The 216109-nt window shown below is 63.9% G+C and carries 200 protein-coding genes, 1 tRNA gene and 1 pseudogene; 111 read left to right on the forward strand and 91 right to left on the reverse strand.

Features of this window, described 5'->3' with window-relative positions:
• The 4 genes and pseudogenes from AC1Y2B_RS03405 to AC1Y2B_RS03420 all read right to left on the reverse strand — a co-directional run.
• A pseudogene (locus AC1Y2B_RS03405) lies at positions 1–263 on the reverse strand (2,3-bisphosphoglycerate-independent phosphoglycerate mutase); the annotation flags it as partial.
• Between the two features lie 113 nt (positions 264–376).
• Positions 377–847, reverse strand: coding sequence for a 23S rRNA (pseudouridine(1915)-N(3))-methyltransferase RlmH (rlmH, locus tag AC1Y2B_RS03410; RefSeq protein WP_482251652.1), 471 nt, complete (start codon positions 845–847; stop codon positions 377–379).
• 16 nt (positions 848–863) lie between these two features.
• Positions 864–1367 carry a ribosome silencing factor gene (gene rsfS / locus AC1Y2B_RS03415; RefSeq protein ID WP_482251653.1) on the reverse strand — a complete coding sequence of 168 codons (504 nt, stop codon included), beginning with the start codon at positions 1365–1367 and terminating at the stop codon, positions 864–866.
• 75 nt (positions 1368–1442) lie between these two features.
• Positions 1443–2078, reverse strand: a complete 636-nt coding sequence (locus AC1Y2B_RS03420; RefSeq protein WP_482251654.1) for an SOUL family heme-binding protein — start codon at positions 2076–2078, stop codon at positions 1443–1445.
• A gap of 193 nt (positions 2079–2271) precedes the next feature.
• Between AC1Y2B_RS03420 and AC1Y2B_RS03425 the strand changes: the two genes are divergently transcribed.
• The 5 genes from AC1Y2B_RS03425 (at position 2272) to AC1Y2B_RS03445 (ending at position 6852) form a co-directional block, all read left to right on the forward strand.
• Positions 2272–2412: a hypothetical protein gene (locus AC1Y2B_RS03425; protein WP_482251655.1), complete on the forward strand. Its 141-nt coding sequence runs from the start codon at positions 2272–2274 to the stop codon at positions 2410–2412.
• Positions 2413–2620: 208 nt separating this feature from the next.
• Positions 2621–4039, forward strand: coding sequence for a 3-isopropylmalate dehydratase large subunit (leuC, locus tag AC1Y2B_RS03430; protein WP_482251656.1), 1419 nt, complete (start codon positions 2621–2623; stop codon positions 4037–4039).
• A gap of 12 nt (positions 4040–4051) precedes the next feature.
• Complete coding sequence (gene leuD / locus AC1Y2B_RS03435; protein WP_482251657.1) at positions 4052–4657, forward strand: 3-isopropylmalate dehydratase small subunit; 606 nt, start codon at positions 4052–4054, stop codon at positions 4655–4657.
• Positions 4658–4966: 309 nt separating this feature from the next.
• A complete protein-coding gene (locus tag AC1Y2B_RS03440; protein WP_482251658.1) occupies positions 4967–5779 on the forward strand; it encodes a hypothetical protein in 813 nt (270 codons plus the stop codon).
• Between the two features lie 5 nt (positions 5780–5784).
• Positions 5785–6852 (forward strand): endonuclease/exonuclease/phosphatase family protein, encoded by a 1068-nt coding sequence (locus AC1Y2B_RS03445; RefSeq protein WP_482251659.1) that lies wholly within the window; start codon positions 5785–5787, stop codon positions 6850–6852.
• Here AC1Y2B_RS03445 and AC1Y2B_RS03450 read toward each other — a convergent pair.
• Positions 6816–7724 (reverse strand): NAD-dependent epimerase/dehydratase family protein, encoded by a 909-nt coding sequence (locus tag AC1Y2B_RS03450; RefSeq protein ID WP_482251660.1) that lies wholly within the window; start codon positions 7722–7724, stop codon positions 6816–6818. The two genes, AC1Y2B_RS03445 and AC1Y2B_RS03450, sit on opposite strands and share 37 nt — an antisense overlap.
• Before the next feature lie 90 nt (positions 7725–7814).
• Here AC1Y2B_RS03450 and AC1Y2B_RS03455 point away from each other — a divergent pair, with 90 nt between their 5' ends.
• From AC1Y2B_RS03455 to AC1Y2B_RS03475, 5 genes are all read left to right on the forward strand, one after another.
• Positions 7815–8720 (forward strand): LysR family transcriptional regulator, encoded by a 906-nt coding sequence (locus AC1Y2B_RS03455; protein WP_482251661.1) that lies wholly within the window; start codon positions 7815–7817, stop codon positions 8718–8720.
• Between the two features lie 53 nt (positions 8721–8773).
• Positions 8774–9880: a 3-isopropylmalate dehydrogenase gene (gene leuB / locus AC1Y2B_RS03460; protein ID WP_482251662.1), complete on the forward strand. Its 1107-nt coding sequence runs from the start codon at positions 8774–8776 to the stop codon at positions 9878–9880.
• Positions 9881–9984: 104 nt separating this feature from the next.
• Positions 9985–10926, forward strand: a complete 942-nt coding sequence (locus AC1Y2B_RS03465) for a DMT family transporter (RefSeq protein WP_482251663.1) — start codon at positions 9985–9987, stop codon at positions 10924–10926.
• Between the two features lie 81 nt (positions 10927–11007).
• Positions 11008–12000 (forward strand): DMT family transporter, encoded by a 993-nt coding sequence (locus tag AC1Y2B_RS03470; protein WP_482251664.1) that lies wholly within the window; start codon positions 11008–11010, stop codon positions 11998–12000.
• A gap of 79 nt (positions 12001–12079) precedes the next feature.
• A tRNA-Pro gene (locus tag AC1Y2B_RS03475) sits at positions 12080–12156 on the forward strand.
• 100 nt (positions 12157–12256) lie between these two features.
• Here the strand turns inward: AC1Y2B_RS03475 and glpK are convergent.
• The gene (gene glpK, locus AC1Y2B_RS03480; RefSeq protein WP_482251665.1) at positions 12257–13732 is read right to left on the reverse strand and encodes a glycerol kinase GlpK; all 1476 of its coding nucleotides are present in this window, start codon (positions 13730–13732) and stop codon (positions 12257–12259) included.
• Positions 13733–13912: 180 nt separating this feature from the next.
• Here glpK and AC1Y2B_RS03485 point away from each other — a divergent pair, with 180 nt between their 5' ends.
• Positions 13913–14671: a DeoR/GlpR family DNA-binding transcription regulator gene (locus AC1Y2B_RS03485; protein WP_482251846.1), complete on the forward strand. Its 759-nt coding sequence runs from the start codon at positions 13913–13915 to the stop codon at positions 14669–14671.
• 41 nt (positions 14672–14712) lie between these two features.
• On the opposite strand, the gene AC1Y2B_RS03490 is transcribed toward AC1Y2B_RS03485, so the two are convergent.
• The 10 genes from AC1Y2B_RS03490 to mnmC2 form a co-directional block, all read right to left on the reverse strand.
• Positions 14713–15621 (reverse strand): ornithine cyclodeaminase family protein, encoded by a 909-nt coding sequence (locus AC1Y2B_RS03490; protein ID WP_482251666.1) that lies wholly within the window; start codon positions 15619–15621, stop codon positions 14713–14715.
• Entirely contained in the window at positions 15618–16238 is a 621-nt protein-coding gene (locus tag AC1Y2B_RS03495) for an HAD family hydrolase (protein WP_482251667.1), read from the reverse strand. Before AC1Y2B_RS03495 ends, AC1Y2B_RS03490 begins: the two co-directional genes overlap by 4 nt.
• Complete coding sequence (locus AC1Y2B_RS03500; RefSeq protein WP_482251668.1) at positions 16235–17218, reverse strand: DMT family transporter; 984 nt, start codon at positions 17216–17218, stop codon at positions 16235–16237. The genes AC1Y2B_RS03495 and AC1Y2B_RS03500 overlap by 4 nt, the downstream gene beginning before the upstream one ends.
• Before the next feature lie 258 nt (positions 17219–17476).
• Positions 17477–17917, reverse strand: coding sequence for a YaiI/YqxD family protein (locus AC1Y2B_RS03505; protein WP_482251669.1), 441 nt, complete (start codon positions 17915–17917; stop codon positions 17477–17479).
• Positions 17914–18723 (reverse strand): S-formylglutathione hydrolase, encoded by an 810-nt coding sequence (gene fghA / locus AC1Y2B_RS03510; protein ID WP_482251670.1) that lies wholly within the window; start codon positions 18721–18723, stop codon positions 17914–17916. Before fghA ends, AC1Y2B_RS03505 begins: the two co-directional genes overlap by 4 nt.
• Positions 18724–18817: 94 nt before the next feature.
• Positions 18818–19510: a nitroreductase family protein gene (locus AC1Y2B_RS03515; RefSeq protein ID WP_482251671.1), complete on the reverse strand. Its 693-nt coding sequence runs from the start codon at positions 19508–19510 to the stop codon at positions 18818–18820.
• Position 19511: 1 nt separating this feature from the next.
• On the reverse strand, positions 19512–20489 hold the full coding sequence (mbfA, locus tag AC1Y2B_RS03520; RefSeq protein WP_482251672.1) for an iron exporter MbfA: 978 nt from the start codon (positions 20487–20489) through the stop codon (positions 19512–19514).
• A gap of 57 nt (positions 20490–20546) precedes the next feature.
• Positions 20547–21416: a DMT family transporter gene (locus AC1Y2B_RS03525; protein ID WP_482251673.1), complete on the reverse strand. Its 870-nt coding sequence runs from the start codon at positions 21414–21416 to the stop codon at positions 20547–20549.
• A complete protein-coding gene (locus AC1Y2B_RS03530; protein WP_482251674.1) occupies positions 21413–22279 on the reverse strand; it encodes a DMT family transporter in 867 nt (288 codons plus the stop codon). The genes AC1Y2B_RS03525 and AC1Y2B_RS03530 overlap by 4 nt, the downstream gene beginning before the upstream one ends.
• Entirely contained in the window at positions 22276–22941 is a 666-nt protein-coding gene (gene mnmC2 / locus AC1Y2B_RS03535) for a tRNA (5-methylaminomethyl-2-thiouridine)(34)-methyltransferase MnmC2 (protein ID WP_482251675.1), read from the reverse strand. The genes AC1Y2B_RS03530 and mnmC2 overlap by 4 nt, the downstream gene beginning before the upstream one ends.
• A gap of 45 nt (positions 22942–22986) precedes the next feature.
• Between mnmC2 and AC1Y2B_RS03540 the strand changes: the two genes are divergently transcribed.
• Positions 22987–24027 (forward strand): NAD(P)/FAD-dependent oxidoreductase, encoded by a 1041-nt coding sequence (locus AC1Y2B_RS03540; protein ID WP_482251676.1) that lies wholly within the window; start codon positions 22987–22989, stop codon positions 24025–24027.
• Here AC1Y2B_RS03540 and AC1Y2B_RS03545 read toward each other — a convergent pair.
• The 3 genes from AC1Y2B_RS03545 to AC1Y2B_RS03555 all read right to left on the reverse strand — a co-directional run bounded on the left by AC1Y2B_RS03545 (position 24024) and on the right by AC1Y2B_RS03555 (position 27372).
• Positions 24024–25040, reverse strand: a complete 1017-nt coding sequence (locus AC1Y2B_RS03545) for an NAD-dependent epimerase/dehydratase family protein (protein WP_482251677.1) — start codon at positions 25038–25040, stop codon at positions 24024–24026. The two genes, AC1Y2B_RS03540 and AC1Y2B_RS03545, sit on opposite strands and share 4 nt — an antisense overlap.
• A 45-nt stretch (positions 25041–25085) precedes the next feature.
• Positions 25086–26750, reverse strand: a complete 1665-nt coding sequence (locus AC1Y2B_RS03550) for an acyl-CoA dehydrogenase family protein (protein ID WP_482251678.1) — start codon at positions 26748–26750, stop codon at positions 25086–25088.
• Positions 26751–26856: 106 nt separating this feature from the next.
• Positions 26857–27372 carry a hypothetical protein gene (locus AC1Y2B_RS03555; RefSeq protein ID WP_482251679.1) on the reverse strand — a complete coding sequence of 172 codons (516 nt, stop codon included), beginning with the start codon at positions 27370–27372 and terminating at the stop codon, positions 26857–26859.
• A gap of 112 nt (positions 27373–27484) precedes the next feature.
• Here AC1Y2B_RS03555 and AC1Y2B_RS03560 point away from each other — a divergent pair, with 112 nt between their 5' ends.
• Positions 27485–28243 carry a sulfite exporter TauE/SafE family protein gene (locus tag AC1Y2B_RS03560; RefSeq protein WP_482251680.1) on the forward strand — a complete coding sequence of 253 codons (759 nt, stop codon included), beginning with the start codon at positions 27485–27487 and terminating at the stop codon, positions 28241–28243.
• Here the strand turns inward: AC1Y2B_RS03560 and AC1Y2B_RS03565 are convergent.
• A complete protein-coding gene (locus AC1Y2B_RS03565; protein ID WP_482251681.1) occupies positions 28240–29835 on the reverse strand; it encodes a phosphoenolpyruvate carboxykinase in 1596 nt (531 codons plus the stop codon). The two genes, AC1Y2B_RS03560 and AC1Y2B_RS03565, sit on opposite strands and share 4 nt — an antisense overlap.
• Positions 29836–30189: 354 nt before the next feature.
• On the opposite strand from AC1Y2B_RS03565, the gene AC1Y2B_RS03570 reads away from it, so the two are divergent.
• From AC1Y2B_RS03570 to AC1Y2B_RS03600, 7 genes are read left to right on the forward strand one after another with little or no spacing between them, the layout of a single operon-like run.
• Positions 30190–30891, forward strand: a complete 702-nt coding sequence (locus AC1Y2B_RS03570; RefSeq protein ID WP_482251682.1) for a response regulator — start codon at positions 30190–30192, stop codon at positions 30889–30891.
• A 20-nt stretch (positions 30892–30911) separates the two neighbouring features.
• Complete coding sequence (locus AC1Y2B_RS03575; protein ID WP_482251847.1) at positions 30912–32603, forward strand: sensor N-terminal transmembrane domain-containing protein; 1692 nt, start codon at positions 30912–30914, stop codon at positions 32601–32603.
• Positions 32600–33019, forward strand: coding sequence for an HPr kinase/phosphorylase (locus AC1Y2B_RS03580; protein ID WP_482251683.1), 420 nt, complete (start codon positions 32600–32602; stop codon positions 33017–33019). The genes AC1Y2B_RS03575 and AC1Y2B_RS03580 overlap by 4 nt, the downstream gene beginning before the upstream one ends.
• A gap of 22 nt (positions 33020–33041) precedes the next feature.
• On the forward strand, positions 33042–33974 hold the full coding sequence (rapZ, locus tag AC1Y2B_RS03585; protein ID WP_482251684.1) for an RNase adapter RapZ: 933 nt from the start codon (positions 33042–33044) through the stop codon (positions 33972–33974).
• Positions 33971–34369, forward strand: coding sequence for a PTS sugar transporter subunit IIA (locus tag AC1Y2B_RS03590; RefSeq protein WP_482251685.1), 399 nt, complete (start codon positions 33971–33973; stop codon positions 34367–34369). The genes rapZ and AC1Y2B_RS03590 overlap by 4 nt, the downstream gene beginning before the upstream one ends.
• Before the next feature lies 1 nt (position 34370).
• A complete protein-coding gene (locus tag AC1Y2B_RS03595; RefSeq protein WP_482251686.1) occupies positions 34371–34640 on the forward strand; it encodes an HPr family phosphocarrier protein in 270 nt (89 codons plus the stop codon).
• Between the two features lie 38 nt (positions 34641–34678).
• Entirely contained in the window at positions 34679–35554 is an 876-nt protein-coding gene (locus AC1Y2B_RS03600) for a lysophospholipid acyltransferase family protein (protein WP_482251848.1), read from the forward strand.
• A gap of 39 nt (positions 35555–35593) precedes the next feature.
• Here AC1Y2B_RS03600 and smc read toward each other — a convergent pair whose 3' ends face one another.
• Positions 35594–39049, reverse strand: a complete 3456-nt coding sequence (gene smc / locus AC1Y2B_RS03605; RefSeq protein ID WP_482251687.1) for a chromosome segregation protein SMC — start codon at positions 39047–39049, stop codon at positions 35594–35596.
• A 145-nt stretch (positions 39050–39194) separates the two neighbouring features.
• Between smc and AC1Y2B_RS03610 the strand changes: the two genes are divergently transcribed.
• Both AC1Y2B_RS03610 and AC1Y2B_RS03615 read left to right on the forward strand, forming a co-directional pair.
• Positions 39195–39677, forward strand: a complete 483-nt coding sequence (locus AC1Y2B_RS03610) for a GFA family protein (protein ID WP_482251688.1) — start codon at positions 39195–39197, stop codon at positions 39675–39677.
• Positions 39625–39894: a GNAT family N-acetyltransferase gene (locus AC1Y2B_RS03615; RefSeq protein ID WP_482251689.1), complete on the forward strand. Its 270-nt coding sequence runs from the start codon at positions 39625–39627 to the stop codon at positions 39892–39894. Before AC1Y2B_RS03610 ends, AC1Y2B_RS03615 begins: the two co-directional genes overlap by 53 nt.
• A 174-nt stretch (positions 39895–40068) precedes the next feature.
• Here AC1Y2B_RS03615 and AC1Y2B_RS03620 read toward each other — a convergent pair whose 3' ends face one another.
• From AC1Y2B_RS03620 to AC1Y2B_RS03645, 6 genes are all read right to left on the reverse strand, one after another.
• The gene (locus tag AC1Y2B_RS03620) at positions 40069–40857 is read right to left on the reverse strand and encodes an FAD binding domain-containing protein (protein WP_482251690.1); all 789 of its coding nucleotides are present in this window, start codon (positions 40855–40857) and stop codon (positions 40069–40071) included.
• A gap of 11 nt (positions 40858–40868) precedes the next feature.
• Positions 40869–43244 carry a xanthine dehydrogenase family protein molybdopterin-binding subunit gene (locus tag AC1Y2B_RS03625; RefSeq protein WP_482251691.1) on the reverse strand — a complete coding sequence of 792 codons (2376 nt, stop codon included), beginning with the start codon at positions 43242–43244 and terminating at the stop codon, positions 40869–40871.
• 12 nt (positions 43245–43256) lie between these two features.
• The gene (locus AC1Y2B_RS03630; protein WP_482251692.1) at positions 43257–43742 is read right to left on the reverse strand and encodes a (2Fe-2S)-binding protein; all 486 of its coding nucleotides are present in this window, start codon (positions 43740–43742) and stop codon (positions 43257–43259) included.
• A gap of 43 nt (positions 43743–43785) precedes the next feature.
• Positions 43786–44325, reverse strand: a complete 540-nt coding sequence (locus tag AC1Y2B_RS03635) for an SRPBCC family protein (RefSeq protein WP_482251693.1) — start codon at positions 44323–44325, stop codon at positions 43786–43788.
• A 173-nt stretch (positions 44326–44498) separates the two neighbouring features.
• Positions 44499–44915, reverse strand: a complete 417-nt coding sequence (locus AC1Y2B_RS03640) for a DUF4864 domain-containing protein (RefSeq protein ID WP_482251694.1) — start codon at positions 44913–44915, stop codon at positions 44499–44501.
• 170 nt (positions 44916–45085) lie between these two features.
• On the reverse strand, positions 45086–46666 hold the full coding sequence (locus AC1Y2B_RS03645) for a lysine--tRNA ligase (protein ID WP_482251695.1): 1581 nt from the start codon (positions 46664–46666) through the stop codon (positions 45086–45088).
• 105 nt (positions 46667–46771) lie between these two features.
• Here AC1Y2B_RS03645 and AC1Y2B_RS03650 point away from each other — a divergent pair, with 105 nt between their 5' ends.
• Positions 46772–47197 carry a tellurite resistance TerB family protein gene (locus AC1Y2B_RS03650; RefSeq protein ID WP_482251696.1) on the forward strand — a complete coding sequence of 142 codons (426 nt, stop codon included), beginning with the start codon at positions 46772–46774 and terminating at the stop codon, positions 47195–47197.
• A gap of 35 nt (positions 47198–47232) precedes the next feature.
• Here AC1Y2B_RS03650 and dacB read toward each other — a convergent pair whose 3' ends face one another.
• The 3 genes from dacB to AC1Y2B_RS03665 all read right to left on the reverse strand — a co-directional run bounded on the left by dacB (position 47233) and on the right by AC1Y2B_RS03665 (position 50398).
• Positions 47233–48720 (reverse strand): D-alanyl-D-alanine carboxypeptidase/D-alanyl-D-alanine endopeptidase, encoded by a 1488-nt coding sequence (dacB, locus tag AC1Y2B_RS03655; RefSeq protein ID WP_482251697.1) that lies wholly within the window; start codon positions 48718–48720, stop codon positions 47233–47235.
• Positions 48721–48781: 61 nt separating this feature from the next.
• Positions 48782–49786 (reverse strand): aromatic ring-hydroxylating oxygenase subunit alpha, encoded by a 1005-nt coding sequence (locus tag AC1Y2B_RS03660; RefSeq protein ID WP_482251698.1) that lies wholly within the window; start codon positions 49784–49786, stop codon positions 48782–48784.
• Positions 49787–50398, reverse strand: coding sequence for a nicotinate-nucleotide adenylyltransferase (locus tag AC1Y2B_RS03665; protein WP_482251699.1), 612 nt, complete (start codon positions 50396–50398; stop codon positions 49787–49789). It abuts the gene before it with no gap.
• 139 nt (positions 50399–50537) lie between these two features.
• Between AC1Y2B_RS03665 and AC1Y2B_RS03670 the strand changes: the two genes are divergently transcribed.
• The 3 genes from AC1Y2B_RS03670 to AC1Y2B_RS03680 all read left to right on the forward strand — a co-directional run bounded on the left by AC1Y2B_RS03670 (position 50538) and on the right by AC1Y2B_RS03680 (position 53014).
• The gene (locus AC1Y2B_RS03670; RefSeq protein WP_482251700.1) at positions 50538–51011 is read left to right on the forward strand and encodes a GNAT family N-acetyltransferase; all 474 of its coding nucleotides are present in this window, start codon (positions 50538–50540) and stop codon (positions 51009–51011) included.
• Positions 51012–51087: 76 nt separating this feature from the next.
• Positions 51088–52743, forward strand: coding sequence for an energy-dependent translational throttle protein EttA (gene ettA, locus AC1Y2B_RS03675; RefSeq protein ID WP_482251701.1), 1656 nt, complete (start codon positions 51088–51090; stop codon positions 52741–52743).
• Positions 52744–52789: 46 nt separating this feature from the next.
• Positions 52790–53014: a hypothetical protein gene (locus AC1Y2B_RS03680; RefSeq protein WP_482251702.1), complete on the forward strand. Its 225-nt coding sequence runs from the start codon at positions 52790–52792 to the stop codon at positions 53012–53014.
• A gap of 84 nt (positions 53015–53098) precedes the next feature.
• Here AC1Y2B_RS03680 and AC1Y2B_RS03685 read toward each other — a convergent pair whose 3' ends face one another.
• The 3 genes from AC1Y2B_RS03685 to AC1Y2B_RS03695 form a co-directional block, all read right to left on the reverse strand.
• Positions 53099–53272 (reverse strand): CsbD family protein, encoded by a 174-nt coding sequence (locus tag AC1Y2B_RS03685; RefSeq protein WP_482251703.1) that lies wholly within the window; start codon positions 53270–53272, stop codon positions 53099–53101.
• A gap of 402 nt (positions 53273–53674) precedes the next feature.
• On the reverse strand, positions 53675–54025 hold the full coding sequence (locus tag AC1Y2B_RS03690; RefSeq protein WP_482251704.1) for a COG4315 family predicted lipoprotein: 351 nt from the start codon (positions 54023–54025) through the stop codon (positions 53675–53677).
• A 229-nt stretch (positions 54026–54254) separates the two neighbouring features.
• Positions 54255–54668, reverse strand: coding sequence for a universal stress protein (locus tag AC1Y2B_RS03695; protein ID WP_482251705.1), 414 nt, complete (start codon positions 54666–54668; stop codon positions 54255–54257).
• A 317-nt stretch (positions 54669–54985) separates the two neighbouring features.
• Between AC1Y2B_RS03695 and AC1Y2B_RS03700 the strand changes: the two genes are divergently transcribed.
• Complete coding sequence (locus AC1Y2B_RS03700; protein WP_482251849.1) at positions 54986–55192, forward strand: cold-shock protein; 207 nt, start codon at positions 54986–54988, stop codon at positions 55190–55192.
• Positions 55193–55245: 53 nt separating this feature from the next.
• Here AC1Y2B_RS03700 and AC1Y2B_RS03705 read toward each other — a convergent pair whose 3' ends face one another.
• Positions 55246–55695: a hypothetical protein gene (locus tag AC1Y2B_RS03705; RefSeq protein ID WP_482251706.1), complete on the reverse strand. Its 450-nt coding sequence runs from the start codon at positions 55693–55695 to the stop codon at positions 55246–55248.
• Between the two features lie 168 nt (positions 55696–55863).
• On the opposite strand from AC1Y2B_RS03705, the gene AC1Y2B_RS03710 reads away from it, so the two are divergent.
• On the forward strand, positions 55864–56787 hold the full coding sequence (locus AC1Y2B_RS03710) for an alpha/beta hydrolase (RefSeq protein ID WP_482251707.1): 924 nt from the start codon (positions 55864–55866) through the stop codon (positions 56785–56787).
• On the forward strand, positions 56784–57530 hold the full coding sequence (locus tag AC1Y2B_RS03715) for a class II aldolase and adducin N-terminal domain-containing protein (protein ID WP_482251708.1): 747 nt from the start codon (positions 56784–56786) through the stop codon (positions 57528–57530). The genes AC1Y2B_RS03710 and AC1Y2B_RS03715 overlap by 4 nt, the downstream gene beginning before the upstream one ends.
• Positions 57531–57584: 54 nt before the next feature.
• Here the strand turns inward: AC1Y2B_RS03715 and AC1Y2B_RS03720 are convergent, their stop codons facing one another.
• The 6 genes from AC1Y2B_RS03720 to AC1Y2B_RS03745 form a co-directional block, all read right to left on the reverse strand.
• Positions 57585–58418: an alkaline phosphatase family protein gene (locus tag AC1Y2B_RS03720; RefSeq protein ID WP_482251709.1), complete on the reverse strand. Its 834-nt coding sequence runs from the start codon at positions 58416–58418 to the stop codon at positions 57585–57587.
• Entirely contained in the window at positions 58419–60050 is a 1632-nt protein-coding gene (locus AC1Y2B_RS03725) for an ABC transporter ATP-binding protein (protein WP_482251710.1), read from the reverse strand.
• Positions 60043–60858, reverse strand: a complete 816-nt coding sequence (locus AC1Y2B_RS03730) for an ABC transporter permease (protein ID WP_482251711.1) — start codon at positions 60856–60858, stop codon at positions 60043–60045. Before AC1Y2B_RS03730 ends, AC1Y2B_RS03725 begins: the two co-directional genes overlap by 8 nt.
• The gene (locus AC1Y2B_RS03735; RefSeq protein ID WP_482251712.1) at positions 60855–61811 is read right to left on the reverse strand and encodes an ABC transporter permease; all 957 of its coding nucleotides are present in this window, start codon (positions 61809–61811) and stop codon (positions 60855–60857) included. The genes AC1Y2B_RS03730 and AC1Y2B_RS03735 overlap by 4 nt, the downstream gene beginning before the upstream one ends.
• Before the next feature lie 22 nt (positions 61812–61833).
• The gene (locus AC1Y2B_RS03740; protein ID WP_482251713.1) at positions 61834–63423 is read right to left on the reverse strand and encodes an ABC transporter substrate-binding protein; all 1590 of its coding nucleotides are present in this window, start codon (positions 63421–63423) and stop codon (positions 61834–61836) included.
• 141 nt (positions 63424–63564) lie between these two features.
• A complete protein-coding gene (locus AC1Y2B_RS03745; protein WP_482251714.1) occupies positions 63565–65604 on the reverse strand; it encodes a CocE/NonD family hydrolase in 2040 nt (679 codons plus the stop codon).
• A gap of 172 nt (positions 65605–65776) precedes the next feature.
• On the opposite strand from AC1Y2B_RS03745, the gene betC reads away from it, so the two are divergent.
• Positions 65777–67282 carry a choline-sulfatase gene (gene betC, locus AC1Y2B_RS03750; protein ID WP_482251715.1) on the forward strand — a complete coding sequence of 502 codons (1506 nt, stop codon included), beginning with the start codon at positions 65777–65779 and terminating at the stop codon, positions 67280–67282.
• Positions 67283–67457: 175 nt separating this feature from the next.
• Here betC and AC1Y2B_RS03755 read toward each other — a convergent pair whose 3' ends face one another.
• Positions 67458–68684, reverse strand: a complete 1227-nt coding sequence (locus AC1Y2B_RS03755; RefSeq protein ID WP_482251716.1) for an ROK family transcriptional regulator — start codon at positions 68682–68684, stop codon at positions 67458–67460.
• 30 nt (positions 68685–68714) lie between these two features.
• Positions 68715–69158, reverse strand: coding sequence for an RbsD/FucU family protein (locus tag AC1Y2B_RS03760; protein ID WP_482251717.1), 444 nt, complete (start codon positions 69156–69158; stop codon positions 68715–68717).
• A gap of 229 nt (positions 69159–69387) precedes the next feature.
• On the opposite strand from AC1Y2B_RS03760, the gene AC1Y2B_RS03765 reads away from it, so the two are divergent.
• From AC1Y2B_RS03765 to AC1Y2B_RS03780, 4 genes are all read left to right on the forward strand, one after another.
• A complete protein-coding gene (locus AC1Y2B_RS03765; protein WP_482251718.1) occupies positions 69388–70395 on the forward strand; it encodes a substrate-binding domain-containing protein in 1008 nt (335 codons plus the stop codon).
• Positions 70396–70508: 113 nt separating this feature from the next.
• Positions 70509–71588, forward strand: coding sequence for an ABC transporter permease (locus tag AC1Y2B_RS03770; RefSeq protein WP_482251719.1), 1080 nt, complete (start codon positions 70509–70511; stop codon positions 71586–71588).
• Between the two features lie 11 nt (positions 71589–71599).
• Positions 71600–72376, forward strand: coding sequence for an ATP-binding cassette domain-containing protein (locus AC1Y2B_RS03775; protein ID WP_482251850.1), 777 nt, complete (start codon positions 71600–71602; stop codon positions 72374–72376).
• On the forward strand, positions 72373–72984 hold the full coding sequence (locus AC1Y2B_RS03780) for a nucleoside/nucleotide kinase family protein (protein WP_482251720.1): 612 nt from the start codon (positions 72373–72375) through the stop codon (positions 72982–72984). Before AC1Y2B_RS03775 ends, AC1Y2B_RS03780 begins: the two co-directional genes overlap by 4 nt.
• Here the strand turns inward: AC1Y2B_RS03780 and AC1Y2B_RS03785 are convergent.
• Positions 72981–73919 carry a DMT family transporter gene (locus tag AC1Y2B_RS03785; RefSeq protein ID WP_482251721.1) on the reverse strand — a complete coding sequence of 313 codons (939 nt, stop codon included), beginning with the start codon at positions 73917–73919 and terminating at the stop codon, positions 72981–72983. The genes AC1Y2B_RS03780 and AC1Y2B_RS03785 overlap by 4 nt on opposite strands.
• A gap of 96 nt (positions 73920–74015) precedes the next feature.
• Here AC1Y2B_RS03785 and ade point away from each other — a divergent pair, with 96 nt between their 5' ends.
• The 12 genes from ade to AC1Y2B_RS03845 all read left to right on the forward strand — a co-directional run bounded on the left by ade (position 74016) and on the right by AC1Y2B_RS03845 (position 89016).
• Entirely contained in the window at positions 74016–75728 is a 1713-nt protein-coding gene (gene ade, locus AC1Y2B_RS03790) for an adenine deaminase (RefSeq protein ID WP_482251722.1), read from the forward strand.
• A gap of 261 nt (positions 75729–75989) precedes the next feature.
• Entirely contained in the window at positions 75990–77039 is a 1050-nt protein-coding gene (locus AC1Y2B_RS03795; RefSeq protein ID WP_482251723.1) for a saccharopine dehydrogenase, read from the forward strand.
• A gap of 10 nt (positions 77040–77049) precedes the next feature.
• Positions 77050–78192, forward strand: coding sequence for a saccharopine dehydrogenase family protein (locus AC1Y2B_RS03800; protein WP_482251724.1), 1143 nt, complete (start codon positions 77050–77052; stop codon positions 78190–78192).
• Between the two features lie 99 nt (positions 78193–78291).
• Positions 78292–80025, forward strand: a complete 1734-nt coding sequence (locus AC1Y2B_RS03805; protein ID WP_482251725.1) for a heparinase II/III family protein — start codon at positions 78292–78294, stop codon at positions 80023–80025.
• Between the two features lie 20 nt (positions 80026–80045).
• Complete coding sequence (gene purH / locus AC1Y2B_RS03810) at positions 80046–81632, forward strand: bifunctional phosphoribosylaminoimidazolecarboxamide formyltransferase/IMP cyclohydrolase (protein ID WP_482251726.1); 1587 nt, start codon at positions 80046–80048, stop codon at positions 81630–81632.
• 1 nt (position 81633) lies between these two features.
• On the forward strand, positions 81634–82158 hold the full coding sequence (lspA, locus tag AC1Y2B_RS03815; RefSeq protein ID WP_482251727.1) for a signal peptidase II: 525 nt from the start codon (positions 81634–81636) through the stop codon (positions 82156–82158).
• A 70-nt stretch (positions 82159–82228) separates the two neighbouring features.
• Complete coding sequence (locus tag AC1Y2B_RS03820; protein ID WP_482251728.1) at positions 82229–82744, forward strand: DUF3035 domain-containing protein; 516 nt, start codon at positions 82229–82231, stop codon at positions 82742–82744.
• Between the two features lie 83 nt (positions 82745–82827).
• On the forward strand, positions 82828–84177 hold the full coding sequence (locus AC1Y2B_RS03825) for a M16 family metallopeptidase (RefSeq protein WP_482251729.1): 1350 nt from the start codon (positions 82828–82830) through the stop codon (positions 84175–84177).
• The gene (locus tag AC1Y2B_RS03830) at positions 84174–85499 is read left to right on the forward strand and encodes a M16 family metallopeptidase (RefSeq protein ID WP_482251730.1); all 1326 of its coding nucleotides are present in this window, start codon (positions 84174–84176) and stop codon (positions 85497–85499) included. The genes AC1Y2B_RS03825 and AC1Y2B_RS03830 overlap by 4 nt, the downstream gene beginning before the upstream one ends.
• A gap of 45 nt (positions 85500–85544) precedes the next feature.
• Positions 85545–87371: a DNA mismatch repair endonuclease MutL gene (mutL, locus tag AC1Y2B_RS03835; RefSeq protein ID WP_482251731.1), complete on the forward strand. Its 1827-nt coding sequence runs from the start codon at positions 85545–85547 to the stop codon at positions 87369–87371.
• Complete coding sequence (locus AC1Y2B_RS03840) at positions 87368–88504, forward strand: DNA recombination protein RmuC (protein WP_482251732.1); 1137 nt, start codon at positions 87368–87370, stop codon at positions 88502–88504. The genes mutL and AC1Y2B_RS03840 overlap by 4 nt, the downstream gene beginning before the upstream one ends.
• Positions 88501–89016: a HutD/Ves family protein gene (locus AC1Y2B_RS03845; RefSeq protein WP_482251733.1), complete on the forward strand. Its 516-nt coding sequence runs from the start codon at positions 88501–88503 to the stop codon at positions 89014–89016. Before AC1Y2B_RS03840 ends, AC1Y2B_RS03845 begins: the two co-directional genes overlap by 4 nt.
• Here AC1Y2B_RS03845 and AC1Y2B_RS03850 read toward each other — a convergent pair.
• Positions 89007–89975: an aldo/keto reductase gene (locus tag AC1Y2B_RS03850; RefSeq protein ID WP_482251734.1), complete on the reverse strand. Its 969-nt coding sequence runs from the start codon at positions 89973–89975 to the stop codon at positions 89007–89009. The two genes, AC1Y2B_RS03845 and AC1Y2B_RS03850, sit on opposite strands and share 10 nt — an antisense overlap.
• 8 nt (positions 89976–89983) lie before the next feature.
• Positions 89984–90688: a purine-nucleoside phosphorylase gene (gene deoD, locus AC1Y2B_RS03855; protein WP_482251735.1), complete on the reverse strand. Its 705-nt coding sequence runs from the start codon at positions 90686–90688 to the stop codon at positions 89984–89986.
• A gap of 124 nt (positions 90689–90812) precedes the next feature.
• On the opposite strand from deoD, the gene AC1Y2B_RS03860 reads away from it, so the two are divergent.
• Complete coding sequence (locus AC1Y2B_RS03860; RefSeq protein ID WP_482251736.1) at positions 90813–93236, forward strand: beta-glucosidase family protein; 2424 nt, start codon at positions 90813–90815, stop codon at positions 93234–93236.
• Positions 93237–93268: 32 nt separating this feature from the next.
• Here the strand turns inward: AC1Y2B_RS03860 and AC1Y2B_RS03865 are convergent, their stop codons facing one another.
• Positions 93269–93637, reverse strand: a complete 369-nt coding sequence (locus AC1Y2B_RS03865) for a DUF6455 family protein (protein ID WP_482251737.1) — start codon at positions 93635–93637, stop codon at positions 93269–93271.
• Positions 93638–93731: 94 nt separating this feature from the next.
• The gene (locus AC1Y2B_RS03870) at positions 93732–95714 is read right to left on the reverse strand and encodes a methylmalonyl-CoA mutase family protein (protein ID WP_482251738.1); all 1983 of its coding nucleotides are present in this window, start codon (positions 95712–95714) and stop codon (positions 93732–93734) included.
• A 125-nt stretch (positions 95715–95839) separates the two neighbouring features.
• Here AC1Y2B_RS03870 and AC1Y2B_RS03875 point away from each other — a divergent pair, with 125 nt between their 5' ends.
• From AC1Y2B_RS03875 to AC1Y2B_RS03900, 6 genes are all read left to right on the forward strand, one after another.
• The gene (locus AC1Y2B_RS03875) at positions 95840–97189 is read left to right on the forward strand and encodes a 1-acyl-sn-glycerol-3-phosphate acyltransferase (protein ID WP_482251739.1); all 1350 of its coding nucleotides are present in this window, start codon (positions 95840–95842) and stop codon (positions 97187–97189) included.
• A 106-nt stretch (positions 97190–97295) separates the two neighbouring features.
• Positions 97296–97628: a hypothetical protein gene (locus AC1Y2B_RS03880; RefSeq protein WP_482251740.1), complete on the forward strand. Its 333-nt coding sequence runs from the start codon at positions 97296–97298 to the stop codon at positions 97626–97628.
• Between the two features lie 134 nt (positions 97629–97762).
• Positions 97763–99049, forward strand: a complete 1287-nt coding sequence (ccrA, locus tag AC1Y2B_RS03885) for a crotonyl-CoA carboxylase/reductase (protein WP_482251741.1) — start codon at positions 97763–97765, stop codon at positions 99047–99049.
• 114 nt (positions 99050–99163) lie between these two features.
• Entirely contained in the window at positions 99164–99343 is a 180-nt protein-coding gene (locus tag AC1Y2B_RS03890) for a hypothetical protein (protein ID WP_482251742.1), read from the forward strand.
• Between the two features lie 40 nt (positions 99344–99383).
• Entirely contained in the window at positions 99384–100928 is a 1545-nt protein-coding gene (locus AC1Y2B_RS03895) for an ATP-dependent DNA helicase (protein ID WP_482251743.1), read from the forward strand.
• Between the two features lie 22 nt (positions 100929–100950).
• Complete coding sequence (locus AC1Y2B_RS03900; RefSeq protein WP_482251744.1) at positions 100951–101187, forward strand: Lrp/AsnC family transcriptional regulator; 237 nt, start codon at positions 100951–100953, stop codon at positions 101185–101187.
• On the opposite strand, the gene AC1Y2B_RS03905 is transcribed toward AC1Y2B_RS03900, so the two are convergent.
• Genes AC1Y2B_RS03905 through AC1Y2B_RS03915 form a run of 3 tightly spaced genes read right to left on the reverse strand, consistent with a single transcriptional unit; the run spans position 101188 to position 103116 of the window.
• Positions 101188–101661: a hypothetical protein gene (locus tag AC1Y2B_RS03905; RefSeq protein WP_482251745.1), complete on the reverse strand. Its 474-nt coding sequence runs from the start codon at positions 101659–101661 to the stop codon at positions 101188–101190. It lies immediately after the preceding gene.
• A gap of 58 nt (positions 101662–101719) precedes the next feature.
• Entirely contained in the window at positions 101720–102781 is a 1062-nt protein-coding gene (locus AC1Y2B_RS03910; protein ID WP_482251746.1) for a quinone-dependent dihydroorotate dehydrogenase, read from the reverse strand.
• On the reverse strand, positions 102778–103116 hold the full coding sequence (locus AC1Y2B_RS03915; RefSeq protein ID WP_482251747.1) for a DUF952 domain-containing protein: 339 nt from the start codon (positions 103114–103116) through the stop codon (positions 102778–102780). Before AC1Y2B_RS03915 ends, AC1Y2B_RS03910 begins: the two co-directional genes overlap by 4 nt.
• Positions 103117–103272: 156 nt before the next feature.
• On the opposite strand from AC1Y2B_RS03915, the gene AC1Y2B_RS03920 reads away from it, so the two are divergent.
• On the forward strand, positions 103273–104772 hold the full coding sequence (locus tag AC1Y2B_RS03920; protein WP_482251748.1) for a bifunctional metallophosphatase/5'-nucleotidase: 1500 nt from the start codon (positions 103273–103275) through the stop codon (positions 104770–104772).
• A 24-nt stretch (positions 104773–104796) separates the two neighbouring features.
• Here the strand turns inward: AC1Y2B_RS03920 and AC1Y2B_RS03925 are convergent, their stop codons facing one another.
• The 3 genes from AC1Y2B_RS03925 to AC1Y2B_RS03935 form a co-directional block, all read right to left on the reverse strand.
• Positions 104797–105807 (reverse strand): hypothetical protein, encoded by a 1011-nt coding sequence (locus AC1Y2B_RS03925; RefSeq protein ID WP_482251749.1) that lies wholly within the window; start codon positions 105805–105807, stop codon positions 104797–104799.
• 110 nt (positions 105808–105917) lie between these two features.
• Positions 105918–106697, reverse strand: coding sequence for a sulfotransferase family 2 domain-containing protein (locus AC1Y2B_RS03930; RefSeq protein ID WP_482251750.1), 780 nt, complete (start codon positions 106695–106697; stop codon positions 105918–105920).
• A 58-nt stretch (positions 106698–106755) separates the two neighbouring features.
• On the reverse strand, positions 106756–107712 hold the full coding sequence (locus AC1Y2B_RS03935) for a glycosyltransferase family 2 protein (RefSeq protein ID WP_482251751.1): 957 nt from the start codon (positions 107710–107712) through the stop codon (positions 106756–106758).
• A gap of 302 nt (positions 107713–108014) precedes the next feature.
• Here AC1Y2B_RS03935 and AC1Y2B_RS03940 point away from each other — a divergent pair, with 302 nt between their 5' ends.
• From AC1Y2B_RS03940 to AC1Y2B_RS04025, 18 genes are all read left to right on the forward strand, one after another.
• A complete protein-coding gene (locus tag AC1Y2B_RS03940; protein WP_482251752.1) occupies positions 108015–110024 on the forward strand; it encodes a calcium-binding protein in 2010 nt (669 codons plus the stop codon).
• A 287-nt stretch (positions 110025–110311) separates the two neighbouring features.
• Entirely contained in the window at positions 110312–111487 is a 1176-nt protein-coding gene (locus tag AC1Y2B_RS03945) for an acetylornithine transaminase (protein WP_482251753.1), read from the forward strand.
• A 147-nt stretch (positions 111488–111634) separates the two neighbouring features.
• Positions 111635–112561: an ornithine carbamoyltransferase gene (gene argF, locus AC1Y2B_RS03950; protein ID WP_482251754.1), complete on the forward strand. Its 927-nt coding sequence runs from the start codon at positions 111635–111637 to the stop codon at positions 112559–112561.
• 203 nt (positions 112562–112764) lie between these two features.
• The gene (locus tag AC1Y2B_RS03955; RefSeq protein ID WP_482251755.1) at positions 112765–113253 is read left to right on the forward strand and encodes a DUF1993 domain-containing protein; all 489 of its coding nucleotides are present in this window, start codon (positions 112765–112767) and stop codon (positions 113251–113253) included.
• 17 nt (positions 113254–113270) lie between these two features.
• Entirely contained in the window at positions 113271–113837 is a 567-nt protein-coding gene (locus tag AC1Y2B_RS03960) for a cysteine hydrolase family protein (RefSeq protein ID WP_482251756.1), read from the forward strand.
• Positions 113834–114460, forward strand: coding sequence for a hypothetical protein (locus AC1Y2B_RS03965; protein WP_482251757.1), 627 nt, complete (start codon positions 113834–113836; stop codon positions 114458–114460). Before AC1Y2B_RS03960 ends, AC1Y2B_RS03965 begins: the two co-directional genes overlap by 4 nt.
• Before the next feature lie 61 nt (positions 114461–114521).
• Positions 114522–115181, forward strand: coding sequence for a PAS domain-containing protein (locus AC1Y2B_RS03970; RefSeq protein WP_482251758.1), 660 nt, complete (start codon positions 114522–114524; stop codon positions 115179–115181).
• A 17-nt stretch (positions 115182–115198) separates the two neighbouring features.
• The gene (ybgC, locus tag AC1Y2B_RS03975) at positions 115199–115588 is read left to right on the forward strand and encodes a tol-pal system-associated acyl-CoA thioesterase (RefSeq protein WP_482251759.1); all 390 of its coding nucleotides are present in this window, start codon (positions 115199–115201) and stop codon (positions 115586–115588) included.
• Positions 115589–115764: 176 nt separating this feature from the next.
• A complete protein-coding gene (gene tolQ, locus AC1Y2B_RS03980) occupies positions 115765–116460 on the forward strand; it encodes a protein TolQ (protein ID WP_482251760.1) in 696 nt (231 codons plus the stop codon).
• Positions 116461–116463: 3 nt separating this feature from the next.
• Positions 116464–116937 (forward strand): protein TolR, encoded by a 474-nt coding sequence (gene tolR, locus AC1Y2B_RS03985; RefSeq protein WP_482251761.1) that lies wholly within the window; start codon positions 116464–116466, stop codon positions 116935–116937.
• A 9-nt stretch (positions 116938–116946) separates the two neighbouring features.
• Positions 116947–118338, forward strand: a complete 1392-nt coding sequence (locus AC1Y2B_RS03990) for a hypothetical protein (protein WP_482251762.1) — start codon at positions 116947–116949, stop codon at positions 118336–118338.
• A 35-nt stretch (positions 118339–118373) separates the two neighbouring features.
• Positions 118374–119708, forward strand: a complete 1335-nt coding sequence (tolB, locus tag AC1Y2B_RS03995) for a Tol-Pal system beta propeller repeat protein TolB (RefSeq protein ID WP_482251763.1) — start codon at positions 118374–118376, stop codon at positions 119706–119708.
• A gap of 81 nt (positions 119709–119789) precedes the next feature.
• Positions 119790–120365 (forward strand): peptidoglycan-associated lipoprotein Pal, encoded by a 576-nt coding sequence (gene pal, locus AC1Y2B_RS04000; protein WP_482251764.1) that lies wholly within the window; start codon positions 119790–119792, stop codon positions 120363–120365.
• Positions 120366–120369: 4 nt separating this feature from the next.
• Positions 120370–121347, forward strand: a complete 978-nt coding sequence (locus AC1Y2B_RS04005) for a tetratricopeptide repeat protein (RefSeq protein ID WP_482251765.1) — start codon at positions 120370–120372, stop codon at positions 121345–121347.
• Positions 121344–122561 carry a tRNA lysidine(34) synthetase TilS gene (tilS, locus tag AC1Y2B_RS04010; RefSeq protein ID WP_482251766.1) on the forward strand — a complete coding sequence of 406 codons (1218 nt, stop codon included), beginning with the start codon at positions 121344–121346 and terminating at the stop codon, positions 122559–122561. The genes AC1Y2B_RS04005 and tilS overlap by 4 nt, the downstream gene beginning before the upstream one ends.
• Positions 122562–122639: 78 nt before the next feature.
• Positions 122640–124538: an ATP-dependent zinc metalloprotease FtsH gene (ftsH, locus tag AC1Y2B_RS04015; RefSeq protein WP_482251767.1), complete on the forward strand. Its 1899-nt coding sequence runs from the start codon at positions 122640–122642 to the stop codon at positions 124536–124538.
• Complete coding sequence (locus AC1Y2B_RS04020) at positions 124535–125311, forward strand: methyltransferase domain-containing protein (RefSeq protein ID WP_482251768.1); 777 nt, start codon at positions 124535–124537, stop codon at positions 125309–125311. Before ftsH ends, AC1Y2B_RS04020 begins: the two co-directional genes overlap by 4 nt.
• A 3-nt stretch (positions 125312–125314) precedes the next feature.
• Complete coding sequence (locus AC1Y2B_RS04025; RefSeq protein ID WP_482251769.1) at positions 125315–125914, forward strand: MOSC domain-containing protein; 600 nt, start codon at positions 125315–125317, stop codon at positions 125912–125914.
• Here the strand turns inward: AC1Y2B_RS04025 and AC1Y2B_RS04030 are convergent.
• A complete protein-coding gene (locus tag AC1Y2B_RS04030; protein WP_482251770.1) occupies positions 125911–127170 on the reverse strand; it encodes a calcium-binding protein in 1260 nt (419 codons plus the stop codon). The genes AC1Y2B_RS04025 and AC1Y2B_RS04030 overlap by 4 nt on opposite strands.
• Positions 127171–127416: 246 nt before the next feature.
• Here AC1Y2B_RS04030 and AC1Y2B_RS04035 point away from each other — a divergent pair, with 246 nt between their 5' ends.
• The 3 genes from AC1Y2B_RS04035 to folD all read left to right on the forward strand — a co-directional run bounded on the left by AC1Y2B_RS04035 (position 127417) and on the right by folD (position 130940).
• A complete protein-coding gene (locus tag AC1Y2B_RS04035) occupies positions 127417–129093 on the forward strand; it encodes a formate--tetrahydrofolate ligase (RefSeq protein WP_482251771.1) in 1677 nt (558 codons plus the stop codon).
• Positions 129094–129159: 66 nt separating this feature from the next.
• Entirely contained in the window at positions 129160–130038 is an 879-nt protein-coding gene (locus tag AC1Y2B_RS04040) for a bifunctional 5,10-methylenetetrahydrofolate dehydrogenase/5,10-methenyltetrahydrofolate cyclohydrolase (RefSeq protein WP_482251772.1), read from the forward strand.
• Between the two features lie 11 nt (positions 130039–130049).
• Entirely contained in the window at positions 130050–130940 is an 891-nt protein-coding gene (gene folD, locus AC1Y2B_RS04045) for a bifunctional methylenetetrahydrofolate dehydrogenase/methenyltetrahydrofolate cyclohydrolase FolD (RefSeq protein ID WP_482251773.1), read from the forward strand.
• 47 nt (positions 130941–130987) lie between these two features.
• On the opposite strand, the gene pdeM is transcribed toward folD, so the two are convergent.
• The 4 genes from pdeM to AC1Y2B_RS04065 all read right to left on the reverse strand — a co-directional run bounded on the left by pdeM (position 130988) and on the right by AC1Y2B_RS04065 (position 135404).
• On the reverse strand, positions 130988–131629 hold the full coding sequence (gene pdeM, locus AC1Y2B_RS04050) for a ligase-associated DNA damage response endonuclease PdeM (protein ID WP_482251774.1): 642 nt from the start codon (positions 131627–131629) through the stop codon (positions 130988–130990).
• 75 nt (positions 131630–131704) lie between these two features.
• Entirely contained in the window at positions 131705–134083 is a 2379-nt protein-coding gene (locus AC1Y2B_RS04055) for a ligase-associated DNA damage response DEXH box helicase (RefSeq protein ID WP_482251775.1), read from the reverse strand.
• Between the two features lie 182 nt (positions 134084–134265).
• Positions 134266–134646 carry a DUF1801 domain-containing protein gene (locus AC1Y2B_RS04060; RefSeq protein ID WP_482251776.1) on the reverse strand — a complete coding sequence of 127 codons (381 nt, stop codon included), beginning with the start codon at positions 134644–134646 and terminating at the stop codon, positions 134266–134268.
• 89 nt (positions 134647–134735) lie between these two features.
• A complete protein-coding gene (locus AC1Y2B_RS04065; RefSeq protein ID WP_482251777.1) occupies positions 134736–135404 on the reverse strand; it encodes a DUF6946 family protein in 669 nt (222 codons plus the stop codon).
• 168 nt (positions 135405–135572) lie between these two features.
• Between AC1Y2B_RS04065 and AC1Y2B_RS04070 the strand changes: the two genes are divergently transcribed.
• From AC1Y2B_RS04070 to AC1Y2B_RS04085, 4 genes are all read left to right on the forward strand, one after another.
• Complete coding sequence (locus tag AC1Y2B_RS04070; protein ID WP_482251778.1) at positions 135573–136385, forward strand: TIGR00282 family metallophosphoesterase; 813 nt, start codon at positions 135573–135575, stop codon at positions 136383–136385.
• A complete protein-coding gene (locus AC1Y2B_RS04075) occupies positions 136382–137263 on the forward strand; it encodes a DMT family transporter (protein WP_482251779.1) in 882 nt (293 codons plus the stop codon). Before AC1Y2B_RS04070 ends, AC1Y2B_RS04075 begins: the two co-directional genes overlap by 4 nt.
• 81 nt (positions 137264–137344) lie before the next feature.
• Complete coding sequence (locus tag AC1Y2B_RS04080; RefSeq protein WP_482251780.1) at positions 137345–138085, forward strand: YebC/PmpR family DNA-binding transcriptional regulator; 741 nt, start codon at positions 137345–137347, stop codon at positions 138083–138085.
• 76 nt (positions 138086–138161) lie between these two features.
• Positions 138162–139088, forward strand: a complete 927-nt coding sequence (locus AC1Y2B_RS04085; protein ID WP_482251781.1) for a lysophospholipid acyltransferase family protein — start codon at positions 138162–138164, stop codon at positions 139086–139088.
• Here AC1Y2B_RS04085 and AC1Y2B_RS04090 read toward each other — a convergent pair whose 3' ends face one another.
• A complete protein-coding gene (locus tag AC1Y2B_RS04090) occupies positions 139089–139952 on the reverse strand; it encodes a LysR family transcriptional regulator ArgP (RefSeq protein ID WP_482251782.1) in 864 nt (287 codons plus the stop codon).
• Between the two features lie 86 nt (positions 139953–140038).
• Between AC1Y2B_RS04090 and AC1Y2B_RS04095 the strand changes: the two genes are divergently transcribed.
• The 3 genes from AC1Y2B_RS04095 to AC1Y2B_RS04105 all read left to right on the forward strand — a co-directional run bounded on the left by AC1Y2B_RS04095 (position 140039) and on the right by AC1Y2B_RS04105 (position 146597).
• Positions 140039–140641, forward strand: a complete 603-nt coding sequence (locus AC1Y2B_RS04095) for a LysE/ArgO family amino acid transporter (protein WP_482251783.1) — start codon at positions 140039–140041, stop codon at positions 140639–140641.
• Positions 140642–140858: 217 nt separating this feature from the next.
• Positions 140859–145166 carry a DUF2793 domain-containing protein gene (locus AC1Y2B_RS04100; protein WP_482251784.1) on the forward strand — a complete coding sequence of 1436 codons (4308 nt, stop codon included), beginning with the start codon at positions 140859–140861 and terminating at the stop codon, positions 145164–145166.
• Between the two features lie 126 nt (positions 145167–145292).
• A complete protein-coding gene (locus AC1Y2B_RS04105) occupies positions 145293–146597 on the forward strand; it encodes a UDP-glucose dehydrogenase family protein (protein ID WP_482251785.1) in 1305 nt (434 codons plus the stop codon).
• 20 nt (positions 146598–146617) lie between these two features.
• Here the strand turns inward: AC1Y2B_RS04105 and AC1Y2B_RS04110 are convergent, their stop codons facing one another.
• Positions 146618–147448 carry an ABC transporter permease gene (locus tag AC1Y2B_RS04110; RefSeq protein WP_482251786.1) on the reverse strand — a complete coding sequence of 277 codons (831 nt, stop codon included), beginning with the start codon at positions 147446–147448 and terminating at the stop codon, positions 146618–146620.
• A gap of 227 nt (positions 147449–147675) precedes the next feature.
• On the opposite strand from AC1Y2B_RS04110, the gene AC1Y2B_RS04115 reads away from it, so the two are divergent.
• The 3 genes from AC1Y2B_RS04115 (at position 147676) to galE (ending at position 151215) form a co-directional block, all read left to right on the forward strand.
• Positions 147676–149409, forward strand: coding sequence for a KpsE/RkpR family capsule polysaccharide export protein (locus AC1Y2B_RS04115; protein ID WP_482251787.1), 1734 nt, complete (start codon positions 147676–147678; stop codon positions 149407–149409).
• 12 nt (positions 149410–149421) lie between these two features.
• The gene (locus AC1Y2B_RS04120) at positions 149422–150114 is read left to right on the forward strand and encodes an ABC transporter ATP-binding protein (RefSeq protein WP_482251788.1); all 693 of its coding nucleotides are present in this window, start codon (positions 149422–149424) and stop codon (positions 150112–150114) included.
• A gap of 120 nt (positions 150115–150234) precedes the next feature.
• On the forward strand, positions 150235–151215 hold the full coding sequence (galE, locus tag AC1Y2B_RS04125) for a UDP-glucose 4-epimerase GalE (RefSeq protein ID WP_482251789.1): 981 nt from the start codon (positions 150235–150237) through the stop codon (positions 151213–151215).
• Here the strand turns inward: galE and AC1Y2B_RS04130 are convergent, their stop codons facing one another.
• Complete coding sequence (locus AC1Y2B_RS04130) at positions 151216–151986, reverse strand: nitrilase-related carbon-nitrogen hydrolase (RefSeq protein WP_482251790.1); 771 nt, start codon at positions 151984–151986, stop codon at positions 151216–151218.
• A gap of 85 nt (positions 151987–152071) precedes the next feature.
• Between AC1Y2B_RS04130 and AC1Y2B_RS04135 the strand changes: the two genes are divergently transcribed.
• From AC1Y2B_RS04135 to AC1Y2B_RS04155, 5 genes are all read left to right on the forward strand, one after another.
• Positions 152072–152941, forward strand: coding sequence for a LysR family transcriptional regulator (locus tag AC1Y2B_RS04135; RefSeq protein WP_482251791.1), 870 nt, complete (start codon positions 152072–152074; stop codon positions 152939–152941).
• 100 nt (positions 152942–153041) lie between these two features.
• Positions 153042–153458, forward strand: a complete 417-nt coding sequence (locus AC1Y2B_RS04140) for a DoxX family protein (protein WP_482251792.1) — start codon at positions 153042–153044, stop codon at positions 153456–153458.
• Between the two features lie 57 nt (positions 153459–153515).
• Positions 153516–154322: a VOC family protein gene (locus AC1Y2B_RS04145; protein ID WP_482251793.1), complete on the forward strand. Its 807-nt coding sequence runs from the start codon at positions 153516–153518 to the stop codon at positions 154320–154322.
• A 1-nt stretch (position 154323) separates the two neighbouring features.
• Complete coding sequence (locus tag AC1Y2B_RS04150) at positions 154324–155262, forward strand: glutathione S-transferase family protein (RefSeq protein WP_482251794.1); 939 nt, start codon at positions 154324–154326, stop codon at positions 155260–155262.
• 2 nt (positions 155263–155264) lie between these two features.
• Positions 155265–155843, forward strand: a complete 579-nt coding sequence (locus AC1Y2B_RS04155; protein WP_482251795.1) for an alpha/beta hydrolase — start codon at positions 155265–155267, stop codon at positions 155841–155843.
• Here AC1Y2B_RS04155 and AC1Y2B_RS04160 read toward each other — a convergent pair.
• From AC1Y2B_RS04160 to AC1Y2B_RS04190, 7 genes are all read right to left on the reverse strand, one after another.
• Complete coding sequence (locus AC1Y2B_RS04160) at positions 155840–157867, reverse strand: putative bifunctional diguanylate cyclase/phosphodiesterase (protein WP_482251796.1); 2028 nt, start codon at positions 157865–157867, stop codon at positions 155840–155842. The genes AC1Y2B_RS04155 and AC1Y2B_RS04160 overlap by 4 nt on opposite strands.
• A gap of 165 nt (positions 157868–158032) precedes the next feature.
• On the reverse strand, positions 158033–158890 hold the full coding sequence (locus AC1Y2B_RS04165) for a PfkB family carbohydrate kinase (protein ID WP_482251797.1): 858 nt from the start codon (positions 158888–158890) through the stop codon (positions 158033–158035).
• 7 nt (positions 158891–158897) lie between these two features.
• Positions 158898–159752: a MurR/RpiR family transcriptional regulator gene (locus tag AC1Y2B_RS04170; RefSeq protein ID WP_482251798.1), complete on the reverse strand. Its 855-nt coding sequence runs from the start codon at positions 159750–159752 to the stop codon at positions 158898–158900.
• A gap of 2 nt (positions 159753–159754) precedes the next feature.
• Entirely contained in the window at positions 159755–160708 is a 954-nt protein-coding gene (locus AC1Y2B_RS04175) for an ABC transporter permease (RefSeq protein WP_482251799.1), read from the reverse strand.
• Positions 160709–160715: 7 nt separating this feature from the next.
• The gene (locus AC1Y2B_RS04180) at positions 160716–162194 is read right to left on the reverse strand and encodes a sugar ABC transporter ATP-binding protein (RefSeq protein WP_482251800.1); all 1479 of its coding nucleotides are present in this window, start codon (positions 162192–162194) and stop codon (positions 160716–160718) included.
• Between the two features lie 67 nt (positions 162195–162261).
• The gene (locus AC1Y2B_RS04185) at positions 162262–163305 is read right to left on the reverse strand and encodes a sugar ABC transporter substrate-binding protein (protein ID WP_482251801.1); all 1044 of its coding nucleotides are present in this window, start codon (positions 163303–163305) and stop codon (positions 162262–162264) included.
• Between the two features lie 45 nt (positions 163306–163350).
• Complete coding sequence (locus AC1Y2B_RS04190) at positions 163351–164346, reverse strand: sugar phosphate isomerase/epimerase family protein (protein ID WP_482251802.1); 996 nt, start codon at positions 164344–164346, stop codon at positions 163351–163353.
• 245 nt (positions 164347–164591) lie between these two features.
• Here AC1Y2B_RS04190 and AC1Y2B_RS04195 point away from each other — a divergent pair, with 245 nt between their 5' ends.
• From AC1Y2B_RS04195 to AC1Y2B_RS04220, 6 genes are all read left to right on the forward strand, one after another.
• Positions 164592–165377 (forward strand): transporter substrate-binding domain-containing protein, encoded by a 786-nt coding sequence (locus tag AC1Y2B_RS04195; protein ID WP_482251803.1) that lies wholly within the window; start codon positions 164592–164594, stop codon positions 165375–165377.
• Between the two features lies 1 nt (position 165378).
• Positions 165379–166167: an amino acid ABC transporter permease gene (locus tag AC1Y2B_RS04200; protein ID WP_482251804.1), complete on the forward strand. Its 789-nt coding sequence runs from the start codon at positions 165379–165381 to the stop codon at positions 166165–166167.
• A gap of 85 nt (positions 166168–166252) precedes the next feature.
• Positions 166253–168271 (forward strand): M3 family metallopeptidase, encoded by a 2019-nt coding sequence (locus tag AC1Y2B_RS04205; protein ID WP_482251805.1) that lies wholly within the window; start codon positions 166253–166255, stop codon positions 168269–168271.
• Positions 168272–168328: 57 nt separating this feature from the next.
• Positions 168329–169933 carry a fatty acid--CoA ligase gene (locus AC1Y2B_RS04210; RefSeq protein WP_482251806.1) on the forward strand — a complete coding sequence of 535 codons (1605 nt, stop codon included), beginning with the start codon at positions 168329–168331 and terminating at the stop codon, positions 169931–169933.
• Between the two features lie 126 nt (positions 169934–170059).
• Entirely contained in the window at positions 170060–171052 is a 993-nt protein-coding gene (locus AC1Y2B_RS04215) for an MDR family oxidoreductase (protein WP_482251807.1), read from the forward strand.
• On the forward strand, positions 171049–171966 hold the full coding sequence (locus AC1Y2B_RS04220) for a sugar kinase (RefSeq protein WP_482251808.1): 918 nt from the start codon (positions 171049–171051) through the stop codon (positions 171964–171966). Before AC1Y2B_RS04215 ends, AC1Y2B_RS04220 begins: the two co-directional genes overlap by 4 nt.
• 57 nt (positions 171967–172023) lie before the next feature.
• Here AC1Y2B_RS04220 and cysN read toward each other — a convergent pair whose 3' ends face one another.
• Genes cysN through AC1Y2B_RS04245 form a run of 5 tightly spaced genes read right to left on the reverse strand, consistent with a single transcriptional unit; the run spans position 172024 to position 177446 of the window.
• Positions 172024–173937 (reverse strand): sulfate adenylyltransferase subunit CysN, encoded by a 1914-nt coding sequence (gene cysN, locus AC1Y2B_RS04225; RefSeq protein ID WP_482251809.1) that lies wholly within the window; start codon positions 173935–173937, stop codon positions 172024–172026.
• Positions 173938–174870, reverse strand: a complete 933-nt coding sequence (gene cysD, locus AC1Y2B_RS04230; RefSeq protein WP_482251810.1) for a sulfate adenylyltransferase subunit CysD — start codon at positions 174868–174870, stop codon at positions 173938–173940.
• A gap of 2 nt (positions 174871–174872) precedes the next feature.
• Positions 174873–175079: a hypothetical protein gene (locus tag AC1Y2B_RS04235; protein WP_482251811.1), complete on the reverse strand. Its 207-nt coding sequence runs from the start codon at positions 175077–175079 to the stop codon at positions 174873–174875.
• A gap of 2 nt (positions 175080–175081) precedes the next feature.
• A complete protein-coding gene (locus tag AC1Y2B_RS04240) occupies positions 175082–175948 on the reverse strand; it encodes a YjjW family glycine radical enzyme activase (protein ID WP_482251812.1) in 867 nt (288 codons plus the stop codon).
• Positions 175920–177446: a YjjI family glycine radical enzyme gene (locus AC1Y2B_RS04245; RefSeq protein ID WP_482251813.1), complete on the reverse strand. Its 1527-nt coding sequence runs from the start codon at positions 177444–177446 to the stop codon at positions 175920–175922. Before AC1Y2B_RS04245 ends, AC1Y2B_RS04240 begins: the two co-directional genes overlap by 29 nt.
• A 233-nt stretch (positions 177447–177679) precedes the next feature.
• On the opposite strand from AC1Y2B_RS04245, the gene AC1Y2B_RS04250 reads away from it, so the two are divergent.
• The 3 genes from AC1Y2B_RS04250 (at position 177680) to pnp (ending at position 183331) form a co-directional block, all read left to right on the forward strand.
• A complete protein-coding gene (locus AC1Y2B_RS04250) occupies positions 177680–180538 on the forward strand; it encodes a beta strand repeat-containing protein (protein WP_482251814.1) in 2859 nt (952 codons plus the stop codon).
• A 199-nt stretch (positions 180539–180737) separates the two neighbouring features.
• Positions 180738–181007, forward strand: coding sequence for a 30S ribosomal protein S15 (rpsO, locus tag AC1Y2B_RS04255; RefSeq protein WP_482251815.1), 270 nt, complete (start codon positions 180738–180740; stop codon positions 181005–181007).
• Positions 181008–181189: 182 nt separating this feature from the next.
• Positions 181190–183331: a polyribonucleotide nucleotidyltransferase gene (pnp, locus tag AC1Y2B_RS04260; RefSeq protein WP_482251816.1), complete on the forward strand. Its 2142-nt coding sequence runs from the start codon at positions 181190–181192 to the stop codon at positions 183329–183331.
• Positions 183332–183388: 57 nt separating this feature from the next.
• Here pnp and AC1Y2B_RS04265 read toward each other — a convergent pair whose 3' ends face one another.
• Positions 183389–183742, reverse strand: coding sequence for a hypothetical protein (locus tag AC1Y2B_RS04265; RefSeq protein WP_482251817.1), 354 nt, complete (start codon positions 183740–183742; stop codon positions 183389–183391).
• A gap of 233 nt (positions 183743–183975) precedes the next feature.
• On the opposite strand from AC1Y2B_RS04265, the gene AC1Y2B_RS04270 reads away from it, so the two are divergent.
• Both AC1Y2B_RS04270 and AC1Y2B_RS04275 read left to right on the forward strand, forming a co-directional pair.
• The gene (locus AC1Y2B_RS04270; protein WP_482251818.1) at positions 183976–185274 is read left to right on the forward strand and encodes a D-amino acid dehydrogenase; all 1299 of its coding nucleotides are present in this window, start codon (positions 183976–183978) and stop codon (positions 185272–185274) included.
• 63 nt (positions 185275–185337) lie between these two features.
• On the forward strand, positions 185338–186642 hold the full coding sequence (locus tag AC1Y2B_RS04275) for a CorA family divalent cation transporter (RefSeq protein ID WP_482251819.1): 1305 nt from the start codon (positions 185338–185340) through the stop codon (positions 186640–186642).
• A 31-nt stretch (positions 186643–186673) separates the two neighbouring features.
• On the opposite strand, the gene AC1Y2B_RS04280 is transcribed toward AC1Y2B_RS04275, so the two are convergent.
• The gene (locus AC1Y2B_RS04280) at positions 186674–187330 is read right to left on the reverse strand and encodes a peroxiredoxin (RefSeq protein ID WP_482251820.1); all 657 of its coding nucleotides are present in this window, start codon (positions 187328–187330) and stop codon (positions 186674–186676) included.
• A gap of 234 nt (positions 187331–187564) precedes the next feature.
• On the opposite strand from AC1Y2B_RS04280, the gene AC1Y2B_RS04285 reads away from it, so the two are divergent.
• Together AC1Y2B_RS04285 and AC1Y2B_RS04290 are read left to right on the forward strand one after the other, a co-directional pair.
• Complete coding sequence (locus tag AC1Y2B_RS04285; protein WP_482251821.1) at positions 187565–189022, forward strand: aldehyde dehydrogenase family protein; 1458 nt, start codon at positions 187565–187567, stop codon at positions 189020–189022.
• Between the two features lie 168 nt (positions 189023–189190).
• Positions 189191–191167, forward strand: a complete 1977-nt coding sequence (locus AC1Y2B_RS04290; protein ID WP_482251822.1) for an oxidoreductase — start codon at positions 189191–189193, stop codon at positions 191165–191167.
• On the opposite strand, the gene AC1Y2B_RS04295 is transcribed toward AC1Y2B_RS04290, so the two are convergent.
• From AC1Y2B_RS04295 to hspQ, 9 genes are all read right to left on the reverse strand, one after another.
• Entirely contained in the window at positions 191164–192789 is a 1626-nt protein-coding gene (locus tag AC1Y2B_RS04295) for an FMN-binding glutamate synthase family protein (protein WP_482251823.1), read from the reverse strand. The two genes, AC1Y2B_RS04290 and AC1Y2B_RS04295, sit on opposite strands and share 4 nt — an antisense overlap.
• 104 nt (positions 192790–192893) lie before the next feature.
• Positions 192894–193541, reverse strand: coding sequence for a pseudouridine synthase (locus AC1Y2B_RS04300; RefSeq protein WP_482251824.1), 648 nt, complete (start codon positions 193539–193541; stop codon positions 192894–192896).
• A complete protein-coding gene (locus tag AC1Y2B_RS04305; protein WP_482251825.1) occupies positions 193538–194434 on the reverse strand; it encodes a homocysteine S-methyltransferase family protein in 897 nt (298 codons plus the stop codon). Before AC1Y2B_RS04305 ends, AC1Y2B_RS04300 begins: the two co-directional genes overlap by 4 nt.
• 44 nt (positions 194435–194478) lie before the next feature.
• The gene (locus AC1Y2B_RS04310) at positions 194479–195225 is read right to left on the reverse strand and encodes a GFA family protein (RefSeq protein WP_482251826.1); all 747 of its coding nucleotides are present in this window, start codon (positions 195223–195225) and stop codon (positions 194479–194481) included.
• Positions 195225–195692 (reverse strand): GAF domain-containing protein, encoded by a 468-nt coding sequence (locus tag AC1Y2B_RS04315; protein WP_482251827.1) that lies wholly within the window; start codon positions 195690–195692, stop codon positions 195225–195227. The genes AC1Y2B_RS04310 and AC1Y2B_RS04315 overlap by 1 nt, the downstream gene beginning before the upstream one ends.
• Position 195693: 1 nt before the next feature.
• Positions 195694–197265: a gamma-glutamyltransferase family protein gene (locus tag AC1Y2B_RS04320; RefSeq protein ID WP_482251828.1), complete on the reverse strand. Its 1572-nt coding sequence runs from the start codon at positions 197263–197265 to the stop codon at positions 195694–195696.
• Positions 197266–197479: 214 nt separating this feature from the next.
• Positions 197480–197950 carry an ATP-binding protein gene (locus AC1Y2B_RS04325; RefSeq protein WP_482251829.1) on the reverse strand — a complete coding sequence of 157 codons (471 nt, stop codon included), beginning with the start codon at positions 197948–197950 and terminating at the stop codon, positions 197480–197482.
• Positions 197940–198275 carry an STAS domain-containing protein gene (locus tag AC1Y2B_RS04330; RefSeq protein WP_482251830.1) on the reverse strand — a complete coding sequence of 112 codons (336 nt, stop codon included), beginning with the start codon at positions 198273–198275 and terminating at the stop codon, positions 197940–197942. The genes AC1Y2B_RS04325 and AC1Y2B_RS04330 overlap by 11 nt, the downstream gene beginning before the upstream one ends.
• 68 nt (positions 198276–198343) lie before the next feature.
• On the reverse strand, positions 198344–198670 hold the full coding sequence (gene hspQ, locus AC1Y2B_RS04335) for a heat shock protein HspQ (RefSeq protein WP_482251851.1): 327 nt from the start codon (positions 198668–198670) through the stop codon (positions 198344–198346).
• Between the two features lie 233 nt (positions 198671–198903).
• On the opposite strand from hspQ, the gene AC1Y2B_RS04340 reads away from it, so the two are divergent.
• The gene (locus tag AC1Y2B_RS04340; RefSeq protein ID WP_482251831.1) at positions 198904–199485 is read left to right on the forward strand and encodes a transglycosylase SLT domain-containing protein; all 582 of its coding nucleotides are present in this window, start codon (positions 198904–198906) and stop codon (positions 199483–199485) included.
• Here AC1Y2B_RS04340 and AC1Y2B_RS04345 read toward each other — a convergent pair.
• Positions 199482–200111 carry a LolA family protein gene (locus AC1Y2B_RS04345; protein ID WP_482251832.1) on the reverse strand — a complete coding sequence of 210 codons (630 nt, stop codon included), beginning with the start codon at positions 200109–200111 and terminating at the stop codon, positions 199482–199484. The genes AC1Y2B_RS04340 and AC1Y2B_RS04345 overlap by 4 nt on opposite strands.
• Before the next feature lie 103 nt (positions 200112–200214).
• Positions 200215–201222 carry a lysine-2,3-aminomutase-like protein gene (locus AC1Y2B_RS04350; RefSeq protein WP_482251833.1) on the reverse strand — a complete coding sequence of 336 codons (1008 nt, stop codon included), beginning with the start codon at positions 201220–201222 and terminating at the stop codon, positions 200215–200217.
• A 123-nt stretch (positions 201223–201345) separates the two neighbouring features.
• Here AC1Y2B_RS04350 and AC1Y2B_RS04355 point away from each other — a divergent pair, with 123 nt between their 5' ends.
• Positions 201346–202542, forward strand: coding sequence for a lytic murein transglycosylase (locus AC1Y2B_RS04355; protein WP_482251834.1), 1197 nt, complete (start codon positions 201346–201348; stop codon positions 202540–202542).
• Between the two features lie 93 nt (positions 202543–202635).
• Entirely contained in the window at positions 202636–203133 is a 498-nt protein-coding gene (locus tag AC1Y2B_RS04360; protein ID WP_482251835.1) for a BrnA antitoxin family protein, read from the forward strand.
• Between the two features lie 327 nt (positions 203134–203460).
• Here the strand turns inward: AC1Y2B_RS04360 and AC1Y2B_RS04365 are convergent, their stop codons facing one another.
• The 4 genes from AC1Y2B_RS04365 to AC1Y2B_RS04380 all read right to left on the reverse strand — a co-directional run bounded on the left by AC1Y2B_RS04365 (position 203461) and on the right by AC1Y2B_RS04380 (position 210196).
• Positions 203461–204375 carry a restriction endonuclease gene (locus AC1Y2B_RS04365; RefSeq protein WP_482251836.1) on the reverse strand — a complete coding sequence of 305 codons (915 nt, stop codon included), beginning with the start codon at positions 204373–204375 and terminating at the stop codon, positions 203461–203463.
• A gap of 3 nt (positions 204376–204378) precedes the next feature.
• The gene (locus tag AC1Y2B_RS04370) at positions 204379–207438 is read right to left on the reverse strand and encodes a DNA translocase FtsK (RefSeq protein ID WP_482251837.1); all 3060 of its coding nucleotides are present in this window, start codon (positions 207436–207438) and stop codon (positions 204379–204381) included.
• Between the two features lie 9 nt (positions 207439–207447).
• Positions 207448–208638, reverse strand: coding sequence for an aminotransferase class I/II-fold pyridoxal phosphate-dependent enzyme (locus AC1Y2B_RS04375; protein ID WP_482251838.1), 1191 nt, complete (start codon positions 208636–208638; stop codon positions 207448–207450).
• Positions 208639–208864: 226 nt separating this feature from the next.
• Positions 208865–210196 (reverse strand): amidase, encoded by a 1332-nt coding sequence (locus AC1Y2B_RS04380; protein ID WP_482251839.1) that lies wholly within the window; start codon positions 210194–210196, stop codon positions 208865–208867.
• A 247-nt stretch (positions 210197–210443) separates the two neighbouring features.
• Here AC1Y2B_RS04380 and AC1Y2B_RS04385 point away from each other — a divergent pair, with 247 nt between their 5' ends.
• The 4 genes from AC1Y2B_RS04385 (at position 210444) to AC1Y2B_RS04400 (ending at position 214936) form a co-directional block, all read left to right on the forward strand.
• Complete coding sequence (locus AC1Y2B_RS04385; RefSeq protein WP_482251840.1) at positions 210444–211649, forward strand: UbiH/UbiF/VisC/COQ6 family ubiquinone biosynthesis hydroxylase; 1206 nt, start codon at positions 210444–210446, stop codon at positions 211647–211649.
• Between the two features lie 163 nt (positions 211650–211812).
• Positions 211813–213606 carry an aspartate--tRNA ligase gene (gene aspS, locus AC1Y2B_RS04390; RefSeq protein WP_482251841.1) on the forward strand — a complete coding sequence of 598 codons (1794 nt, stop codon included), beginning with the start codon at positions 211813–211815 and terminating at the stop codon, positions 213604–213606.
• An 88-nt stretch (positions 213607–213694) separates the two neighbouring features.
• The gene (locus AC1Y2B_RS04395) at positions 213695–214180 is read left to right on the forward strand and encodes a DUF1993 family protein (protein WP_482251842.1); all 486 of its coding nucleotides are present in this window, start codon (positions 213695–213697) and stop codon (positions 214178–214180) included.
• Positions 214181–214225: 45 nt separating this feature from the next.
• Positions 214226–214936 carry a GNAT family N-acetyltransferase gene (locus tag AC1Y2B_RS04400; protein ID WP_482251843.1) on the forward strand — a complete coding sequence of 237 codons (711 nt, stop codon included), beginning with the start codon at positions 214226–214228 and terminating at the stop codon, positions 214934–214936.
• A 112-nt stretch (positions 214937–215048) separates the two neighbouring features.
• Here AC1Y2B_RS04400 and AC1Y2B_RS04405 read toward each other — a convergent pair whose 3' ends face one another.
• The gene (locus AC1Y2B_RS04405; protein WP_482251844.1) at positions 215049–215315 is read right to left on the reverse strand and encodes a DUF167 domain-containing protein; all 267 of its coding nucleotides are present in this window, start codon (positions 215313–215315) and stop codon (positions 215049–215051) included.
• 132 nt (positions 215316–215447) lie between these two features.
• Between AC1Y2B_RS04405 and AC1Y2B_RS04410 the strand changes: the two genes are divergently transcribed.
• Positions 215448–216032: a nitroreductase family protein gene (locus tag AC1Y2B_RS04410; RefSeq protein ID WP_482251845.1), complete on the forward strand. Its 585-nt coding sequence runs from the start codon at positions 215448–215450 to the stop codon at positions 216030–216032.
• Positions 216033–216109 lie beyond the last annotated feature (77 nt).

The raw sequence follows: 216109 nt of genomic DNA on the forward strand, positions 1-216109 counted from the left end.
TCGATCGCCAGATCAATCGCGCCCAGATCCATCGCCACGATCCGCCCGGCACCGATGTTGGTATGCCCAACCTCGGAATTCCCCATCTGCCCCGTCGGCAACCCGACCTGAGGCCCGAAGGTCGTCAGTGTCGAATGCGGGCACTCTGCCCAGATCCGGTTGAAATTCGGCACTTTTGCCTGCGCAGGGGCCGAAACCGCCGGATTGGCGCCGATCCCCCAGCCATCCAGAATGCACAGAACAACGGGCTTTTTTGCGGTCATGGGTCAGGCCTTTCGCAGGGTCCCCCTGCTTTTACGTGGCAAAATCGGGTGCCGCAACACTCTGCGCACCGCGGGCAGGCTCATGGGGTTTTTCGCAGAAAAATCGGCGCAGATCATGCCCGATGATAGGGTCCGCCGCCCAAAATCGTTGCCGCGCGGTACAACTGCTCCGCCAGCATCACCCGCACCAGCATATGTGGCCAGACCATCGCGCCAAAACTGACCGAGGCATCCGCCTTGGCCCGCAGCGACGGGTCAATCCCGTCCGCTCCGCCAATTACGAACGCCACATCCTGCCGCCCGCCATCGCGCCACTTCGCCAGCATCCCGGCAAACTCCGGCGACGACATCACCTTGCCGCGTTCATCCAGCGTCACCAGAACCGCGCCCGAGGGCACCGCCCGCGCCAGAAGCTCGGCTTCCGCGCCCATGCCAAGGTTCTTCTTGTCCTCGACCTCATGTTGCAAAACCGGGCCAAGCCCCAAGGGCCGCCCGGTTCTGTCAAATCGCAAGACATAGTCATCCACCAGATCGCGTTCCGGGCCAGCTCTCAGCCGCCCCACAGCAATCAGATGCACCCGCATTCAGCCCGCCTTCGACTTAAACAGCGGCATCCGTGTCGGTCCGATGCGCTGCCGAGGGCATCCACATCTTTTCCAACTGATAGAACTCGCGCACTTCGGGGCGGAAGACGTGGATGATCACGTCGCTGCCGTCGATCAGAACCCAATCGCCGGTTTCCTTGCCTTCCATCTTCGCGCCCATCCGGAATTTTTCCTTCAGACGGTCCGACAGCTTGTCGGAAATCGAGGCAACCTGCCGCGAAGACCGGCCACAGCAGATCACCATGTAATCCGCCACATCCGAGCGCCCGCGCAGATCGATCTGCACGACATCTTCAGCCTTGTCATCGTCCAGCGAGGCCAGAACCTCGGCCAGCACCTGTTCGGCTGTGTAATCCAGTGATGCGGCAGCGGCATGGCGCTCGGGCCGCGGCCCGACCGGCAAGCCGGTCGCAGGGTCAGAATGAGACAGGACAACGTCCTCCAAGGAAGCGCGCCGATCAGACCCCGGCGCAAGGTTTGGCTCCAGCTTATCAGTCAAGGCATGAAACCTCAATGAACGCCCGGGCCAACAGGCAAGCGTGCGCGTTTAACGGCGAATCGCCCGACACGCAAGCTATTGCACGACGAAGGCCACCTCGTTGCGGCGGTTCCACGGCAGCGTCCACGGCGGATCGTAGAAATAGTAGAACGGCCCCGCCGTCACCTTCAACCCTTGCCCCCGCGCCCAGGACCGCAACTCGCCCTCGTGCGAGGCCAGAACGCCCTCACCCGCCAAGCCCGAGAATCGCACCACCACCTGCCGGTTGCCGGGCAAGGGCACAAAGCGGATGTGATCGTCCTTGGGCTTGGGCAGCGTCGCCAGCGTGAACTCCGCCGGCATCATGAATTGCACCAGCCAGTTGCCATCCCGCGCCATCTGCGTGACCGGCGTGGTCATCGCAATCGTCTCGCCCGGCACCTGTGTCACCGGCGTGGTCATTGCCACCTTCGCCCCGCCCTCGTTGGCGCCGAAGATATAGCCCGCCAGCACCCGGAACCCCGCATTGATCGCCGCGCTGCGCGAGCCGGTCACCGTCACCTCTGCCATGATCCGCGGCGCATAATCGCGCACTTCCACCGCGCCATCGACCTTTTCCACTGTATATTTCGGCGTTTCGGTCGATTTGTAGGTGTCAGCCATGGCGCTCTCCTCTGCCGCAAGTCCGGCAACACCGAGGGCCAGAACCGCAAGCAGGTGTTTGATCTTCATGATGGGCCTCCTGCGGCCAATATGGCGCGGCCCGCCGCCTCTGCCACCACTTGCGTCAGGCGGTGGCAAGCAATGGCCTATGCACTCATATTACAAGCCATGCAACTGCTGCATGACGCCCCGCCCGCCTTGGCCCTTCTCCCGCCCGCCGCAACGCAGCATATTGCCGACAGGGAGGCAAAAGGAGACCACCATGACCCTGTTCCGCACCCTGTTCCCCCGTCGCCCAAGCCGCCATGAGGCGGAATTGGCCTATCTGAACCAAGCCGTCAGCCGCTACGACCTTGAACAACGCGAGCGTGACATCGACCACGGCAAATTCGCACGGCTCTGACCGCTTCCTTGAGTGTTTGCTTGCGAGACTGCCCGGAACCGCGTAAAAGCCGCGCCATGATCCGGTTTTTCGACATCGCCGACCACGACCGCCTGCCATGGCGGTTCCAGCGCGCCCCGCGCTCCGTGCTCGCGCGCGCCTGATCGGCTGTCCCGGGCTTCAGGCCCCAAATCCGCTTTCCCGCATTCCCAACACCCAAGGATGAGCCATGACCGCTCGCACGCTCTACGACAAAATCTGGGACGACCATCTGGTGGATCAGGCCGAAGACGGCACCTGTCTGCTCTATATCGACCGCCATCTGGTGCACGAAGTCACCAGCCCGCAGGCCTTCGAAGGGCTGCGCATGACCGGCCGCAAGGTCCGCGCCCCGCAAAAGACCATCGCCGTTCCGGACCACAACGTGCCCACCACGCTGGACCGCGCCAACGCCGCGACGATGACCGAGGATTCGCGCATCCAGGTCGCAGCGCTGGACAAGAACGCCAAGGATTTCGGCATCAACTACTATCCGGTGTCTGACGTCCGCCAAGGCATCGTCCACATCGTCGGCCCCGAACAAGGCTGGACCCTGCCCGGCATGACCGTCGTCTGCGGCGACAGCCACACCGCCACCCATGGCGCCTTCGGTTCGCTGGCGCATGGCATCGGCACCTCGGAAGTCGAACACGTTCTGGCGACGCAAACGCTGATCCAGCGCAAGGCCAAGAACTTCAAGGTGGAAATCACCGGAAGCCTGCGCCCCGGCGTCACCGCCAAGGACATCACCCTGTCCGTCATCGGCGCCACCGGCACCGCCGGCGGCACCGGCTATGTCATCGAATACTGTGGCCAAGCCATCCGTGACCTGTCGATGGAAGGCCGCATGACCGTCTGCAACATGGCGATCGAGGGCGGCGCCCGCGCCGGCCTGATCGCCCCGGACGAGAAGACCTACGCCTACTGCATGGGCCGCCCGCACGCCCCGAAAGGCGCTGCGTGGGAGGCTGCCGTCGCCTACTGGAAGACCCTCTTCTCGGACGAGGGCGCCCATTGGGACAAGGTCATCACCCTGAAAGGCGAAGACATCGCCCCGGTCGTCACCTGGGGCACCTCGCCCGAGGATGTTCTGCCGATCACCGGCGTGGTGCCGAACCCGTCGGACTTCACCGGCGGCAAGGTTGACGCCGTGCAGCGCAGCTTGGACTACATGGGCCTCGTCCCGGGTCAGAAGCTGTCGGACATCAAGATCGACACCGTCTTCATCGGCTCCTGCACCAATGGCCGCATCGAAGACCTGCGGGCCGCTGCGGCGATCCTGAAGGGCAAGAAGAAGAAAGACGGCATCCGCGCGATGGTGGTGCCGGGTTCGGGTCTGGTCCGCGCACAAGCCGAAGAAGAGGGGCTGGCCCAGATCTTCCTCGATGCCGGTTTCGAATGGCGTCTGGCCGGCTGCTCCATGTGCCTCGCCATGAACCCCGACCAGCTCTCGCCCGGTGAGCGGTGCGCCGCCACCTCCAACCGCAACTTCGAAGGCCGTCAGGGTCGTGGAGGCCGCACGCACCTGCTGTCCCCCGCCATGGCAGCCGCCGCCGCGATCACCGGTCACCTGACCGATGTGCGCGAACTGATGACAAGCCAAGTGTAAGGAACCGGACAGATGGAAAAATTCACCAAACTGACCGGCATCGCGGCCCCCATGGCCTTGGTCAACATCGACACCGACATGATCATCCCCAAGCAGTTCCTGAAAACCATCGCCCGCACCGGCCTTGGCAAGAACCTGTTTGACGAGATGCGCTACAATCTCGACGGATCGGAAATCCCGGAGTTCGTCCTGAACCAACCCGCCTACCGCAAGGCCGAGATCCTGATCGCCGGCGATAACTTCGGCTGCGGCTCGTCCCGTGAACACGCCCCGTGGGCGCTCTTGGACTTCGGCATCCGCTGCGTTGTGTCCACCAGCTTTGCCGACATCTTCTACAACAACTGCTTCAAGAACGGCATCCTGCCGATCGTGATGCCGCAGGACGTGGTCGATGCGCTGATGGACGACGCCAAGAAGGGTGCGAACGCCCGTCAAACCGTGGATCTGGAAGCGCAAACCGTCACCACCTCGGATGGCCGCGTCTTCCCGTTCGAGGTCGACAGCCACCGCAAGCACTGCCTGATCAACGGGCTCGATGACATCGGGCTGACCATGGTCAAAGCCAGCGCCATTGACACCTTCGAGAAATCGGCCGCGGCACTGCGTCCCTGGGCCTGACAGATTAGCGTCTGAAAACCCAATAACCACAACATCTTGCGCGGGGCGGGGGCATTGCCCTCGCCCCGCCTTTTTCTTGGCTTAAAATTGATTCAATCCTGCAACACCTAAACCCTCAATCTGCCACGTCTGTCTGGCTTAGTGCTGTCAACTGTTGCGGGGCTGCAGGAAAGAAGGCACAATTTGGGCAAGATTGAGGCAATCCGCCACAATATGTGGGGCGTCGCTGGAACAAGGGTTTGGCAAAGCACCAAATCCGTCTGGCAAAGGGGTGCAGGCGAAGTGATAACGCGGCTTTCAGGCGCGGCGATGCGGGCTGTTCTGGTGATGTTGGTCATTGCCACGCCCACCGTTCTTTTGGCCGATCCGCGGGCCGACAGTCAGCAGATGGTGGCGCTTGTGGCGCTGTTCCTCGGCGCGCTGACCTTTGTCGAATACAACTCCGTCTATCCCGGCCTGGTCGAGTTCCGCGACGCACCGCCCTTCAACCGCATCCGCTTCATGATGCTGTTCGCCACCGTCTTCTGCCTGTCCGCGATCGAGCGGGGCCGCAGCCATCCCTCCACCCTGACCGAATTGATCCACGCCGTGGGCGCCCTGATCGGCATCTCGATGGATTTCCCCTACAGCCCGGTGCGGCTGGCCACCCTGATGATGGCCTCCTCCGCCACCGAGGCGCAGGTTGGCGCGGTCCGCACGGCGGCGGGCATGTCCTATCTCATCTCGCTGATTTCGCTGGGGGTGTTCGTGATCATGATGCGCATGGGCGCTTGGCCGCGCCGGGATCGCCCCTTTAACGTCTGGGTCAATCTGCCTACATTCGACCCAACCTCAGGGGGTGATGTCGTAGCCCGACTCAATCGGGACGCGCGCGTCAACATCGCCCTTGGGTTCCTGTTGCCCTTCGTGACCCCCGCGGTCGTGGAGATTGCCTCGGTGGGGTTTCAGCCGCTTGCCTTGACCACACCGCAAACCCTGATCTGGACGATGACAGCATGGTCGTTTCTTCCTGCCAGTCTTTTCATGCGGGGCATCGCCATGGGACGCGTGTCAGACATGATTCTGGCCCGGCGTCTGGCAGGTGGTGGCACCGATCCGGACGGGCAATACGCCCCGGTCTGAGGCTTTTGCTCCTCTGTCTTGCCCTGCTGCCGGCCGCAGCCGTTTCCCGCGACCTGACCTTGGCGACGTACAACGTCGCCATGTCCCATGCCGGGCCCGGCATCACCCTGCAACACCTGACCCAAGCCGATGACCCGCAGGTCGAGGCGGACATCACCGTGATCGCCCGGTTGAATGCCGATGTCCTGCTGCTGACCGGGATCGACTATGATCAACAGGGGCTGGCCTTGGCCGCCCTGCAACAGCGTCTGGCCAAGATCGGCGTGGTCTACAGCGATGCCCTTGCCCTGCGTCCCAACACCGGCATCCCGACCTGGCTTGACCTCAACCATGATGGCGCCCTCAGCGGCCCGCGCGATGCGCAGGCCTATGGCCGCTTTGCCGGGCAGGACGGCATGGCACTTTTGTCGCGCCTGCCGATCGACCGTGACCATATCGTCGATCTGACCGACCTGCTGTGGAAAGACCTGCCCAACGCCGACCTGCCGCCCGACATGACACCCGAGGCGGCGCGCCTGCAGCGCCTGTCCTCTGCCGGCCACTATGTCGTGCCATTGACCTATGCATCAGGGCGGAGCCTGACCCTCATGGTCTGGTACGCCACCCCGCCGATGTTTGACGGCCCCGAAGATCGCAACGGCCGCCGCAATGCCGATGAAACCGCCCTGTGGCTGGACCTGCTGCACGGCACCCTGCCGCAGGGCAAGTCCGGCTTTTATCCCGCCCCCAAGCCGCCCTATGTCCTGATGGGCCTGCCCAACATCGACCCCGTCGATGGCGATGGCAAACACGCGGCGCTGCGCAGCCTGCTGACCTCGGGCCTTGTGCAGGACCCTGCGCCCAAGGGCAGCTCGGGCCGCGTCGACAAGGGCCGGCAGGGCGACCCGGCGCTGGACACCGCCCTCGTCGGCAAGGACAACACCGGCCTGCGCCTGGACATGATCCTGCCCTCGCCAGACATCCCGGTCACCGCCGCCGGGGTCATGTGGCCCGCCGACAGCGACCCCTTCGCCGCCACCCTCACCCTCGCCAGCCATCACCGCCCGGTCTGGCTCAAGCTGACCCTGCCCTGAGCCGGCATCAGTTCAGCGATCTCCGCGCGCAGCACGGCATCCAGCGGGGTGGCCCGGAACTCTGGCAAGACCTTCGCCAAGGGCGCAGGGTCCAGCTGATGCGGGTGGTCATAAAGATACCGCATCTCGCGCAGCTCTCGCGCCAGCTCCCAGAAAGGTGCCAGCAGCGTCATCTGCCACCAGCCGAACCGCGTGATCCGCAAGCTTTGCCCGGTCAACCGCTCCAGATGGGCCTTCAGATCGGCCATCGACAGGGTGTAACCCGCATAAGGCATGTCGGTGAAGGCCGGCAATGCCGCCCGCTTTTCCGCCAAGGCCACCGCAATCCGCGCCATGTCGGGCAGATAGGCATAGGCCCGCGTGACCTCCGGCGCCGCCATGCTGACGATCCTGCCCTTGGCCAGCCCCTTCAGCGTCATGAAACTCCAGAAGCTTTGCGGCGCGTCCGGCGCCACAAAGTCCCCGCCCCGCACCAGGATGACCTGCACACCCCGCGCGCTGGCCGCCCGATAGGCCGCCTCCATCGCCACCCGGATCGCCCCCTTCTTCGAGGCCGGAACCTGCCGCGTGTCCGGCCCCCAAAGCCCCGGCTCCGTGCCATAGACATAGACATTGCCCGGTACGATCACCGTCGCCCCTGACGCCTCTGCCGCCGCAAGCACCTGCCGGGTCAGCGCCGGGATCAGGTTCGCCCAGTCATGATACTTCGGCGGATTGAGCCCGTTGACGATCACATCGACGCCCTGCGCCGCAGCCGCCATATCCGTGCCGCGCTGATACCGCCGCACCTCCCAGCCCGCGGCGGCAAAGGCCCGCGCCGCATGGCCGCCAAACAATCCGTTGGCACCCAGAACCAGAACCACCTTGCCCATGATCATCTCCATCCTTGCTTGCCGGTAAAATGCGCCCTAAGCCCGCGCATGGCCATTGCCGAAATCCAAGGATCGGCTATTCATAATTGAATGGATAATCTGGATTGGACCCTCTACCGCTCCTTCCTCGCCGTGGCGGAAACCGGCTCGTTGTCCGCCGCCGCCCGCAGCCTTGCGCTCAGCCAGCCCACCCTTGGCCGCCATATCGCCGAACTGGAAGCCGCGCTGTCCACGCAGCTTTTCACCCGCCAGGCCAAGGGCCTGACCCCGACCGAGGCCGCCCTGTCCCTGATCCCAGCCGCCGCCACCATGCGCGAGGCGGCAGCCCAACTGGCCCTCCGCGCTGCCGGTCAGGAACACTCCCTCACCGGCACCGTCCGCCTCACCGCCAGCCGGGTCGTCTCCTGCTACCTGCTGCCGCCCATGCTCGCCCGCCTGCGACAGGCCGAACCGGGGATCGAGATCGAACTTGTCCCCACCGACTCCACCGAAAACCTTTTGTTCCGCGAGGCGGACATTGCCCTGCGCATGTATCGCCCGACCCAGAACGACGTCGTCACCCGCCACCTGACGGACCTGCCCATGGCGCTCTACGGTGCGAAAACCTACCTCGACCGCCATGGCCGCCCGCAATCGTTGCAGGACCTGCAAGACGCCCATCTCATCGGTCTTGACCGGTCGGACCTGATGCTGCGGATGATGGCCGCCCTCGGCCAGCCCCGCCGGCGCGAGGATTTTCCCCTGCGCTGCGATGATCAGATCGTCTACTGGGCCCTCGTCCGCGCCGGATGTGGCCTTGGTGCCGCCCAAACCGTCATCGGTGACGCCGATCCCACGGTGGAACGCATCGCGCCCTTCCTGCCGCTTCCCGCCCTGCCAGTCTGGCTGACCGCACCCGAGGCGCTGCGCCAGAACCCCCGCATCCGCCGGGTGATGGCGCATCTGGCCGCCGAATTCCGCGCCCTGCAAAAGGACGTCGGGCCCAAGTCAGCTTGACCCCGCGCCCCCCACCCGCTAGGCCAACCCCGACCATTCAACAGGAGCCCGCCATGGCCAATCCCTCAATCCTCATCCTCGCCGGTGACGGCATCGGCCCGGAAGTCATGGCCGAAGTCAAAAAGATCATCACCTGGTTCGACGCCAAGCGCGGCATCACCTTCGATGTGTCCGAAGACCTCGTCGGCGGCTGCGCCTATGACGCGCATGGCACGCCCCTGACCGATGCCACGATGGCCAAGGCGCAGGACGCCGATTGCGTTCTGCTCGGCGCCGTGGGCGGCCCGAAATACGACAAGCTGGATTTCTCGGTGAAGCCGGAACGCGGCCTCCTCCGCCTGCGCAAAGAGATGGACCTTTTCTCCAACCTGCGCCCCGCCCAGTGCTTTGACGCGCTGGCCGACTTCTCCTCGCTGAAAAAGGATGTCGTCGCCGGCCTTGACATCATGATCGTGCGCGAACTGACCTCGGGCGTCTATTTCGGCGAACCGCGCGGCATCTTCATGGAAGGCAATGAACGCGTCGGCATCAACACCCAACGCTACACCGAATCCGAGATCGCCCGCGTCGCCCGTTCGGCTTTCGAACTGGCCCGCAAGCGCAACAACAAGGTCTGCTCGATGGAGAAGGCCAACGTCATGGAATCCGGCATCCTGTGGCGCGATGTCGTGCAGGAAATCCACGACAAGGAATATCCCGACGTCCAACTGTCGCACATGTACGCCGACGCGGGCGCCATGCAGCTTTGCCGCTGGCCCAAGCAGTTCGACGTCATCGTGACCGACAACCTGTTCGGTGACCTTCTGTCCGACATGGCCGCCATGCTGACCGGCTCCTTGGGCATGCTGCCCTCCGCCTCGCTCGGCCTGCCGCAAGCCAATGGCCGCCCGAAGGCGCTCTATGAACCCGTCCACGGTTCCGCCCCCGACATCGCCGGTCAGGGCAAGGCCAACCCGATCGCCTGCATCCTGTCCTTCGCCATGGCCCTGCGCTACTCCTTCGATCTGGGGGCCGAAGCGACCCGCGTCGAGAAGGCCGTGGAAAAGGTCCTCGCCGATGGCGTGCGCACCGCGGACCTGATGGGCCCGCAAGGCGGCACCCCGGTGTCCACCAGCCAGATGGGCGACGCCGTGATCGCCGCCCTCGACGCCAGCCTGTAAGAAAGTCGGACCTTCCCACGCGGCGGGTCAGATTTTCAGAAAAAACGACGCGTCCGTGACGGTCACGGGCGCGTTTTGTTTACATATGGCCTGCATAAGGCAGCATGACCATTTCCCCCACCCCCTTGCGCGGCGCTCTGCTGTCGCTGGCGTCATTCTGCGCCTATGCCTGCTCTGACGTGTCGATCAAGGCACTGGGGCAAGACCTCAACTCGTTTCAGGTGATGTTCTTTTCCGCCTGCTGCACCTTGCCCTTCGTGCTCGGCCAGATCTTCTGGATGGACCGTCGCGCCAGCCTGAAACCCGCCCTGCCGAAGCTGACCGCCCTGCGCGTGCTGATCACGCTCTTCGGCAGCGCCTTTGTCACCTATACCTTCACCCACCTGCCCCTGGCGCAATGCTACGCCATCTTCTTCACCATGCCTCTGATGATCACCCTCCTCGCCTGGCCCCTGCTCGGAGAGCCGATTGATCCGCTGCGGGGCCTGATCATCCTGCTGGGCTTTGGCGGCGTGCTGATCGCCCTGCAGCCCGGCACCACCCATTTCCAGCTGGCCCACCTGACCGCGATCTGCGGCGCCACCACCGGGGCGCTGAACTCGCTGATCCTGCGCAAGATCGGCCATCGGGAAAAGGCGGGCGTCATCCTCCTTTACCCCGTCATTTTCCAGATGCTCGGCGCCGGCCTCCTCCTGACGGGGTGGAGCCTGCTTGGCCCCGTCTTGCTGGCCCGCCTCGGCCCGGATGTCTTCACCCCCTTCGTCTGGCACACGCTGTCCTGGCATGACTGGCAGGTCGGCGTGCAGATGGGGGCCCTGGGCACGATCGGCGGGCTTTTCATCATCGCCGCCTACCGCACCGCCCCTGCCATCGTCGTAGCCCCCATGCAATACAGCCAGATCATGTGGTCCAGCGCCCTCGGCCTGATCTTCTGGGGAGAGCGGCCCTCCCTCACCACCGCGCTTGGCATCGGCGTCATCATCGCCGCCGGCATGATGCTTCTCTACGCCGCAGGCCGCAGACAGGCCGGCAAATCCCTCGCCTGACGGGTTTTGCCCTTGAACTCCCCCCGGTTTGGTTGGACTTAAGCGTCAGTCCCTCCGCCATCCCCCATCGTCAGGTCAGTCATGTCGGCCCGTCCATCCAACACCCGCGGAGCCCTCCTGGCGCTTTTGTCCTTTGGCATTTACGCCACCTCCGATGCCATCGTGAAATACATGGGCGCCAGCTACAGCCCGTTTCAGAACATCTTCTTCTCCGGCCTCTTCGGCTTCCCCCTCGTCGCCCTCCTGCTGATGAGCGACCGGTCCGAGGGCAACCTGATCCCGCGTCAGCCCGCCATGACCTTCCTGCGCTCGGGCCTCGTCGTGCTGGGCGCCATCTGCGGCTTTTACGCCTTCGCCAAACTGCCCCTGTCCGAGGCCTATCCGATCTTCTTCTCCTCGCCCCTGCTGATCACCCTCTTCGCCATTCCCATGCTGGGCGAGAAGGTCGGCCTGCACCGCGGCATTGCCATCGTCGTCGGTCTCTTCGGCGTCATCGTCGTTCTGCGCCCCGGTCAGGCGCATTTCGGCATGGGACATCTGGCCGCCATCGCCGCTTCGGTGATCTTCGCCGTCAACTCCGTCCTCTTGCGCAAGACCGGCCAGACAGAGCGGTCCGTGGTCATCATGCTCTACCCGATGATCGCCAACACCGTGGTCTCGGGTCTGGCGCTGCCCTTCGTCTACCAACCCCTGCCGCTCACCGACCTTGGCCTTCTGGCCGCCATGTCGAGCCTTGGCTTTGTCGCGGGCCTGTTCAACATTGCCGCCTACCGCCGCGCGCAGGCTGCCATCATCGCGCCCATGCAATACAGCCAGATCATCTGGGCCTCGATCTACGGCGCGCTGATCTTCCACGAAAGCAATGACATGGGCACGGTGATCGGCACCGCCATCATCATCGCCTCCGGCATCTACATCGTCCTGCGCGAGGGGACACCCGCCGTCTCCGCCACCAAACCCGTCACCGAAACGCGCTCGGAATTCGACCTTGGCCTGCAACCCCGCTCCTCCTCCTGGCTCAAGTTCTTCGACAGCCACAGCGCCAAATCGCCTGAGCCGACCGATCCCTCCTGACCGATCACAGATTCCGGCCGCGAACCGCGCGCGCCCCCTTGCAAACCCCCACGCCACGCGGTAACTCCCCGCCCACGGTCGGAGCGTAGCGCAGTCTGGTAGCGCACCTGCTTCGGGAGCAGGGGGTCGGAGGTTCGAATCCTCTCGCTCCGACCAATTTCCCGAATTCCCCATCAGCCAAACGCGCATCAGATTTTTCGTCGAAAAATCGTGCCTTCCGCCTTGGCCCAGATTTTTCGTCGAAAAATCGACCCCTTCAAAACGCCATCGTCGCCGCGACCGCCCGCTTCCAGCGGGTGTATTTCGCATCCGCCTCGCCCCGGGACATCGCCGGTTCAAAGCGGCGGTCCAGCGCCCAGCCCTTGGCGAAGTCCGCAGGCTCCGGGCACAGGCCGCGCCCAAGACCGGCCAGATAGGCCGCCCCCAGGGCCGTCGTTTCGGTGATCACCGGCCGGTCCACCGGCGCACCGGTCACATCGGCCAGAAACTGCATCGCAAAGGCGCTTGCCGTCATTCCGCCATCAACCCGCAGCACGCCGCCCGCCGCACCCTGCCAATCCGCCCGCATCGCCTCCAGCAGATCCCGGGTCTGGAACCCCACGCTTTCCAAGGCCGCCCGCGCCATCTCGGCCGGACCGGAATTGCGTGTCAGCCCAAAGACCGCGCCCCGGCTTTCCGGCTGCCAATAAGGCGCGCCCAGCCCAGTGAAGGCCGGGACCAGCACCACGCCCTGTGCGTCATCCGCCGCCTCGGCCAGCGCTTGCGTCTCGCTTGCCGCCGTGATGATCTTCAACCCGTCGCGCAACCACTGCACCACCGCGCCCGCAATGAAGATCGACCCCTCCAGCGCATAGGTCGTCTGCCCGCGCAGCCGGTAGGCAATCGTCGTCAGCATCCGGTGCCCCGAGGCGACCCGCGCCCCCCCCGTGTTCAGCAGCGCAAAACACCCCGTGCCATAGGTGCTTTTCATCATTCCCGGCTGAAAGCACGCCTGCCCCACCGTCGCCGCCTGCTGATCGCCCGCCACCCCGGCAATCGGGATCGAGGCGCCGAAAATCGCCGGCTCGGTCATCCCGAAGTCGGCCGCGCAATCGCGCACCTCCGGCAACACCGCCATCGGTATCCCCAAAGCCGCGCAGATCTCGGCGTCCCAGGCATTCTTGCCGATGTCATACAGCATGGTCCGTGCCGCATTGGTGGCATCGGTGGCATGCACCCGGCCCCCGGTCAGCCGCCAGATCAGGAAACTGTCCACCGTGCCAAAGGCCAGCTTGCCCGCCCGGGCCCGGTCCATCGCCCCCGGCACATGATCCAGCACCCACTTCACCTTGGTGGCCGAGAAATAGGGGTCCAACAGCAGCCCGGTCCGCGCCGTCACCACCGGCTCCAGCCCCTCGGCCCGCAGCGTGTCGCACAGGCCTGCGGTCCGCCGATCCTGCCAGACAATCGCCCGATGCACCGGCACGCCCGTCTCGCGGTCCCACAGCAGCACCGTCTCGCGCTGGTTGGTGATGCCAATCGCCGCCGGGGTCACCCCGGCCCGCGCCAGCGCCTCCCGCGCGGTCTCCACCACGGTCCGCCACAGGTCCTCGGGGTCATGCTCCACCCAGCCCGGTGCCGGATAATGCTGCGCAAACTCGCGCTGCGCGCTGGCCACCACCCGCAGCCCGCCATCAAACACGATCGCCCGCGACGAGGTGGTGCCTTGGTCGATGGCAAGAATATGGGTCATCTGCGCCTCCTCCGGTTTGCCGCAAATTGGCAGAGAAATCTGCGCTCCGGAAGTCACCATCGCCAAGCCGCAGCCTGCCGCATCGGGCGGGAAAAGGAATAAAAGTCAGTGACAATTGACAGATCACATGTCAAATCCAACCCGGTATTGAGTGACCATGTGATCAAAGGGGACATGGGTTTGGTATTAAGCTTTCGGCAGAACGAGATTTTAGAGATTGCCCGCAGCGAAGGCCGTGTCAGCGTCGATCAGCTGTCCCGGAAATTCGCGGTCACCCTGCAAACCATCCGGCGCGACCTGTCTGATCTGGCCGATGCCGGCTTCATGGACCGGGTTCATGGCGGGGCCATCCTGCGCACCGGTGTCGCCAACCAGGGCTACGAACAGCGCCGCCGCACCAATGATGCCGCCAAGGCCGCCATCGCCCGCGCCTGTGCCGCCCAGATCCCCAACAACTGCTCGATCATCCTCAACCTTGGCACCACAACCGAAGCGGTCGCCCGCGAACTGCTGCGCCACTCCGCCATCACCGTCATCACCAACAACATGAACGTCGCCAACACCCTGATGGCCAACGCCGCCTGCGAGGTGGTTCTGGCCGGCGGGTCGCTGCGCCGCTCGGACGGTGGTCTGGTCGGAGAGTTGACGACCCAGTTCTTCAGCCAGTTCAAAGTCGATTACGCCGTGATCGGCTGCTCGGCCATCGACGCCGATGGCGACCTGCTGGATTTCGATCTGGCAGAAGTGCGGGTGTCCAAGGCCATCATCGCCCAATCGCGCCAGACCTTTCTGGTGGCCGACCAGTCGAAATTCCAACGCTCGGCCCCGGCGCGTCTGGCCTCGCTGGGCGATCTGTCCGGCTTCTTCACCGATGCGCCCCTTGCCCCCGCGCTCGCCAGCAAATGCCGCGCGTGGGGCACCAAGGTCCACCTGGCCTGACGTTGCCTTTGCCCAGCCGCCGCCTTTGCCCAGCCGCCGCCTCACCGAGCCCGCCACCGCTCCAGCACATAGGCCGCCGTCATCAGATCCAGATGCGCCCCGCCGCCGTTCTTGGCGATGGTGATCTCGTCATCGCGCGTGCGCCGATACAGGTCCGGCTCGTAGAACTCCGCCCGCACATCGGCCTCCGTGATCGCGCCCGAGGCCAAAGGATCCATCAACTCGCCAATATGATGCAGCGTCGTGGCCCGCGCATCGACAAAGACCGAGGCGCGCTGCATCGCCCGGTCATCCACCTCCCGCATCCTTGGGTTATAGGCCCCGATCAGGTCCAGATGCTGCCCCGGTTGCAGCCACGCGCCCTTGACCACCGGCGCGCTGGCCATCGTCGCGGTGCAGATGACATCCGCCGCCTTCACCGCCGCTTCCAGATCCTCCGCCACCCGCAGGCCCGGCACCTCCGCCGCCATCTTCGCAGCCCCGGCGGCAGATCGGTTCCACACCGTGAACTCCGCCTCCGGCCACAGGCTGCCATAGGCCTCGATCATCGACCGCGCCACCGTCCCGGCCCCCACCAGAAGGAACCTGCGCGACTCCTTGCGCGCCAGCTTGCTGGCCGAAAACAGACTGTCGCCCGCCGTCTTCCACTTGGTCACCAGATGAAAGTCGATGAAGGCCTTGGGCAAGCCCGTCACATCGTCAAACAGCGCCACAACCCCGTTGACCGTAGGCAAGCCTGCCGCGACGTTGCCCGGCACCACCGTCGCCACCTTGACCAAGGACCCCAGCCCGGTGATCCACGCCGCCCGGTCCAGCATCACATCCTTGTCGCGGTATAAGAACAGGTCGGCAATCTCGGCCCGGGGCAGGCGATGCCCCGCCTCAAAGGCCGCCGTCAACCCGGCCCAGCTCATCAGCGCCTCAGCCTCACGCCCAACGATCTCGATCATAGCCCCGCTTCCCCTTCCGTCAGCAGCCCCTCGGCCACCAACCGCCGCGCCCAGCCGTCCCAGCCGGTGAAATGATGCACCTGCCAGCCACGTGCCGCCGCCGCCTGAATGTTGTCCGCCCGGTCATCGGCAAAGATCAACCGCTCGGGCGCAATCCCGCAATCCTCTTCCACCATCTGGTAAATCCGTGGGTTCGGCTTGATCACCCCCATCCGCCCCGAGACATATTCCCGGTCAAACTCGCTGAGGAAATCCAGCAAGGGCACCGCCGCCGCATAGGAATTCACCCCGAAATTCGTCAGCGCAAACACCGGGATCCCCTTCCGGCGCAACGCCCGCAGCAAGGCAATCGACCCCTCGATCCGGGGCGAGGCCAACTCGATCCAGCGGTCATGCCACATCCGCACTTCAGGCCCCCACGCCGGGTGCCGATCGGCCCAGTCATAAATCGTCTCGCGAAACAGCGCACCCTCGTCGATGTCATCGTTCATCTTGTGCAGATCGACCTCGGCAAACAGCGCCCGCCGCCGGTCTTCGCCAATCACCCGGTCGTAAAACGCTTCCGGCTGCCAGCGTGTCAACACGTTGCCAATGTCGAAAATCACCGCCTCGATCATGCCTTCCGCCTCACCGTTTCGCGCATCAGCGTATAAAGCCCCGCCCCGATGATCAGCGCAATGCCGACCCAGCCCTGCAGATCGGGGAATGTCCCAAAGAACAACAGCCCCCAGGTCACCGCCAACGGCATCGAGGTATATTCAAACGGTGCCACCAGCGCCGCCTCGTTCATCCGGTAAGCCTGGCTCATCAACAGCCCGCCAATCGCCACCGACACGCCTGTGCCCAGAAAGTAGATCCATTCCCCCACCGGCGGCATCACCCAAGGCCGGAACAGGAACGCCAGCGACGCATCCGAAGACCCCGCCAGATGCCCGTCCCCCACGAAAAACCCCATGATCGACGAGACGACGATAAACGCCACCTGCGTGTAGAAGTTGATGGTGACCGAACTTTCCGTCTCGCGAAACAGCCGCGTGATCGTCTGCGTCGTGGCATAACACAGCGCCGAGATCAGCACCAAGATCGCCGCCCAGCGAAACTGCCCCTCCGGCCGCAGCATCACCACCACGCCGATCAGCCCCACCACCACCGCGCCCCAGCGATGCCAGCCCACCTTCTCGCGCAGCACCAGCACCGAAAGCATCGTCAACAACAGCGGTGCCACAAAGCCAATCGCCGCCGCATCCGCCAAGGGCAGCGCCGCCAGCCCCAGAAAATACGTCGCGTTCGAGATCATCACGATGCTGGCCCGCATCGCATGCATCCAGGGCCGTTTCGTCGCCCAGATCCGCCGCTGCCCTGACACCGCGGCAAAGCCGATGATGAAGGCAATCCCCACGAAGGCCCGCACCAGAATGACCTGATGCAGCGCATAGGCCTCCGACAACTGCTTGATGCACAGATCGTTCAGCGAAAACACCGCTGACCCGCCCATCGCCGCCGCAATCCCCAACAGCACGTGCCGCGAGGCCCGCGGCACCACCGGCGTCTCCGCCACACCATCGCCCGAGGGCCCAAGGGAAACATCCTGCGTCATGCCCGAACCCTAGCAGCGCCGCCCCTCCCGATTCTGCCCCAGATGCGACACGTCAGGTCGTGGCGTGCCCCGGGTCTGCGTGTCCAAAACCACCCGAACCCGGGCGTTGCGTTAACCCAAGCGCCCGGCACGCTTTGTAGCTACAGAAAAATGACGCAAACCCGACCCATAAAATACGCAAACCCGACAGGTCTAAACCCCGGATTTTCCAGCTTTAACCAAAGAATCCGTCCCGATTTGCCCCGCAGCACAGGCCCCTCACTTCGCCCGCAACACCCGGTCCAGCACATCCAGAAACCGTGACCGATCCGCCTTGCCAAACAGCTTGCCGCCGCCCTGCCGGAACGGATCAGCGGCCCGCAAATCCGCCATCAGATCCCGCGTCGCCAGCACCATGCCGATGTTGGCGCGGTTCAACTCCTCGCCATTGTGCTTCAAAACCCGCGCCCCGGCCTCCACGCAACGGGCCGCCAAGGGAATATCCCCCGTCACCACCACATCTCCCGGCCCACAGGCCTCGGCAATCCACTTGTCCGCCTCATCCGGCCCTTGGGCGACAAAAACGCTTTCCACCAATGGGTTAGCCGAGGGCCGGATGCCCCCGTTCGACACCAGCACCATCCGCACCCGCAGCCGCGTGGCGACCCGCTCGGCCTCTTCCTTCACTGGACAGGCATCAGCGTCGATATACAGCGTCATGCCTTCAGCGCCTTGGCATGGAAGGCCACATGCTCTTCCATGAAGGTCGAAACGAAGAAATACGAATGATCATACCCCGCCTGCCGCCGCACCACCGCGCCCGCGGCCTCCAACGCCTCCGGCTTCAGCAGCGCCAGAAATTTGTCATCGCTGCCCTGATCCACCAGCAGCGGCCAAGGAACCCCTTGTTTTCCCATGAGAATCGATGCGTCGTGCACCCTCCATACAGTCTCATCCGCCCCCAGATAGGCGCCAAACTGCTTCCTCCCCCAATCCGACCCGCTCGGATTGCAGATCGGCGCAAAGGCCGAAACCGACCGGAACCGTTCCGGAAACCCCAAAGCCACCGTCAGCGCCCCATGCCCACCCATCGAGTGCCCGGTGATCCCCTGCCGCGCCACATCCACCGGGAACTCGGCAAACACCAAATCTGGCAATTCCTTGGTCACATAAGACCACATCTTGAAATGCGGCGCCCAGGGCGCCTCGGTCGCGTCGACATAAAACCCGGCACCCTTGCCCAGATCATAGGCCGCATCATCCGCCGCCTCGCCCCTTGGCGAGGTGTCCGGAAACACCAGCGCAATCCCCTCGCGCGCCGCCCAGCCCTGCGCCCCGGCCTTGACCATCGCGTTCTCATGCGTGCAGGTCAGCCCCGACAGATACCACAAGACCGGCACCGGCCCACCCGCGGCCTGCGGCGGCAGATAAATCCCGAAGGTCATCTCGCACTGACAGGCCGCGGACAAATGCGCCACCACCAGCTGGCGCCCGCCGAAAGCCTTGTTTTCAGACACTATTTTCATCGTCTCGTCTTTCATTTGTTCCTAAATATCCCGGGGGGTGCGGGGGGCTGGCCCCCCGCTCTTGGTGTGAAGCAGGGCGCTGACCCCAGGCTCCCTACCGGAACACCGTGCAGATCCTCTCCAGCGATTTCTTCCGTTTGGCGACTGCCGGCACCGTGGCATCCTCGGACGGATACCCCACCGGCAGGATCATCAAGGCCTTCTCACTCGAAGGCCGCCCGCACATTTCGCCAAGGAATTTCATTGGGTTAGGCGTGTGCTCCAGACATGTCAGTCCGGCATGATGGATCGCCGCAATCAAGAACCCCACCGCAATCCCGACGCTTTCGGGCACGTAATAGTTCTTGTAGCGGACCCCATCCTCCGTCTCGCCCCAGCGCTGCGCGAAGACCACGATCAGCCAAGGCGCCTCGGTCAGATGCGGCTTCGACACGCCTGTCCCAATCGGCTCCAGCGCCGCCAACCACTCGTCGCCAGCCCCACCGGCATAGAACTCCCGCTCTTCTTCCTCCGCAGCAGCCCTGATCCGCGCCTTCATCTCGGGGTTGGAAATCGCCGCAAAGAACCAAGGCTGGTGGTTCGCCCCTGAGGGCGCACTACCGGCAGCCGCAATGCAGGTGGTGATCAGCGCCTCTGGCACCGTGCGCCCCGAATATTGCCGGACGGAGTGGCGCTTCTTCATCTGCGCCAGAAAGGCCTCAGCGGCGGCCAAAGCCTCGGCTGCCGGCATCTGCACGCGGTCGGGCAGGGGGATCGGCTGATAGCTGACCTCGCCCTTGCGGTACATCTCAGCCCCCTCCGATCAATGCGCCTGCCGCAAAGACCAAAGCCCCGCCAAGGACAACTTGCAAGGCCGCGCGCAGGAAGGGCGTCTCCATGTAGCGGTTTTGAATCCAGGCGATGGCCCACAGCTCGAAGAACACCACCACCATGGCGACGATGGTCGCAGTCCAGAAATCGGGCAACAGATAGGGCAGGGCGTGGCCCAAACCCCCAAATGCAGTCATCATCCCACTCGCCAACCCACGCTTCCACGGGCTGCCGCGCCCCGACAGCACGCCGTCGTCATGTGCGGCTTCGGTGAAACCCATGGAAATCCCGGCCCCCACCGCCGCTGCCGTACCGACCAGCAGCGTGGTGTGGCTGTTGGTCGTGGCAAAGGCCGTCGCAAAGATCGGCGCGAGGGTGGAGACCGAGCCATCCATCAGCCCCGCCAACCCCGGCTGCACCCAGGTCAGGATGAACTGCCGCCGTTCGCCCGCGTCTTCCTGCGCCCGCGCATCGCCCGAAAGGTATTTCGCTTCAAGACCTTCCGCCGATTTCTCATGCCCCGCTTCCGCCGCTGCAAGGTCGCCCAGCAGCTTGCGGGTGGCGGCGTCGGTGGTGCGCGCGGCGGCGGTCAGATAGAACTTCTCGGCCTGGGCCTCCATCCCCGAAGCTTCCGAGCGGATCGTCTCCAGCGACAGGTTCTGCGTCAGCCAAACCGGCCGGCGCGCATAGAAGCCCGCCACATGTTCCCGCCGGATCAAGGGGATAACCTCGCCAAAGCGCAGGCGGTGGAGGGTGATCAGCGCCTGACGGTGGCCGTCTTCCTCGACCGCCATTTCGTCAAACACCGTGGCCGAGGCGGGATATTCCTCGCGCAGCATCTGGGCATAGCTGCGATAGATCCGGGCGTCGTCCTCTTCGGACGAGATCGCGAGGGCCAGCACCTCCTGCTCGGTCAGGTCAGAGAAACGGCGGCGCTGGGTGAAGCTGGAGATCATGCGGAGGCCCTCTTTGGAATCGTTCTAATATGCCTGAACCAAGGGGAAAGAAAACCCCTAACCCCGTCCCGTCCGCCTTTGCCGCCAAAGCGTGAACAGACCCGCCAAGACGACGATGGTTGACCCAAGGATCACCGCAGGCCGCAAGGTTTCGCCATAAAAACAGAGCCCTAGAATGGCGATCCAGACCAGTTGCAGATAGGCGAAGGGCTGCACGTCAGCCGCCTCGGCCAGATCATAGGCGCGGATCATGCACCAGTGTCCGGCGGCGGACATCACGCACAGCAGCGCCATGAAGCCCCAATCCATCGGCGCAAAGCTTTGCCAAACTGGCAAACCCACGACGGACATGGCAAGGGCACCGACAATTCCGGTCCAGAAGAAGCTCACCTCCGCCCCGTCCTGCCGCGCCGCCTTGCGGGTCAAAAGCCCATAAAGCGCGAACATGACAGAGGCGGCCAAGGGCATGACCGACCAGAAGGAAAACACCGACACCCCGGGTCGCAGCATCACCAGAATGCCCAGAAAGCCCACGCCAATCGCCAGCCAGCGCCGCCAACCGACGCGCTCGCTCAGGATCGGGCCGGACAGGGCGGCGACCCACAACGGATAGGCTGTCAGCAGCGCATGGCTTTCGATCAGCCCCAGCTTGGCAAAGGCCAGCCCGGTCATCGAGATCTGGGTGACCAGCAAGAGCCCACGCACCACATGCAGGGGTTTTTGCCGGGTGCCCAGCATCCGCCCCAAGTCGCCCCGGCGGCCATGGCGAACCACAACCAGCGCCGCGATGAACCAGAAGCGGAACATCACCACCATCTGCACCGGATACTGCGTCGTCAGATGCCGCGTCAGCCCGTCCTGCAATGCGAAGATCAGCGTGGTCAGCACCATCATGCCAATGCCGCGTCGGGTGTTCTGTTCGGTCACGCCTTGGCCTCTTTGCGGGCGACTGTCAGCGCGTAAAGCCCTGCCAGAACCACCAGAACCGCCCCGATGACGACTTCAAGGTGCAAGGCCTCGCCATAGACGGAAATCCCGATCACGGTGACGAAAACGATCTGCAAATAGGCGAAGGGCTGCACGACCGAGGCTTCCGCCGCCTCATAAGTCTTTTGCAACAACCAGTTGGACAGGACCGAAATGCCGGCATAGGCCATCAGATACACCCAGTCGAGTGGTGCCACACTCTGCCAGTGCGGCAGGCCGATCACCGTTGTCAGAACCACTCCGATGATTGGCGGCCAGAAGAAGGCGGCGAAAAAAGGCTCGTCCCGCGTGGTCAGGCGGGTCAGTACCGAATACAGCGCGAACATGAAGGCCGAGGCCAGCGGCAGCAGCGCCGCCCAGGTGAAGACACCCGCCCCGGGCCGCAGGATCACCAGCACGCCAACGCAGCCAAAAGCCACCGCCAGCCACCGCTTCACACTCATCCGCTCCCCCAGGATCGGGCCGGACATTGCGACCACGAACAAGGGGCAGATGGTGAAGATCGCAAGGCTCTGGATCAGGCCGATCAGGGTGTAAGCATACACCATGACACAGATTTCCGCCACCAGCAGCACGGCGCGCAGCACGTGCCACGGCAGTCGCCGTGACTTGATCGCCGCAAACCCCTCGGGTCGGCGCAGCGCCAACAGCAGCACGAAGGCCCCGAACACCCAATAGCGCACCATGACGACCATCTGGGTGTTGTAGGTCTCGGCCAGATGGCGCGAGAAGCCATCCTGCAGCGAGAAGCTGAAGACGGCGGCGATCATCAGCCAGATGCCCCGGGTCGCATTGCGGCTCATGCCAGAACTCCGCAGCTCATGTGGCGCTTGGTGCCAAAGCCAGGCGCGCGGGTGACGGTAAAGCCTGCCGCCGTCAGGGCGCGGCGCACATGGCCAGCGGCGGTATAGGTGGCGAAGGTGCCTTGCAGGGCCGTGTGGCGGGCGACCTCGGCCATCAGGTCCGCACCCCAAAGCTCGGGGTTCTTGGCGGGGGAAAACCCGTCAAGATACCAGGCATCGGCCTTGCCCTGCCACTGTGGCAAAGCGTGCCGCGCATCGGCCTCGATCACGGTAACCTCAATCTCGCCAAAGGGAAATTGGCGCAATCCCCGGGCCCAGGCCTGAACCAGCGGGCCTGACACGGCAGCCACCTCTGGGAAGGCGGCGTGGCTGCGGGCCATCTCTTCGGCGGTGATCGGGAAGGCCTCGAAGGTGGTGTAGCGCAGGGCCATCTCCGGGGACATAAGCCGCGTCGCCAGCAGATTCAGCCCGGTGCCAAAGCCCAGTTCGGCAATCTGGAACCCCGGGATCAGCCGGTCTGGCAGGCCATTCCCGGTCAGGAACACATGCCGCGTCTCGGCCAGCCCGCCAACGATCGAGAAATAGGGGTCGTCGAAACGGCGCGAAACGGGGATGCCACCATCCCGCCACTCCAGCCCTTCGGTCTGTTCTCCGCCCGCCATTTGCATTAGCCCTTTTGGCGCGGACCATGAGCAAGGGCAGTCGGAATGACAAGAGTTGATCTGACAGTACGGGGCGGCGGCATCTTCGGCCTGTCCGTCGCTTGGGAGGCCGTTCAGCGGGGTGCACGCGTGCGGGTGATCGAGCGCGCCGCGATCGGCGCCGGGGCCAGTGGCGGGCTGGTCGGCGCCCTGACGCCCCACACGCCCGAGGGCTGGAACCCGGTGAAGGCCTTCCAACTCGCCAGCTTGCTGGGTGCGGACCGCTGGTGGGGGGCGGTGGACGCCGTATCGGGCCTGTCGTCGGGCTATGCCCGCATCGGTCGCCTGCAACCCCTTGCCGATGCCGCCGCACTGGCCTTGGCCGAGACCCGCGCGACGCAAGCCGCAACCCTTTGGCAGGGAAGGGCTTTGTGGCAGATCGTTCCGGCATCCGGAGTGCCATGGCAGCCCGCCTCGCCGACCAGCCTCTTGATCCACGACACGCTCTCTGCGCGCCTCGACCCCCGTCAGGCCCTCGCCTCGCTGGAGGCGGCACTGCGCGCGAAGGGCGTTGAGGTTGTGATGGGCGATGGTCCCGAGGCGGGCATGGTGGTCTGGGCCACCGGTGCCGCCGGGTTGGACATGTTGACGGCAGACCTGGGCCACAAGGCGGGGCAGGGGGTGAAGGGGCAGGCGGTCTCCGTCCATCTGCCGGGATATGAAAGCCAGCCGCAGCTTTTCATCGACGGCCTGCACATCGTACCCCATGCCGATGGCACCATCGCCATCGGCTCCACCACGGAAAACCAGTGGACCCATCTGGACACCGACGCGCAGTCCGACGCTTTGCTGGAACGTGCCCGCACCGCCCTGCCGCTGCTGCGTCACGCACCCGAGGTGGCGCGCTGGGCCGGTCTGCGTCCGCGCGCCGCCAGCCGGGGACCGCTGCTGGGGCCTTGGCCGGGCCGTTCAGGGCAATTCATCGCCAATGGCGGCTTCAAGATCGGCTTCGGCGTGGCTGCCGAGGCCGCCCGGTTGCTGTGCGATCTGATGCTGGAAGGGCGTGACGCAATCCCGCCGGAATTCCTGCCGCCACACCGCCGCTAAACCGCCTTGTGCGCGATCAACCACTCGGCACTGGCCCGCAAGGCGTCAGCGGGCTCAATGAAGCGCATGCCCATCTCGCGACGGGCCCGGGCGTTGGACACTTCGGTGATCCGCCCGACCGAGGGCAGGATCGCCCGCACCGCCGGATCAAACAGCGCCAAGACCCGCAACGCCAGAAGCGGAGCCGCCCGGGTGGCGATCCTTCGGCTTGGAAACGCTGTCTTCAACACCAGTCCCATATCGGGCATCGTCATGGTCCCCGCCGCCGCCAGAAAGCGCTTTCCCGCTGTCTCGGGCTGCAAAGCCGCGCGCAAATGCATCTCGGCCACGTCGCGGACATCCACGCAGACAAAACCGATCATCGGCAGCATCGGATCACGGCCCCGCAACAGGCGCCGCACGACAGAGATCGAGCTGCCAAACTGCGCATCCAGCGGCGGACCCAGCACGAAGCCGGGGTTGATGCAGGTCAGCGCCATGTCCGGGGCCTCTTGTGCCACGAAGTCCCAGGCCGCCTTTTCCGCGAGGGTCTTTGACATCGCATAGGCGGAAGTGCCGGGCGCTTGCAGGTCGCACCAATCCGCCTCGTCCTGAATGCCATGGCGGCTTTCATTGAGGACCGCCACAGTCGAAGAGGTCACCACCGCCCGCCGGATCCCCGCCGCATGGGCCGCCCGAAGCGCGCGCAACGTGCCATCGACGGCCGGGCGCACCAGATCTGCGGGATCCTTGGGCTGGGCAATCGGAAAAGGCGAGGCGGTGTGGACCAGCACTTGCGCCCCCATCGCCGCCTCTGCCCATCCTGCGTCAGAGGTCAGGTCTGCCACGGCAAAAGACAGTTGCGCCAAGGCCTTTTCGGACAGGTGCGGCACAAGGGCAGCGCGAACCTCTGCGGCGCGGTCCAAAGATCGCAAGGTGCCGCGCACCGCCCAACCTGCCTGCAGGAAGCGCAGGGCAATGTGCTTGGCGATAAAACCCGACACTCCGGTGATCAGCGCAACCTGTTTTTCCATGCCAGCCCCCTTGCCCTTGCCTGACAGGTAATGCGGCAGGGGGCCTCAGTCCAGCAGGCGGCGCGCAATCACCTGCGCCTGAATTTCGGCGGCACCTTCGAAGATCGACAGGATCCGGGCATCGCACAGCAGGCGGCTGGCAAGGTATTCCTGCGCAAATCCGTTGCCGCCATGGATCTGCACCCCGTTGTCGGCACAGGCCCAGGCCACCCGCGCCGCCAGCAGCTTGGCCATGCCGGCTTCCAGATCGCAGCGCTTGCCCGCGTCCTTCTCGCGCGCGGCATGGTAGGTGATCTGGCGTGACAGGGCAATTTCCACCGCCATCATCGCCAGCTTGGCGGCCACGCGGGGGAATTCGATCAGCGGTTTGCCAAACTGGATTCGGTCAGTGGCATAGCGCATCGCGGTTTCCAGTGCGGCCTGCGCCACGCCAATGGCACGGGCCGCGGTCTGGATGCGGGCACTTTCAAACGTCTGCATCAGCTGCTTGAAACCTTGGCCGGTGACGCCGCCCAAAAGGTTGCCGCCCTTCACCGCAAAGCCGTCGAAGGCCAGTTCGTATTCCTTCATGCCGCGATAGCCAAGAACCTTGATCTCTCCGCCGGTCATGCCCGTCGTTGGGAAGGGCTCCGCCTCGGTCCCGGGAGTCTTTTCCGCCAGGAACATCGATAGCCCGCGGTAGTCCTTGGTGTCGGGATCGGTCCGCGCCATCAGCATCATGACATGGGCGCGCGAGGCGTGGGTGATCCAGGTCTTGTTGCCCGTGATGCGCCAATCCTCACCCTCGCGCACCGCGCGTGTGCGCAACGCGCCAAGATCAGACCCGGTGTTCGGTTCGGTAAACACTGCCGTCGGCAGGATTTCGGCACGCGCCAGCTTGGGCAGCCAGTCCGCCTTCTGCGCCTCGGTGCCGCCACACAGGATCAGTTCCGCCGCAATCTCGCTGCGGGTGCCGAGCGAGCCGACACCGATATAGCCGCGCGACAGTTCCTCTGACACCACCACCATCGCTGATTTTGGAAGACCAAATCCCCCATGCGCCTCAGGGATCGTCAGGCCAAAGACGCCCATGTCGGCCAGCTTGCTGATCACCTCCATCGGGATCAACTCGTCCTTCAGGTGCCATTGGTGGGCGAAAGGGATCACCTCTTCATCGGCAAAACGGCGGAATTGGTCGCGGATCATCTCCAATTCCTCATCCAGACCCGAGGCGCCGAAGGTCGAGGCGCCGTTCTGCGCCCGCATCAAGGCCACCAGCCGCGCCTTAGCCGCATCGCCCGCGCCAAGGATCAGCGCCTGCGCTTCCGCCCCCGGCGCATAGGGTGCAATCCCAAGGTCGGACGCGCGGGCCACCTCGTTCTGGCTCATCGCGATGCCGCCGGCGATCTGCGCCAGATATTCGCCAAAACCGATCTGCAGGATCAGGCCCTCGACCTCGCCAAACTTGGCCTCGGCCTCCAGCCCCTGCGCCCAGGCCCGCAACTGGGTCAACGCCTGCACATAGGTCGCCAGCCACGCCAGCCCATGCGCGGCGTACTGATGCACCTCAAGCGCCTCGGACGAGACTTTGCCTGCCACCGTCACCCGATCCGCCAAGGCCGCCCGGGCGCGGCCAAGATGCGCCTGCACGTCTGCCAGCGCGGGTTCTGTCAGGCGGATCAGGCCCTGCAACAGCGGGGTCTTGGGCAGGTCTTGTCCATCATGCGGCATGGCACCCTCACGGATTCTGCGGTTGCGAAGGGGATAACGGCTTTGAATCCGCAGCGCAATAATAATTCAACAGTCATGTGTCAGGTGAATTATTCTGTCGCAATGGCTACGAGGTTGGCGCCCGGCATCGCGCCACAAGGTCAGGTTCGGCATCGCCTGGCACGATCTGGAACTCCACCCGGTACAACCGGCTGTCACCATCCCACGCCTCAAACGTCCAGACGCCGGGAACCAGTTCGCTGTCGACGTCAAAGGAGAAAAAGTTGGTCGATTCGACCCCGCCGCTGAACTGCGAGACATAGACATCGGGCGTGCTGCGCCCCGGCCGCCGGGTCAGCAGGCGAATTCCGGTCAGATCATGGCCCGGCACGACGGCGACACCAAAGGCCATGCCCAGCACGGCAGGGGCCACCTGCCCCTCGCCGATCACCACAAGGCTTTCGTCGGGGATTTCGATGAACCCGGCTTCGGTATCCGGCGCCGGCTCTTCATGGCGGTTCAGCGGGGTGCACAGGACCACGGCGCGCAACGCGGTCAGTTCAGAGGAATGGCTGGGCGGGGCCACCTGTGCCTGCGCCGCGCAAGCCAGCATCCCGACCAAAGAATACAGCAAGAACCGCATCGCAAATGCCCCGATCTTTCCCAACCATCGCAGCACGGAAAACCCGGTTTGGCAACGGTCCAGCCTAGGCTTTGTGGCAGCGTTCAGCTAGGAACCCGGCGTGGAGTTCTTCATGGCAGGCCTTTCCGCCCCGGCCTTCTGGGCTGCGATGGCGATTACCCTTGTCGCGGGCTTCGTGAAGGGGGCTGTCGGATTTGCCATGCCGATGATCATGGTGGGGGCGTTTTCGTCCTTTCTGCCGCCAGAGTTGGCGCTGGCAGGCCTGATCGTGCCGACCTTCATCACCAACCTGTCGCAGGCCCTTCGGCAGGGTGCAGGCCCCGCCCTCGACACAATGCGGACCTACTGGCGCATTCTGGTGGCGACGATCCTGTTCATCGTGATCTCGGCGGCGTTCGTGCATGTCATCCCGCAAAAGTTGTTCCTGCTGCTGCTGGGCGTGCCGATCACTGCCTTTGCCCTCTTGCAACTCTCCGGTCGCAACCTGGTGCTGAAGTTGGAACACCGAACCCGGGCCGAGTGGATTCTGGGGGCGATTGGCGGGCTTTATGGCGGGGTTTCCGGCATCTGGGGGCCGCCCTTGCTGGTGTACCTGCTGTCGATCCACGCCGACAAGCGCGAGACGGTGCGGGTGCAGGGCGTCGTTTTCCTGATCGGCGCCTTCGTGCTTTTGCTTGCCCATATCCACACCGGCGTCCTGAACGCCTCGACCGGGGCTTTTTCGGTCGCGTTGACGGTGCCGGCCCAGATCGGGCAGATCGCCGGGACATGGCTTCAGGACCGGCTGGACCAGTCGAGGTTCCGGCGCTGGACGCAGGGACTGTTGGTGCTGACGGGCCTCAATCTGGCCCGTCAGGCCCTTGGACTTTAGATCGCGCAGGCGCGCACGTCCTCGTCGATATGCGGCAGGTATTGCGCGAAGTTGGCCGCGAACATGCCCGCCAGTTTCCGCGCCTGCGCATCATATTCCGCAGCCGAACCCCAGGTGCGGCGTGGGTCCAGAAGCGCGTCCTCCACCCCCGGCACCGAAACCGGCACGTCAAAGCCGAAATTGGGATCCTTGCGGAAGGTCGCATTGGCCAGCGAGCCATCCAGCGCCGCCGCCAGCAGGGCCCGCGTCGCCTTGATCGGCATCCGCTTGCCGGTGCCATAGGCGCCGCCGGTCCAGCCGGTGTTCACCAGCCAGCACGAGGCGCCGAACTTGGCGATCTTGTCCTCCAGCAGCTTGCCGTAGACCTCGGGCCGCCGCGGCATGAAGGGCGCGCCAAAGCAGGTCGAGAAGGTCGGCTGCGGTTCCGTCACACCCCGCTCGGTCCCCGCCACCTTCGAGGTGAAGCCCGACAGGAAGTGATACATCGCCTGCGCCGGGGTCAGCCTTGCAATCGGTGGCAGCACGCCAAACGCATCACAGGTCAGCATGACCACATGTTTCGGATGCCCACCCAGCCCGTTGGCCGACGCGTTGGAGATATAGTCCAGCGGATAGGCGCAGCGGGTGTTTGCGGTCAGGCTGTCATCGGCGAAGTCAATTTCCAGCGTTTCGGGGTCATAGACCATATTCTCCACCACGGTCGCAAAGCGGTGGGTGGTGGCATAGATTTCCGGCTCCGCCTCGGGCGACAGGTTGATGGTCTTGGCATAGCAGCCGCCTTCGAAGTTGAAGGTACCACGGTCCGACCAACCGTGTTCGTCATCGCCAATCAGAATGCGCGAGGGATCGGCCGACAGAGTGGTTTTCCCCGTGCCCGACAGGCCGAAAAACACGGCCGTGTCGACCGGATTGCCGATGGCATGGTTGGCGCTGCAATGCATCGCCATGACACCTTTTTCCGGCAGCAGATAGTTCAGCAGGGTGAAGACCGCCTTCTTGTTCTCACCCGCGTAAGCGGTGTTGGCGATCAGGATCAGCTTGGCGTCGAAGTTCAGCGCAATGACCGTCTCGGTCCGGCAGCCGTGCCGGGCGGGGTCCGCCTTGAAGGAGGGGCAGTTGATCACGGTCCAGTCCGGGCTGAAGGTGTCCAGTTCCGCCACCGCCGGCCGCCGCAGCAAATGCCGGATGAACAGACCGTGCCATGCCAGTTCCGTCACCATCCGCACATCCACCCGGTGGATCGGATCGGCGCCGGCATAAAGGTCCTGCACGTGGTAATCGCGCCCCTTCATGTGCGCCAGCATGTCGGCATAAAGCCGGTCAAAGGCCGCAACCGTCATCGGCGCGTTGTTCTCCCACCAGATTGCGCCTTCAACCGAGGGCGTGCGCACCACGAACTTGTCCTTGGGCGAGCGTCCGGTGTACTGCCCCGTCTCGCACAGAAAGGCCCCGCCGAGGCCCAGCTTGCCCTCGCCTCGGACCACTGCCGCCTCCACCAAGGCGGGCTCAATCAGATTGTAATAAACGGTGCCAAGCCCCGAAATACCCTGATCTTCCAGCCGCATGGCCGGGTTCACGCGCCCAATCGACATTCTGCAAGCTCCCATCACCGCCCGGAAGCGGCTTCCCAGATTTCAACCCCGACGGCCGGGCCAACAGCCGTCCCACCGAACCCGGGCCAACAGATTCAATGTGGAATCGCTATAACATGCAGATTCCAAAGGGGAAAAGCGGTCATTTCGATCGTTAGCGCAACCAACGTCAGGTTAGCGCAACCAAATCGATCATCTGCAAGCTACTGCGGCAAATTAGTCATTTCTTGGCAATTTCAGGCGCTGATGGAGTCTCAGCAGGGTAGTGATTCGCACTTAGGAGTTGATTCCCTTCGGGGAACAACAGATCATGTGGTATAAATAAGGCAGACCGAGCAGATAAGGATAGCCGATATGGCAAGGATCGCCCTTGTGGACGACGACAGGAACATCCTGACGTCTGTCTCAATGACATTGGAAGCTGAAGGTTTTGAAGTCGAAACGTTCAATGACGGCCAATCCGCACTGGATGCCTTCAACCGGCGCATGCCTGATATGGCTGTGCTGGATATCAAGATGCCCCGGATGGATGGAATGGATCTGCTGCAGCGCCTGCGGACCAAGACCTCGATGCCGGTGATCTTCCTGACCTCCAAGGATGATGAGATCGACGAGGTTCTGGGTCTGCGGATGGGCGCGGATGATTATGTGAAAAAACCCTTCAGCCAGCGCCTGCTGGTGGAACGCATCCGCGCTCTGCTGCGCCGTCAGGACGCGATCCAGACCGGCGAAGTCGCCGTGACCGAAGAAACCAAGATCATGGAGCGGGGGAACCTGCGGATGGACCCGCTGCGCCATTCGGTGTCGTGGAAGGGCTTGGATGTGTCCCTGACCGTGACCGAATTCATGCTGCTTCAAGCCCTTGCCCAGCGGCCCGGCTTCGTGAAAAGCCGCGATCAATTGATGGATGTGGCCTATGACGATCAGGTCTACGTCGATGACCGCACGATCGACAGCCACATCAAGCGCCTGCGCAAGAAAATGCGCGCGGTCGATGACAGCTTCTCAGCCATCGAAACGCTGTATGGCATTGGCTACCGTTACAACGAAGAATGACCGCAATACCCCAAGTCAGCATGGCGCAGAAGCGCGACTCCAAAGCCTCGGACCGCTCGGGCGAGTTGCTGTTGGGCGAGGATTGGGTCTCGCCGGACAGCATCGAACCCTCTCTCCGCGACGGGCGGCGGCGGCGGGGTCTGGTGTCGCTGAACCATTCGCCGCTGGCGCGCAAGATTATTGTGTTCAACCTGATGGCGCTGGTCATTCTGGTCGCCGGCGTCCTGTTCATGAACCCGTTCCGCGACAGCCTGGTGAACCAGCGGGAACAGGGGCTGGTCAACGAAGCCACCCTGATTGCCAATGTGGTGGAAGCCGGTCTGCCGGCCGATGGTCTGGTGCACGGCGCGGACAAGGATACCCTGTCGCACCGGCTGCAAGACGCCACAATCGGGCCGGGGGTTGAGGTCTATCTTTTTGATCCGGATGGCAATCTTCTGGCGCGGTCGGTCGGTGCCCCACGGGCGGAAACCACAACCGGCCGCCGCTCCACCATGATCACCGATTTTCTCAACATGATCTGGGACGGGATTTCGGGCATCCTCAGCGGCAATCCGGCGAACAAGCCCAAGGTTTCGGGCGAGGAGATGACCCGCAAGCTGTTCCCGCAGGCCAAGGCCGGCGGAACCACGGTCAATACCGGGCAGGGGCCAGAGGGTGGTGCGCAGTTCTCGGTTGCCACGCCGGTGATCCGCAACGGTGTCGTGCTGGGTGTTGTCGGCGTCTCGTCGGCTGAGGGCGAGATTGACCGCCTTGTGCGCTATGAACGCGAACAGATCCTGCAGATGTTCGTGATCGCGCTCTTGGTGTCGATCGGCCTCAGCCTGGTGCTGGCCTCGACCATTGCCAATCCGCTGTCGGATCTGGCGGCGGCGGCGGAAATCGGGCGTGACCGCGACAGTCGCGCCATGGCACCCGGCCGGGTCCGCATCCCTGACCTGTCGGCACGGCCGGATGAAATCGGCCGCCTGTCGATTGCAATGCGCGGCATGGTGACAGCACTGTATGACCGGATCGACGCCAACGAACAGTTTGCCGCTGACGTCAGCCATGAAATCAAGAACCCTCTGGCCTCCCTGCGCTCTGCCGTAGGTTCGATGCGGATGGTCAAGAAGGAAGAACACCGCGAGAAGCTGCTGGATGTCATCGAACATGACGTGCGCAGGCTTGACCGGCTGGTCAGCGACATCTCCAACGCCTCACGGCTCGACAGCGAACTGGTCAAGGAAGAGGAAGAAGAGTTCAACCTTCTGAAAACCCTTGTAAACCTGACAGAATACCTTGGCCAGCAGGCGCGGGAAAAAGGGGTGGAGTTCATCACCGACTTCCCCAGCGAACCCATCCGCATCAACGGGCTTGAAGCGCGTCTGGCGCAGGTCTTCGTGAATCTGATCACCAACGCGATCTCGTTCTGCGAAAACGGCGATGCGGTGCGGGTCTGGGCGCGGCGGCGGGAAAACCGCGTGCTGGTGGTGATCGAGGACACCGGGCCGGGCATTCCGGAACAGGCTTTGACCAAGATTTTCAAGCGCTTCTATTCGGAACGGCCGAAAAGCGATTTCGGCAACCACTCCGGCCTTGGTCTGGCGATCTCCAAACAGATCATCGAGGCGCATGGCGGCGTGATCTGGGCCGAGAACATCCGCCCGACCCAGGCTGACGTCACGTCCGAACCCTTGGGGGCTCGCTTTGTTGTGGGTCTGCCGGTGTGACACCCGCCGTTCTGCATGCCAGCTGCGTCGCGTGCGACGGGCGCGGCCTGTTGATTCTGGGGCCGTCCGGCGCAGGGAAATCGGGTTTGGCATTGCAGCTGATCGCGCTGGGCGCCACCCTTGTTGCGGATGACCGAACCGAAATCTGGGTGGACGGCTCCAGCCTGATGGCCCGCTCCCCCGCTAGCATCGTCGGCCTGATTGAAGCGCGCGGCGTTGGCATCCTGCGCCTTTCTGCGCTGCCAAGCGCCGAGATCACGCTGGTCGTCGACCTCGCCCAGACCGAAACCGATCGCTTGCCGCCCCGTCGTCATGTCAACCTACTCGGAATTGAACGTGACCTTGTGTTTGCAGGCAGCCATTCCCATTTTCCTGCCGCGATTATGTGCTATCTAAAGAATTCGCGTTTCGACTGATCCCCTGACCAACCCGCAAAGCATGACCGGCACCGTCGACACTCTCCCCTCGCACCATCTGGTTTTGGTCACGGGGCCTTCGGGCGCTGGGCGGTCGACGACCTTCCATGCACTGGAGGATCTGGGCTACGAGGTGATCGACAACCTGCCGCTTAGCTTCGTGCCGCGTCTCTTGGATGGCCCGCCGCTGGACCGCCCGATTGCGCTGGGTCTGGATGTGCGCAACCGGGATTTCAGCGCCGCCACCGCCATTGAATTGATCGACACCCTGACCCGCGATCCCCGGGTAACGCTGGACGTGCTCTACCTGGATTGCGCACCGTCGGTTCTGGTCAGCCGCTTCAGCCAGACCCGCCGCCGCCACCCGCTGACCGAAGTGGCAACCGCTGCCGAAGGGGTGGAGCGTGAGATTGACCTGCTGGCACCGATCCGGGTGCGCGCCGACCACCTGATCGACACCTCCGACCTGTCGCCACATGACCTCAAGGCCGAGATCGTGGATTGGTTTGGGCAGGGCCAGGCGTCCCGTCTGGCCGTGTCGGTGCAAAGTTTCAGCTACAAGCGCGGTTTGCCGCGGGGTGTGGACATGGTGTTTGACTGCCGATTCTTGGCGAATCCCTACTGGGTGCCCGATTTGCGCGAGCGTGATGGCCGTGATGCCGCGGTTGCGGCGCATGTCGAATCTGACCCGAATTTCGCCGGGTTCTTCTTAAGGTTGCAGGAAATGGTGCTGATGTTGCTGCCCGCACAACTGCAAGAGGGTAAAGCGCATCTGACCATCGGCTTTGGCTGTACCGGCGGGCAACACCGTTCTGTTGCAGTTGCAGAAAAGTTGGCCAAGGTCCTTGCGGAAGCGGGCTGGCAGGTGTCAAAACGTCACCGGGAACTGGAACGGCGCGGAACTTCGCCGGCGCCGGACGGGATCAGTGGCGAAACAGGGGTAGGTCGCGGGTGATCGGAGTCGTCATCGTAGCGCATGGCGGATTGGCCCGAGAGTATCTCTCGGCCGTTGAACATGTCGTGGGCAAACAGTCGGACATGCAGGCCATCTCGATCGAGGATGACTGCGACCGCATCAAGAAACAGGCCGAGATTTGCGATGCGGCCAATGCCGTGGACCATGGCGGCGGTGTCGTGGTGGTGACGGACATGTTCGGCGGCTCGCCCTCGAACCTGTCGCTGCTGGCCTGCACGGCGGGATCCGAGCGGCGCATCATCTATGGCGCAAATCTGCCGATGCTGATCAAGCTGGCCAAGTCGCGGGCGATGTCGGTCAACGATGCGGTGGCGGCGGCCCTGGATGCCGGGCGCAAATATATCAACAGCCTGGATCTTGGGGGCGGTGCGTGACGTGGCCCAATTGATCCTGAAGATCATCAACGAAAAGGGCCTGCACGCCCGCGCCTCGGCCCGCTTTGTCGAGGTGGTCGAGGAATTCGACGCCACGGCTCAGGTCACCCGCGACGGCATGTCCGTGTCGGGCGACAGCATCATGGGGCTTTTGATGTTGGCAGCCTCGCGCGGAACCACTATTGAGGTGGAAACCAGCGGACCACAGGCCGAGGCGCTTGCGGTGGCGCTGACGGCGCTGGTGGCTGACCGCTTCGGCGAAGACCGCTAAAGCGCCTTGCAAAGGAAGGCAGTCGCTTCGTGAGCCAGTTGCAAGACACCAAACGCGTGGCTTCTCCCGCTGCTCAGCGCCCTGCGGTGGCCAAGAAATATGACATGCGGCGGTTGTCCTATGCGGGCACCTTCACCAATCCCTTCAAGGTCTACACCATCCGCGCGCTGGAATGGGCGACCGCCAAGGTCAAGCTTCTGTCGATGATCCGCAGCTTCGAACGGTCGGGCGCGCCGGTCGGCGTGGCCTTCTGGTCCAAGGCGATCCGCCACATGGGCATCCGCATCGACACCCCACCCGAGGAAATCGCCCGCATCCCCGCCACGGGCCCGGTCGTCGTTGTGGCCAACCATCCGCACGGGCTGGTCGATGGCATGATCATGGCCGAACTGGTCAGCCGGGTGCGCGGCGATTTCCGCATCCTGACCCGCAGCCTGCTGACCGGGATTCCGGAAATCGAAGAGTTCATGATCCCGGTGCCCTTCCCGCATGAGGAGCATTCGCGGGAGCTGGGTCTGCAGATGCGCGATCTGACCATGGCGCATCTGGCCAATGATGGCCTCGTGATCCTGTTCCCCGCCGGCCGTGTTGCCGCGTCCGAAACCTGGTTCGGCCCGGCGATCGAGGCGGAGTGGAACGTCTTCACCCACAAGATGATCTCGAAATCCGGCGCTACCGTCGTGCCGATCCATTTCACCGGCCAGAACTCACGCGCCTATCAAATCGCCAACAAACTGGCGGCGACGCTGCGGCAGGGCCTGCTGCTGTATGAAATCAAGCGCTCCCTCTTCAAACCACAGCGCCCCTATGTCGGCATGCCGATCCCGGCCTCTGAACTGGACAAGTGGAAAGGCAACCCGCGCGGCTTCCTGGCCTGGCTGCGAGAGCATACCTTGGCCTTGGGGCCCAGGTAGGAGGGGCAATCTGCCCAGCCAACCAGAAGGCAGGGCTGTTCAAGCCACCAGCGCTTCGGCCCGTTTCAGATCCACGCTGACCAATTGGCTGACGCCCTGTTCCGCCATGGTCACGCCGAACAGCCGGTCCATCCGGCTCATCGTCACCGCGTGATGGGTGATGACCAGAAACCGCGTCTCGGTCCGCCGCCGCATCTCGTCCATCAGGTCGCAGAATCGGGTGACGTTGGCATCGTCCAACGGCGCATCCACCTCGTCCAGCACGCAGATCGGTGCCGGATTGGCCAGAAAGACGCCGAAGATCAGCGCCAGCGCCGTCAATGTCTGCTCGCCACCCGACAGCAAAGACAGCGTTGACAACCGCTTGCCCGGCGGTTGGCACATGATCTCCAGCCCGGCTTCCAGCGGATCATCGCTTTCCACCATCACCAGCCGAGCCTCCCCGCCCCCGAACAAATGCGTGAACAAGGTGGCGAAGTTGGCATTGACCTGCTCGAACGCGGTCAGCAGACGCTCGCGCCCCTCGCGGTTCAGCCCGGCAATCCCCGCCCGCAACTTCTTGATCGCCTCTTCCAGATCGACCTTCTCGGCCACCAGCGCGTCATGTTCGGCGGACACGGTCTTCGCATCCTCCTCCGCACGCAGGTTCACCGCGCCCAAAGCCTCGCGCTGGCGTTTCAGGCGGCCCACATCCGTCTCCAAAGCCTCGGCGTCCGGCATCCGGTCCGGGTCCAGCCCCAGCGTGTCCAGCAGGTGATCCGGCGTGGTCCCCAGCTCCTCGGAAATTCGATCCGCCGCCAGGGCCGAGGCTTGTCGCGCCGCCTCCTGCAGCGCTTCGGCCCGTGCCCGCGCTTCCCGCGCCTCGCCCGCCGCTCGTTCTGCCTCCCGCTCGGCCTCCTGCGCCTTGCGCAGGGTGCCCTCGGCCTCCGCCAAGGCGTCTGCCGCCGTACGGCGCCGCAGATCGGCGGTCCCGATGGCTTCGATCAGGTCCTCGCGCCGCTCGGCAATTTCCTCGGGCACGGCCATGGCCTCGGACAGTTCGTCCTCTGCCTCCTGCCGCCGGCCGGTCAGTTCGGCCATCCGCTTGCCCGCCGTCTCCAGCCGGTGCCGCCAGCCGGACAATTCCTTGGTCGCCTCTTGCTTGCGGCGCAGCCGCGCCTCGCCCTCGCGCCGCACCTCATCATGGGCGGCGCGGCGGGTCATCATGGCAATCCGCGCGCCTTCCACGGCCACGCGCATATCCTCCACCACGGCCCGCGCTGCCGCCAGATCGCCCAGATCCTCAAGCCCCGCCACCGCCTCCTCCAGCCGGTCCCGGGCCGAGGCTGCATCATCGGAATACCGCGCCACCGCCGCCTGCGCGCTTTCCAGCCGCCCCTCGGCGATCGACCGCTCCCCGTCAGACCGCGAGGCTGCCCGGTTCGCCTCGGTGACCCGCCCATCGGCTGCCCGCCGCGCCTCGCGTGCCAGCTGATCGGCGCGGGACAGGTCGGCCAAACGGCTGTGCAACGCGTCATGCGCCTGCGCTGCACCTTCCGCCTTGGCCGCCACCTCCTCCAGATCGCGCTTGAGCTGAACCAGCCGGTTCAACTGCCGCAGCCGCGCCGCCGCCGCACTCGGCGCATCGTCGGCGGCAGAGCGGAACCCGTCCCACCGCCACAGATCGCCCTCAAGGCTGACAATGCGCTGTCCCGGCCGCAGCAACGTCTGCACCCGCGGCCCGTCCTGCGCCGACACCAGTCCAACCTGCGACAAGCGCCGCGCCAGCACCGCAGGGGCACCGACATGGCTGGCCAAGGGGGCGGCGCCCTCTGGCAAGGGCTGGGCCGGATCAAACACCTCCAGCCGCACCCAGCCCGAGCGCGCCGCACCCTCCACTTCCGCCGCGCGCAAATCATCCGCAAAGGCCGCGCCCAAGGCCGCTTCGAACCCCGGTTCAACCTCCAGCTGATCCAGCAGTTGCGTGCCGGCTTGCGCCTCGCGCTGCACCAGCCGCGCGAGGGCGGCCACTTCGGCGCGCAGCGCGTTGGCCTCTCCCTCGGCACCGGACCGCACCGCCCGGGCTTCCGCCTCGCGGGTCTGGGTGTCGGCGCGCGCCTCCTCGGCCCGGACCAAAGCCTCTTCTGCCGCCTCGGCCATCGCCAAAGCCGCCTCCTGGGCCTCCGCCGCCGCCTCTGCGGCGTCAACGGCGCGCTCCACCGCCGCCCGCGCCTCCTCGACCGAGGCCGCCGCCCGCGCGGCTTCCGCCTCTGACCGCTCCACCGCCTTGCGATTGTCCGCCACCAGGCGCTCGGCCGATTGGTGGCGCGCCGCCAGCCGCGCCGCGTCTTCGGTGGCCTGCGTCAGATCACCCTCGCGCCCGCCCAGTTCCGCCGCGGCCGCCCGCGCCAGTTCGGCGGCATCCGACAGCCGTTCCTCCTGCCCGTCGCTGGCCCGCAGCAGCTGGTCAACCTCCCAGTCCAGCCGCTCGATCATCTCAGACGCGTCGCGGTTCAATGACTGCTCGCGCTCGCCATCGCGGCCCATCTGCAGGATTCGCGCCTTCAACGTCTCGATCGCCGCCAAGGCGCGGCTTTCCTCGGCCCCCAAAGCATCGCGCTGCAAGGTCAGGCGCTGCAGGATGGCCGAGGCCACCGCCTCCTCCTCGCGCCGGGGGGGCAGGGCGGCCTCTGCCGCTTCACGTCCCTTGCCCGCCGCCCGCGCGGCCAATTCCGCCTGCGCCGTCCCCGACAGCCGCTGGCGCAACCCAAACTCCGCCTCGGCCCGCGCCACCTCTGCCTCGCGCCAGCGCCGGTACAACAGCATCCCTTCGGCCCGCCGCAATTCCACGCCAATCTCGCGATAGCGCGCCGCCTGCCGCGCCTGCCGTGTCAAGGTTGCCAGTTGCTGGGCCAACCCCTCCAGCACATCATCGACCCGCAACAGGTTCTGCTCCGCCGCTGTCAGCCGCAACTCCGCCTCGTGCCGCCGCTGGTACAGGCCGGAAATCCCCGCCGCCTCTTCCAGAATCATCCGCCGTGCCTTGGGCTTGGCATTGATCAGTTCCGTAATCTGCCCCTGCCGCACCAACGCCGGAGAATGCGAGCCCGTCGAGGCATCGGCGAACAGCATCTGCACATCGCGCGCCCGCACGTCCTTGGCATTGGCCTTGTAGGCCGACCCCGCCTCCCGCGTGATCCGCCGCACCACTTCAATGGTATCGGCATCGTTAAATCCTGCGGGCGCCAGCCGGTCCTGATTGTCGATGATCAGGCTGACTTCCGCGAAATGCCGCGCGCCCCGCCCGCCAGAGCCGTTGAAGATCACGTCCTCCATGCCGCCGCCGCGCATCGCCGAGGGGCGGTTTTCCCCCATCACCCAGCGCAGCGCCTCCAGCAGGTTCGACTTGCCGCAGCCATTGGGGCCGACAACACCGGTCAGCCCCTCCATGATCATCAGATCGGTGGGATCGACAAAGCTCTTGAAACCGTTGAGGCGCAGCCGCGTCAGGCGCATGGGTCCCTCGCTTCCCCTAAGCCGCCATTTTCGCCAAGTCTCGGGTCAAGTCAACCAAGCCGCCCCGCCTATGGCGGGCATGCGCGGGCTTATCCCCAATATCTTGCGCTTGACCAAGGGGCCACGGCCGCGCCATCCTCGTCCCATGACCCAGTTCGCCCTCCCCTTCTCGGGACGCTGCCTGTGCGGTGCGGTGCGCTACACCTGCGACGCCCGACCCTTGTGGCAAAGCCTTTGTCACTGCGAAAGTTGCCGCCGGGCAACCTCTTCGCCCTCCACCGCCTTCTTCGGTGTGGCCAACGGCCACTGGCGCTGGACCGGGCAAACCCCCGCCGCCTATGCCTCCAGCCCCGGTGTGCAGCGCGACTTCTGCCCGCAATGCGGCAGCCCGATGGCCTTCCGCAGCACCCGCTTCCCCGGCGAGGTCCATTTCTACGCCGCCTCCCTTGACGATCCGGCCCAATACGCCCCGCAAGATCAGGTCTTCGTGTCCGAGGCGCTGCCTTGGGTCCACATCGCCCCCGACGTCCCCCACCGCGCCCGCGGCGCCTATGACTGGCCCGCCCGCCGCCTGCATGATCCTGACACCGCAGCCGGACCACCTCTACCTCGGCAAACTCGCCGTTGACCCGGCCCAACAGGGCAGGGGTCTCGCCCGCCGCCTGATCACCCATGCCGAGCACCGCGCCCGCAGCCTGGGCCTTGCCGCACTGCGCCTCGAAACCCGCGTCGAACTGACCGAGAATCACGCCTTCTTCCAGCACCTGGGCTTTCACGAAATCGCCCGCACCGCCCACACGGGGTTCCCCCAGCCGACCTCCATCACCTTTTCCAGGCCCGTCTGACCGCTTGCTCCTTGCCAAATACTCCACGGAGAGGTCCGGAGGGGTGTGAAACCCCTCCGGGGCCTGCCAAGGGGGCAACCCTGGCCGCCCGCGGAATTTTCGTAGAAAATTCGGGCCCCGGACAGCAAAACGCCCGAGGGTTTCCCCCCGGGCGCTGCCCTGATCTCAACCCTGTCAGCAGGCCGAAACCGCCCGCCCGGTCATCACCTTGACCAGATTGGCGCGGTACGCTGCCGTGCCGTGCAGGTCGTGGATCATGTCGGTCGCGTCGACCTTCAACCCTGCCAGCGCCGCTGCCGAGAAACTGGCCGTCAAGGCCGCCTCGGCCTCGGTCCAACGGAACACGCCGTTGTTCGACGCTCCGGTGATCGCCACCCGCACCGAGCCATCCGCCGCCTGCGCGACAAAGGCCCCGGTCAGCGCGAAACGGCTGGCCGGTTGGTTGAACTTGGCATAGGCCGACCGCTTCGGGATCGGGAATTCCACCGCCGTCACGATCTCGCCCTCTTCCAGCGCGGTGGCGAACATGCCTTGGAAGTAGTCATCCGCCGCAATCCGCCGCTTGGACGTGATCACGGTGGCACCAGACGCCAGCACGGCCGAGGGATAGCACGCCGCCGGGTCGTTGTTGGCGATCGAGCCGCCAATCGTGCCCCGGTTGCGCACCGCCGGGTCGCCGATGCCCCCGGCCAGTGCGGCCAGGCCCGGAAACACCGCAGCCGCCTCGCGGGCCACCACGGCATGGGGCGTCGCCGCCCCAACCCACAGCGTCGATCCGTTGACCTTGACGCCCTTCATCTCGGCAATCCCGGTCAGGCTGACCAGAACCTCCGGCGTCGCCAGCCGTTGCTTCATCGTAGGTGTCAGGGTCTGCCCGCCCGACAGGGCCTGCGCCCCCTCGGCCGACAGGGCTTTGACCGCTTCAGCGACGCTGACAGGTTTCACAAACTCGAAGTTTTGCATCTGATCCTCCCTCAGGCGTTCATCGCCGCCCAAACGCGCGACGGCGTCAGGGGCATGTCAATATGGGCAACCTTGCGGCCCGCCCGGTTCAGAGCATCCAGCACCGCGTTGACCACCGCCGGAGGCGAGCCAATCGCCCCCGCCTCGCCGCAGCCCTTCACGCCCAGCTTGTTGTGGCTGCACGGCGTGATGCAGGAATGGTCGACCGTGATGAAGGGCGCATCGTCGGCGCGCGGCATGGTGTAATCCATGTAGCTGCCCGACAGAAGTTGGCCGTTTTCATCATAGACGCCGTGTTCCAGCAGGGCCTGACCGATGCCTTGCACGACACCGCCATGCACCTGACCGCGCACGACCATCGGGTTCATCACGTTGCCGAAGTCATCCGCACAGGTAAAGGCCAGCACGTCCACCTTGCCGGTGTCTGCATCAACCTCGACCTCGCAAAGGTACGCCCCAGCCGGATAGGTAAAGTTGGCGGGGTCGTAGAACGCGGTTTCTTCCAGACCCGGCTCCAGCGTCGCCAGCGGATAGTTGTGCGGCACGTAGGCCGAGAAGGCGATCTCGCCAAAGGTCTTCGAACGGTTGGTCCCCGACACGGCAAACACGCCATCGGTGAAGATAATCTCCGCCTCGGTCGCTTCCAGCATATGCGCGGCAATCTTCTTGCCCTTCGCAATCACCTTGTCCGCCGCATTGGCCATCGCCTGCCCGCAAACTGCCAGCGAACGAGACCCATAAGACCCCATCCCGAACGGGATCTTCGCGGTATCCCCGTGGACGATATCCACCGATGACATCGGAATCCCGAACATCTCCGAGATGATCTGCGCAAACACCGTCTCATGGCTTTGACCATGGCTGTGGGCGCCCACCATCACCGACACGTTGCCAGTGGGGTTCACCCGCACCGTCGCCGCATCGTACAGACCGACCCGAGACCCCAAAATCCCGACCAGGTTCGACGGCGCAATCCCGCAAGCCTCGATCCAGGTTGAAAGCCCCAGACCGCGCAGCTTGCCCTTCTTGGCGCTTTCAGCCCGGCGCTTCTCAAACCCGGCCACGTCGGCCAGTTCAATCGCCTTGTCCAGCGTGGCGTGGTAATTGCCCACGTCATAGGCCAGCCCAACCGGCGTCGTGTAGGGGAACATGTCGGTGGTGATGAAGTTCTTCCGGCGCACCTCGAACGGGTCAAGACCCAGTTCCCGGCACATCTGGTCGACGACACGCTCCAGCGAATAGGTCGCTTCCGGGCGTCCTGCGCCGCGGTACGCATCGACCGGCGCGGTATTGGTGAAGACCGTCTTCACGTTCACATAGACATTGGGCACCTTGTAGGGGCCGGCCATCAGCGTCCCGTGCAGGAAGGTCGGCGTCACGGTCGAGAAGTTCGACAGATACGCCCCCACGTTGGCCAGTGTCTCGGTCCGGAAGGCAATGAAGGTGCCGTCAAGTTCCGTCGCCAGCTCGATCTTCGTCACATGGTCGCGGCCATGCGCATCCGACAGGAAGCTTTCGGACCGTTCCGCCACCCATTTCACCGGCTTCTTCAGCTTCTTGGCGGCTGCCAGAACCAAGGCCTCTTCGCCGTAGTGATAGATCTTGGAGCCGAAACCGCCGCCCACATCGGGCGCCACGACCTGCAGCTTGTTCTCCGGAATCCCCAGCACAAACGCGGCAACCAGCAACCGCGTCAGGTGCGGGTTCTGGCTGGTCGTGGTCAGCTTGTAGTCACCCGTGCCCGGATTGAACTCGCCGATCGACGCCCGAGGCTCCATCGCGTTCGGGATCAACCGGTTGTTGATCAGTTCCAGCGTGGTGACATGCGGAGCAGCCTTGATCGCCGCATCCACCTTGGCGCGGTTGTCCTCGATCCAGCCCCAGTCAAAGCACTGGTTGTCGGCGATCTCGTCATGCACGCGGTTGGTGGTGTCCGCCAAAGCCGCCGCCATGTCGATGATGGCCGGCAGTTCTTCGAAGTCCGAAGCATCCGCCAAGGCCTGCGCCGCATCCTTGGCTTCCATATAAGATTGCGCGATCACGGCGGCGTAAGCGTCGCCCACATGCCGCACCTTGCCATGCGCCAGCACCGGGCGCTTGGGCTCTTTCATCGGCGAGCCATCGCGCGAGCCGATGAACCAGCCCGCGGGGTTGCCGCCCACGTCCTTGAAATCCTCGCCGGTGAAGACGGCCAGCACGCCCGGCATGCCTTCTGCCGCAGCCACGCCCACCGACTTGATCCGTGCATGCGCCATCGTGCTGCGAACAAAGACCGCATAGGCCTGTCCATGCACGTCTATGTCATGCGTGTAATTCCCCGCGCCCGTCAGGAAGCGGATGTCCTCGGTCCGTTTGACCTCAGCGCCAATCCCGTGATCTTTCGCCATATCCGTCCCCCCTTATTCGGCTGCGACGGCTGCGACGTCCTGCCCGGAGGCAGCCATCACGGCCTTGACGATGTTGTGATAGCCGGTGCAACGGCAGATGTTGCCCTCCAGCCCGTGGCGCACTTCGGCTTCCGACGGCTTGGGATTGCCCGCCAGCAGGGCTGCCGTAGACATCACCATGCCCGGCGTGCAGAAGCCGCATTGCAGGCCGTGGTGATCCTGAAACGCCTGCTGGATCACGCCCAGACTGCCATCGGCATTCGCCATGCCCTCGATCGTGGTCACCTTGGATCCCGCCACGTCCTGCGCAAAGACCGAGCAGCTTTTCACCGCCACCCCGTCGACATGCACGACACAGGCGCCGCATTGCGAGGTGTCGCAGCCGATATGGGTGCCGGTCAGGCTAAGCCCCTCGCGCAGAAAGGCGGACAGAAGCGTGCGCCCCTCGGTCTCGGCCGAGACGGTCTTGCCGTTCACGGTCATCGTCGTTTTGGTCATCGTTTCCTCCCTGAAACTTTTTTCAGTCCAGCATCTCGACGGTTCAGCCGATCAGACGGCGGAACCAGCCCTTTTTCGGTGCGTCTTCCGCACCCTCGGCCGAGCCTTCGGCCGGGGCGGTTTCTTCTGCGGGGGCCTCGGCCGGGCCCTCGATGGCGGTCTGGAAGCGGTTGAAAAACTCCTCCGCCAGGTTCTTGGCAAAGCCGTCAATGATGCGGCTGCCCAGTTGCGCGATCTTGCCGCCAACGCTGGCATCGACGTCATAGGTCAGCCTGGTGCCGCCGTCCTGCGGCGCCATCGTCACAAAAGCGCCGCCCTTGGCAAAGCCCGCAACGCCGCCCTTGCCCTCGCCCGTGATGCGCAGCGACGTGCCCTCCACGATGTCCGACAGCGTCACCGTGCCGGTGAACCGCGCCTTGACCGGGCCAACCTTCTGGACAACGACCGCCTCAAAGCCATCCGTCGGGTTTCCTGTCAGGCTTTCGCAGCCCGGCACGCAGGCCCGCAGCACGTCCGCATTCAACACCGCAGCCCAGACCGTCGCAGGATCTGCGTTGATATGCCGTTCCTCGGCAAGCTTCATGAAACCCCTCCCTGGGCGTCCTGTGCCTATGGCCCCACCCTTGACGCGGAATCATTCCGTTGCGTCAAAGGGTCAGGTTCAGACATATCCTTGCCCGATGGGGAGGAACCTGTCGACAGGATTGACAGCCACCTGTCGCAAATCTGAGACACATCCGCGCAGATTGTGCAGGCTCAGGCGCCGACGTCAGGGGCCTGCTGCATTTGCACCGCGTTGATCAGCCAACCATCAGGGCCTTCAACCATCTGATAATCCATCAGAAAACTCTGCCCCTTGCCATCGGTGACCCGAACCCGCTGCCACCAGGCCCCGCCGATGAAACGCAGGTCCTGCATTTCAACCTGGGCAGGGTGCCAGACCATCGGATAGCCCTCGCGCACCATCTTGCCGAAGTTTTCCGGCGTGCCGAACAGGTCGTGAATGGTGGGCGAGGCATAGGTGAACGCCTTGGCGAAATCATCCGCCTGAAACGCCTCAATCTGGGCGCGGATCGTGTCTTGAATGGGCGTGCCCTGATTGGGCGCGTCCTGCGCTTGCGCGCGTGCGGCAGACAGCACAAGGAGGATGCAAACCATGAAGATGCGCAGCATGACGGCCTCCGATGAGGGGTGTATCGCCATGATACGCAAGAACCGGCCCGACAGTTTCATCCTCGTCGCAATTATTTTGCAGCCGGGGCGCGCTCGGCGGACCCGGCTGGGGGGCATTCTGCCCCCCAGACCCCCCTGAGGATATTTGGAGAAGGCGAGGGGAAAGAAGGTCAGGCGGCCAGGTCGCCCGCCAGCGCCTTGTCGATCAGGCCAATGGTTTCGGGCACACCGTAGAGGGCGATGAACCCCCCGAAGCGCGGGCCTTCACTGGCGCCCATCAGCACCTCGTACAATGCCTTGAACCAGTCGCGCAGTGGGTCGAATGCGTGGTCCTTGCCGACCGCGTAACAGGCGTTCTGCAGGGTTTCCTCATCGGCGTGACCTTCCCAGGCGGCCAGCCGCGCGCGCAGGTCCAGAATGGCGGCGCGTTCCCTTTCGGTGGGCAGGCGGTAGGTGCGGTTGGGTGCAATCTTGTCGTTGAAGTAGCGCAGCGCGAAGCCTGCTGCCGCATCCAGATCGGGGTGGGTGTCCGGGCTGGCATCGGGGGCGTATTTCCGGATGAACCCCCACAGCCCGGCCGCATCCTTGGCCCCCGCCACCGAGGCCAGGTTCAACAGCATGGCGAAGCTGACCACCATCTTCGACGCGGGCACCTTGCCGCCGTGGATGTGGAACACCGGGTTGTTCAGCTGCTGGTCCAGATCCTGCGTCGGATAGGCCTTCAGCTGCTGGTGGTATTCATCCACCGCCTTCGGGATCACATCCCACCACATCCGCTTGGCCGTCTTGGGCTTGAGATACATGAAATACGACAGGCTCTCGGTCGAGGCATAGGTCAGCCACTCGTCAATCGTCAGTCCGTTGCCCTTGGATTTCGAGATCTTCTGGCCCTGTTCATCCAGGAACAGCTCATAGGTCATGTGGTTGGGCTTCTTGCCGCCCAAGGCCTCGCAAATCCCGTCATAGATCGGCGTGTTGGTCGAGTGGTCCTTGCCATACATCTCGAAATCCACATCCAGCGCCGCCCAACGGGCGCCGAAGTCGGGCTTCCACTGCAGCTTCACATGGCCGCCGGTGACCGGCAGGGTCCATTCGCGGCCATCCTCGTCGTCGAAGGTGATCGTGCCATCCTTGGCGTTCACCTCCTTCATCGGCACATACATCACGCGCTTGGTCACAGGATGGATCGGCAGGAAGCAGGAATAGGTCTGCTGGCGTTCTTCGCGCAAGCTGGCCAGCATGATCGCCATGATCGCGTCATAGCGTTCGGCGCAGCGCAGCAGAACCTCGTCGAACTGGCCGGATCTATAGAATTCGGTCGCCGAGATGAATTCGTACTCGAACCCGAAGGTATCCAGGAAGCGGCGCAGCATGGCGTTGTTGTGGGCGCCAAAGCTGTCGAACTCGCCGTAAGGGTCGGGCACCGTGGTCAGGGGCTGCTGCATGTGCTGACGCAGCATCTCTTGCTGGGGCACGTTCTCGGGCACCTTGCGCATCCCGTCCACGTCATCCGAGAAGCAGATCAGCCGCGTCGGAATGTCCGAGATCACCTCGAAGGCGCGGCGGATCATCGTAGTCCGGGCCACCTCGCCAAACGTGCCGATATGCGGCAGGCCTGACGGGCCATAACCCGTCTCGAACAGGACATAGCCCTTCTCGGGGGCCTTGTGCTCGTAGCGTTTCAGCAAAGCCCGGGCCTCTTCGAAGGGCCAGGCTTTCGACTTCAACGCGGCGTCACGCAAGGCGCTCATGGGCGGATCCTCCAACAGGGGGCCTGTGCGCCCCGAACCCCCGTCCTCTATTGCCGCCCCGGTCCGACGTCAATATTGTCAGGGCTTACCCCGAAAGGAAGACCCATGCCAGACAGCCTGCCCGCCTCGATGTCCGCCCCCGATGCGCTGATTGCGGTGATGATCGCCGTCTCCGCCTCGGACGAGCAGATGCGCACGACGGAACTGGTGGCCATCCAGCGCATCGTCTACCACCTGCCGGTGTTTGCCGGCTATGACAACGACCGCATCCGGGTGATCGCCCAGACGGTGTTCGACCTCTTCGAAGAGGAAGACGGCCTCGCCGCCCTGTTCGGCCTGATCCGCGATGCCTTGCCCGAACGGATGCACGAAACCGCCTATGCGCTGGCCTGTGACGTGGCCTCCGCCGACGGTACCCTGCACGAGGTGGAGCTGCGCATGCTCGAAGAGGTCCGCGAAGAGCTGCAGATCGACCGCCTGCACGCCGCCGCCATCGAATGGGGCGCCCGCGTGCGCCACCTGCGGCCCTGAGGCGCCCGTAGGGTGGGGTTTTACCCCACCCTGCCTCACACCATGCCGGCCCAGCGGCTCAGCAGCGCGCCCTGCATGCCGCGCGCCCGGCCGACCCAGCCCCGTTCCCCCGGTGGCTTCTCGCGCTCGGCCACTGGCACCGCCTCGCGCCGCGCCGGATCGGCCGAGAAGATCGCGAAGGCCAGATCGCGCCCCGAGGGCGGCTCGATGAACCCCACAAGCCCCGAGACGAAGTTCAGCGTCCCGCTTTTTGCAAACACCCGCACGGCGCCGCCCTTGCCGGCCTGACCCTCTTCGCGCCGCACGCCGATCTCCTTCAGGATGCTGCGCAGACCGGCGCCCGAGGGCTGCTTCTCTCCCGCCATGATCGCCCGCATCATGCCGCCCGGCGTCACCCGCGATGCAGCGCCCAGCCCCGAGTGGTCGACGAACTGCGCCTGCAGCCCCAGGGCGTCCTGCGCCCAGGCCTGCATGGCCGCCGCCGAGTCGCGCAGCGCCGGCGCGCCGGATGACGACAGCCCCACGGTCTCGGCCGTGATGTTGGTGGAAAACTTCAGCATCTCGCGCAGGACGCCGTCCAGATGCCCGCTGGGCCAGGTCAGCAACGGTGTTGCATTGGCCGGCAGCGTGGTGATCATCTGCGCCTTGGGCAGCACGATGCCCTGCGCGCCGCACAGGGTGACGAACACCTCCGTCACATAGGCCGCGACATGGCGCACCGGCAACCAGCGGCTGCCCGCCCGCGCCAGCGAGGCCCTTGCCACCGTCCAGCTTTCGCCCATCGCATCGGAATAGGTGAACAGGGGCAGATCCGCCTCCGCAATCGCGGCCGTGATGCCCTGAACCGGCGGCACAAAGCGCCCGCCCCGCGCGGTCATCTGCAAGGTGGCGCCGCCCTTGGTCCATTCCAGATTGACCCGGTTGAAGTTCAACGACAGGCCCGACAACCCCGGATCGTAATCCACCTGAATGGGCTGCTCCTCGGTGATCCGGTCGAACGAGGGCAGGGCCCCCGCATAGACCAGGAAGTTCCCGTTCACCTGCTTCAACCCGCCGCGCGCCAGCGCCGCCACCATGTCGCCCAGCCGGTCGGTGTCCAGCGTCGGATCGCCGCCGCCCGCCAGAATCAGGTCGCCGTCCAGCCGTCCCCCCGTGACCGGACCGGTTGCCAGCACCCGTGTGTTGAACACCGCGTCCGCCCCCAGATGGTCCAGCGCGTAAAGCGAGGTGATGGTCTTGGCCACGCTGGCCGGCGGCACCTGCACATCCGCATTGAAGCTTTCCAGCACCTTGCCCGTCGCCACCTCGGCCACGCAGAACCCGGTCACCCCGGTCAGGTTCGCCGCCGCCACCAGATCCTGCGGATCGCGCGCAACCGGCGCAGCGGCGGCCTTGTGCGGAACGGCAGCCTTGTGCGAAACGGCGGGCGCCTTGGCCTTGCGGGTCTTGCCCAGGGCCGGCGCCGCAAGGGCTGAAGCCAGCCCGCCCAACATCCCGCGCCGTGTCCAATCGTTCAAAGTCATCGCCGTCTCCTGCATCTTGCGCGCCAGAGTTATCCTGTTCCCGCGCCCGCAAGCAACTGGGTCACAGCCCCAGAACGCTGGCCACCTTGCCCTGAAAATAGGCCACGCCCCGCTCGTGGCGCGGTGACAGCGGACCCGGAGAATAGGCCCCCGTGGCATAATTCTTCTGGGTTTCGACGCAGACTTCAAAATCCTCCCGCACCACGCCCAAGGTGCCCTGAATGGTGCGCTCCCGCTCGGCCGCATGGGCGTCAGAGGTGTCGGCGAAGTAGAAGTTGTAAATCAACTCGGTCCGGTTCTCGTCGATCGGGTTGATCCGGCTGGTGTTCATCCCCCCGGAAAACAAGGATAAAGTCCAATTCGGCCACATCCACAGCCATTTGCCCCGATACCACAACCCATCCTTCGGCGGTGCCGTCATCCGCACCAGCCCGTCATGCGCCGAGGTCTCGAAAGCGTCGAAGTCAATCGCCGCGTGGAACGCCGGATGGATACCGGGGATATGCAGCCCCTCCACAAAGTTATCGGTGTAAATCTTCCAGTTGGCGTCAAACACCATGCGCTCGGTCCGCACCGGGACATAGCTTTCGATCGGCTCCTCCGCCAATTCCGCCACCGTGTCGCCCAACTGCGCGTGCAGTGCACACGCAGGTTTGATCGCCACAAAGACCAGCCCGCGCCACGTGTCGATGCTGATCGGCTCCAGCGGCCAATCCTTCATGTCAAAGCCCGGCTCCTCGCCGTACCAAGGCGCCTTCAGCAACTCCCCCGCGTCCGAGAATTGCCACTGGTGATAGGGGCAGCGGATCGGCCCGCAGGTCCCCTCGCCCTCGGGCAGCAACCGCGCCCCGCGATGGCGGCAGACATTGCGAAACGCCCGCAGCACCCCGTCGTTGGACCGGACCGCAAACACCTTCATCCCGGCAATCTCGGTCGCCACATAAGACCGCCGCTCGGCCAGCTTGGCCACCGGCCCCAAAAGCTGCCACGAGGTGGCAAACAGCTTCTCGCGTTCGGCCAGAAACACCTCGCGCGTCACATAGACCTTCGGATCAATGTTCAGCATTCATTTCCCCTTCCGCACCCGCCACTCGCCCCTTGCCCGGATCGCACTCGACGACGCCGCATGCAGCGGCATGTTCACAAAACACCACGCCGGCGGCGCCCTGTCCCCCAAGCCCTCGGCCCTCGCGACCTCGGAACTGCGAAACGCCCGCGCCGCCACCGACATCCGTGCCGCCAGCCCCGCCCCCGGTCGCGCCATCACCGCAACCGGTACCCGCGCCATGATATCGCGCCAAGACCGCCAGCGATGGAACTGCACCAGATTGTCCGCCCCCATCAGCCAGACGAACTTCACCCCCGGATACAGCGCCTGCAACTTCCGAATGGTATCAATCGTGGCCCGCGTCCCCAACCGCGCCTCAAGGTCGCTGACCACGACCCGAGGATCATCCCCCAGCATCGCCCGCGCCCGTTCGATCCGCGCCGCCATCGGCGCCGGCTGCCGCGCCTTCAGCGGGTTGCCCGGCGACACCAGCCACCACACCCGGTCCAGCCCAATCCGCCGCAACGCCTCCCGCGTGATGTGCACATGCCCCTCATGCGCCGGGTCAAACGACCCGCCCAACAGGCCCACAACCATGCCCCGATACGCTGGCGGAAAGCCCTGAACCATCCTGAAGCCTGCCCCCCTGCTTTTGCCCCATGTTTCAGGGGCTTGCTTGCAGGGTCAAGGTGAAATGCAAGCAAGCCCCTGGCTTGCCTTTGCATGGCCTCTGGCTAGTCTTGGCGCGACCCCAGACCGAAAGCCCGCGATGTCGTCCGCCTCCCCCATCACGATCCGATCCGCAGACCCCGACGATCCCGCCGCCCTCTGGTGCTTGCGGCACTACTTCGACCTGCTGGCCTTCAAGATTGACGCCGTGACGGCAGAGCTTTTCCCCCTGCCAGACCCCCATGCCGACACGTACCGCCCGCCGCAAGGCCAGTTCCTGATCGCCTGGCGTGACACCAAGGCGCTTGGCTGCGTCTCCCTCCGCCCGCTGCACGCCACCACGGCCGAGGTCAAGCGCCTGTGGGTCGCCCCCCATGCCCGCGGCCAAGGCCTCGCCCGCCGCCTGATGGCCGCGATCGAATCCCAGGCCCGCACCTTGGGCTACACCCACCTCAAACTCGACACCAACGCCGCCCTGACCGAAGCCATCGCCCTCTACCAAAGCGCCGGCTGGCAGAAAACCGCCCCCTATTCCGGCTTTCCCTCGACCCATTGGTTCGCCAAGGCCCTGTAACCGTTGCAGCGCTGGCCCCTTGTCGCTACATACGCGCCAAACCTTCTTTCCCCAAGACCTCCCCCGGAGCACGCACATGGCCAACTATCAATACGTCTATCACATGGACAACGTCTCCAAGGCCTACCCGGGCGGCAAGAAGTGCTTCGAGAATATCAAGCTGAACTTCCTGCCCGGCGTGAAGATCGGTGTGGTGGGCATCAACGGTTCCGGCAAATCCACCCTGCTGCGCATCATGGCGGGCATCGACAAGGATTTCACCGGTGACGCCTGGGCCGCCAAGGGCGCCCGCGTCGGCTATCTGGCGCAGGAACCGGTGCTGGACCCGACCCTGAACGTGCGCGACAACGTGAAACTCGGCTGCGCGTCCAAGGTTGCCAAGCTCGACCGCTACAACGAACTGGCGATGAACTATTCCGACGACACTGCCGACGAAATGTCCCGGCTGCAGGATGAGATTGACGCCGAAAACCTCTGGGACCTCGACTCCCAGATTGACGTCGCGATGGAAGCCCTGCGCTGCCCGCCCGATGACGCCGATGTGGAATCCCTCTCCGGTGGCGAACGCCGCCGCGTGGCGCTTTGCCAACTGCTGCTCGACGCCCCCGACATGCTTCTCCTCGACGAACCGACCAACCACCTCGACGCCGAATCCATCGCTTGGCTGCAACAGCACCTGATCGACTACAAGGGCACCATCCTCGTCGTCACCCACGACCGCTATTTCCTTGACGACATCACCGGCTGGATTCTGGAACTCGACCGCGGCCGCGGCATCCCCTACGAAGGCAACTACACCGCCTGGCTGGAACAAAAGGCCAAACGCGCTGCCCAAGAAGCGCGCGAGGACAAGTCCAAGCAAAAGGCGATGGAGAAGGAACTGGAATGGATCCGCGCCGGCGCCCGCGCCCGTCAGGCCAAGCAGAAGGCCCGTATCTCCAAGTATAACGAGATGGCAACCCAGACCGTCCGTGAACGCTCCACCTCCGCGCAGATCATCATCCCGAACGGCGAACGCCTCGGCGGCAAGGTGATCGACGTCGTCGGCCTGAAGAAACACATGGGCGACCGTCTGCTGATCGAAAACCTGTCCTTCACCGTGCCCCCGGGCGCCATCGTCGGCGTCATCGGCCCGAACGGCGCCGGCAAATCCACCCTGTTCCGCATGATCACCGGGCAAGAGCAACCGGACGAGGGCACCATCACGCTGGGCACCACTGTCCAACTCGCCTACGTCGACCAATCGCGCGATGCTTTGGCCCCCAACAAAACCGTCTGGGAGGAAGTCTCCGGCGGCGCCGAAGTCATCAAACTCGGTGATTTCGACATGAACTCCCGCGCCTATTGCGGCGCCTTCAACTTCAAGGGCACCGACCAGCAGAAGAAAGTGGGCCTCTTGTCCGGCGGTGAACGCAACCGCGTCCACATGGCCAAGCTGTTGAAATCCGGCGGCAACGTCCTCCTCCTCGACGAACCGACCAACGACCTTGACGTCGAAACCCTGCAAGCCTTGGAAGCCGCCATCGAAGATTTCGCCGGCTGCGCCGTGATCATCAGCCACGACCGCTTCTTCCTCGACCGCCTCTGCACCCACATCCTCGCCTTCGAAGGCGACGCCCATGTGGAATGGTTCGAAGGCAACTTCGAGGCGTACGAGGCGGACAAGGTCCGCCGCCTCGGCCCGGACAGCATCGAGCCGACCCGGGTGAAGTATAAGAAATTCACGAGATAAGGGAAAAGGGCGGGGCGACCCCGCCCTTTGCGCTTCGAAGGGTACAATGGCCTGGGAAGAGCATTTCAATACCCGCCGCTGGGGCAGGGTCTCTGACGCCGTCCTCGTGCTGCGCCTGACCTGCCTGATCCCCGCTTGGATCTTCGGGTTGCTTCAGGTCTGGAAAATCGGCGTAGTCCCGCTCGCAATCGGGGCGTTGAGCGGGACATTCATGTGCGGCGTCCAGGTCATGCGCTGGGGCTCCAAGATGCTCGACGACAGCCAGCCATAGGGTGCGTGCTCGCACGCACCGCAACGCCGGCGAAAAGGTGCGTGACATCACGCACCCTACCGTAGGTTTGGGCCTGCCCCGCTCCTACTTCCCCTTCACCGCATCCTTGATGCCGCCGACGGCGTTCTGCACTTTGCCTTCAACCTTCTGCGCCTGACCCTCGGCTTGCAGCTTGCTGTCCCCAATCACCTTGCCGACGGCCACCTTGGCCTTGCCCGCCACAACCTTGGCCGAGCCTGCGATCCGGTCCTTGTCCATCTGTCATCTCCCATCGCACGGTGTGTGCCGGATCAGACTACGCCCTGGCCATGCCCTTGCGCCAATTCAGGTTAGCGTTCCGCGGGCCCACCGCAGTGGGGCGGAACCGTTTTCGCCCGCGCGGCGTTGTCCTGCCGCACCAAAAGGAGGTCCCCATGAAAGGCATCATCGCCTGGCTGCTCGGCGTTCCGCTGATCGTCATCATCGCGCTTTACGTCTTTCACATCTTCTGAGACGGCAGCGGGCGTTGCGTTAACCGCAAGGTGCGGCACGGTCTGTAGCTACGCAAACCCGACGCAAACCTGACGGGAAACCGACGCAAAAAAGACGGGGCGAAACGGCTGAAGTCCCTAGTTAACCACGGAAATTCCGCCGATTCGCCCCGTTGCGCTCAGGTCTTCATCATTCCTTAATCACGTGCCACACGCCGCCCATGCCATCGCCGTTGACATCGCCCGGCTTCTTGTCGCCGGCGAAATAATACATCGGCTTGCCGTCATAGGCCCATTGCTTGGTGCCGTCGGTGCGGTCGACCGAGGTCCAGCCCTCGGTCAGCTTGTCGTCGGCCTTGCCCAGATAGGGCGGCCATTTGGTGGCGCAGGCGTCATAGCAGGCCGACACGCCGCCCTTGTCTTTGTCGAAGATATACAAGGTGTTACCCTTGGCATCCATGATCATCCCCGCCATCGCGGCCAGGGTCGAGCCCAAAAGCGCGGTGGCAAACAGCGTGGTCAGCAGCGTCATGCGAGTCATCAAATTTTCCCCCCGGCGGAAAAACGCTCCGCCGCAGCGTGGCGGGATCAACCGGTCAGGCCCCGGTCTCGCCAAGGACAGCGCCCCAAGCGGCGCCTGTCGGGCCAAGGGTACCGGATCGGGCGGGGTATTGATCCAGACCTTAGTCTGACGACCTTGTCACGATGTCGCGATGACAAAGGGGCCGGCCCAAAGGCCAGCTCCGAAGGATCAACGTGATATCAATGACTTAGCGCGCAATGGTGACAGAGCAGTGCGCCCGTCCCGCCACATCGGCGGCAACCGACCCCAAGACCAGACGGGACAATCCGCGCTTGTCGCCGGTGCCCATGACGATGTGATCGACCTTGTTCATCTCGGAATAGGCGACGATCCCGGTGGCGGCCTCGCGGTCAATCACGATCGCGGTGCCGGCAGGGGTAACGCCCTTGGCCTTGGCAATCGCCGTGCCATCGTCGAGAATCTTCTGGGCGTCGGCGTCGCTCCAATGGTGGATCAAGGGACCACGGCCGCCGCCATGGGCGACATTCACCACGCACAGCAGCAATTCGGCCCCATATTTGGTGGCCAGATCCGCACCAACATCTACGGCATGGGCAGCATGGTCGGTCCCGTCGATCGGACACAGAATCCGGTGGGTCATGGTCTTCATCCTTCGCTTGAGCGGCCCTTGGGCCCTGCCACAACCTGCCTCAAATTTGGGCAACCGGCCTTGACTTGGGTCAATCCCCGCGTTGACCCACGTCAAGCAGGCGCCGTGGCCCTGTGCGGGAAGGTTCCGCTCCCGAAGGCGGTTCAGGATTTTTCTTGATTTGAGGCCCGCTTGCCCTCATATGAATCCCCGCGACGTTATCTCTATCGACCTGTCTGCCACCAAATTCGGCCACAGCATTCGATCCAAAGCTGACGGGGCCGGGCCGCCGCAATTACGCGGGCGGCAAAATGACAGGAGTGTTCACGATGGCCAAGGGCACCGTGAAATGGTTCAATGAAACCAAAGGCTACGGCTTTATCGCCCCTGAGGGCGGCAAGAAGGACGTGTTTGTGCACATCACCGCGCTGGAGCGCGCTGGTCTGCGCGGGCTGAAGGACGGTCAGGCTGTCAGCTTCGACATCGAAGCCGGCCGCGATGGCCGCGAATCTGCCACCAACATCTCGCTGGCCTGATCTGGCCGGCTGACGCAAAGGGCGCGTGCCGGTCCGGTGCGCGCCCTTCTCATTCAAGCCGCCAGATAGGCAAGCCTTTCCTGCAAGGCATGTTCAAAGCCTACCCGCAGCGACAGCAGCGACAAGGGGGCCCGCAGTTCCGTCGGGGCCATGCGGTCTTCCGGGAAGCTTTGCACGACGCAGTCCTTTGAGACCAGAATCACGGGGATACGCCCCTGAACCTGCGCCATCATCTTGACCGCCCGGCGCCCGCCTTCCAGACCATCGGGGATCGTGTTGTCGCAGTTCAAGACCAGCATGCCGTAGCCGATCGGATCATCGATCACTTCCGACAGGGCGGTGAAAAGCTCGTCGATGACCTCAACCCTCGCGCCAAGGCTGGCCAAACGCCGCGCCACGGCGCCATTCGCACCGTCCGCACAACACAAAAGCACGCGCACGCCGAAGCCTGCCGGGATCGCATCGTGGTCATTGAAGGAATGGATCGCGTTCATGGTGGTCACTTTCTGTTTCCATAGCAGCGGTCTAGCAACCCGATGGGGCAGCAATGAGGGCGAAGTTGGGCAGGATTGGTGCGCGCCTGCCTTGGGCTTGCCCTGTTGTCTCTCGGTCGGGTTTGCGCCAAAGTTGCCGGGCGCAGGCCAGACGCGCGGGGCCACCCCGGAGGTGCCATGGATTATACGACCCTGATCGACGCGCCGACCTGGGCCTTCATCAAGGCCAGCGAGGACGCCTATCCCCCCGATGCCGCTGGACTTTCAATCGCGCAGCAACGCGCCATTTACGACGCGATGTGCCGCAGCTTCCACCGCGGATACCCGGTCGGTGTCATGGCCGAGGATCGTCCGATCGCTGGTGTCCCCTGCCGGGTCTTCGCCGGGGCAGCGCCGGTGGTCCTGTATCTGCACGGCGGCGGGTTTGTGGTGGGCGGATTGCAAAGCCATGACGACGTCTGCGCCGAGATCCGCGCCGCCACTGGCCTGACCGTGGTCTGCGCCGACTACCGCCTGTCACCCGAACACCTGCACCCGGCCGCTCTGGATGACGCACTGGCGGTGGCCCGGATCTTGGCGGCGGATGGTCCGATCCTGCTGGCCGGCGACAGCGCAGGCGGCAACCTGTGCGCCGCCTGCGCCCATGTCTTGCGCGACGCGCCCGCCGTGCGCGTGCTGGGTCAGGTGCTGATCTATCCCGGCTTGGGCGGAAATATTAACGCGGGCAGCTACTTGGCCCATGCCAATGCCCCGATGCTGACCCGTGACGATGTGCTGTTTTATGCGGGCATCCGGCACGCTGGCACGGCTCCGGCGGCAGATCCCACCGTCTCGCCCCTGCAGGACACCAGCTTCGCCAATCTGCCACCCACGGTCACCTTCGGCGCCGCCTGTGATCCCTTGTGCGATGATGCCGGGGCCTATGCCCAAGCGATCCGCGCCGCCGGTGGCCGGGCTGTCAGCTTTCTCGAGCCCGGCCTCGTTCACGGCTATCTGCGCGCCCGCCACACCGTGCCCCGCGCCAAGGCCAGCTTTGCCCGCATCACAACCGCCCTGTCCGCCCTCGCTCAGGGGGACTGGCCTTTCGGAGACGCCCCATGAACCAACACGCCAACCTGACCCACTGGACCGAACGCACCGACATGGCCGCAGCCTTCCGCTGGACGGTGAAACTGAACCTGCACGAGGCGGTGGCCAATCACTTCTCCCTCGCCGTCAACCCCGAGGGCACGCGGTTCCTGATCAACCCGAACGGCCGCCATTTCAGCCGGATCACCGCCTCGTCCCTGGTGGAAATCGACGCCAACGACCCCAAGACGATGGAGCGCCCGGATGCGCCCGACCCCACCGCCTGGGGTCTGCACGGCTCGATCCACCGCGCCTTGCCGCATGCGCGCTGCGTGATGCATGTCCATTCGATGCACGCCACGGTTCTGGCCAGCCTTGCCGACAGCACCCTGCCGCCGATCGACCAGAACTCTGCGATGTTCTTCAACCGCCATGTCGTCGACGGTCACTACGGCGGCATGGCCTTTGGCGACGAGGGTGCACGCTGTGCCCAGATGCTGAAAGACCCGAAAATCACCACGATGATCATGGGCAACCACGGCGTGCTGATCATCGGGCAAACCGTGGCCGAAACCTTCAATCGCCTGACCTATTTCGAACGGGCGGCCGAGACCTATATCCGCGCCCTGCAAACCGGCCGTCCGCTGCGGGTTCTGTCAGATGACGTGGCCGAGAAAACCGCGCAGGAATGGGAAGCCTATCCCGGTTTTGCCAACTTTCACCTTGCCGAGATCAAGGCGATCCTCGACGAAGAGGGCGCGACCTACGCCCGATGACGATTTTTCGTACGAAAAATCACCTCACGAATTTTCGTACGAAAATTCTTGTCGTCAGACTGACAGGAACCCCGGGGCCTTCATCGTCTCCGGCACCCTCACCCCCAACCGAGCGAGGATCGTCGGCGCCAGCGCCAGCTGATCGAGCACCACATCCTTGCCGGGCCCCTCTGCCGTGCCAAAGTAATACAGCGCAAACTCGCGCTGCAATTCGGTGGTGCCGCCATGATGTCCGCGCGCATCCTGCCCGTGGTCGGCGGTCACGATGACCTCATAGCCACCGGCGCGCCACCGGGCGAGGAAACCCGCCAAAGCCTCGTCCATCCGGTAGCAGGCGTCGTCCATCTGCTCGCAGTCGTGGTAGAAGCGATGGCCCAGGCTGTCCAGCGTGCAGGTATGCAAGATGCCGTAATCAATGCCTTTTCTCTCGCATAACATGGTCAGCGTGGCGAACAGATCGACATCCGCGGGCGTCATCTGATTGTAGCTGCTATCCCCGGTCATGGTGTGGAAGCGGCCATGGGTGATCGGGCCACCCGGCTCGTCATATTCCATGTCTTCCACCAGATCGAAGGGATACCGGTTGAAGAACTCCGACCAAAAGCTGTGGGTCACCGCCCCCGTCTTCAGCCCGGCCTTGGTGGCTTCGGAAAACACATCCGGAAACTCCAGACGCCGCCGCGTGACATTGCCCCAGATGCCATGCACCTGCGGCGCAAGCCCGGTGTGGATCGAGGCATAGCAGGTGCCCGAGGTCGAGGGCAGAACCGAGCGCATCTTCCACACCCGTGCCTCGCCGGATGCCACCCAACCTTCGAGATTGCCGAACAATCGACGCCAGTTGGCGTAGGGGACCCCGTCCAGAATGATCAGCAGAAGCTTCGCCATTCAGTTCCCTGCGCTTTCCATCTTGCGGCTCTTCAGCACGCCCTCCAGCCAGCCCAGCTTCATCTCGGGAACCGAGGACAAGAGAAGATCGGTGTAATCATCAAATGGCGGGGCCAGCACATCGGACTTCTGGCCATACCGCACGACCTCGCCACGATACATCACGGCGATCTTGTCGGCGATGGCTTTGACAGTCGCAAGGTCGTGGGTGATGAACAGATAGGCCACACCCTCCATGGCCTGCAGGTTCAACAAAAGCTTCAGGATCCCATCCGCCACCAGCGGGTCCAGGGCGCTGGTCACCTCATCGCAAATGATCAGCTTGGGCTTGGCTGCCAGCGTCCGGGCAATGCAGACCCGCTGCTTTTGTCCGCCCGAGAGTTCCGCCGGGTAGCGGTTTTCAAACCCCTTGCCCATCTCGATCTCTTCCAGAAGCGCCTGCACGCGGGCGCGCTTGGCCTCGCCTTTCAGGCCGAAATAGAACTCCAGCGGCCGCCCGATGATGGTACCGACCGTCTGCCGAGGGTTCATCGCGGTGTCGGCCATCTGGTAGATCATCTGCACCTCGCGCAGATCGTCCTTGCTGCGGTTGGCGAGATCGGACGACAATTGCCGCCCGGCAAAGGTGATCTGGCCAGCCGAGGCGGGCAGAAGCCCGGTGATCACCCGCGCCAGCGTCGACTTGCCCGACCCACTTTCGCCAACGATGGCAAGGGTTTGCCCTGCCGCCACATCGACATTCACATTCTTCAGAACGTCAAAGTTGGTGCCCCTGTAGCGCGCCGTCACCCCTTCGACCCGCAGAACAGGCTCCGCAGGCGCCTTCTCGGTATGGTCAATGCTGCGCACCGAGACCAGCGCCTGCGTATAGGCCTGCGCGGGCGCATTGATGATCCGGTCGGTGGAGCCGTATTCCACCGTTTTGCCGTGCCGCAGCACCATGATGTCATCGGCGACCTGCGCCACCACGGCAAGGTCATGGGTGATGTAGATGGCGGCGACGCCGGTGTCATGGATCGCCTCCTTGATCGCAGCCAGCACGTCGATTTGCGTGGTCACGTCCAAAGCGGTCGTGGGTTCGTCGAAGATCACGAGGTCAGGCTTGGGGCACAAGGCCATCGCCGTCATCGCCCGCTGCAACTGCCCGCCGCTGACTTGGTGCGGATAGCGGCGACCAAAACCCTCGGGGTTGGGCAGGCCCAGCTTGCGGAACAATTCCACCGCCCGCGCCTCGGCCTCGGGCCGTGACATGACCTTGTGCAGCAGGGCCGTTTCGATCACCTGCTCCATCAGCCGTTTGGCTGGGTTGAAGGCGGCAGCGGCGGATTGGGCGACATAAGTCACCTCTTTGCCCCGAAGCGCCCGCAAACCCTGCGCATCGGCCGTGCGGATGTCGCGCCCGTTCAGCAGCACCTGCCCGCCCGTCAACCGCACGCCGCCCCGGCCATATGACATGGCGGCCAGACCGATGGTCGACTTGCCCGCACCCGACTCGCCGATCAGCCCCAACACGCGGCCCTTCTGCAGCGAGACCGACACGTCATCGACCAGCACCAGATGCTTGGGCTTTTCACCGGGAGGATAGGCCGTCGCCTCGATCCGCAGGCCCTTGATCTCCAGCAAATCAGCCACCGCGACCTCCTTTGAGGCTCGATGTCCTCGACAGCACCCAGTCCGCCACCAGGTTGACCGAGATTGCCAACACGGCAATGGCCAAGGCGGGCATCAGGGCCGCTGCCTTTCCATAGACCAGACCATCCTTGTTCTCCCGCACCATTCCGCCCCAGTCCGACAGCGGGGGCTGGATGCCAAGGCCCAGGAACGACAACGTCGAGATGAACAGCACCGCAAAGATGAAGCGCATGCCGAACTCGGCCACCAAGGGCGACATCGCATTGGGCAGGATCTCGCGGAAGATGATCCAGCCCTGCCGCTCGCCGCGCAGTCTGGCGGCCTCGACAAAATCCATCACCGCGATGTCCGCCGCCACCGCCCGGCTGAGCCGGAACACCCGCGTCGAATCCAGCACGCCCATCACCAGGATCAGCACGGTCAGGTTCAACGGCAGCACCGACAGCACCACCAAGGCCACGATCAGCGAGGGCACCGCCATCATCAGATCGACCAGCCGCGACAGGCCCGTGTCGATCCAGCCGCCGCGCGTTGCGGCAAGGAACCCAAAGAAGGCCCCCATCCCGAAGCTCAGCAACGACGACACCAGCGCCACGAAGATCGTCACCGACCCGCCGTAGATCAGCCGGGACAGGATGTCGCGGCCGATCGTGTCGGTGCCCAGCCAGAACTTCGCCGACGGTCCCTCCCACACACCGCCCACGGCGGCATCAATCGGATAGGGCGCGATCCACGGCGCACAAACGGCGGCCAGCACGAAAGCCCCGGTCACCACGATCCCGATCAGGGCTGACAGCGGTATTTTCATTTCGGATGCCTCAGCCGCGGGTTGGCGATGATGCCGACAAGGTCAGCCAGGATGTTCAGCCCGATATAGACCGCAGCGAAGATGATCCCGACCGCCTGCACCACCGGCAGGTCTCGCTTGGCGACGTGATCCACCAGATACTGACCCAGCGCGTTATAGGAAAAAACCACCTCCACCACGACCACACCCACCACCAGATAGGCCAGGTTGATCACCACAACCGAGATGATCGGCGCAATCGCATTGGGCAGGGCATGGCGCCAAATCACCTGCATCGGCGACAGGCCTTTCAATTCCGCCGTCTCGATATAGGCCGATTGCATGACGTTCAGGATCGCTGCCCGCGTCATCCGCATCATATGGGCCAGAACCACCATCACCAGCACGATCACCGGCAGCGCCACCGCCTTCAGTTGCGCAAAGAACCCCATGCCGGGAAACACCATCGAGACGGGCTGAAAGATCGGAATGACTTGTGTCAGCAGGAAGATCACGAAATAGGCCGCCACGAACTCCGGCAGGGAAATCGTCGCCAGTGTGACGCCAGAGATCAGCTTGTCGGGCCACCGTCCGTTATATCGCGCGGCCAGCAGCCCCAATCCAATCGCCAAGGGCACCGAAATGACCCCGGCGCAGACGGCCAGAAACAGCGTATTGCCCAGCCGCTGGCCAATGGCATGGGCGATGTCCTGCTTGTTGGTCAGGGCCTTGCCCAGATCGCCCTGCAAGGCATGCCCCAGCCAGGTGAAATACCTTTGCCAGGCCGGCTCATTCAGCCCCAAAGACTCTCGCAGGTTCGCCAAGGCCTCCGGCGTCGCCGATTGGCCGAGGATCGCCTGCGCGGTGTCACCCGGCAGCATCTCGACCCCCAGAAAGATCACGACTGACACGGCAAGCAACAATATCAGGCCCAGCGCAATGCGCTGGACCACGAGTTTGAACAGGGGATGCATGAGGGCTCCTATAAATGGGGCCTCAGGCGTTCAGCCAGCACATGCTCAGCGCCTTGCCGTCCATCAGCGTGCCCGCCGGGTTGGCCACCCAGCCGCCCACTTCCTTGCGGCGACCTTCCACCCAGTCGTTGAACATGGGGCAGATCAGACCGCCGGTGTCGCGCACGATGTTGGCCAGCTCGCTGTACATCTTCTTGCGCTTGTCCTGATCCAGTTCCCCCCGGGCCGCGATCAGCACCTCGTCGAAGTGCTTGTCGACGAACTTGGTGTCGTTCCAATCCGCGGTCGAGAGGTAGGCGGTGGAATACATCTGATCCTGCACCGGACGCCCACCCCAATAGCTGGCGCAGAACGGCGCCACGTTCCACACGTTGGTCCAATAGCCGTCATCGGGCTCCAGCTTGACCTGCAGCGGAATGCCCGCCGCATTGGCCGAGGCCTGGAACAGTTGCGCCGCTTCGACCGCCCCCGGGAAAGCGCCCGGTGCGACCTGCAGGATCAAGGGAGAGCCGTCATGCCCCGACTTCTTGTAAGCCGCCGCCGCCGCCGCCGCATCGTATTCCCGCTGCGGGATCGAGTCGTCAAACAGCGGATAGGCCGCGTCAATCGGAAAGTCGTTGCCAACCGATCCCATGCCGCCCAGGATTTTGTCGACCATTTCCTTGCGGTTGATCGCCAGTTTCAAGGCCATCCGCAGGTCGTTGTTGTCATAGGGCGCCTTGTTGCACTCCATGATGAAGACGTAATGCCCCGGACCTGCGGCGCGTTCGATCACCACATTGCTGTCGCCCTTCAGCATTTCCACGATCTTGGGGTCGATCCGGGTCATGATGTGGATCTGACCGGCCTGAATGGCTGCGGTGCGTGCGGTGTTGTCGTTGATCGACAGCACTTCCACCTGATCGGCAAAGCCCCGGTTGCTGTCCCAATAGTTGGCATGCTTTTCAAAGGCGGTACGCACGCCCGGCTCATTCTCCGTGATCTTGTAAGGACCCGAGCCGATGCCCGCCGCCGGATTGTCGACACCGCCACCGGGCTGGATGATCAGGTGATAGTCGGCCATCAGGAAGGGCAGGTCGGCGTTGGCCGCGTTCAGCGTCAACGTGACCATGTCACCTTCGGCCTTCATCTCCTTGATGCCCTTGACCAGACCCAAGGCGCCCGACTGCGACTTTTCATCAGTATGGCGCTTCAGCGTGGCGATCACGTCATCGGCCGTCAGCGTGGCGCCGTTGTGGAATTCCACGCCCTTGCGAATCTTGAACTTCCACTCTGTCGCGTCCTTGTTGGACGAGATGTCCTCGGCCACCCGCAGTTCAACCTTGCCCTTCAGTCCAGCATCGACCAGCGTCTCCCCCCAGGTGGAGTTGATCATGAACGGCACGTCGGACGCGGCCAGCGCCGGGTCCAGAGAGTCGGTCGACTGCCCGCCCTGCACACCCGCCCGCAGCACGCCGCCCTTGACCGGCGTATCAGCATGGGCCGCCGTCGAAAGCATCGCCCCCGCCATCGCGGTCGACACGCCAAGGGCCCCGGCCCGGCCCACGAATTCCCGACGGTTCATCTTGCCGGCCGCGGTGAGGCTCAGCAGGTGGTTCAGTTCACTGGACATCTTCTTCTCCCTGTTTCGCTTCCCGGGTCCCCGGGTTTTTCTTGATTGCTGAATCAATAAAACGTGATTCTCCATTTGGACCAAGGACTATTTTCTCAGGCCCTTGCCGCACTCCCCGTCCCTGGCCAGACCGACCCAAGCTCAGACAAACCGGCGCTCGACGCTGTCATCCCAGACACGTTCAAAGACCACACGGTCTCCCTGCCAGGCGGTCAGTCTGGCAGTCATGCGCAGTTCGTCGGCCGAACATGTCATCTCCGCCTCCGCCTTGGTCCGCACGGCCCAAGTCCCGCGCGACAGTCGCTGTTCCCAGACATGCACCGCCCGGGCCGAAGTCGGATCGTTGGCGGCAATTTCCCACAGTTCGGACAACGTCTCGTCAGTGACCAGCCCGTGGTCCAAGTTCTCCAGATCGCCGGTGTCATCTTCGACGATCAGCCGATGCACGCCTGTCAGCAGGTCCGTTTCGATCCGCCGGCCCACCTTGCCGGGCCGCAGGACCCGATGCCTCCAGGGCGTCGCCGTCTCTGCCGGCGGCGGCTGCCATTCCTCCTCGGAACCCACATGCACCGGCAGATCCAGACTGCCGCCCGTCACCGTCAGAACGCCTGCCTCTGGCGAGGGCCAGACGAAGGGCCAGTACGAATTCGACAGGGCCAGCCGCAGCCGATGCCCCGCCGCCAGCCGATAGGCCATCTGGTCAATGGCAAAGGACACCTCCACCACCTCGCCCGGCACCAGGGGCTTGGGCTCCTCGCGGCTCTCCCGGTGACACAGGTTGAACATCCCATGCGCAATCCGCACCGAGGCGCCATCCGGCGCCACATCGCACAACCGCGCCACCACAAACCCCAGCGGCTTGTCCGAGGCCATCCGCAGTGTCAGCCGCGCCGCCCCCAGCAGCTCCAGCGGCGCCGCCAGCACATCACCGTCAAAGCACAGGCTCAGCGCATCATCGCCGCGCTGATCCCCCGGCATTTCGGCGTTCAGTCCCATCGGGAAGAACTCCCCCGCGTTCATCCCCAGATGCTGCGGCGAGGCAATCACCCCCGAAATGCTTTCCCCGTCACCCGGGCCCAGATACGCCACGGCGGGTCCCGAAGCCGTGCCCCCCACCGGCCTTGATGCCGCAGACTGCAATCCCAGAACCTTTCGCGACACCCGGGCCGAGGGCCAGACCCCCTCCGCCACCCAATGCCCCGCCCGGTGTTTCGAACTCGCATCCGGCGCCTGCGAGTGCAGCATATAGGCCCGATAGGCCGGATCATCCTCCGCCCCGTTGGCAATCCCTTTCAACCAGCGATCCCACCACCGCACAGCTTCCTGCAGAAACCCCACCTTGGGCCCTGGCACCGCCGTATGCGGATACTGGTGCACCCAAGGCCCGACAATCCCCTTGGCCCCCGGGACATTCTCCACGATGTGGCTTACCGTGTTCATGTAATTGTCGGCCCAGCCCCCCCAGACCAACACCGGCACCTGCATCCGCGCGTAATCTTCGCAGATCGAGCCGTGCTTCCAATAGTCCGACCGTTCCTGCAACTCCGCCCACCGCGGCGCCAGCCAAGGCTCCGCCTCCAGGCGTGCCAGCCACATCTCCCGCCAGTCGCTGCGCAGCATCGGGTCTGGCGGGCGGCTGGAATAAGACAGCATCACGGCCCCCCAGCCGAAATTTTCACCCAGCAGGCAGCCGCCCTTGTAGTGGATATCGTCGGCAAACCGATCGGTGGTCGAACAGACCGAGATCACCGCCTTCAGCGCCGGCGGCTGCAGAAACGCCGTCTGCAGGCAATTGAACCCGCCCCAAGACTTCCCCATCATCCCCACGGTGCCACTGCACCACGGCTGCTCCGCCAGCCACTCGATCACCTCGCAAGCGTCGGCCAGCTCCTGAATGGTATACTCGTCGGCCATCAACCCTTCCGAGTCGCCATTCCCCCGCATGTCCACCCGCACGCAGGCATAGCCATGGCCGGCCACGTAAGGATGCATCATCTCATCCCGGGGCAAAGTGCCGTCGCGCTTGCGATAGGGAATATATTCCAGCACCGCCGGCACCGGATGCGTCCCGGCATCCTCCGGCATCCAGACCCGCGCCGACAGACGGCAGCCGTCCGACATCACGATCCCCAGATCCGACTCTTCGACAATGCGGTGCGGGAACTCGGTGCGTATGGTCATTGGTGCCTCCCCAGACAGTGCCATGAGGCGGCAGGATAGCTGCAATCCCCTGTCCTGAAACGGCATTCTGCGCCCTGATTACGACATGACTGAAAGCTGCGCCACAATCTCCTCTTGCCGAAGCGGCCAACCCACGCCACCGATGGCAGAACGCGCAGCGAAGGGGGCCAAAATGTCCAAACCCAACATCCTGATCCTGATGGTCGACCAGTTGACCGGCACCCTGTTTGACGACGGCCCCGCCGCTTTCCTGCTCGCCCCCAACTTGCGCAAACTGGCCGACCGTTCCGTGCGCTTTGCCAATGCCTATACGCCATCCCCCCTCTGCGCTCCGGCCCGTGCCGCCTTCATGTCCGGCGCCCTGCCGCGCCGCACGCGGGTCTATGACAACGCCGCCGAATTCGCCTCGGACATTCCCACCTTCGCCCACCACCTGCGCCGTGCCGGCTATCAGACCGCCCTGTCAGGCAAGATGCACTTCGTTGGCCCCGATCAACTTCATGGCTTCGAACAGCGCCTGACCACCGACATCTACCCCGCCGACTTCGGCTGGACCCCGGATTACCGCAAACCCGGTGAGCGGATCGACTGGTGGTATCACAACATGGGATCGGTGACCGGCGCCGGCGTGGCCGAGATCACCAACCAGCTGGAATATGACGATGACGTCGCCCACCAGGCCACCCAGAAGATCTACGATCTGTCGCGCGGCCTCGACCCCCGCCCGTGGAGCCTGACGGTGTCTTTCACCCACCCGCACGACCCCTTCGTCGCCCGCAAGAAATACTGGGACCTCTACGAAGGCGCCCCCGAACTGGAGCCGCCAACCCAACTGTCCTACGACGCGATGGACCCCCACTCCAAGCGCCTGATGGACGCCTGTGACTGGCGCGGACTTGAAGTGACGGCAGACCACATCCGCCGCGCCCGCCACGGCTATTTCGCCAACATCTCCTACGTCGACGACAAGATTGGCGAAATCCTCGCGGCGCTGGAGGCCTCTCGCCAGGAGGCGATCATCGTCTTCGTGTCCGATCATGGCGAGATGCTGGGCCGCAAGGGCCTGTGGTTCAAGATGAACTTCTTCGAAGGCGCATCCCGCGTTCCCCTGATGATCTGCGCGCCGGGGCTGGAGCCGCATCTGGAGGAAACCCCCGTGTCCACGATCGACGTCACGCCAACCCTTTGCGATCTGGCCGGCATCTCGATGGAGGAGGTCATGCCCTGGACCGATGGCGAAAGCCTCGTCCCCTTGGCCAACGGCACCCCCCGCACCAGCCCGGTCGCCATGGAATATGCCGCCGAAGGTACCATCACCCCCATGGTCGCCCTGCGCCAGGGGGCGTGGAAATACATCCGCTGCGCCGCCGACCCCGACCTGCTCTTCGACCTCGCCAACGACCCTGACGAAGACCAGAACCTTGCTGCCGACCCCCGTGCCGCCGAAATCCTTGCGCATTTCCAGCTGATCGCCGACGAACGCTGGGACCTTGCCGCCTATGACGCCGAGGTCCGCCAGTCGCAGGCCCGCCGCTGGGTGGTCTATGAAGCCCTGCGCAACGGAAGCTATTATCCGTGGGACTATCAGCCGCTGCGCGCCGCATCAGAGCGCTACATGCGCAACCACATGAACCTGAACATCCTTGAGGAAAGCAAACGTTTCCCTCGCGGCGAATAATCCCATGATTTTTCTTTGAAAAATCTGATTCCGAATTTTTGTACGAAAATTCGTCGCTGCGATTTTTCGCAGAAAAATCGTGCACGCTATCGGCAAAATCCCTGACAAAGCGTTAACGCAGGACCACGAATGTCTTTTAAGTCAATGACTTAACTGTCATTGCACGCGTGCAATCTCACGCGCCGCGGGACGCCGCATTCTGGTCAATCAGATAGCGCTGGCTCAGCGGAATTGCTGCAGCTCCCAACGACCGCGCCTGTGCCCCAACGGTGCCCTCCCGGATCTGCGGGATCGAAATCCCCGACATGTCCAGCCGCATGAAGGCCTCTTGGGTCCGCTGGGTCACCATCGCCCGTACCGCGGTCGGCATCCAGCCGTCGATCAACACCGCGTCGATTTCCAGCAGGGTCGAGGCCGCAAGGATCGCCCCCGCCAGGCCCTGCGCCGCCTTCTCCACCCATTCGCGCAGCAACCGCTCCGAGACGTGCCAGTGGTCCGGCCGCTCCCACAGATGGTCCGAACTTTCTCCCGACGCCTCCATCATCGCCGCAAGCGACGCCATCGAGGCGCTGTCGAACAGCCGTACCATCTTGCCGTCCGGTCCCGGCACCGGCAAAGGCCCGACACCCGCCGCATTTCCGGTGCGCCCCAGATGAAGCTGGCCGTTCAAGACCAGACCGCCGCCAATGAAGGTGCCGAAGTAGAAATACAGGAAATCCTTCGGCCGCTCGCCCGTGCCAAACACCAGTTCCGCCCCGCAGGCCGATGTCGCATCGTTCTGCACGAAGACGGGCAGACCGGTGATCCCGGCCAGTTCCGCCTGAATGTCGCGGTCGCGCCAGGCATCCATCTCGGCCTGCGGTGCGCCCAAAGCCTGCACCCAGTTCCACAGCTGGAACGGCATCGCAACACCCAGGCCCCCGATCCGTCCGCGCTGCTCTTCGGTCAGGGCCCGCAGCACGCCCGGCATCGCCTCGGCCACGAAGCCCACCACGGCATCGGGCGTCGGATAGCGATAGACCCGCCGATGGGTCGAGCGGACCTGCCCCAGAAAATCGACCAGAACCAGGTCCGCCGAACGCCGCCCGATCTTCAGCCCCAGAAAGAAAGCGCCGTCCGCCACCAAAGACATCGGCACCGAGGGTTGGCCGATCTTGCCCCGGATCGGCTCGCCCCGCCGCAACAGCCCGTCCTGCTCCAGCGCTCGCATGATGACGGACACGGTCTGCGCCGACAGCCCGGTCATGCGGGCGATGTCGGACTTGGCAAGCGCGCCGTGTTGACGGACCAGAGACAGCACCAGCCGCTCGTTGTAATCGCGCATGCCGGATTGGTTGGTGCCACGCGGGGCGGCCACCTCTGTCATCGCGCGTTCGTTGGGCGTCTCCTGCTGAAGTTGCATCGTCCTGCCGTCAATGTCCTGCCGCCTGGATTATACCGGGCGGCCATCCGCTCCGATCACGCCCTTGCGCAGGATCACATTCGCAAAGAAGGCGGTTTCAGAGGTCGCAACAATTGTATGGGCCGCGCGGATGCGCGGATAAAGATCTGCGCCCTGCAACGGTGTCACCTTGTAGCCCGGGGCAAGTCTTCCGAACGCAGCATCGACGGCCACATGGAAGGGGCCGGATTGGGCCGGATCGTTGTTGAGCGCCGCACGGAAGATGGCTTCCGGCACGGCACGGTCCAGCGGCATCACGGCCAGAATGGCCTCCAGCATTGCCATCATTCCATGACCATCGGCGCGCACAAGTCGACGGGCGTGTTCCTGCGCGGGATAGTTGGCATCGACCAGAGCGATCTCGTCTCCATGGCCCATCGAGCGCAGCGTGAACAGCAGCTCTGGGCCAAGAATAGCAGGAATACCGATCAGCATCGTCGTCACCAGTGTATAAGGAATGGGGGCCCGCCAACACACGGGACTCTGCGACTTTCAACGGGAAAGGCCTGGCTGTCAATAATAAATCACACTGATTTATTTATGCTTGACGTAGCTTTGGGAATCAGCTTATCTCCCCCGCATCGTCAGGATCGAGGGCCAACCTTACACCGGACGACAAAGTTTACATCGGGGGAAACATCCCCCTTCCTTGGGAGGACTACCAATGAAGTTCAAAGCTGCCGCCCTCGTGGGCGCCGCCGCGCTGGCTCTGGTTGCGGGTTCCGCTTCCGCTGCTGATCTGGCCTGCCTGATCACCAAGAACAACACCAACCCCTTCTTCGTGAAAATGAAGGAAGGCGCTGAGGCTGCCGCGAAGAAGGCCGGTCTCGACTTCCAAGCCTACGCAGGCGAAAAAGACGGCGACGCTGGTCCGCAAATCACCGCGATCGAAAACTGCGTCGCGGCTGGCGCCAAGGGTATCCTGATCACCCCGTCGAACGACTCGGTTGGTCCGGACCTGAAGAAGGCACGCGCTGCCGGTATCCTGGTGATCGCGCTCGACACCCCGCTCGCCGACAAGGACGCGCAGGACATGACCTTCGCGACCGACAACTTCGAAGCCGGCACGCTGATCGGTTCGTGGGCCAAGGCGACCCTCGGCGACAAGGCGGCCTCCGCCAAGATCGCAATGCTCGACATCAACAAGGACAACATCTCGGTTGACGTCGCACGTGACACCGGGTTCCTCAAGGGCTTCGGCATCGACGTTCCGGACCTGAAGGTCATGGGTTCCGAAAAGGACGCCCGCGTCATCGGTCACGAATCCTCGCAAGCTTCGGTCCCGGGTGGCCAAACCGCGATGGAAACCCTGCTGGCCAAGGACCCGGACATCAACGTGGTCTACACGATCAACGAACCCGCTGCTGAAGGCGCCGTTCAGGCTCTGAAGGCTGCTGGCAAGACCGCTCTGATCGTTTCGGTTGACGGCGGCTGCCCGGGCGTCAAGGACGTCAAGGACGGCATCATCGGCGCCACCTCGCAGCAATACCCGCTGCTGATGGCATCCAAGGGCATCGAAGCGATCGTCGCCTTCGCCAAGGACGGCACCAAGCCGGCCGCAACCGATGGCCTGACCTTCTTCAACACCGGCGTGAACCTGGTGACCGACAAGCCGGTTGACGGCGTGAAGTCGATCGACACCAAGAAGGGCACCGAGCTCTGCTGGGGCTGATCTACCTTCTCGACTGACTTGATTAATGGAAGGGCGGCTTTACAGTCGCCCTTCTGTATACCGGGGTGTCGTTTCGGCCCCCGAGCGGCTCTGATGAGGGGGCATCCGCGGCGATGAGCAATCCAGATACACCGACCAAGACCATTTCCGACTTCGAGGCCAAACTCGAAGCCGCCGACAAGACCGTTGCCCAGTTTGACCGGGACGACAAATCGGCATTCGCGAAACTGCGCGGCTTCCTGCGTGATAACCCGACCATGATCCCCGCATTGGTGCTGGTGATCGCCGTTCTTGGGTTTGGCATCGCGAACCCGCGGTTTCTGGGGCTTGGCGCCCTGACCACCGTGCTGCAGCAGGTGACGATCACCGGTTTCGTGGCTCTGGCGCAAACCGTCATCATCCTGACCGCCGGCATCGACCTTTCGGTTGGCGAAATCCTCGTGATGTCCTCGCTGTTCATGGGCAATCTGGCCGTCACGAACGGTCTGCCCACCGGCGTTGCTGTTGCGGCAGGCGTCGTGGTCGGCACTGTCATGGGGCTGTTCAACGGCGTTCTGGTCGCCAAGATGAAGCTGCCGCCGTTCATCGTGACCTTGGGCACCCTGTCGATCTTCCGGGCGCTGAAGTTGGCCTACTCGCATTCGGAATCGATCCGGAACATCGACATCGAGAATGACGCCCCCGGGCTTCTGTTCTTCGGCAATGATTTCAAATTCCTCGGCGCCACGGTGACTTACGGCATGATCATGCTGGTGATCTTCGCCGCCGTGGCCTGGTACGTGCTGAACCGCACCGCATGGGGCCGCCATGTGCATGCCTTGGGCGACGATCCGGATGCGGCAATGCTGTCCGGTATCGCGGTCGACAAGACGCTGATCTCGGTCTACGGCACCGCTGGCTTCATCTGCGGCTGTGCCGCCTGGGTGGCGATCGGCCGGATCGGGTCCATCACCCCGATCGGGTTCGAGACGATGAACCTTGACAGCATCACCGCTGTGGTGATCGGCGGAACCTCGCTGTTTGGCGGGCGGGGGTCCATCGTCGGCTCGGTTCTGGGGGCGATCATCGTGGGCGTGTTCATCACGGGTCTGTCTTTGGCGGGCGTCGACAGCTACTGGCAAACCTTCGCCACGGGCTGCCTTGTGATCATCGCCGTTGCTTTGGATCAATATCTGCGGAGGGCTTCGAAGTGACCCATCCTGACATCCAGCCCATCATCAAGGCACGCGGCCTGATGAAGCGCTACGGCACCGTGGTTGCCATGAACGGCGCGGATTTCGACCTGTACCCGGGTGAGATCCTTGGCGTCATCGGCGACAACGGTGCGGGAAAGTCCACTCTGATCAAGGCCTTGTCGGGGGCTGTGACCCCCGACCACGGCACGATCGAGCTGGAAGGCCGCCCGGTTCACTTCCGCCGCCCCGATGATGCCCGGGCCGAAGGCATTGAAACCGTGTACCAGAACCTTGCCATGTCGCCGGCGCTGTCGATTGCCGACAACATGTTTCTGGGCCGCGAATGGCGCAAACCCGGCATCCTCGGCTCGGTCTTCCGCATGACCGACCGCGCGCGGATGAACGAGTTCGCGCGCTCCAAGCTGTCGGAACTGGGTCTGATGACCATCCAGAACATCGACCAGGCGGTTGAGACGCTTTCGGGCGGTCAACGGCAGGGCGTTGCGGTGGCGCGGGCTGCGGCCTTCGGCTCCAAGGTCGTGATCCTTGATGAACCGACGGCTGCGCTTGGCGTCAAGGAAAGCCGCCGTGTGCTGGACCTGATCAAGGATGTGCGCGACCGGGGCATTCCGATCATCTTGATTTCGCACAACATGCCGCATGTGTTCGAAGTCTGCGACCGCGTTCACGTGCACCGTCTGGGACGCCGTCTGTGCGTCATTGACCCCAAGCGCCACTCGATGTCGGATGCCGTGGCCTATATGACCGGGGCCAAGCTGCCCGAAGACCTGAACGAGGCCGCATGACACCCGTCATGCTGGCAGATGAAATCCGTCGCAAGGCGGATGATTTGCAGGGGCGGTTCATCGCCGCCCTTGCAGGCCCGCCCGGTGCTGGCAAGTCCACCCTCGCCGAGGCCGTTGTGCAAGCGCTTGGCAAGGATGCCCGCGTCGTCCCGATGGACGGCTTTCACTTCGACGATGCCATCCTGACCGACCGCGACCTGCGCCACCGCAAGGGTGCGCCCGAGACCTTTGACGTTGCCGGCTACCGCCACCTGCTGTCGCGGCTGAGTGCCGAGGACGAGGTTGCAATCCCGGTCTTTGACCGCGCGCTGGAGCTGTCGCGCGGCTCTGCCGATCTGGTGACCAAGGACCACCGCATTCTGGTGACCGAAGGCAACTATCTGCTGTTGAACGAATCTCCTTGGCTCGATTTGGGCGAATTCTTCGACTTGACCGTCTACATCGACGTTCCGGAAGCCGAGCTTGACCGCCGGTTGCTGGACCGCTGGGCCTTCTACGGCAAGACGCCCGAAGCGGCGCGCGCCTGGATTGACGGCAACGATATGCCCAACATCCGCCGCGTGACGCGCGGCTCGCGTCAGGCAGATATCACGGTGCGCTGGAATTAAGCGTCTGGAGTCAAGGCGTTGGCGGATCTGGCGCGCTGCTGGCCCAACTGTCTTTCCCGCCAGATGATCAAGATGCCCGCCGTCACGATCAGTGCAGCCCCGGTCAGCATGGTCAGGGTTGGCACCTCGGCGAAGATGAAGAAGCCGATCGCCAGCGAGAAGATCATCGAGGCATAGTCGAACGGCGCCACCAGCGAGGCGTCCGCCTCGCGGTAGCTGGACGTCAGGAAAATCTGACCCGCGCCACCCAAAAGCCCCGCAAGCACCAGAAACCCGGCCTCGGTGGCCGAGGGCATGACCCAGCCGAAGGGGATGGTGGTCAAGGACAGCAGTGTGGCGGTCATCGAAAAGTAGAAGACGATCGCCGTGGTTGATTCGATCAGCACCAGCTTGCGCACGAAGACCTGTGCCAAAGCGGCGAAGACTGCCCCGCCCAGCACCACCATGGCGCCAAACGCCTCACGCGTGCTGGCGCTGGCACCGATCGACAGGCGGGGACTGAGCACGATCAGCACGCCCAACAGGCCTATGGCCACAGCGCCAAGGCGGAACAGGCGCACCTCTTCGCCCAGAAACATCGCGGCCAGAATGACCACCATCAGAGGCGAGGCATAGCTGATCGCCGTCACTTCGGGCAGGGGCAGATAGGACAGGCCGGCGAAGCCCAGACCCATTGCCGTGGTGCCCATCAGCCCGCGCCAGAAGTGGCCAAGGGGTTGTTTTGCATGGAAACCTGTCGCCAGTTGACCCTGCATTGCCAGCCAGACCACGATCACCGGCACGGCGAAGGCCGAGCGGAAGAAGACCGCCTCGCCAGCCGGAACCTTGGCCGCCTTGATCAGCGACTGCATGATGATGAACACCAGCACCGAGGCCAGCTTCAGCAGGATGCCGCGCAAGGGGCGCGAGAAGGGAGGGTCCTCGATGTCACGCATGGGCCTACCTGACCACCCTCGCCGGGCAGCGACAAGACCAAATCCGCCTTGCCGCCGCGGGGCTTTCGGGCTTTCCTGCCCGAAAAGGAGACTGCCATGACCCACGCTCGCCCCTCGGCTGCCCTTTCCGCCCGCATCGAACAGGGCCGCGGACATGTGCCTGCCGATCTGGTTTTGAAGGGGGCGCGGGTGCTGGACCTGATCACCGGAGAGTTGGTGGCAAGCGATGTGGCGATCTGCGGTGACACGATCGTGGGGGTGTTCGGGGCATATTCTGGCCGGGAAGAGATTGATTTCACTGGGAAGATTCTGGTGCCGGGGTTCATCGACACCCATCTGCATATTGAAAGCTCTTTGGTGACGCCCTTCGAATTCGACCGTTGTGTGACGCCGCATGGCGTGACGACGGCGATCTGCGACCCGCATGAGATTGCCAATGTCTGTGGTCTGGTGGGCATCAATTACTTTCTGGACGCCGCCCCCAAGCTGTTGATGGATCTGCGGGTGAACCTGTCAAGCTGCGTGCCTTCAACCCATATGGAGACGACTGGCGCACGGCTTGAAGCGGCGGATATCGCCCCCTTGATGAACCACCCAAGGGTGATCGGTCTGGCGGAATTCATGAATTATCCCGGGGTGTTAGGGCAAGATCCGGGCTGCATGGCCAAGCTGGAGGCGTTCAGCGGGCGGCATATCGACGGGCACGCTCCGCTGCTGTCGGGCAAGGATTTGAACGGCTATATCGCGGCAGGAATCCGGACGGAGCATGAGGCAACCTCTTATGCCGAGGGGCTGGAGAAGCTGCGCAAGGGGATGCGGGTGCTGATCCGTGAGGGGTCCGTTTCCAAGGACCTGAAGGCGCTGGTCGGGCTGCTGACCGAGCGGCAGGCGCCCTACCTGTGCTTTTGCACCGATGACCGCAACCCACTGGATATAGGGGAGCATGGCCATCTGGACTACATCATACGGACGGCGATTGCCTTGGGCGCGCCAGCCTTGGCGGTGTACCGGGCGGCGAGTCTTTCAGCGGCGGAGGCGTTCGGGCTGAAGGATCGCGGGTTGATTGCGCCCGGCAAGCGGGCCGATATTGCGGTGATTGATAGCCTGGACAGCTGCCGGGTGGCGGCGGTCTTTGCCGGTGGCAGGCTGGTGACCGAGGCGGCTTTTGCGGCGCGCGGGACGGTGGAGCCGGTGGCGCGGCATTCGGTGAAGGCGCCGAAAGTTCAAGGAAATCAATTCCGTACCGGGGGGAACCGGGTGGAGACTCCGGTGATTGGGGTCATTCCGGGGAAGATCATTACCGAGCATCTGACGTATCAAATCCCGCCCGTTGATGGGGACAAGCGGCCGGATATTGGCCGCGATCTGGTGAAGATTGCCGTGCTGGAGCGGCATGGCGTGAATGGCAACCTTGCGACCGGGTTCGTGAAGGGGTTCGGGTTGCAGCGCGGGGCGATTGCCTCGACGATCTGCCATGACCATCACAACATTGCGGTGGTGGGGGCAGATTATGACGATATGGCCTTGGCGGCCAATAGGTTAGGCGAGATCGAGGGCGGGTTTGTGGTGGTGGACGGCGGGCGGATCCTGGCGGAAATTCCGCTTCCGGTGGCCGGTTTGATGAGCCTTGGCAGCTTTGAGGAGGTGCGCGCGGACTTGGTGAAGCTGCGGGCGGCGGCGGCCTTGCTGGGGGTGGTGCTGGAGGAGCCGTTCTTGCAGCTGGCGTTCCTGTGCCTGCCGGTCATTCCGCATCTGAAGATCACCGACCATGGGATGGTCGATGTGGACCGGTTCGAGGTGATGCCGTGATGGGGTCAGGCGGTTCGGCGAATCAGTCAAGAATCCTTGGTTGATGTTGGAAAAACAAGGGTTTGGTGCTGTAGGGTCTGCGTCGGTTCCGCGTCATTTGTGCGTCGTTTTTCCGTAGCTACAGCGGCGACCCGGGCACCGGGTTAACGCAGCGCGCGCTGCGGGCCGGGGGCATGGGGCGTTGGCCCCTTCGGCGCCTGCATCGGGGGACTGGTCTGGCGCTTTCGTTCTGATAGGAAGGGCGCAAAATGGGGGGTTGCCATGGTGCATCTTTGGGTCAGGGCCGAGCAGCGGCCGCATGAAGAGCGGGTCGGGCTGACGCCGGACGGCGCTGCCGCGTTGGTGGCGGCGGGCATTCGGGTGAGCGTCGAGGAAAGCCATGTGCGGGCCATTCCGATTGACGGCTATCTGCGGGCCGGGTGCGAGATTGTGGCGGAGAATTCCTGGCCCTTCGCACCGGAAGACGCGATCATCTTCGGGTTGAAGGAGTTGCCGGAGGATGGCACGCCGCTGACCCATCGGCACATCATGTTCGGGCACGCGTTCAAGGGGCAGCCTGCCGGGCGGGTCTTGCTGGAGCGGTTCAAGGTGGGCGGTGGCACGCTGTATGATCTGGAGTATCTGGTCAATGAAGCGGGGCGCCGGGTGGCGGCGTTTGGCTATTGGGCGGGTTATGCGGGGGCGGCTGTCAGTTTGAAGTGCTGGGCGGCGCAGCAGCGGGGCTCGATTGCCGGGCCGGTGGCGGTTTATGCGGGCAAGGCGGAGTTGCTGGCCAATCTGGGGGCGGAGCTTTCCGGCTTGGGCCGTCCGAATGCGCTGATCATCGGGGCTTTGGGGCGGGTTGGCACCGGGGCTGCGGATTTGCTGGCGGCCTTGGGCTGCGGGGTGACGAAGTGGGACATGGCGGAGACGGCAAGCGGCGGGCCGTTCCCGGAGGTGTTGCAGCATGAGATCTTCCTGAACTGCATTCTGGCGCGGCCGGGGTGCCCGGTGTTTGTGCCAGCGAGTGCCAAGACGGAGGCGCGGAAGCTGACGGTGATCGGGGATATCGCCTGCGATCCGACCTCGGACTTTTCCCCCATCAAGGTTTATGACCGGGCCACGGATTGGGATGCGCCTGCTTTGCGGGTGGCTGAACATCCGCCCCTGGATGTGACGGCGATTGACAACCTGCCCTCGCTGATGCCGGTGGAGTCTTCGCAGGACTATGCGGCGCAATTGTTGCCCTCGCTTTTGACGCTGCCCGATCTGGATGCAGGCGTCTGGGGCCGGGCCAAGGCGGAGTTTGACCGCCATATCGTTTACGTTTGAGGAGAACGCGATGACTATTCACTGGTGCGGGACGGGGCTGTCATCGGCTCCGGGGTTGCGGCGGCTGATCGAGGCGGGCTTGCCCGTGGTGGTTTGGAACCGCACGATCGAGAAGGCTGTCGAGGCGGTGGGGGATATCGCGAGCGACATCCGGGCCTATTCGCTGGAGGCCCTGACGGCGGCGTTGCAGCCGGGCGATGTGGCGATTTCGATGCTGACGGTGGAGCATCATGTGCCGATCGCCAAGGCGTGTCTGGCGCAGGGGGCGAATTTCGTCAGCTCGTCCTACATCTCGCCGGAGATGCGGGCGCTGGATGGGGAATTCAAGGCCAAGGGGCTGGTGTCGATCAATGAATGCGGGCTGGACCCGGGGATTGACCATTTGATGGCGCATGATCTGGTGGCGCGGTATCGGGCCAGCAAGGGGTTTGATCCCAAGAACGTGCTGTCCTTCGTGTCTTACTGTGGGGGCGTGCCGAAGATTCCGAACCCGTTCCGCTACAAGTTTTCCTGGGCGCCGCTGGGGGTGTTGAAGGCATTGCGCTCGCCTTCGCGCAGCTTGAAGAATTTTGAAGAGTTCAAGGTGGCGCGGCCTTGGGATGCGATCACGTCTTATGACGCGCCGCTGCCCTCGCCCGAGAGTTTTGAGGTTTATCCCAACCGGGACAGCTATCCGTTCATGGAGGATTACAAGTTTGATCCGGCGTGGAAGGTGCGGGATTTCGTGCGCGGCACGATCCGGTTGAATGGCTGGGAAGCGGCCTGGACGCCGGTGTTCCGCGAGATTGAAACGCTGTCCGGCCCGGAAGGCGATGCGCGGCTGGCCGAGATGGCGGCGCAGTTCGTCAAGGACAACTCTTATGCGCCGGGCGAGCCGGATCGGGTCATCCTGTTTGTGTCGCTGAAGGCGGAGCAGGACGGCAAGATCATGTTCCACGAGACCTGGGCGATGGATGCCTGGGGCGATGCCAAGGGCACGGCGATGGCGCGGCTGGTGTCGACGCCGGTGTCGTTTGCGGTGGAATCGCTGCTGGCGGGGGACATTGAGCCCGGCGTGCATCCGGCCCCGCATGATCCCAAGCTGTACACCAAGTGGTTGGGGCAGGTGAAGACTTTGGCCCAGTATATGGAGCGGATCGACCACACCGCGTGATCTTGCCAATGCCCCCTGTCAGCGGTGACAGGGTGGGGGGCATTGGCTATGCTCGGTCGGTGAGGCTCCGGACGTGGGCGCAAGGCAGGGCGGAGCGGGATGGCGACGGGCGACCAACAGCAGCGCGGGGCAGGGGGCTGGCGCGAGAGGCTGGCCCTGTGGCGCGCGGTGCGGCGGGCGCAAAAGGGCCCTGTGGCGGCGCGCTTCCTGAGCCAGCCGGAACCGCGGACCATCGGGCTTTATGCCCGGGGCAAGCAGTTGGTGGTGGGGAATTTCGCCTCGGGCGCCACGGTGGTGGAAAGCCCGGGGGTGGCGATCTGGGATGTGCCGTTTGCCGATCCGGTGCTGCGGGTCGAGGCGCATGGCTTTGTCTGGCTGGACGATCTGGCGGCCTTGGGGGACACAAGGGCGCAGGACCGGGCGCAGGGCTGGACCTTTGACTGGATCACCCGCTTTGGCCGGGCCAAGGGGCCGGGCTGGCAGCCGCAGATGATCGGGCGGCGGCTGATCCGCTGGATCAACCACGCGCCGATGCTGCTGGAGGCGGCTGCACCCGCGCGGGAGGCGGCATTTCTGGCCAGCCTGTCGCTGCAGGTGCATTTTCTGGCGCAGCGCTGGCAGATGGCGCCGGTGGGCGTGGCGCGGATCGAGGCTTTGACCGGGCTGATCGTGGCCAGCGTGGTGCTGGAGGGCATGGCCGCGCATGTCGATGCCGCGATCAAGGCGCTGGCCGCCGATCTGGAGGCCGAAATCGACATGGGCGGCGGGATTTCCAGCCGCAACCCGGAAGAGTTGCTGGAGATTTTCACGCTGTTGACCTGGGGCGCGCAGACCCTTGCGGAGGCAGGGCGCCAAGCCTCGGCCGCGCATTTCGCGGCGATCGAGCGGGTGGCGCCGGTGTTGCGGGCGCTGCGCCATGCCGACGGCGGGCTGGCGCGGTTTCATGGCGGCGGACGGGGCGCGGAGGGGCGGCTGGATGCGGCGCGGGCCAATGCCGGGATCCGGGCGATGCCCTCGGCCGGGATGGCGATGGGGTATGCGCGGATGACGGGGGGGCGGACGACCGTGGTGCTGGATGCCAGCCCGCCGCCGGGGGGCGCGCTGGCCCATGCCTCGACCAATGCGTTCGAGCTGACCTCGGGGCGGCGGCCTTTGGTGGTGTCTTGCGGATCGGGCAATGCCTTTGGGGCAGAGTGGCGGCAGGCGGGGCGGGCGACGGCGTCGCATTCCACCTTGGCGATCGAGGGGTTTTCCTCGTCCCGGCTGGGGCCGGGCGGGGAGGGATCTTTTGTCGAGCGGGCCGATGTGACGACGCTGCGCGTGGTGCCCGGCGAGAATGGTGCGGGCGTGCATCTGGTGCAGAACGGCTGGGCCGCGACGCATGGCTTGAGCCATGTGCGCGACCTGATGCTGACGCAGGATGGCCGCCACCTGACCGGCAGCGACCGGCTGGCCGCGATTTCGACCCCGGAAAAGCGGCGGTTCGAGCGGGTGCTGGCGGCCAGCCGGCAACAGGGCGTGAAATTCGGCGTGCGGTTTCATCTGCATCCGGATGTCGATGCCCGGCTGGACATGGGCGGGTCTGCGGTGTCGATGGCGTTGAAGAGCGGCGAGATCTGGGTGTTTCGCCATGACGGGACGGCGAAGTTGACCCTGGAACCGTCGATTTATCTGGAAAAGACCAAGCTGAGGCCGCGCGAAAGCCTGCAAATCGTGCTTTCAAGTCACGCGCAGGATTTCGACACGCAGCTGGGCTGGACCTTGGCGAAGGCGCAGGATACTCCCCTTGCCATCCGCGATCTGGAGCGGGAGGACCCCGCCAGCCAGATCTGACCTGTTGCGAGGTGCTTGCCATGCCAAATCTCGTCCCGATCGGGCGCGCGCTGATTTCGGTTTCGGACAAATTCGGGCTGATTGAATTGACGAGGGCTTTGGCCGGGTTCGGGGTCGAGCTGATCTCGACCGGGGGCACGTCAAACATGCTGCGGGCGGCCGGGTTGAAGGTGCGCGATGTGGCGGATGTGACCGGCTTCCCCGAGATGATGGACGGGCGGGTGAAGACCTTGCATCCGAACATCCACGGGGCTTTGCTGGCTTTGCGCGATGACGATGAACACCTGCTGGCGATGGCGGCGCATGGGATTGAGCCGATCGACCTGTTGATCGTGAACCTGTACCCGTTTGAAGAGACGGTGGCCAAGGGCGCCGATCACGCGACCTGCATCGAGAACATCGACATTGGCGGGCCGGCGATGATCCGGGCGGCCTCGAAGAACCACAAGTTTGTCACGGTGATCACCGATCCGTCGGACTATGGCGCGCTGGTCGAGCAGTTGAAGGCGAATGACGGGGCGACGACGCTGGCCTTCCGGCAGAAGATGGCGCTGACGGCCTATTCGAAGACGGCGGCTTATGATGCGTCCGTCTCGGCGTGGATGGCGGGGGAGTTCAAGGAGCCCTTCCCGCGCAACCGGGCCTTTGCTGGCAAGTTTGCGCAGGGGATGCGGTATGGCGAGAACCCGCACCAGAAGGCGGCGTTTTATACCGATGGTTCGGGGCGCGCGGGCGTGGCCACGGCGCGGCAGTGGCAGGGCAAGGAACTGTCCTACAACAACATCAACGACACTGATGCGGCGTTTGAACTGGTGGCGGAGTTTGCTGGTGAGGGTCCGTCGGTGGCGATCATCAAGCACGCCAATCCGTGTGGGGTGGGCAAGGGTGCTACGCTGAAGGAGGCCTATCTGCGGGCCTATCAGTGCGACCAGACCTCGGCCTTCGGCGGGATCGTGGCGCTGAACCAGCCGCTTGACGCGGAGACGGCGGAAGAGATCGTCAAGATTTTCACGGAAGTGGTGATTGCGCCGGGGGCTTCGGACGCGGCGAAGGCGATTTTCGCGGGCAAGAAGAATTTGCGGCTGCTGACCACGGCGGGCTTGCCGGATGCCAAGGCGCCGGGGCTGGCGTTCAAGCAGGTGGCGGGCGGGATTCTGGTGCAGGACCGCGATTTCGCCGGGATTGAGGCGGCGGACCTGAAGGTGGTGACCAAGCGCAAGCCGACCGAGGCGGAAATGGCGGACCTGCTGTTTGCGTGGAAGGTGGCGAAACACGTGAAATCGAACGCCATCGTCTACGTCAAGGATGCGGCGACGGTGGGGATTGGCGCGGGTCAGATGAGCCGGGTGGATTCGACGCGGATTGCCGCGCGCAAGGCTGGCGACATGGCGGAGGCGATGAGCTTGCCGCAAAGCCCGACGATCGGGTCTGTTGTCGCCTCGGATGCGTTCTTTCCGTTTCCGGATGGGCTGCTGACGGCGGCCGAGGCGGGGGCTACGGCGGTCATTCAGCCGGGCGGGTCGATGAACGACGCATCCGTGATTGCGGCGGCGGATGCGGCGGGGTTGGCCATGGTCTTCACCGGCCAGCGCCATTTCCGGCACTGAGATGCGGCGCTGGCTGATTCCCCTTGTGGCTTTGGCGGTACTGGCGCTGGACCAGATCACCAAGGTTGCGGTGGTCTTCGGGCTGGATCTGGCCGACCGGGTCGAGATTGACGTCTGGTCGCCGTTTCTGGTGTTCCGCATGGCGTGGAACTACGGGATGAACTTCGGCCTTCTGGCAGAGGATTCGCTGCTGGCACGGGTCTTGCTGATCGGCGTGGCGGTGGTGATCTCGGTCTGGGTGTGGATCTGGGTCAAGCGCGAGCGGTGCGGTTTTCGGGCCGAGGTGGCGGCCGGGCTGCTGATTGGGGGCGCTGCGGGCAATGTGATTGACCGGCTGGCCTATGGCGCGGTGGCGGATTTCCTGAACATGTCGTGCTGCGGCATCGACAACCCCTTCGCCTTCAACGTCGCGGACGTCGCGATCTTCTTCGGCGCGGTGGGGTTGGTGCTGTTCACCAACTTCGCCGGTGGCAAGACCGGTGGCAAGTCGGCACCAACCGACGCGCCGCCCCGAAAGACCCCGTGACGTGAGGGCTTCTTTGCGCTAAGACGATCCAAATTGAGTGCAAGGGTCGGGCGGAATGCGGAAGGCACGGATGGTTCTCGCGGGGGCGGGCGTGGCGCTTATGGCGCTTGCGGCCTGCGGTGGGGGCAAAGGCACGCCGCATTTGATGAACCTGCATTCGACGACGGATGGGCCGGACGAATTCTCGATCCTGCCGCCGAAGGCCTTGGCGACACCGCCGGACCTGACGGTTTTGCCGGACCCGACGCCGGGCGGCACCAACCTGAGCGATCAGAACCCGATGAACGATGCGGTCGTGGCGCTGGGCGGCAAGCCCAAGGCGGCGGGCGGGGTTCCGGCCGGGGATTCGGGGCTGGTGTCCTATGCGGCGCGCAACGGCGAGGTGCCGGGCATCCGCGCCTCGCTTGCGGCGGATGATCTGGCGTTCCGCAAGAAGCATCCGGGCAAGCTGCTGGAGCGGGTTTTTGGCCTGACCACCTATTTCAACGCCTACAAGGCGATGTGGCTGGACCAATATGCCGAGCTTGCCAAGTGGCGGGCGGCGGGCGCGCGGACCCCCTCGGCCCCGCCGAAATCCAGCAAGTAACCTCGCATCCTGTCACAAGCGCGTGGCGGGGCTTGCGCATTGCCGCCTTGCCGCTAGCTTGACCTGCAAGGCAGGAGGACGCAATGCGCCCAGATTTCGGTTTCAAGACAGTGTGCCGCGTGGCACTGGCTTTGGTGGTGCTGGCGGGAACGGCGGTGGCCGACACGGTCAGCACGTTCAAGCTGGACAACGGCATGGATGTGGTGGTGATCGAGGATCACCGGGCACCCGTGGTGGTGCATATGGTGTGGTACAAGATCGGGGCGGCGGATGAGAGCCCGGGCCATTCCGGCATCGCGCATTTTCTGGAGCATCTGATGTTCCAAGGCACCAAAACGGTGGCGCCGGGCGATCTGTCCAAGATTGTGGCGGCGCAGGGCGGGTCTGACAACGCCTTCACCACGCAGGATTATACCGCGTATTTCCAGCGGGTTGCCGCAGACCGGCTGGATCTGGTGATGAAGCTGGAATCCGACCGGATGCACAACCTGAACCTGACGGAAAAGGATGTCGACACCGAGCGGCAGGTCATTCTGGACGAGCGCAACGAGCGGACCGACAGCGACCCGGGCGCCCTGCTGACCGAACAGATGAGTGCGGCGCAGTATATGAACCATCCCTATGGCATCCCGGTGATCGGCTGGCGCCACGAGATGGAGAAGCTGTCGCGGCAGGATGCGCTGGACTTCTACCAAGCCAATTACGCGCCCAACAATGCCATCCTTGTGGTGGCGGGCGATGTGAAGCCGCAGGATGTGCTGGCCTTGGCGCAGAAATACTACGGGCCGATCCCGCCCTCGGACAAGATCCATCCGCGGGTGCGGCCGACCGAGCCGCCGCAACTGGCGGAACGGCGGTTGGTGCTGGCGGATGCGCGGGTGGCGCAGCCCTATGTCTTGCGGACCTATCTGGCACCCGAGCGCAATCCGGGTGACCAGAAGGAGGCGGCGGCGCTGACCATGCTGGCGCAACTGCTGGGCGGCAACCGGGCGACCTCTGTCATGGCCAAGGCGCTGGAGTTTGACCAGAAAGTGGCGACGTATACCTCGGTGTCTTATGACGGGGTGTCGATGGATCCCACGACCTTCTCTTTGGCGGCGGTGCCGGCGGATGGGGTAAGTCTGGGCGACCTTGAGAAGGATATGGATGCGGTTCTGGCCAAGTTCATGAAAGACGGTGTCGACCCGGACGAGTTCGCCCGCATCAAGGCGCAGGTGAAGGCGCAGCAGGTCTATGACCGCGACAACACCGAGGGGCAGGCGCATCGGTACGGGATGGCGCTGGCATCGGGGTTGACGGTCAAGGATGTGCAGGACTGGCCGGAGGCGTTGCAGGCGGTGACGGCAGATGACGTGATGGCGGAAGCCAAGAAGGTGCTGGACCGCCACCACGCCGTGACCGGCTGGTTGACGGCTGAGGAGGCCGCGCAATGAATGCTTTTGTGAAGACCAAGGTTCTGGCGGTTCTGGCCTTCGTGCTGCTGGCCCTGCCGGCGGTGGCCGAGATCAAGATCGAGGAAGTCACCTCTCCGGGCGGGATCAAGGCCTGGCTGGTGGAGAACCATGACATTCCGTTCACGGCGATGGACATCCGGTTCAGCGGCGGCACCTCGTTGGACGCACCGGGCAAGCGCGGCGCGGTCAATCTGATGACGGCGCTGATCGAAGAGGGCGCGGGCCCCTTGGACAGTCAGGGCTTTGCTGCGGCGCGCGATGCGCTGGCGGCGGATTTCGGCTTTGACAGCGATCAGGACGGGGTGGAGGTTTCGGCCAGGTTCCTGACCGAGAACCGTGACAAGGCGATGGATCTGCTGCATCTGGCGCTGACCTCGCCGCGCTTTGACGACGCGGCGATCGAGCGGGTGCGCGGGCAGGTGCTGCAAAACATTGCCGCCAATGCCAAGGATCCTTCGGCGATCAGCGGCGATATTTTGCGGAAGGCTGCCTTTGGCGACCACCCCTATGGCACGGTGGGCGATGGCACGGCTGACAGCGTCAAGGCCCTGACCAAGCAGGATATTCTGGACGCCTATCACGGCAGCATGGCGCGCGACCGGATCTATGTGGCGGCGGCGGGCGATATCTCGGCGGCGGATCTGGGCATCTTGCTGGACAAGCTGTTGGGCGATTTGCCAGCCAAGGGGGCCCCGCAGCCCGGCGATGTGGCGTTGACGGCGAAGGGCGGCGTGATCCAGCAGGATTTCCCCGGCCCGCAAACCTCGATCAGCTTCTATCAGGCGGGCATCAAGTTTGAAGACAAGGATTACTTCGCCGCGACCATCCTGAACGAGATTCTGGGCGGCAACGGCTTTTCCTCGCGGTTGATGGAGCAGGTGCGCGAGCAGCGTGGCCTGACCTATGGGATTGACACCGGACTTGCGGCCTATGATCACGCGCAGATTCTGGAGGGCTCTTTGGCCACCGCCAATGAAAAGGCCGGCGAGGCGATGCAAGTGATCCGCGACGTCTGGGCCGATGTCGCCAAGAACGGTGTCACGCAAAAGGAACTTGACGACACCAAGACCTACATGACCGGTGCCTATCCGCTGCGGTTCGATGGCAATGCGCATATCGCCTCGATTCTGGTGGGGATGCAGATTCTGGGCCTGCCGTCGGATTATCCGGCGACGCGCAATGCCAAGGTGGAGGCGGTGACGCTGGCCGATGTGAACCGGGTGGCGAAGTCTTTGCTGACGCCGGACAAGCTGACCTTCGTGGTGGTGGGCGATGCGGTGGGGGTGACGTCCAGCCACTGAGCGAATCTGTGGCTTGGGGGGGATGGACCTGCTAGAACTGGTGGCATGAACAGTCATGCCCCCCATATACGGCCCGTGATCCGGATGCTGGACGAAGCTGCGATCAACCGGATCGCCGCCGGTGAGGTGGTCGAACGCCCCGCCTCTGCCGTGAAGGAACTGGTGGAAAATGCGCTGGATGCCGGGGCGCGGCGCGTGGTGGTGGACTATGCCGCCGGCGGCAAGGTGCTGATCCGGGTCAGTGATGATGGTTGCGGCATGACGGCCGAGGATCTGCCGATGGCGGTGGCGCGGCACGCAACCTCGAAGATCGACGGGTCGGATTTGCTGAACATCCGGTCGTTTGGGTTCCGGGGCGAGGCATTGGCCAGCCTGGGCTCTGTCGGGCGGCTAACCCTGACCTCACGCGTGGAGGGGGCGGAAGGGGCGAGCCTGTCGGTGACGGCGGGCCGGATGAGCGCGGTGCGCCCGGCGGGGGCGGCGCAGGGCACGGTGGTGGAACTGCGCGACCTGTTCTACGCCACGCCAGCCCGTCTGAAGTTTCTGCGCACCGATCGGGCGGAAGCCGGGGCGATTGCCGAGGTGGTGCGGCGTCTGGCGATGGCCGAGCCGCATGTGGGATTTTCCCTGAACGAGGTGGCAGAGGGCGAGCCGGCGCGGTCGATCCTGCGGCTGGACCCGGAAAACGGTGATTTCTTCGATGCGCTGCAGCGGCGGCTGACCAGGATGCTGGGGGCGGAGTTTACCGCCAATGCCCTGCGGATTGATGTGGAGCGCGAGGGGCTGCATCTGTCGGGCTATGCCGCGCTGCCGACCTATTCGCGCGGCTCTTCGGTGCAGCAGTTTGTCTTTGTGAATGGGCGGCCCGTGCTGGACCGCATGCTGCTGGGGGCGCTGCGCGTCGCCTATATGGATGTGCTGTCGCGTGACAGGCATCCGGCCGCCGTGCTGAACCTGAGCTGCGATCCTGAACGGGTGGACGTTAATGTTCATCCCGCCAAGTCCGAGGTGCGTTTCCGCGAGCCTGAAGCGGCGCGCAGCCTGATCATCACCGGTCTGCGCAGCGCCCTGACCGGGGCGGGGCACCGGGCGTCCTCGACCGTCGCAGAGGCCACCTTGGCGGCGTTGCGCCCGGAAGCGTCGCCCGCGGGGCCGCCGCTGAACGCCCCAAGGGTGTATCAGACGGACCGGCCCACAGGTGCCAGCCTGGCGCAGGCGTTTCGGTTGCAGGCGCCAGCCGGGTTTTCGGAAGCGCCGACCGCGCGGATCGAGCCCGCCGCGCCGGACGAAAACTTTCCATTGGGGGCGGCGCGGGCGCAGGTGCACGAGAATTACATCATCGCGCAAACCGCGACGGCGATGGTGATCGTCGACCAGCACGCGGCGCATGAGCGGCTGGTTTATGAACGGCTGAAACGCCAAAGGGACGAGACAGGGATCACGGCGCAGTCCCTGCTGATCCCTGAAATCGTTGAACTTTCCGCCACAGATGCCGGGCGTTTGCTGGAGGCTGCGGCGGAGTTGGCGCATCTGGGGCTGACGATTGAACCCTTCGGCGGCAGTGCTGTCGCGGTGCGGGAAACGCCCGCGATTCTGGGCAACGTCTCTGCCAAGGCGCTGCTGCGCGATGTGCTGGACGAGTTGGCGGATCAGGGGGAAAGCCCCTCGCTGCGCGGCAGGATGGATGCGATCCTAAGCCGGATGGCCTGCCACGGCTCGATCCGGTCTGGTCGGCAGATGCGGGCCGAGGAGATGAACGCCCTGCTGCGCGAGATGGAGGCGACGCCCCTGTCAGGCCAGTGCAATCATGGACGCCCGACCTATGTGGAGCTGAAACTGGCTGATATTGAACGATTGTTCGGCAGACGATGATTTCTGTGTTCGGGCAAAGCTACGCGTGGACAGCGCCTGAGATTTTGCTGCCGGGCGCGGTGGTATTGTTAATCCTTGGCATTCTTTTGCTGGTGCTGCGTGCCTCTGGCCGGGTGTCGCCCTTGCTGATGCAGGAGATGTCCTGGCTGTCGCAGCGCGTGCAGGGATTGTCGGAAGGACAGGAGCGGCTGGCCGGTGGTTTGCACCATGTGTCGGAGGCGCAAAGCCTGTCGCAGACGGCGATGATCCAGTTGATGGAGAACCGGCTGGCCGAGGTGCAGAGGTTCATGGGAGAGTCGCTGCAGGGCTCCTCGATGCGGACGGCGCGGTCCTTGGGCGACTTGCAGCAAAGGCTGGAAACCATCGACAAGGCGCAGGCGAACATTGAGAAGCTGTCTGGCAATGTGCTGACTTTGCAGGATATTCTGGCAAACAAACAAACGCGCGGTGCCTTTGGCGAGATCCAGCTGCACGACATCGTGGCCAAGGCGCTGCCGGCGGATGCCTACACGATGCAGGCGACGCTGTCGAACGGCCGGCGCGCGGATTGCCTGGTTCATCTGCCAAATCCGCCGGGGCCGCTGGCGATTGACGCGAAATTTCCGCTGGAAGCTTATGAGGCGCTGCGACGTGCCGAAGGGCCGCGGCAGGTGCAGGAGGCGAATGCGTTGCTGCGCAGCGCGGTGCGGGCGCATATCCGCGCGATTTCGGAAAAGTACATCATTGAGGGCGAGACGGCGGATGGGGCGATCCTGTTCCTGCCCTCGGAGGCGGTCTATGCCGAGCTGCACGCGAATTTCCCTGAGGTGGTGCGCGAGGGTTTCGCAGCGAAGGTGTGGATCGTGTCTCCGACGACCTGCATGGCGACGCTGAACACGATGCGGGCGATCCTGAAGGACGCGCGCCTGCGCGAGCAGACGGGTGCGATCCGCAAGGAATTGGGGGAATTGTCCAAGGATATTGACAGGTTATCCGAACGCGTCGGCAATCTGGACCGGCACTTCGGCCAGGCCTCCAAGGACATCGAGGAAATTCGCATCAGTGCGGACAAGGCGGGAAAACGGGCGCGGCGGTTGGATAATTTCGACTTTGAGGAACTGGCCGCCCCCAGCGCTGGAAGGGTTATAGAATGATCACTCACTTATCTTCTGCAGACTTCAAGCCGATGCCCTGGGCCAATGGAAAAGGCACCACGGTGGAGATGTTGCGGGTGGAACGCGCGGGGCGTCTTGTGCTGCGCCTGTCGCGGGCGATGGTCGTGGAGGACGGAGCCTTCAGCCTTTTTCCCGGGATCGAACGAAACCTTACGGTTCTGAGCGGGCCGGGCTTTGATCTGGTGGGCGGTGGGCTGCATCTGGCGGCGCGCGTGCTGGCGCCGGTGGCGTTTGCGGGCGATGTTGAGATGCGGGCCGAGGCGGTGATGGCGCCCTCAGAGGATTTCAATGTGATGACCGACCGCGATGTGCGGCGACCGAGGGTTTGGGTTCAGGACGCAGGCACGTCCCCGGCGGGCGCACTTCTGGCCTTGGCGGCGGGGCGGATCGGCGACCTGTTGGTTGCGCGCTATGACCTTGTGATTGCGGACCAGCCGCTGCACCACGATATGGCAGTGATCGTGGTGCAGGCGGAGGGGCTTCAGCAGTAGCGTTCGATGGCCTGGGTCTGGTGGTCGCCGTAGCGGTCGCCGTAGGCAAAGCCCGGTGGCAGGATTCGGTTAATTTCGGCGTGATCTTCCGGCGTCAGGGTGATGGTCGCGCCTTGTGCGAATTGGCGCAGGTTTGCGGCGGAGCGTGTGCCGGGAATCGGGATCAGGTGCTCACCTTGCGAGAGGACCCAAGCGATGGCCGTGGCGGGTGTCGACCAGCCGCGAGAGGCGCAGAAGGCGCGAAACGCGTTTATTTTCAGGGTATTGGCGCTGAAGTTCGGCTCGGTGAAACGGGGGTTGGTGCCGCGGAAACCGTCAGTTGGCAGGGCAATCGGCGCGTTGCCCAGCATGCCACGGGCGAGGGGGGAGAAGGGGATGAAGGCCACGCCAAGGGCCTTGCAGGCCTGAATCAGACCAAGTTCGGGTAGGCGCGTCCAAAGCGAATATTCGTTCTGTATGGCGGTGCAGGGATAGATGGCATGGGCCCGGCGCAGGGTGTCGGGGGCAATTTCGGACATGCCGTAGCCGCCGATCTTGCCTTCTTCCACCAAGCGGGAAAGGGTGCCGATCACCTCTTCGAGCGGGCGGGCGTGTTCGCGGCGGTGGATGTAGAAGAGCTCCACATGGTCGCGGTTCAGACGTTTGAGCGAGATGTCCAATTCGCTGCGCAGGTGGCTTTCCGAGTTGTCGATGCGGCGGGGGGTGCTGTTGACGACGCTGGCCTTGGTGGCGATGGTGACTTGGGGTTTGCGGGTCGTCAGCCATTTTCCGATGACGTCTTCCGAAATGCCCATGCCGTAGATGTTGGCCGTGTCGATGAAGGTGATGCCTTCCTCCAGCATGGCGTCAAGGCAGGCGAGGCTGGTCGCCTCGTCCGTCGGGCCGAAGATGCCGCCGAAGGACATGGCGCCAAGGCCGATGGCGGACACTTGGGACGTGCCGAGTTTGCGGGTTTGCATGGGGAACCTCAGGTAAATGCAGCTTCAAGGGCGACTTCGACCATCGCGCCGAATGATCGTTCGCGTTGGTCGGCAGGCAGCGCCTCGTGCGTCAGGATATGATCGGAAATTGTCAGGACGGCGAGGGCGCGGCGTTGGTAGCGCGCGGCGATTGTGTAAAGTTCTGCGGCCTCCATCTCGACGCAGAGGGTGCCGTGGCGCTGCAACTGGTCGCTGAGGTCTTGGCGTTCGTCATAGAAGGTGTCCGAGGAGTAGATTCCGCCGACATGGACCGGAACGCCGATTTTCAGGGCGGCGGCATGGGCGGCGGACAGCAGGCCAAAATCGGCGCAGGGGGCGAAGTTCAGCTCTTTGAAGATCGACCGCGAGGGGGAGCCGTTGGTGGAGGCAGTTTGCGCCAGCACGACGTCGCGGACCTTGACGTGGTGTTGCAGCGCCCCGGCGGAGCCGATGCGGATCAGGGTTTGTGCACCGTAATCGCGGATCAGTTCATTGGCGTAGATCGATAGCGAAGGCATGCCCATGCCGGAGCCGTGGATGGTGACAGGGTGGCCTTTCCAGGTGCCGGTATAGCCCAGCATGCCGCGCACTTCGTTGACCAGGACGGGGTTTTCCAGAAATGTCTCGGCCGCCCAGCGGGCGCGGTAAGGGTCGCCGGGCATGAGGACGGTCTCGGCGATGTCGCCGGGTTTTGCACCAATATGGAAGGTCATTCTGCGCTCCTGTTTGGCGCAGGTTAGCCAGCGCGTGGGGCGGTGACTAGGTCACTATAACGTTATAGCTTGCTTTTTGTGTCGGAATCATCGACTAGCCGCCAAACCCCCGAAGGAGAGCGCCATGCAGGATATCGAAGCGATTCTGGATCAGATGAGCCTGGAGGAGCAGGTGGATCTGTTGTCGGGCGCCGATTTCTGGTCGGTGCGGGGCAATGCGCGGCTGGGCACGGGCTGGCTGCGGGTGACGGACGGGCCGAACGGGGCGCGGGGCGGCGGGTCTTTGGTGGGCGGCGTCAAATCGGCGGCGTTTCCGGTGGGGATTGCGCTGGGGGCGACGTGGGACCCGGCGCTGACGCAGGAGATTGGTGCGGCGCTGGCGGATGAGGTGAAGTCGAAGGGCGCGCATGTGTCCTTGGCACCGACGTGCAACATTCAACGCTCGGTCACCAACGGGCGGAATTTCGAGTGCTATTCCGAGGACCCGATCCTGACCGGGGACCTTGCGGTCGGGTATATTCAGGGGCTGCAGGGGCAGGGGATTTCCGCGACGATCAAGCATTTCGCCGGCAACGAAAGCGAGATCGAGCGGACGACGATGTCTTCGGACATTGATGAGCGGACGTTGCGGGAAGTGTACCTGATCCCCTTTGAGGCCGCGGTGAAGCGGGGCAAGACCTGGGGGATCATGTCATCCTACAACAAGGTCAATGGGACCTATGCGGCGGAAAACCATTGGCTTTTGACCAAGGTGCTGCGCGAGGACTGGGGCTATGACGGCGTGGTGATGTCAGACTGGTTCGGGTCACGTTCGACGGAACCCACGGTGAATGCCGGGTTGGATCTGGAGATGCCGGGGCCGACGCGGGACCGGGGTGACAAGCTGGTGGCGGCGGTGAAGGCGGGGACGGTGTCGGCCGAGACCGTGCGGGAGAGGGCGCGCAATGTGCTGCGCCTGATGGCGCGGGTGGGGTCTTTGGACGACCACCGGGCGCATCAGGAAGTGGCCGAGGACCGGCCGGAGCATCGGGCGCTGATCCGGCGCGCGGGCGCGGAAGGTGCGGTTCTGCTGAAGAATGACGGGCTTTTGCCCTTGGCGAAGGCGGGCTCGGTCGCGGTGATCGGGCCAAATGCCAAGATGGCGCAGATCATGGGCGGGGGCTCGGCCCAGTTGAACCCGCATTATATGGTTTCGCCTTGGCAGGGGCTTGCGGCAGCTTTGGGGGAAGAGGCGCTGACCTTTGCGCCGGGCTGCACGAACCGGCTGTTCGAGCCGCTTTTGACCGGCACGTTCAAGGTGGAATTCTTCGCCAATCAGGCGTTGCAGGGCGAAGTGGTGGCGGTGGAGACGATGGAGGATGCCACGGCCTTCTGGATCCCGCCGGTGGCTGGCGGAAAGGTGGACCCCAAGGTGTTTTCGGCCCGGATCACCGGGACCTATGTGCCGGAAACCTCTGGTCTGTATCGGCTGGGCATCGCGGCGGCGTGCTATGCCAAGGTCTATGTCGATGACCATCTGGTGGCAAACGCCTGGGACGGTTGGAAGAAAGGGCATACGTTCTTCGAAGAGGGCTGCGACGAGGTGGTGGGCGAGGTGCGGCTGGAAGCCGGGCGCGTGCACCAGATCCGGATCGAGGTCGTCAGCAAACCTTCGGACAATCTGGGGTTCTCGGCGGTGCGGGTGGGGGTTGGCCTGCCGATGGGGGATGCCGAGATTGCCGAAGCGGTGAAGGTGGCGGCTGCCGCGGAGCGCGCGGTGCTGTTTGTCGGGCGCAGCGGCGAGTGGGACACCGAAGGGTCAGACCTGCCGGGCATCCGGCTGCCGGGGCGGCAGGATGAGTTGATCCGGGCGGTGCTGGCGGCCAATCCGAACACGGTTGTGGTGCTGCAGACCGGCGGGCCGGTGGAGATGCCTTGGATCGACGAGGCGCGGGCTGTGTTGCAGGCGTGGTATCCGGGGCAAGAGGCCGGCAATGCGATTGCCGATGTGCTGCTGGGCGCCGAACCCGGCGGGCGGCTGGCGCAGACGTTCCCGCGGATTTGGGCGCATAACCCTACACACAGCCAGGATAAGGAGATTTATCCGGGGCTGAACGGGCATGTGCGATATGAGGAAGGCACCTTCATCGGCTATCGCCACTATGACCGGATGGGGATCGAGCCGCTGTTCCCGTTTGGGCATGGGCTGTCCTATGCCAGTTTCGCGCTGAGTGACGTGGCGGCGGATGCCACGGGCGTCTGGGCCACGGTGACCAACACGGGCGCGCGCGCCGGGTCAACGGTGGTGCAGGTCTATGTGGGGGATGTTGACGCCTCGGTTCCGCGACCGAAGAAGGAGTTGAAGGGTTTTGCCAAGGTGCGTCTGGTGGCCGGGGAAAGCCAGCGGCTGCGGATTGCCCTGGAGGACCGCGCCTTTGCCTTCTTCGATGTGACGACGGGGCACTGGCAGATCGAGGCCGGGGCTTTTGAAATCTCCACAGGGTTTTCAGCCGCCGATCTGGTGTCGGTGGCCGTGATCGAACGACCGGCGGCAGCCCTGCCGGTGTAACCGCCCAGCCAAGGGGGCTTCCCCCTTGGCTGTCACGCCGAGGCGAGGGGTTGTTCGGCTTGGGCGGTGAAAGTGTCGTAGTTCAGGCAGAATTCGGCTTCCAGCGGCGAGGCATCGGCACCGCGTGCCAGAAGATGTGCGCATTTGGCGCGATCCCGGCAGTTGCCGCAGGTCGAGAGGATATCAAGATAGGCGTCGTGGTTGACCTGCAGTTCGGCATCCGAGATGCCGAAGATCGCGGCCATGTGCTTGACCCGCTCTCCGATATCGCGGGGCATGCGGGCAAAGGCCTGCACCTGCTCGCGCGACATGCCGAGGTCGTCCAGATCGCGCTCGGACAACTCGTTGATTTCCTTGACGTCGTGCCAGCGTTCCAGCAGCGATTTGATGCGTTCGAACATGGGGGCCTCCATTGGGTATGGAGGCTTTGTGGCGGGTGTCGCGCCGGGCCGCCTTGACTTAGCGCAAACCAAGTGCGGGAATGATGTGTTTTCGTCAGGCTGCGACGGGGGTCTTGTCCGCAAGTCGAACGATATCCGCCATGATGCGGTTCAGGTCGAAATCTTTGGGCGTGTAGATGGCGGCGACGCCAAGGGCCTTGAGTGAGGCGGCGTCGGCGTCCGGAATGATGCCGCCGATGACGAGGGGGATGTGCAGGCCGGCGTCGCGCAAGCCGGTCAGCACGTCTTCGACCAGTGGCATGTGGCTGCCGGACAGGATGGACAGGCCGATGACGTGGGGCTTTTCCTCAATCGCTTGGGCGATGATGTCGGCGGGGGTGTGGCGGATGCCATCGTAGTGGATCGCCATGCCGCAATCGCGGGCGCGGGCGGTGATTTGTTCCGCGCCGTTGGAATGGCCGTCGAGGCCGGGCTTGCCGATCAGCAATTTCAGGCGACGGCCAAGACGGGTGGAGACGGCGTCGACCTCGGCGCGGATCGCATCGAGGCCCTCGGTCCGGTTGGACGGGGATTTGGAGACGCCGGTCGGGGCGCGGTATTCGCCAAAGGCGGCGCGGATGGCGGCACCCCATTCGCCGGTGGTGACGCCGGCTTTGGCGGCAGCGATGGAGGGGGGCATGATGTTCTCGCCACTGATGGCGGCTTGGCGCAGCGCGGTCAGGGCGCGGTTGACGGCGACGCCGTCGCGCGTGGTGCGCCAATGGTGCAGGCGGGTGATCTGGTCAGCCTCGGCCTCGGGGTCGGAGGCGAGGATGGAGGAGATGCCGGTGGTGAGGGGGGAGGGTTCTGCTTCGCGGTAGCGGTTGACGCCGACAACCACTTGGTCGCCCCGCTCGATCCGGGCAAGGCGTTCGGAATTGGCCTCGACCAGACGGGATTTCATGTGGGGGATGCAAGCTATGGCACCGCCCATCGCTTCGATCTGCGCCAGTTCTTCGGTGGCGGCGGCTTTCAGCGCCTGCACCTTGGCGTCGATGGCGGGGTTGCCGTCGAAGAGGTCGGGGAATTCCAGAAGGTCGGTTTCGTAAGCGAGGATCTGTTGCAGGCGCAGGGACCATTGCTGATCCCATGGGCGGGGCAGGCCCAAAGCCTCGTTCCAGGCGGGCAGCTGCACGGCGCGGGCGCGGGCGTTTTTCGAAAGGGTGACGGCCAGCATTTCAATCAGGATGCGGGCGACGTTGTTTTCGGGCTGCTGTTCGGTCAGGCCAAGGGAGTTGACCTGCACGCCGTAACGGAAGCGGCGGTGACGTTCTTCGGTGATGTTGTAGCGGGTGAGGCACAGGTCGTCCCACATCTCGACAAAAGCGCGCATCTTGCAGAGTTCGGTGACGAAGCGGATGCCGGCGTTGACGAAGAAAGAGATGCGGCCGACCATGGCGGGGAAGTCTTCGGGGGCGACTTTGGCCCGCAGGTCATCCAGCACGGCAATGGCGGTGGCCAAGGCGTAAGCCAGTTCCTGTTCCGGCGTCGCCCCTGCTTCCTGCAGGTGATAGCTGCAAACGTTCATCGGGTTCCACTTCGGCAGCGCCTTGGCGGTGTAGGCGGCGACGTCGGTGATCATCCGCAAACTGGGCGCGGGCGGGCAGATATAGGTGCCGCGCGACAGGTATTCCTTGATGATGTCGTTCTGCACGGTGCCTTGCAGGGTGGCTATGTCGGCGCCTTGCTCCTCGGCCACCGCAACATACAGCGCCAGCAGCCACGGGGCGGTGGCGTTGATCGTCATCGAGGTGTTCATCTGGCTTAGGGGGATATCGGCGAACAACGCCCGCATGTCGCCCAGATGGCCGATCGGCACGCCAACTTTGCCAACCTCGCCGCGCGACAGGATGTGGTCACTGTCGTAGCCGGTTTGGGTCGGCAGGTCGAAGGCGACGGAAAGACCGGTTTGCCCCTTGGCGAGGTTTCCACGGTACAGCGCGTTCGAGGCCGCCGCGGTGGAATGGCCCGCGTAGGTGCGGAACAGCCAGGGTTGGTCTTTCTGCGGTTGCATCGGTGTCGGCATGGGTGGCCTCATGAATCGGTGTCGCAATTTTATTGCGTCATGTGCGGCATAGCAGCAAGTTTCGGCAAGTGTCAATTCGCTGCAATGCGGCGGAGAGGGGAAATTGCGAAGGGGGGCGGGGCGTGGCATGAAGGCACATGACCCAGAATATCCCTGTGCCGCTGTGGCTGCTGATCCTGATCCTTGCCTTTGCCGCGACCTCGTTTGCGTCGAATTTCCTGTTCCCGTCCGTGCGTTGGTTCTTTCGCCGCCGGATGGAGCGTTGGGTGGCACGACTGAACGAAAAGTTGGACCGGCCCATCGACATCTTCAAGCTGGCAGAGCGGCAGGATCGGATTGCCCGGCTGGTCTATGATCCGCAGGTGCTGGCGGCGGTGACGGAACATGCTGCGTCCGAGGGGATTCCGCCCTCGGTCTCGTTTGAAGAGGCGCGGCACTATGCGCGCGAGATTGTGCCGGGATTTTCGACGACGCTGTATTTCGGGGTGGCAATCCGCCTGGCGAAGTGGCTGACGCGGCGGTTGTACCGGGTGCGGTTTGGCCGGATTGATGGGGCTTTGCAGCACATTGACCCCGATGCGACGGTGGTGTTCGTGATGAACCACCGGTCCAACATGGATTACGTGCTGGTGACCTGGCTGGTGTCCGGTCGCGCCTCGATCTCTTATGCGGTGGGGGAATGGGCGCGGATCTGGCCGTTTTCGCGGTTCATCCGGGCGCTGGGGGCCTATTTCATCCGGCGTGGGTCGAAGAACACGCTCTACCGCCGGGTTTTGGCCCGGTATGTGCAGATGACCACGGCGGAGGGGATCACGCAGGCGATCTTCCCCGAGGGTGGCTTGAGCCTGGATGGCCGGGTTGGCGCGGCGCGGTTGGGGCTGCTGTCGTATATCATGACGGGGTTTGAACCGGGGGGGCGCGATGTGGTCTTCGTGCCGGTGGGCCTGAATTACGACCGGGTGCTGGAGGATGGGGTGCTGACAGCGGCGGCCGCCAGTGGCGAGCGGCGCTTTCGCGTCAACCCGCTGAGTGCCCTGTGGTTCGGGGCGCTGGCTGTGCTGCGGTTTGCCTTGCGTCGCTTTCGGGGGTTTGGCACGGCGGCGGCGTCGTTCGGGGCACCGATCTCGTTGCGGGCGTATCTGGCAGAGGTGCCGGAGGCCTCGGCCGAGGGCTTGGGCTTGCGGTTGATGGCGGCGATTGCCCGGGTGGTGCCGGTGGTGCCGGTGTCGCTGGTCGCCGCAGCCCTGCAGCAGGGCGAGGGGGGCAGGCCCGGGCTTCTGGCGCGGGCTGCGGCGCTGCAGGATCGGCTGGCCGCGCTGGGGGCGGAACTGAAACTGGCGCCTCAGGGCATCGAGGCGACGGTGGACGAGGGGCTGTCAGCCCTGAGAGCGCGCGGCATTGTGGGCGCGGATCTGCGGCCCATTGCTGCGCAGCATCTGCTTTTGCAGTTTTACGCCGCTTCTGTGCAACAGAGGCTGACACTTTAGCGCTGATGGCTCTCACGAAAGGTTGATCCTGCGATTCCTGCCCTTTAGCCTTGGGGCATCGGCGATTGGCCGAGCAACGCACAGGGGATTTTACAACGTGAAACTGATGACAGCATTTCTTCTTGGCTTTGGCGCACTGACATTGACAGCATGCGACGACACCACAACGACAACCACCTCGGCGGATCGCCATGTGACGATCGTCAACAACACCAACACCGCGATCCGGGAGTTCTACGGCTCCAACGCCGGTGCCGACACCTGGCAGGAAGATATCCTTGGCGCCGATGTTTTGCCGGCGGGCAGTTCCGTGAACATCAACTTTGACGATGGTTCGGGCTATTGCAACTTCGATTTCAAGGCCGTCTTTACCGATGGCACCTCGCTGGTTGACAGCAACGTGGACGTCTGCACGACCTCGACCGTCACCTTCAACTGATCTTCGCCGCGCCGCGGCAGACATAAAATTACAAAATCGCGCAGGATTGTATTGCAATCTTGCGCGCAACTTTATATCCCGGTGCCATCACGTCCCGCGATTCTGCGGTGCGGCATGTCTTTGGGAGGCCCCTCATGGCGCTCGATTCACAAAAACTGGCCTATGATGCGCCGGTGAAGGACCTGTACGAGCTGGGCGAGATGCCGCCCCTTGGCCATGTTCCCGCGCAGATGTACGCTTGGGCGATCCGGCGCGAGCGGCATGGCGAGCCGGATACCGCGATGCAGGTGGAAGTGGTGGAGACGCCCACGATTGACCCGCATGAAGTGCTGGTTCTGGTGATGGCAGCGGGGGTGAATTACAACGGGGTCTGGGCCTGTCTGGGGACGCCGATTTCGCCGTTCGACGGGCATGGCGCACCGTTCCACATCGCCGGGTCGGATGCGGCGGGGATCGTCTGGAGGGTGGGCGACAAGGTCAAACGCTGGAAGGTCGGCGATGAAGTGGTCATACATTGCAACCAGGATGACGGCGATGACGAGGAATGCAACGGCGGCGACCCGATGTTCTCTCCGTCGCAGCGGATCTGGGGATATGAGACTCCGGACGGTTCTTTTGCACAGTTCACAAGGGTGCAGGCGCAACAGTTGATGCGGCGGCCGCAGCACCAGTCTTGGGAGGAGTCGGCTTGCTATACGCTGACGCTGGCCACGGCGTACCGGATGCTGTTCAGTCACAAACCGCATGAGCTGCGGCCGGGGCAGAATGTGCTGGTCTGGGGCGCCTCGGGCGGGCTTGGGTCCTATGCGGTGCAGTTGATCAACACAGCGGGCGGCAACGCCATCGGCGTGATCAGCGACGAGGACAAGCGCGATTTCGTCATGGGGCTGGGCGCCAAAGGCGTCATCAACCGCAAGGATTTCAAGTGCTGGGGCCAGATGCCCACGGTGAACACGCCCGCTTACAAGGAATGGTTCAACGAGGTCCGCAAGTTCGGCAAGGCGATCTGGGATATCACCGGCAAGGGTAACAACGTTGACCTGGTGTTTGAACATCCAGGCGAGTCGACCTTCCCCGTCTCGGTCTTCGTGGTCAAGCGGGGCGGGATGGTGGTGATCTGCGCGGGCACGACGGGGTATAACCTGACGCTGGATGCGCGCTATCTGTGGATGCACCAGAAGCGCGTGCAGGGCAGCCACTTTGCCAACCTCAAGCAGGCGAGTGCGGCCAACCAGTTGATGATCGAGCGGCGGCTGGACCCGTGCCTGTCGGAAGTCTTCCCTTGGGCGGAAATCCCCGCCGCCCATATGAAGATGCTGAAGAACGTTCACAAACCGGGTAACATGGCCGTGCTGGTGCAAGCCCCGCGCACCGGGCTCAGAACATTCGAAGACACGCTGGAGGCGAGCCGCGAGCGTTAGGCGTTTCCTGTTGACATACAGTATGTTGCAGGCCGCGTGGGTTATTTCATCCGGAGCGTGCGGGTATCATGAAAGTGGCATTTGATGTGAATGCCGCCTTTCCCCGGAGCGCTGATGGGCTACGACTGGATTTTCGACGTGCTGGAAGACCTGAAGTCTTTCGCGACTGCGAACGGGCTTCCGGCACTTGCCGCCAAGGCTGACGAGGCCCTGAAAGTCGCAACTCAGGAGGTTGCTGCACTGGACAACGCGCCGGTCAAGGTTCCGCCGCGACGCAGCGGTTCGACCCACTAGGGCTATGGCCTAGGCGGCGCGAAACGCCTAAGGTTGGGGCATGGCTGATGTTCCCGCGCTAACCTTCTCTGACGATCAGGCCGAGGCTTATGATCGTGTCTCGGCTGACCTTTTGTCCATGGGCATTGACCTTGGCAGCGGCGGCCTTGTGCCGCAGGCTGAAGGCAAGGGAACCGTTCTGGCCGTTCTGGGCAAGGCGGGATCGGGCAAGACCATGCTGTTGGCAAGCCTGTACCGCGCCTTGAAAGAGGCCGGGGTCGAGATCATTTCGGGCGATTACGAAGGCCGGCGGCGGAAAGAGCGGCGCTCGTTGGCGGTGCTGGCGCCGACGAACAAGGCGGCCTCGGTCCTGCGGCTGCGCGGGGTGCCGGCGACGACGATCCACCGGATTTTGTACACGCCGCTGTACGACCCACAGTATGAGAAGATCGCGGAATGGCTGGCGGGGCAAGCGCCGCGCCCGGCCGTCGAGGGGCTGACGGAACTGGCCTTGGACCGTGCCCATGCGTTCTACAGCCAGGTGCCGTCTATTCCCGGCGCTTTGGCGGCAGCGGGTCTGCGCGGCAGCGATTTCATCAAGGGTTGGAAGCGACGCGAAGAGCCGCTGGATGTGGGCTTTGTCGATGAAAGCTCGATGCTGGATCAGCGGCAACTGGATGACCTGCGCGAGATCTTCCCGACGCTGGTGTTGTTTGGCGATCCGGCGCAGTTGGCTCCGGTTGGAACGTCCGGCGAGATGGTGTTCGACAAGCTGGGCGACGGTCGCAAGATGGTGCTGAGCCGGATCCACCGGCAGACCCAGGACAGCCCGATTCTGGATCTGGCCCATGCCTTGGGCGACAGCAGCCTGTCCTTCATGGACTTTGAGCAGATGGTGCAGGACGCCGCCCGCAAGGATGACCGGATCCAGTGGGCGGAACGGGTGTCGAGCGACCTGATGGCGCGGTCCCCGGTGCTGGTCTGGCGCAATGTGACGCGGATCAAGTTGATCCAGGCGTTTCGGGCGGCGCATGGTGCGCCCGAGGATGCGCTTTTGCCGGGTGAACCGCTGATTTGCGATGGCATCGAACTGCCCCTCAAGCACCGCAAGAAGCGGATTGATCTGGAAGCGCGCGGACTGATCAAGGGCGCGCAGGTGATCTACCTTGGGCCGGGCAAGAAGCCCGGATTTGCCAAGCTGCATGTGGTGGGGGCGGAAGATCCTCAGGTCTCTGCCGCCTGCATCATCAAGATCGAAAAGCCGGATGAGGAAGAGCCCTTCATCCCCTCGGCCGCCAATATGGGCGCGGCTTTTCTGCACGGCGCGGCGGTGACGATTCACAAGGCACAAGGCAGCCAGTGGGAGGACGTGCAGGTCTTTGCGCCTGACCTTTGGGCGGCGGCGCAAGCGGGGCGGAGTGAGGCGGGCATGCCTTTGTGGAAGCGGCTGGCTTATGTGGCCATCACCCGTGCGGAAAAACGGCTGCATTGGGTGGTGAGGAACCGCCTTGCCCTGCCAAAGACCGCTTTGGGAGTGTCGGACCTGATCGTGCGCCCGGCTCCTCTGACGCTGGAAGGGCTGGAACCGGAGGAAAGCGTCAGCTAGTCTGGCCCAGAAGGAGATCCCCATGACCGCCGTCTTCGTCCAGTTCCGCTGCACCCCCGGCAAGACCTACGCCGTCGCCACCGCCATCTATGACCGCGAGGTGGTCAGCGAGTTGTACTCGACCAGTGGCGAATATGACCTGATCGCCAAGGTCTATATCCCCGACGACGCCGATGTGGGCCATTACCTGCAGGAACGGCTGTTCGACATTCCCGATATCGTGCGGACCCTGACGACGATGACCTTCAAGGCCTTCTGATCAGTTGCAACTGCCCATGGCCTTGGCAAAGGTCTTGGCGGTCTTGGTGAAGTGGCCGGAGTCAATCATGATCGGCCGGAAGGGCGGGGTTTCCTGAACCGCGGGCTGGACTTGCGTCAGTTGATAGCAGCCTTCGTAGACCGTGATGACCCCCTCCATCGACAGGGCGCGCAGGGCCACGGGTACCTGACTGTGAATGGACCCGGCGGCACCATCCTCGCTGACCTGACCAAGGCGGAGGTCGACATGGTCAGTGTCTTCATAGCCTGCCGCGAAACTATGATAGTCCGGGGCGGCGTCGGGGCGATAATAGCTCCAGCCGCGCAGGTATTCGTGGCGGTTGATGGCGTTGTAGAGAGAGCGGACGACGTCAGCGGCGGTGGAGCGGTTGTCGGAATAATCCGGCAGACTGGTCTGGGCCGTGGCGGGCACGGCCAGCAGGGTCAGAAGACAGATCACGGCAAGGCGGCGCATGGCGGTCTCCTTCAGGACGGGTTTGGTCCAACGGGGCAGCGGCGTTTTTGTTCCGCGATTATAGCCAGGCTTCGCGCCCGCTGGCTACAGCAGCCATGACCGAGGTGTAACCGTCGCGCGCCAGTAGGGCGTCAAGGCCCTTGGCAAGGTCGGCGGCAAGCGACAGGCCCTGATAGACCATGGCCGTATAGATTTGCACGGCCGAGGCCCCGGCCTTGATCTTGGCATAGGCCTGATCGGGGGTCGAAATGCCGCCAACGCCGATGAGCGGCAGTTTACCCTCTGTCAGCTTGGACAACTGCGCCAGCACGCGGGTGGATCTTTCAAACAGCGGCGCGCCCGAGAGGCCACCGGTTTCCCCTTTGTGGGCCGATTGCAGCCCATCGCGCGACAGGGTGGTGTTGGTGGCGATGATGCCCGACAGGCCGGAGGCGAGGGCCACTTCGGCAATCGCGGCGAGGTCGTCGGGGGTCAGGTCCGGGGCGATCTTCAGGAAAATCGGGATCGGGCGTGCCAAGTTCGCGCGCACCTCCATCACACCCGCCAGCAGGGCGGCCAGGGCGGCAGGACCCTGCAGGTCCCGCAGCTTCTCGGTGTTGGGGGAACTGACGTTGACCGTGGCGAAATCGACATGCGGGCCGCACAGCGCCAGCACCTGCGCGAAATCGGCGGCGCGGTCCGTGGAGGTCTTGTTGGCACCAAGGTTGAGGCCGACCGGGACTTGGGTGGGCGAACGCGCCGCGAGGCGGGCGGCGATGGCGGCAGCCCCTTCATTGTTGAAGCCGAAGCGATTGATGGCGGCTTTATCTTCCGTCAGGCGAAACAGTCGGGGTTTGGGGTTGCCCGGCTGCGGCAGGGGGGTCGCGGCACCGACCTCGATAAAGCCAAATCCGGCGCGCGACAGGGCAGGGATGGCGGTGGCGTTCTTGTCATATCCCGCAGCGAGGCCGACTGGGTTGGGCAGCGACATCCCGGCAAGTGTCGTCTTCAGGCGCGGTGTGGTGACGGGGCCGGGCAGCGGCGCAAGACCCGCGCGCAGGGCGGACAGTGAGAGGCCATGCGCGGTTTCGGGGTCAAACCTGTGCAGCAGGGCCAGGCCCAGACGTTCAATCGGGGTCAAAACACGCCCTCGGGGAAGATGTGGCCAGTGGCGCCCAAGGGCAGGCTTTTGTCCCACAGCACATCGGCGGCCAAAAGGGTGCGGTAAAGGTGGGGGAACAGGGCACCCCCGCGCGAGGGTTCCCATCTCAGGGCCGGGCCAAGCTTGTCGGCGTCCAGCGCCAGCAGCACAAGATCGCTTTCCCCCGCGAAATACTTGGCGGCAGTCTCGGCGACCTGCGCGGCGGTGGAAAAATGGACGTAGCCATCCGCCACGTCGATCGGCGCGCCCGCGGTCTGGCCAGCGTCGCGGAACGTGGTCCACTCGGGGCGGCGGAAGATTTTGTAGATCAGCATGGGCCAGGCCTCCTGCGGGGTTTGCTGGGTGATGCCTCAACCACTCGCGCCGGTCAACCGAAGGTCATCGCTTTGTTGCACGGGGCTGGCAGGGTCTTTGACAGACTCAGGCACTGTAACGCAGAGTGGGTCTGCAACCATGACGGGAGAAGCCTCATGTCGAACCGGAATATCCTTGCAGGCGCACTGTGCGCGCTGATCGCGGCGCCAGCGGTGGCGGACACGGTCAAGATCACGCTTCTGGGCGTGGGCGACGTCTACAACTTTGCCGGCGATGGCAAGCAGGGCGGCTTTGCCCGGCTGAACGCGGTGGCCAAGGCCGAGCGGGCGGCCAACCCCAACACGCTGTATCTGTTTGACGGCGACATGCTGTCGCCCTCGTTGCTGTCAGGGTTCGACAAGGGACAGAACACGATTGATCTGACAAATCTGGTGCCCTTCGATCTGGCTGTGCCCGGCAACCACGAATTCGACTTTGGACCCGCCAATTTCATCGAAAAGCTGAAGGCGTCGAAGTATCCTTGGGCGGCGGTGAACATCGCCAACAAGGACGGCTCGGCGGTCGAAGGTCTGGGCGGTGTGATGGTGAAAGAGGTGGCGGGGGTCAAGATTGCCTTGATCCCGGTGGGGCAGGACACCTCGCCCGAAGTGGCCAATACGGGTGATCTGGTGTTCACCTCTTCGGTCGAAAGCGGGATCGCGGCGGCCAAGAAGGCGCGGGCAGATGGCGCGGATCTGGTGGTGGGTGTGGTGCAGACCGATGTCTACAACGACCTGAAACTGATCCATTCCAAGGCCTTCGACGTGGTTCTGTCGGGTGATGACCACAATTATGCGACCTATTACGACGGGATCACGGCCTATGTCGAAACCTCGATTGACGCGCGGCAGCTGTCGCCGCTGGACCTGATGGTGACGGTGGCCGATAAGGACGGCAAGCGCACGGTCAAATGGGTCCCCAGCTTCCGGTTCATCGACACGACCACCGTGACGCCTGACCCCGAGACGCAGGCCAAGGTCGATGAATTCCAGAAGGGTCTGGATTCGACGCTGAACGTGGTGATCGGCAAGACGGAAACCGCGCTCGACAGCCGGCGCAACGTGGTGCGGGGCGAGGAGTCCACGATGGGGGATGTGATCGCCGATGCGATGCGGATGGCGACCGGCGCGGACGTGGCGATCATGAACGGTGGCGGCATCCGCGCCGACCGGACCTATGACGCGGGCGCCACGCTGACCCGGCGCGACATCCTGACGGAACTGCCCTTCGGCAACACGATCGCGGTCACTGAAATCCCGGGCAGTCAGTTGCTGGCGGCCTTGGAAAACGGGGTGTCACAGGTTGAAAAAGGCGCGGGGCGCTTCCCGCAAGTCTCTGGTCTGACGCTGGTTTATGACCCCAAGGCCGATCCGGGCAAGCGCGTCACCGAGGTCAAGATTGGCGGTGCGGCACTGGATCCGGCCAAATTGTACAAGGTCACCATCAACGACTACATGCTGGGCGGCGGTGACGGCTATACCGACCTTGGCGGTGGCAAGTTGATCAACGACACCGGTGCCGGCGCCTTGGTGGCCAATGTGGTGATGGACTACGTCCAGAAAGCCGGGTCGATCAAGCCGACGGTGGAAGGTCGCATCAAGACGCTGGGGCAATAAGCGTTCTGCCTGACCGGGATCCGTTCAGGCGTGAATCAGCCCGATGTCGGCGGCCTTCAGGTGCGTGGCACCCAGCACATGGGCAATCGCCTGCCCGTTGATCAGGATCGAGGTGCCCACCCCATGGGCCATCGGTTCGGTGGTGATGGTTTGCTCTTCCGGCCTGATGTCAGTCATGCCGGCATCGGCGTGGTTTGAGGTGAATTCCACATAGATCTTGTCCTGCTTGGGGTTGTAGTCGGTGATCTGGGCCGGGTGACCATGTTCGACGTCCCAGCTGACGTGAAAGCTGTCGGCACCGTGACCGCCAGAGCCTACGTCATCGCTGCCAAGGTACAGGGCGTCATTGCCCGCGCCGCCGTGCAAATGATCGGCCTGATGATCCTCGACCACATAAGACAGGTCGCCGGGCTGCTTTTGCACCAGGTAGCCGTGCAGGCTGTCATTGCCTGCCCCGCCAAACAGCGTGTCGTGACCTGCATCGAAGCCGACCAGATGGTCATCGCCCGCGTGGCCGTGCAGAAGATCATCGCCGCCATTCCCCTCCATCAGGTCAGCGTGGCCTGACCCTTGCAGGGTGTCGTTGGACGCGCCGCCAAAGACCTTGTTGGGGGACTGGCCCGCGGCACCGCTTTCGGGCGTGGAATGCCGGTGGCTGGCAGAGCTGTGCTGCGCCGGATGGTGTGCTGCGGCGTGATGGTGCACCTGCCCGACATGGGAAGGTTCCGGATGGTGGTTGGCGTGGTGCCCCGGCGCGTGATGGCCGGAATGGTGGCCTGCGGCAGAGTGGCTGTTCAGGTGATCGAAGAAGGAATGCGTGCCAAAGTCCGCTTGCCCCCCATCGGCATGATCGACGGACAGGACATGGTCGTCCACGGCATGGGCTTCAGGCTCGTCCAGCAACGAGCCATGCGGCGCTGCGTTTGCCCCCTCTTCGTCTTGCGCATGCGTGTCATCGACCGGCTGTTCATCCAGATGGTCCATAATGGCGGTCGCGGCAAATCCCATGCCGGCCATCAACAACAATCCCAACACCATCACTCTCCCGCATTCACCCGGGGTTGAGACTACGGGAGCGACCTTTACAGAACCCTAATTTCAAGGCGGGCGCGGCGCGGATTGATCCGGCGATGACGATGCATATTTTAGTCAAACAGATCAGAGGCGCGCGGAATGTCTTTTGACGTTTTTGGGTCAATATCACGCCAAACTATGCGTAATTTCTGATAAATCTCGGCGTCGCGCTGATAAACCTCGGTGATGCGGGATTTCAAGGCAGGTTCAAGCACCCGATCTTTCATTTCCTTGGAATTGGTCGCATAGCGTTCCAGTTTTTCAAGAATTTGTGCTATGTTTGGCACAACATCCGACAACAACAATGTCAGGTGCGCATCCAGCCCATGGATGGGAAGAACCTTCATGTCAAAGGCACGGATGGTTTCCATCCGGAAATGCTGCGGCGTCCAATGCGGGTCACGACCGATTTCATTGCCCTTGGTCATATTCTCTTCGATCCAGTCGATGAGGATGTGGCAATTGCGGACGTGGTCGGCGGGGGTGGCGGGCGCGACTTCCAGTGCATGATTTTCCCGCAAAATCGCACGCAGCGGTACGAACTTGCGGTAGCCGTCGCCGATGACCTTGTCGAAATACAAGGACAGGAAGCGGTCAACCGGGTCCCGCAGGACGGCAAAGCAGTATTCCTCGGCCCGCACCTCGTCCACCGACAGGTTGAACTGTGACAGACGGGCGAAATCGCGGGTGCGTTCATGCACGCGGGGCGGATTGACGTAGCTGGTCCCGTGATCCAACTGCCAGATCAGGTTCTTGACGAAGGTGCATCCGCACTTGGGGATGACAAGATAGCGAATGGGAAGGGCCTTGCACGACAGCAGGCTTTCCGTGCGCGGCTGTTGGCGTGCCATGCGATAAATCCCCTTTTCCCCGTGCCTTACATCTGCGGTGTCGGTCCGGCAAGCGGTGTCAGCTGCCGCCGCGGTCTTGCCAGTATCTGGCAATTTCGGCGTCATAAAGGCGAAGCCCCTCGGCCTGCGCCCGGGCCAACCGGGGATCGCTGCAATATTGAGCGATCAGCGCGGACACGGCATCGGCATATCGGAAGATGCTGTCGTCCAGAAACGTGCCCGATGACATGCGGCGAAAGTAGTCGTCGTTGTGCCGGTCATTGACCTTGCCCGTCAGCCCGGCGCCCCGACCACGCGCCCGGCGCAGGTCAAAGGAGTCTTCGGTGCGGGTGGCGTAGTGGTTGATTTGCGCCACGCGGAAACTGCCGACCTGCGGTTTGACATTGCGATAGGCGCCGAAGGTCATGGCGTCGGCGGCAATATCCTCGGACCAGAGGCCGGCCGCGAAGGCCACTTTCACCCGGGCCTCGCCTGTGTGCGCGTAGGGGTGGTGGTTGCTGAACTGCCGCCACGCCTTCGGCTGACGGATCAGGCTTTTCACCAGTCCCGCCCCGCTGAGGGTCCGCAGCCGATGCGTGAAGCGCAGACAGGACGGCGCGTCGATCCAGCGCCGATGGCCGGAGGCACCGAAGCAAGCCCAGTTGATCAGCACCAGATCGGTGCCGGGCAGCTGCGCGGCAATCAGGTCCTGCAGCCGACCGGACCCCGCGTGGATGTTCAGAAACTCGTCCGCGTCAAGGATCATCATCCACGCGGCGGCATCGATCGGCAGTTGCCGCCTGATCTCGGCATAGGCGTGGTGCTGCGGCGTGATCTTGGCCGGGGGGATGCAGGGCACATGGTGGATCACGCCCATGGCGTCCAGCGCCTCCAGAATCTCGGCCGTGCCATCTGTGCAGTCGTTGGAGGCGATCACGATGTGGTCAAAGCCCAGCACCTTGTGATGGGCAACGAACTCCAGCACGAAGGGCGCTTCGTTGCGGAAGCTGGAGACGAGAACCGTCTGTCCGTCCATCGCAGCCTCTGCCCTCACGCCGCCCTCTCGCTGCTGGTCTTAGGCAGATTAGCAGGACCGGCCCCCGGCGCAAGGATCGACCTTTGCAGGCCTGCGCCCTGTCGATCAGCGGAATTGGTATTTTAATCGGTTGGTCGTGACCTGCTCGCAGTGTTCAAATCCGCTGGACCATTTTCAGCGAAGTCTAAAGACAGGCCCGCTCCGCGCCACAATTGAGACACGCCGAGCGCCGGGTGTGGGTCGAGATTGCCTCTCGTAACGATGGACTCTCGTGGGGCAATGCGATGATCACTGAAACGGCAATGGTTGCTCCGCTTTCTGGCAAGGGTACCGAAATCAGTGCCGCCAACTTCGGCATCAATCTGGTACTGGGCTATGAACGCTTTGGAAGCCAGCCATGGGAGAAGTTTGACGAGATCCAATCCGCGGTCGGCTCACAGGTTGTGCGCTTTCCGGGTGGGGCCGAAACGGAACGGCTGTTTGACTATGCCAATCCCAATGCCACCTCGGCAGTTGCCGATGACGGCAGTATCCGGCAATTGATCACCACGGACAGCTTTCTGGATTACTGTCAGGCCACCAACACCAAAGCCACCATTGATTTGCCGGTCGAGCAGTTGTTGACCAGTGGTGCCTATGGCTCCCGCGATTTCGACGCATCCAAGATCGCCGAGGTGCGGGATTTCATCGACCATGTCCTCGACAAGGCCGGGCCGCAGGGCGTTTCCACCTTCGAACTGGGCAACGAATACGAATCCTACATGACCAGCAAGGAATATGGCCGGGTTGCCAGTTCCCTCGCCCTGATTGCCCATCAGGAGATCGACAAATACTACGCCCAGCATCCGCAGGACGCGGCCTTCAAGCCTGACGTCGCTGTTCAGGTCTGGGGGCAAAGCGTTGGTGGCAGCCTGTCGCTGTCCGATCTTGCCAGCCGCAACAAGGCGGTGATGGCAGAGTTCAACGCGGAGGAACTGGCCTCGGTCACGGCGGTGGACAGCCATTTCTACTACAACGAGGGTGCCAATCCCGGGAAACCCAACTATCACACCTATTCCAACATCTCCAACGCCATCGGCTACAGTGTCGACATGATGGACGCGTGGAGCAAGTTGGCCGGACGCCCGATGGACTCGATGTTCTCCGAGTGGAACGTGAACTTGAACGACGCCGACAGTTACGGTCTGCAACAGATCCCGATCCTGCTGGAGATGTTCACGACGATGGTGTCGCGCGGCGTGGATCAGATGGATTTCTGGTCGACCATGTATCACGCCACAAGCCTTGGCGATTTCCATGGCGAGTTGCAGGCGGCGGGGACGCTGTTTCAAGTCATGACGCATGACCTGATCGGCATGAAGGCCACCCAGGTACCGGTAACTTCGGACAACTACGACATTCATGCCTTCTCGGGGGGGGGCAAGGCGGTGGTCTTCGTCTCGTCGTTGATGGACGAGACGATGGCCCTGAAGCTGGACCTCAGCAAGTATCTGGATCACTACAACTTCAGCTCTGCCCGGCTGATGCAGGTCGACCTGACCAAGGCAGACGGGGTGTACAAAAGCCTGACCGGACTTGCCCCTTGGGAAGAACCCGATGCGCCGGTCAAGCTGACCGGAGAGACCATCGCAACCTATCTGTCCAACGGACTGTACACGACCGGGCTTGGCGCGCACGAAACCCTGGTGCTGGAGTTTGACACCTCGGTCACGCTGCGCGGCAGTTTTCACGCGGATACGCTGAGCGGCGATGACGGCAACAACCGGATCGATGGCATGGCCTCGGCGGATCTGGTCATGGGATTGGCGGGCAATGACACGCTTTATGGTGGCACCGGCAATGACACGCTGTTGGGCGGCGACGGTGCGGACCGCATCTGGGGTGGTGCGGGCAAGGACTCGGTGGATGGCGGTGCCGGCAGCGATACGCTGGAAGGAAAGGCCGGCGCAGACCGCATTCATGGCGGTGCCGGCGATGATTTCATCGCGGGCGGTGACGGCATCGACCTGCTGTGGGGCGATGCCGGAGCGGATGGGTTCATCTTCCGGGTTGCCGACCATGGCGGAGATATTGTGCAGGATTTCTCGGCAACCGAGGGGGATTTCCTCGTCTATGACGGTGCAGCGGTCACGCGCGACAGTTTTCAGGTGGAAATTCGCGCCGTCCACGGCCTTGGCAATGAGGCTGTCAGCGACGTGCTGATCCACTTCGGCGCCGGTGGCCCGGTGCTGTGGACCTTGCAGGACGCGGGCGCGCTGACCGACCTGAAGCTGCTGGATGCCAGCACAGGAACGCTGATCAGTCTGATCTGAGCGGCGGGCGAAGGTGGCGGGCACTGCTTGGCGCGTCCCGGCGTGTCCGCCCGGACTGCCTGCTGGTGGCAGGTTTCCCTTTACAGGCGGCCGCGCCTCCCCTATGCCATCGCGCATGATCACGCGCTGCATCCCTTTCCAGCTGCCCCGACGCCGACGCCTGACCGCGTAAGCGCCCGATCTGCCGTGGCCCGGTGTCTGGACATTGTCGCCACATCCCCCCGATCCTCGTTGACCTTTGCGCCTGTCTTTGGCACCCCTTGGCCTTATCTCATAGGACCTGACCCATGATCACCCCCGTCCTGCCGACCTATAACCGCGCGCCCATGGCTTTTGTGAAGGGCGAAGGCTCTTGGCTGATTGCCGAGGATGGCAAACGATATCTGGATCTGGGGGCCGGGATCGCCGTCAACGCGCTTGGCCATGCCAACCCCCAACTCGTGGCGGCGCTGACGGAACAGGCGGGCAAGCTGTGGCATGTCTCCAATCTTTACCGCATCCCCGAACAGGAAAAGCTGGCTGAGGCGCTGGTGGCCAAGACCTTCGCCGATACGGTGTTCTTCACCAATTCGGGGACTGAAGCGGCGGAACTCGCCATCAAGATGGCCCGCAAGTACCACTACGACAAAGGTCAACCCGCGCGGGTGGAGATCATCACCTTTGAAGGGGCATTCCACGGCCGCTCCACCGGTGCCATTGCGGCGGCGGCTTCGGAAAAGATGGTCAAGGGTTTTGGCCCGCTGATGCCGGGTTTCCGCCAGCTGAAATGGGGCGATCATGACGCTCTGCGCGCTGCCATCACCGATCAGACCTGCGCCGTCCTGATTGAGCCGGTTCAGGGCGAGGGCGGCATCCGCATCGTGCCGGATCAATGCCTGAAAGGTCTGCGCGACCTCTGTGACAGCACCGGCACCCTGCTGATCTTCGATGAGGTGCAATGTGGCATGGGCCGCTCCGGCAAGCTGTTCGCCCATGAGTGGTCGGGTATCACGCCAGACATCATGATGGTTGCCAAGGGCATCGGTGGCGGTTTCCCCTTGGGCGCCGTTTTGGCCACCCAAAACGCAGCGTCCGGAATGATCGCGGGCACCCATGGTTCCACCTACGGCGGTAACCCGCTCGCCTGTGCCGTGGGCGCCAAGGTGATGGAGATCATCTCGGATGATGCCTTCCTGGCCGAGGTCAACCGCAAGGCCGCGCTGTTCCGGCAGGGCCTTGAAAGCCTTGTCGCCGCCCATCCATCCACCTTCGAGGCGGTGCGCGGCGAGGGTCTGATCCTCGGCCTGAAATGCACGGCCACCAACACAGATATCGTCAAGGCAGGCTACGTGGAGGGTCTGCTGACCGTCCCTGCCGCCGACAACGTCATCCGCCTACTGCCGGCGCTGAATATCCCGGACGCTGATATCGACACGGCCCTGAAACTTCTGAATCAAGCCGCCCTCAAAGTCGAGGCCGCCTGATGCAGGCCATGCAGGAACACCAGTACCGCAGCCGCCGACGAGTCTCGCTTTCTGATTTCATTTGTTCCCAAATATCCCACGGGGGTCCGGGGGTGTGACACCCCCGGCGGCCTGCAAAAAAGCCGGACCTCTGCCAGAAAGAAGACCATGAAACATTTCCTTGACCTGCACAAAACCGATGCCGACGACCTGCGGCACATGATCGACAAGGCCCGCGCCATGAAGATCGCGCGCCATAACCGCCCCAAGGGCGCTGCCGACGATGAACAACCGCTGGCGGGCCGCATGGTGGCGCTGATCTTCGAGAAACCCTCGACCCGCACCCGCGTGTCCTTTGACGTGGGCGTGCGCCAGATGGGCGGCCAAACCATGGTCCTGTCCGGCAAAGAGATGCAGTTGGGCCACGGCGAGACCATTGCCGACACCGCCCGTGTCCTGTCGCGCTATGTCGACTTGATCATGATCCGCACGTTTGAAGAGGCGACGCTGCTGGAGATGGCCGAACACGCCACGGTTCCGGTGATCAACGGCCTGACCAACCGCACCCATCCCTGCCAGATCATGGCCGATGTGATGACCTACGAAGAACATCGCGGCGCCATCGCCGGACGCAAGGTCGTCTGGGCCGGTGACGGCAACAACGTCTGCGCCAGCTTCCTTCACGCGGCAGGCCAGTTTGGCTTCGACATGACCTTTACCGGCCCCGAAACGCTTGATCCCGAACAGAAGTTCGTCGACTTCGCCCGTGCCCGCGGCTCTGACATCAAGATCGAGCGGGATCCGTCCCGCGCCATGGTGGGCGCCGATCTGGTGGTGACGGACACCTGGGTCTCGATGCACGATCCCGAATCGGCCAAGGAGCGTCGGCACAACCAATTGCGCGGCTATCAGGTGAACGAGGCCTTGATGGCCAAGGCCAAGCCTGATGCCCTGTTCATGCATTGCCTGCCCGCCCATCGCAATGACGAGGCGACCAGTGCCGTCATGGATGGTCCGCATTCGGTGATCTTCGACGAGGCCGAAAACCGTCTGCACGCGCAGAAGGCCATCATGCGCTGGTGTCTGGGGGTTTGACGGCTGTCGCCCTGTCGCGTCGGGCGGCGGGGCAACGCCAAAGGAAAGGAACCGGCACGATCCCGGTGCGATACGGCACAGGATTTCGCGGCAGGGGGCGCGGGCCTTCACAAAATAGTTGTCCGGCGCGGCCAACCGCACCCCTTGCTTTTCGTCCGGTTTGGCGGCTTGGTGGCCGCGCAAACCCGCACATAGGCTGATCCATGCAAAACCCCGTTCCGATGTTTGTCCATTCCCTGACCGCGCTGTCGAAAATCCTCGACAAGGCCGAGGCCTTTGCCGAAGCCAAGAAGATCAAGCCGGATGTCATCCCGCAACTGCGGCTGATCGCCGACATGCTGCCGTTCTGGCGCCAGGTCACCATCGCTTGTGATCACGCCAAGGGTGCACCCGCCCGTCTGGCCGGGGTTGACGTGCCGTCATTTGCGGACACCGAAACCACGGTAGCCGAGTTGAAGGAGCGGATCGCCAAGACCATCGCCTTCATCTCGACCATCCCGGAAGGTGCCTTTGAAGGGGCTGAAGCCCGCACCATCGTGGTCAAGGCCGGCCCGCGCGAACTGACCTTCCCGGCTCCGCAATATCTGGCAGGCTACGCGATCCCGAATTTCTACTTCCATATGGCCACCGCCTATAACATCCTGCGCTCCAACGGCGTCGAGATTGGCAAGACCGACTTCCTCGGCGGCTGACATCGAAGGGGTGGCCCATGGACAAGACAACCGCCTTGATCGTGATCGACCTGCAGGAAGCCATGCGGGCCGACCGGGATTCAGGGTATCCTTGGGCCAACCCGAACGCGCCTGAAACGGCCGGCCGCCTGATGGCGGCCTTTCGTGCGGCGGGTCTGCGGGTCGTGCATGTTCACCATAACACCGACGATCCGGCCGATGGCTTCCACCCCGCCAACCCCCTTTCCGCCGCCATGCCCGAAGTTGCCCCATCGGCCGGAGAGACGGTGGTCGTCAAGGTCGGCTCTTCGGGCTTCATCGGCACCGGACTGGAGGCATTGCTGCGCGACAGCGGCGTGCAGTCCCTGGTGATCGTCGGGGGTGAGGCCAACATGTGCGTTGAAAGCACCGCGCGGATGGCCGGCAATCTTGGCTTCAGGACCACCGTCGTGGCCGATGCGTTGGTGAACTTCCAGCGCACCCTGCGCGACGGGCGCGTGATGCCGCCCGAAACCGTGCTGGCGATGTCGCTGGCAAACCTGACCTCTTTCGCCAGAATTGCGGACAGCGCAGAGGTCCTTGCCGAGTTGATCCAGCACCCATGACCCCACAAGCCGTCGAAGCCCTGTTCACCCGCGCCGACGGGTCCTATGTCTTCGCACGCTGGGGGCGTCCCATTGTGCCGGTGGTCTTTGGCGGTGATGACCAGACCCTGTCGATCGTCAAAGGCGCCATCGAGGCGATCGTCACTTTGGCAGGCCACAAGATGGCCGAAACCGACATGGAACTTGGGGCCAATCTCATGGTCTTCTTCTTCCGTGACTGGGACGAACTGCTGGCAGTCCCCGGCCTGAATGGCCTTGTGCCGGAACTGGATCGACTTTGCCCCCGTCTGCAGGCGCAGAGTGCCAACCAGTACCGCCTGTTCCGCTTTGATCCTCAGGGCGCGATTCGCGCGGCGTTTGTCTTCCTGCGCATTGATGAGGCGCTGTCTGCCATGCCGGCTGAGGATCTGGCCCTTGCACAGGCCGCGCAAGTGATTTGCCTTTGGTCGGATCAGGCGTTCCGCGACCTGTCTCCCTTGGGCAAAGCGGGAAACACGGTAATCCTGCGGCCCGAAGTCACTGCAGTGATCCGCGCTTGCTATGATCCGGTCCTGCCCGCGCATTCGGCGGACCGGTCCCATGCCCTAAGACTTTTTGCGCGCCTGAATTCCGCCTCGGGTTAGAACCTGCTTAACCACTTGCCGCTAAGTCTGGGGCATCAAGAACTGGCGCAGGGCATGCAACATGCTTGACGAACACCTCAGCGAAACGGCGATCATCTTCAGCATCATCAATCGGATGGATGGTTTTCTGTACCGCTGCCGGAACGACAAGGCCTATTCGATGATGTTCATGGCAGGGGATGTCCGGTTGCTGACCGGGCTTGACGCCTCGGCTTTCACCGGACCGCAGGCGCAGTCTTATGCGGGAATGACCCATCCGGATGATCTAGAACCGGTCTATGCCGCCGTCGATGCTGCTTTGGCGGACCGCACCAACTGGACAGTGAACTACCGCATCGTCCGCGCCGATGGCTCTGACCGCTGGGTCCATGAAATTGGCGGCGGCGTCTACAACGGGGATGAGCTTTTGTATCTGGAGGGGGTGGTGATCGACAGCGATCAGGCGCGGCGCGGCGAGTTGCACAATATCGAGATGTTGGGGGCGATCTCGGAAAAGGCGCGCCTGCTCTTGGGCAATACCGTCCCGATTGTCGAGGTGTTGCGGACCTTGCGTATCCTTGCCATCAACGCCCGGCTGGAAGCAGGCCGTGCCGGTCCCCTCGGTGCCAGTTTCGGCTTTGTCGCCCATGAGGTGTCGCGCCTGGCCGAAGAAACCTCGGTTCTGGCCGAACGCATCGCCACCGTGACTGGCCAGTTGCAGGACTTGCTCAAGGCCGGCTGACCGCCTAGCCTTGCGCGATGGACCCCCACAGCTTCGCCCTTCGCGTCTATTACGAGGATACCGACCTTGCCGGCATCGTCTATTATGCGAACTATCTGAAATTCATAGAACGCGCCCGCAGCGAGTGGGTCCGCAGCCTTGGCGTTGACCAAGTCCGGATGCGCGCCGAGCAAGGCCTTGTCTTCGCGGTTCGCCGGATCGAGGCAGACTACCTTTCGCCCGCCCATTTCGATGATGAATTGACGGTAGAAACTGCGCTGCATCAGGCCTCCGGTGCCAGGCTCATCCTGAACCAGTCGGTTTTGCGCGGCATGCAGTGCCTCTTCGCCGCCCGCGTCACGCTGGTCTGCCTGACCGCCTCTGGCAAGGCCACGCGACTGCCGCCCTATCTGACCAGTCCAGCCTGACCCCAGCCGGCGCCGCAGCCCGCTTCCGCTGCAATATGGCCCGTCGCGCGGTCAGGAATTGTTACGATGGCGGCAACAATGCGCCACCTGACGCTGTTGTGTTGGCATTCCCCCTTATTTCCATATAGATTAGCCGTTAACAGGGGCAAAAGACCCCAAGAAAACGAGCAGGCGTAATGGACCAGACAACACTTGCGGCAGCGCCGGGGATTGATTTCTCCTTGCTTGCCCTCTTCGTGCGCGCAACGCTGACGGTGAAATTCGTCATGATGGGGCTGATGCTCATGTCCTTCTGGTCATGGGCGGTGATCATTCAAAAGCACATCCTGTTCCGCGCGGCGCGGAAAGAAGCCTCGATCTTTGACCGGGCTTTCTGGTCGGGCGAGCCTTTGGATGAACTTTTCGAGAAGATCGGCAGTCAGCCCGAAGGCGCGTCAGAGAAGATATTTTCATCGGGCATGCTGGAATGGCGGCGCAGCCACCGGCAGGACGGCGGCCTGATCGCCGGGGCGCAAGCGCGGATCGACCGGGCGATGGATGTCGCCATCAGCCGCGAATCAGAGCGGTTGAACAAGGGCCTCAGCTTTCTGGCCACCACTGGGTCTACCGCGCCCTTCATTGGGCTGTTCGGCACGATCTGGGGCATCAAGCACGCCTTTGAGGAAATCGCCATCAGCCAGAACACCAACCTCGCCGTCGTGGCGCCCGGCATCGCCGAGGCGCTGCTGGCCACCGGCATCGGTCTGGTTGCGGCCATCCCGGCGGTGGTCTTCTACAACAAGCTGAACACCGACTCCGAGCATATCCTTGGCGGGTACGAGGCCTTTGCCGACGAATTCGCCACCATCCTGTCGCGCCAGCTGGACGCCTGAGCCATGGGAGCAGGGGTCATGAAATCGGGCGGGTCGGGCGGGGGCAGACGCCGCCGCCACCGCGGACGCGCCGCCGCGATGAGCGAGATCAACGTCACGCCCTTTGTTGACGTGATGCTGGTTCTGATGATCATCTTCATGGTGGCAGCCCCGCTGCTGACCGTGGGCGTTCCGGTCAAGCTGCCGGAAACCGCCGCGACGGCCATGCCGACCGAGCAGGAAGAGCCTTTGACCATCACGCTGACGGCGGATGGTCTGGTCATGCTGCAAAAGACCGAGATCGGCGACAACGAATTGATCCCCAAGCTGAAAGCCATCGCCGCGCAGCGCAAGTCCGACAAGGTCTTCGTGCGGGCCGACGGGGCGGTGACCTATGAACGCGTGGCGCAGTTGATGGGGGCGCTGAATGCAGGCGGGTTCAACAACATCGGGCTTGTGACCGATCCGGGCGGGCCCAAGTTCGGCGGCAGCAACTAGGATCCGGGGATGAACAGGGGTCTCCTCATATCGGGCATCGGGCATCTTAGCCTGATCCTCTGGGCGCTGCTCGGGGGGCTGTTCGTATGGAACACTGAAACGCCGCAGATGCAGTCGGCGCAGGTGTCGATCGTGACGACGTCCGAGTTTGATGCGATGCAGTCGGCGGCCCCCAAGGTCGCCGATACCGCGCCAGCGCCCGCTGCGCAGCCGGCGGCTACGCCTGCAGCCACACCCACACCCACGCCAAAGCCGCAGCCCCCCAAACCCGAAGCGCAAAAGCCTGCCGCCGCCAAGTCCACGCCGAAACCGGCGCCGCCAAAGCCTGACGTGCCGCAACCGCAGGCCACCTTGCCCGATCCGGCGCCCACGCCCAAACCGGCCGACAAGCCGCAGCCCAAGCCTGCGCCGACGCCGAAACCGGCGCCTGATCCGCAGCCCACGCCCGATGCGACTGCCGCAGACACGCCGCCCGCCGATCCTTTGCCCGTGACCTCCGATACGCCGCAACCGGTGCCGGTGCCCTTGTCAGACAAGCGTCCTGCGCCCCGCCCGGCAGACCGTATCGCCCAGACGCCGGTGGATACGACGCCGCAGCCCAATGTATCGGACACGCCCACCCCGGCGCAGTCTGACACGCCAAGCCCGGATGCCACGCCCACGCCGGACAAACCCGCCTCGGCCCCGCAGGACACCGTGACGAAGGTGACGCCGGACGCCAAGCCGCCGACGCCGGACACCACGCAACTGGCACCCACCAGCAGCCCGCGCCCTGCCGCACGTCCCAAAGCCGCAGACAAGCCGGCCGACACCACCGCCCCGGCCGATACGCAATCGGCCTCGGCGGATACAAAACCGGCGGATGCGAAGGCGACAGACGCCAAGACCGGGGCAGGGGCCAAGGCCAGCGCATCCAGTTCGAGTGACGCCTCCGCCTCTGATCAGGCCGCAATTGACGCGGCGCTTGCGGCGGCCACCTCGTCTGACGCTGCCACTTCGGACACCGCGACGTCCGACACGGCGGCGGCAGCGGCAAAGCCCTCGAAGGCGGGTTCGGGTGGCACCGGGGATCAGGCGCTTGGCGCGTCGCTCAATTCCGGTGAGGTGGACAACCTGCGCCACGTGATTGGGCCCTTGTGGAACATCGGGTCCCTGTCGACCGAAGCATCGCAGGTCACCGTCACCATGCGCGTCAAGCTGAGCCAGGATCAGAAAATCCTGTCGATCGAGATGGTGGACTTCTCCGGCGGCTCGGACGCAGCGGCCCAACTGGCCTTCGAGGCGGCAAAGCGCGCCGTCTACCGGGGGGCGCAGGTCGGCCTTGGTCTGCCGCCCGAGAAGTACGACACATGGAAGTCCATGCTTTTCACCTTTGACACCAGCCAAGGGAAGCTGCGCTGATGCCCTTCCTTGCCCTTTTCCGCCATGAGGACCGAATGACACATCGCCATTCCCTATCCCGCATCTTGGGGCCGATAGCGCTTTGCCTCGGCCTTCTGACCGCCGCCGCCGCGCAGGCGGAGGAGCCGCATATCAATTTCACCGATCCCGTCGTCGAGCCGATGCCCTATGCCGTGCCCGATTTCATTGCCGAGAACGGTGACGCCGGCCAGGCGGCACATGATCTGGCGCGGGTGGTGGCGGATGATTTGACAGGCACCGGACTGTTCCGCGAGATCCCTTCGTCAGCCTATATCAGCGGCGTTTCCAGCTTTGACGCGCCGGTGGCCTACAATGATTGGCAGGCCGTCAACGCGCAGGTGCTGATCACCGGGGCCGTACAATCCACCGGTGGCAAGCTGGTGGTGAAATTCCGTCTCTACGACATCGCCTCGGGTCAGCCCCTCGGTGCGGGACTGCAATTTGCCGGCTCGGCGAAAAGCTGGCGGCGGATGGCACACAAGGTGGCGGATGCCGCCTACAGCCGCATCACGGGCGAAGGGGCCTATTTCGACAGCCGCGTGGTGTTCGTTTCTGAATCCGGGCCGAAGGATGCACGGCAAAAACGGCTGGCCGTGATGGATTATGACGGCGCGAACGTGCAGTACCTGACCGACAGCAAGTCGATCGTGCTGGCGCCGCGCTTTTCGCCCACGGGCGATCGGATCCTTTACACCTCTTATGCCACCGGGTTTCCGCGCGTCTATCTGATGGACACCTCGAACCTGAAAACCACGATCCTGGACGAACAGCCCGGTTCGATGACCTTCGCGCCGCGCTTTGCTCCCGATGGTCACACGGTGGTCTTCAGCCTTGAAAAAGACGGCAACTCCGACATCTACACGCTGAACGTCGACACCGGCGCGCTCAAGCAACTGACCGATGCCCCGTCGATCGAGACGGCGCCCTCTTTCAGCCCGGATGGCAGCCAGATCGTGTTTGAAAGCGACCGGTCGGGCCAGCAGCAGATCTACATCATGCCGGCCGCCGGCGGAGAGCCGACGCGCCTGTCCTCGGGCAAGGGCAAGTATGGCACCCCGGTCTGGAGCCCGCGCGGCGACTACATCGCCTTCACCAAGATCGGTGACGGGCGCTTTTACATCGGCGTGATCCGGCCGGATGGCACTGACGAACGCCTGCTGACCGCGTCCTTCCTGGATGAGGGCCCGACCTGGGCCCCCAACGGCCGCGTGATCATGTTCACCCGCGAAAGCGAAGGCGCTGCCGGTTCTGCCACGCTGTATTCCGTCGATGTCTCGGGCCGCAACCTGCATCAGGTGCCCACGACCGGCTCTGCCTCTGACCCGGCGTGGTCGCCGCTTCTGCCCTGAATTGCGGCCTCAAGCTGTTAACAGCTTGAGGCAAAGCTGCTATATTCGGGCCATCGAGCCCACAAGAACAAGGAAAGAAACATGTCCATCCGCTTCGCTGTTCCGATCAAGGTCCTGTTGATCGTCTCTGCCCTCGCTTTGTCAGCCTGTCGCAACCCGGACCGCTTCGGTGGCGCAGGGGGTGATCTGGGGGGCAATGGTGCCAACGGCGCAAATGGTGCCAATGGCGCGGGCGGCGTCGGGGCGAATGGCGTTTCGACCTCGGCCTTGGGCGATCCGTCCAACCCGGCTTCGGTGGCCTATTTCAATCAGACCGTGGGCGACCGCGTGCACTTTGTGGTCGACCAGTGGACGCTGACCGACGAAGCGCGCGGCATCTTGAACAGCCAGGCCGCTTGGCTGAAGACCAACCCCGACTACGCCATCATCGTCGAAGGTCATGCCGACGAACAGGGAACCCGCGAATACAACATCGCCCTTGGCGCCAAGCGGGCTGATGCGGTGAAGAACTACCTGATCAGCCAAGGCATTGCGGGCAGCCGGATGCAGACCGTGTCTTATGGCAAGGAACGCCCGATCGCGCTCTGCTCGGATGAAAGCTGCTACTCGCAGAACCGCCGCGCCGTGACGGTGCTGTCGATGGGCTCGGGGACCTGAGGACATGATGCGCTGGCTTCTGGCACTTTCTCTGCTTCTGCCCCTGTCCCTAAGTGAGGGCAGTGCTGCCTTTGCCGGGGACAAGGCGCAGACCCTTGCCGATGTGAAGGCCGAGCTGGCGCAGCTGGCCGCACAATTCCTGACGCTCAAGCAAGAGCTTGTCACCAGCGGGGCCGCCAGCACGGGCAGCGCCGGTGGTGACGCCCTGCAACGCATGGACGCAATGGAGGCAGAGCTGACCAAGCTGACCGCCCGGACCGAAGAGGTGGAGCAGAAGGTCAATTCCGTCGTCGCCGATGGCACCAACCGCATTGGCGACATCGAATTCCGGGTGTGCGAGCTGACCAAGGGCTGCGATCCCTCCAGTCTGCCGGCGACGCCCGATCTGGGCGCCATGGCGAAGGGGGCGGCTCCGATCAAGACGGCCGCTGCCGATCCGACCAAACCGGCCACCAAGCCGGCCGCCAAACCCGGGGTCAAGACCCCCGACACGACGGCGACGGACACGACGGCGACTGGTACCACGACGACTGGCACCACGACGACGGCAGACACGACGACGGCGCCGGCGACCGATCCGACAGGTGGTGTGGAGCTGGCCGTCAACGAAAAGGCAGACTTTGACCGGGCCAAGGGGGTGCTCGATTCCGGTAACTTTCCTGGCGCCGCGGACCTCTTTAAGACCTATGCGCAATCCTATCCGGGCGGCCCACTCGTGCCGCAAGCCGACCTGTACCGCGGCGACGCCCTGAATGAGACGGGTGACACCTCGAATGCCGCGCGGGCCTATCTGGACGCCTTCTCCGCCAATCAATCCGGTCCCTTGGCAGGGCAAGCCCTGACCAAGCTGGGTGCTGCGCTTGGCAAGCTGGGGCAGGGGCCAGAGGCTTGCGTGACGCTGGCCGAGGTGGGCAAACGTTTCCCCGGCACGGTGGATGAAAGCAACGCCAAGGCGGCAATGGCAGCGCAGGGTTGCCATTGACCGATCTGCCCGCCCGGTTTCTGGCGGGGCTCAGGCAGACGGAGGGTCTGGCACTGGCCGTCTCGGGCGGAGGCGACTCGATGGCAATGCTGCATCTGGCCGTAGCCGCAGGGCTGCGGCCTTTTGTCATGACCGTGGACCATGGCCTGCGGCCTGAGGCTGCGGCAGAGGCCGCACTGGTCGCGGACCTTGCCGCGGGTTACGGGCTGACACATCAAACTCTGCGCTGGCAAGGCTGGGACCACAGCGGCAACCTGCAGGACGCCGCCCGCAAGGCGCGCCGCAAGTTGATGGCACAAGCGGCGCTACAGCAGGGGCTTTCCACGATCGCGCTGGCCCATACGCAAGACGATGTCGCCGAAACCTTTGTGATGCGCCTGGCGCGCGGTGCAGGGGTCGATGGACTGGCGGCAATGTCCTCGATCTGGGGGGAAGGTGACGTGACGTGGCAGCGCCCGATGCTGGGCATGACCCGGGCCGAGTTGCGCGGGTGGCTGACGGCCAAAGGCCTGCAGTGGTTCGAGGACCCCTCTAACGACAACGTGCGTTTCGACAGGGTCAAGGTGCGCAAGTCCTTGGGCTTGCTGGCGGCCTTGGGGCTTAACGCGCCCGGGCTTGCCGCTGTGGCGCATCATCTGGCCGAAGCTCGCGAAGCGCTGGAGGTTCTGGCCCAGGACTGGGCCGCCCGCTCTCTGATCGAAGAGGCCGGGACGGTTCTGATTTCTCCGGCCCTTTGGCAAGCCCCTGCCGAAACGCAGCGGCGGGTGATCCAGCGCGTGATCCTGTGGGTCGCCCCCGCCGCCTATGGGCCGCGTGGCGCGCAGGTCAGTCATCTGCTTGCGGCACTGTCCGCTGGCAAGGCGGCCACTCTGGCAGGCTGCCGCTTTCTGCCCGAGGCGAAGGGCCTGCGCGCCCTGCGGGAAGCCAAAGCCGTCGGGCCGCGAGGCACCTCACCGCTTTGGGACGGGCGTTGGCGTATTCTGGGCCATGTGCCGGCAACTGCGCAGATCGGAGCCCTTGGGGCGGACGGGCTGGCGCAGGTTCCGGACTGGCGGCAGACCGGGCTGCCAAGGGCCGCCTTGCTGGTCTCGCCGGCCGTCTGGGCGGAAAATCGACTGATCGCAGCCCCTCTTGCTGGTTTCGGCCCCTCGTCCTATAGCGCAGTTCCGCTAGAACCTTTGCTTGCACACAACTCTGTCGTGTTATCGCATTGAACCGGCCAAACGAATGTCTATCTTGTATGCCAAAGCGGCGCGCCCGAGGAGGGTGCCTCGCATTAGAAGGAGTTCCAGGTGGGAAACGCGCGCAATATTGCATTCTGGGTGGTTCTGTTGGTGCTGGTGCTGGCACTGTTCAACCTTTTCAACAGCTCCAACAGCTTTTCAGCCCAGACGGTTTCCTACTCTGATTTCATCGCAAGGGTGAACACAGGCGACGTCAAGGCCGTCACGCTGGATGGCGAGCAGATCCGGGTCACGGCCAAGGACGGCAGCCACTACGTTGCCATCCGCCCCTCGGGTGAACAGGTCACCGACCGGCTTCTGGAAAAGGGCGTCGAAGTGCGGGCCGATGCGCAAGAGCAATCGGGTCTGATGACGATCCTGACCGCATGGCTGCCCTTCGTGCTGCTGATTGGCGTGTGGATCTACTTCATGAACCGGATGCAGGGCGGCGGCCGCGGCGGTGCGATGGGGTTCGGCAAAAGCCGGGCCAAGTTGCTGACCGAAAAGCAGGGCCGCATCACGTTTGACGACGTGGCCGGCATTGATGAGGCCAAGGAAGAGCTGGAAGAGATCGTCGAATTCCTGCGCAACCCGCAGAAGTTCTCTCGTCTGGGAGGCAAGATCCCGAAGGGTGCGTTGCTGGTGGGCCCCCCGGGGACCGGTAAGACCCTTCTGGCCCGCGCCATTGCGGGTGAGGCTGGCGTGCCGTTCTTCACCATCTCCGGTTCCGACTTCGTGGAAATGTTCGTCGGTGTGGGTGCAAGCCGTGTCCGCGACATGTTCGAACAGGCCAAGAAGAATGCGCCCTGCATCGTTTTCATTGACGAAATCGACGCCGTGGGCCGCGCCCGGGGTGTTGGCATCGGCGGTGGCAATGACGAACGCGAACAGACCTTGAACCAACTGCTGGTCGAGATGGACGGGTTTGAGGCCAACGAGGGCGTCATCATCGTCGCCGCCACCAACCGCAAAGACGTGTTGGACCCGGCCTTGCTGCGTCCGGGTCGCTTTGACCGCCAGATCCACGTGCCGAACCCCGACATCAAGGGCCGCGAAAAGATCCTGACCGTTCACGCCCGCAAGGTTCCCGTGGGTCCGGACGTTGACCTGCGCATCATTGCCCGTGGCTGCCCCGGTTTCTCGGGCGCCGATCTTGCCAACCTTGTCAACGAAGCGGCCCTGATGGCCGCCCGCTTTGGCCGCCGCTTCGTGACGATGGAAGACTTCGAGCAGGCCAAGGACAAGGTCATGATGGGGGCCGAGCGTCGCTCGATGGTCCTGACCGACGAGCAGAAGGAAAAGACCGCCTACCACGAGGCCGGGCATGCCATCGTCGGCATCAACCTGCCGAAGTGCGATCCGGTTTACAAGGCCACGATCATCCCGCGTGGCGGTGCCTTGGGCATGGTGGTTTCCCTGCCGGAAATGGACCGTCTGCAGATGCACAAGGACGAGGGCAAGCAGAAGCTGGCCATGACCATGGCGGGCAAAGCGGCCGAGATCATCAAGTACGGCGAAGAGGGTGTGTCCTCGGGCCCCGTGGGCGATATCCAGCAGGCGTCGTCCTTGGCGCGGGCCATGGTGATGCGCTGGGGCATGTCGGATGTGATCGGCAACATCGACTATTCCGAGGCGCACGAGGGGTACAACGGTTCGACCGGCGGCTTCTCGGTCTCGGCTGAAACCAAGATGAAGATCGAAGACGAGGTGAAGCGCCTGATCGACGAAGGCTACGACACCGCCCGCCGCATCCTGTTGGACCAGAACGACGCTTTTGAAGCGCTGGCCCAAGGCCTGCTGGAATACGAAACCCTGACCGGTGACGACATCCGCAAGGTGATTGCGGGTCAGAAGCTGGGGGGGGACGATGACAAGTCATCAGGCGGCGGCACCACCTCGGTTCTGTCGATACCCAAGACCCGGATGAAGATCGTCAAGCCCGGTGCCGAGCCGGAGCCGACGGCTTGAGCCTGACGACCAAGACCGACTGGAACCCCGAAACCTACGCAAGGTTTCGGGGTTTGCGTTTGCGCCCCGCGTATGACTTGCTGGCGCAGGTCGGGCAAGTGCCGCCCGGGGTCGTCCTTGACTTGGGCTGCGGCGACGGGGCGCTGGCCGGGGCACTGGACCTGCAGTTCAAGGATCATCCCACCTGGGGGCTGGATGCATCCCCCACGATGCTGGCCAAGGCGAAGGGCTATGACCGGTTGATCGAGGCTGATGCCGCGACATGGCAGGCCGAGGAACAGCTGGCGCTGATCTTCTCTAACGCGGCCCTGCATTGGTTGCCTGATCATGCCACCCTGATGCCGCGACTGGCCGAGATGCTGGCGCCGGGTGGGGTCCTTGCGGTGCAGATGCCACGCCAGTATTTCGCCCCCTCGCACCGGTTCCTGCGTGACATCGCGGCGGCCCTTTACCCGGAGCGCTTCGATTTCGCCCGTTACGAGGCGCCGGTGCAGCCGGCGCAGGCCTATTGGCAGATGTTGCATGGTTTGGGAGAGGTGCAGGCTTGGGAGACCGAATACCTGCAGCGCCTTGACCCGGTGCCAGACCTCCATCCGGTTCACGCCTTCACCCAATCCACCGCCATGCGCCCCTTCGTGGAAAAGCTGACCGCGACCGAGGCCGAGGCCTTTGCCGCAGCCTATGATCAGGCATTGACGGCGGCCTATCCCCTGCTGCCGGACGGATCCTGCCTGATGCCCTTCCGTCGCATCTTCTTCACCTTGAAAGTCTGACCCATGCCGATCCTGAAGCCCACCCAATTCACCGGGACAATCACCTTTCTGGGTCGGATGATTGGCGTCTATGACATCCTTCACGCCGAACCCTGCCCCACCTTGACCGCCACCTTCGCCGGCATCGAGGGCGAGGCGCATGCGGGCGACATCGTCCCCTCCTGCAGCCGGATGACGGCACAATACGCCGAGCGCACCCCGGTCGCCAACACCCGGCAGGTGTCTGTCCTGTCCTGCGAAGAGCTGGCACAGATTGCCGAGCGAATGGGCTTGGACAGCTTGTCCCCCACCCTTTTGGGGGCGACGATGGTCATCGAGGGCATCCCCGATTTCAGCCATATCCCGCCCGGCAGCCGTCTTCAGGGCTCGTCCGGGGCGACTTTGGTGGTCAACCTGAACAACCGGCCTTGCACCATCCCGTCTCGCGCGATCGAACGGGCGCATCCGGGCTTTGGCAAGCTGTTCAAACCGGCGGCCGAGGGACGCCGCGGCATCGTTGGCTGGGTCGAGCGGGAAGGCACCTTTGCGCTGGGGGACACGTTGCGCCTGCACATTCCCGACCAGCGCCCCTGGAAGCATCTGGGCGAGGCGCGGCGCGGCTAAAGCAGGAAATCGGTCGCGCTGACGGCGGCGACGCCTGCCAGCCGGATCGCGATATCCGCCGCACCGTCCCCGTTTCTGTCGCCCAGCACAAACAGATCGCTGCCGCTGACCTCAAACCGCAACTCGCCGGCGTGAAGGCCGAAATTGGCCGAGCCGATGAAGTGGAAGGCCTGATTGCCGGCCAAGATGCTGCTGGCATCCAGCAACCTGAGGTCGATCTTGTCCAGATCCGCGGTGCGGAAATCGGAGATCGTATCGCGAACCGTGTCACTGCTTTCCGCGTAATTGGCATAGACGAAATGATCCGCGCCCAGCCCGCCGGTCAGCGTGTCCCTCCCGTTGCCGCCGGTCAGCACATCCCGACCCGCGCCGCCGTTCAGATGGTCATCGCCCGCACCGCCATAAAGGTGATCCGCCCCGGCGTCGCCCCACAGATGGTCGCGGCCCGCCTCTCCTTTCACGGTGTCGTTTCCGGTTCCACCATAGCCGGTGTCGTTGCCGCCGCCCAGCATCAGGGTGTCATTGCCGCCCGCGCCCCAGAAAGCATTGTCGTTCTGGCCGAATGCCACGGTGCCCGCCACGGTGTCGGTGATCTGGTCCGCCTTGGCAGAGCCTGTCACATTGAGGAACCCGGTCAGCTGATCCCCCGCAGCGTCGCCGAAATGCCCGGTGGTCGTCGTGCCGAAGGTGATCTGCACCTGAACCCCGGCGCTGGAATGGGCATAGCTGACCGTATCCCCCGTCGTGGCGCCGCCTGACAGGGCATCTGCGCCGGCGCCGCCCTCGATGGTGTCGGCCCCTGCGCCGCCTGCGATGGTATCAGCCCCCGCATCGCCAAACAGCGCGTCGTTGCCGTCGTCTCCCAGAATGCCATCGCCCCCGTCGCCGCCGTAAATCGTGTCGTTGCCGTCCCCGCCCCACAGCGTGTCCACCTGCCCGCCGCCGCTGGCAAGATTGTCGCCAGAGATCAGGTTGCCGAACTCGTTGCCCTGAATGAAATCCTGACCATTGCTGCCGATGGCGTTTTCGATGATGCCGTTGACGACAAGCCGGTGGCCGCTGGAGTCCGGGTTGAAGTACAATGCGTCCGCCGCCGTCACCACGCCAAGGTTGGTTGCGTATTTCAGGTCAATGCTGGTGGCCACTGCATAGACCCCGATGATCTTCAGCGTATCGCTGCCCGACCCGTCATCTGTCAAAGTCACCGTTGAAGTGCCCGTCACCAATTGGTCCACGATATAAAGATCGTCCGCCAAGCCAACCTCCTTTTGCAATGTAAGCCGAGCGTATTGTTTGCACCGGATCGCGCAAGGCTTTCGTGCCGCGCGGCGTACAGAGCGAATGTTCCATTTCCGGAATGTTTTCCGCAATCATTCCATTCTTTCCGATCGGAAACCTGCTCTGGCGAATTTGACGCGGGCTTGGTCGGAAAAGCGACTCCCAAACGTCGTTTCCTTCGCTACACCCGGGGCCAACAGCCCTTTGCCCACCGGGAGTGAGACATGGCCTTCAAGACCGACATTGAGATTGCACGCGAAGCGAAGAAAAAGCCGATCCTGGAGGTCGGTGCGAAACTTGGCATCCCGTCCGAGCATCTGCTGCCCTATGGCCACGACAAGGCCAAAGTGGGCCAGGAGTTCATCAAGTCGCTGGAAGGCAAGCCGATGGGCAAGCTGATTCTGGTGACGGCGATCAACCCGACCCCGGCCGGCGAAGGCAAGACCACCACGACCGTTGGTCTGGGTGACGGCCTAAACCGGATCGGCAAGAAAGCCATCGTCTGCATCCGCGAAGCGAGCCTTGGCCCGAACTTCGGGATGAAGGGCGGGGCTGCTGGCGGCGGTTACAGCCAAGTCGTGCCGATGGAGGAGATGAACCTCCACTTCACCGGCGACTTCCACGCCATCACCTCCGCCCACAACCTGCTGTCGGCGATGATCGACAACCACATCTACTGGGGCAACAGCCTCGACATCGACGAGCGTCGCGTGATGTGGCGTCGTGTGATGGACATGAACGATCGCGCGCTGCGTGATATCGTGGTGTCCTTGGGAGGCGTCTCGAATGGCTTCCCGCGTCAGACCGGGTTTGACATCACCGTGGCCTCGGAAGTTATGGCGATCCTGTGCCTGTCCAACGACCTTGACGACCTGCAGGCCCGTCTGGGCAACATCGTGGTCGCCTACACGCGTGAGAAGAAGCCGATCTATTGCCGCGATATCAAGGCTGATGGCGCCATGACCGTGCTGCTGAAGGACGCGATGCAGCCGAACTTGGTGCAGACGCTGGAAAACAACCCGGCCTTCGTCCATGGCGGCCCGTTTGCCAACATCGCGCACGGCTGCAACTCGGTCATCGCCACCAAGACCGCGCTGCGGTTGGGTGAGTATGTCGTGACCGAAGCTGGCTTCGGGGCCGATCTGGGTGCCGAGAAGTTCTTTGACATCAAGTGCCGCAAGGCTGGTCTGAAGCCTGCCGCCGCCGTGATCGTGGCGACCGTGCGCGCCATGAAGATGAACGGCGGCGTGGCCAAGGCTGACTTGGGCACCGAAAACGTCGGTGCCGTTCAGGCCGGTTGCCCGAACCTTGGCCGTCACATTGCCAACGTCAAATCCTTCGGCGTGCCGGTGGTCGTGGCGATCAACCACTTCTTCAGCGACACCGATGCGGAAGTGGAAGCCGTGAAGGCCTATGTGGCCGAGCAGGGTGCCACCGCGTTCCTGTGCAAGCACTGGGCGCAAGGCTCGGCTGGCATTGAAGATCTGGCGCATCATGTCGTGAAGCTGGCTGAAAGCGGTGTGGCGAACTTCGCGCCGCTGTATCCGGACGAGATGGGCCTGTTTGCCAAGATCGAGACCATCGCCAAGAAGATCTACCGCGCCGATGGCGTTGATGCCGACAAGTCGATCAAGGACCAGCTGAAGACCTGGGAAGCGCAAGGCTACGGCAACCTGCCGGTCTGCATGGCGAAAACCCAGTACAGCTTCACCACCGACCCGAACACCCGTGGTGCCCCGACTGGCTTCACCATCCCCGTTCGGGAAGTGCGTCTGTCGGCTGGTGCGGGCTTCATTGTCGCGATCTGCGGTGAGATCATGACGATGCCGGGCCTGCCCAAGGTCCCCTCGGCGGAAGTGATCCGTCTGAACGACCAAGGCTTCGTCGAAGGCCTGTTCTAAGACGCGAATGCCAATGCCGCCGCCCTCTCACCGGGGCGGCGGTTTGCCTTTTGAAACGGATACTTGATGACTGCGACCCTGATCGACGGCAAAGCCATTGCCGCAAAGATGCTGGCCGAAATCCGGTCTGAGGCTGCCGCTTTGGCTGAAGCGGGCTGGCAGCCCCGTCTGATCTCGATCTCGGTCGGCGATGTGGCGGCGGCAGAGCTTTACGTGCGCAACCAGCGGCGGCATGCCGAGGCCGCAGGCGTGGCGTTTGAGGCGCGCAATTACCCCGAGACGATCTCGCTGGAGCAGCTGACCGGTGTTCTGGCGGGCCTGAATGCCGACCCGCGGGTGAACGGCATCATCATCCAGCGCCCTTTGCCGGCGCATATCCCTGTGAAAACGCTGCAGAAAGCTGTGCATCCCTTGAAGGATGTCGAAGGCATGCATCCGTCTTCGATTGGCAATATCGTGTACAACGACCTTGCCCTTGGCCCCTGCACGGCCGTCGCCGCGGTGGAGATCCTCAAGACCCTGCCCCTGAGGGTGGAGGGGTTGGATGTCTGCGTTATTGGCCACTCGGAAATCGTGGGCAAGCCGATTGCCTTCCTGATGATGGGTCTGGGGGCGACAGTGACCGTCTGCCACCATATGACGCGGCAGGTGGCGGTGCATTCGCGGGCCGCCGACGCTGTGTTTGTGGCCGTGGGCAAGCCCGGGCTGGTGACGGGTGCCATGCTGAAACCGGGTGCGGCCCTGATCGACATCGGCATCAACCGGGTCGAGGGCAAGACGGTGGGTGACGCCGATTTCGCCAGCTGTGCCGAGGTGGCGGGCTGGATCACCCCGGTTCCGGGCGGGGTGGGGCCGGTGACGGTGGCCATCCTGATGAAGAATGCGGTTCTGGCGACCGAAATGCAAATGAACCATTACCGCGCTGCCTTTGCGAGCGTGGTCTGAGGAGGACTGAGATGACGGCCAAGGTGATTGACGGCAAGGCTTTTGCAGCGGGCGTGCGGGCGCAAGTGGCCGAGCATGTGGCGAAACTTAAGGAAGAACAGGGGATTACGCCGGGTCTGGCCGTGGTTCTGGTGGGCGAGGACCCGGCCTCGAAGGTCTATGTGAAGAACAAGCATGCCTCGACGATCGAAGTTGGCATGAACTCGTTCGAGCATCGGCTGGATGCCGCGACCTCGGAAGCTGATCTGCTGGCGCTGGTGGCCAAGTTGAACGCCGATCCGGCGGTGCATGGCATTCTGGTGCAGCTGCCGCTGCCGGGGCATTTGAATTCGGATCTGGTGATCAACGCGATTGATCCGGCCAAGGATGTCGACGGGTTCCATATTTCCAACGTGGGTTTGCTGGGGACCGGGCAGAAGTCGATGGTGCCCTGCACGCCCTTGGGCTGTCTGATGATGCTGCGCGATCACCATGGGTCCCTGTCGGGGCTGAATGCGGTTGTGGTGGGGCGGTCGAACATTGTCGGCAAGCCGATGGCGCAGCTTCTGCTGGGCGACAGCTGCACGGTGACGATTGCGCATTCGCGGACCAAGGATCTGGCGGCAGTGTGCCGGGGGGCGGATATTCTGGTGGCGGCGGTCGGGCGTCCCGAGATGATCACGGGCGACTTCGTGAAGCCGGGCGCCACGGTGATCGACGTTGGCATCAACCGGATCGAGCGGGACGGCAAGGGCAAGCTGGTGGGCGACGTCCATTATGAAAGCGCTGCTGCGGTGGCGGGCGCGATCACGCCGGTGCCGGGTGGTGTGGGGCCGATGACGATTGCGTGTCTGCTGGCCAATACGCTGACCGCGTGTTGCCGGGCCAATGGGCTGGAAGAGCCGAAGGGTCTGACCGCCTAACAGGGGCCGATGGAGCATCTGACAGGGCCCGGTGCGCTGCTCCGGGCCTATTTCATTGGAATCACTAGACATTTTGGCCCCGTGAGCACGGCGAGGGCCTTGGGTTGCATCAGGGCCTGCACATCGGGGTGGTCGCAGAACAGGCCTCCGGTGTAGGCGCCGTAGGCGGGCAGGATCACCCTTGCGCTGTCGATCAGAAAACAGGGCGCGGTGCGGCCGGGCAGGCGGGCTTTTGGGTGGTAATGCCCTGATATTTCAAAGGGTTCCGCTGTCGCGATGTGGCGGAAGGTCAATCCGCCCAAGCGCAGTTCCGCGCGGTGGGTGCCGCCAAGGCTGACGGGGCCCGCATCATGGTTGCCCTCGACCCAGGTCCACTCGCGGCCGGCTTGCAGGCGGATCAGCCAGAGGCGGTCGGTTTCCTCCATCTCGCCAGCGGCGGTCAGGTCATCAAAACTGTCGCCGAGGCAGAGGACATGCCTGGGGTTTGTGGCTTCAAGATCGGCGTCAAGACGGGTGAGGGTGGCGCGGGTTTCGTAGGGCGGGAGGAGCGCGCCACCGCGACGGGCGAGGCGTTCGGATTTGCCGAAATGCAGGTCTGAAACGACCAGCAGGCCTTCGGCGGGCCAGTGCAGGGCGCCGGAGGGCAGGGCGTGCAGGCGGGCGGGGCCGAATTGGAACGTGTAGGGCATGGGAAAGCGCGCCTTTGGGAGCAGTTCGAAAGGTGCAGATACAGGGGAAAGGTTAACGGGGGAAAGAGCCTGCGTTCAGTCGAGACCCGCCGCACGCAGCAGCTGGCGGGCGGCGTCGGTGGCAAGACGCTCGCGGCCTTGGCCATGGATCGGCACGACACCGGGTTCCAGCATCAGGGGGGCGGCGAGGGGGGTGATGCGGTCAAGGCGGATCAGGTCGATCCGGGCGCCGACGCGGTCCAAAAGCGCCTCGATGCGGCCGAAGTCGACGAGGCCGCGCAGCGCTTCCTCCCGGGTGATGTCAAGGAGGAGGTGGCCGGGGTCAAAGCGGCGGAGCGTGTCGTAGAGGATGTCGGAGGAGAAGGTGGCCTGCCGGCCGGATTTGCGGCGGCCTTGATTGTTGCGCTCAATCAACCCGGCGATGATGGCGGTATTGCGGAAGGTGCGCTTCATGACGGCGTTGCCGGCCAGCCAGGTTTCCAAGCCGTCGCGGAGGCGGGTCTTGTCAAAAATCGCTGTCGTTTGAAGGGGTTCGAGGCCCCAGATCAGGGTGGCGTAGTCCGTGGCGACAAAGCCCAAGGGGGCGAGGCCGGCGGATTCCATCTCTTTGGTGACGAGGAGGCCGAGGGTTTGTTGGGCATTGCGGCCAGCGAAACCGTAGATGCACAGATGTTCGCGGCCATCGTGGGGGAAGGATTCCAGCAGCAGGCGAGACGGTTCGGGCAGGCGGGACACCTCGCGCTGGTGAAGGAGCCAGTTGGCGGTGTGATGGGGTAGGTCGGGCCAGGATTCCTGCTGAAAGATCTGCAGGATGCGGTCGGACAACTGGGTGGAGGTGGCGAATTTGGTGCCGTTGAAGACGGCGACTTTGGGCGGGCGGCCGGGGTCACGGGTGACCTCGACGGTGAGTTCGCGCAGGCCGGAGAAGCGCACCACCTCGCCGCCGATCAGGAAGGTGTCGCCGGGGGTGAGGGTGGCGGCGAAGCTTTCCTCGATCTCGCCCAAGGGGGCGTTGCGGCCTTTGAGGGCGACTTTCAGGGTCTCGATGTCGATGATGGTGCCGAGGTTTTGGCGGATCAGGGCGGCGGCGCGGGGGTCGCGCAGGGTCCATTTGCCGTCACGGATCATCAGGCGTTGCCAGCGGTCATAGGCTTTCAGCGCGTAGCCGCCGGTGGCGACGAAGTCCAGACAGGCGTCAAATTCGGCTTTGGTTATAGCGGCATAGGGGCCGGCTTGGGTGATTTCAGTGTAGAGCGCCGGGCCGTCGAAGGGCCCCGCGCAGGCGGTGGCGAGGATGTGTTGGCACAGGACATCGCGGGGGCCGGGGCCGCGCGGCTCGCCGTCGAGGGTGTGGGCTTTGACGGCTTCGAGGGCGGCCTGACACTCGACGACTTCGAAGCGGTTGGCGGGGACGAGGAGGGCCTTGGAGGGGGCGTTGTAGCGGTGGTTGGCGCGGCCGATGCGTTGGACCAAGCGCTTGATATTCTTGGGTGCGCCGACCTGGATGACGAGGTCAACGTCACCCCAGTCAAGCCCGAGGTCGAGGGAACCGGTGCAGACCACGGCGCGGAGTTGGCCTGCGGCCATGGCAGCCTCGACCCGCTCGCGCTGTTCGCGGGAGAGGGAGCCGTGGTGGATGCCGATGGGGAGCGAGTCCTCGTTGGCTAACCACAGGTTATGAAAGAAGATTTCGGCCTGGGCGCGGGTGTTGTGGAAGATCAGGGTGGTGGTGTGGCGCTTGACCTGTTCGAGGATGGCCGGGATGGCGTATTTGCCGCCGCCGCCGCTCCATGGGGGGGGCGTGTCGGTGGTCAGCATCTGGATGTCGGGGTCGGGGCCGGGGTCTGCCACAAGGATGTGTGTCTGCGGGCCGAGGAAGCGGGCGAGGGCGGGGGGGTCTTCGACGGTGGCGGAGAGGCCAATGCGCCTTAGGCCCGGGTTTAGGGTTTCGAGGCGGGCGAGTTGCAGCATCAACTGGTCGCCGCGCTTGGATTCGGCCAGCGCGTGGATTTCGTCGATGATGACGCGCTGCAGGTTGGCGAAGATTTTTGAGGAATCTTCGTAGGTTAGGAGGAGGGCGAGGCTTTCTGGCGTGGTCAGCAGGATGTGGGGCGGGTCGGCGCGCTGGCGGCGGCGCTCTGTGTAGGTGGTGTCGCCGGTGCGATCCTCGATGCGGATCGGCAGGCCGGCGCCCTCCACCGGGCGGCGCAGGTTGCGGCGGATATCTGCGGTCAGCGCCTTGAGGGGCGAGATGTAGAGCGTGTGGAGGCCTTTGTATCCGTTGGATAATTCGGCGAGCGTGGGGAGGAAGCCTGCCAGGGTCTTGCCGCCGCCGGTGGGCGCGATGAGCAGGGTGGCGGGGTTTTGCGCGCGGTCCAGCATGGCAAGCTGGTGGGGGTGAAGGGTCCAGCCTTGGGTTTGGAACCATGCGGTGAGGGAATTGGGCAGGGGCATGGGGGCAAGATAGCACGATTGCAGCCAACGGCGAGCGCTGTGTTAAACTGCGGAAATGGTGGGGAAATCCGGGACAGCACGGCGTCGTTTCGGCGTCAGGTTTGCGTCGTTTTTCTGTAGCTACGCGCGGCGGCTTGGGAAATCGGGAAGAAAAGTTAACGCCGCGCGACGAATCGGCGGACCTATTGGGCGTTGAGGGCCGCAGCTTCGCGCAGCAGCGTCTGGAACGCCCCAGCATCGATCGGGTCGCCTTGGTGCAGGTCAATGGCGCGGCGGGTGCCGCCGTCAAGGCTGGCGTTGAAAAGGTGGGCCGGGTCCGGCAGGGCCGCACCTTTGGCAAAGGTGAGTTTGACGACGGCCTTGTAGGTCTCTCCGGTGCAGATCATGCCGTTTTGATACCAGACCGGAACGCCGCGCCATTTCCAGTCTTCGATGACATTGGGCAGGGCGTCCTGAATCAGGGCGCGGAGGCGGGCGAGCGTTTCGCCACGCCAGTCGGCAAGTTCGGCAATGCGGGCTGTGATCTTTTGCGGGGCAGAGGGGTCGTGGGTGGTGGGGGGCATTGGGTGGCCTGTGGCAAGGATGCGACGAGTTTACAGGCGGCAGGGGTTTGCGTCGAGTGATGTGCTGGGAAGAAGGTCGGTTTTGCATTCTACGTTTCGGGGATGAGGCCGGTGGCCCAGCCGAGAGTCAGCGTCATGCCGGACGGCAGGTTGTGGCTGATTGGCGTGCCGAGGGTCGCGGTCTGGCCGAGGGCTGCGCAAAAGGCCGCGTAGTCTTCGAACCAGCGGTGATTGGCGGAGAAGGAGTGCACGATCATCGCGGCGCGGTCGGTCTTGAAGCGTGCGGCTTCGATCACGGCGGCTGCCGCGCGATGGAAGAGTTGGTAGCGTAGGTGCCGTGGCGGCGGGTAGGCGCAGCCGAGCAGAGCACAAAGTGCCGTGAGACGAGTAATCTTGCCATCGGAGGCATCGGTCAACCAATCGCCGATGGTGGGACCAAAAGGCTCGTTCACCTTGGCTTCCACCGCGAGGGCAATGGTCTGGCCGCCGCACCGGACGAGAGCGAAAACGTCGCATTGGCTTTCACGGCCGCGGCCGGGAAGCGCGACCTTGTGTTCAGGAATGGCGAGGAGAAGTTCGGCATCCGGGCCAAGACTGGCCGCGATTTCGGTCGGCAAGCCGGAGGGCAGGCGGCTTGCCGCCTCCCACGACAGGGCAGCGGACATGGCGGAGTATCCCGGTCGCCAGTGCTTTTCAGAATCCGCAAGGAGGCTGCGCCAGTCTTCGGGGGAAGTGGTGGGAATAAGGATCTTGCTCATCTTGGACTTTCAAAGGGCTGAAGAAGATTGGTTGTGCCCAGGGTAGAAAAGATATTAGGCGGAAGAGAGGCAGATTGCCGGAGTTTGCTGCCAAACATGGGCAGATTGCCCCTCCTGCATGTCGCCTTTGAGGTTGCGGCATGGACGCTGCGAGGCTATCCCGCGCCTATGAAAATACTGTTCCTTGGCGATGTGATGGGCAAGACCGGGCGGACCGGGATTGCGGAGCGGTTGCCTGCTTTGCGGGCGGCTTGGGGCCTCGATTTTGTGGTGGTGAATGGGGAGAATGCCAGCGCGGGCGCCGGGCTGACCCCGGAGCATGCCAAGCTGATCCTGAATGCCGGGGCGGATTGTGTGACGCTGGGCGACCATGCCTTCGATCAAAAGGACATGATGTCCTTCATCGAGCAGGAGCCGCGGATCATCCGGCCGCTGAACTTTTCCAAGATCGCTCCGGGGCGCGGGGCCAAGGTGTTTGAGGCGACGCAAGGGCGCAAGGTGCTGGTGACGCAGGCTTTGGGGCAGGTGTTCATGAAGCGGCCGTTTGATGATCCGTTCAGTGCTGTGGAGGCGGTGTTGAAGACGCATCCTTTGGGCGGGATGGTGCAGGCGGTGGTGGTGGATATCCATGCCGAGGCGACATCCGAGAAGATGGCGATGGGGCATTGGTGCGATGGGCAGGCGTCGCTGGTCGTGGGCACCCATACCCATGTGCCGACGGGCGATGCGATGATCCTGAACAAGGGGACGGCGTATCTGACCGATGCCGGGATGTGTGGGGACTATGACAGCGTGATCGGGATGGAGAAGCTGGAGCCCTTGCGGCGTTTCATCACCGGCATGGCCTCCAGCCGGTTCGAGCCGGCGGGGGGCGAGGCCACGCTGTCGGGGGTTTACGTCGAGACGGATGACCGCACCGGCAAGGCGCTGAAGGTGTCGATGATCCGGCAGGGCGGACGGTTGCAGCAGGCGGCACCGTGACGCGCTGGCAGAGTGTCGGCGCGCTGGTCTTGATTGGCGTCGGCTGGGGCTCGACCCAGCCTTTGGGCAAGATTGCCGCCTCGACCGGGCATCCGCCGCTGGCGCTGATCCTGTGGCAGTTGGTGGTGTGCGTGCTGGTGCTGGGGGCCCTGACGCTGGGGCGTGGCAAGCGGCTGGTGCTGACGCGGCGGGCGCTGGTGTTTTATCTGGTGGTGGCGGTCAGCGGGACGCTGGTGCCGAACCTGACCTTCTACATCTCGGTTCATCGGTTGCCGGCGGGGATCATGTCGATCCTGATCTCGACCATCCCGTTGATTTCGTTCCCGTTGAATCTGGCCTTGGGGGCGGATCGGTTCGAGGTCAAGCGGCTGGCGGGCCTGCTGTTGGGGCTGGCGGGGGTGGCGATCATCGCGGCACCGGGGGCGACCCTGGCGCCGGGGCTGGTGGTGTTTCTGCCGGTGGCGCTGATTGGCCCGTGTTTTTATGCGATGGAGGGCACCTTTGTGGCCCGGTTTGGCATGGCGGGGATGGACCCGGTGCAGGCGATGTTCGGCGCGAGCCTGGCGGGGTTGCTGATGTGCCTGCCTTTGGTTCTGCTGACGGGATCATGGGTCAGCCCGATGCCGCCCTGGGGCATGGCGGAGGGGGCGCTGGTGCTGTCCTCGGCGTTGCATGCCTGTCTTTATGCGGGCTATGTCGGTCTGGCGGCCAAGGCGGGGGCGGTGTTTGCCAGCCAGTCGTCCTATGTGGTGACGGCGGCGGGCCTGTGCTGGGCGATGGTTCTGTTGGGGGAGCGGTTCTCTCCGCTGGTGTTTGTGGCCTTGGGGGTGATGCTTGTGGGCGTGACGCTGGTGCGACCGCGGATCAAGGCGGCCTGAGACGCAGGGCTGCACGGGCTTGCGGTTTGGGGGGGCGCTGGTGTAGAGGACGGCAGCACCAAAAGGCGGGGATCACGGGTCATGTCAGGGCATTCCAAATGGTCGACCATCAAGCACAAAAAGGGCAAGACTGATGCGATCCGCTCGAAGACGTTTTCCAAGCTGAGCAAGGAAATCACCGTCGCAGCGAAGATGGGCATGCCCGACCCGGACATGAACCCGCGTCTGCGGCTGGCGATCAAAGCCGCCAAGGCGCAATCCATGCCCAAGGACGTGATCGACCGCGCCATCAAGAAGAGCCAGATGGGCGATGCGGCGGATTATACGGAAATCCGCTATGAAGGCTACGGCGTCAACGGCATCGCGATCATCTGCGAGGCGCTGACCGACAACATGAACCGCACCGCATCGAACGTGCGCAGCTATTTCACCAAATGCGGCGGCAATCTGGGGCAGACCGGGTCGGTCAGCCACTCGTTCGACCGGGTGGGCGAGATTTCCTATCCGGCGTCGGCGGGGTCTGCCGATGACGTGATGATGGCCGCACTGGATGCCGGCGCGGATGACGTGGAATCGGATGACGAGGGGCACTGGGTCTATTGCCAGATGGAAGACCTTGCCTCTGTCTCGGACGCGCTGGAAAAGGCGCTGGGCGAGTCGACCGAATCCAAGCTGGTGTGGAAGCCGCAGACGCTGACCGTGGTCGATCTGGAGACCGCGCAGAAGCTGCTGCGGCTGGTGGACATGCTGGAGGAGGATGACGACGTGCAGTCTGTCACCCATAACTTCGACATTCCCGAGGATGTCGCTGCACAGCTGTAAGCTGTCATCGTCGTGTCACGCAATCGAGTCATTGGCTTTTGGATGAAGCCTTGGGCTTTTCCGAAAGGGTCTGGTGATGATCGAACAGGACGCGGCGGAGTTCTTTGACGGGATGCCGGACGCGGCAGACGCGCCGCAGATGGGCTTTTCGTCTGGGCCGATCTTCACCTATTCCACGCCGCAGATGCCCTGGCTGCGCCGGACGCTGATCCGCACGGTGGAACGGCTGAGCGGCCGCGCCGGGTTTGAGCGGCTGTATCGCACCTGGCAGAAGAAGCCGCGCGATGCGCAGGCCACGATCTTCACCGAAGCGATCCGCGAACTGGGCCTGCGTGCGGACACTCCGGCCGAGGAGCTGGCCCGGATACCGTCCAGCGGGCCGCTGCTGGTGGTGTCAAACCATCCCTATGGCATCGTGGACGGGCTTTACATCGGGCATCTGATCGGATCGGTCCGCAAGGATGTGAAGCTGATCTGCCATTCGCTGCTGTGCCAGCCGCGCGAGGCGCGCGACGTGTTGCTGCCGATTGATTTCGGCGCGGGCCCAGAGGCGCGGCGCACCTCGGCCGAGACGCGGCGCAAGGCGGTGGAGTGGCTGGATCAGGGCCATGCGCTGATCATCTTTCCGGCGGGCGGGGTTGCCACCTCGGTCACGCCGTTCGCACGCAAGGCGGCGGATTTCGAGTGGCATCCGTTTGTGTCGCGGCTGGCGCGGCGGGCGGGGGTGAAGACGCTGGCGCTGTATGTCGGCGGGCAGAACTCGCGGCTGTTCCAGGGGGTCAGCCATTTTTCCTATGTGCTGCGGGTGGCGCTGATCTTCTTTGAGACCAGGCGCAAGATGAACCGCCCGCTGACGGTGCGCGTCGCCGAGCCGGTGGACTGCGCCGAGATGGGCAAGGGCGACGTGGTGGGATGGCTGCGGGCGCGGACCTATGCGATGGCCGAACCGGGCGGGCCAAGGGCGGAAGATGTGTTTGTCTTCCCCAAGCGGATCGTCGTCTGATCACAGGGCTTTTGCCGCCTGTTGCAGGGCCTGGGTCAAGGGCGCCATGGCGCGGGCGGTCAGGCGGTTGAACTGCCAGTACAGCTGGATGTCGAACGGGTTTTCCGGGCTGAGGTCGATCAGCCCGCCGCTGGCCAGATGCCGTTCCACCAGCGCCTGCGGGTTCAGGCCCCAGCCCAGGCCACAGAGGCAGGCCTCGACAAAGCCATGGCTGGAGGCAAGGCGGTGGCTGGGCAACGCGACGTTTTGGCCGGTCAGGCGGTGGGCCCATTGTGTCTGCAAACCGTCCTTGTCGTTGAAGCGCAGGGCCGGGGCAAGGGACAGGGTGTCAGGCGTCAGACCCATGGCGAACCAGCGGGCGGCGAAGGCCGGGCTGGCGGTGGCGCGGTAGCGCAGGCGGCCCAGGGCAACGGTGTCGCAGCCTTGCAGCGGGCCGGGATGCGAGGTGATGGCGGCGGCCACCTCTCCGCGTTTCAAGAGGTCCTGGGAGAAGTCCTGGTCGTCGATCAGGATGTCGTAAAGGAAGCCCTCGGTGGCCGCCAGCGCGGGGATGACCCAGGTGGCGAGGCTGTCGGCGTTGATGGCGATGCGCAGGTGGGCCGGGCCGGTTGGCGCGTGAAGGTCATCAGCCAGTGCCCTGTTCAGAAGGGCGATTTCCTCGTGATGGCGGACAAGGCGCAGGCCGGTTTCGGTGGCGCTGCAGGGCTGGCCGCGGCGGATCAGCAGGGTGCCGGCCGCCTCCTCCAGCGCCTTGATGCGTTGGGATATGGCGGAGGGCGTGACATGCAGGTCGGCGGCGGCAAGGTCAAACGAGCCGCGGCGGTGGACCATGGCAAGGGCGGCGAGTTGGGCGGGGTCGAACATTAGCGCGCCTTATGCAACGGCAGATGGATTAACTTGAGTGAAGCGGCGCGGATGAGCTAGGTCAAGCGCGAACAGGGAGAGATGCGATGATCGCGGCGGCGCTGCATGGGTTTGTGACGGGGTTGAGCCTGATCCTTGCGATTGGGGCGCAGAATGCCTTTGTGCTGCGGCAGGGCATCCGGCGGGAGCATGTCGGTGCGGTGGTGGCCCTGTGCGCGGTGTCGGACGCCGTGCTGATTGCCTGCGGCGTGGCGGGGTTTGGCGCGGTGACGGCGGCCCTGCCGTGGATCGTGCCGGTGATGCGCTGGTTTGGCGTGGCGTTTCTGGTCTGGTATGGTGCCAAGCGGTTCCTGGCGGCCAGCGCCGGGGGAGAGGCGCTGATGCCCTCGGCCGACGCGCCGACGCCGCTGGGGCGGGTGGTGGCGACGATTGCCCTGCTGACCTGGGCCAATCCGCATGTCTATCTGGACACGATGGTGCTGCTGGGGTCGATCTCGACCCATTACGCGCCGGATCAGGCGGCCTTTGGGGCGGGGGCGGCGCTGTCCTCGCTGACCTTCTTTGCCGCGCTTGGCTATGGCGCAAGGCTGCTGGCACCGTTGTTTGCCAAGCCGCGGGCCTGGGTCGTGCTGGAAGGGGTGGTGGGGCTGACGATGTGGAGCATCGCGCTGACCCTGGCCTTGGGCTGAGGCGTCCCCGCGGGGCGGCGCACCACGCCTTTCATTTGCTCCTTTGGAAATACTCTCGGGGGGTGCAGGGGGGCCGAGGCCCCCCTGCCGCGCCGGCCGGAGGCCCCTGCGGCGGGGGGTGTTGCGCGATGGGCCCGGGCAGCGTGCGCCGTGGTTACCGGGACTTCAGGACCTTTGCCTAGTTTGCCCGACCAAAGCGATCCCCGCGGAGGTTTTCATGACGAACAAAACGGCCCTGCAGTTGCTGCCCCTGATTGCCCCGGCGCAGGCGCAAAAGCATGTCACGCACAACGCCGCGCTGACGGCGCTGGACGTGCTGGTCCAGACCTCGGCGAAAAGCCGGACCCTGACGGTGGCGCCGGGCGGGGCGGTGAGCGGCGATTGCTATATCGTGGCGGCGGGGGCCACGGGCAGCTGGCTGGGGCAGGATCTGAACGTCGCCGTCTTTTCGGGGACGTTCTGGGATTTCTATGTGCCCAAGACCGGCTGGCGGGTCTGGATCGAGGCAGAGACGACCGAGGCGGTGTTTGATGGCACGGTCTGGACCACCTCGGCCGAGCGGAGCGAGCGGGTGGCGGCGCTGGGAATCTCGGCCACGGCGGATGACACCAACCGCTTGACGGTGTCTTCGGATGCATCGCTGTTCAGCCATGCCGGGGCGGGGCATCAGCTGAAGATCAACAAGGCGCATGCCGGCGATACGGCGAGTGTGCTGTTCCAGACCGGCTTTTCGGGCCGGGCCGAGATGGGCACGGTGGGCGGCAGTGACTTTGTGCTGAAGGTCAGCGCCGATGGCACGACCTTCCTGACCGGCCTGACGGTGGAGGCGGCGACGGGGCGGGTGATTGCCGCGCATGGGGTGAACGTGGCGCCGGGGGCCGGGGAGCCCTCCAGCCCGCAGAATGGTGACATCTGGTACAACGCCACCACCGGCAAGCTGCGGGCGCGGCAGAACGGCGTTTCGGTCGACATGATCGAGGTCGTGGCCGCGCAGATCAGCGACGCCAGCACGGCGGGGCGGGCCCTGCTGACGGCGGCGGATGCGGCAGCGCAGCGCAGCCTGTTGTCGGCAGAGTCCACGGCCGGCAAGGGCGTGGCCAATGGCTATGCCGGGCTGGACAGCAGCGGCAAGGTGCCTGCGGCGCAGCTGCCGTCTTATGTGGACGACGTGCTGGAGTTCGCCAATCTGGCCGCGCTGCCGGGCGTCGGCGAGACGGGCAAGATCTATGTGACGCTGGACACGTCGAAGACCTATCGCTGGTCAGGCTCGGCCTATGTGCTGATCGCGGCGGGCACGGCGGCGTGGAGCGACATCACCGGGCGGCCCACCACGGTGTCGGGCTTTGGCATCACGGATGCGGTGGACCTGACCAGCAGCCAAAGCATCGGCGGCGCCAAGACCTTTACCGGCGGCGTGACCTTCACCGGGCCGACCATCACGGCGGATTCCAATTTCACGCTGCAGGATGATGTCGACAGCAGCAAGAAGGCCCAGTTCCAGCTGTCCGGGATTGCGACCGGAGCGACGCTGAGCTTTGCCTTGCCCAATGCCTCTGGCACGCTGGCGACGCTGAGCGGGATCGCGCAGACTTTTACCAATACGACGACCTTTTCCGGGCAAACCGTCTCGGTTGGTACCTTTGCGGGGGCGGGGGCGGCCACCTATGGGCTTGGCATCGGGGCGACGCCGTCGGGAAGCACAAAGTCGGTCAATGTCGGGACGGCGGGGGCTTCGGGGTCAACCACGGCGATTGCCGTGGGCTCTGCGGTCAGTGGGGCTTTGGGGTCGTTGACGATCAACAGCCCGACGACCGGTTTTGGCGCAAACGCCACCGCGTTCAACATATCGGACGCGATCTTCACGCTGCAGGACAATGGCGATGCCACCAAGCAGGCGAGGTTCGAGCTTTCGGGCCTGACCACGGCCACGACCCGGACGCTGACCGTGCCGGATGCCAGCGGGACGCTGGCGTTGAACACGGTCTTCACCGCGGCCGCCAATGGCCTGACACCGGCCAGCGGCGGCGGCTCGACCAATTTCCTGCGGGCGGATGGGACTTGGGCGGCACCGGCGGGCGGCGGCGGCAGCCTGGCCTATGCGGCGCTGACCGGGGTTCCGGCGGCTATTCATGCCGTGGACGTGCTGACCCCGGCGGCGGATTCGCTGGCCTATTACACCGGCACCAGCACGGGCGCGCTGACCACGCTGAGTGGTTATGGCCGCACGCTGATTGACGACGCCGACGCCAATACCGCGCGCTCCACGCTGGAGCGGCAGGATTTTGCGAGCCGGGCGGCTTTGGTGACCTGGGCCACCGGGCGCACACCGGCGGTTGGGCTGGTGATGAAGGCGGGCGGCTTTGCCTATCGCTATATCGGGTCGGGGACGGCGATTTCCGATCTGCCGGGCTGGGTGCCCGATGCGGTTGCGACGGCGGTGCATTTCGGTGCGGATCTGACGGGGACCACCTCGGCCATCACGGCGGTTTCGGCGCTGCTGGACTATGTCAACGGGCTGGGCGGCGGTCTGGCGCTGATGCCGGCGGGGACCTATCTTTGGGCGGGACAGCTGAGCAAGCAGGGCCTGAACAAGGTGATCCTTGAGGGCGAGGGCAATGTCACCAAGCTGGTGCGCACCGGCAACCGCACCCAGGCGGCGATCCGGTTCTGGGGCGGCGCCAACAACCGCATCCGCCGCATGATGATTGATTGCGCGGGCTATGCCGGGCGCGGGTTCTTTCTGGGCGACCAGTTCACCGGGATCGAGGATTGCGAGTGCAACAATTGCCCGGACCGTCCCTTTGGCATGCAGGGCGGCGGCAATACGACGTACGGTCTGGACAGCGCGGGCCGCACCTCGGACGATTCCGGCTTTACCACGGCGAGTTTCTTTCCGCTGGGCTGCTATTTCGAGAATTGCCGTGCGACCCGGTCGGGCAACACCGCCTTCAGCCAGAAGCAGATGCCGCATTCGCGGATTCAGAAGTGCACGGCGCAGAACAGCTATTCGGAGGGCATCACAGTCGACCGCTGCGATTATTCTGTCGTGGCCTCGAACACGCTGTTGAATGTGGCGCTGATCGACACCTCGCAGTTCCCGGATCTGGATGCGGGGACGGGCTTTCTGTCGGCGGGCGGTGGCGGTGTGGGCGGCATCGGCATTGACGGCTCGACCGGGGCGCGGGTGGTCAAGAACTCGATCATCGGGGTGCAGACCACGACGACGACCCGCAACAACCGCTCTCGGGTGGCGATCAGCTTTGTGAACAACATTCAGGCGGCGAATGGCTGCCAGATCGAGGGCAACCACATCGCCGATGCCAAGGGCGGCATCTGGCTGAAGGGCACCGGATCGGGGGCGGCGGGCAACAACTTCCGCCATGCCATCACCGGCAACGTGTTTGACAGCATGGGCACGGCGGCGGGCACCGGGATTGCGCAGTTCGGTGCGATCTGGATCGACGCGGGCTGCACGGACAACGTGATCACCGGCAACACCCAGATCGGCGGCGTGCCGCTGATCACCGGGGCCAGCAGCGCCAACGTGATCGACCAGATGGCGGCGAACACGGTCCGGGGCAACGCCACCGGCAGTCTGGCGCTGGGGCAGGACCTGACCGGCACCCAGGTCACCGCGATGCTGGACACGGTGGGCAGCACGCTGAAGGGGCTGGCCCCGGCCTCGGGCGGGGGGACTGCGAATTTCCTGCGGGCGGATGGCACCTGGGCTGTGCCGCCCGTGACCACGACGCTGGCCTGGTCGGCGCTGACCGGCACGCCCACCACGCTTGCCGGCTATGGCATCACGGATGCGGTGGCGTTGAGCGGGGCGCAGACGGTGGCGGGCGCCAAGACCTTCTCGGCGCCGATGGTGCTGGGCGGGCAATCCGCCGACCCGTCCGGCCCGGCCAATGGCACGGTCTGGTACAATTCGACCACCAATCAGCTGAAGGCGCAGACGGCCAGCGGGGCGCTGAGCATCGACAGTCAGGCGAGCATGGGCTGGCTGACCCCGGTGTCTGGCGATTACATGCTGACGACGATCGGGGCGGGCGGGGCCACCAGCACGCTGGCCGGGGCTGCGGCGCGGATCGACATGTTCCCCTTCACCGCCCGCGCCGACACGCCGGTGACCGGGCTGGCGGTGAACGTCACCACGCTGGTCGCCGCGGCCTTGGGCAAGATCGTGGTCTATGACTCGGATGCCAACGGAAGGCCCAATGCGCTGCTGGTCGAGACGGCGGATCTGGACTTCTCGACCACGGGGGTCAAGACGGCGACGGTGTCGCTGACCCTGCGGCAGGGCAAGACCTACTGGCTGGGCATCCGCCACAGTTCGACGGCGACGCTGTCGGCCTGGCTTGGCACGGCGACGCCGGACATCAACGGCGGCGCCCCGGTGACAACGGCGCGCAAGGTCATCCGGCGGACGCTGACCTATGCCACGGCGGCCACCTCGACCTGGGGCTGGTCGGCGGCGGAGATCAACACCGCCTTGGCCACCGCGATCTGGCTGAAGGTCTGAACGGACAGGAGAGCGATACGGAAGGGTGGCACATTGCCACCCTTTGGCATTTGACACCTTCGGCCCCGGTTCCTAGACATTCGGGCAGTCATATGGGGCAGGCGCTGACCTGAAGCGGGCGTAAAGATGAAGATTGCGATGATCGGTACGGGTTATGTCGGCCTTGTCTCGGGGGTTTGTTTCTCGGACTTCGGGCATGAGGTCGTTTGTGTGGACAAGAATCCCGAGAAGATCAGCCGGCTGCAGGCGGGCGAGGTTCCGATTTTCGAGCCGGGGCTGGAAGATCTGATGGCCAAGAACGTGGCGGCCGGCCGCCTGTCCTTCACGCTGGATCTGGCCGAGGCGGTGGCAGGGGCGGATGCCGTGTTCATCGCGGTCGGAACCCCGACGCGCCGGGGCGATGGCCATGCCGACCTGACCTATGTGATGGCTGCCGCCGCCGAGATTGGCACGGCCCTGACCGGCTATGCGGTGATCGTGACGAAATCGACGGTGCCGGTCGGCACCAACCGCAAGGTGGGAGAGGCCGCGCGGGCCGCCAACCCGACCGCCGCGTTCGACGTCGCCTCAAACCCGGAATTCCTGCGCGAGGGGGCCGCGATTGATGACTTCATGCGGCCGGACCGCGTGGTGGTGGGGGTGGAATCGGCCCGGGCGCAGAAGGTGATGTCCGACATCTACCGCCCGCTGTTCCTGCGCGAGTTTCCGGTGGTCTTCACCGGGCTGGAAAGTGCCGAGATGATCAAATACGCGGCCAACGCGTTTCTGGCCACCAAGATCACCTTCATCAACGAGATTGCTGCCCTGTGCGAGCGCGTCGGGGCCGACATCAAGGACGTGTCCAAGGGCATGGGTCTTGACGGGCGGATCGGCAACAAGTTCCTGCATGCCGGGCCCGGCTATGGCGGCAGCTGTTTTCCGAAAGACACCAAGGCTTTGGCGCGGATTGGCCAGGAATATGCCGTGCCGATGCAGATCACCGAGACGGTCATCAAGGTCAACGAAGAGATCAAGCGCCGCATGCTCGACAAGATCGTGGACCTGTGCGACGGGCAGGTGAACGGCAAGACGATCGGCGTGCTGGGCGTGACCTTCAAGCCCAACACCGATGACATGCGCGAGGCGCCCAGCCTGACCATCGTGCCGGCCCTGGTGGGTGCGGGGGCCAAGGTGAGGGTCTGCGATCCGCAGGGCAAGCGCGAGGGGGAGGCGTTGCTGCCGGGCGTGCGCTGGGTGGACAATGCCTATCACGCGACGCAGGGCGCGGATGTCGTGGTGATCCTGACCGAGTGGAACGAATTCCGCGCGCTGGATCTTTCGCGGATGGCCCGCAAGATGACAACGGCGCGCATGGCAGACCTGCGCAACATCTACTCGAAGGCAGAAGTCACTGAAGCGGGGTTCGAGACATATGTGGCGGTGGGGCGCTAGGCCCGCAGGCCAGCGGGGGATCACCGCTCCAGCGCGTCAAAGACGTAGCGGTGCAGGCCGACCAGACCCAGCGTGAAGCACACCCCAGCGATCAGGAAGGTGTAGCCCGGTGTGACATAGCTGGCGTCATAGGTCGGATAGAAGGCGTGCCGCATCATGCCGGTGACATGGACCAGCGGGTTCCACCACAGGTATTTGAACGCCCAGGACGGCAAATTGCTGACCAGAAACATCACGCCGGAGGCCAGCATCAGCGGCCGGTTCAGGATGCCCCAGATGCTTTCATAGGTGGGCGAGGCCAGAAACAGCACGGCATTCAGGCATCCGATTCCCAGACCGAGCGAGGCCGCCATCGCGAAGCTCATGAAAATAGAGCCGAATTCGGGCAGTTCGCGCAGGTGGTAGAACATGATGATGCCGGTGGCGAGGCAGCAGAAGACCACGAAATTGATGAAGACGTTCAGCAGGAAGCGCGCGAAGATTGCGTCCAGCACGGTGACGGCGGGAAACCCCAGCAAGGAGCGGGAGAATCGGATGGAGCCCGCGACCTTGCTGTGCACGCTGGTGTACATCTGAAAACTGCCAACCCCGGTGACATAGAACAGCGGAAAGTTCGTGCCCAAGGGTGGCACCCGCATCATCAGGGAAAAGACGAAGCTGAGCACGACGATCGCAAGGATCGGCTCGATGATGGTCCACAGGAAGCCCAGCGAGGTTGCGGTTTCGCGCGACCCCGTCTCGCGCAGGATCAGGGCGGTGATCACGCGCAACGAGCGGAACCGGCGGGCGCCGATGGCCTGTGCTTCGGGAATCGGTGAAGAGGGGCCCAGATCGGCAGTGATTTGCTGCATTTTCGGCATGTTCCCGTGACGTTCAAGCCTGCTTCACACCTGACCGAACGTGGGTGCTTGTGACTTCTGAACTTGTTGGAGTATCTTTAGCAAATACGTGTATCATGCGCAAACCTTTGCGCAGCTTTGGAACATAGCCCGTGACCTCCCCTACCTCAACGCCTGAAACCGCCGCGACAGAAGAGTATTTGACGTCGCGCAAAGGTTCAAATGCCGGTGAGCCGCGTTTGACCGACCAAACCCCCGCCGATACAGCGCCCGCGGCGCCCGTTGAACGGGATGCAGTGGGGCAGGTCCTTGCTGCAGAGGCGGCGGCCAGTGCCGGTCCGGTGACGTTGGACGCCGAAGCCGAACGTGGCCCGGCCGAGGCCAAGGCCGCCGAACCGGCGGCGGTGACCCGGCTGGACCCTTCGGCGCCGCGCCGGGGCATGGGGCCGGGCGCCGAGGGTGGTCCGCGTCGGCCACAGGGACCGGGACCGGGAGGCGGCCCGCGTCAGGGGCAAGGCCCGGGTCCGGCTGGTGTGCAAGGTCGTCCGCGCCCGGTGGGGGCTGAAGGCGGTCCGCGCCCGCAGGGTCAAGGCGGACCCCGCAAGCCGCAGGACGCTGCGGTCGTGGCCGTGGTGCCGCGACACGATGGGGCCAATTCACCCGATGGTCAGGCCTCGCATGTCGTGGCCGCGGCCTTGCCGCGCAATCCGGCGCAGATTGCCCGCAACACCGCCGTCGAACCGATTGATGACGACGCGTTCAGCGATGCGGTTTCCCTGCCAAGCAAGCGCCCGCAGCCCAAACCGCCGGCCAAGCCGCCGCTGCCGGATGCCTATGCCACCTATGTCCCCGGCCCCTCGGCCAAGCCAGCGCAAATGCGCAAGCGGCATTGGGGCATGGTGCTGTTCTTCCTGCTGGTCGTGATCTTGCCGGCCTCTGGCTATGGCTGGTATTTGTACACACGGGCGGCCGATCAGTACGAAAGCGATGTTGGTTTTGGCAGCCGCACGGAAGACGCGCCCGCGACCTTCTCGTTTCTGGGGGCCCTTGGGGGCGGCGGCGCCTCGTCGTCCTCGGATATGGATATCCTGAACCAGTTCATCGGCAGTCAGGAAATGGTCACCCGCGTCCAGAAGAAGCTGGACCTGCGCAGCATCTTTTCCAAGGCCACCAACGACCCCCTGTTCGCGTTCCCGAAGGATGGCTCGGTGGAAGATCTGGTCGCCTATTGGCAAAGCAAGGTCATCCCGAACTACGATTCCGGCACCGGTTTGATGAGCCTGCGGGTCTATGCCTTCGATCCGCATGACGCGCAGAATATCGCCACTGCGGTTCTGGACGAGTCCACCAAGATCATCAACGAACTGTCGACGACGGCGCAGTCGGATGCGACGAAGTACAGTGCCGAGACCTTGTCGGAATCTGAAAAACGCATGTCCGATGCCCAAAAGGCGCTGACCGATTTCCGGATCAAGAACCACATCGTCGATCCATCGGCGCAACTGGCCGGGGCCTCGCAGGTGGTCAACACGCTGGTGCAGGCGCTGGGGCAGGCTGAGATTGATCTGGACATGCTGGTGGGGACCTTGCCCGACAATGATCCGCGCATTCTGCAGCTGAACCGCCGGATCGACGTGATCCAGAAGCGGATGGACGAGGAGAACGCCAAGGTCGGCGGCCTGTCCGACACCAGCGCGCCGGGTTACGCTACGCTGATGGTGGACTATCAGAACCTGCAGATGGAGCAGGACTTTGCCCAAAAGGCCTATCTTGCGGCGTTGAGCGCTTATGATCAGGCGGTCACGGATGCGCAGCACAAGACACGGTACCTGACAACCTACCTGTCGCCGACGCTGGCGGAATCCTCCACCGCGCCGAACCGTCCGCTGCGGGTCTTCCTGGCCTTGCTGGCGGGTTTTCTGGTCTGGGCTTCGGCCGTGATGATCTACTACGCATTGCGTGACAGGCGCTGAGGACGCAACGTCATGATTGTGCTGGAGAATCTGACAAAGGCCTATTGGTACCGCGGCAAGCCCAAGTATATTGCCCGCGATCTGAATGCCGTGATTCCGGATGGCGCCCGGGTGGCGCTGATGGGGCGCAATGGCGCGGGCAAGTCGACATTGCTGCAGATGATTGCCGGCAGCATCAACCCCGCGCGCGGCAGGATCCGGGTGACCGGATCGCTGTCATGGCCCATCGGCCTGACCGGCTGCATCATGGGGGAACTGACCGGGGCGCAGAATGTACGGTTTCTGGCCCGGGTTTACGGCGTCGACACGGATCAGCTGGTGCAGTTTGTCGACGAATTTGCCGAACTTGGCCTGAACTTCAACGAGCCGGTGCGGACCTATTCCTCGGGGATGAAGGGGCGTCTGAGCTTCGGCATGTCGATGGGGATCCAGTTTGACACCTACCTGATCGACGAGGTCAGTGCCACCGGGGACGCCGCCTTTCGGGGCAAAAGCAAAAAGGTGTTCGAGGACCGTCTGATGAAGTCCGGTCTGGTGATGGTGTCGCATTCGGATGGTCTGGTGCGGGCGATGTGCACCTCGGGGGCGGTGCTGGAAAACGGCAGGATCACCTTCTACGATGACATCGAAGAGGCACTGGACGCGCACAACCGCAACCTGCGGGGCGACGGTGTGCGCAACACGTCGGATGAACTGCTGGGTTAGCCTGTTTGGCAGGCGGAGGCGGCGCTGTGCAAGGCCAGGGCCTGCACGGGACTCGACAAGCCAGCGCGGGTGTTGCAGGACCGGACAAGTCGTCACGGGGAAAAGAAGCGGGGCAGATCTATGCATGTTATTGTGACCGGTGGCGCGGGATATATCGGGTCCCATGCGTGCAAGGCCTTGAAACGGGCTGGCTTTACGCCGGTTGTCTTTGACAACCTGTCAACGGGCTGGGCCGAGGCCGTCAAGTTTGGCCCACTGTTCAAGGGCGATCTGATGGACCGTGCCGCGTTGGACGCTTGCTTTGCGCATTACAAGCCCGTGGCCGTCATGCACTTCGCGGCCCTGTCCCTGGTGGGGGAGTCGATGACCAACCCCGGCAAATACTGGCGCACCAATGTCAACGGCTCGCTCAACCTGATCGAGGCGACGGTGGCGGCGGGGGTGCGGAACTTCGTCTTCTCCTCGACCTGCGCGACCTATGGCGAACTGGATGGCGTGGCGCTGGATGAAGACACCCCGCAGACGCCAATCAACGCCTATGGCGGATCCAAGCGGGCGATCGAGATGATGCTGCGCGATTTTGAGAAAAGCAGCGGGCTGAATTCGGTGATCTACCGCTATTTCAACGTGGCGGGCGCGGATCCTGAGGGCGAGGTGGGCGAGCAGCATGTGCCCGAGACCCATCTGATCCCGCTGATGCTGGATGCAATCGATGGCAAGCGCCCGGCGCTGACCGTCTTCGGGTCGGACTACAACACGCCGGATGGCACCTGCATCCGCGATTATGTGCATGTCTCTGATCTGGTCGATGCCCACGTTCTGGGCCTGCGCTGGCTTTTGGAGGGCAAGGGCAGCCGGGTGTTCTGCCTCGGCTCCGGCAAGGGCTTTTCGGTGCGCGAGGTGATCGAAGCGTCGCGCGTCGTCACCAACCGCGAGGTTCCGATCATTGAAGGCAGCCGCCGGGCGGGGGATGCAACCTCGTTGGTCTGCGGTTCGACGCGGGCGGTCAAGGAACTGGGCTGGCGGCCCAACCGGTCGACGCTGACCCAGATGATCGGCGATGCGCTGGTGTGGAGCCGCAAGCCCAGGTTCGAGACGTGATCAGATCGGCCTGAAGTCCCGCGCCTGCGTGGCAAGCCGCGTGGGGTCGAAGCTGACCGGAACCTCTGCCAGCAGAAGCGCCGGGCCAGAGCCGGCTTGGGCCACAACCTCGCCATAGGGGTTGGCGATGGTGGACAGGCCGAAGTAGTCGCAATCCCCTTCGATGCCGCAATAGTTGGCGTAGACGATGGTCAGCCCATGGTTTGCGGCATGGGCCGGAACCGTGCGGGTGGCGACGTATTCATAGGGGGTGGGGCAGGCCGTCGGGCACAGGATCAGGGTGACCCCTTCGGCTGCCAGTGCGGCGATATGGGGCGCGAATTCGATGTCATAGCAGATCAGCAGCGCCGTCTTGATGCCGCCGAAGTCAAAGACGGCATAGGCATCGCCGGGCGCGAACAGACGTTTCTCGCGCGGGCCGAACAACTGGATCTTGCGGTAATGCGCCAGTTCCTCGCCCTCCGCACTGAAGGCCACGGCCGAGTTGTAGCGCTGCTCACCCTCGCGTTCGGAATATCCCACGACCACGCCGCAGCCGGCCGCGATGCACATGGCCGAAAGCCGCATGTGCCATTCGCCGCCGCGTTCCTGTGCAAGATCGGTCACGCTGTCCTGATTGTAGCCGGGCAGGTACAATTCCGGCGCCACGAGCACCTTCGCCCCCATGGCGCCTGCCGCGCGCATGGCTTGGCCAAGGGCCTTGAAGGCCGCAGGGATGTTGGCTTCCGGTGAGGCGCCCTGCCAAAGGGCGATGCGGTATGTTTGTTCCATGGCACCATTGAAACAGAGGGGAAGGCCGCTCGCAAGCATTCCGTTTCCCGCCAAAAGCCCCATACTGCCGCAAACGGAGGAATGCATGGACAGGCTGGGCCCGGAACGCATGTTCCTGACGGTGGTGGAAACCGGCAGCTTCGCCGCAGCGGCGGCTCGGCTGGGGACGGGGTCGGGCCAAGCCTCCAAACTGGTGGCGCGGCTGGAGGCGGATCTGGGCGTCAAGCTTTTGAACCGCACCACGCGGGCGCTGTCGCTGACGGAAGCCGGGCAGGCCTATGCCGACCGCCTGCGCACCCTGATCGAGGCGTGGGATGACCTTGAGACCGAGGTGCAGAACGCCGCTGTCTCTCCGCGGGGCCTGATCCGGCTGACGGCACCGCTCAGCTTCGGCACCACGCGGCTGGCACCTTTGCTGGCGCGCTTTGCAGTGGAATATCCCGAGATCGGGCTTGAGGTGCATTTCGCCGACCGGATCGTGAACCTGGTGGACGAGGGGTTTGACGCCGCCATCCGCGTCGGCACACCGACCGACACCACGCTGACCGGGCGCAAGTTGTGCACAGCGCGGGTGCTGGTTGTGGCCTCGCCCACCTATCTGGTGGCGCAGGGCACTCTAGAGTCGCCGGAGGATCTGATCCGCCATGCCTGCATCATTGATCTGAACTTCCGCGAGCCCCATCGCTGGCCCTTCAAGTCGGGCAAGGTCGCCGTGGCTGGAAGGTTGGCATTTTCCAACGCCTCGGCCTGCCTTGCTGCGGCAGAGGCGGGGCTGGGCATTGCGTCGGTTCCTGATTTCGTCGCCGATGCGGCGCTGTCCGAGGGGCGCGTGGTGCCGCTGCTGACGGAATTTGAACCGCCGCCGATGGGGGTCTTCGCGCTGTATCCCTCGGGTCGGCATTTGCCGGCGAAGCTGCGGGTTCTGGTGGACTTCATGGCACGGGCGCTGCGATAACTTCCAAATTGGAAGGAATAACCTTCCCTTCCCCCGGATTGTTAAATGAAACGGAAGAGAGCATCTTCCCGTCATCAAGACCACCTGAAGGGACTTTGTCATGACCACCGCGTCCACCGAATTCGCCGCCCCCCGCTCCAATGACCTTGCTGCCGCGCTGCTGCGGGTCACCAATGGCGGGCTGTTTGTCAGCCACGGCCTGATGAAAGCGATCGTCTTCACCTTCGCCGGGACGGCGGGCTATTTTGAATCGATCGGCCTGCCGGGCTTTCTGGGCTACGTGACGATCTTTGTTGAGGTGCTGGGCGGGCTTGCCCTGCTTGCGGGCTTCAAGACCCGCTGGGTCTCGGTGGCGCTGATCCCGGTGCTGCTGGGCGCGGCCTACTTCGGCCACGGCGGCAACGGGTTCTTCTTTTCCAACGCCAATGGCGGTTGGGAGTATCCGGCGTTCTGGGCTGTTGTGATGGCGGTGCAGGCCCTGCTGGGGGCTGGTGCCTACTCGGCCGACAACCGCTAAACTGTTCCGGGGCGGCGCGCGATGTGCGTCTGGCCGCCCCTTGCCCTGGAGACTGCCATGTCCACCGCCTCTGCCCCCGTTGAAATCGCCTCGGTCACGCTGACCGTGCATGACCTGCCCAAAGTGGCGGCCTATTATGAAAAGCTTCTGGGCCTGCACCGGCTGAGCAGCGACAGCGCCGTGGTGCGGCTGGGTCTGGGCAGCGACGTGCTGATCGAGTTGCGCGGCGACAAGGCCGCCCGGCGCAGTGATCCGCGCGAAGCTGGGCTGTTTCACACCGCGTTCCTGATGCCGTCTCGCGCGGCGCTTGGGTCATGGCTGATCCACAGCTCTGAAAACCGCATTCCCCTGCAGGGCGCGTCCGACCATCTGGTGTCAGAGGCGATCTATCTGGCTGACCCGGAAGGCAACGGGATCGAGATCTATTCCGACCGCCCCCGCATCGCCTGGTACAACAAGGACGGCAGCATCAAGATGGCAACGGAAGGGCTGGATCTGAACGATGTCGCGCGGTCAGCCAAGAAACCTTACACCGGGGCGCCCGAGGGGCTGACGATCGGCCACGTTCACCTGCAAGTCGGTCATGTCGGAGAGGCCGAGACATTCTATCGGGACATCATTGGCATGCCCGTCACCTCGCACTATCCGGGGGCCGCGTTTTATGGCTCGGGCGGATATCATCACCACATTGCCACCAACGTCTGGAACAGTCGCAACGCCAAGGCGCGGTCTTTTCCGGCCACGGGTCTTGCCGAACTGACCTTGCGCGCCGATGCGGCAGAGCATGCGGCGATCGTGACGCGCGGTGGATCGGCCCGTCTGGCAGACCCTTGGGGCACGCCGATCACGGTGGTGAGGAAGTGACATGCTGATCAACGGCAAATGGCAAGCAGACTGGCAACCGGTTCAGGCCAAGGATGAAAAGGGCGGTTTTGTCCGTCAGGTTTCCAGCTTTCGCAACTGGGTCACAGCGGACGGCAGCAGCGGTTTTCCAGCCGAGGCGGGGCGGTATCACCTTTACATCGCGCTGATCTGCCCCTGGGCCAGCCGCACGTTGATGGCCCGCAAGTTGAAGGGTCTGGAACGTGCCGTCTCGGTGTCCGTGGTCGAGCCGATCCTGACCACGCAGGGCTGGCGGTTTGGCCCCTATCCGGGTGCGACTTTGGACCTGGTCAACGGCGCCACCTATATGCACGAGCTGTACAGCGCGGCTGATGGCGATTTCACCGGGCGGGCGACGGTGCCCGTGCTGTGGGACAAGGCAACCAAGACCATCGTGTCAAACGAATCCGCCGATATCGTGCGGATGTTCAACGCGGGTTTTGGTGATTTGGCCAGTGGCCCCGACCTGTACCCGGCCGAGCTTGCGGCCGACATCGACGCGCTCAACGACGTGATCTATCCCGGCCTCAACAACGGGGTTTATCGCGCGGGCTTTGCCACCACCCAGATCGCCTATGACGAGGCCTTCGCCACGGTTTTCGCCACGCTGGACATGTTGGAAGCCCGGCTGTCGGACAAGCGCATCTATCTGCACGGAAACCGATTCACCGAAACGGACATCCGCGCCTTCGTGACGCTTATCCGCTTTGATGCCGCCTACCACGGCATCTTCAAATGCAACCTGCGCCGGATTGCCGATTACCCGCATCTGCAAGCCTATCTGGAGCGGGTCTATACCCTGCCCGGCGTGGCCGATACGGTCAGCATCGACCACATCAAGCAGGGCTATTATTCCATCAAGACGCTGAATCCCAATGGCATCGTGCCCGCCGGTCCCGACTTGCCTTGGGTGAAAGGTTAGACATGACAACGCTTGTACTGCTTCTGCACGGCGTCGGCTCCAACGGGGCGGACATGCGCCCCTTGGCGCAATCCTTCGCGCAGGCCCTGCCGGGGGCGGTGTTTCTGTCGCCGGATGGCACGCAGCCGTTCGACGGTGGAGGCAATGGCCGGCAGTGGTTCTCGGTGGCTGGGGTGACCGAGGCCAACCGGCCTGCCCGGATTGTGGCGGCGCGGCTGGCTTTGGACGCGGTGATTGACGCGGCCATGGCGCAAACTGAGGCCGACCATGTGATCCTGATCGGCTTCAGCCAAGGCTCCATCATGGCGCTGGACGCCTTGGCGCGGGGCAAGGTGGCCGAGGTGGTGGCCTTCGCGGGGCGTCTGGCCTTCGACGGCCCTGCCAAACCGCTGCCCGGGGCCCGCGCCCTGCTGGTCGGCGGCACGGCGGATCAGGTGATCGCGCATCGGCTGAGCACGGAGGCGGGTGACCGGCTTGCCGCCGCAGGTGTTGCGACCCAGACCGTCATCCTGCCGGGTGTTCCCCACACGATCACGTCAGACGGCATCGAAGCCGCGCAGGCGTTTCTGTCGCGCGCCTAGGCCTGCGCCGCCACCAACCGCAGCAATTCGGCAAAGGGCACGGGCCTGGAGAACAGGAAGCCCTGAAACTCGTCACACAGGTGCCGTTCCAGCCAGTGTCGTTGGGTTTCCGTCTCGACGCCTTCGGCCACGATCCGCGCCCCGAAGGCGCGGGCTATCGTCATCACCCCGGTGACCAGCAGGCGAAAATCCTTGTGGGCGATCAGCGACCGGTCGATCTTGATGCAGGAAATCGGATACCGCGTCAGGCTGGCGAGGTTGGAATAGGCGGTGCCGAAGTCATCGATCGCCAGCTTGTAGCCCAGATCCGAGATCTGCATCAGCACGCGCTGCAGCCGGCGGTCGCTGTCGACCAGCACGTTTTCGGTGATTTCCAGTTCTATATCACCCTGCACCCCGTCAATCGTCGGCCGCACCTGCCGCAGCAGCGTCAGGAACGAAGGGTCGGCGAATTGCTTGGGCGACACATTGACGGACAGGTTGATCGCCGCGCCCTTGTCGCGCAGCGTTACCAGATGGCGGACCGCCTCACGCAGCACCCAGCGGCCAATCGAGGCGATGCGGCCCGTGGCTTCGGCGATCGGAATGAACTCTCCGGGCAGGACAAGCGATCCGGTGGGCGAATTCAGCCGGATCAGCGCCTCGGCGGCGACGATCTTGCCGGTCTTGAACGACACCCGCGGCTGGTAGAACAGCTCCAGCCGGTTGCGGCTCAACGCCTCGCGCAGTTCGGTGTCGACCTGCAGGAAGCGGTGGCTGCGCTCGGCCAATTCGGGGCGGAAGGCGCGCACGGTGTTGCCGCCACTGCCCTTGGCATCAAACAGCGCCAGGTCCGCCTTGCGCAGCAGTTCGTCAAAGGTGGCCTGACCGTGCTCCGCGATGGACAACCCGATGCTGGCAGAAACGCTCAGGTCGTTGTTGTCGACCAGCATGGGACGGCGCAGTTGGCGCAGGATCGACGTGCAGACCCGCAGAAAGGCCCGCTCTCCGTCAGGTTCGGCCAGAAGGCAGCAGAATTCATCCCCCCCCAGCCGTGACAACAGCGCGGTGTCCGGCAAGGCTTCGCCCAGCCGCCGGGTGATTTCCTGCAACAGACCGTCGCCGGCGGCATGACCGAGCGAGTCATTGACGAATTTGAAGCGGTCGATGTCCAGCAGCAGCAGCGCGGCCACCTTGCCATGCCGCGCCGCCGCCTGCAGGAACGCCGGCGCTGCGCTGGCCAGATAGGTCCGGTTGCGCAGGCCGGTCAGACTGTCGCTGGTGGCCAGGATCGCCATTTCGCGCTTGGCGGCTTCCTGTTCGGTGACGTCAACCTCGGTTATGAGGAAGTTCTTGCGCCCCTCCAGCGGGTCAAAGCTTTGCCGAATCTCCACCTCATGGCGGCGCAGGCCGCGTGATGTGGCCACATCGCTGAGATAGGTGCCCTCGATCCCGACATCAGGATCGCTGGCCAAGATCTCCCGCAGGGCGGCACTTTTGAACCGGGTCAGGGCGGCCTGTTCCTCGACCGGAAAGGCGCGGCGGGCGGCGGGGTTGGCATAGGTGCATTCCCCAGAGGCCGAATAGGTCGTGACCATGACCGCCGTGTACAGCAGCGCCTGAGAGCTGCGCAGCAAGTTGACGTCATCGGGGCTGATCGCCTGCGCCTCGCACAGCATGGCCATGCGGCCATCCGCCAACAGGCAGCCGCGAAACCGGCACAGCAGGGACCTTGGGGTGCCGTGGGGAAAGATCGTCCACTGTTCGTCAAAATGGGCGCCGTTGCGAAAGCCGTTTTGATATTGCTGCAACCGCGTCCGCACCGACGTTGACATGTCCTTGGACATGTCGCGCGCCATCAGCTCTGCCGGTGAGGCGGCGGCCCAGATTTCCAGCGCCGGCGGATTGGCCCAGATGACGCGGGACTGATCAATGTCGAACACCCAGACCGGAAACCGACTGTCCTGAAAGGCCGCCAGCTCGGTGATCCGCAGCACCGGGGCGTTGGGCCTGGCGCTGCTGTCCTGTTCAGGCGTTGGGGCCAAGAAACTAAGCCTCTGGTTGATTGCGACACGGCGGGTATGTACTTCACCTTGATACGCATTTGCCATGAATGCGAGGAATATTCGCAAAATGCGACAATCACGCTGCAGCCGAGGGTTGCGCTGCCCCGTTTGCAAACTTTGACGAAGGTGGTGGCGTTGACCGGATCAAAGACCCGCGACGTGCCGGGCCGCCGCCGACGAGGCTGCGCGGCAGGCGGCTTCCAGCCCCGCACCATCGGCCAGTTGCGTGGCAAGGGTGCCGATGAAGGCATCGCCCGCGCCGTGGCTGCTGATGACCTGAACCTTCTCGGCGGGCAATTCCAGACGCTCGTCATTGGCGCCCCATGCGGCCAGACCCTTGGAACCCGCCGTCACGATCACGGTCTCGAACTGATCTGCCAACAACTTGGCGGCATCTGCGGCGCCGTGCAGACAGCAAACCGGCTCGGTTCCCATCATTTCGGCCTCAACCGCGTTCACGACCAGAACATCGACCAGCCTGCGAAAATCGGCGCCAAGGTCGCGGAACGGCGCGGCGTTCAGCAGGGTGGGGATGCCACGCTTGCGGGCTTCGGCGGCGGCGGCGCGGTTGATCGCCTCGGGCACTTCGTTTTGCAGGATCAGGACCTTGACGCCGTCCCACACGGCATCCGCCGACAAAGCGGCCGGCGCAATGCGCAGATTGGCACCCGAGACGATGGTGGCGGCATAGTCGCCTTCGGCATCCTGAATGGCGACGCTCATCCCGGATCCGACACCTTGCACGGTGGTGATGAAGCGGTCATCGACGCGGCCCTTGGTCAGGTTCTCGCGCAGGAAGCGGCCGAAGTCATCATCGCCCACCGCCCCCACCATGCGGCTGTCCGCCCCGGCCTTGGCCGCTGCCACCGCCTGATTGCCGCCCTTGCCGCCGAATTTCGGATACCAGCGCGAGCCTACTGCCGTCTCGTCCTTGCGGGGCAGATGGTCAGCCTCGACCATGATGTCATAGTGCAGGCTTCCGACGGTCAGGACGATGGGCATGAAGGTCTCACAATCTGCGTTTGGACTGGACCGCGCGCATGGTGCGGTTGAGGTTGGCATCGGCGGCCTTGCGGTCGCGCTGGGCGACGGCGACGAACAGTGCGTCCAGCAGGTTCAGCTGGGCAATCCGCGCCGTGGCATTCTCTCCGATCAGCGGCGAGTTCTGCGCGGTCGAGCACAAGACCACATCCACCATCTTGGCGAGCGGGCTTTCGGGATAGTTCGTCACGGCAATCGTGCGGGCCCCGTTGCGGCGGGCCATCTCGGCAGCCTCCAGCACGGCGGCGGTGGAGCCAGAGTGCGAAAAGGCCACGGCCACGTCATCCGGCCCCAAAAGGGCCGCAGACATCATCATCATATGCGCGTCGTCGAAGACCGAGGTGCGGATGCCGATGCGCAGGAACTTGTGGCTGACATCGCGGGCGATCTGGGCCGAGCCGCCCAACCCGTAGAAATCGCGCTGCTTGGCGCGGGCAAGGTAATCGGCCGCGCGGTCGAAGGCTTCAAGGTCGAGGATGGCGAAGGTTTCCTCAAGCGCCTGCATGGCGGTGCGGAAGACTTTCTGGACGATCTCGCCCGCCGTATCCGCTTCGCCTATTTCGGCGTGCAGGTTGGCGGTGTCGGATCGGTAGTAGTCCACCAGCCCCTGCCGGAAGTCTCGAAATCCGTCGAAGCCCAGCTTCTTGGCGACCTTGACCACCATCGCTTCGGACACCGCCGATTTGAGGGCGATCTCGCGCAGCGGCGTCGTCTCGTCGATGTCCTTGCGGGCTAGGATATCAGCAGCCACCTTGCCCTCCAACGGCGTCAGGCTTGGCAGCTTCATCCGGATTTGCGCGCCCACGGCCCTTGGATCACCCATCTTTACCCCTGTTTCCCACCCGCGCCCGATGCGAACTTGTCGATCAGCATGGCGACAATGATGATGATACCGGTGGCAAGCAACTGGTAGAAGGCCTGCACGTTCATAAGCGTCAGTCCATTGCGCAGCGTGCCCAGAATGATGCAGCCGATCAGGGTGCCGGGGATGCTGCCGCGCCCGCCCATCAGGCTTGCACCGCCGATGGCCGAGGCCGCGATGGCGTCCAGTTCCCAAAGTGTGCCCAGCGTTGGCTCGGCAGCGCCCAGACGACCGATCAGGATCATCGCAGCGACGGCGGCCATGAAGCCCGAGATCATGTAGGCGGCAAGCTTGGTCATCACCACCGGAACCCCGGCGATCCGCGCGGCTTCGGGATTGCCGCCGATGGCCATGAAATACTCGCCCAAGGGGGTCTTGTTCAGGATCACCCACGCCAAGACCGCCAGAACACCGAGGATGATCACGGGGGTGGGGACGCTGCCCAAGGTCCCGTTGGTCATCGCACGGAAGCCGTCCGGCAGGCCGAAGATCGGCTGGCCGCCGGTGTAGATCAGCGCCAGCGCGCGGTAGAGCGACAGGCCGCCCAGGGTCACGATGAAAGGCTGCAAGCCACCCCAGGCGATCAGCGCGCCGTTGACAAAGCCGCAGGCCGCCCCCGCCGCCAGCGCACCCAGGATCGCCACCGGCACCGGCACGCCGGCGACCATCATCGCCGCCCCCAGAATGGCGGTCAGGGCCGCCACCGGCCCGACCGACAGATCAATCCCGCCCGAGATGATCACCAAGGTCATCCCCAGCGCGATACAGGCGTTGATCGAAGATTGCTGCAGGATGTTCAGCAGGTTGGGCGTTGTCAGGAAGGTCGAGGACATTGATGCGAAGACCACCGAAATCAGGATCAGCCCGATCAGAGTGCCCGCATCGCGGAACTTGATGCTTGTGAAAAGTTTGCTCATGGGACCCTCAGGAGGACGGAATGGCGTTGCGGGCTATATTGGCTTCGGTGATGTCAGCGGAACTCAAGGTGGCGCTGATCCGGCCCTCGCGCATGACCAGCACGCGGTCGGCCAGGCGGATCACCTCGGGCAGTTCGGAAGAGACGAAAAGGACGGCCTTGCCCTCTTTGGCCAGACGTTCGATCAGGTCGTATATTTCGGCCTTGGCACCGACGTCGATGCCGCGAGTGGGTTCATCGAACAGGAAGATCTGGGTGCCAGCGGCCAGCCAGCGGCCAATGATGGCCTTCTGCTGATTGCCGCCGGAAAAGCTGCCGATCGGGCGGGATACGTCGAAGGGCCGCAGGTTGACCTCGCGCATCAGGTCTTCGGACCGGGCCTTCAGCATAGCCTTGCGGATGAGGCCCAGCCGGGAAAAGTGCCGCATCGCTGGCAGGCCGATGTTCGAGGTGACGGGGCGTTGCCGCACGATGCCGTCGCGCTTGCGCTCTTCGGGAACCAGACCCAGACCTGCCTTGATCCGGGCGCGGGGGCCGGAAGACACGACTTTGCCGGCAACCTCGACTTCACCCGTGTCGGCGCGGTCGACCCCGGCGATCAAGCGCATCAACTCGGTGCGGCCAGAGCCTACGAGGCCGGCGATGCCAAGGACTTCCCCGGCATGAAGTTCAAACGCAGCGTCCTGCACGGCGCGACCGCGGGACAGGCCTGAAACTTTCAGGACCGTGCGGTCCGTGGCAAAGGAATGGTGCGTGGATTTTGCCAGTTCGCGGCCCACCATCAGTTCAATGACCTGAGACACCGGCGTGGCCGGGATCGGCACCTGCGCGATCAACCGGCCATCGCGCAGGATCGTCGCGGTCTGGCAGACGCGGAACACCTCGTCCATCTTGTGGCTGACATAGATGATCGACACGCCTTGTGCCGACAGACGGCCAATCACCGCCACCAGCTTTTCAAACTCCGCCGGGGTCAGGGAGGAGGTCGGCTCGTCCATCGCGATGATGTTGGCGTTCGCCCGCAAGGCTTTGGCGATCTCGACGATCTGGCGTTGGGCAACACGCAACGTCCGGATCGGCGCGGTGACGTCAATCGCGGGGTCCAGCGAGGACAACAGCCGTTTCGCCTCGGCCTCTTGCGCCGCGCGGTCAACGAAGGGACCTTTGCGCAGCGCATGGCCCAGGAAGATGTTCTGCGCCACCGTCAGTTCCGGAACTTGTTGCAGTTCCTGATGGATCATCGCAATCCCCGCCAGCGTCGCATCGCGGGGTGATGAAATCTGTACCTCTTTGCCGTCAATCTCGATCCTGCCGGTATCGGAGGAGAGAACGCCGGAGAGGATGTTGAGCATGGTGGACTTGCCCGCGCCATTCTCGCCCAGAAGGCCATGGACCTCGCCGGGCTGGACGGTCATCGTCACGCCATGCAGCACCTTGGTCACGCCAAAGGACTTCTGCACGTCAGTCAGGGAAAGACGGGATGTCATGGTTGTATCCGGGGGCTATCCGAAAGGAAAAGGTCTGCCCGGGGGAGCGCCGGGCAGACCAGTCAGATCACTTCAAGAGGGCAGCGCGCAGCGCCGTCATGTCGGTCGTGGCATAGGTGTCCACGTTGTCCTTGGTGATCAGCGCTTGCGGCGTGGCCACAACGCGCGGCAGCTTCTGGCCGGCCAGCAGGCGCAAGCTGACTTCCAGCGCGATTTCACCGGTCAAAACCGGGAACGAGTCCACGGTACCGGTCAGATCGCCCGCCTTGATGGCGGCATAGGCGTCAGAGATGCCATCGGTGCCGAACACGGCGACCTGTTGCTGCTTGCCAGCGGCCTTCACAGCCTCGACCACACCCAGCGCCATGCCGTCGTTGTTGGCATAGAAGCCGATCAGGTCGGGGTATTGCTGCAGGATGGTGGTGGCAGCGTTGAAGGCTTCTTCACGGCTCCAGTTGGCGGGAACCGAGGCGACGACGGTGAACTTGCCCGAGGCGTTGATGGTCTCGGTGAAACCGGCGGTGCGCTGACCGGCGGCGTAGACGCCCGGCTGCCCCTCGATCACGGCAACTTTGCCGCCATCGGGACGGTTGGTGATGAACCAGTTGGCGACGTTCACGCCGTTGCCCTTTTGCACGTTGCCGACATAGTGCTCGGCGGACGGGATCACGGCGTCATTGACGTTCAGCACCGGGATGCCAGCAGCCTTGGCCTTTTCGACAGCCGGAACCAGGTTGGCGTCGGTTTGCGGCGACAAGAGCAGAGCCGAGAAGCCTTGGCTGATCAGGTCTTCGGCGATGGACAGCTGACCCAGTTGGTCGCCTTCGTTGGCCGCGGCCTGGTAGACCAGCGTGATACCCAGCTTGTCGGCGAGGTTCTGGTAGCCTTGGCCCAGCGAGCGCCAGTATTCGTTGGTCAGCGTCTTGGACACGCCACCGATCTTGGTGCCGGCAGCCGGCGCTGCGAGCGGGCCGAACTTGGCGTCCAGTTGTGACCAGTCCATCCGGTCCGGTTCCGAGTCCGAATTCAGTGGGGCAAGGTCGGCATGGGCCACGCCCATCGACAAGGCGAAGACACCGGCGGCGAGTGCGCCTTTCAGAAAGTGTTGCATATGGATCCTCCCGTTTTCAACACGTTTTGACAAGTGATTGTAAAGTCAGACCGTCAGCGCCCCCTTGGCCGCGGCAAGCCGGGCGATGTCCTGAGCAATGACGGGGTCTTGGGCAGATTGCGCATGGGTCAGGCGGTTGTCGCCTGCCATGGAATGAACGCCCGCCAGAAGGCGGCGGACGGTGCGGATGTTGGCGGCGCATTCGGCCACCGGATCAAGGCCCGACGCATCGGGGAAAGTGTCAAAGTAGATCGCGCCGTCGAAGCCCGCGCGATGAACTTCGCGCAGCAGTTCCAGCGTGGCCAGCTCGTGCACCGAAGCGACCATCAGCCCATCATCGCGCTTGGCATAGCCATCATTCAGGTGCAGGCCCAGCAGCTTGCTCTTGCGGGCGATCAGGGCAGCGGCGAAGGCGGGCTGTTCGTCGGCGTAGAGCGAATGGGCGAAATCGATGGTCACGCCAAGGTTGGCCGCCCCGACTTCCGCAATCGCCAGCAGGGTGGTGGCGGCGTCGTTCAAAAGGCTGTAAGATCTTGGCTCATTGGGTTTATATTCGATCGAGATCATGCAATCCGCATCATGCGCGCAGACCTCGGCAATGCCGGCAATCTCGGCCTCCCACAGCGCGGTGTAGTCGCACTGGAAGGCATAGTCGTAGCCGTCCTGGCCCAACCACAGCGTCATCATCGGCGCACCCATCTCACGCGCAGCATCAATGCCGCGCTTGGTCAGGTCAATCGCCTCGCGCCGCACCACGGGGTCCGGGTTGGTGAATGCGCCGCGCTTGTAGGCCGGGTTGGTGTAGTACCGCATCGCCAGGCCCGAGACGGAAAGTCCGCTGTCGCGCACGATCTGTGCCACTTGGGTGGCATCTTCGCCGACGTGGTCGGGGTAGTTCAGATCCAGTTCGGACAGCCCCTCGACCGTGGCCGCGCGGGCCACCAATTGGGCCAGCGAGGGCTTGCCGAACATCCCGGGCCAGTGGTCCGAAGCGTTGGATGCAAACGAGTTGATCCGCGTGGCGAAGCGTTGTCCGAGCATATGATTCCTCCATACTTTACAAGTAATCATAAATTTATAAAGTAACAAGGGGAAACCGAAGTGCGTCTTGTTTTCCAGCCAAGCCGATGGGCAAGTGGGATTGCGTGGTCTGGGGCGGCGGACCTGAAAAATTGGCCAAAACACCTGCCGTTGTGCAGCCGCTTTGCAGCACCAAGCCCCTCTTGCCCCCGAAGACATCCCGACCGATAGTGTCGTCAATCGCTTCGTGACAGGGAGTTCACACAATGAAGATTGCATCAGTCTTGACGGGTCTGGCTTTGGCCGCCTTTGGCACCGTAGCTGCCGCCGACGCCTTGCCAGACCTCAAGGGCAAGGAAATTACCATCGTGACGGAAAACGCTTATCCGCCGCTGCAGTTCCTCGACAAAAGCGGCAAGGCGATCGGCTGGGAATATGACGCGATCGCCGAGATCGCAAAGCGGCTGAACTTCACGGTGAAGTACGAAAACATCTCGTGGGACGCGATGATCCCAGCCGTGTCGGAAGGTCAGTTCGACATGGGGATGACCGGGATCACGATCACCGATGAACGCAAGGCCAAGGTCGATTTCAGCGATGCCTACATGCGGTCGGAAAGTGTGATGATGGTGCGCGGCGATGAAACCCGTTTCACCGACGCCAAGTCCTTTGGGGCCAATCCCAAGCTGTTGATCGGCGCGCAGGCCGGCACGACGCCGTTCTACACAGCCGTCTATGACGTGTTGGACGGCAAGGAAGACAACCCGCGCATCAAGCTGTTTGAAACCTTCGGCACCTCGGTCGAGGCGTTGAAGGCGGGCGACGTCGACACGGTGCTGACCGACAAGACGGCCGGAGAAGGCTATGTTGCTGCCTCGGGTGGCAAGCTGAAGCTGGTGGGTGAACCGCTGGGCACCGAAGACTTCGGCTTCATCTTCCCCAAGGGCTCGGCCTGGGAAGCGCCGATCAATGCCGGGATCGCGGCGTTGAAGGCGGACGGGACCTTTGATGCGCTGAACAAGAAGTGGTTCCTTGACTACAAGATGAACTGACTTGAACCCACGCGAAGGCGAGGAATTCCCATGGTGGCTGGTGATCCTTGGGGTCACCGGCCTTTGGCTGTTCTATGAGGTCTGGGTTTCCGAGATTTACAGTCAGGTGATGGAAACCCTGATCAAGGGCATCGAGGTGACAGTGGCGGTGACGTTGATCGCCTACCTCTTGGCCTGCATGATGGGGCTGGCCTTGGCGGTGTCGGGGCTGTCGAAATACCGGGTGCTGCGGCAGGTGGCGCGCTTGTGGATCGAAGTGATCCGCGGCGTGCCGATTATGGTGCTGCTGTTGTATGTGGCTTTCGTGCTGTCCCCGGCACTGGTTTATGCGTGGAACTGGGTGGGCGGCTTTCTTGGCGCGGACCCGGTGATCTCTCGCGACTTCCCTTTGATCGCGCGGGCGGTGATGGCACTGACGCTGGCCTACTCCGCCTTTCTGGCCGAGATCTTTCGGGCCGGTCTGCAGGCGGTCGACAAGGGGCAGATCGAGGCGGCGATGTCGCTTGGCCTGTCGGGTTGGCAGCGCTTTCGCCACATCGTCTTTCCGCAGGCGTTTCGGATGATCCTGCCTCCGCTGGGAAATGACTTTGTGGCGATGGTGAAGGACAGCTCGCTGGTGTCGATCCTGGGCGTGGCCGACATCACGCAACTGGGCAAGGTGCAGGCGGCGGGGAACTTTCGCTACTTCGAGACGTATAACATGGTGGCGCTTCTCTACCTTGTGATGACGATAGGCCTTAGCCTTGCCTTGCGGCGGGTGGAGCGACGGTTGAGGATGCGGGCGAAGTAGCGGGGGCTGGCCCCCGCACAGGGCGAAGGGCGGGGGCCAGCCCCCGCACCCCCGGGATATTTGGACAAGTATGAAAGGGAAAGACATGAGCAATCCGCTGTTGACCGCCTGGGAGACTCCGTTCGGGTTGCCTCCCTTTGCGGCGATCAAGGATGAGGATTTCGCGCCGGCCTTCGAAGCGGCCTTGGTGGAGGCGCGGGCGCGGGTGGCGGCGATTGCCGCGGAGCCCGCCGCGCCGACCTTTGTGAACGTGATCGAGGCGTTGGAACTGAGCGAGGAGATGCTCAGCCGGATCTGCGGGGTGTTCTACAACCTCGTGGGCGCCGACAGCACCGAGGCGCGGGAAGCCCTGCAAAGCGAGATGGCCCCCAAGCTGTCGGCTTACGCATCAGAGATCACCAACAACCGGGTGCTGTTCGAGCGGATCGAGACCCTTTGGCAGGGGCGCGAGGCTTTGGGGCTTTCGCACGAACAGGGCCGGGTCTTGGACCTGTACCGGCGGATGTTCGTGCGGTCGGGCGCGCAGTTGGACGGGGCCGAGGCGGAGCGGTTGACCGAGGTGAAGTCGAAGCTGGCCGTGCTGGGCACCAAGTTCAGCCAGAACGTGCTGGCCGACGAGCGGGAGTGGTTCATGCCTTTGGGCGAGGCGGATCTGGTGGGCCTGCCGGACTTCGTGATCTCGGCCGCAAGGGCGGCGGGGGAGGAGAAGAAGGCGGGCGGGCCGGTGGTGACGCTGTCGCGGTCAATCATCGTGCCGTTCCTGCAATTTTCGCCGCGTCGTGATCTGCGGCAGAAGGCTTACGAGGCCTGGGGTCTGCGCGGAGCCAATGGCGGGGCGACCGACAACCGTGGGGTGGCTGCCGAGACGCTTCGCTTGCGCGAGGAGCGGGCGAAGTTGCTCGGCTATGACAGCTTTGCCGCCTACAAGCTGGAGCCGGAGATGGCCAAGACGCCGGGCCGGGTGCGGGATTTGCTTCTGCGAGTGTGGGAGCCTGCGAAGAAGAAGGCCGAGGCGGATGCCAAGGTACTGGAATCTATGATGCATGCCGATGGCATCGCCGGTCCGCTGGAAGCTTGGGATTGGCGCTTTTACAGCGAGAAGCGTCGGAAAGCGGAGCATGATCTGGATGAAGCGGTCCTGAAGCCCTACCTCAGCCTGGAGGCGATGCTGGGCGCCATGTTCGACTGTGCCACGCGGCTGTTCGGGCTGGAGTTCAAGCCGCTGGACGTGCCGCTGTATCATCCTGATGCGCGGGCCTGGGAAGTGTCTCGCAACGGTGAGCATATTGCGGTGTTCATCGGCGATTACTTCGCAAGGGGATCCAAGCGGTCGGGGGCGTGGTGTTCCGACATTCGCGGTCAGCGGCGGCTGGGGGGCGATCAGCGGCCGGTGGTCGTGAACGTGTGCAACTTTGCAAAGGGCGATCCGTGCCTGCTGTCCTATGACGATGCGCGCACGCTGTTCCACGAATTCGGCCATGCTTTGCATCAGATGCTGTCGAATGTGACCTATGGCTTCATCTCTGGCACCAACGTGGCGCGGGACTTCGTGGAACTGCCAAGCCAGCTTTACGAGCACTGGATGGAAGTGCCAGAGGTCTTGGAAAAGCACGCCCGCCACTATGAAACCGGCGAGCCGATGCCCGCCGACATGCTGAAACGGCTTCTGGCAGCGGGGACCTATGATCAGGGCTTTGCCACGGTGGAGTTCATCTCCAGTGCCATGGTCGATCTGGCTTTCCACGAGGGCGCGGCCCCCGCTGACCCGATGCAGAAGCAGGCCGAGGTGCTGGAGGGTCTGGGCATGCCACGCGCCATCCGCATGCGCCACGCCACACCGCATTTCGCCCATGTGTTCAGTGGTGACGGCTATTCCAGCGGTTACTACAGCTACATGTGGTCGGAAGTCATGGATGCCGACGCCTTCGCCGCCTTTGAAGAGACCGGCGATGCCTTCGACCCCGAAACTGCCGCCAGGCTGGAGAAATACATCCTGTCGGCGGGTGGGTCAGAGGAGGCGGAAGTGCTTTACACCAAATTCCGCGGAAGGATGCCGGGGGTCGAACCCCTGTTGAAAGGGCGCGGCCTGCTCGACGTCGCGTAATTCTTCACCGCTCCCCTCCCGGCCTGCTAGACTGGTGGCAAAGCAGGGAGGGGTGCGATGGATTATCCTTTGGTGATCGGTCAGATGCTGAAAACCGGGCTGACGGCGGCGCCGGCGCAGCGCATCACCTTTGGCACGCAGTTTGAGATGACCTATGCCGAGTTCGGGGCACGGGTCACGCGTCTGGGTTCGGCTTTGGCGGTGCTGGGGCTGGGACAAGGCTGTGTCGTGGCGGTGATGGATTATGACAGCCACCGTTACCTTGAATGCTTCTTCGCCATCCCGATGCTGGGGGCGACGCTGCACACGGTGAACGTGCGTCTGTCGGCGGAGCAGATCCTGTACACGATCAACCATGCCGAGGATGATGCCATCCTTGTCCATCAGGATTTCCTGCCCCTGCTGCTGCCCTTGCTGCCGCGTATCCGGCGGCCCCTGCGGCTGATCCTGCTGGCTGACAAGTCAGCCGAGATGCCGGAGGGCTTTGCCGGGGAGTATGAGGCTTTGGTGGCTGGCGGCGATGCGGCGTTTGCGTTTCCAGAGTTTCCGGAATCCACGCCGGCGACCCTGTTCTACACCACCGGCACGACGGGTGACCCGAAAGGGGTCACCTATTCGCACCGGCAGCTGGTGCTGCACTCGTTCGGGGTGATTGCCGCCCTCGCGCCGGTGCCGGGGCGTGGTGGGATCAAGCGCGACGATGTCTATATGCCGCTGACGCCCTTGTTCCATGTGCATGGCTGGGGCTTTCCGCTGATCGCCACCATGCTGGGAATGCGGCAGGTCTATCCGGGGCGGTACGAGCCGGGCAAGCTATTGTTCCTGATCGCAGAACATGGCGTGACCTTCTCGCATTGCGTGCCCACGGTGCTGGCGATGATCCTAGCAGCCCCAACGTCCGAGCCGGTCAATCTGTCGAACTGGAAGGTGATTGTTGGCGGCTCTGCCCTGCCCGAAGGACTGGCGCGGGCGGCCATGGCGCGGGGGATCGACGTGCACACAGGCTATGGCATGTCGGAAACCTGCCCGATCCTGACCCTGGCCGATATGGTGGCAAGTCAGGGGGTGGGCGATACGACAGCGATCCGGATCGCGACGGGCAAGGCTGCGCCGCTGGTTGAAATCCGCGTGGTCGATCCCGACATGCGCGACGTCGCGCATGATGGTCAGACCACCGGCGAGGTCGTGGCGCGGGCGCCCTGGCTGACCCAGGGCTATCTGCGCGATCCAGAGCGGACAGCAGAGTTGTGGCGGGGCGGCTGGCTGCACACCGGTGATGTGGGCAACATGGCTGCCGATGGCACCCTGCGGATCACTGACCGGCTCAAGGATGTCATCAAGTCGGGCGGCGAGTGGATCTCCTCGCTGGAGCTGGAAAGCATCGTCTCCGCCGTGCCCGGCGTGCAGGAGGTGGCGGCGGTCGGAATTCCGGATGCGCAATGGGGCGAGCGACCCGTGGTGCTGGTCGTCGCGCGCGATGATGTCGAGGCGGCGGTCCATGCAGCGGTGCAGGCGGCGATTTCCGCAGGCCGCCTGTCGCGTTGGGCGGCGCCCGAGCGGGTTTTGCCGGTCGAGGTGATCCCCAAGACCAGTGTCGGCAAGATCGACAAGAAGGCGATCCGGGCCGCGCTGGCGCAGAATGCCCGCCCGGTCGCGGGTTGACGGGCGGGGAAGGCCAGCCTCCCCCGCGCCCCCTCCGGAGTATTTCCAAAGGAGCAAATGCAAGGGGGCGGTTGCATCCGGGCCGCGGGTGGGCATTGTGGCCTTCTGGAATTGGGGGAGACTGCGATGTTTCGGGCACTTGTGCTGGAGAAGAATGCCGAGGGGCAGGCGGAAGCCTTTGTGCGGGAGCTGCAGGACAGCGCCTTGCCGCCCGGTGAGGTGACCGTGACGGTGGAATATTCCACCCTCAACTACAAGGACGGGCTCTGTCTGTCGCCCACGGGCGGCGGGCTGGTTCGGACATATCCGCATGTCGGCGGAATTGATTTCGCAGGCACCGTCGAGGCGAGCTCCGACGTCCGCTACAAGCCCGGCGACAAGGTGGTCTTGACCGGCTGGCGCGTGGGCGAGGTGCATTGGGGTGGCTATGCCACCAAGGCGCGGGTCAAGGCGGATTGGCTGGTGCCCTTGCCGGCGGGCTTGACCGCGCGTCAGGCGATGGCGGTCGGGACGGCGGGCCTGACATCGATGATGGCCGTGCTGGCGCTTGAGGACCACGGGCTGGTGCCTGCGTCGGGTGAGGTGCTGGTGACAGGGGCGGCCGGCGGTGTAGGCTCGGTCGCCGTGGCGCTGCTGGCGCATCTGGGCTACCAGGTCGCGGCGGTGACCGGGCGGCCGGAGACGGAAGCCTATCTGCGCGACCTTGGCGCTAGCCGGATCATTCCGCGTGCCGATCTTGCCGAGACGGTGAAGCGGCCCTTGGAAGCCGAAACCTGGGCGGGCTGTGTCGATGCCGTGGGCGGCGCCATGCTGGCGCGGGTCTTGGGACAGATGAAATATGGCGGTTCGGTTGCTGCGGTGGGGTTGGCGGGGGGATCGGGGCTTCCCGCCTCGGTCATTCCGTTCCTGCTGAGGGGGGTCAATCTGCTGGGCATCGACAGCGTGATGAAGCCCTTTGCGGGGCGCCAGCGGGCCTGGGCGCGGATCGCCCGCGATCTGCCGATGGCCAAACTGGAGGCGATGGTGGAGCCCGCGACTTTGGCCGACCTGCCTGCCTTGGGCTCGGCGATCCTGAAGGGCGAGGTCAAGGGCCGCGTGGTGGTGGATGTCACCGCATGATCGTCACGCTGGGGGAAATCCTGGTCGAGATCATGGCCGATACGCCGGGAGAGGGCTTTCGCGAGGCCATAGCGCTGACCGGCCCCTATCCTTCCGGCGCACCGGCGATCTTCATCAGCCAAGTGGCGCGGATGGGCGCTGCAGCCGGGATCATTTCGGCCGTCGGGGCGGATGACTTCGGGCGGGTCAACCTGGACAGGCTGCGGGCGGATGGCGTGGATGTCTCGGCGGTGACAGTCGTGGCCGAGCGGCCCACGGGCAGCGCGTTCGTGCGCTACCGGCCGGATCGGTCGCGGGATTTCGTGTTCAACATCGCCCATTCGGCCTGCGCCTCGATCGCCATCGGGGCAGAGGCCAAGGCCATGCTGGCCAAAGCGCGGCATCTGCATGTGGTGGGCACGTCGCTGTCATCCGTGCCGCTGCAGGCCATGGCTTTGGCGGCGGCGCATCAGGTCAAGGGGCAGGGTGGGACGATCAGCTTTGACCCCAATCTGCGCAAAGAGGTTCTGGGACAGCCCGGGCTGCAGGACACCGTCATGGCGATGCTGGGGCTGACCGACCTGTTCCTGCCCTCGGGGGACGAGCTGTTCATTGGCTGCACCCGCCGGGACGACGCGGTGGATCAGCATCTGGCGCGCGGGATCAGGGCGGTGGTCTGGAAACGCGGCGCCGAGGGCGCGCGCTACTTCGATGCCGATGGCAGCTTGGACCAGCCGGGCTTTGCGGTGACCGAGGTGGACCCGACCGGCGCAGGCGATTGCTTTGCCGGGGCGTTCATCGCGCTTTGGTGTGCCGGGGCGACGCCCGCGCAGGCGCTGCGTCTGGCGGCGGCGGCGGGCGCCTTGGCCGTGACACAGCGCGGGCCGATGGCGGGTGCAGCCTGGCGCAGCGCGGTGGAGGCCTTTGCCACCTGATGCCCAAGCCATGGCGCGAAAGGCCGGGCGGATGCCCAGCCCCATTCGCTTGTTGTCTCACCGGGCCAGAATGGCGTCCACAATCCGGTTTGCGGCATCTTCGGCGTCAAGTTCCACCGTGTTCACGATGATCTCGGGCGCTTCCGGCGGTTCATAGGGGCTGTCGATGCCGGTGAAGTTCTTCAGCTGACCGGCCCGCGCTTTCTTGTACAGCCCCTTCACATCGCGGCTTTCCGCAACGCTGAGCGGTGTATCGACATAGACCTCGATGAACTCACCGGCCGCCATCAGATCGCGGACCATCCGGCGTTCGGACCGGAAGGGAGAGATGAAGGCGGTCAGCACGATCAGCCCGGCGTCGGTCATCAGGCGCGCCACTTCGCCCACGCGTCGGATGTTTTCCACCCGGTCGGCATCGGTGAAGCCAAGATCGCGGTTCAGCCCGTGGCGCACGTTGTCACCGTCCAAGAGGAAGGTGTGCTTGCCAAGCGCGTGCAGCTTGGATTCCACCATGTTGGCGATGGTCGATTTGCCCGAACCGGACAGGCCGGTGAACCAGACCACGCAGGGCTTTTGCGTCTTCAAGGCGGCGTGCGCCTCGCGGTTAACTTCCAGCGCTTGCCAGTGGATGTTCTGGCTGCGGCGCAGGGCGAAGTGGATCATCCCGGCGGCAACCGTGGCATTGCTGATCCGGTCGATCAGGATGAAGCCGCCAAGGTCGGGGTTGACGTTGTAGGCTTCAAACGGAATGGCGCGGTCGATCGACAGGTTGCAGACGCCGATGGCATTCAGACCCAAGGTGCGCGAGGCAATGTGCTCCAGCGTGTTGACGTTCACCTCGTATTTCGGTTCGGTCACCGTGGCGGTCACGGTTTGGGTGCCGATCTTTAGCAGATACGGACGGCCCGGCAGCATGGCATGTTCGTCCATCCAGACCAGGGTCGCCTCGAACTGATCCGCCACCTCGCACGGCGCATCCGATTGCACGATGACATCGCCACGCGAGCAGTCGATTTCATCGTTGAAGGTCAGGGTGATCGACTGGCCGGCAACGGCCTGATCCAGATCGCCGTCCAGCGTGACGATGGATTTCACCGTGGTCGTCTTGCCTGAGGGCAGCACGCGGATCGCATCGCCGGGGCGGATGACCCCCGCGCCGATCTGCCCGGCAAAGCCACGGAAGTCCAGGTTCGGACGGTTCACCCATTGCACCGGCATCCGGAACGGCAGGTCGACCATGCGGGCGACGTTGACGGGTGCCACCTCCAGATGGCCCAGCAGCGTCGGCCCGGTGTACCAAGGCATGGCCGAGCTTTTGGTGACGATGTTGTCACCCTTCAGGCCGGAAATCGGGATCGGCAGGAACGTCGCCATCCCGATCTGCTTGGCGAAGTGGCTGTATTCCTTGATGATCTCGTAGAAGCGTTCTTGGCTGTAGCCCACAAGGTCCATCTTGTTGACCGCCAGCACCACGTTCTTGATGCCCAGAAGTTGCACCAGATACGAATGTCGCCGGGTCTGTGTCAGCACCCCTTGCCGGGCGTCAATCAGGATGACCGCAAGGTCCGCCGTAGACGCCCCCGTCACCATGTTGCGGGTATATTGTTCATGGCCGGGAGTATCCGCCACGATGAACTTGCGCTTGTCGGTGGCGAAGAAGCGGTAGGCGACGTCGATGGTGATGCCTTGCTCGCGCTCGGCCGCCAGACCGTCAACCAGCAGGGCAAAGTCGATCTCCTGGCCCTGGGTGCCCGATACCTTGCTGTCACGCTCCAGCGTCGCAAGCTGGTCTTCGAAGATCATCTTGCTGTCATAGAGCAAGCGGCCGATCAGCGTCGACTTGCCATCATCGACCGAGCCGCAGGTGATGAAGCGCAGCATGGTCTTGTGCTGGTGCTGCAGAAGGTAGGCGTCGATATCCTCGGCAATCAGCTTGTCGGTGACATAGACAGGGTCAATCTGAACGGTCATTTAGAAATACCCCTCTTGCTTCTTCTTCTCCATCGAGGCGGCTTGATCGTGGTCGATCGCCCGGCCCTGACGTTCTGACGTGGTGGTCAGCAGCATTTCCTGAATGACCTGCGGCAAGGTCGTGGCCTGCGACTCCACGGCGCCGCTAAGCGGGTAGCAGCCCAGAGTGCGGAAGCGGACGGACCGCATCTGCGGCACCTCTCCGGGGTGCAGACGGAAGCGGTGGTCATCGACCATCAGCAACAGCCCATCGCGTTCGACCACCGGGCGCGGCGCCGAGAAATACAGCGGCACGATCTCGATGCCTTCCAGATGGATGTATTGCCAGATGTCCAGCTCGGTCCAGTTGGAAATCGGAAAGACCCGGATGCTTTCGCTCTTGGCCTTGCGGGTGTTGTACAGCTTCCAAAGCTCCGGCCGCTGGTTCTTGGGGTCCCAGCGGTGGTTGGCCGAGCGGAACGAGAAAACGCGTTCCTTTGCGCGGGATTTCTCTTCGTCCCGGCGCGCACCGCCGAAGGCCACGTCGAAATTGTACTTGGTCAACGCCTGTTTCAAGCCTTCGGTCTTCCACATGTCGGTGTGCAATCCGCCGTGGTCGAAAGGGTTGATGCCCTTCTCCAGCGCCTCGGGGTTTTGATGGACGATCAGATCCATTCCCGCATCCTTGGCGGCCTTCTCGCGCAACTCGTACATGGCGCGGAATTTCCACGTTGTATCGACGTGCAGCAGCGGGAAGGGTGGCGGCGCGGGGTAAAAGGCCTTTTTGGCCAGATGCAGCATCGTCGCGGAATCCTTGCCGACCGAATAGAGCATCACCGGGTTTTCGGCATTCGCCACAACCTCGCGCATGATGTGGATGCTTTCGGCTTCCAGACGCTGCAGGTGGGTCAATGTGCTTGGCGTCAATCCTTGCGCTCCGTGTGTGCTCGTCATCATCAGGTTCCTTGCAGAATAGCTTTCATCTTGTGCCAATTTTCGCGCGCCTGCGCCAGCACGGCAAACACCGCAAGGGCACCAGAAGCAAGAAGGATTGCCTGCAAGCCCCGCACCCCATGCAATTTGCGCTCAATCCCGACGCATCGGTCGAGATAGTGTTCCACCAGCCGAACGCAACCGGGAATTCCCTTCTTTTCTGCCGCCAAGGTCAAAGCCAGACGGCGGGCACGATCACCGGCCCCACCTCAGCCTGACGCAACTGATCCGCCACCTCTTCCACCCGCCGGCGGGGCATCGCGGGCCAATCCGCAGCCTTGCCCCGCACACCCTGCGCGTGAAAGGCATTGAGGCGGAGGCGCAGGGGGCCGCCCAAGTCCCGCGCAAAGCGGATCAGCCGGGTGACCTCTTCGGCCGTGTCGGTCAGGCCGGGCAGCATCAGAAAGCGCAACTCGTGCAGTTTGCCGGCCGCATGGGTGATGCGCGCGCTGGCCAGACTGCGGGTATTGTCGCGCCCTGTCAGGGTCAGATGCAGGGCCGGGTCAAAAGCCTTGATGTCCAGCATCACGCCATCGGTCACCGGTAAAAGGCCGCGCCAGCCCTGCGCGCCAAGATGCCCGTTGGAGTCGATGAAGCAGGTCAGGCCGGCAAGTTCGGGGTCCTGCCGGATCGCGGTGAACAGGGCCGCGACGAAGGCGCCTTGCAGCGTCGGCTCGCCCCCTGACACTGTGATGCCGGACAGAAACGCCCGGTTCTGGCGCAGAAGGGTCAGGATATCGGCCACGGAATAGGCCAGCACCATCGGGCTGGCGCTGATCGGGCAGGCTTTCAGGCAGTCGTCGCATTGGGTGCAAAGCGCAGGGTCAAAATGCACCTTGCCCTCCACTAGGGTCAGCGCCGCCGTTGGGCAGGCGGTCAGGCAGACGCCGCAATCGTTGCACTGGCCGATGGTATGCGGGTTATGGCAGGCGGCGCAGGCATAGTTGCAGCCCTGCAGGAACAGGACCAGACGATTGCCCGGCCCATCCACGCAAGACCACGGCAGGACCTTACTGATCCGCGCCAGCGGCAAGTTCATGGGCCAATACCCTCGGTTTGCGCGCCAGAATGGCCGTCATCTTCGCCGCCTCGGCCCCCAAAGCCGTGGTGTCGGTGCGTGATCCCTTTTCGGCGTTGTACCGCGCCACATCCGACAGGCGGATCATGTAGCCGGTGACCCGCACCAGATCATTGCCCCCGACATTGGCGGTAAACTCGCGCAGGCCGCAGGCGAAGGCACCTTTGCACAGATCCAGCACGGCATCCGGGTTGGCCTTGACCGTTGCATCCAGCGTCAGGATTTCCGAGATGCCGGAGGGGTAATATGCATGATGCGGCGCCAAGGCTTGCACATGGGTCACCGGGTCAGGCTCTGTGCCATAGGGAATCCGCACCCCCGGCGTCAGGCCTGTGTCGGTGGACAAACCGGCTTGCGCGTGCAGCATCGCCCGGCCCCGCCAGACATGCCGCAGGGGCCGCGCGGCCACCATCTCGGCCAGCTTGGCCGAGATGGCGTGCCCCAAGGCATTGGCGCGGGCATCGTGGCCATAGGCTCCGGTCTGGCCCTGCAGGTGGTTCACCGCCTCGGCCATGGCAAAGACGCCGAACATGGCGGTAAAGCGGGTGGGGTCGATCCAGCCTTCGGTCACAAGGAAGCTGTCGAAGAAGCCGGATCGGTCGAACAGATAGTCGATCCGCGCCTGCGTCAGTCGGAAATTCAGGTCGACGAACGTCGGCAGGGCCCGGTTCAGGAAATCCTCGACATCGCGCGACCGCTTGGCGACCTCGAACAGATTGACCCGGGTCAAAGTGGACGCACCGCCCCCCAAAGGCAGCGCGTTGTAACAGCTGACGATGGCATAGCCCCTGTCGTCAAAGGCCGCCGCATGGAGCGGATGGTTGGCGATATGCGGCTTTGAGCACACCGTGATATTCCCGATGGCCTGCCTCAGAATGGCCTCGGTGCTCCGGGCTGGATCATAGCGGAAGGTCAGGTTCGGCGCGATCTGCCCCAGTTCAGCGTCGACCTGCAGAATGGTGCGGGCAACGCGGTTGTCGCTTGGCCCGATGTTGGCATGCAGGAAGGCGTCTGGCAGCACCCGGTCGATATAGCGCCAGAAGAGCCTGATCTTGGCCTGCAGGTCCGCGTCCGAAACCCCCGCGCAGAAGGGCAGCAGCAGGTCATCCAACTGCCCGATATAGACCGGCATCCCGGTGATCGAGGGCACATGGTGGTAGGCGATCATCAGGGTATGGATCGCCTCGTCCAGCGTCTGCGGGACGGGCAGTTCCAGCCAGTCAGAGCCGTTTTTCAGAACCACTGCATAGTCGGGCAAGACGTAGCGCGGCCGATAGGGCGCGTGGCCCTCATACATGTCGCAGATCACCCGTGCATCCAGCGCGGCCTGCGTTTCCGCGTCCAGCGGCAGATAGGGCAGGGCGTTCTCTGCCTCTGTCGCCAAGGCATGCGCTTTCTGTGCCGGGCTTAGCGTGGGGGTGTTGACGATGCGGCGCAGGGTTGCGGGGTTTGGCGTCATGGCAAATCCTTTCACAGGCCTGCCGCCCCGGTCACGGGGCAGAATGCAACTGTGCCTGCGTAAACCGGACGGCTGCCGCCCGCCTTGATCCGTGTCAAACGCCCCATCGGCCAAATGCAGCAAGACCGCCGCAGATTGCCACGACTCTCTCACAAAGCAGCCGCATTTTCTGCATTCTGCCGCCGCTTTCGGACCCGATATTCGCAAAATCTATTTCAAATTAGGGACTCGCCATGGCCACCTTCACATTCAGCACGCTGGTCAACAACCAGACGATCGCCTTTGATCCGCTCCACGATGTCTTGTCCTTTGATTCCAGCGTGCGGCCGGCAGAGTTGCTGATCAACAGCACGGCCAGCGGGGTGCAATTCTCGGTGCATGGCAAGTCGATTGTTCTGTCGAGTATCGCGCTCGACGATCTGGGCGTCAGTTCCGCCACCGCGCTGCCCAACGTGACCTTCGGATCGACCGGCGTCCTGCTGGTGGGCGAGGGGACCACGGCCCATGACGGCGATCTGGCCAACAATCTGACCGGTGGCGCAGGCGACGATGCCCTTCTGGGTCTGGGCGGCAACGACATTCTGGATGGCGGCACCGGCGCGGATCTGATGGTGGGCGGTTTGGGCGATGACACCTACAAGGTGGACAACGTCGGCGATGTGATCACGGAAGAGGGCGCGGGCACCGATCTTGTGCTGTCTTCGGTCAGCTACACTTTGGCCAGCAATGTCGAGAACATGACGCTGACCGGCGTCGGCGCGATCAATGCCACCGGCAATGCCCTGGCCAATATCTTGATCGGCAATGCCAATGACAACGTCCTTGATGGCAAGGTCGGGGCCGACACCATGATCGGCGGCGATGGCAACGACACCTATGTGGTCGACAACAGCCTCGACAAGGTGACCGAGACCAACAGCAGCTTCACCCAGATCGACACGGTGAATGCCAGCGTGAACTACACGCTGGGGGCGAACCTTGAAAACCTGCTTCTGACCGGCACTTTGGGCCTTGTCGGCGTGGGCAACCACCGTGACAACGTCATCACCGGCAACACCGGGGCCAACACCCTAAACGGGGGGCATGGGGCCGATACGATGACCGGCGGCGACGGCAATGACACATTCATCGTCGACAATGTCGGCGACCATGTGGTCGAAACCAACAACAGCGTGACCCAGATCGACATGGTCGCCAGCACGATTTCCTACACTCTTGGCGACAATCTGGAAGATCTGCGCCTGCTTGGCACGGCCGATCTGAACGCGACCGGCAATGCGCTGAACAACATCCTTTACGCCAACGCCGGCAACAATGTGCTGGATGGTCAGGGCGGCAACGACACCGTGTCCTATGCCAATGTGTCGATCCTTGGTCTTGTGCCCGGGGCCCCGGCCACCGCCACCTTGACCAGCAGCGTCAGCACGGCTGGCGTCATCGTCGACCTCAACAACACCGGCGTGCAAGACACCCAAGGCTCCGGCTTTGACAAGCTGATCAACATCGAGAACCTGACCGGCAGCATCTACAATGACGAGTTGACCGGCAACGCCGGCAACAACATCCTTGACGGCAACGCAGGCGCTGACCTGCTGACCGGGGGCAAGGGCAATGACACCTATGTCGTGGATGGCGCCGATACGGTGGTGGAACTGGCCAACGAGGGCATCGACACCGTGCAGTCCAGTGTCTCGTACCGGCTGACAGCCAACGTGGAATACCTGACCCTGACCGGCACCGCCACCAGCGGCATCGGCAACAATCTGGACAACCAGCTGGTCGGCAATGCCAGCAACAACTTCCTCGATGGCCGGGCCGGGGCGGACAAGATGAATGGTGGCGGCGGCAACGACACCTATGTCGTCGACAACATCGGCGACGAAATCACCGATGCTTCGGGCACCGATCTGGTGATGACCTACATCAACCAAACCTTGGGCAGCAGCCTTGAAAACCTGCGCCTGATGGGGACCAACGCGCTCAATGGCACGGGCAACGTGCTCAACAACGTCATCTGGGCCAATATCGGCGACAACGTCATGGATGGCGGCGGCGAGACGCTGGTGCTGGGCGTCAAGGGCGATACGCTGTCCTATGAATTCGGCGCGACCGCGGGGATCACCTTCGATCTGTCGCTGACCTCGGCGCAGGCCACCGGCGGCTCCGGCACCGACACCGCGATCAATTTCGAGAACCTGACCGGCAGCAACTACGACGACCTTCTGTCGGGCAACGCCGGCGCAAACGTCCTGGATGGACTGGCCGGCGTGGATACCCTGTCCTACGCCAACTCGGCTGCGGCGGTGACCATCAATCTGACCGAAGAGACGGCGGTTTCAGGCGGCATCATCGACACGGTGAAGAACTTCGAGAACGTCGTCGGCAGCGCGTTCAACGATGTGATGACCGGCGATCTGGGCAACAACGTCTTCACCGGTGGCGGTGGCATCGACACCGTGTCCTTCGGCAACGTGCTGCAAGACGAAGGGGGTGTCGTGGCGGATCTGAGCATCCTGGGCAGTCAGAACACGCTGGCCTCGGGCTTCGACACCTTTGTGGGCATCCGGAACCTGACCGGTTCGCTGAACGACGACAGTCTGACCGGCGACACCCAGGCCAACGTTCTGAACGGCGGTGCGGGCAACGACACCCTGCACGGTGGCCTCGGCAATGACACCGTGCTCGGTGGTGCCGGGGATGATTCGGTGGACGGCGGCGCCGGCAATGACCTTGTGTCGGGTGGTGCGGGGGCTGACAAGCTGACCGGTGGCGCGGGGGCCGACGTCTTCCTGTTCGACACCCAGGCCAGTGCCGCCAATGTCGACAAGATCACCGACTTCAGCGTGACGGATGACACGATCCAGCTGGATCATCTGGTCTATGCCGCCCTGACCACCGGCGCCGTGTCGGGGGCGGGTTTTGCCGCGAACACCACCGGTCTGGCGGCCAGCGCCGCCGACCACATCATCTACCAGACCACCACCGGCAACCTGTACTACGACGCTGACGGCAACGGGTCGGGGGCCGCGGTGCAGATTGCAACACTGACGTCCGGGCTGGCCCTGACCGCCGCAGACTTCTTCGTCATCTGAGGCCGGCCTTTTCCCGGCCCGTTTCAAACCCGCGCAGGGGGCGTGCACCGCAGCCTCCTGCGTTTTCGCTTCCCTTTCCGGCCTTTTCCCCCTATACGCGCGCATCTTCCACGCTTGGAAGACGCGCTTAGCAGACTCAAGGGCCTTGCTGGACGACATCCCGGCTTGCGCCGTCACACTCAACCGATTGGAGATCCCGATGTCGATCACCGTTGAAGAAAAAGCCCGCCTGATCAAGGAATACGCGACCAAAGAGAACGACACCGGCTCGCCGGAAGTTCAGGTTGCCATCCTGTCCTCGCGGATCGCCACCCTGACCGAGCACTTCAAGAGCCACAAGAAAGACAACCACTCTCGCCGTGGTCTGTTGATGCAGGTTGCGCAACGCCGCAAGCTTCTGGACTATCTGAAGTCCAAGGACGAGGCGCGTTACGCTGCGCTGATCTCCCGTCTGGGGCTGCGCCGCTAAGCTGATAACGCGCCCGGGCATCGCTCGGGCGCTTTGTCTATCTGGCCCCGGCTGATCCGGGGCGGCCCAACCGCGCCAGGGCTCTGCGCGGCGGGTGATCCGCAAGAGAAAATGAGCCAGGGGCATACGGCCCCTACGCAAAGCCGGCGGGAGGGTCCCCCGGCATCAGATAGGATGAAACTATGTTCACCATTACCCAGAAATCCATCCAGTGGGGCAACGACACGCTCACGCTGGAAACGGGCAAGGTTGCGCGTCAGGCTGACGGTTCGGTTATCGCCACTTTGGGCGAAACCTCTGTCATGGCCAACGTGACCTTCGCCAAGCAGGCGAAACCCGGTCAGGATTTCTTCCCCCTGACGGTCCACTATCAGGAAAAGTACTACGCAGCCGGCAAGATCCCCGGTGGCTTCTTCAAGCGCGAAGCACGCCCGTCGGAAAAGGAGACCCTCGTCTCCCGCCTGATCGACCGCCCCTGCCGCCCGCTGTTCGTTGAAGGCTTCAAGCATGAAGTCCTCGTCATGGCCACCGTGCTGTCCTGCGACCTCGTGAATGATCCCGACATCGTCGCCATGATCGCCGCTTCCGCCGCCCTGACCATTTCCGGCGTGCCCTTCATGGGTCCGATCGCTGCCGCCCGCGTTGGCTTCTCGAAGGGCGCCTATGTCCTGAACCCGGCGATGGACGACATGACCCAACTGCGGGGCAACCCCGAGCAGCGGCTTGATCTGGTTGTCGCTGGCACCAAAGACGCCGTGATGATGGTGGAATCCGAAGCCTATGAGCTGTCGGAAGACGAGATGCTGGGTGCCGTCAAGTTCGGCCATGCCCAGATGCAGCCGGTCATCGACCTGATCATCGACTTCGCCGAAATCGCGGCAAAAGAGCCCTTCGACTTCTCCCCCCCGGATATCTCGGCGCTCTACGCCAAGGTTCAGGCCGCTGGTGAAGTGCAAATGCGCGCCGCTTTCGCCCTGCGCGACAAGCAAGAGCGTTCCAATGCCATCGACGCGGCTTCCGCCGCGATCAAGGCAGCCTTGGCTCCGGAAGATCTGGCCGACATCAACCTCGGCTCGGCGATCAAGAAGCTGGAATCCTCGATCCTGCGCGGCGACATCATCAACGGTGGCGCGCGCATTGACGGTCGTGACAACAAGACCGTCCGCCCGATCGTCTGCGAAACCGGCCTGCTGCCGCGCACGCATGGCTCGGCGCTGTTCACCCGTGGGGAAACCCAAGGGCTGGTCGTCACCACCCTCGGGACCGGCGAAGATGAGCAGATCATCGACGCGCTGAACGGCAACACCCGGTCGAACTTCCTGCTGCACTACAACTTCCCGCCCTACTCGGTGGGCGAAGTTGGCCGCGTGGGTTCGCCCGGTCGCCGCGAAATCGGCCACGGCAAGCTGGCATGGCGTGCGCTTCAGGCCGTTCTGCCTGCCGCGACCGATTTCCCGTACACGATCCGTGTCGTGTCGGAGATCACTGAATCCAACGGCTCCTCCTCGATGGCTTCGGTCTGCGGTGGTTCTTTGTCGATGCTGGACGCGGGCGTGCCGCTGAAGGCTCCGGTCGCGGGCGTCGCCATGGGTCTGATCCTGGAAGACGACGGCCGCTTTGCCGTGCTGACCGACATCCTCGGCGACGAGGATCACTTGGGCGACATGGACTTCAAGGTTGCCGGCACCGCCAATGGCATCACCTCGCTGCAGATGGACATCAAGATTGCCGGCATCACGCCCGCGATCATGGAGCAGGCCCTGGCGCAAGCCAAGGACGGCCGGTTGCACATCTTGGGTGAAATGGCCAAGTCGATCTCTGGCCCGCAGGCATTCTCCGCCTATGCGCCCAAGATCGAAACCCTGACCATCCCGACCGACAAGATCCGGGAAGTCATCGGGTCTGGCGGCAAGGTCATCCGCGAAATCGTCGAAGTGTCGGGCGCCAAGGTCGACATCAACGACGACGGCGTGATCAAGATCGCCTCGAACGACGCCGCCGCCATCAAGAAGGCCTATGACATGATCTGGTCGATCGTGGCAGAGCCGGAAGAGGGCCACGTCTACACTGGCAAGGTCGTCAAGCTGGTCGATTTCGGCGCCTTCGTGAACTTCTTCGGCAAGCGTGACGGTCTGGTCCACGTCTCCCAGATCGCCAACAAGCGCTTGAACCACCCGAACGAAGCGCTGAAGGAAGGCCAAGAGGTCAAGGTCAAATTGCTGGGCTTTGACGAGCGTGGCAAAGTCCGTCTGGGCATGAAGATGGTGGATCAGGAAACCGGTCTGGAAATCACCGAAAAGAAAGAAGAGTCCTCGGAGGCCTGAGCTTCCAAGGATCTGTCCTGACCGAAGGGCTCCGGTGGCAACACCGGGGCCTTTTCGTCAACCGGGGGTCAGAACCTCGGTGCCCACGGCGTTCACGCCATCCACCGTCCAGGTGCCGTCCAGCGTGCCGTCCTTCTGGATCAGGTAGATCACCAACCCGACCTTGCCGTTCAGCTCATACCCTGCCGTGAAGGCATTGCCGTCGCGCATGCAGATCCCGTTCGAGGTGGAACTGCCGGTCTTCCAGACGATGTTGCAGGTGTATTGGCTGGTCAGGGTGATGTCGGCGTCTCCGCCATAGGACGAACCGTCCAGATTGGTGCCTTTCACCGTGTAATGCCCGCCGACATCCTGCGCCGAAGCCGCAGACGCTGCCAATGCCAGCGCCGTGGCCAAAAAGACGTACCTCATGCCTTCCTCCGTTGTTGCCGTGCCCGATCTTAGCCCGACTCGGCTTCACCGCAGAGGTATTTTCGCAGCGCATGATTATTCGGCAGATCATCGGTCAATCGATATAATCTTCGAGGCAGAGGGACTTGTGCCGGATGATTTACTGCAAAGCCCTGCTCGGACGCCAAACATCGCAAGGAAATGTCAGCCCTCATGCCCTATATTTTATCCATTCCATTTGGCAGGAGAGTTCAATGCGCGTGGTGGTTCTGGGTGCTGGCGTGATCGGTGTGACCTCGGCCTGGTATCTGGCCCAGGCGGGGCACGAGGTGACGGTGATCGACCGTCAATCCGGCCCGGCGCTGGAAACCTCTTTCGCCAATGCGGGGGAAATCAGCCCCGGCTATGCCTCGCCTTGGGCGGCGCCCGGCATTCCGATGAAGGCGCTGAAATGGCTATTCATGCGCCACGCGCCGTTGATCCTGCAGCCCAAGATCGACATGGCCCGGTTGGACTGGATCGTGCAGATGCTGGGCAACTGCAACGCGGCCGCCTATGCCACCAACAAATCCCGCATGGTCCGCCTGGCCGAATACTCGCGCGATGTGCTGCGCGATCTGCGGGCTTCAACCGGCATAACCTATGACGAACGCACCCAAGGCACGCTGCAACTGTTCCGCACGCAAAAGCAGGTTGATGCCGCCTACAAGGACATCGCCGTCCTGAAAGCCGACGGTGTCCCGTTCGAGGTTCTGTCGCCGGAAGACTGTGTCACCGCAGAGCCCGGTCTTGCCTCCAGCTTCAACAAGATCGCCGGCGGCCTGCGCCTGCCGGGGGATGAAACCGGCGATTGCTTCAAGTTCACCAACCGCCTGGCCAAGCTGGCCGAGGCAGCGGGCGTCACCTTCCGCTACGGCGTTGGCATCAACAGCCTTGACCGTCACGGCGACCGCATTGTCGGGGTGGAAACCACCGAAGGTCGCGTGACGGCGGACGCCTATGTGCTGGCGCTTGGCTCCTACTCTCCCGCGCTGGTCAAACCCTTGGGCATGAAGCTGCCGGTCTACCCGGTGAAGGGCTATTCGATCACCGTTCCGATCATTGACGAAGACCGCGCCCCCGTTTCAACCGTGATGGATGAAACCTTCAAGATCGCCATCACCCGTCTGGGCGACCGTATCCGCGTCGGCGGCATGGCGGAAATCTCGGGCTTCGACGCCACCCTGCATCCCCGCCGCCAAGCCACCCTGACCCACTCGGTCGAGGATCTGTTCGGTGGCGCTGGCGACCAATCCAAAGCCGTGTTCTGGAGCGGCCTGCGCCCGATGACCCCCGATGGCACGCCGGTCGTGGGCGCCACGCCGCTGTCCAACCTCTGGCTCAACACCGGTCATGGCACCTTGGGTTGGACCATGTCGACCGGCTCGGCCCGCGTGCTGGCGGACATGGTTTCGGGCCGCCTGCCCGAGATTGACACCTCCGATCTTGGCATGGCGCGCTACAGCCGAAAGCCCGCCGCACCGATCGCCCGGTTGCAGCCCAAGGCGGCCTGAACACGGCTTGACAGGGCCGCAAAGGCCCTGTTGAACCTGTTGAGTAACCGAGACGGAGGGGCCATGTATCTCGATGCCGCGCGTGAACTCCTCCGCAAGCAGAAATTGGTCGAAGGGCTGGTCAAGGGGCAGTCCGCACCCCATCAGGGTCTGGTTGAAACCGTTGTTGAAAAGCAGCAAGGGGTCGAACTCGAGAATTTCCTGACAAAGCTCGCCGTCGCGGACATCGTTGAAATTCTTGAAGCTTTGCCGATTGATGAAGCTGCCATGCTGTGGTCTCACATGCCGTCAGGCCGCTCGACCGACGTGCTGTGGGAAGTGTCAGACGAACTCCGCGACAGTCTGGAAGAGGCCACCGGCCCCCGCCTGTCGGAAACCCGCGTCACTGTCTTTGAACTGAACGCTGGCCGCATCAAGCAAAGCCCGATCAAAGGCCGCAAGGATCTTGAGGGCAAGAAGCCGCTTTGGGTTGACCTTCTGAACGCCTCACCCACCCAACGCGCCTATATCGGCGAGTTCTACAAGCTTGACCTGCCCGATCCCGGCGATGAAACCGATCTGGAGGTGTCGAACCGCTTTCATATCGAGGAAAGCGGGGCCCTGAACCTGCATTCCAACTTCCTTTTGGACCGGGGCGGCAAAAGCCGGTCGATTCCGGTCGCCTTCATCCTGCACAAGGACATCCTGTTTTCCCTGCGCAATGAAGACCTGCCCGTCTTCCGCCTGCAACGGCGCCGCGCCGAAACCGTGCCGGGCTATGCCACGGACTGTTTTGACCTTCTCTTGAACCTCTACGGCTCCGACGTCGAATATTCCGCTGACAGTCTTGAGGATATCTACAAGACCCTGTCCCGCGTCGGCAAACACGTGCTGTCCGAAACCATGACAGACGAAGAAGCCGCCTCGGTCCTGGCCGACATTGCCGAGGAGGAAGACCTCAACGGCCGCATCCGTTCCAACATCATGGACACGCAACGCGCCATCGTCTTTCTGATGCAGTCCCGCGTCCTGGCCGATGCCAATGTGCAAGACGCCAAGCAGGTGCTGCGCAACATCGACAGTCTGAACAGCCACACCGCTTTCCTGTTCGACAAGATCAACTTCCTGATGGATGCCACCATCGGCTTCATCAACATCAACCAGAACCGCCGGGTGACCCAGCTGACCATGCTCAGCCTGGTGTTTCTGCCGATGAACATTCTGGCCGGCATGGGCGGCATGTCAGAGTTTTCGCGGTTCACCGACGGGATTCCCTGGCCGTTATCCTACTCCGCCTTCGCCATCGGCTCCGGTCTGCTGGGCTGGATCACCTATCGCGTGGTGCGTCGGGTCGACCAGAAGAAAGCGCGACGGGCCGAGGGCAAGTAACCCGGGCCCGACGCGATCTTTCTGCGATGCCTTACTGCGGCGCCTTGGCAAAGCGCAGGTAGGGCAGCTTGATGTCCAGCGCGCCAAACCGCTCGGTCGCCTGATCGTTGTTCAGCGCCAGCGCCACGATCACATCCTGACCCACCTGCCAGTTCGCCGGGGTCGCCAACGGCTTGCCATCGGTCAGTTGCACGGCGTCCAGCGCCCGCAGGATCTCGGCAAAATTCCGGCCCACCGACATCGGATAGGTCAGCGACAGCTTAACCTTCTTGTCCTGCCCTACGATGTAGACCGTCCGCACCGTGGCCGAGTTGGCGGGCGTGCGCCCTTCGGTCGGCAGGTAGTAGTCGGCCGGCAGCATGTCATAGGCCTTGGCGACGGTCAGCGAGGTGTCGTCGATGATCGGGAAATCTGCCGGAGCCCCGCCAAACGCCTCGATATCGCGCTTCCACTTTTCATGGTCCTGCACGGAATCGACCGACACGCCAATCACCTTGGTGTTGCGCTTGGCAAATTCGGGCGCCAACTGCGCCACCGCACCGAACTCGGTCGTGCAAACCGGCGTGAAGTCGCGCGGGTGGCTGAAGATGATTCCATAATGGCCATCCAGCCAATCGTGGAACTTGATTTCCCCGGCGGTGGAATTGGCGGTGAAATCGGGTGCGATGTCGTTGATACGAAGGCCCATGGCAATCCTCATGCAAGGTTCTGATGAGGGTGACATACGCAATTCGGAACGAAATTTCATCCCCCTGCGGCAATAGGCGATCAAGAAAGTAAAGATTTCCGCGCAAGTCGGTTCCAGCGGACCATTCGTCCGCCCTGCCGAAAAAGTCGGGATTTGATCAAAGATGACGTCGCCGGTGCTTGCCGCAATCCTGTGTCAATGCCACGATGGAGCGTCCAGCCATGGGAGGCCCGCATGATCATCCGCCGCGAATTCTACATTAATGGCGCTTGGGTCGCCCCAGCCACGCCGCGCGATTGCAACGTCATCGACCCGTCGACCGAAGAGCCTTGCGCCGTGATCTCGCTTGGCAGCCAAGCCGATACCGACGCCGCCGTTGCCGCCGCCAAAGCGGCGTTTCCGGCCTGGGCTGCCACACCGCACGCCGAACGCCGCGCCGTCGTTGTGCGCATCCTTGAACAATACGAACGCCGTCTGGAAGATCTCGCCAAGGCGATCTCGACCGAGATGGGCTCGCCCATCGACCACGCCCGGGGCAGCCAGGCGCCCTGCCTGCCGTGGCATCTGACCAATTTCCTGACCGCCTTCGACCAGCTGGAATGGGTCCGCCCGCTTGGCCCGCATGCCCCTGACACGATGATCGCCCTTGACCCGATCGGCGTCGTCGGCCTGATCACGCCGTGGAACTGGCCGATGAACCAGATCGCGCTGAAGGCCATTCCCGCCATCCTGACCGGCTGCACCTGCGTGCTGAAACCGTCCGAGGAATCCCCCCTCAACGCCATGATCTTCGCCGAATTCTGTCATGACGCGGGCCTGCCGCCGGGTGTCTTCAACTTGGTGAACGGCGATGGCGCGGGCGTCGGCGCCCAGTTGTCCACGCACCCGGATGTCGAGATGATCTCCTTTACCGGCTCGACCCGCGCAGGCCGCGCCATTTCAAAGGCGGCTGCCGAGACGTTGAAGCGCGTGACGCTGGAACTTGGCGGCAAGGGCGCCAACGTGATCTTCGCCGATGCAGACGATGCCGCCGTCGAACGCGGCGTGCGGCACATGATGGACAACTCCGGCCAGTCCTGCAACGCACCCTCCCGCATGCTGGTGCAGCGCCCGGTCTATGACCGCGCTGTCACCATTGCCGCGCAAGTGGCCGACAGCATCAAGGTCGCCTCGGCGCATGAGGCCGGCAACCACATCGGCCCGGTCGTCAACAAGCGCCAGTGGGACCAGATCCAGGGCTACATCCAGAAGGGCATCGACGAGGGCGCCCGCCTTGTCGCCGGCGGCCCCGGCCTGCCAGAGGGCTTCAATCGTGGCTACTACGTCAAACCCACCATCTTCGCTGACGTCACCCCCGGCATGACCATCGAGCGCGAGGAGATCTTCGGCCCGGTCCTGGCCATGATTCCCTTCGACACCGAGGCCGACGCCGTTCGCATCGCCAACGACAGCCCCTACGGCCTGACCCACTACGTCCAAACCCAGGACGGCGCCAAGCGCAACCGCATGGCTTTGGCTCTGAAAGCCGGGATGGTCCAGACCAACGGCCGCTCTCGGGGCGCCGGGGCCTTCTTCGGCGGCGTGAAGTCCTCGGGTCGTGCGCGCGAGGGGGGACTCTGGGGGCTTGAAGAGTTCCTCGAATCCAAAGCCATCTCTGGCTGGGACATCACCCAACCCCTCGCGGCGGAATAATAACTGCGCAATTTCGCGCCGAAATGGCCATTTATGGCTCTTCGGTGCGAAATCTTGTGAAGACAGAAGGAAGACGGCAGGAAGACGCAAAGAAGACGTCCGGATGACGCTTCCAGACCACCCGTCGCTTCCGGCGAAGCTAGGCTTGGCCAACACCCGGAGGCCCCCATGACCCAGCACCGCCACCTCTTGTCCCCGCTGAACCTGCGCGGACTAACCCTCAGAAATCGCATCGTTTTCGGCGCCCACACCGCCAACATGTCCGACATGGGCATTCCGGGGCCCAGGGTGCAGGGCTATCTGGAGGAGCGCGCCTTGGGTGGTGCCGGGATGATCGTCTCCGAACCCGTGCCTGTGCATCGGACTGGTGTGCTAACCCGCGGAAATTACTTGCATTCCTCTGACGAAGTCATCCCCCATTTCCGCAAGATCACCGATGCGGTGAAGGCGGCGGGTGCCGTGATCCTGCAACAGCAATACCACATCGGCGCCCATGGCGACAGTGACCTGTCCTTCGCCCCGCACTGGAGCCCCTCTGGCCTGCCGTCCTATCACGATTCTGACGGTTCCCATGCCATGACCGAACGCGAAATCGAGGAACTGCTTGACGCCCACGCCGCTGCCGCCCTTCGTTCAAAACTGTCTGGATTCCAAGGGGTTGAGGTCTGGGCCGCCTACCATTCCCTGCTCGATCAATTCTGGACACCGTGGAGCAACCGCCGCACCGATCGCTGGGGCGGCTCGCTGGAAAACCGCACCCGCTTCTCGCGCACTCTGATCGAGCGTATTCGCAAGACCTGTGGCGAGGATTTCATCGTCGGCCTCGCCATCAGCTACTCCCCGGCCTATCCGGTCATGCTATCCGATGCAGAAATGTGTGAAATCATAAGCTTGCATGATGCTACGGGCCATGTCGACTATGTGACCTGCGGCTACGGCAGCTATCTTGACTTCGAAGGCATCATCCCGCCGTTCACCCACGGCGAGAAACTTTCAACGCCTTTGACGGCGCAGTTGAAAGGAATTGTTAAGCACGCTGTGATTACATCAGAGGCGGGCATCCGGACGCCCGAAAATGCTGAAACCATCCTCGCCAGCGGCGAGGCTGATCTTGTCTCCATTGTGCGGGGCCAGATTGCCGATCCGCATCTGGCGCGCAAGACCATGGAAGGACGTGTCGAGGATATTCGCGGCTGTATTTCCTGCAACCAGATGTGCTGGGGGCGGCGCAGCCGGGACTACTGGATTTCCTGCCTGATCAACCCATCGGCGGGACGCGAGTTCGAATGGGGCGGCGACCGCTTTGAACCGGCCACCCAACCGCGCTCGGTCCTGGTGGTGGGGGCTGGCCCTGCCGGGTTGGAGGCGGCGCGTGCGGCAGCCGAACGTGGCCATTCGGTCGAGATTGTCGAGGCGCTCCCCGTCGTCGGAGGCCAATTCCGCCTTGCCGGGCAGCAGCCCCGTCGGGCGCAGATCCTCGACTTGATGGAGTGGTATGAGCGTCAATTCACTAAACTTGGTGTCCGCCTGCGTCTGAACACCTATATGGAGGAGGACGAGATCGTCGCGCATCCCGCAGACGTGGTCATCTTCGCCACCGGATCACTGCCCGACGAGACCGGTTTCCAACGTTGGCTTCCCGGACAAGAGAAACTTCCCGGTATTGAACTTGGCGGCGTCTGGTCTCCAGAAGCCGTCCTGCGGCGCGAGGCGCGACTTGGGGATACCGTGGTGTTGTACGACGAAGGCTCCAACTGGCGCGGCGTGGGCACAGCGTGGGCCATGGCGGAACAGGGGAAGCGGGTGATCCTTGTCACGCCTGAAGCCTTCGTCGGCAAGGAAATCGCCCGAACCGCCGCCGATCAGGCCACCCGGCGCCGGCTGGCCCAACTGGGGGTGGAGTTCAAGACCGAACACTGCCTCAGCCGGTGGCACGGCAATGGGGTGACCATTCGCAACATGTTGACCGGAAACGAGGAAACCCTTGCTGCTTCCGCGCTGGTCATGTCGACGACGAACCGCGCCTATGACCCGTTCCCCGAAACCTTTCCCGGCAAGACGGTTCACCGTATCGGCGATTGCACCGCACCCCGTCTGGCGGCCTATGCTTTCCATGAGGGTCGCAAACTGGCGCTGACCCTTTAGGCGTTTCGGGCAAAACTGCTGGCTGAGGCAAGACTCCACGCTTCGTGGAACAGCGCAGCCGAGCTTGGATCGGCCAAAAGTTGACCCGGCGCAAGCATCTCATATTGCTGGGCAAAAGAGATAACGCGGTCAGAACTGGCGCGCCGCAGGAAGTGGTGTGGCTTCAACTCGGACGGGTGGGACAAGCCTGCCGCGCCGACCAGTTCAGACAACGCATGGATCGTGTTGCGGTGAAAATTGGTCACCCGCTCTGCCTTGTCCGGCACCACGATGGCTCTTTGGCGCAGCGGGTCTTGTGAGGTTACGCCGGTCGGGCAGGACCCGGTGTGGCACGCCTGCGCCTGAATGCAGCCGACCGCGAACATGAAACCGCGCGCCGCATTGCACCAATCCGCCCCCAGCGCCAGAACCTTGGCCATGTCAAAGGCCGAGGTGATCTTGCCCGAGGCGCCGATCTTGATGCGGTCGCGCAGGCCGATGCCCACCAAAGCATTGTGTGCAAAGGACAAACCATCTCGCAGCGGCATGCCGACATGGTCCATGAACTCCAGCGGAGCAGCCCCTGTACCACCCTCTTTGCCGTCAATTACGATGAAATCGGGGGTGATGCCGGTCTCCAGCATGGCCTTGCAGATCGCCATGAACTCCCACCGATGGCCGATGCAGAGCTTGAAGCCGGCAGGCTTGCCGCCTGAGAGGTCGCGCATCTTTGCGACGAACTCCAGGAGGCCAATCGGGGTTGAAAAGGCGGAATGGCTGGCCGGTGAGACGCAATCCGCGCCCATCGGCACACCGCGAATCGCGGAAATCTCGGCCGTCACCTTGGCAGCAGGCAAGACGCCGCCATGGCCGGGCTTTGCCCCCTGACTCAGCTTCAACTCAACCATTTTGATTTGCGGATCTGTGGCGCTTTCGGCAAAGCGTGACGCATCAAAGCCGCCCTTAGGGTCACGTGCCCCGAAATAGCCCGAACCCAGTTCCCAGACCAGATCACCGCCGAATTCCCGATGATAGGGTGAAACCCCACCCTCGCCGGTGTCGTGATAGAAGCCACCGTGCAAGGCGCCCTTGTTCAAGGCACGCACCGCATTGGCTGACAGGGCACCGTAACTCATCGCGGAAATGTTCAGCAGCGAGGCGGAATAGGGCCTGGCCCCGCCGGCCCCGATCACAACCCGCATCGCCTCGATCGGGGCGGCGGATTTTGGCGCGATCGAGTGATGCAGCCATTCATATTGTTCTTCATATACATTGTATTGCGTGCCAAACGGCCTTTTGTCCAAGGCCTGTTTGGCGCGCTGGTAGACGATGGCCCGCTTGTCGCGCGGGAAGGGGGTGCCGTCCTTGTCGCCTTCAAAGAAATACTGGCGCATCTCTGGCCGGATAGTCTCCAGAACGAATCGCAGATGCCCAGCGACGGGGTAGTTGCGCAGGACGGCGTGGCGGGTCTGCGTCAGGTCATGCAGCCCCAACAGCAAGACGCCCAGGCAGAGCAGCGCCAAGGGCTCTGACAGAAACCGCTCCGCCGGCCAGATCGCCGCCAGCAGCAGGGACAGGAAGAACAGGGCGAAAGCCCCGGCGATTGGCAGGAAGCGAACCTCAAAGATCGTGCGTGGCGGCATCGGATTTACTTTCGCTGGGGGCAAAGACCCGTGATCCCCCATACTTGGCACAAAATGGTCACCAATTCAGCATGACCGACCAAGGTTTACAAAAGGCAAACGGCTCAAAACGGGCAAGGCGAGGCAAACGCCGTCCACGCGCCGGTGTCGGGATGATGCAGCCCTAGCGTTTCGGCATGCAGCATCAGGCGCGGGTGGGCCGCGGCGTTTTCGTTATAGATCGGGTCGCCCAGGATCGGATGCCCCAGCGACAGCATATGCACGCGCAACTGATGGCTGCGCCCGGTCAGGGGGTGCAGGCGGACGCGGGTTTCGGTGTCAGAGCGGGCGATCACCTCCCAATCGGTCACGGCAGCACGACCGTTCAAAGGGTCCACCATCTGGCGCGGTCGGTTCGGCCAATCGACGCCGATGGGCAGATCAACCCGTCCGGTATCCGCCTCCATTCGCCCAAGCACCCGCGCCACATAGGTTTTCTTTGCGCGGCGCTGTTCGAACTCTTGCCCCAGAAAGCCCTGTGCCGCCTTGTTGCGGGCGAAGATCATCACGCCCGAGGTGTCACAATCCAGACGATGCACCAGAAGCGTGCCGGGATAGGCCAACCGCAGCCGCGTTTCCAGACAATCCGCCCGCCCTTCCAGCTTGCCGGGCACCGAAAGCAAGCCTGAAGGCTTGTCAGCCACGAGGACCGAGCGGTCCTGATGCAGGATGCTCAGCGGCACGTCGGGCGGATTGTAGTCGAAATCCTTCATGCGATGGTATGGCCCTCGGCCTTCAGCCGGGCGGCGAGGTGGCGGATATGGTCGGGGCCCACGTCACAGCAGCCACCCACGATGGTGGCGCCTTTTGCGACCCAACCCATGACGAAATCGGCATATTTCTCGGGCGTCAGGTCGTGGCGGTGCGTCAGTTCCTTGACCGTCGGCGCGTCTTTCAGAAAATTGCCAGAGATATGGGTGAAGCCGTTGGCATAGGCACCAAAGGGCTTGCCCAGGGTTTTGAGCCCCGAGAGCGCCTGTTCCATCGCTTCGGGAACCGAGCAATTGGCGAGCACTGCCGCAATCGGGTAATCCCTGACCAACCGGGCCAAGTCTGTGACAGGTTCGCCCGAACGCAGGAGGTTGCCATCATGGTCATCGACGGACACCGAAAGCCAGACCGGAACGCCGGCGGCTTGCGCACCCTTCACAGCGCCTTCGGCCATCTCGACCGAGGCCATCGTCTCGCACAGGATCACGTCGACATGGGCGCCAAGGATCTTGGCGATCTCGGCGTATTTCGGGGCAGCGATGGCCACATCTTGTGTCACCTCGGGCCGGTAGGACGCCACCAGTGGCCCCATGGAACCGGCAATCCGGCCTGACCCGTGGGCGGCCTTCGCCTCATGCGCTTCGGCCAGCGCGCGCAGATGCAGGGCGTGGAACAGGGCGTCCAGACCGAAGCCCACCAGCCGGTCGTGATGGATGGCATAGGTGTTCGTGGTGGCAATCGTCGCGCCGGCGTTGAAATAATCCGTGTGGATGGCGCGGACCAGGCCTGGGTGATCGATCATCACGCGGGTCGCCCAAAGCGGCGTCGGCTCATCGCCCGAGCGCGCTACCAGTTCCTGACCCATGCCGCCGTCCAGAAGAGTGATTTGTGCCATGTCGGCCTCCTTTTTGTCTGGACTGACGGGAAAGTCGCCGAAAATCAAGCCCCGCCGCGCTGCGCAATCCCATCGATAAGGGTGTAGTAATCGCCCTTGTCGTCTGTGAAGATGTGACAGGCAAGGTGGCCGCCCGTGGGGTTTTCGATCGTCCCGGCCTCTATCGAGAATTCCTGCCGCTTGCGGAAATACAGGCTCGATCCGCAGGTTGCGCAAAAGCCCCTCTCGCCGCCGCCGGAACTGCGATATTCCTGCACGGCCCGGCTGTTCCAGTGCAAGGTGGCCTCATTCGCCTCAAAGGACGCCGAAAAGTGCCCCGAGGTCTTGCGGCACTGCTGGCAATGGCAAGCCCAGACCTCGCCCATCGGACCGGGCAGGGTGAACGTATTGGCTCCACACAGGCAGCTGCCATGCAACTCGTCGGCCGGTCCGGGCAAAGCATCGGGCGTGTAATAATCCCCCGCATCGTCCAGATGCCAATGGCTGTCGATCGCGAGTCCGGTCGCGCCGTCCAGCGCTCCGGCGGCGATGCTGATCCGCGCCTCGCCCTCGGGCTGCCAGAACAGGCTCGCGCCGCAGTCACCACAAAACCCCCGCCGCGCCTTGGCCGAGGATTGGTACCAGCGCAAGCCCTCTGCCCGGGTCAGGCGGAAGCGGTCCAGCGGAACGGCCGTTGCCGCCCAGTAGTGGCCAGAGGTCTTCCGGCATTGCGTGCAGTGGCAGGCAATCACCGGGCGCAGCGGCTCATCGGCTTCAAACACCACCGCGCCACAAAGGCAGGATCCACGCATTATTCCGCCCTTTCAAAGACTTCTGACAACAGGGGCACCAACCAGGTCTCATCCTCGGCGGTGAAGGCGGCGGGCGTGTCACTGTCGATGTCCAACACGCCAAGCAGTCGCCCCGCGCCGGTCCAGACCGGCAGAACCAGCTCTGACCGGGTCGAAGAGGCGCAGGCGATGTGGTCGGGGAAGGCATCGACATCGGGCACGTTCAGCACCTTTCCGCTGCGCGCCGAAGCCCCGCAGACCCCCCGCGAGAACGGGATCACAAGGCAGCCATGGCCACCCTGATAGGGGCCTATCTTCAGCAGATGCGGCGCCACGACGCGGTAGAACCCGGTCCAGTCGGCGAAGGGGTGATGGTTGTGGATCTCGCAGGCCACGGTGGCCATCAGGGCAACGGCGTCCGTCTCGCCTGCGGTCAGGGCGCGGATGCTGGCGGTGATGGCAGAACGGTCGAAGTCAGGCGATGCCATGTCAGTACCCCAAGGCGCAACCATCCTTGCGCGGATCAGAGGCGCCGATCAGGATGCCGCTGTCGTCCAGCAGGATGTTCTGCGCGCCGCCCAAAGGATCATTCGGGATCGACACATCATGGCCCATCTGCACCAGTTCAGCCCGCACCGCGTCAGAATAGCCACGCTCGACCTGCATGCCATCGGGGCCCGAGAAGCTGCGCGGCGCATCGACGGCGGCTTGCTGGTCCATGCCGAAGTCGATCAGGTTCGAGACAAATCTGGCGTGACCCGCAGGCTGATAGGCGCCCCCCATCACACCGAAGGGCATGATCACCTTGTCGTTGCGCTTCAGCATGGCGGGGATGATGGTGTGCATCGGGCGTTTGCCGCCGGCCAGTTCGTTCAGATGGCCTTCCGCCAGCGTGAACCCTGCCCCGCGGTTCTGGAAGTTCACTCCGAATTTCGACGATGCCAAACCCGATCCGAAGCCCCAGAAGATCGAATAGATCAGCGACACGGCCATACGGTCCTTGTCCACCACGGTGATCAGGATCGTGTCGCGGTGTATGGCCTCGGTCAGGGGGGCGGCGGCGGGCATGGCGCGGTTGGGATCGATCAGCGCGGCCAGCTTGGCGGCCGTGTCCGCGGCCAGCATATGGTCCAACCGGGGCGCCTGTTCCGCGATGAAGCGATTGCGCGCGTCATAGGCCAGCTTGCCGGCCTCAGCCTCGATATGGGCGCGCCGGGCACCGAACGGGTCAAGGCCCGCGATGTCGAAGTGCTTGAGGATGTTCAGCAAAAGGAGGGCCGTTGCGCCCTGGCCGTTCGGTGGATGCTCCAGCAGGGTCACGTCGCCATAGGTGCCGGACACCGGCTCTCCCCAGGTGGCTTGGGTGGCCGCGAGGTCGTCATGGCTGTGCAGCCCGCCAAGCGCCCGCAACGAGGTGATCAGGTCTTCCGCCACTTCGCCTTCATAGAACCCGGCCCGGCCTTCAGCGGCGATGCGGCGCAGAACCTCGGCCTGACCGGGGACGCGGAAGATCTGGCCGGGTTTTGGCACCGCGCCGTTGATCAGGTAAAAGTCACGCGCCTTGCCGTGCAGCGCGGGCGCGTCGTCGGCCCAGTCAAAGGCCACGCGCGGGGCGACCGGCACCCCTTGCTCCGCATAGTGGATCGCCGGGGCCAGAACGCGGTCGAGGCCCAATTTGCCCCAATCGGCCGAAAGCCGGCAGAAGGCGTCGATGGCACCCGGCAGGGTCACGGCATCAATGCCACGCAACGGCACGGTCTTGTGGCCTTTTGCACGCAAGGCAGTAGCCGTAGCGGCGGCCGGCGCGCGGCCAGAGCCGTTGAGGGCCAGCACACGCTCTTCCCCGGCAGGTTTGAGCAAGACGAAACAATCACCGCCAATGCCGGTCATTTGCGGTTCGCAAATCCCCAGCAGAACGGCACCGGCAAGGGCGGCATCCACCGCATTGCCACCCGCTTTCAGCACCTCGATCGCGGCCTGTGCGGCCAAGGGGTGCGACGTGGCGCACATCCCGTTCTCGGCATAGACGGCCGACCGGCCTGGAAGATGAAAATCACGCATGGTGCCCCCTTTTTGGCGAAGCCTAGGGGGCATCGGGTCAAAGTTAAAGGGGATGGAACCTCGGCGCCACGAACTGGGTGGGGGCTATGATCCGCAGCGCCGAGGGAAGCTTTATGCAGCTACGCCACCATGTTCACCCCGTTGTCAGGCAGGATTTTGGGGGGATCACGTCGATTCCATGGCACTTTTTCCCAATCGGAGCCAGTTTCACCGCTCAGGCGGCATTGTCCACAGGAACCCCGAAGCTGAGCAAATTCCGCTCCCCCTCCCGTCGATAGACGAGGTCCAGCGCGAGGGTGCGAATCAAGAACCAGCCGAAGCCCCCCTCTGGCAAGTCTTCAAAGGCACCAACTTCGGGCCGGTGCCCTACGGGCGGTTCCGCTCCCGGCATCGGCAGGCCATGGTCGGCGATGTGAAACCGCAGGTGATCTTGTGCGCGACGCACTTCAACCTCTATCTGGCCGGGGTAGCGGGCGTAGGCATGTTCGACCACATTGTTCAGCGCCTCTGCCAGCACCAGTTCGGTGGTGCCAAGGCAATCTTCACTCAGATTCTCAACCAGCGGGCAGCGCATCAGGTCGCGTAGACCCTCTCTGACGTCCAGCATGGTCGATTGTATGACAATGCGCGCGCCATCCGGCGGGTCGAGGGAAAGCGTGCGTCCCAAGGTGGCCTCAGCTTGCACGCCGCAATCCTTCCGGCAGCACCTTGTGGATGATGAAGACGGAATCCATGCGGGTCAGGCGGAACACCTTTTCAACGGTCGGTGACAGGCCCGAAAGCTCCAGCCGGCGGATCGGACCAAGGGCTTTCATGACGGCCACCACGGCCCCAAGGCCGGAACTGTCGAGAAATCCGACATTTGACATGTCCAGCACCACCCTTGTGCTAGGCGTTGCCACGATTTCACGCATCCGTTCCTTGAACTGGATGGCACTTGCCGCGTCGATCCGGTCACTCATCACGCGGATCAAGATGATCTCGCCCTGATGGTCGGTTTCGAGGTTCATGGGACCACTCCTTCCTGCTGGGTCAGGACAGGGTAGTGGAAAGGTGTTACCGATCGGTAAGCGCCGCCTCAGTTCATCTGAAATTGCAGCGGATAGCGGCCATCGGTGAAATCGCCAAACAGGTCGGGCAGATCGGGATGGCTGACGGGCTCTCCGGTTTCGTCGGGGACGAGGTTTTGTTCTGACACATAGGCCACATAGTAGCTTTGGTCATTCTCGGCCAGAAGGTGGTAGAAGGGCTGGTTTTTGGAGGGGCGCACATCCTCGGGGATGTTCTCGTACCACTCTTCGGTGTTGGAAAACATCGCGTCCACATCGAACACCACGCCCCGGAACGGGTGCTTGCGATGGCGCAGCACTTGCCCGATGTGGTACTTTGCTGCCGTTCTGAGCATCATGTCGCACTCCCCTTCGTGATTTACTAATCCCGACCGGGCGCGCTGTCCACCAATCTGCCCGGTGGTGGGGGAAACAATCTGTGGCATTTGTCCCCACAGTCGGCGGTTTTCTGCGCGGAGGGACGGGATCACACCCGCAGATTTCCCGCAGCAACGGCGCGCTTGCCCATTGGAACTGCGACGTTTTTCGCCTATCGTGCCGAAAAACAAAATGAACGCATGAGGGGCAGATGAGCAGAACTCTCCGTGCGGCGATACTGTTGCTGTTTCTGGCCTCGTGTGGGGGCGGCAACTTTTCAGCGCCGCGCCATATGGATGACGCATGTTCCGTCATCCAGCAACGGCCGCAGTATCTGGCGGCGATGAAGGTCGTCCAACGCAAATGGGACGTGCCGATTTCTGTGCAAATGGCTGTTTTGTATCAGGAATCCAAGTTTGTCGGCAATGCCCGCACCCCGCATCAATTCGCCCTTGGGGTGATCCCGATGGGCCGGCAAAGTTCTGCCTACGGCTATGCGCAGGCGCTGGACAGCACCTGGGACGACTATCGGCACGAGCAGAACCGTATGGGCGCCCGCCGTGACAATATCCGCGACGCGACCGATTTCATGGGCTGGTATATCGACGGCACGACGCAAAGGCTGGGCCTGTCGAAGTCGGATGCCGAAAACCAGTATCTGGCCTATCACGAAGGCCGCAATGGCTTCGCGGCCCGCAGCTACAAATCCAAGCGCTGGCTGATCGACGTCGCGGCCCGAGTCGGGGCGCGGGCGGCCATGTACCACACCCAGCTTGCGACCTGCCTGCGCTAGTTGCTGCCGCGCCGTTTGGCTTCGAGGTCGATCGAGAACAGGGTGTCGGGATAGCTGCCGCCCTGTTTCAGCGTGTCAAGCATGACGGTGGTCTGGCTGCCGACGTCATCCGTGATGATCCATTCGGTCAAAGCCACCGGATTTTCGCTGAACACCAGTTCGATCGTCCCGTAATCGGGATGCTTGGGGTCTTGCGCCAGCACATGGGTTGTTCCGTCAACCTCGGCATGGTCGATCACCATCTGCGCGGTGGTCAGATCGACCTTCGGCGCCAGAATCAGGTTCAGCGGCGTGCGGGTGAGGGGGTATTGCTCGGGCGACTGGTTGGATTTGGCATCGAAGATTGCAACCATCTGGCCTGAGGCAAGCACAAGGTTCTGATCCGGCGGGTCATATTCGAAACGCGCGCGGCCGGGGCGCTGCAGGATGATGCGCCCCTTGGCGGTGGTGCCGTCCGCATTGGTTTGCACAAAGCGGGCCTCTGCCGTGGTCAAGCTGTTGATATAAATCGACAGTTGGTCAAGCGGAACCTCAGCGGCATGGGCGGAGAGGCCAAGGCTGAGGGCGAGCGGGGCAAGAAGGGCGGCGCGTGTCAGGGTCATTCTGGCAATATAGGGACGGATCATGCGGCTTGCACCCCCCAAGCGGTTCACTTGGTTGCGAAGCGCGCAGGTTTGCCATGCCCTGTCGGTGGACCTGCTTGGCATGTGGGGGCCGAGCGGACGCAGCTCACGCGAGGTCGGCATAGATATGGTGGGAGCCGTTGGGGTCCTCCACCAGATGTGCCGTGCCTTCGGGGCGGATGTAGGTTGGGCCGATCGGCACCTTGCCGTGGCCGCCGGGGATATCCAGCACGTAGGTCGGCAGGCAGATGCCAGACAACCGGCCGCGCAGGGTGGCCATCAGGGCCTGACCCTCGGCCACGGTGGTGCGGAAATGGCTGGTGCCTTTGGCAAGATCGGCGTGGTGCAGGTAATAGGGTTTGACGCGGTTGCGGATCAGGGCGCGAAACAGGCCTTCCAGCGTTTCAGCACTGTCGTTGACGCCTTTCAGAAGCACCGTCTGCGACAGCAGAGGAATGCCTGCGGCGGAAAGCCTCTGCAGGGCCGCGCAGGCGTTTGGCGTCAGTTCGGCCGGATGGTTGGTGTGGACGACGACATAAACGGCGGGGCGGGTTTGCAGGGCGTCCAGCAGGGCGTCCGTGATGCGGTCGGGGGCGACAACGGGGATACGGGTGTGAAAGCGGACCACCTCGACATGCGGGATCTCGGCAAGGCGGGCCAGCAGGGCTTTCAGGCGGCGCGGTGACAGGGTCATCGGGTCGCCGCCGGTCAGGATCACCTCCCAGATGGCGGGGGTGGCAGCGATGTAATCCAGTGCCTTGTCAAGGGCTTGGTCAGAGAGATGGCCTTCGCTGCCCACCGTTTCGCGGCGGAAGCAGAAGCGGCAATACACCTCGCAGGTCTGGGTGGCGTGCAAGATGACCCGGTCGGGGTAGCGGTGCGTCAGGCCGGCGGTCGGTTCATGGGCGCGGTCGCCGATCGGGTCGGCGAGTTCCTCGGCCCGGATCAGCAGTTCCTGCAGGCTGGGCACGAACTGACGGGCGACGCCTTCGGTGGCTTGCGCCATCTCGGAGGTGATCCGCAGGCGGAATTGATCGGTGACGGGCGCCAGCGCGTCCGCCGTGTCGGCGGTGAGGCCGGCGCTGATCAGATCGGTAAGGGTGGTGATGGCCATATGACGTCCGCCTTTGGGATGCGGGCTATGGCGGCTTGGGCGGAGAATGGCAAGGTGTGGTCTTTGCGCTTGGGTTGGCAAAGGGGCCGGGCTAGGCTTGGGCAAAGCCCTTTTGTCTGGAGCATGCCTTTGCCCGTAATATCCCGTCGCACAACGATTTTCGGCCTTTTGGCCCTGCTGGCCGCCCCAGCCTGCGCCGAAGATTTCCCGGCGGTGGCGAATAGCGGCTATGACGCCTGGGTCACGCGGTTTCGCGCCCGCGCCGCCAAGCGGGGGGTTTCGGAGCAGGTTCTTGATGCGGCGTTTCGGCATGCGGGGTTCCTGCCGGGGGTGATTGAGAAGGATCGCGCCCAGGCCGAATCCATCTACACCCTGCAGGATTACCTGGCGATTACCGTGTCGGACGCGCGGGTGGCGGCGGGGCGCAAGGTGTTTGCGGGCAAGGCTGGGCTGCTGTCGCGGATTGAAAACCGCTATGGCGTTGAGGCGCGGGTGGTGGCGGCGATTTGGGGAGTGGAGAGTTTCTACGGCACCAAGCGCGGAAATATCCCTGTGATTTCAGCGCTTTCGACGCTAGCCTACGCAAGCAGCCGGGCGGCGTTCTTTGAGGCGCAGTTGATGGCCGCCCTGCAGATTCTGGCGCATGGCGACATTGGGCCGGATCGGATGACGGGCGGGTGGGCCGGGGCCATGGGGCATACGCAGTTCATTCCCTCGACCTATCTGGCCTATGCGGTGGACTATAACGGCGATGGGCGGCGGGATGTCTGGGGCGACGATCCCTCTGACGCTTTGGCCAGTGCGGCACATTATCTGGGGGCTGCGGGCTGGGTGAGGGGCCAGCCCTGGGGTCTGGAGGTGCAGGTGCCGAAGGCGGCAGCCAAGTCCGCCGGCAAGGTCAGGACGGTGGCGGAGTGGCGCAAGCTGGGGGTGGTTCTGGCGGATGGCGGCAAGGTGCCCGACCATGGCAAGGCGCGGCTGATCACCTCCTCTGGGCCGGGTTTCCTGTTGTTTCACAATGGCTTGGTTCTGGGGGCTTACAACGCTTCCTCGCTCTACATCATCGGCGTCGGCGTCTTGTCGGACAAGATTGCCGGAGGGGCCGGCGTGATTGGAGGATTTCCACCGGATTCCAATGGCTTGACCCAGGCCGACCGGGTGTTCGTTCAGCAAAGGCTGGCGCAGTTGGGCTATGATCCCGGCTCGACCGACGGGGTGTTCGGGGCGAAAACGGCGGCGGCGATTGCCGGGTTTCAGACCGCGAAAGGCTTAAAAGCCACCGGAATGGCCTCGCCGCAGTTGCTGGGCGTTTTGCGGTAGGGGTTCCGTCGTTTTCCCGTAGCTACAGGCCGCGCGGGCGATTTACCCGCCGTTCATCGGGTTTTGGCAGGCTGGACCGCGATGGAGGACCGCATGACCGCCCGCAAACCCAACCCGACCCTGCACTACCACAACCTGGCCCACACGCTGCGCGACCTTGAAAGCGACCTGCGCTGGGGGCTGCAGGACTCCGCCCGCATCCCGGCGGCGTGGCGCGAGATTGCGCTGGACCCGGTGGTGCCGGGCAAGGCGCAGATCACGCTGCGCGTCGATGAAGACGTGGCGAAGTTCTTCAAGGCGATGGGGCGGGGGTATCTGACGCAGATGAACCGCGTGCTGCGGGCGTTTATGGAGGCGCGGCTGGCCGGGGTGGTGAAGGGGGCGGAAGCGGCGGTCTATGAACCCTCACCGGTGGAGTTGTACGCGGTGCTGGGGGCGGAGGTGGTGGACGTGGGCATCCGGCGCAACGCGCGGCTGCGGTTGGGCAAGGACACCGAGGATCTGGACGTGGAGTTCGACCGGCTGGTGATCAGGTTGAAGGCGCTGGAGAAAGAGTTGGGGGTGCCGGAGGAGGATCGGATTGGGGTGTAGGGTGCGCATTCATTGCGCACCATTGTGTGGCGGTGCGGGGCGGTGCGGGGCGGTGCGCAATGAATGCGCACCCTACCGAATAGCGACCGGGGGCCGGGGGGCCTGCCTGTGGCAGGCCCCCCGGCCTCTTGGTTGGAGGTGCCAAGCCGGAGACCAAGAGGGGTTGGGCTTGGTGCAGGCGGTGGGGAAATCGGGGCGCGGCTGATTGGGGCGGGCGCGTTTATCGCGGATGTCCGGGGTGAGGAGGCCAAACGTGCCTGATGGCACGTTTGGCTGACGCAAGAGGCGCGGCCCGATTTGCCGCGGGACAAATTGGGAAGATCACAGTCAATCTTCGGAAAAAAAGTCTTCGTCCAGGCGTTTGAATTCGAGCGTCTTCTCGACCCTTACCCCGACACCGTGATCAACAAGAAGTTCTGTAAGCCGCCGTCCGTCGATAAGTATGACGCGTTGCGGAATTTTTGCAGCGAAATCAATCGCGTGTTGTGAGAAAGCCGAAGTGGTAACAAATACCCCCTTGTTTGCGCCCAACCCGACCAGACTACCTGTGAAACTCTGGACATCGGGTCGGCTTATGTTATTTCCGACGGCATACCGCTTCGCTTGCACATAAATCCTATCAAGACCAAGCAGATCTTCATTTATGACACCGTCTACGCCACCGTCGCCGCTTTGCCCGAGTTGTTGTGCTGCGTTCTGCCTTGATCCCCCGTAGCCCATAGAAATCAATAGCTCAACGATCACGCGTTCGAAGAATCCCGGGCTATTTTGAAGGATGCGATCAAGCAACTCTGCCCGCAATGCGGACTGGGTTGCCTTAAAGGCTGTTTCAACAACCTCCTCTGGGGTGGCAATGGCTGGCTCTGCTTCATTTATATCAGTCGCGCCATTAACGGTCTGATTTGATTTGTACCATTCAGAGAAGCCCGGCAAAGTGAGCAAGAAGTGGGTGTCGAGTTTGCTCGGAAGATTATTTAATACAGCCGAACCGGCCGGCGTTAGTTTGAAGCGCCCACGTTTAGGGGAGTTCAAAAGCCCTGCTTTGGTCAAATAGAACTTAGCCCAATGTATGCGATTGTGCAAAACACGCTGTTTGCCGCTTGGAAGCGTCAATTGTCTGTCTGCATCGCTAATGTTCATGGCAGACGCGATATCGTCTTCTGCCAGGGGAACTGAAGTCTCCCCTTTTGATGCCACTCTTAGGACCGGCAGCATCAGAGATTGGTAATCGGGAAGCGTCACCCCTCACCTCTCCTCAATCAAAATCTCCCGTTTCCCCACATGGTTCGCCGCCGTGATCACGCTGTGTTCCTCCATCTGCTCAACCAGCTTGGCGGCCTTGTTGTAGCCGATGCCGAGTTTGCGTTGGATGTAGCTGGTGGAGCATTTGCGGTCTTTGGCGACGATGGCGACGGCTTGGTCGTAGAGGCTGTCGTCTAACCCGTCTCCGCCAAGGCCGAGGAGGCTGTCGATTTCGGCGGCGTTCTCGTCTTCGGGGCCTTCGACGACGCCGGACATGTACTCGGGCGGGCCGAAGCTCTTGAGGTGGGCGACGATTTCCTCGACTTCCTCGTCACTCACGAAGGGGCCGTGGATGCGGGTGATTTTGGCGCCGCCGGCCATGTAGAGCATGTCGCCCATGCCGAGGAGTTGCTCTGCCCCTTGTTCGCCGAGGATGGTGCGTGAGTCGATGCGGGAGGTGACCTGGAAGGAGATGCGGGTGGGGAAGTTGGCCTTGATCGTGCCGGTGATGACGTCGACCGAGGGGCGTTGGGTGGCCATGATCAGGTGGATGCCGGAGGCGCGGGCCATCTGGGCGAGGCGCTGGATGCAGGCCTCGATCTCTTTGCCGGCGACCATCATCAGGTCGGCCATTTCGTCGACGACGACGACGATGTAGGGCAGGGTGACGGGGGCGAATTCGTCGGTCTCAAAGACGGGCTCGCCGGTGTCTTCGTCAAAGCCGGTCTGGAAGGTGCGCTTGAACATCTCGTTCTTGGCGAGCGCCTCGCGGACGCGGCCGTTGTAGCCTTCGATGTTGCGCACGCCGGTCTTGGACATCTTGCGGTAGCGGTCCTCCATTTCGGAGACCACCCATTTCAGGGCGACGACGGCTTTCTTGGGGTCGGTGACGACGGGGGAGAGGAGGTGGGGGATGCCGTCGTAGACGGAGAGTTCCAGCATCTTCGGGTCGATCATGATCAGGCGGCACTCCTCGGGCGTGAGCTTGTAGAGGAGGGAGAGGATCATGGTGTTGATGGCGACGGATTTGCCCGAACCGGTGGTGCCGGCGATCAGGAGGTGGGGCATCTTGGCGAGGTTGGCGATGATAGGCTCGCCGCCGATGTCCTTGCCCAGGGCCAGCGGCAGGCGCATGCCAGAGTCGCCGAATTCGCGGGCGGAGATGATTTCGCGCAGGACGACTTTTTCGCGCGTGGCATTGGGAAGTTCGATGCCGATCACGGTGCGTCCGGGGACGGTGGAGACACGGGCGGAAAGGGCGCTCATGCTGCGGGCGATGTCGTCAGAGAGGCCGATGACGCGGGAGGCTTTCAGGCCGGGGGCCGGTTCCAGTTCGTACATGGTGACGACGGGGCCCGGGCGGACGGCGACGATTTCGCCGCGCACGCCGTAATCGTCCAGCACCGATTCCAGCATCCGGGCGTTTTCTTCCAGCGCCTCGGTCGAGAGGGGGTTGCGCACGACGGTGGAGGGCGAGGCCAAGAGGCCCAAGGGCGGTAGTTCGTAGCCATTGGCGGCCTTGCTGTCATCAAACTTCAGGCGGGGCTGCGCTTCGGCAATGGCTTGGCGGGAGGGGGCGGGTTTCTTGATGACGGCGGGTTGCACGAGGGGGGCGGCGGGGCGGCGGTCTGCCACCATCGACGGGCGCGGCGGTGCTGCAATCTGGGCCAGGGCGGGTTCATCGGCGACCAGATCATCCCAGGTGCTGGGCGCGGGGAAATCTTCGTCGTCCCACGCCTCGGGGATATGGGCGGAGGTGACCGGGGGTTCGGTGATGTGGCGTGCGGGTTGTGCGGCGGCGCGCAGCGGATTGGGGCGATTGTCGGAGGGCCGGGTGTCAGCCACCAGCGGCGCGCGGCTGATGGGCGCACGGGCGGCGGTCACGCTGGGCTCTCGCCGCTGAATGGCGGCGGTGATGGGGGAGATATGGGCGTCTGCCTCTCCGGTGCGGGAGCGGATGGCGGAGGAGATGCGGGCGCTGATGCGGTCCGCCGGCGGCGAGGGCAGGTCTGCCGACAGCGGCGGCTCGATCAGTTCATGCTCGGGCTCGACGACCGAGCGCATCAGGGCGGGCAGGCGCGACAGAAGCGAGGTGCGTTCCTTGGGCGGCACGGGGGCAGCGGCCTCGGGGTGGGGGCGGCTGTCGGCGCGCAGGGCGGTGGGGCGGCTGAAGGTTTCCGGTTGCGGTTGGATGACGGCGGCGGTGCGGCGCGCTTTCGGGGCGGGTTGCGGCGCATCCTCGTCGTCTTCGAGCACGGCTTCGGCCATGCGGGCGGTGCCGATGGCGGCGGCGCGGGCGGCTTGTTTGGCGGTTTGGCGGCTGGCGTAATCGGCGGCGGCGCGTTCGGCGCTGGTGGCGCGCCGTTCCTGCCAGCGGGAACTGAGCGATTGGGCGGCGGAGAAGGAACCGCTGGCGGATTTGCCAAGCGCGGCCCGCAGACCCGCGTAGGCGACCACAAGGCCCAGGGCGAGGAAGCGCGCGACCAGGATCAGTTCGCGGATGTTGAAGCCGGTGACAAACAGCAACATGGCGAGAAAGCCCACCGCCACGATGAGCGACAGCAGTTTCAGGGCGATGGCGGCGCTGCCCGGCATGATGCCGAGGAGGGAGGCGAGGATGGTGTCACCGAACAGTCCGCCCAGCCCGAAGGAATGCGGCCAGGCGGCGCCGGGAACCAGGGTGGCGCAGTAGACCGAGCCCAAGGCCACGGCAATGACGGCGAAGACCACGCGGGAGACGGCACGCTCGGCCCCTTGGTGGGAGGCGAAGCGGACGCCCCAGGCGAGGATCACGGTGGGGATGCCCCAGGAGCCAAGGCCGCCCACGGTCATCAGGGTGGAGGAGATCGCGGCGCCCAGACGGCCCAGCACGTTGTGGGCGGGTTGGTCGGTCGCAACCATCCAGCCCGGGTCGTTGGGCGAATAGCTGATCAGCATGAGGGCGAAGGCGACGGCCAGGGCAATGAGAACGAGGCCGAACAGTTCCCTGCCCCGGCGTTCCAGCATGGCTTGGACGCGGTGGTCCAGAAGGGGGTCGCGTTGACGCATTTGATACGATGCCATGATTTACCCTTACCCGTAGAGACAGTCGCGAAGCTTGATCAGCCCCTGCTGCATTTCGTCTTTGGGGGCCACGAGGGCGACCCTGATGTAGGTTTTGCCGGGGTTGAACCCGTTTGCGTCGCGCGACAGGTAGGCCCCGGGCAGGACGCGCACGCCGGTGTCCTGCCAGAGTTTGAGGGCGGCGTCTTCGCCATCCTCGACCGGAAGCCAGAGGAAGAAGCCGCCTTCGGGCATCTGGATGCCTTGGTGACCTTGGAAGATCGCCTCGGCGGCGCGGAATTTGTCCTGGTAGAGGGCGTTGTTGGCGCGGACGTGGGCCTCGTCATTCCAGGCGGCTTCGGAGACGCGCTGAAGGGGCAGCGGCAGGGGCGCGCCCGAGAAGCCGCGCAGTTTGCGGATCTGGGCGATGCCTTGCGGGCCGCCGGCGACGAAACCAGAGCGCAGGCCGGGGAGGTTGGAGCGTTTGGACAGCGAATGGAAGGTGAAGACCCGTTCCGGGTCGGCCCCGATTTGGGCGGCGACGTCAAGGATGCCGGGCGGGGGGGCCAGGCGCCAGATCTCGGAATAGCATTCGTCGGCGAAGATGCGGAAGTCGTGCTTTTCGGCGAGGTGGAGAAGATTGGCCCAGTAGTCGCGCGAGGCGACGGCGCCTTGCGGGTTGGCGGGCGAGCAGAGGTAGGCGATGGTCACGCGGTCGAGGGTTTCTGCCGGGAGCGATGCGTAGTCGGGCAGGTGGCCGGTGGCGGCGGTGGCCGGGACATAGATCGGGTCGGCGCCAGAGGTGACGGCGGCGACGGTATAGACCTGGTAGAAGGGGTTGGGGATCAGGAAGGCGGGTTTCCGGCCGTTCTTGAGTTCCGGGGCCACGGCGATGGCGGCGTTGAACAGGCCCTCGCGGGTGCCGTTCAGGGCCATGATGCGGTTTTCCGCGACCGGCACGCCGTAGCGGCGGGCGATCCATTGGGAAATGGCGGTCAGGAGTTCGGGGGTGCCTTCGTTGGGCGGGTAGACGGCGAAGCCCGAGATGTTGGCGGCGAGGATGGGGGCCACGAAATCGGGCATCGGGTGGCGCGGCTCGCCGATGGTCATGGCGATTTGCGGGCCGCCCCGCCCTTGATTGGGGGCATGACTGTCCAAGAGCTTCCGCAAACGCGGAAACGCATAATCCGGCAGGTTAGAAAACCGCTCAGGAAACGCCATGCTGCCTCGTGCCCTCGGGGTCGTGTCGCCCCGTTTTGTGCAAGGTTACCTGCGGATGGCGGCGGGGTCCAGAAAAACCGGGGCGGGGGTTGGGGTTGCGCGGCGCAGTTGTGGCAAAATGGTTGCGGTGGATGGGGTTGAGGGCCGGCGCCAGCCCCGGACCCCGGGATATTTGGGCAAGTATGAAAGGGGATTGGCTGGGGGGGATTGGCTGGGTGGGGGGGGCTTATTGCAGGGCGTGTTCTGCGGCGGCGCCGAGGCGGAGGAGGCGGGCCTCGGTTCCCGGGGCGGCCATGAAGGAGATGCCGCAGGAGGGTTGCGAGGTTGGCAGGGTCAGGACGCATTGATCCAGCAGGTTGCCGATGCGGGTGTTGCGCAAGGCCAGCAGATTTTCGGAGACGTAGTAGCTGTCGTCGGTCATCAGGCGATGGGCGTTGGGCGGCATGATCGCGGAGGTGGGGATCAGGACGGCGTCAAAGGCGGCGGTGCGGGCGTTGTAAGCGTCGCGGAGTTGGGTCAGGCGGCGGCGCGCGGCGATGTGGTCGGCGGCAGAGGTGGCGGCGCCGGTGCGGAAACGGTCGAGGATGCGGGGGAACATCTTGCCCGGGGCGTCTTCGATGACGTCGCGCCAGATCGCATAGGCCTCGGGGGTGACGAGGGCGCCGGCGTAGGTCATCGCCTCGGCCACTTCGGGGGCTTGCAGGTGGGTGATGCTGGCGCCGGCGCGGGTCAGGCGCATGATGGCGTCGGTGAAGCCCTTGGCGGGACCGTCGCGCAGGTCATCCAGTGCCACGGTGTCAAGGATGGCGAGGCGCGCGCCGGAGAGGGAGGCGCCGGTCAGGTCGGGCGCCTTGCTGCCTTCGAGCAGGGCGAGGAGGAGGGCGCAATCCTCGACCGAGCGGGCGAGGGGTCCCACGGTGTCAAAGCTTTCCGCCAAGGGCACGACGCCGTGCAGGGACAGGCGGCCGTGGGTGGTTTTCAGGCCGACAAGGTCGTTCCAGGCCGCGGGGATGCGGACCGAGCCGCCGGTGTCGGAGCCGATGCCTGCGGGGGCGAGGCCATAGGCGATGGAGGCGGCGGCCCCCGAGGAGGAACCGCCGGGCACCGCCTGGCTGTCGTTGATGCAGGGTGGCGTGGCGGTGACCGGGTTCAGGCCGAGGCCGGAGAAGGCCAGTTCGGACATGTGGGTCTTGCCAAGACAGACCGAGCCTTGCAGCGTGGCGGTCTGCAGGACCCGGGCGTCTTGCGAGGGCGTGCGGTTTCGCAGGAGGGCGGAGCCGGCCTCGGTCGCGGTGCCGGCGGTGTCAAACAGGTCTTTCCACGACAGGGGCACGCCGTCCAGCGCGTGGCGGCGCAGGCCCGTCTTGGCGCGGGCGGCGGCGGCCATCGCCTCGCCCTGGGCGCGGCTTGCGGTGGTGCGGGCGTAGATGCGCGGGCCGTGCGGGTGGGCGGCGATGGCGTCAAGGAAATACTCGGTCAGTTCGACGGCGTTGATCTTGCCGGACTCGATGCCGCGGCCGAGGTGGGCTGCGGTCATGTGGCTCCAGGTGTGGGTCATGTGCGTCTCCGTTTTGCGGCAGGTTAGGGCGGCGCGGGGGGAAGGGGAAGGGTGGATGGGAAGAAGGGCGGATCGTTGTTGTGGCGGCGGAGGGCGGTGCCCGTGGAGCAATTGGCTGGGAGGAAAAGGAAAGGCGTGCGGGGGCTGGAGGCGCTTGTCCGGGGAAAATGGCCGAGCTTCATGCTGCGGCGTGGCGGCACTGGCGGGCGGGGGGGCGGTGACCTAGATTGCGGGGGCGAGGTGAAGCATGGATGCGGATGTTCTGATCATTGGCGGCGGGCTGAACGGGCCGGCTTTGGCTTTGGCGCTGGCGCAGGCCGGGTTGGCGGTTTGCGTGGTCGATGCAAGGCCCGCCGAGGCGCGGGCGGAGGTGGGGTTTGACGGGCGGGCCTATGCGCTGGCCCTGGCCTCGCAACGCTTGCTGGCGGCGGTGGGGGTGTGGCGCGGGCTGGTGGCGCAGCCGATCCTGAAGGTGGTGGCCAGTGATGGGCGGGCGGGGGAGGGGGCTTCGCCCTTCGCGCTGAAGTTCGATGCGGCGGAGATTGAAGAAGGCCCGATGGGGTACATGGTCGAGGACCGGCATTTGTATGCCGGCTTTCTGGCGGCGATGGCGAAGACGCCGGGGGTCACCTTGCTGTCGGGCGAGCGTGTGGTGGCGCAGGCGGCGGGGGCGGTGACGCTGGCCTCGGGCCGGGTGCTGACGGGGAAGGTGATTGTCGGATGTGACGGGCGCGGCTCGGGGACGGCGCTGCGGGCGGGGATCCGGCGGCAGGGCTGGGGCTATGGGCAGACCGCGCTGGTGACGGCGATTGCGCATGAGGTGCCGCATGGCGGCGTGGCGCATCAGTTCTTCATGCCGGGCGGGCCCTTGGCCATTCTGCCGCTGGCGGGGGGCTGCCATTCGTCCATCGTATGGAGTGAACGGGACGCGGTGGCGGCGGAGATTGCGGCGCTGGACGATGCGGGGTTTCTGGCGGCGCTGCGGCCTGCCTTCGGGGATTTTCTGGGAGAGATCAAGCTGGCGGGGGTGCGGTTCACCTATCCGTTGAGCCTGAGCCTGGCGGAGCGGTTTGTGGCGGAGCGGCTGGCCTTGGTGGGCGATGCGGCGCATGGCGTCCATCCGATCGCCGGGCAGGGGCTGAACCTGGGCCTGCGCGATGTGGCGGCTTTGGCCGAGGTGCTGGTGGGGGCGGCACGGCGCGGCGAGGATATTGGCGCGATGGATGTGCTGGAGCGCTATGAGCGGTGGCGGCGGTTTGACACGACCGTGATGGCCTTGGGGATGGATGGGGTCAACAAGCTGTTCTCGAACGACAATCCGCTGCTGCGCGGGGTGCGGGATCTGGGGCTGGGCTTGGTCAACAAGGTGCCCGCCTTGCGGCGTGGATTCATGCGGCAGGCGGCGGGGCTGGTGGGGGATCAGCCGAAACTGCTGACCGGGCAGGCGCTGTGACATTCATACTTGGATAAATATCCCCGCCGGAGGCTTTTGCCGCGGGCCGCGGATGCCTCCGGCGGGGATATTTGCACAAGTATGAAAGGGCGTGGGGTTGACTTCGCGGGGCGGCGGCGTTCTATCGCCTTCGGTTCCATCAAGCCTCGAAAAGGGGATGCCTATGCACGCCTACCGCAGCCACACTTGTGCCGCACTCAATACTTCCAACGTCGGGGAGACGGTCCGGTTGTCGGGCTGGGTTCACCGGGTGCGCGACCATGGCGGCGTGCTGTTCATTGATTTGCGCGACCATTACGGGATCACGCAGGTGATTGCGGATGGCGATTCCGCTGCCTTTGCCGAGATCGAGAAGGTGCGGGCCGAGTGGGTGGTGCAGATTGACGGGCGGGTGAAGCAGCGGGATGCGTCGCTGGTGAACGCCAAGCTGCCGACGGGGGAGATCGAGGTTTATGCGACCTCGCTGACCGTGCTGGGGGAAGCTGCCGAGTTGCCGATGCCGGTGTTTGGCGATGTGGAATATCCGGAAGAGACCAGGCTGACGTACCGGTTCCTGGATCTGCGGCGCGAGAAGCTGCACAAGAACATGATGCTGCGGTCGAACGTTGTCCGTCATCTGCGTAATGCGATGTGGGATCAGGGGTTCAATGAATTCCAGACGCCGATCATCACCGCCTCCTCACCCGAAGGCGCGCGGGACTTTCTGGTGCCGTCGCGTCTGCATCCGGGCAAGTTCTATGCCCTGCCGCAGGCGCCGCAGCAGTTCAAGCAGTTGATCATGGTGGCGGGCTTTGACCGGTACTTCCAGATTGCGCCGTGTTTCCGGGATGAAGACCCCCGCGCTGACCGCAGCCCGACCGACTTCTATCAGTTGGACGTCGAGATGTCCTTCGTGAAGCAGGAAGACGTCTTTGCCGCTGTGCAGCCGGTTATTCAGGGGCTGTTCCAGACGTTCCGGCCTGAGATGAAGGTGCCGGCCGAGTGGCCGCTGATTGCCTATCGGGACTCCCTGTTGTGGTATGGGTCCGACAAGCCGGACCTGCGCAACCCGATCAAGATGCAGATTGTGAGCGAGCATTTCCGCGGTTCGGGCTTTGCGGTGTTTGCCAAGTTGCTGGAGCAGGAGGGCACGGAAATCCGCGCCATTCCCGCGCCGAAGGGGCCGAAGGGCGAACCGGTGGGGCGCAAGTTCTGTGACCGGATGAACGCCTTTGCCCAGAAGGAGGGTCTGCCGGGGATGGGGTATATCTTCTGGCGTGAGGCCGAAGATGGCTCGGGCATGGAACCGGCGGGGCCGTTGGCCAAGAACATCGGGCCGGAGCGGACCGAGGCTATTCGTCAGCAACTGGGCTTGGGTCTGGGCGATGCGGCGTTTTTCCTGGGCGGCAAGCCGGACGCGTTCCAGAGCTTTGCGGGCAAGGCGCGGAACGAGATCGGGCGGGAGTTGGGGTTGGCCGAGACGGACAGCTTCCGCTTTGCCTGGATCGTGGATTTCCCGATGTATGAGAAGACGGATGAGGGCAAGATTGATTTCAGCCACAACCCCTTCTCGATGCCGCAGGGTGGCTTGGAGGCGTTGCAGGGCGATCCGCTGGGCGTGTATGCGTACCAGTATGACCTGGCCTGCAACGGGTATGAGCTGATCAGTGGCGGCATTCGCAACCACAAGCCCGAGATCATGTACAAGGCGTTCGAACTGGCGGGTTATCCGAACAGCGAAGTCGACAAGCGGTTTGGCGGCATGGTCAAGGCGTTCAAGTATGGCGCGCCGCCGCACGGCGGTTGTGCCATGGGGATCGACCGGGCGGTGATGCTGCTGGCGGATGAGGCGAACATTCGCGAGGTCATCATGTTCCCGATGAACCAGCGTGCCGAAGACCTGCTGATGGGCGCGCCGTCGGAACCGATGAACGAGCAGCTGCGCGAATTGCGGCTGCGCGTGGTGCCGAAGGACTGAGAAGCTGGACAAGCGGGCGGGGGGCGGTCACTCTGACTTCGGTTGGAGGGATCATGCTGCCTGCCCATTTTCAGCGCGTTGACCGGGGATGAACCCGGCGCTTTACACGGCCTCGGTTCCGGTGTTTCGGCATTATCTTGCCCGTGTGCAGGAGATGGTGGAGCTGGCCGGGCCCGAGATGCTGAAGGCGCGGGTGGCGGACAGTTTTCCGGCGGGCAAGCAGTTTGCCACGGCGGCTGGGTTTGCGTTGCGGGTGGCCTGTCCGCTTGCGGGGCGCGAGGTGCCGGATATGCCGCAGGCCTTGGCGCCCAGGCTGGCGGTGGTGCGGGCGACGCTGGGGGCAATGCGGCCGGATGAGTTTCTTGGGGCCGAGACGCGGCGGATCCGGCATCGGGCGGGGTTTGCCGAACTGGAGCAGGCGGGCGAGCAGTTTCTGTATCTGTACGGGCTGCCGAATTTCTTCTTTCATGTGACGATGGGCTATGCCGCCTTGCGCAATGCCGGGCTGACGCTGGGCAAGGCGGATTTCGATGCCTTTCACCGCTATCCGCCCGACTTCCGCTTTGAGGCTTGAGGGGGGTTCGGTGGCGGGGCATAGTTGGCGGGCAAGAGGTGAGACATGGCTTTGAAAACATTCGGAACAGCGCTGCCCAACTGGAAGCCGCCGGTCAGGCCGGTGGGGACAACCCTGACCGGGGCCTATGTGCAGCTGGAGCTGATGGACCCCGATACCCATGCGGCGGATCTGTTCCGGGCCTATAATGGCCATGACGGGCTGTGGGATTATCTGCCCTATGGGCCGTTCTCCTCGGCAGCCGCCTATCACCGCTGGGCGAAGGAAAGCGCGTCTGGCGTGGACCCGATGTTTTATGTGCTGCGCAACCTGAAGACCGGGCATTGTGGCGGGGTGGCGTCTTATCTGCGCATCACGCCCGAGGCGGGGTCGATCGAGGTGGGGCATATCAACCTGGCGCCCGAGATTGCGGGCTCGCGCCCTTCGACCGAGGCGATGTATTTGATGATGGACTGGGCCTTTGCGGCCGGTTATCGGCGCTATGAGTGGAAGTGCGATGCGTTGAACATGCCGTCACGCCGCGCGGCGCAGCGGTTGGGGTTTTCCTATGAGGGGATCTTCCGGCAGGCCACGGTCTACCGGCAAAGGAACCGCGACACGGCGTGGTTTTCCATCATCGACGGCGAATGGCCGGCGCTGCGCGAGGCCTACAAGGCCTGGCTTGCGCCGCGCAACTTTGACGCGGAGGGGCGGCAGCGCGAGCGGCTGGCGGATTTGACCGGGCTGGTGCGGGCGGCGTCTGATCCGGCCTTCTAGGGGTGGCGCTTGGGGCTGGCAGCCGGGGAGGTTTCACACCTCCCCGGACCCCTCCGTGGGATATTTATGAACAAATGAAATAGGGGGGTGCGGGGGGGGGGCTGGATTTGGGTCAGTCGAGCCGGAAGACCTTGTCCCGTGCGGTGGCGCCTTTGATCAGGGTCAGGCGGGATTTGGCGACGCCGAGGGCCTGGGCCAGAAGTTCGGCCACGGCGGCAGTGGCCTTGCCATCCTCGGGTGCGGTGGTGGTGGTGGCTTTGAGGCTGCCGTCGGGCATTTCAGTCAGCGCGGTCTGGCGGGCGCGGGGCGTGACGTGCAGGGCGAAGGTGGCGCCGGGCCGCGCGCGGGCGGACCATTGGCCTTTGGTGGGACGGGTCATGCGGAGGCCTTTTTGCTTTGGCGCAGGGTAGTGCGGGACGGGGCCAACGGAAAGGGGCGGGGTGCAGCGTCTTGGTGCGGTCCCTTGACGCCGCCTGCGGGCTGGGGGACCTTGCTGCAAAAGGAGATTTCCATGCCGGTTGCCAACCCTGAAGCCTTTGCGTTCCTTGCTGCCCGCCGCTCGCATCCGGCGAAGTTCTTTGTTTTGGGCGGTGCCGTGCCCGACCGCGCCGCTTTGGAACCGATCCTTGCTGCCGCCCTGCGGGTGCCGGATCATGGCAAGCTGGAGCCGTGGCGCGTGCTGGTGGTGCGGGGGGCGGCGATGAAGCGGCTGGGCGACCTTGCGGCGGCGCGGGCGGTGGCCTTGGGGGGCGATGCCGAGATGGCGGGCAAGGGGCGGGCGATCTATGACACCTCGGGCCTTGCGGTGGTGGTGATTTCTTCGCCGAAGGAGTCGGGGAAGGTGCCGGAGGTGGAACAAAGAGCCTCGGCCCATGCGCTGTGCATGAACCTTGTCAATGCGGCAGAGGCAAGCGGGTGGGGGGCGTGCTGGCTGACCGGCTGGCCGGCGCATGATCCGGTCTGGGCCGAGCAGGCGTTCGGCTGCACCGGGGCGGAACTGGTGGCCGGTGTCGTGCATTTGGGGACCGTGGCGAGCGAGGCGCCGGACCGGCCGCGGCCGGACCTGGGCAAGATCGTGGAATGGGTGGAGGCGTAACTGGTCTTTTCCTGCGTCTTTGCCGCCTTGGGGCAACTGTCTGACCCGCGCTTTCTGCGCGTGGTCTGGCAGGGGGT

The organism is Stagnihabitans sp., assembly GCF_964946895.1.

Coding starts and splice junctions, on each gene's coding strand:
- rlmH (WP_482251652.1), bottom strand. CDS start 847: ATGCGGGTGCATCTGATTGCTGTGGGGCGGCTGAGAGCTGGCCCGGAA.
- AC1Y2B_RS03420 (WP_482251654.1), bottom strand. CDS start 2,078: ATGAAGATCAAACACCTGCTTGCGGTTCTGGCCCTCGGTGTTGCCGGA.
- AC1Y2B_RS03425 (WP_482251655.1), top strand. CDS start 2,272: ATGACCCTGTTCCGCACCCTGTTCCCCCGTCGCCCAAGCCGCCATGAG.
- leuC (WP_482251656.1), top strand. CDS start 2,621: ATGACCGCTCGCACGCTCTACGACAAAATCTGGGACGACCATCTGGTG.
- leuD (WP_482251657.1), top strand. CDS start 4,052: ATGGAAAAATTCACCAAACTGACCGGCATCGCGGCCCCCATGGCCTTG.
- AC1Y2B_RS03440 (WP_482251658.1), top strand. CDS start 4,967: ATGCGGGCTGTTCTGGTGATGTTGGTCATTGCCACGCCCACCGTTCTT.
- AC1Y2B_RS03450 (WP_482251660.1), bottom strand. CDS start 7,724: ATGGGCAAGGTGGTTCTGGTTCTGGGTGCCAACGGATTGTTTGGCGGC.
- AC1Y2B_RS03455 (WP_482251661.1), top strand. CDS start 7,815: ATGGATAATCTGGATTGGACCCTCTACCGCTCCTTCCTCGCCGTGGCG.
- leuB (WP_482251662.1), top strand. CDS start 8,774: ATGGCCAATCCCTCAATCCTCATCCTCGCCGGTGACGGCATCGGCCCG.
- AC1Y2B_RS03465 (WP_482251663.1), top strand. CDS start 9,985: ATGACCATTTCCCCCACCCCCTTGCGCGGCGCTCTGCTGTCGCTGGCG.
- AC1Y2B_RS03470 (WP_482251664.1), top strand. CDS start 11,008: ATGTCGGCCCGTCCATCCAACACCCGCGGAGCCCTCCTGGCGCTTTTG.
- glpK (WP_482251665.1), bottom strand. CDS start 13,732: ATGACCCATATTCTTGCCATCGACCAAGGCACCACCTCGTCGCGGGCG.
- AC1Y2B_RS03490 (WP_482251666.1), bottom strand. CDS start 15,621: ATGATCGAGATCGTTGGGCGTGAGGCTGAGGCGCTGATGAGCTGGGCC.
- AC1Y2B_RS03495 (WP_482251667.1), bottom strand. CDS start 16,238: ATGATCGAGGCGGTGATTTTCGACATTGGCAACGTGTTGACACGCTGG.
- AC1Y2B_RS03500 (WP_482251668.1), bottom strand. CDS start 17,218: ATGACGCAGGATGTTTCCCTTGGGCCCTCGGGCGATGGTGTGGCGGAG.
- AC1Y2B_RS03505 (WP_482251669.1), bottom strand. CDS start 17,917: ATGACGCTGTATATCGACGCTGATGCCTGTCCAGTGAAGGAAGAGGCC.
- fghA (WP_482251670.1), bottom strand. CDS start 18,723: ATGAAAATAGTGTCTGAAAACAAGGCTTTCGGCGGGCGCCAGCTGGTG.
- AC1Y2B_RS03515 (WP_482251671.1), bottom strand. CDS start 19,510: ATGTACCGCAAGGGCGAGGTCAGCTATCAGCCGATCCCCCTGCCCGAC.
- mbfA (WP_482251672.1), bottom strand. CDS start 20,489: ATGATCTCCAGCTTCACCCAGCGCCGCCGTTTCTCTGACCTGACCGAG.
- AC1Y2B_RS03530 (WP_482251674.1), bottom strand. CDS start 22,279: ATGAGCCGCAATGCGACCCGGGGCATCTGGCTGATGATCGCCGCCGTC.
- mnmC2 (WP_482251675.1), bottom strand. CDS start 22,941: ATGGCGGGCGGAGAACAGACCGAAGGGCTGGAGTGGCGGGATGGTGGC.
- AC1Y2B_RS03540 (WP_482251676.1), top strand. CDS start 22,987: ATGACAAGAGTTGATCTGACAGTACGGGGCGGCGGCATCTTCGGCCTG.
- AC1Y2B_RS03545 (WP_482251677.1), bottom strand. CDS start 25,040: ATGGAAAAACAGGTTGCGCTGATCACCGGAGTGTCGGGTTTTATCGCC.
- AC1Y2B_RS03550 (WP_482251678.1), bottom strand. CDS start 26,750: ATGCCGCATGATGGACAAGACCTGCCCAAGACCCCGCTGTTGCAGGGC.
- AC1Y2B_RS03555 (WP_482251679.1), bottom strand. CDS start 27,372: ATGCGGTTCTTGCTGTATTCTTTGGTCGGGATGCTGGCTTGCGCGGCG.
- AC1Y2B_RS03560 (WP_482251680.1), top strand. CDS start 27,485: ATGGCAGGCCTTTCCGCCCCGGCCTTCTGGGCTGCGATGGCGATTACC.
- AC1Y2B_RS03565 (WP_482251681.1), bottom strand. CDS start 29,835: ATGTCGATTGGGCGCGTGAACCCGGCCATGCGGCTGGAAGATCAGGGT.
- AC1Y2B_RS03570 (WP_482251682.1), top strand. CDS start 30,190: ATGGCAAGGATCGCCCTTGTGGACGACGACAGGAACATCCTGACGTCT.
- AC1Y2B_RS03575 (WP_482251847.1), top strand. CDS start 30,912: ATGGCGCAGAAGCGCGACTCCAAAGCCTCGGACCGCTCGGGCGAGTTG.
- rapZ (WP_482251684.1), top strand. CDS start 33,042: ATGACCGGCACCGTCGACACTCTCCCCTCGCACCATCTGGTTTTGGTC.
- smc (WP_482251687.1), bottom strand. CDS start 39,049: ATGCGCCTGACGCGGCTGCGCCTCAACGGTTTCAAGAGCTTTGTCGAT.
- AC1Y2B_RS03610 (WP_482251688.1), top strand. CDS start 39,195: ATGACCCAGTTCGCCCTCCCCTTCTCGGGACGCTGCCTGTGCGGTGCG.
- AC1Y2B_RS03615 (WP_482251689.1), top strand. CDS start 39,625: ATGATCCTGACACCGCAGCCGGACCACCTCTACCTCGGCAAACTCGCC.
- AC1Y2B_RS03620 (WP_482251690.1), bottom strand. CDS start 40,857: ATGCAAAACTTCGAGTTTGTGAAACCTGTCAGCGTCGCTGAAGCGGTC.
- AC1Y2B_RS03625 (WP_482251691.1), bottom strand. CDS start 43,244: ATGGCGAAAGATCACGGGATTGGCGCTGAGGTCAAACGGACCGAGGAC.
- AC1Y2B_RS03630 (WP_482251692.1), bottom strand. CDS start 43,742: ATGACCAAAACGACGATGACCGTGAACGGCAAGACCGTCTCGGCCGAG.
- AC1Y2B_RS03635 (WP_482251693.1), bottom strand. CDS start 44,325: ATGAAGCTTGCCGAGGAACGGCATATCAACGCAGATCCTGCGACGGTC.
- AC1Y2B_RS03640 (WP_482251694.1), bottom strand. CDS start 44,915: ATGCTGCGCATCTTCATGGTTTGCATCCTCCTTGTGCTGTCTGCCGCA.
- AC1Y2B_RS03645 (WP_482251695.1), bottom strand. CDS start 46,666: ATGAGCGCCTTGCGTGACGCCGCGTTGAAGTCGAAAGCCTGGCCCTTC.
- AC1Y2B_RS03650 (WP_482251696.1), top strand. CDS start 46,772: ATGCCAGACAGCCTGCCCGCCTCGATGTCCGCCCCCGATGCGCTGATT.
- dacB (WP_482251697.1), bottom strand. CDS start 48,720: ATGACTTTGAACGATTGGACACGGCGCGGGATGTTGGGCGGGCTGGCT.
- AC1Y2B_RS03660 (WP_482251698.1), bottom strand. CDS start 49,786: ATGCTGAACATTGATCCGAAGGTCTATGTGACGCGCGAGGTGTTTCTG.
- AC1Y2B_RS03665 (WP_482251699.1), bottom strand. CDS start 50,398: ATGGTTCAGGGCTTTCCGCCAGCGTATCGGGGCATGGTTGTGGGCCTG.
- AC1Y2B_RS03670 (WP_482251700.1), top strand. CDS start 50,538: ATGTCGTCCGCCTCCCCCATCACGATCCGATCCGCAGACCCCGACGAT.
- ettA (WP_482251701.1), top strand. CDS start 51,088: ATGGCCAACTATCAATACGTCTATCACATGGACAACGTCTCCAAGGCC.
- AC1Y2B_RS03680 (WP_482251702.1), top strand. CDS start 52,790: ATGGCCTGGGAAGAGCATTTCAATACCCGCCGCTGGGGCAGGGTCTCT.
- AC1Y2B_RS03685 (WP_482251703.1), bottom strand. CDS start 53,272: ATGGACAAGGACCGGATCGCAGGCTCGGCCAAGGTTGTGGCGGGCAAG.
- AC1Y2B_RS03690 (WP_482251704.1), bottom strand. CDS start 54,025: ATGACTCGCATGACGCTGCTGACCACGCTGTTTGCCACCGCGCTTTTG.
- AC1Y2B_RS03695 (WP_482251705.1), bottom strand. CDS start 54,668: ATGACCCACCGGATTCTGTGTCCGATCGACGGGACCGACCATGCTGCC.
- AC1Y2B_RS03700 (WP_482251849.1), top strand. CDS start 54,986: ATGGCCAAGGGCACCGTGAAATGGTTCAATGAAACCAAAGGCTACGGC.
- AC1Y2B_RS03710 (WP_482251707.1), top strand. CDS start 55,864: ATGGATTATACGACCCTGATCGACGCGCCGACCTGGGCCTTCATCAAG.
- AC1Y2B_RS03715 (WP_482251708.1), top strand. CDS start 56,784: ATGAACCAACACGCCAACCTGACCCACTGGACCGAACGCACCGACATG.
- AC1Y2B_RS03720 (WP_482251709.1), bottom strand. CDS start 58,418: ATGGCGAAGCTTCTGCTGATCATTCTGGACGGGGTCCCCTACGCCAAC.
- AC1Y2B_RS03730 (WP_482251711.1), bottom strand. CDS start 60,858: ATGAAAATACCGCTGTCAGCCCTGATCGGGATCGTGGTGACCGGGGCT.
- AC1Y2B_RS03735 (WP_482251712.1), bottom strand. CDS start 61,811: ATGCATCCCCTGTTCAAACTCGTGGTCCAGCGCATTGCGCTGGGCCTG.
- AC1Y2B_RS03740 (WP_482251713.1), bottom strand. CDS start 63,423: ATGTCCAGTGAACTGAACCACCTGCTGAGCCTCACCGCGGCCGGCAAG.
- AC1Y2B_RS03745 (WP_482251714.1), bottom strand. CDS start 65,604: ATGACCATACGCACCGAGTTCCCGCACCGCATTGTCGAAGAGTCGGAT.
- betC (WP_482251715.1), top strand. CDS start 65,777: ATGTCCAAACCCAACATCCTGATCCTGATGGTCGACCAGTTGACCGGC.
- AC1Y2B_RS03755 (WP_482251716.1), bottom strand. CDS start 68,684: ATGCAACTTCAGCAGGAGACGCCCAACGAACGCGCGATGACAGAGGTG.
- AC1Y2B_RS03760 (WP_482251717.1), bottom strand. CDS start 69,158: ATGCTGATCGGTATTCCTGCTATTCTTGGCCCAGAGCTGCTGTTCACG.
- AC1Y2B_RS03765 (WP_482251718.1), top strand. CDS start 69,388: ATGAAGTTCAAAGCTGCCGCCCTCGTGGGCGCCGCCGCGCTGGCTCTG.
- AC1Y2B_RS03770 (WP_482251719.1), top strand. CDS start 70,509: ATGAGCAATCCAGATACACCGACCAAGACCATTTCCGACTTCGAGGCC.
- AC1Y2B_RS03780 (WP_482251720.1), top strand. CDS start 72,373: ATGACACCCGTCATGCTGGCAGATGAAATCCGTCGCAAGGCGGATGAT.
- AC1Y2B_RS03785 (WP_482251721.1), bottom strand. CDS start 73,919: ATGCGTGACATCGAGGACCCTCCCTTCTCGCGCCCCTTGCGCGGCATC.
- ade (WP_482251722.1), top strand. CDS start 74,016: ATGACCCACGCTCGCCCCTCGGCTGCCCTTTCCGCCCGCATCGAACAG.
- AC1Y2B_RS03795 (WP_482251723.1), top strand. CDS start 75,990: ATGGTGCATCTTTGGGTCAGGGCCGAGCAGCGGCCGCATGAAGAGCGG.
- AC1Y2B_RS03800 (WP_482251724.1), top strand. CDS start 77,050: ATGACTATTCACTGGTGCGGGACGGGGCTGTCATCGGCTCCGGGGTTG.
- AC1Y2B_RS03805 (WP_482251725.1), top strand. CDS start 78,292: ATGGCGACGGGCGACCAACAGCAGCGCGGGGCAGGGGGCTGGCGCGAG.
- purH (WP_482251726.1), top strand. CDS start 80,046: ATGCCAAATCTCGTCCCGATCGGGCGCGCGCTGATTTCGGTTTCGGAC.
- lspA (WP_482251727.1), top strand. CDS start 81,634: ATGCGGCGCTGGCTGATTCCCCTTGTGGCTTTGGCGGTACTGGCGCTG.
- AC1Y2B_RS03820 (WP_482251728.1), top strand. CDS start 82,229: ATGGTTCTCGCGGGGGCGGGCGTGGCGCTTATGGCGCTTGCGGCCTGC.
- AC1Y2B_RS03825 (WP_482251729.1), top strand. CDS start 82,828: ATGCGCCCAGATTTCGGTTTCAAGACAGTGTGCCGCGTGGCACTGGCT.
- AC1Y2B_RS03830 (WP_482251730.1), top strand. CDS start 84,174: ATGAATGCTTTTGTGAAGACCAAGGTTCTGGCGGTTCTGGCCTTCGTG.
- mutL (WP_482251731.1), top strand. CDS start 85,545: ATGAACAGTCATGCCCCCCATATACGGCCCGTGATCCGGATGCTGGAC.
- AC1Y2B_RS03840 (WP_482251732.1), top strand. CDS start 87,368: ATGATTTCTGTGTTCGGGCAAAGCTACGCGTGGACAGCGCCTGAGATT.
- AC1Y2B_RS03845 (WP_482251733.1), top strand. CDS start 88,501: ATGATCACTCACTTATCTTCTGCAGACTTCAAGCCGATGCCCTGGGCC.
- AC1Y2B_RS03850 (WP_482251734.1), bottom strand. CDS start 89,975: ATGCAAACCCGCAAACTCGGCACGTCCCAAGTGTCCGCCATCGGCCTT.
- deoD (WP_482251735.1), bottom strand. CDS start 90,688: ATGACCTTCCATATTGGTGCAAAACCCGGCGACATCGCCGAGACCGTC.
- AC1Y2B_RS03860 (WP_482251736.1), top strand. CDS start 90,813: ATGCAGGATATCGAAGCGATTCTGGATCAGATGAGCCTGGAGGAGCAG.
- AC1Y2B_RS03865 (WP_482251737.1), bottom strand. CDS start 93,637: ATGTTCGAACGCATCAAATCGCTGCTGGAACGCTGGCACGACGTCAAG.
- AC1Y2B_RS03870 (WP_482251738.1), bottom strand. CDS start 95,714: ATGAGGCCACCCATGCCGACACCGATGCAACCGCAGAAAGACCAACCC.
- AC1Y2B_RS03875 (WP_482251739.1), top strand. CDS start 95,840: ATGACCCAGAATATCCCTGTGCCGCTGTGGCTGCTGATCCTGATCCTT.
- AC1Y2B_RS03880 (WP_482251740.1), top strand. CDS start 97,296: ATGACAGCATTTCTTCTTGGCTTTGGCGCACTGACATTGACAGCATGC.
- ccrA (WP_482251741.1), top strand. CDS start 97,763: ATGGCGCTCGATTCACAAAAACTGGCCTATGATGCGCCGGTGAAGGAC.
- AC1Y2B_RS03890 (WP_482251742.1), top strand. CDS start 99,164: ATGGGCTACGACTGGATTTTCGACGTGCTGGAAGACCTGAAGTCTTTC.
- AC1Y2B_RS03895 (WP_482251743.1), top strand. CDS start 99,384: ATGGCTGATGTTCCCGCGCTAACCTTCTCTGACGATCAGGCCGAGGCT.
- AC1Y2B_RS03900 (WP_482251744.1), top strand. CDS start 100,951: ATGACCGCCGTCTTCGTCCAGTTCCGCTGCACCCCCGGCAAGACCTAC.
- AC1Y2B_RS03905 (WP_482251745.1), bottom strand. CDS start 101,661: ATGCGCCGCCTTGCCGTGATCTGTCTTCTGACCCTGCTGGCCGTGCCC.
- AC1Y2B_RS03915 (WP_482251747.1), bottom strand. CDS start 103,116: ATGCTGATCTACAAAATCTTCCGCCGCCCCGAGTGGACCACGTTCCGC.
- AC1Y2B_RS03920 (WP_482251748.1), top strand. CDS start 103,273: ATGTCGAACCGGAATATCCTTGCAGGCGCACTGTGCGCGCTGATCGCG.
- AC1Y2B_RS03930 (WP_482251750.1), bottom strand. CDS start 106,697: ATGGCACGCCAACAGCCGCGCACGGAAAGCCTGCTGTCGTGCAAGGCC.
- AC1Y2B_RS03935 (WP_482251751.1), bottom strand. CDS start 107,712: ATGGACGGACAGACGGTTCTCGTCTCCAGCTTCCGCAACGAAGCGCCC.
- AC1Y2B_RS03940 (WP_482251752.1), top strand. CDS start 108,015: ATGGTTGCTCCGCTTTCTGGCAAGGGTACCGAAATCAGTGCCGCCAAC.
- AC1Y2B_RS03945 (WP_482251753.1), top strand. CDS start 110,312: ATGATCACCCCCGTCCTGCCGACCTATAACCGCGCGCCCATGGCTTTT.
- argF (WP_482251754.1), top strand. CDS start 111,635: ATGAAACATTTCCTTGACCTGCACAAAACCGATGCCGACGACCTGCGG.
- AC1Y2B_RS03955 (WP_482251755.1), top strand. CDS start 112,765: ATGCAAAACCCCGTTCCGATGTTTGTCCATTCCCTGACCGCGCTGTCG.
- AC1Y2B_RS03960 (WP_482251756.1), top strand. CDS start 113,271: ATGGACAAGACAACCGCCTTGATCGTGATCGACCTGCAGGAAGCCATG.
- AC1Y2B_RS03965 (WP_482251757.1), top strand. CDS start 113,834: ATGACCCCACAAGCCGTCGAAGCCCTGTTCACCCGCGCCGACGGGTCC.
- AC1Y2B_RS03970 (WP_482251758.1), top strand. CDS start 114,522: ATGCTTGACGAACACCTCAGCGAAACGGCGATCATCTTCAGCATCATC.
- ybgC (WP_482251759.1), top strand. CDS start 115,199: ATGGACCCCCACAGCTTCGCCCTTCGCGTCTATTACGAGGATACCGAC.
- tolQ (WP_482251760.1), top strand. CDS start 115,765: ATGGACCAGACAACACTTGCGGCAGCGCCGGGGATTGATTTCTCCTTG.
- tolR (WP_482251761.1), top strand. CDS start 116,464: ATGGGAGCAGGGGTCATGAAATCGGGCGGGTCGGGCGGGGGCAGACGC.
- AC1Y2B_RS03990 (WP_482251762.1), top strand. CDS start 116,947: ATGAACAGGGGTCTCCTCATATCGGGCATCGGGCATCTTAGCCTGATC.
- tolB (WP_482251763.1), top strand. CDS start 118,374: ATGACACATCGCCATTCCCTATCCCGCATCTTGGGGCCGATAGCGCTT.
- pal (WP_482251764.1), top strand. CDS start 119,790: ATGTCCATCCGCTTCGCTGTTCCGATCAAGGTCCTGTTGATCGTCTCT.
- AC1Y2B_RS04005 (WP_482251765.1), top strand. CDS start 120,370: ATGATGCGCTGGCTTCTGGCACTTTCTCTGCTTCTGCCCCTGTCCCTA.
- AC1Y2B_RS04025 (WP_482251769.1), top strand. CDS start 125,315: ATGCCGATCCTGAAGCCCACCCAATTCACCGGGACAATCACCTTTCTG.
- AC1Y2B_RS04035 (WP_482251771.1), top strand. CDS start 127,417: ATGGCCTTCAAGACCGACATTGAGATTGCACGCGAAGCGAAGAAAAAG.
- AC1Y2B_RS04040 (WP_482251772.1), top strand. CDS start 129,160: ATGACTGCGACCCTGATCGACGGCAAAGCCATTGCCGCAAAGATGCTG.
- folD (WP_482251773.1), top strand. CDS start 130,050: ATGACGGCCAAGGTGATTGACGGCAAGGCTTTTGCAGCGGGCGTGCGG.
- pdeM (WP_482251774.1), bottom strand. CDS start 131,629: ATGCCCTACACGTTCCAATTCGGCCCCGCCCGCCTGCACGCCCTGCCC.
- AC1Y2B_RS04055 (WP_482251775.1), bottom strand. CDS start 134,083: ATGCCCCTGCCCAATTCCCTCACCGCATGGTTCCAAACCCAAGGCTGG.
- AC1Y2B_RS04060 (WP_482251776.1), bottom strand. CDS start 134,646: ATGCCCCCCACCACCCACGACCCCTCTGCCCCGCAAAAGATCACAGCC.
- AC1Y2B_RS04065 (WP_482251777.1), bottom strand. CDS start 135,404: ATGAGCAAGATCCTTATTCCCACCACTTCCCCCGAAGACTGGCGCAGC.
- AC1Y2B_RS04070 (WP_482251778.1), top strand. CDS start 135,573: ATGAAAATACTGTTCCTTGGCGATGTGATGGGCAAGACCGGGCGGACC.
- AC1Y2B_RS04080 (WP_482251780.1), top strand. CDS start 137,345: ATGTCAGGGCATTCCAAATGGTCGACCATCAAGCACAAAAAGGGCAAG.
- AC1Y2B_RS04085 (WP_482251781.1), top strand. CDS start 138,162: ATGATCGAACAGGACGCGGCGGAGTTCTTTGACGGGATGCCGGACGCG.
- AC1Y2B_RS04090 (WP_482251782.1), bottom strand. CDS start 139,952: ATGTTCGACCCCGCCCAACTCGCCGCCCTTGCCATGGTCCACCGCCGC.
- AC1Y2B_RS04095 (WP_482251783.1), top strand. CDS start 140,039: ATGATCGCGGCGGCGCTGCATGGGTTTGTGACGGGGTTGAGCCTGATC.
- AC1Y2B_RS04100 (WP_482251784.1), top strand. CDS start 140,859: ATGACGAACAAAACGGCCCTGCAGTTGCTGCCCCTGATTGCCCCGGCG.
- AC1Y2B_RS04105 (WP_482251785.1), top strand. CDS start 145,293: ATGAAGATTGCGATGATCGGTACGGGTTATGTCGGCCTTGTCTCGGGG.
- AC1Y2B_RS04110 (WP_482251786.1), bottom strand. CDS start 147,448: ATGCAGCAAATCACTGCCGATCTGGGCCCCTCTTCACCGATTCCCGAA.
- AC1Y2B_RS04120 (WP_482251788.1), top strand. CDS start 149,422: ATGATTGTGCTGGAGAATCTGACAAAGGCCTATTGGTACCGCGGCAAG.
- galE (WP_482251789.1), top strand. CDS start 150,235: ATGCATGTTATTGTGACCGGTGGCGCGGGATATATCGGGTCCCATGCG.
- AC1Y2B_RS04130 (WP_482251790.1), bottom strand. CDS start 151,986: ATGGAACAAACATACCGCATCGCCCTTTGGCAGGGCGCCTCACCGGAA.
- AC1Y2B_RS04135 (WP_482251791.1), top strand. CDS start 152,072: ATGGACAGGCTGGGCCCGGAACGCATGTTCCTGACGGTGGTGGAAACC.
- AC1Y2B_RS04140 (WP_482251792.1), top strand. CDS start 153,042: ATGACCACCGCGTCCACCGAATTCGCCGCCCCCCGCTCCAATGACCTT.
- AC1Y2B_RS04145 (WP_482251793.1), top strand. CDS start 153,516: ATGTCCACCGCCTCTGCCCCCGTTGAAATCGCCTCGGTCACGCTGACC.
- AC1Y2B_RS04150 (WP_482251794.1), top strand. CDS start 154,324: ATGCTGATCAACGGCAAATGGCAAGCAGACTGGCAACCGGTTCAGGCC.
- AC1Y2B_RS04155 (WP_482251795.1), top strand. CDS start 155,265: ATGACAACGCTTGTACTGCTTCTGCACGGCGTCGGCTCCAACGGGGCG.
- AC1Y2B_RS04165 (WP_482251797.1), bottom strand. CDS start 158,890: ATGCCCATCGTCCTGACCGTCGGAAGCCTGCACTATGACATCATGGTC.
- AC1Y2B_RS04170 (WP_482251798.1), bottom strand. CDS start 159,752: ATGGGTGATCCAAGGGCCGTGGGCGCGCAAATCCGGATGAAGCTGCCA.
- AC1Y2B_RS04175 (WP_482251799.1), bottom strand. CDS start 160,708: ATGAGCAAACTTTTCACAAGCATCAAGTTCCGCGATGCGGGCACTCTG.
- AC1Y2B_RS04180 (WP_482251800.1), bottom strand. CDS start 162,194: ATGACATCCCGTCTTTCCCTGACTGACGTGCAGAAGTCCTTTGGCGTG.
- AC1Y2B_RS04185 (WP_482251801.1), bottom strand. CDS start 163,305: ATGCAACACTTTCTGAAAGGCGCACTCGCCGCCGGTGTCTTCGCCTTG.
- AC1Y2B_RS04190 (WP_482251802.1), bottom strand. CDS start 164,346: ATGCTCGGACAACGCTTCGCCACGCGGATCAACTCGTTTGCATCCAAC.
- AC1Y2B_RS04195 (WP_482251803.1), top strand. CDS start 164,592: ATGAAGATTGCATCAGTCTTGACGGGTCTGGCTTTGGCCGCCTTTGGC.
- AC1Y2B_RS04205 (WP_482251805.1), top strand. CDS start 166,253: ATGAGCAATCCGCTGTTGACCGCCTGGGAGACTCCGTTCGGGTTGCCT.
- AC1Y2B_RS04210 (WP_482251806.1), top strand. CDS start 168,329: ATGGATTATCCTTTGGTGATCGGTCAGATGCTGAAAACCGGGCTGACG.
- AC1Y2B_RS04215 (WP_482251807.1), top strand. CDS start 170,060: ATGTTTCGGGCACTTGTGCTGGAGAAGAATGCCGAGGGGCAGGCGGAA.
- AC1Y2B_RS04220 (WP_482251808.1), top strand. CDS start 171,049: ATGATCGTCACGCTGGGGGAAATCCTGGTCGAGATCATGGCCGATACG.
- cysN (WP_482251809.1), bottom strand. CDS start 173,937: ATGACCGTTCAGATTGACCCTGTCTATGTCACCGACAAGCTGATTGCC.
- cysD (WP_482251810.1), bottom strand. CDS start 174,870: ATGACGAGCACACACGGAGCGCAAGGATTGACGCCAAGCACATTGACC.
- AC1Y2B_RS04240 (WP_482251812.1), bottom strand. CDS start 175,948: ATGAACTTGCCGCTGGCGCGGATCAGTAAGGTCCTGCCGTGGTCTTGC.
- AC1Y2B_RS04245 (WP_482251813.1), bottom strand. CDS start 177,446: ATGACGCCAAACCCCGCAACCCTGCGCCGCATCGTCAACACCCCCACG.
- AC1Y2B_RS04250 (WP_482251814.1), top strand. CDS start 177,680: ATGGCCACCTTCACATTCAGCACGCTGGTCAACAACCAGACGATCGCC.
- rpsO (WP_482251815.1), top strand. CDS start 180,738: ATGTCGATCACCGTTGAAGAAAAAGCCCGCCTGATCAAGGAATACGCG.
- pnp (WP_482251816.1), top strand. CDS start 181,190: ATGTTCACCATTACCCAGAAATCCATCCAGTGGGGCAACGACACGCTC.
- AC1Y2B_RS04265 (WP_482251817.1), bottom strand. CDS start 183,742: ATGAGGTACGTCTTTTTGGCCACGGCGCTGGCATTGGCAGCGTCTGCG.
- AC1Y2B_RS04270 (WP_482251818.1), top strand. CDS start 183,976: ATGCGCGTGGTGGTTCTGGGTGCTGGCGTGATCGGTGTGACCTCGGCC.
- AC1Y2B_RS04275 (WP_482251819.1), top strand. CDS start 185,338: ATGTATCTCGATGCCGCGCGTGAACTCCTCCGCAAGCAGAAATTGGTC.
- AC1Y2B_RS04280 (WP_482251820.1), bottom strand. CDS start 187,330: ATGGGCCTTCGTATCAACGACATCGCACCCGATTTCACCGCCAATTCC.
- AC1Y2B_RS04285 (WP_482251821.1), top strand. CDS start 187,565: ATGATCATCCGCCGCGAATTCTACATTAATGGCGCTTGGGTCGCCCCA.
- AC1Y2B_RS04290 (WP_482251822.1), top strand. CDS start 189,191: ATGACCCAGCACCGCCACCTCTTGTCCCCGCTGAACCTGCGCGGACTA.
- AC1Y2B_RS04295 (WP_482251823.1), bottom strand. CDS start 192,789: ATGCCGCCACGCACGATCTTTGAGGTTCGCTTCCTGCCAATCGCCGGG.
- AC1Y2B_RS04300 (WP_482251824.1), bottom strand. CDS start 193,541: ATGAAGGATTTCGACTACAATCCGCCCGACGTGCCGCTGAGCATCCTG.
- AC1Y2B_RS04305 (WP_482251825.1), bottom strand. CDS start 194,434: ATGGCACAAATCACTCTTCTGGACGGCGGCATGGGTCAGGAACTGGTA.
- AC1Y2B_RS04310 (WP_482251826.1), bottom strand. CDS start 195,225: ATGCGTGGATCCTGCCTTTGTGGCGCGGTGGTGTTTGAAGCCGATGAG.
- AC1Y2B_RS04315 (WP_482251827.1), bottom strand. CDS start 195,692: ATGGCATCGCCTGACTTCGACCGTTCTGCCATCACCGCCAGCATCCGC.
- AC1Y2B_RS04320 (WP_482251828.1), bottom strand. CDS start 197,265: ATGCGTGATTTTCATCTTCCAGGCCGGTCGGCCGTCTATGCCGAGAAC.
- AC1Y2B_RS04330 (WP_482251830.1), bottom strand. CDS start 198,275: ATGAACCTCGAAACCGACCATCAGGGCGAGATCATCTTGATCCGCGTG.
- hspQ (WP_482251851.1), bottom strand. CDS start 198,670: ATGCTCAGAACGGCAGCAAAGTACCACATCGGGCAAGTGCTGCGCCAT.
- AC1Y2B_RS04340 (WP_482251831.1), top strand. CDS start 198,904: ATGAGCAGAACTCTCCGTGCGGCGATACTGTTGCTGTTTCTGGCCTCG.
- AC1Y2B_RS04345 (WP_482251832.1), bottom strand. CDS start 200,111: ATGATCCGTCCCTATATTGCCAGAATGACCCTGACACGCGCCGCCCTT.
- AC1Y2B_RS04350 (WP_482251833.1), bottom strand. CDS start 201,222: ATGGCCATCACCACCCTTACCGATCTGATCAGCGCCGGCCTCACCGCC.
- AC1Y2B_RS04355 (WP_482251834.1), top strand. CDS start 201,346: ATGCCTTTGCCCGTAATATCCCGTCGCACAACGATTTTCGGCCTTTTG.
- AC1Y2B_RS04360 (WP_482251835.1), top strand. CDS start 202,636: ATGACCGCCCGCAAACCCAACCCGACCCTGCACTACCACAACCTGGCC.
- AC1Y2B_RS04370 (WP_482251837.1), bottom strand. CDS start 207,438: ATGGCATCGTATCAAATGCGTCAACGCGACCCCCTTCTGGACCACCGC.
- AC1Y2B_RS04375 (WP_482251838.1), bottom strand. CDS start 208,638: ATGGCGTTTCCTGAGCGGTTTTCTAACCTGCCGGATTATGCGTTTCCG.
- AC1Y2B_RS04380 (WP_482251839.1), bottom strand. CDS start 210,196: ATGACCCACACCTGGAGCCACATGACCGCAGCCCACCTCGGCCGCGGC.
- AC1Y2B_RS04385 (WP_482251840.1), top strand. CDS start 210,444: ATGGATGCGGATGTTCTGATCATTGGCGGCGGGCTGAACGGGCCGGCT.
- aspS (WP_482251841.1), top strand. CDS start 211,813: ATGCACGCCTACCGCAGCCACACTTGTGCCGCACTCAATACTTCCAAC.
- AC1Y2B_RS04395 (WP_482251842.1), top strand. CDS start 213,695: ATGAACCCGGCGCTTTACACGGCCTCGGTTCCGGTGTTTCGGCATTAT.
- AC1Y2B_RS04400 (WP_482251843.1), top strand. CDS start 214,226: ATGGCTTTGAAAACATTCGGAACAGCGCTGCCCAACTGGAAGCCGCCG.
- AC1Y2B_RS04405 (WP_482251844.1), bottom strand. CDS start 215,315: ATGACCCGTCCCACCAAAGGCCAATGGTCCGCCCGCGCGCGGCCCGGC.
- AC1Y2B_RS04410 (WP_482251845.1), top strand. CDS start 215,448: ATGCCGGTTGCCAACCCTGAAGCCTTTGCGTTCCTTGCTGCCCGCCGC.